At 68.4% G+C, this 223,699-nt stretch carries 215 protein-coding genes, 1 tRNA gene and 1 other RNA gene (2 of these 217 only partly in view); 97 read left to right on the top strand and 120 right to left on the bottom strand.

The window, feature by feature from the left end; all coding sequences use genetic code 11:
* Positions 1–402, bottom strand: partial view of an SIMPL domain-containing protein gene (locus ACS5PN_RS07310; RefSeq protein WP_439463261.1) — the 5' portion only. Its footprint begins 291 nt before the window's first position; the window shows 402 of its 693 coding nt (coding positions 1–402); it begins with the start codon at positions 400–402; its stop codon lies beyond the left edge, outside the window.
* Positions 403–540: 138 nt separating this feature from the next.
* On the opposite strand from ACS5PN_RS07310, the gene ompR reads away from it, so the two are divergent.
* From ompR to ACS5PN_RS07325, 3 genes are all read left to right on the top strand, one after another.
* Positions 541–1,275 (top strand): osmolarity response regulator transcription factor OmpR, encoded by a 735-nt coding sequence (ompR, locus tag ACS5PN_RS07315; RefSeq protein WP_056197934.1) that lies wholly within the window; start codon positions 541–543, stop codon positions 1,273–1,275.
* A 72-nt stretch (positions 1,276–1,347) separates the two neighbouring features.
* Positions 1,348–2,667: an ATP-binding protein gene (locus tag ACS5PN_RS07320; protein WP_439463262.1), complete on the top strand. Its 1,320-nt coding sequence runs from the start codon at positions 1,348–1,350 to the stop codon at positions 2,665–2,667.
* Between the two features lie 15 nt (positions 2,668–2,682).
* Positions 2,683–3,384 (top strand): substrate-binding periplasmic protein, encoded by a 702-nt coding sequence (locus tag ACS5PN_RS07325; protein ID WP_439463263.1) that lies wholly within the window; start codon positions 2,683–2,685, stop codon positions 3,382–3,384.
* A 3-nt stretch (positions 3,385–3,387) separates the two neighbouring features.
* On the opposite strand, the gene ACS5PN_RS07330 is transcribed toward ACS5PN_RS07325, so the two are convergent.
* Both ACS5PN_RS07330 and ispF read right to left on the bottom strand, forming a co-directional pair.
* Entirely contained in the window at positions 3,388–4,077 is a 690-nt protein-coding gene (locus ACS5PN_RS07330; RefSeq protein ID WP_439463264.1) for a hypothetical protein, read from the bottom strand.
* Positions 4,078–4,134: 57 nt separating this feature from the next.
* Complete coding sequence (ispF, locus tag ACS5PN_RS07335; RefSeq protein ID WP_439463265.1) at positions 4,135–4,626, bottom strand: 2-C-methyl-D-erythritol 2,4-cyclodiphosphate synthase; 492 nt, start codon at positions 4,624–4,626, stop codon at positions 4,135–4,137.
* 66 nt (positions 4,627–4,692) lie between these two features.
* On the opposite strand from ispF, the gene ACS5PN_RS07340 reads away from it, so the two are divergent.
* From ACS5PN_RS07340 to ACS5PN_RS07370, 7 genes are all read left to right on the top strand, one after another.
* The gene (locus ACS5PN_RS07340; RefSeq protein WP_439463266.1) at positions 4,693–5,403 is read left to right on the top strand and encodes a substrate-binding periplasmic protein; all 711 of its coding nucleotides are present in this window, start codon (positions 4,693–4,695) and stop codon (positions 5,401–5,403) included.
* A gap of 25 nt (positions 5,404–5,428) precedes the next feature.
* Entirely contained in the window at positions 5,429–7,630 is a 2,202-nt protein-coding gene (locus ACS5PN_RS07345) for a patatin-like phospholipase family protein (protein ID WP_439463267.1), read from the top strand.
* A 97-nt stretch (positions 7,631–7,727) separates the two neighbouring features.
* Complete coding sequence (locus ACS5PN_RS07350) at positions 7,728–8,297, top strand: DUF4402 domain-containing protein (protein ID WP_439463268.1); 570 nt, start codon at positions 7,728–7,730, stop codon at positions 8,295–8,297.
* A gap of 19 nt (positions 8,298–8,316) precedes the next feature.
* A complete protein-coding gene (locus ACS5PN_RS07355; protein WP_439463269.1) occupies positions 8,317–8,757 on the top strand; it encodes a hypothetical protein in 441 nt (146 codons plus the stop codon).
* Between the two features lies 1 nt (position 8,758).
* Positions 8,759–9,208, top strand: coding sequence for a DUF4402 domain-containing protein (locus tag ACS5PN_RS07360; protein ID WP_439463270.1), 450 nt, complete (start codon positions 8,759–8,761; stop codon positions 9,206–9,208).
* A 68-nt stretch (positions 9,209–9,276) separates the two neighbouring features.
* The gene (locus ACS5PN_RS07365) at positions 9,277–10,110 is read left to right on the top strand and encodes a molecular chaperone (protein ID WP_439463271.1); all 834 of its coding nucleotides are present in this window, start codon (positions 9,277–9,279) and stop codon (positions 10,108–10,110) included.
* 74 nt (positions 10,111–10,184) lie between these two features.
* Positions 10,185–13,166 (top strand): MSCRAMM family protein, encoded by a 2,982-nt coding sequence (locus tag ACS5PN_RS07370; protein ID WP_439463272.1) that lies wholly within the window; start codon positions 10,185–10,187, stop codon positions 13,164–13,166.
* Between the two features lie 23 nt (positions 13,167–13,189).
* On the opposite strand, the gene ACS5PN_RS07375 is transcribed toward ACS5PN_RS07370, so the two are convergent.
* Genes ACS5PN_RS07375 through ACS5PN_RS07395 form a run of 5 tightly spaced genes read right to left on the bottom strand, consistent with a single transcriptional unit; the run spans position 13,190 to position 16,952 of the window.
* Positions 13,190–13,642, bottom strand: a complete 453-nt coding sequence (locus ACS5PN_RS07375; protein WP_439463273.1) for a hypothetical protein — start codon at positions 13,640–13,642, stop codon at positions 13,190–13,192.
* Between the two features lie 31 nt (positions 13,643–13,673).
* A complete protein-coding gene (ispD, locus tag ACS5PN_RS07380; protein ID WP_439463274.1) occupies positions 13,674–14,369 on the bottom strand; it encodes a 2-C-methyl-D-erythritol 4-phosphate cytidylyltransferase in 696 nt (231 codons plus the stop codon).
* Between the two features lie 8 nt (positions 14,370–14,377).
* On the bottom strand, positions 14,378–15,328 hold the full coding sequence (locus tag ACS5PN_RS07385) for a bestrophin family protein (protein WP_439463275.1): 951 nt from the start codon (positions 15,326–15,328) through the stop codon (positions 14,378–14,380).
* Positions 15,325–16,206 (bottom strand): alpha/beta fold hydrolase, encoded by an 882-nt coding sequence (locus tag ACS5PN_RS07390; protein ID WP_439463276.1) that lies wholly within the window; start codon positions 16,204–16,206, stop codon positions 15,325–15,327. The genes ACS5PN_RS07385 and ACS5PN_RS07390 overlap by 4 nt, the downstream gene beginning before the upstream one ends.
* Complete coding sequence (locus ACS5PN_RS07395) at positions 16,203–16,952, bottom strand: class II aldolase/adducin family protein (protein ID WP_439463277.1); 750 nt, start codon at positions 16,950–16,952, stop codon at positions 16,203–16,205. Before ACS5PN_RS07395 ends, ACS5PN_RS07390 begins: the two co-directional genes overlap by 4 nt.
* A 72-nt stretch (positions 16,953–17,024) precedes the next feature.
* Here ACS5PN_RS07395 and ACS5PN_RS07400 point away from each other — a divergent pair, with 72 nt between their 5' ends.
* From ACS5PN_RS07400 to ACS5PN_RS07425, 6 genes are all read left to right on the top strand, one after another.
* Complete coding sequence (locus ACS5PN_RS07400) at positions 17,025–18,062, top strand: RNA methyltransferase (RefSeq protein WP_439463278.1); 1,038 nt, start codon at positions 17,025–17,027, stop codon at positions 18,060–18,062.
* 97 nt (positions 18,063–18,159) lie between these two features.
* On the top strand, positions 18,160–18,759 hold the full coding sequence (locus ACS5PN_RS07405; protein WP_439463279.1) for a chalcone isomerase family protein: 600 nt from the start codon (positions 18,160–18,162) through the stop codon (positions 18,757–18,759).
* Between the two features lie 34 nt (positions 18,760–18,793).
* Positions 18,794–19,126, top strand: coding sequence for a hypothetical protein (locus tag ACS5PN_RS07410; RefSeq protein ID WP_439463280.1), 333 nt, complete (start codon positions 18,794–18,796; stop codon positions 19,124–19,126).
* A gap of 104 nt (positions 19,127–19,230) precedes the next feature.
* Complete coding sequence (locus ACS5PN_RS07415) at positions 19,231–20,445, top strand: TolC family protein (RefSeq protein ID WP_439463281.1); 1,215 nt, start codon at positions 19,231–19,233, stop codon at positions 20,443–20,445.
* A gap of 6 nt (positions 20,446–20,451) precedes the next feature.
* The gene (locus ACS5PN_RS07420; protein ID WP_439463282.1) at positions 20,452–21,645 is read left to right on the top strand and encodes an efflux RND transporter periplasmic adaptor subunit; all 1,194 of its coding nucleotides are present in this window, start codon (positions 20,452–20,454) and stop codon (positions 21,643–21,645) included.
* Between the two features lies 1 nt (position 21,646).
* Positions 21,647–24,790: an efflux RND transporter permease subunit gene (locus ACS5PN_RS07425; RefSeq protein ID WP_439463283.1), complete on the top strand. Its 3,144-nt coding sequence runs from the start codon at positions 21,647–21,649 to the stop codon at positions 24,788–24,790.
* Here ACS5PN_RS07425 and ACS5PN_RS07430 read toward each other — a convergent pair.
* The 5 genes from ACS5PN_RS07430 to ACS5PN_RS07450 all read right to left on the bottom strand — a co-directional run bounded on the left by ACS5PN_RS07430 (position 24,755) and on the right by ACS5PN_RS07450 (position 31,957).
* On the bottom strand, positions 24,755–26,116 hold the full coding sequence (locus ACS5PN_RS07430; protein WP_439463284.1) for a sigma-54-dependent transcriptional regulator: 1,362 nt from the start codon (positions 26,114–26,116) through the stop codon (positions 24,755–24,757). The genes ACS5PN_RS07425 and ACS5PN_RS07430 overlap by 36 nt on opposite strands.
* Complete coding sequence (locus ACS5PN_RS07435; RefSeq protein ID WP_439463285.1) at positions 26,103–27,941, bottom strand: sensor histidine kinase; 1,839 nt, start codon at positions 27,939–27,941, stop codon at positions 26,103–26,105. The genes ACS5PN_RS07430 and ACS5PN_RS07435 overlap by 14 nt, the downstream gene beginning before the upstream one ends.
* A 131-nt stretch (positions 27,942–28,072) precedes the next feature.
* Positions 28,073–29,407 carry an MFS transporter gene (locus ACS5PN_RS07440; RefSeq protein WP_439463286.1) on the bottom strand — a complete coding sequence of 445 codons (1,335 nt, stop codon included), beginning with the start codon at positions 29,405–29,407 and terminating at the stop codon, positions 28,073–28,075.
* A gap of 152 nt (positions 29,408–29,559) precedes the next feature.
* The gene (locus tag ACS5PN_RS07445; RefSeq protein ID WP_439463287.1) at positions 29,560–30,066 is read right to left on the bottom strand and encodes a hypothetical protein; all 507 of its coding nucleotides are present in this window, start codon (positions 30,064–30,066) and stop codon (positions 29,560–29,562) included.
* 121 nt (positions 30,067–30,187) lie between these two features.
* Positions 30,188–31,957 (bottom strand): DUF885 domain-containing protein, encoded by a 1,770-nt coding sequence (locus ACS5PN_RS07450; protein WP_439463288.1) that lies wholly within the window; start codon positions 31,955–31,957, stop codon positions 30,188–30,190.
* Positions 31,958–32,076: 119 nt separating this feature from the next.
* On the opposite strand from ACS5PN_RS07450, the gene mfd reads away from it, so the two are divergent.
* Genes mfd through ACS5PN_RS07470 form a run of 4 tightly spaced genes read left to right on the top strand, consistent with a single transcriptional unit; the run spans position 32,077 to position 37,627 of the window.
* The gene (mfd, locus tag ACS5PN_RS07455; RefSeq protein WP_439463289.1) at positions 32,077–35,535 is read left to right on the top strand and encodes a transcription-repair coupling factor; all 3,459 of its coding nucleotides are present in this window, start codon (positions 32,077–32,079) and stop codon (positions 35,533–35,535) included.
* A gap of 59 nt (positions 35,536–35,594) precedes the next feature.
* Positions 35,595–36,143 carry a PEP-CTERM sorting domain-containing protein gene (locus tag ACS5PN_RS07460; protein ID WP_439463290.1) on the top strand — a complete coding sequence of 183 codons (549 nt, stop codon included), beginning with the start codon at positions 35,595–35,597 and terminating at the stop codon, positions 36,141–36,143.
* A gap of 48 nt (positions 36,144–36,191) precedes the next feature.
* Positions 36,192–36,902: a phosphoserine phosphatase SerB gene (gene serB / locus ACS5PN_RS07465; RefSeq protein ID WP_439463291.1), complete on the top strand. Its 711-nt coding sequence runs from the start codon at positions 36,192–36,194 to the stop codon at positions 36,900–36,902.
* On the top strand, positions 36,899–37,627 hold the full coding sequence (locus tag ACS5PN_RS07470; protein WP_439463292.1) for a substrate-binding periplasmic protein: 729 nt from the start codon (positions 36,899–36,901) through the stop codon (positions 37,625–37,627). Before serB ends, ACS5PN_RS07470 begins: the two co-directional genes overlap by 4 nt.
* Here the strand turns inward: ACS5PN_RS07470 and ACS5PN_RS07475 are convergent.
* From ACS5PN_RS07475 to ACS5PN_RS07515, 9 genes are all read right to left on the bottom strand, one after another.
* The gene (locus tag ACS5PN_RS07475; protein WP_439463293.1) at positions 37,618–38,913 is read right to left on the bottom strand and encodes an amidohydrolase family protein; all 1,296 of its coding nucleotides are present in this window, start codon (positions 38,911–38,913) and stop codon (positions 37,618–37,620) included. The genes ACS5PN_RS07470 and ACS5PN_RS07475 overlap by 10 nt on opposite strands.
* Before the next feature lie 42 nt (positions 38,914–38,955).
* Positions 38,956–39,180: an RNA-binding S4 domain-containing protein gene (locus tag ACS5PN_RS07480; protein WP_439463294.1), complete on the bottom strand. Its 225-nt coding sequence runs from the start codon at positions 39,178–39,180 to the stop codon at positions 38,956–38,958.
* On the bottom strand, positions 39,173–40,885 hold the full coding sequence (locus ACS5PN_RS07485) for a thiamine pyrophosphate-binding protein (RefSeq protein ID WP_439463295.1): 1,713 nt from the start codon (positions 40,883–40,885) through the stop codon (positions 39,173–39,175). The genes ACS5PN_RS07480 and ACS5PN_RS07485 overlap by 8 nt, the downstream gene beginning before the upstream one ends.
* 65 nt (positions 40,886–40,950) lie before the next feature.
* A complete protein-coding gene (gene arr, locus ACS5PN_RS07490) occupies positions 40,951–41,367 on the bottom strand; it encodes an NAD(+)--rifampin ADP-ribosyltransferase (protein ID WP_439463296.1) in 417 nt (138 codons plus the stop codon).
* Between the two features lie 19 nt (positions 41,368–41,386).
* The gene (locus ACS5PN_RS07495; RefSeq protein WP_439463297.1) at positions 41,387–41,878 is read right to left on the bottom strand and encodes a hypothetical protein; all 492 of its coding nucleotides are present in this window, start codon (positions 41,876–41,878) and stop codon (positions 41,387–41,389) included.
* Between the two features lie 36 nt (positions 41,879–41,914).
* Positions 41,915–42,322, bottom strand: a complete 408-nt coding sequence (locus tag ACS5PN_RS07500; RefSeq protein WP_439463298.1) for a hypothetical protein — start codon at positions 42,320–42,322, stop codon at positions 41,915–41,917.
* 45 nt (positions 42,323–42,367) lie between these two features.
* The gene (locus ACS5PN_RS07505) at positions 42,368–42,823 is read right to left on the bottom strand and encodes a group II truncated hemoglobin (protein ID WP_439463299.1); all 456 of its coding nucleotides are present in this window, start codon (positions 42,821–42,823) and stop codon (positions 42,368–42,370) included.
* An 8-nt stretch (positions 42,824–42,831) separates the two neighbouring features.
* Positions 42,832–43,467, bottom strand: coding sequence for a LysE family translocator (locus tag ACS5PN_RS07510; RefSeq protein ID WP_439463300.1), 636 nt, complete (start codon positions 43,465–43,467; stop codon positions 42,832–42,834).
* 6 nt (positions 43,468–43,473) lie between these two features.
* Entirely contained in the window at positions 43,474–44,733 is a 1,260-nt protein-coding gene (locus ACS5PN_RS07515) for an MFS transporter (protein WP_439463301.1), read from the bottom strand.
* Positions 44,734–44,811: 78 nt separating this feature from the next.
* Between ACS5PN_RS07515 and ACS5PN_RS07520 the strand changes: the two genes are divergently transcribed.
* Entirely contained in the window at positions 44,812–45,654 is an 843-nt protein-coding gene (locus tag ACS5PN_RS07520) for an AraC family transcriptional regulator (protein WP_439463302.1), read from the top strand.
* A gap of 19 nt (positions 45,655–45,673) precedes the next feature.
* Complete coding sequence (locus ACS5PN_RS07525) at positions 45,674–46,747, top strand: SRPBCC family protein (RefSeq protein WP_439463303.1); 1,074 nt, start codon at positions 45,674–45,676, stop codon at positions 46,745–46,747.
* Here the strand turns inward: ACS5PN_RS07525 and ACS5PN_RS07530 are convergent.
* Positions 46,744–49,884, bottom strand: coding sequence for a two-component regulator propeller domain-containing protein (locus ACS5PN_RS07530; RefSeq protein ID WP_439463304.1), 3,141 nt, complete (start codon positions 49,882–49,884; stop codon positions 46,744–46,746). The two genes, ACS5PN_RS07525 and ACS5PN_RS07530, sit on opposite strands and share 4 nt — an antisense overlap.
* A gap of 205 nt (positions 49,885–50,089) precedes the next feature.
* On the opposite strand from ACS5PN_RS07530, the gene ACS5PN_RS07535 reads away from it, so the two are divergent.
* The 4 genes from ACS5PN_RS07535 to ACS5PN_RS07550 all read left to right on the top strand — a co-directional run bounded on the left by ACS5PN_RS07535 (position 50,090) and on the right by ACS5PN_RS07550 (position 52,679).
* On the top strand, positions 50,090–50,287 hold the full coding sequence (locus ACS5PN_RS07535; protein ID WP_439463305.1) for a YgaP family membrane protein: 198 nt from the start codon (positions 50,090–50,092) through the stop codon (positions 50,285–50,287).
* Positions 50,287–50,820: an RNA polymerase sigma factor gene (locus tag ACS5PN_RS07540; RefSeq protein ID WP_439463306.1), complete on the top strand. Its 534-nt coding sequence runs from the start codon at positions 50,287–50,289 to the stop codon at positions 50,818–50,820. The genes ACS5PN_RS07535 and ACS5PN_RS07540 overlap by 1 nt, the downstream gene beginning before the upstream one ends.
* 83 nt (positions 50,821–50,903) lie before the next feature.
* The gene (locus tag ACS5PN_RS07545) at positions 50,904–51,584 is read left to right on the top strand and encodes a hypothetical protein (protein WP_439463307.1); all 681 of its coding nucleotides are present in this window, start codon (positions 50,904–50,906) and stop codon (positions 51,582–51,584) included.
* Positions 51,585–51,719: 135 nt separating this feature from the next.
* Positions 51,720–52,679 carry a hypothetical protein gene (locus ACS5PN_RS07550; RefSeq protein ID WP_439463308.1) on the top strand — a complete coding sequence of 320 codons (960 nt, stop codon included), beginning with the start codon at positions 51,720–51,722 and terminating at the stop codon, positions 52,677–52,679.
* Positions 52,680–52,843: 164 nt separating this feature from the next.
* Here the strand turns inward: ACS5PN_RS07550 and ACS5PN_RS07555 are convergent, their stop codons facing one another.
* The gene (locus tag ACS5PN_RS07555) at positions 52,844–53,248 is read right to left on the bottom strand and encodes a DUF1761 domain-containing protein (RefSeq protein ID WP_439463309.1); all 405 of its coding nucleotides are present in this window, start codon (positions 53,246–53,248) and stop codon (positions 52,844–52,846) included.
* Between the two features lie 87 nt (positions 53,249–53,335).
* Between ACS5PN_RS07555 and ACS5PN_RS07560 the strand changes: the two genes are divergently transcribed.
* Genes ACS5PN_RS07560 through ACS5PN_RS07575 form a run of 4 tightly spaced genes read left to right on the top strand, consistent with a single transcriptional unit; the run spans position 53,336 to position 56,641 of the window.
* Positions 53,336–54,412: a sensor histidine kinase gene (locus tag ACS5PN_RS07560; RefSeq protein WP_439463310.1), complete on the top strand. Its 1,077-nt coding sequence runs from the start codon at positions 53,336–53,338 to the stop codon at positions 54,410–54,412.
* Positions 54,409–55,182, top strand: a complete 774-nt coding sequence (locus ACS5PN_RS07565; RefSeq protein ID WP_439463311.1) for a LytR/AlgR family response regulator transcription factor — start codon at positions 54,409–54,411, stop codon at positions 55,180–55,182. The genes ACS5PN_RS07560 and ACS5PN_RS07565 overlap by 4 nt, the downstream gene beginning before the upstream one ends.
* A gap of 24 nt (positions 55,183–55,206) precedes the next feature.
* Positions 55,207–56,307 carry a quinolinate synthase NadA gene (gene nadA, locus ACS5PN_RS07570; RefSeq protein WP_439463312.1) on the top strand — a complete coding sequence of 367 codons (1,101 nt, stop codon included), beginning with the start codon at positions 55,207–55,209 and terminating at the stop codon, positions 56,305–56,307.
* Between the two features lie 43 nt (positions 56,308–56,350).
* Positions 56,351–56,641 carry a late competence development ComFB family protein gene (locus tag ACS5PN_RS07575; protein WP_439463313.1) on the top strand — a complete coding sequence of 97 codons (291 nt, stop codon included), beginning with the start codon at positions 56,351–56,353 and terminating at the stop codon, positions 56,639–56,641.
* Between the two features lie 3 nt (positions 56,642–56,644).
* Here the strand turns inward: ACS5PN_RS07575 and nadB are convergent, their stop codons facing one another.
* Positions 56,645–58,246, bottom strand: a complete 1,602-nt coding sequence (gene nadB, locus ACS5PN_RS07580; protein WP_439463314.1) for an L-aspartate oxidase — start codon at positions 58,244–58,246, stop codon at positions 56,645–56,647.
* Between the two features lie 118 nt (positions 58,247–58,364).
* On the opposite strand from nadB, the gene ACS5PN_RS07585 reads away from it, so the two are divergent.
* Entirely contained in the window at positions 58,365–60,362 is a 1,998-nt protein-coding gene (locus ACS5PN_RS07585) for a prolyl oligopeptidase family serine peptidase (RefSeq protein ID WP_439463315.1), read from the top strand.
* Here ACS5PN_RS07585 and ACS5PN_RS07590 read toward each other — a convergent pair.
* Positions 60,359–61,246, bottom strand: a complete 888-nt coding sequence (locus ACS5PN_RS07590; protein WP_439463316.1) for a sterol desaturase family protein — start codon at positions 61,244–61,246, stop codon at positions 60,359–60,361. The genes ACS5PN_RS07585 and ACS5PN_RS07590 overlap by 4 nt on opposite strands.
* Positions 61,247–61,373: 127 nt before the next feature.
* Here ACS5PN_RS07590 and ACS5PN_RS07595 point away from each other — a divergent pair, with 127 nt between their 5' ends.
* Positions 61,374–62,369, top strand: coding sequence for an AraC family transcriptional regulator (locus tag ACS5PN_RS07595; RefSeq protein ID WP_439463317.1), 996 nt, complete (start codon positions 61,374–61,376; stop codon positions 62,367–62,369).
* On the top strand, positions 62,366–63,352 hold the full coding sequence (locus ACS5PN_RS07600; protein ID WP_439463318.1) for a DUF2804 domain-containing protein: 987 nt from the start codon (positions 62,366–62,368) through the stop codon (positions 63,350–63,352). The genes ACS5PN_RS07595 and ACS5PN_RS07600 overlap by 4 nt, the downstream gene beginning before the upstream one ends.
* Positions 63,353–63,365: 13 nt before the next feature.
* Here ACS5PN_RS07600 and ACS5PN_RS07605 read toward each other — a convergent pair whose 3' ends face one another.
* The 6 genes from ACS5PN_RS07605 to ACS5PN_RS07630 all read right to left on the bottom strand — a co-directional run bounded on the left by ACS5PN_RS07605 (position 63,366) and on the right by ACS5PN_RS07630 (position 70,234).
* Positions 63,366–64,517, bottom strand: coding sequence for a PepSY-associated TM helix domain-containing protein (locus tag ACS5PN_RS07605; RefSeq protein WP_439463319.1), 1,152 nt, complete (start codon positions 64,515–64,517; stop codon positions 63,366–63,368).
* Between the two features lie 2 nt (positions 64,518–64,519).
* Entirely contained in the window at positions 64,520–66,625 is a 2,106-nt protein-coding gene (locus ACS5PN_RS07610; protein ID WP_439463320.1) for a TonB-dependent siderophore receptor, read from the bottom strand.
* A 32-nt stretch (positions 66,626–66,657) separates the two neighbouring features.
* Entirely contained in the window at positions 66,658–66,858 is a 201-nt protein-coding gene (locus tag ACS5PN_RS07615) for a hypothetical protein (protein WP_439463321.1), read from the bottom strand.
* Between the two features lie 168 nt (positions 66,859–67,026).
* Positions 67,027–69,621, bottom strand: coding sequence for an ATP-dependent chaperone ClpB (gene clpB, locus ACS5PN_RS07620; protein WP_439463322.1), 2,595 nt, complete (start codon positions 69,619–69,621; stop codon positions 67,027–67,029).
* Between the two features lie 107 nt (positions 69,622–69,728).
* The gene (locus tag ACS5PN_RS07625) at positions 69,729–70,070 is read right to left on the bottom strand and encodes an anthrone oxygenase family protein (protein ID WP_439463707.1); all 342 of its coding nucleotides are present in this window, start codon (positions 70,068–70,070) and stop codon (positions 69,729–69,731) included.
* Positions 70,052–70,234 carry a hypothetical protein gene (locus ACS5PN_RS07630; RefSeq protein ID WP_439463323.1) on the bottom strand — a complete coding sequence of 61 codons (183 nt, stop codon included), beginning with the start codon at positions 70,232–70,234 and terminating at the stop codon, positions 70,052–70,054. Before ACS5PN_RS07630 ends, ACS5PN_RS07625 begins: the two co-directional genes overlap by 19 nt.
* Positions 70,235–70,333: 99 nt before the next feature.
* Here ACS5PN_RS07630 and ACS5PN_RS07635 point away from each other — a divergent pair, with 99 nt between their 5' ends.
* Positions 70,334–71,311, top strand: coding sequence for an AraC family transcriptional regulator (locus tag ACS5PN_RS07635; RefSeq protein ID WP_439463324.1), 978 nt, complete (start codon positions 70,334–70,336; stop codon positions 71,309–71,311).
* Here the strand turns inward: ACS5PN_RS07635 and crcB are convergent.
* Together crcB and ACS5PN_RS07645 are read right to left on the bottom strand one after the other, a co-directional pair.
* Positions 71,280–71,645 (bottom strand): fluoride efflux transporter CrcB, encoded by a 366-nt coding sequence (gene crcB, locus ACS5PN_RS07640; RefSeq protein ID WP_439463325.1) that lies wholly within the window; start codon positions 71,643–71,645, stop codon positions 71,280–71,282. The two genes, ACS5PN_RS07635 and crcB, sit on opposite strands and share 32 nt — an antisense overlap.
* Positions 71,646–71,653: 8 nt before the next feature.
* The gene (locus ACS5PN_RS07645; protein WP_439463326.1) at positions 71,654–72,127 is read right to left on the bottom strand and encodes a molybdenum cofactor biosynthesis protein MoaE; all 474 of its coding nucleotides are present in this window, start codon (positions 72,125–72,127) and stop codon (positions 71,654–71,656) included.
* Positions 72,128–72,241: 114 nt separating this feature from the next.
* Here ACS5PN_RS07645 and ACS5PN_RS07650 point away from each other — a divergent pair, with 114 nt between their 5' ends.
* The 6 genes from ACS5PN_RS07650 to ACS5PN_RS07675 all read left to right on the top strand — a co-directional run bounded on the left by ACS5PN_RS07650 (position 72,242) and on the right by ACS5PN_RS07675 (position 77,567).
* The gene (locus ACS5PN_RS07650; RefSeq protein ID WP_439463327.1) at positions 72,242–73,273 is read left to right on the top strand and encodes an SPFH domain-containing protein; all 1,032 of its coding nucleotides are present in this window, start codon (positions 72,242–72,244) and stop codon (positions 73,271–73,273) included.
* Positions 73,266–74,855 carry a DUF4178 domain-containing protein gene (locus tag ACS5PN_RS07655; protein ID WP_439463328.1) on the top strand — a complete coding sequence of 530 codons (1,590 nt, stop codon included), beginning with the start codon at positions 73,266–73,268 and terminating at the stop codon, positions 74,853–74,855. The genes ACS5PN_RS07650 and ACS5PN_RS07655 overlap by 8 nt, the downstream gene beginning before the upstream one ends.
* A 22-nt stretch (positions 74,856–74,877) precedes the next feature.
* Positions 74,878–75,099, top strand: a complete 222-nt coding sequence (locus ACS5PN_RS07660; RefSeq protein WP_439463329.1) for a DUF350 domain-containing protein — start codon at positions 74,878–74,880, stop codon at positions 75,097–75,099.
* Positions 75,100–75,196: 97 nt separating this feature from the next.
* On the top strand, positions 75,197–76,534 hold the full coding sequence (locus ACS5PN_RS07665; RefSeq protein WP_439463330.1) for a M48 family metallopeptidase: 1,338 nt from the start codon (positions 75,197–75,199) through the stop codon (positions 76,532–76,534).
* Complete coding sequence (locus ACS5PN_RS07670) at positions 76,531–77,211, top strand: hypothetical protein (protein ID WP_439463331.1); 681 nt, start codon at positions 76,531–76,533, stop codon at positions 77,209–77,211. Before ACS5PN_RS07665 ends, ACS5PN_RS07670 begins: the two co-directional genes overlap by 4 nt.
* A gap of 11 nt (positions 77,212–77,222) precedes the next feature.
* Positions 77,223–77,567, top strand: a complete 345-nt coding sequence (locus ACS5PN_RS07675; RefSeq protein ID WP_439463332.1) for a YciI family protein — start codon at positions 77,223–77,225, stop codon at positions 77,565–77,567.
* Here the strand turns inward: ACS5PN_RS07675 and ACS5PN_RS07680 are convergent.
* Positions 77,564–78,394 (bottom strand): PEP-CTERM sorting domain-containing protein, encoded by an 831-nt coding sequence (locus ACS5PN_RS07680; RefSeq protein WP_439463333.1) that lies wholly within the window; start codon positions 78,392–78,394, stop codon positions 77,564–77,566. The two genes, ACS5PN_RS07675 and ACS5PN_RS07680, sit on opposite strands and share 4 nt — an antisense overlap.
* A 199-nt stretch (positions 78,395–78,593) precedes the next feature.
* Between ACS5PN_RS07680 and ACS5PN_RS07685 the strand changes: the two genes are divergently transcribed.
* From ACS5PN_RS07685 to ACS5PN_RS07700, 4 genes are read left to right on the top strand one after another with little or no spacing between them, the layout of a single operon-like run.
* The gene (locus tag ACS5PN_RS07685) at positions 78,594–79,544 is read left to right on the top strand and encodes a TolB family protein (protein ID WP_439463334.1); all 951 of its coding nucleotides are present in this window, start codon (positions 78,594–78,596) and stop codon (positions 79,542–79,544) included.
* Positions 79,541–81,097, top strand: a complete 1,557-nt coding sequence (locus ACS5PN_RS07690; protein ID WP_439463335.1) for a polyamine aminopropyltransferase — start codon at positions 79,541–79,543, stop codon at positions 81,095–81,097. Before ACS5PN_RS07685 ends, ACS5PN_RS07690 begins: the two co-directional genes overlap by 4 nt.
* Before the next feature lie 60 nt (positions 81,098–81,157).
* Positions 81,158–81,415 (top strand): hypothetical protein, encoded by a 258-nt coding sequence (locus ACS5PN_RS07695; protein ID WP_439463336.1) that lies wholly within the window; start codon positions 81,158–81,160, stop codon positions 81,413–81,415.
* 34 nt (positions 81,416–81,449) lie between these two features.
* The gene (locus ACS5PN_RS07700) at positions 81,450–83,039 is read left to right on the top strand and encodes a flavin monoamine oxidase family protein (RefSeq protein WP_439463337.1); all 1,590 of its coding nucleotides are present in this window, start codon (positions 81,450–81,452) and stop codon (positions 83,037–83,039) included.
* Here the strand turns inward: ACS5PN_RS07700 and speD are convergent.
* The 7 genes from speD to ACS5PN_RS07735 form a co-directional block, all read right to left on the bottom strand.
* Positions 82,997–83,383: an adenosylmethionine decarboxylase gene (gene speD, locus ACS5PN_RS07705; protein ID WP_439463338.1), complete on the bottom strand. Its 387-nt coding sequence runs from the start codon at positions 83,381–83,383 to the stop codon at positions 82,997–82,999. The genes ACS5PN_RS07700 and speD overlap by 43 nt on opposite strands.
* Position 83,384: 1 nt before the next feature.
* On the bottom strand, positions 83,385–83,759 hold the full coding sequence (locus tag ACS5PN_RS07710) for a hypothetical protein (protein ID WP_439463339.1): 375 nt from the start codon (positions 83,757–83,759) through the stop codon (positions 83,385–83,387).
* A 6-nt stretch (positions 83,760–83,765) separates the two neighbouring features.
* Positions 83,766–84,023: a molybdopterin converting factor subunit 1 gene (gene moaD, locus ACS5PN_RS07715; protein ID WP_439463340.1), complete on the bottom strand. Its 258-nt coding sequence runs from the start codon at positions 84,021–84,023 to the stop codon at positions 83,766–83,768.
* Positions 84,020–85,228 (bottom strand): molybdopterin molybdotransferase MoeA, encoded by a 1,209-nt coding sequence (locus ACS5PN_RS07720; protein WP_439463341.1) that lies wholly within the window; start codon positions 85,226–85,228, stop codon positions 84,020–84,022. The genes moaD and ACS5PN_RS07720 overlap by 4 nt, the downstream gene beginning before the upstream one ends.
* A complete protein-coding gene (thrC, locus tag ACS5PN_RS07725) occupies positions 85,221–86,612 on the bottom strand; it encodes a threonine synthase (RefSeq protein WP_439463342.1) in 1,392 nt (463 codons plus the stop codon). The genes ACS5PN_RS07720 and thrC overlap by 8 nt, the downstream gene beginning before the upstream one ends.
* 185 nt (positions 86,613–86,797) lie before the next feature.
* Positions 86,798–88,117, bottom strand: a complete 1,320-nt coding sequence (locus ACS5PN_RS07730) for a homoserine dehydrogenase (protein WP_439463343.1) — start codon at positions 88,115–88,117, stop codon at positions 86,798–86,800.
* Positions 88,118–88,128: 11 nt separating this feature from the next.
* On the bottom strand, positions 88,129–89,352 hold the full coding sequence (locus tag ACS5PN_RS07735; protein WP_439463344.1) for a pyridoxal phosphate-dependent aminotransferase: 1,224 nt from the start codon (positions 89,350–89,352) through the stop codon (positions 88,129–88,131).
* Positions 89,353–89,485: 133 nt separating this feature from the next.
* Here ACS5PN_RS07735 and ACS5PN_RS07740 point away from each other — a divergent pair, with 133 nt between their 5' ends.
* From ACS5PN_RS07740 to ACS5PN_RS07755, 4 genes are all read left to right on the top strand, one after another.
* The gene (locus ACS5PN_RS07740; protein ID WP_439463345.1) at positions 89,486–89,860 is read left to right on the top strand and encodes an Mth938-like domain-containing protein; all 375 of its coding nucleotides are present in this window, start codon (positions 89,486–89,488) and stop codon (positions 89,858–89,860) included.
* Between the two features lie 143 nt (positions 89,861–90,003).
* On the top strand, positions 90,004–90,483 hold the full coding sequence (locus tag ACS5PN_RS07745; protein ID WP_439463346.1) for a peroxiredoxin: 480 nt from the start codon (positions 90,004–90,006) through the stop codon (positions 90,481–90,483).
* Positions 90,484–90,656: 173 nt separating this feature from the next.
* Positions 90,657–92,336, top strand: coding sequence for a PhoH family protein (locus ACS5PN_RS07750; protein ID WP_439463347.1), 1,680 nt, complete (start codon positions 90,657–90,659; stop codon positions 92,334–92,336).
* A 62-nt stretch (positions 92,337–92,398) separates the two neighbouring features.
* A complete protein-coding gene (locus ACS5PN_RS07755) occupies positions 92,399–92,578 on the top strand; it encodes a hypothetical protein (RefSeq protein ID WP_439463348.1) in 180 nt (59 codons plus the stop codon).
* Between the two features lie 18 nt (positions 92,579–92,596).
* Here the strand turns inward: ACS5PN_RS07755 and ACS5PN_RS07760 are convergent, their stop codons facing one another.
* The 5 genes from ACS5PN_RS07760 to ACS5PN_RS07780 form a co-directional block, all read right to left on the bottom strand.
* Complete coding sequence (locus ACS5PN_RS07760) at positions 92,597–93,151, bottom strand: hypothetical protein (RefSeq protein ID WP_439463349.1); 555 nt, start codon at positions 93,149–93,151, stop codon at positions 92,597–92,599.
* A 25-nt stretch (positions 93,152–93,176) separates the two neighbouring features.
* The gene (locus ACS5PN_RS07765) at positions 93,177–93,434 is read right to left on the bottom strand and encodes a hypothetical protein (RefSeq protein WP_439463350.1); all 258 of its coding nucleotides are present in this window, start codon (positions 93,432–93,434) and stop codon (positions 93,177–93,179) included.
* Positions 93,435–93,436: 2 nt separating this feature from the next.
* On the bottom strand, positions 93,437–93,673 hold the full coding sequence (locus tag ACS5PN_RS07770; protein ID WP_439463351.1) for a hypothetical protein: 237 nt from the start codon (positions 93,671–93,673) through the stop codon (positions 93,437–93,439).
* 66 nt (positions 93,674–93,739) lie between these two features.
* The gene (locus tag ACS5PN_RS07775) at positions 93,740–93,958 is read right to left on the bottom strand and encodes a hypothetical protein (protein ID WP_439463352.1); all 219 of its coding nucleotides are present in this window, start codon (positions 93,956–93,958) and stop codon (positions 93,740–93,742) included.
* 36 nt (positions 93,959–93,994) lie between these two features.
* Positions 93,995–94,150: a hypothetical protein gene (locus ACS5PN_RS07780; protein ID WP_439463353.1), complete on the bottom strand. Its 156-nt coding sequence runs from the start codon at positions 94,148–94,150 to the stop codon at positions 93,995–93,997.
* A 125-nt stretch (positions 94,151–94,275) separates the two neighbouring features.
* On the opposite strand from ACS5PN_RS07780, the gene ACS5PN_RS07785 reads away from it, so the two are divergent.
* Positions 94,276–95,256 carry an aldo/keto reductase gene (locus tag ACS5PN_RS07785; protein ID WP_439463354.1) on the top strand — a complete coding sequence of 327 codons (981 nt, stop codon included), beginning with the start codon at positions 94,276–94,278 and terminating at the stop codon, positions 95,254–95,256.
* A gap of 64 nt (positions 95,257–95,320) precedes the next feature.
* Here ACS5PN_RS07785 and ACS5PN_RS07790 read toward each other — a convergent pair whose 3' ends face one another.
* The 3 genes from ACS5PN_RS07790 to ACS5PN_RS07800 form a co-directional block, all read right to left on the bottom strand.
* Entirely contained in the window at positions 95,321–95,953 is a 633-nt protein-coding gene (locus ACS5PN_RS07790) for a PEP-CTERM sorting domain-containing protein (protein ID WP_439463355.1), read from the bottom strand.
* Between the two features lie 253 nt (positions 95,954–96,206).
* Positions 96,207–97,598: a patatin-like phospholipase family protein gene (locus ACS5PN_RS07795; protein ID WP_439463356.1), complete on the bottom strand. Its 1,392-nt coding sequence runs from the start codon at positions 97,596–97,598 to the stop codon at positions 96,207–96,209.
* Positions 97,599–97,683: 85 nt separating this feature from the next.
* Positions 97,684–98,385 (bottom strand): PEP-CTERM sorting domain-containing protein, encoded by a 702-nt coding sequence (locus ACS5PN_RS07800; protein ID WP_439463357.1) that lies wholly within the window; start codon positions 98,383–98,385, stop codon positions 97,684–97,686.
* A 213-nt stretch (positions 98,386–98,598) separates the two neighbouring features.
* Here ACS5PN_RS07800 and dinB point away from each other — a divergent pair, with 213 nt between their 5' ends.
* From dinB to ACS5PN_RS07835, 7 genes are all read left to right on the top strand, one after another.
* Complete coding sequence (dinB, locus tag ACS5PN_RS07805; RefSeq protein ID WP_439463358.1) at positions 98,599–99,807, top strand: DNA polymerase IV; 1,209 nt, start codon at positions 98,599–98,601, stop codon at positions 99,805–99,807.
* Positions 99,807–102,140, top strand: a complete 2,334-nt coding sequence (locus tag ACS5PN_RS07810; protein ID WP_439463359.1) for an ATP-dependent DNA helicase — start codon at positions 99,807–99,809, stop codon at positions 102,138–102,140. The genes dinB and ACS5PN_RS07810 overlap by 1 nt, the downstream gene beginning before the upstream one ends.
* Positions 102,141–102,301: 161 nt before the next feature.
* Positions 102,302–102,679 carry a VOC family protein gene (locus ACS5PN_RS07815; protein WP_439463360.1) on the top strand — a complete coding sequence of 126 codons (378 nt, stop codon included), beginning with the start codon at positions 102,302–102,304 and terminating at the stop codon, positions 102,677–102,679.
* Between the two features lie 93 nt (positions 102,680–102,772).
* A complete protein-coding gene (locus ACS5PN_RS07820) occupies positions 102,773–103,468 on the top strand; it encodes a CAP domain-containing protein (RefSeq protein ID WP_439463361.1) in 696 nt (231 codons plus the stop codon).
* Between the two features lie 253 nt (positions 103,469–103,721).
* Entirely contained in the window at positions 103,722–104,135 is a 414-nt protein-coding gene (locus ACS5PN_RS07825) for a DUF6249 domain-containing protein (RefSeq protein WP_439463362.1), read from the top strand.
* Positions 104,132–104,695 (top strand): RNA polymerase sigma factor, encoded by a 564-nt coding sequence (locus ACS5PN_RS07830; protein WP_439463363.1) that lies wholly within the window; start codon positions 104,132–104,134, stop codon positions 104,693–104,695. Before ACS5PN_RS07825 ends, ACS5PN_RS07830 begins: the two co-directional genes overlap by 4 nt.
* Positions 104,692–105,039, top strand: coding sequence for a hypothetical protein (locus ACS5PN_RS07835; protein ID WP_439463364.1), 348 nt, complete (start codon positions 104,692–104,694; stop codon positions 105,037–105,039). The genes ACS5PN_RS07830 and ACS5PN_RS07835 overlap by 4 nt, the downstream gene beginning before the upstream one ends.
* Positions 105,040–105,041: 2 nt before the next feature.
* Here the strand turns inward: ACS5PN_RS07835 and ACS5PN_RS07840 are convergent, their stop codons facing one another.
* The 5 genes from ACS5PN_RS07840 to ACS5PN_RS07860 form a co-directional block, all read right to left on the bottom strand.
* Positions 105,042–105,932: an LpqB family beta-propeller domain-containing protein gene (locus ACS5PN_RS07840; protein ID WP_439463365.1), complete on the bottom strand. Its 891-nt coding sequence runs from the start codon at positions 105,930–105,932 to the stop codon at positions 105,042–105,044.
* A gap of 112 nt (positions 105,933–106,044) precedes the next feature.
* Entirely contained in the window at positions 106,045–107,127 is a 1,083-nt protein-coding gene (locus tag ACS5PN_RS07845) for a S41 family peptidase (protein WP_439463366.1), read from the bottom strand.
* A 106-nt stretch (positions 107,128–107,233) separates the two neighbouring features.
* Positions 107,234–108,832, bottom strand: coding sequence for a M56 family metallopeptidase (locus ACS5PN_RS07850; RefSeq protein ID WP_439463367.1), 1,599 nt, complete (start codon positions 108,830–108,832; stop codon positions 107,234–107,236).
* Positions 108,833–108,848: 16 nt separating this feature from the next.
* Positions 108,849–109,235 (bottom strand): BlaI/MecI/CopY family transcriptional regulator, encoded by a 387-nt coding sequence (locus ACS5PN_RS07855; protein ID WP_439463368.1) that lies wholly within the window; start codon positions 109,233–109,235, stop codon positions 108,849–108,851.
* A gap of 78 nt (positions 109,236–109,313) precedes the next feature.
* Entirely contained in the window at positions 109,314–109,664 is a 351-nt protein-coding gene (locus tag ACS5PN_RS07860) for an MmcQ/YjbR family DNA-binding protein (protein WP_439463369.1), read from the bottom strand.
* A gap of 207 nt (positions 109,665–109,871) precedes the next feature.
* Between ACS5PN_RS07860 and ACS5PN_RS07865 the strand changes: the two genes are divergently transcribed.
* The 4 genes from ACS5PN_RS07865 to ACS5PN_RS07880 all read left to right on the top strand — a co-directional run bounded on the left by ACS5PN_RS07865 (position 109,872) and on the right by ACS5PN_RS07880 (position 113,759).
* Positions 109,872–110,639 carry a tetratricopeptide repeat protein gene (locus tag ACS5PN_RS07865; RefSeq protein WP_439463370.1) on the top strand — a complete coding sequence of 256 codons (768 nt, stop codon included), beginning with the start codon at positions 109,872–109,874 and terminating at the stop codon, positions 110,637–110,639.
* 170 nt (positions 110,640–110,809) lie between these two features.
* Entirely contained in the window at positions 110,810–111,595 is a 786-nt protein-coding gene (locus tag ACS5PN_RS07870) for a tetratricopeptide repeat protein (RefSeq protein WP_439463371.1), read from the top strand.
* Between the two features lie 99 nt (positions 111,596–111,694).
* On the top strand, positions 111,695–112,849 hold the full coding sequence (locus ACS5PN_RS07875) for an alpha-hydroxy acid oxidase (RefSeq protein WP_439463372.1): 1,155 nt from the start codon (positions 111,695–111,697) through the stop codon (positions 112,847–112,849).
* A gap of 40 nt (positions 112,850–112,889) precedes the next feature.
* Positions 112,890–113,759: a DUF2785 domain-containing protein gene (locus ACS5PN_RS07880; RefSeq protein WP_439463373.1), complete on the top strand. Its 870-nt coding sequence runs from the start codon at positions 112,890–112,892 to the stop codon at positions 113,757–113,759.
* Here the strand turns inward: ACS5PN_RS07880 and ACS5PN_RS07885 are convergent.
* Positions 113,756–114,277 (bottom strand): GNAT family N-acetyltransferase, encoded by a 522-nt coding sequence (locus ACS5PN_RS07885; RefSeq protein ID WP_439463374.1) that lies wholly within the window; start codon positions 114,275–114,277, stop codon positions 113,756–113,758. The two genes, ACS5PN_RS07880 and ACS5PN_RS07885, sit on opposite strands and share 4 nt — an antisense overlap.
* Positions 114,278–114,302: 25 nt before the next feature.
* On the opposite strand from ACS5PN_RS07885, the gene ACS5PN_RS07890 reads away from it, so the two are divergent.
* A complete protein-coding gene (locus tag ACS5PN_RS07890; protein ID WP_439463375.1) occupies positions 114,303–115,460 on the top strand; it encodes a serine hydrolase domain-containing protein in 1,158 nt (385 codons plus the stop codon).
* On the opposite strand, the gene ACS5PN_RS07895 is transcribed toward ACS5PN_RS07890, so the two are convergent.
* The gene (locus ACS5PN_RS07895; RefSeq protein WP_439463376.1) at positions 115,457–116,773 is read right to left on the bottom strand and encodes a hypothetical protein; all 1,317 of its coding nucleotides are present in this window, start codon (positions 116,771–116,773) and stop codon (positions 115,457–115,459) included. The two genes, ACS5PN_RS07890 and ACS5PN_RS07895, sit on opposite strands and share 4 nt — an antisense overlap.
* A gap of 106 nt (positions 116,774–116,879) precedes the next feature.
* On the opposite strand from ACS5PN_RS07895, the gene ACS5PN_RS07900 reads away from it, so the two are divergent.
* Positions 116,880–117,446, top strand: coding sequence for a YceI family protein (locus tag ACS5PN_RS07900; RefSeq protein WP_439463377.1), 567 nt, complete (start codon positions 116,880–116,882; stop codon positions 117,444–117,446).
* Between the two features lie 50 nt (positions 117,447–117,496).
* Here the strand turns inward: ACS5PN_RS07900 and ACS5PN_RS07905 are convergent, their stop codons facing one another.
* The 5 genes from ACS5PN_RS07905 to ACS5PN_RS07925 form a co-directional block, all read right to left on the bottom strand.
* Positions 117,497–119,671, bottom strand: coding sequence for a S46 family peptidase (locus ACS5PN_RS07905; RefSeq protein ID WP_439463378.1), 2,175 nt, complete (start codon positions 119,669–119,671; stop codon positions 117,497–117,499).
* A 118-nt stretch (positions 119,672–119,789) separates the two neighbouring features.
* A complete protein-coding gene (locus ACS5PN_RS07910; RefSeq protein WP_439463379.1) occupies positions 119,790–120,158 on the bottom strand; it encodes a hypothetical protein in 369 nt (122 codons plus the stop codon).
* Positions 120,159–120,271: 113 nt separating this feature from the next.
* The gene (locus tag ACS5PN_RS07915; protein ID WP_439463380.1) at positions 120,272–121,075 is read right to left on the bottom strand and encodes a cupin domain-containing protein; all 804 of its coding nucleotides are present in this window, start codon (positions 121,073–121,075) and stop codon (positions 120,272–120,274) included.
* A gap of 14 nt (positions 121,076–121,089) precedes the next feature.
* The gene (locus ACS5PN_RS07920) at positions 121,090–121,803 is read right to left on the bottom strand and encodes a sigma-70 family RNA polymerase sigma factor (RefSeq protein WP_439463381.1); all 714 of its coding nucleotides are present in this window, start codon (positions 121,801–121,803) and stop codon (positions 121,090–121,092) included.
* A gap of 9 nt (positions 121,804–121,812) precedes the next feature.
* Positions 121,813–122,217, bottom strand: coding sequence for a cupin domain-containing protein (locus ACS5PN_RS07925; protein ID WP_439463382.1), 405 nt, complete (start codon positions 122,215–122,217; stop codon positions 121,813–121,815).
* 85 nt (positions 122,218–122,302) lie between these two features.
* On the opposite strand from ACS5PN_RS07925, the gene ACS5PN_RS07930 reads away from it, so the two are divergent.
* Together ACS5PN_RS07930 and ACS5PN_RS07935 are read left to right on the top strand one after the other, a co-directional pair.
* Complete coding sequence (locus ACS5PN_RS07930; RefSeq protein ID WP_439463383.1) at positions 122,303–122,788, top strand: SRPBCC family protein; 486 nt, start codon at positions 122,303–122,305, stop codon at positions 122,786–122,788.
* 43 nt (positions 122,789–122,831) lie between these two features.
* Complete coding sequence (locus tag ACS5PN_RS07935; RefSeq protein ID WP_439463384.1) at positions 122,832–123,221, top strand: nuclear transport factor 2 family protein; 390 nt, start codon at positions 122,832–122,834, stop codon at positions 123,219–123,221.
* Positions 123,222–123,224: 3 nt separating this feature from the next.
* Here the strand turns inward: ACS5PN_RS07935 and dcd are convergent, their stop codons facing one another.
* Genes dcd through ACS5PN_RS07960 form a run of 5 tightly spaced genes read right to left on the bottom strand, consistent with a single transcriptional unit; the run spans position 123,225 to position 128,596 of the window.
* On the bottom strand, positions 123,225–123,791 hold the full coding sequence (gene dcd, locus ACS5PN_RS07940) for a dCTP deaminase (protein ID WP_119045551.1): 567 nt from the start codon (positions 123,789–123,791) through the stop codon (positions 123,225–123,227).
* 12 nt (positions 123,792–123,803) lie between these two features.
* The gene (locus tag ACS5PN_RS07945; RefSeq protein WP_439463385.1) at positions 123,804–125,366 is read right to left on the bottom strand and encodes an ABC transporter substrate-binding protein; all 1,563 of its coding nucleotides are present in this window, start codon (positions 125,364–125,366) and stop codon (positions 123,804–123,806) included.
* Positions 125,363–127,378, bottom strand: a complete 2,016-nt coding sequence (locus tag ACS5PN_RS07950) for an amidohydrolase family protein (RefSeq protein WP_439463386.1) — start codon at positions 127,376–127,378, stop codon at positions 125,363–125,365. The genes ACS5PN_RS07945 and ACS5PN_RS07950 overlap by 4 nt, the downstream gene beginning before the upstream one ends.
* 31 nt (positions 127,379–127,409) lie before the next feature.
* Positions 127,410–127,895 (bottom strand): ribonuclease HI, encoded by a 486-nt coding sequence (rnhA, locus tag ACS5PN_RS07955; RefSeq protein WP_439463387.1) that lies wholly within the window; start codon positions 127,893–127,895, stop codon positions 127,410–127,412.
* Complete coding sequence (locus tag ACS5PN_RS07960; RefSeq protein WP_439463388.1) at positions 127,892–128,596, bottom strand: class I SAM-dependent methyltransferase; 705 nt, start codon at positions 128,594–128,596, stop codon at positions 127,892–127,894. The genes rnhA and ACS5PN_RS07960 overlap by 4 nt, the downstream gene beginning before the upstream one ends.
* Before the next feature lie 25 nt (positions 128,597–128,621).
* Here ACS5PN_RS07960 and gloB point away from each other — a divergent pair, with 25 nt between their 5' ends.
* Both gloB and ACS5PN_RS07970 read left to right on the top strand, forming a co-directional pair.
* On the top strand, positions 128,622–129,422 hold the full coding sequence (gloB, locus tag ACS5PN_RS07965; RefSeq protein ID WP_439463389.1) for a hydroxyacylglutathione hydrolase: 801 nt from the start codon (positions 128,622–128,624) through the stop codon (positions 129,420–129,422).
* Positions 129,419–130,981, top strand: coding sequence for a transglycosylase SLT domain-containing protein (locus ACS5PN_RS07970; protein ID WP_439463390.1), 1,563 nt, complete (start codon positions 129,419–129,421; stop codon positions 130,979–130,981). Before gloB ends, ACS5PN_RS07970 begins: the two co-directional genes overlap by 4 nt.
* Before the next feature lie 6 nt (positions 130,982–130,987).
* On the opposite strand, the gene ACS5PN_RS07975 is transcribed toward ACS5PN_RS07970, so the two are convergent.
* The 5 genes from ACS5PN_RS07975 to ACS5PN_RS07995 are packed head-to-tail and all read right to left on the bottom strand — an operon-like array spanning position 130,988 to position 135,372.
* Positions 130,988–131,380, bottom strand: a complete 393-nt coding sequence (locus tag ACS5PN_RS07975; RefSeq protein WP_439463391.1) for an MAPEG family protein — start codon at positions 131,378–131,380, stop codon at positions 130,988–130,990.
* Positions 131,381–131,397: 17 nt separating this feature from the next.
* Complete coding sequence (gene recR, locus ACS5PN_RS07980; RefSeq protein WP_439463392.1) at positions 131,398–131,979, bottom strand: recombination mediator RecR; 582 nt, start codon at positions 131,977–131,979, stop codon at positions 131,398–131,400.
* The gene (locus tag ACS5PN_RS07985) at positions 131,976–132,302 is read right to left on the bottom strand and encodes a YbaB/EbfC family nucleoid-associated protein (RefSeq protein WP_439463393.1); all 327 of its coding nucleotides are present in this window, start codon (positions 132,300–132,302) and stop codon (positions 131,976–131,978) included. The genes recR and ACS5PN_RS07985 overlap by 4 nt, the downstream gene beginning before the upstream one ends.
* Before the next feature lie 14 nt (positions 132,303–132,316).
* The gene (gene dnaX, locus ACS5PN_RS07990) at positions 132,317–134,161 is read right to left on the bottom strand and encodes a DNA polymerase III subunit gamma/tau (protein ID WP_439463394.1); all 1,845 of its coding nucleotides are present in this window, start codon (positions 134,159–134,161) and stop codon (positions 132,317–132,319) included.
* Positions 134,162–134,202: 41 nt separating this feature from the next.
* A complete protein-coding gene (locus ACS5PN_RS07995; RefSeq protein ID WP_439463395.1) occupies positions 134,203–135,372 on the bottom strand; it encodes a hypothetical protein in 1,170 nt (389 codons plus the stop codon).
* A 64-nt stretch (positions 135,373–135,436) separates the two neighbouring features.
* Here ACS5PN_RS07995 and ACS5PN_RS08000 point away from each other — a divergent pair, with 64 nt between their 5' ends.
* On the top strand, positions 135,437–136,549 hold the full coding sequence (locus tag ACS5PN_RS08000) for an AIR synthase-related protein (protein WP_439463396.1): 1,113 nt from the start codon (positions 135,437–135,439) through the stop codon (positions 136,547–136,549).
* 13 nt (positions 136,550–136,562) lie between these two features.
* Positions 136,563–136,949 carry a SirB2 family protein gene (locus tag ACS5PN_RS08005; protein ID WP_439463397.1) on the top strand — a complete coding sequence of 129 codons (387 nt, stop codon included), beginning with the start codon at positions 136,563–136,565 and terminating at the stop codon, positions 136,947–136,949.
* Here the strand turns inward: ACS5PN_RS08005 and ACS5PN_RS08010 are convergent.
* Complete coding sequence (locus tag ACS5PN_RS08010) at positions 136,924–137,499, bottom strand: TetR/AcrR family transcriptional regulator (RefSeq protein ID WP_439463398.1); 576 nt, start codon at positions 137,497–137,499, stop codon at positions 136,924–136,926. The genes ACS5PN_RS08005 and ACS5PN_RS08010 overlap by 26 nt on opposite strands.
* A gap of 85 nt (positions 137,500–137,584) precedes the next feature.
* Here ACS5PN_RS08010 and ACS5PN_RS08015 point away from each other — a divergent pair, with 85 nt between their 5' ends.
* The 4 genes from ACS5PN_RS08015 to ACS5PN_RS08030 all read left to right on the top strand — a co-directional run bounded on the left by ACS5PN_RS08015 (position 137,585) and on the right by ACS5PN_RS08030 (position 141,509).
* The gene (locus ACS5PN_RS08015; RefSeq protein ID WP_439463399.1) at positions 137,585–138,052 is read left to right on the top strand and encodes a DUF1348 family protein; all 468 of its coding nucleotides are present in this window, start codon (positions 137,585–137,587) and stop codon (positions 138,050–138,052) included.
* Positions 138,053–138,072: 20 nt separating this feature from the next.
* Positions 138,073–138,170: signal recognition particle sRNA small type (ffs, locus tag ACS5PN_RS08020), an RNA gene on the top strand.
* A 33-nt stretch (positions 138,171–138,203) separates the two neighbouring features.
* Positions 138,204–140,291, top strand: a complete 2,088-nt coding sequence (locus ACS5PN_RS08025; RefSeq protein ID WP_439463400.1) for a winged helix-turn-helix domain-containing protein — start codon at positions 138,204–138,206, stop codon at positions 140,289–140,291.
* Positions 140,292–140,420: 129 nt separating this feature from the next.
* Positions 140,421–141,509, top strand: coding sequence for a Kelch repeat-containing protein (locus tag ACS5PN_RS08030; RefSeq protein WP_439463401.1), 1,089 nt, complete (start codon positions 140,421–140,423; stop codon positions 141,507–141,509).
* 2 nt (positions 141,510–141,511) lie between these two features.
* Here the strand turns inward: ACS5PN_RS08030 and ACS5PN_RS08035 are convergent, their stop codons facing one another.
* The 7 genes from ACS5PN_RS08035 to ACS5PN_RS08065 form a co-directional block, all read right to left on the bottom strand.
* Positions 141,512–141,931, bottom strand: coding sequence for a hypothetical protein (locus ACS5PN_RS08035; protein WP_439463402.1), 420 nt, complete (start codon positions 141,929–141,931; stop codon positions 141,512–141,514).
* Positions 141,932–141,957: 26 nt separating this feature from the next.
* A complete protein-coding gene (locus tag ACS5PN_RS08040) occupies positions 141,958–142,893 on the bottom strand; it encodes an OmpA family protein (RefSeq protein ID WP_439463403.1) in 936 nt (311 codons plus the stop codon).
* A gap of 18 nt (positions 142,894–142,911) precedes the next feature.
* Positions 142,912–143,283: a DUF4398 domain-containing protein gene (locus ACS5PN_RS08045; protein ID WP_439463404.1), complete on the bottom strand. Its 372-nt coding sequence runs from the start codon at positions 143,281–143,283 to the stop codon at positions 142,912–142,914.
* 171 nt (positions 143,284–143,454) lie between these two features.
* Complete coding sequence (locus ACS5PN_RS08050; RefSeq protein WP_439463405.1) at positions 143,455–145,833, bottom strand: protein kinase domain-containing protein; 2,379 nt, start codon at positions 145,831–145,833, stop codon at positions 143,455–143,457.
* Positions 145,834–145,842: 9 nt separating this feature from the next.
* Complete coding sequence (locus tag ACS5PN_RS08055) at positions 145,843–147,615, bottom strand: HDOD domain-containing protein (protein WP_439463406.1); 1,773 nt, start codon at positions 147,613–147,615, stop codon at positions 145,843–145,845.
* Positions 147,616–147,812: 197 nt separating this feature from the next.
* On the bottom strand, positions 147,813–151,655 hold the full coding sequence (gene hrpA / locus ACS5PN_RS08060; RefSeq protein ID WP_439463407.1) for an ATP-dependent RNA helicase HrpA: 3,843 nt from the start codon (positions 151,653–151,655) through the stop codon (positions 147,813–147,815).
* 187 nt (positions 151,656–151,842) lie between these two features.
* On the bottom strand, positions 151,843–152,235 hold the full coding sequence (locus ACS5PN_RS08065; protein WP_439463408.1) for a VOC family protein: 393 nt from the start codon (positions 152,233–152,235) through the stop codon (positions 151,843–151,845).
* Positions 152,236–152,312: 77 nt separating this feature from the next.
* On the opposite strand from ACS5PN_RS08065, the gene argA reads away from it, so the two are divergent.
* The 15 genes from argA (at position 152,313) to ACS5PN_RS08140 (ending at position 173,921) form a co-directional block, all read left to right on the top strand.
* Entirely contained in the window at positions 152,313–153,656 is a 1,344-nt protein-coding gene (gene argA / locus ACS5PN_RS08070) for an amino-acid N-acetyltransferase (protein WP_439463409.1), read from the top strand.
* 82 nt (positions 153,657–153,738) lie between these two features.
* On the top strand, positions 153,739–154,017 hold the full coding sequence (locus ACS5PN_RS08075; RefSeq protein WP_439463410.1) for an oxidative damage protection protein: 279 nt from the start codon (positions 153,739–153,741) through the stop codon (positions 154,015–154,017).
* A 428-nt stretch (positions 154,018–154,445) separates the two neighbouring features.
* A complete protein-coding gene (locus ACS5PN_RS08080) occupies positions 154,446–154,742 on the top strand; it encodes an H-NS histone family protein (protein WP_439463411.1) in 297 nt (98 codons plus the stop codon).
* A 301-nt stretch (positions 154,743–155,043) separates the two neighbouring features.
* Positions 155,044–158,205, top strand: coding sequence for a putative bifunctional diguanylate cyclase/phosphodiesterase (locus ACS5PN_RS08085; protein ID WP_439463412.1), 3,162 nt, complete (start codon positions 155,044–155,046; stop codon positions 158,203–158,205).
* A gap of 9 nt (positions 158,206–158,214) precedes the next feature.
* On the top strand, positions 158,215–160,098 hold the full coding sequence (gene dnaG, locus ACS5PN_RS08090) for a DNA primase (RefSeq protein WP_439463413.1): 1,884 nt from the start codon (positions 158,215–158,217) through the stop codon (positions 160,096–160,098).
* Between the two features lie 341 nt (positions 160,099–160,439).
* A complete protein-coding gene (gene rpoD, locus ACS5PN_RS08095) occupies positions 160,440–162,689 on the top strand; it encodes an RNA polymerase sigma factor RpoD (protein ID WP_439463414.1) in 2,250 nt (749 codons plus the stop codon).
* A gap of 164 nt (positions 162,690–162,853) precedes the next feature.
* Positions 162,854–163,822 carry an adenylate/guanylate cyclase domain-containing protein gene (locus tag ACS5PN_RS08100; protein ID WP_439463415.1) on the top strand — a complete coding sequence of 323 codons (969 nt, stop codon included), beginning with the start codon at positions 162,854–162,856 and terminating at the stop codon, positions 163,820–163,822.
* A 3-nt stretch (positions 163,823–163,825) separates the two neighbouring features.
* Complete coding sequence (hemH, locus tag ACS5PN_RS08105) at positions 163,826–164,908, top strand: ferrochelatase (protein WP_439463416.1); 1,083 nt, start codon at positions 163,826–163,828, stop codon at positions 164,906–164,908.
* On the top strand, positions 164,905–165,327 hold the full coding sequence (locus ACS5PN_RS08110) for an RNA-binding S4 domain-containing protein (RefSeq protein WP_439463417.1): 423 nt from the start codon (positions 164,905–164,907) through the stop codon (positions 165,325–165,327). The genes hemH and ACS5PN_RS08110 overlap by 4 nt, the downstream gene beginning before the upstream one ends.
* 81 nt (positions 165,328–165,408) lie before the next feature.
* A complete protein-coding gene (gene grpE / locus ACS5PN_RS08115) occupies positions 165,409–165,942 on the top strand; it encodes a nucleotide exchange factor GrpE (protein ID WP_439463418.1) in 534 nt (177 codons plus the stop codon).
* A gap of 78 nt (positions 165,943–166,020) precedes the next feature.
* Positions 166,021–167,976: a molecular chaperone DnaK gene (gene dnaK / locus ACS5PN_RS08120; protein ID WP_439463419.1), complete on the top strand. Its 1,956-nt coding sequence runs from the start codon at positions 166,021–166,023 to the stop codon at positions 167,974–167,976.
* Positions 167,977–168,054: 78 nt separating this feature from the next.
* Positions 168,055–169,206, top strand: a complete 1,152-nt coding sequence (gene dnaJ, locus ACS5PN_RS08125; protein ID WP_439463420.1) for a molecular chaperone DnaJ — start codon at positions 168,055–168,057, stop codon at positions 169,204–169,206.
* 253 nt (positions 169,207–169,459) lie between these two features.
* Positions 169,460–171,100 carry a response regulator gene (locus ACS5PN_RS08130; protein WP_439463421.1) on the top strand — a complete coding sequence of 547 codons (1,641 nt, stop codon included), beginning with the start codon at positions 169,460–169,462 and terminating at the stop codon, positions 171,098–171,100.
* Between the two features lie 95 nt (positions 171,101–171,195).
* Complete coding sequence (locus ACS5PN_RS08135; protein WP_439463422.1) at positions 171,196–172,887, top strand: phosphoethanolamine transferase; 1,692 nt, start codon at positions 171,196–171,198, stop codon at positions 172,885–172,887.
* Positions 172,884–173,921 carry a lysozyme inhibitor LprI family protein gene (locus tag ACS5PN_RS08140; RefSeq protein WP_439463423.1) on the top strand — a complete coding sequence of 346 codons (1,038 nt, stop codon included), beginning with the start codon at positions 172,884–172,886 and terminating at the stop codon, positions 173,919–173,921. Before ACS5PN_RS08135 ends, ACS5PN_RS08140 begins: the two co-directional genes overlap by 4 nt.
* Before the next feature lie 36 nt (positions 173,922–173,957).
* Here ACS5PN_RS08140 and ACS5PN_RS08145 read toward each other — a convergent pair whose 3' ends face one another.
* Positions 173,958–175,082 (bottom strand): PA0069 family radical SAM protein, encoded by a 1,125-nt coding sequence (locus ACS5PN_RS08145; RefSeq protein ID WP_439463424.1) that lies wholly within the window; start codon positions 175,080–175,082, stop codon positions 173,958–173,960.
* 95 nt (positions 175,083–175,177) lie between these two features.
* Here ACS5PN_RS08145 and ACS5PN_RS08150 point away from each other — a divergent pair, with 95 nt between their 5' ends.
* From ACS5PN_RS08150 to ACS5PN_RS08165, 4 genes are all read left to right on the top strand, one after another.
* Positions 175,178–175,924, top strand: a complete 747-nt coding sequence (locus tag ACS5PN_RS08150; RefSeq protein ID WP_439463425.1) for a hypothetical protein — start codon at positions 175,178–175,180, stop codon at positions 175,922–175,924.
* Between the two features lie 78 nt (positions 175,925–176,002).
* Positions 176,003–177,283, top strand: coding sequence for an MFS transporter (locus ACS5PN_RS08155; RefSeq protein ID WP_439463426.1), 1,281 nt, complete (start codon positions 176,003–176,005; stop codon positions 177,281–177,283).
* 69 nt (positions 177,284–177,352) lie between these two features.
* On the top strand, positions 177,353–178,162 hold the full coding sequence (locus ACS5PN_RS08160) for a hypothetical protein (RefSeq protein ID WP_439463427.1): 810 nt from the start codon (positions 177,353–177,355) through the stop codon (positions 178,160–178,162).
* A gap of 240 nt (positions 178,163–178,402) precedes the next feature.
* Positions 178,403–178,954: a DUF1579 family protein gene (locus ACS5PN_RS08165; RefSeq protein WP_439463428.1), complete on the top strand. Its 552-nt coding sequence runs from the start codon at positions 178,403–178,405 to the stop codon at positions 178,952–178,954.
* Between the two features lie 12 nt (positions 178,955–178,966).
* Here the strand turns inward: ACS5PN_RS08165 and ACS5PN_RS08170 are convergent, their stop codons facing one another.
* The 8 genes from ACS5PN_RS08170 to ppsA form a co-directional block, all read right to left on the bottom strand.
* The gene (locus ACS5PN_RS08170) at positions 178,967–179,125 is read right to left on the bottom strand and encodes a DUF3309 family protein (protein ID WP_439463429.1); all 159 of its coding nucleotides are present in this window, start codon (positions 179,123–179,125) and stop codon (positions 178,967–178,969) included.
* A 223-nt stretch (positions 179,126–179,348) separates the two neighbouring features.
* Positions 179,349–180,773 (bottom strand): replicative DNA helicase, encoded by a 1,425-nt coding sequence (dnaB, locus tag ACS5PN_RS08175; protein ID WP_439463430.1) that lies wholly within the window; start codon positions 180,771–180,773, stop codon positions 179,349–179,351.
* Positions 180,774–180,930: 157 nt separating this feature from the next.
* On the bottom strand, positions 180,931–181,383 hold the full coding sequence (gene rplI / locus ACS5PN_RS08180; RefSeq protein ID WP_439463431.1) for a 50S ribosomal protein L9: 453 nt from the start codon (positions 181,381–181,383) through the stop codon (positions 180,931–180,933).
* Positions 181,384–181,395: 12 nt separating this feature from the next.
* On the bottom strand, positions 181,396–181,686 hold the full coding sequence (gene rpsR, locus ACS5PN_RS08185; RefSeq protein ID WP_119045494.1) for a 30S ribosomal protein S18: 291 nt from the start codon (positions 181,684–181,686) through the stop codon (positions 181,396–181,398).
* A 43-nt stretch (positions 181,687–181,729) separates the two neighbouring features.
* The gene (gene priB / locus ACS5PN_RS08190; RefSeq protein WP_439463432.1) at positions 181,730–182,023 is read right to left on the bottom strand and encodes a primosomal replication protein N; all 294 of its coding nucleotides are present in this window, start codon (positions 182,021–182,023) and stop codon (positions 181,730–181,732) included.
* A gap of 51 nt (positions 182,024–182,074) precedes the next feature.
* Positions 182,075–182,437, bottom strand: coding sequence for a 30S ribosomal protein S6 (rpsF, locus tag ACS5PN_RS08195; RefSeq protein WP_119045492.1), 363 nt, complete (start codon positions 182,435–182,437; stop codon positions 182,075–182,077).
* 264 nt (positions 182,438–182,701) lie between these two features.
* Positions 182,702–184,750, bottom strand: a complete 2,049-nt coding sequence (locus ACS5PN_RS08200) for a sodium:solute symporter family protein (protein WP_439463433.1) — start codon at positions 184,748–184,750, stop codon at positions 182,702–182,704.
* Between the two features lie 73 nt (positions 184,751–184,823).
* Positions 184,824–187,220 (bottom strand): phosphoenolpyruvate synthase, encoded by a 2,397-nt coding sequence (gene ppsA / locus ACS5PN_RS08205; RefSeq protein WP_439463434.1) that lies wholly within the window; start codon positions 187,218–187,220, stop codon positions 184,824–184,826.
* A gap of 309 nt (positions 187,221–187,529) precedes the next feature.
* Here ppsA and ACS5PN_RS08210 point away from each other — a divergent pair, with 309 nt between their 5' ends.
* From ACS5PN_RS08210 to ACS5PN_RS08220, 3 genes are read left to right on the top strand one after another with little or no spacing between them, the layout of a single operon-like run.
* Positions 187,530–188,828 carry an HD-GYP domain-containing protein gene (locus ACS5PN_RS08210; RefSeq protein WP_439463435.1) on the top strand — a complete coding sequence of 433 codons (1,299 nt, stop codon included), beginning with the start codon at positions 187,530–187,532 and terminating at the stop codon, positions 188,826–188,828.
* 46 nt (positions 188,829–188,874) lie between these two features.
* Complete coding sequence (gene ppsR / locus ACS5PN_RS08215) at positions 188,875–189,696, top strand: posphoenolpyruvate synthetase regulatory kinase/phosphorylase PpsR (RefSeq protein WP_439463436.1); 822 nt, start codon at positions 188,875–188,877, stop codon at positions 189,694–189,696.
* The gene (locus ACS5PN_RS08220; protein WP_439463437.1) at positions 189,696–190,583 is read left to right on the top strand and encodes an EamA family transporter; all 888 of its coding nucleotides are present in this window, start codon (positions 189,696–189,698) and stop codon (positions 190,581–190,583) included. The genes ppsR and ACS5PN_RS08220 overlap by 1 nt, the downstream gene beginning before the upstream one ends.
* Here the strand turns inward: ACS5PN_RS08220 and ACS5PN_RS08225 are convergent.
* The 25 genes from ACS5PN_RS08225 to rpsB form a co-directional block, all read right to left on the bottom strand.
* Positions 190,580–190,906, bottom strand: coding sequence for a hypothetical protein (locus ACS5PN_RS08225; protein WP_439463438.1), 327 nt, complete (start codon positions 190,904–190,906; stop codon positions 190,580–190,582). The two genes, ACS5PN_RS08220 and ACS5PN_RS08225, sit on opposite strands and share 4 nt — an antisense overlap.
* A gap of 14 nt (positions 190,907–190,920) precedes the next feature.
* A complete protein-coding gene (gene glgA / locus ACS5PN_RS08230) occupies positions 190,921–192,387 on the bottom strand; it encodes a glycogen synthase GlgA (RefSeq protein ID WP_439463439.1) in 1,467 nt (488 codons plus the stop codon).
* Entirely contained in the window at positions 192,387–193,646 is a 1,260-nt protein-coding gene (gene glgC / locus ACS5PN_RS08235) for a glucose-1-phosphate adenylyltransferase (protein ID WP_439463440.1), read from the bottom strand. The genes glgA and glgC overlap by 1 nt, the downstream gene beginning before the upstream one ends.
* A gap of 74 nt (positions 193,647–193,720) precedes the next feature.
* The gene (locus ACS5PN_RS08240; protein ID WP_439463441.1) at positions 193,721–194,104 is read right to left on the bottom strand and encodes a hypothetical protein; all 384 of its coding nucleotides are present in this window, start codon (positions 194,102–194,104) and stop codon (positions 193,721–193,723) included.
* A complete protein-coding gene (locus ACS5PN_RS08245) occupies positions 194,101–195,261 on the bottom strand; it encodes a DUF2325 domain-containing protein (RefSeq protein WP_439463442.1) in 1,161 nt (386 codons plus the stop codon). Before ACS5PN_RS08245 ends, ACS5PN_RS08240 begins: the two co-directional genes overlap by 4 nt.
* Positions 195,262–195,324: 63 nt before the next feature.
* Positions 195,325–195,513: a hemin uptake protein HemP gene (gene hemP, locus ACS5PN_RS08250; RefSeq protein ID WP_439463443.1), complete on the bottom strand. Its 189-nt coding sequence runs from the start codon at positions 195,511–195,513 to the stop codon at positions 195,325–195,327.
* A 134-nt stretch (positions 195,514–195,647) separates the two neighbouring features.
* The gene (locus ACS5PN_RS08255) at positions 195,648–196,727 is read right to left on the bottom strand and encodes a porin (RefSeq protein ID WP_439463444.1); all 1,080 of its coding nucleotides are present in this window, start codon (positions 196,725–196,727) and stop codon (positions 195,648–195,650) included.
* Between the two features lie 137 nt (positions 196,728–196,864).
* A complete protein-coding gene (locus ACS5PN_RS08260) occupies positions 196,865–198,892 on the bottom strand; it encodes a PAS domain-containing hybrid sensor histidine kinase/response regulator (RefSeq protein WP_439463445.1) in 2,028 nt (675 codons plus the stop codon).
* A gap of 77 nt (positions 198,893–198,969) precedes the next feature.
* Entirely contained in the window at positions 198,970–199,155 is a 186-nt protein-coding gene (locus ACS5PN_RS08265) for a hypothetical protein (RefSeq protein ID WP_439463446.1), read from the bottom strand.
* Positions 199,156–199,257: 102 nt separating this feature from the next.
* Positions 199,258–200,034: a TrmH family RNA methyltransferase gene (locus ACS5PN_RS08270; RefSeq protein ID WP_439463447.1), complete on the bottom strand. Its 777-nt coding sequence runs from the start codon at positions 200,032–200,034 to the stop codon at positions 199,258–199,260.
* Positions 200,031–200,648 (bottom strand): ribonuclease HII, encoded by a 618-nt coding sequence (gene rnhB / locus ACS5PN_RS08275; protein ID WP_439463448.1) that lies wholly within the window; start codon positions 200,646–200,648, stop codon positions 200,031–200,033. The genes ACS5PN_RS08270 and rnhB overlap by 4 nt, the downstream gene beginning before the upstream one ends.
* On the bottom strand, positions 200,620–201,744 hold the full coding sequence (lpxB, locus tag ACS5PN_RS08280) for a lipid-A-disaccharide synthase (protein ID WP_439463449.1): 1,125 nt from the start codon (positions 201,742–201,744) through the stop codon (positions 200,620–200,622). Before lpxB ends, rnhB begins: the two co-directional genes overlap by 29 nt.
* Before the next feature lie 5 nt (positions 201,745–201,749).
* Positions 201,750–202,541 (bottom strand): acyl-ACP--UDP-N-acetylglucosamine O-acyltransferase, encoded by a 792-nt coding sequence (lpxA, locus tag ACS5PN_RS08285; protein ID WP_439463450.1) that lies wholly within the window; start codon positions 202,539–202,541, stop codon positions 201,750–201,752.
* Between the two features lie 127 nt (positions 202,542–202,668).
* Positions 202,669–203,151, bottom strand: coding sequence for a 3-hydroxyacyl-ACP dehydratase FabZ (fabZ, locus tag ACS5PN_RS08290; RefSeq protein ID WP_439463451.1), 483 nt, complete (start codon positions 203,149–203,151; stop codon positions 202,669–202,671).
* The gene (gene lpxD, locus ACS5PN_RS08295; protein WP_439463452.1) at positions 203,148–204,206 is read right to left on the bottom strand and encodes a UDP-3-O-(3-hydroxymyristoyl)glucosamine N-acyltransferase; all 1,059 of its coding nucleotides are present in this window, start codon (positions 204,204–204,206) and stop codon (positions 203,148–203,150) included. Before lpxD ends, fabZ begins: the two co-directional genes overlap by 4 nt.
* A 13-nt stretch (positions 204,207–204,219) precedes the next feature.
* A complete protein-coding gene (locus ACS5PN_RS08300; protein ID WP_439463453.1) occupies positions 204,220–204,726 on the bottom strand; it encodes an OmpH family outer membrane protein in 507 nt (168 codons plus the stop codon).
* 2 nt (positions 204,727–204,728) lie between these two features.
* Positions 204,729–207,086, bottom strand: a complete 2,358-nt coding sequence (bamA, locus tag ACS5PN_RS08305; RefSeq protein WP_439463454.1) for an outer membrane protein assembly factor BamA — start codon at positions 207,084–207,086, stop codon at positions 204,729–204,731.
* A gap of 20 nt (positions 207,087–207,106) precedes the next feature.
* Positions 207,107–208,480, bottom strand: a complete 1,374-nt coding sequence (rseP, locus tag ACS5PN_RS08310; protein WP_439463455.1) for an RIP metalloprotease RseP — start codon at positions 208,478–208,480, stop codon at positions 207,107–207,109.
* A complete protein-coding gene (gene ispC / locus ACS5PN_RS08315) occupies positions 208,477–209,643 on the bottom strand; it encodes a 1-deoxy-D-xylulose-5-phosphate reductoisomerase (protein ID WP_439463456.1) in 1,167 nt (388 codons plus the stop codon). Before ispC ends, rseP begins: the two co-directional genes overlap by 4 nt.
* 7 nt (positions 209,644–209,650) lie before the next feature.
* Positions 209,651–210,487, bottom strand: a complete 837-nt coding sequence (locus ACS5PN_RS08320; RefSeq protein WP_439463457.1) for a phosphatidate cytidylyltransferase — start codon at positions 210,485–210,487, stop codon at positions 209,651–209,653.
* An 18-nt stretch (positions 210,488–210,505) separates the two neighbouring features.
* A complete protein-coding gene (gene uppS / locus ACS5PN_RS08325) occupies positions 210,506–211,246 on the bottom strand; it encodes a polyprenyl diphosphate synthase (protein ID WP_439463458.1) in 741 nt (246 codons plus the stop codon).
* A gap of 8 nt (positions 211,247–211,254) precedes the next feature.
* On the bottom strand, positions 211,255–211,815 hold the full coding sequence (frr, locus tag ACS5PN_RS08330; protein ID WP_439463459.1) for a ribosome recycling factor: 561 nt from the start codon (positions 211,813–211,815) through the stop codon (positions 211,255–211,257).
* Positions 211,816–211,968: 153 nt separating this feature from the next.
* Positions 211,969–212,679 carry a UMP kinase gene (gene pyrH, locus ACS5PN_RS08335; protein ID WP_439463460.1) on the bottom strand — a complete coding sequence of 237 codons (711 nt, stop codon included), beginning with the start codon at positions 212,677–212,679 and terminating at the stop codon, positions 211,969–211,971.
* Positions 212,680–212,771: 92 nt separating this feature from the next.
* Complete coding sequence (gene tsf, locus ACS5PN_RS08340; RefSeq protein ID WP_439463461.1) at positions 212,772–213,665, bottom strand: translation elongation factor Ts; 894 nt, start codon at positions 213,663–213,665, stop codon at positions 212,772–212,774.
* Between the two features lie 69 nt (positions 213,666–213,734).
* Positions 213,735–214,481: a 30S ribosomal protein S2 gene (rpsB, locus tag ACS5PN_RS08345; protein ID WP_439463462.1), complete on the bottom strand. Its 747-nt coding sequence runs from the start codon at positions 214,479–214,481 to the stop codon at positions 213,735–213,737.
* A 324-nt stretch (positions 214,482–214,805) separates the two neighbouring features.
* Here rpsB and ACS5PN_RS08350 point away from each other — a divergent pair, with 324 nt between their 5' ends.
* On the top strand, positions 214,806–216,053 hold the full coding sequence (locus ACS5PN_RS08350) for an NAD(P)/FAD-dependent oxidoreductase (RefSeq protein ID WP_439463463.1): 1,248 nt from the start codon (positions 214,806–214,808) through the stop codon (positions 216,051–216,053).
* A 10-nt stretch (positions 216,054–216,063) separates the two neighbouring features.
* Complete coding sequence (locus ACS5PN_RS08355) at positions 216,064–217,416, top strand: NAD(P)H-hydrate dehydratase (protein ID WP_439463464.1); 1,353 nt, start codon at positions 216,064–216,066, stop codon at positions 217,414–217,416.
* Between the two features lie 3 nt (positions 217,417–217,419).
* Here the strand turns inward: ACS5PN_RS08355 and rnr are convergent, their stop codons facing one another.
* The gene (gene rnr, locus ACS5PN_RS08360; protein WP_439463465.1) at positions 217,420–219,720 is read right to left on the bottom strand and encodes a ribonuclease R; all 2,301 of its coding nucleotides are present in this window, start codon (positions 219,718–219,720) and stop codon (positions 217,420–217,422) included.
* Positions 219,721–219,788: 68 nt separating this feature from the next.
* Here rnr and ACS5PN_RS08365 point away from each other — a divergent pair.
* Positions 219,789–219,873: transfer RNA gene (locus tag ACS5PN_RS08365), tRNA-Leu, on the top strand.
* Between the two features lie 265 nt (positions 219,874–220,138).
* Here ACS5PN_RS08365 and ACS5PN_RS08370 read toward each other — a convergent pair.
* The 5 genes from ACS5PN_RS08370 to hflC form a co-directional block, all read right to left on the bottom strand.
* The gene (locus ACS5PN_RS08370) at positions 220,139–220,660 is read right to left on the bottom strand and encodes a phosphoribosyltransferase (protein WP_439463466.1); all 522 of its coding nucleotides are present in this window, start codon (positions 220,658–220,660) and stop codon (positions 220,139–220,141) included.
* Between the two features lie 34 nt (positions 220,661–220,694).
* The gene (locus tag ACS5PN_RS08375; RefSeq protein WP_439463467.1) at positions 220,695–222,026 is read right to left on the bottom strand and encodes an adenylosuccinate synthase; all 1,332 of its coding nucleotides are present in this window, start codon (positions 222,024–222,026) and stop codon (positions 220,695–220,697) included.
* A gap of 45 nt (positions 222,027–222,071) precedes the next feature.
* Positions 222,072–223,235 carry an ATP phosphoribosyltransferase regulatory subunit gene (locus ACS5PN_RS08380; protein WP_439463468.1) on the bottom strand — a complete coding sequence of 388 codons (1,164 nt, stop codon included), beginning with the start codon at positions 223,233–223,235 and terminating at the stop codon, positions 222,072–222,074.
* 73 nt (positions 223,236–223,308) lie between these two features.
* Positions 223,309–223,491, bottom strand: coding sequence for a DUF2065 domain-containing protein (locus ACS5PN_RS08385; RefSeq protein WP_439463469.1), 183 nt, complete (start codon positions 223,489–223,491; stop codon positions 223,309–223,311).
* Positions 223,488–223,699: the 3' portion of a protease modulator HflC gene (hflC, locus tag ACS5PN_RS08390; RefSeq protein ID WP_439463470.1), read on the bottom strand. It continues 685 nt past the right edge of the window; 212 of the gene's 897 nt are visible here — the last part of the coding sequence; its start codon lies off the right edge, out of view; the stop codon is at positions 223,488–223,490. The genes ACS5PN_RS08385 and hflC overlap by 4 nt, the downstream gene beginning before the upstream one ends.

A 223,699-nucleotide genomic window follows, 5' to 3' on the forward strand; every position in this document is an offset into this window, starting at 1 on the left:
GATGCCCAGGGTGCTGATGCGTCCGGCCAGCTGGGCAATGGCGGCGGCGTCCCGCCCCTCCACCAGCAACTCGGCGCTGCCCTGCCAGCCATTGATCTTGCCGGTCCTGGGATCGTTGCGCGGGTAGAGGGAGAAGCTGCCCGTCTGCACATCGACCTGGCCGGGTTTGGCCACCTTGCGCGCCTCGGCCAGCGCAGCATCCAGGGCCTGCTTCAGCGCCGTCTGCACACCCGCGGCCTCCGGCCCATCGCGGGTGGTCGAAAAGGCGATGCCAAGGACATCCCGCGTCACTTCAGCGCTGGCGCTGGCCGCCAGGCTGAGGCGTTCACGAGGCGGCCCGTCATTGGCCGCATGGGCCGACAACGCCAGGGCCAGACTGGACAAAACAAGGGCTGCGCGCATGAGGAAATCTCTTTGCAAGGAGGGAAAGCCCAGATTACCCCGGGCGTTTGGCAACGAGCTGTAACTGCTGCGTGATGTCCTACAAAACCGGGTTTCAAACCTGCTCACAATGCCGTTGTTACAAATTCAGGAACCGCGATGAACAGCAGCGCGACACCCCGTCCCAATCGAATCCTTGTCGTCGACGACGACGCCCGTATCCGCGACCTCCTGCGCCGCTATCTGACCCAGGAAGGCTTTGAAGTCCTGCTTGCCGAGGACAGCCGGGCCCTGAACAAGCAGTTGACCCGCGAGACGGTGGACCTCATCGTGCTGGACCTGATGCTGCCCGGCGAAGACGGCCTGACCATCTGCCGCCGCCTGCGCGCCGCCAACGACCAGACGCCCATCATCATGCTGACGGCCAAGGTCGAGGACGTGGACCGCATCGTCGGCCTGGAGGTGGGCGCCGACGACTACCTGGCCAAGCCCTTCAACCCGCGCGAACTGCTGGCCCGCATCAACGCGGTGCTGCGCCGCCGCCCGCCGCCGGAAGCCCCGGGCGCCCCGTCCAAGGAACCGATGACGGTCACCTTCGGCCCCTTCGAGTTCGACCTGGCCCTGCGCCGCCTGACCAAGAACGGCGAGCAGCTGCCTCTGACGACCGGCGAGTTCTCCATGCTCAAGACCCTGGTGCGCCACCCGCGCCAGCCGCTCTCCCGCGACAAGCTGGCCCAGCTGGCACGCGGCCGCGAGTTCGAGCCCTTCGACCGCAGCCTGGACGTGCAGATCTCGCGCCTGCGCAAGATGCTGGAGGCCGACCCGGCCCAGCCGCGCTATATCCAGACGGTGTGGGGCGTGGGCTACGTTTTCGTGCCCGACGAGAACGCATGAGTTGATAAATTGCGGGACAGACCGCCGGAGCGCAATGCGAGCTCTGTCCCCCACTAGTTTTGACTGGAAGGCATGGCCCGCCCTCACCTCGCGCTCAACCTCTTCTGGCGTACCTTCGCCTGGCTGGCCCTGCTGCTGGCCGGCGCGGTGCTGGCCTGGCAATACACCTTCAAGCTGCTGGAGGCCCAGCCGCGCGCGCTGGAGTCGGCCGAGCAGCTGGCCGGCCTGGTCAAGCTCAGCCGCATCGCGCTGGAGCACACCGACCCCATCAACCGCGTCGCCGTCATCAGCTCGATGTCGCGCGGCGACACGGTGCAGGTGCGCGTGGCCGAGACCAGCGACCGCTGGCTGCCCTATGACACCAGCCCCTTCGCCAAGCAACTGGCCGCCGAACTGCGCAGCACCGTGGGCCAGGACACGGTCGTGGCCCGCAGCGTCAACGACGTGTCGGGCCTGTGGGTGCGCTATGTCGTCGGCGAGGACGCCTTCTGGCTCAAGACCAGCGCCACGCCGCTGTCCATCTCACTCGCCAGCAACTGGTGGTGGGTGGTCATTGCCCTGCTCGCCACCGTTGTCGGCTCGGCCCTGATCGCCCGCCTCATCAACCAGCCGCTGCGCGAACTGGCCGAGGCCGCCGGCCGCATCCGCGAGGGCGAGTACGACTCGCGCCTGGACGAGACGACCATGACCAGCGAGATCCGCGAGGTCAACATGGGCTTCAACCGCATGGCGCGCGAGCTGGCCAAGCTCGAGGAAGACCGCGCCGTCATGCTGGCCGGCATCTCCCACGACCTGCGCACGCCGCTGGCGCGGCTGCGGCTCGAGACCGAGATGAGCGTCAACGATGAACAGGCGCGCCACTTCATGGCCCAGGACATCGACCAGCTCGACGCCATCATCAGCAAGTTCATGGACTATGCGCGGCCCAACGAGACCCAGCTGCGCGAGGCCCGCCTGAGCGAGATCGTCGAGCGCGAGGTGCAGGGCTTCCGCGACCCCGACCAGATCCGCTTCCGCGTGCAGGTCAGCGAGGCCCTCAAGGTCTTCGTCGACGACACCGAGCTCGGCCGCGTGCTGCTCAACCTGTTCGAGAACGCGCGCCGCTATGGCCATGCGGAGGGCGAGCCGGCGCGCGTGGATGTCAGCGCCACGCGCCAGGGCTCCTGGGTCGAGGTCAAGGTACGCGACCACGGCCCGGGCGTACCGCCCGACCGCCTGCAACGCCTGACCGTGCCCTTCTACCGCGGCGACGCCGCACGCACCGCTGCCAGCGGTGCCGGCCTGGGCCTGGCCATCGTCGAGAAGTCGGTGCAGCGCCTGGGCGGCCAGCTGTCCATCAGCAATGCCCAGGGCGGCGGCCTCATCACGGTGCTCAAACTCCAGGCAGCCTGAGCTAATCTCGTGGCCATGCGCAAGGCCGCCCTGCTCTCGCTGCTGCTGCCCCTCGCTGCCACCGTGCAAGCTGAGGCGGTGGACATGGTGGTCTATCCGAACGCGGGAGTCTTCGACGCCGACGGCAGCCGCATCGTCGGGCCCGGCGCGGACATGCTGGCAAGGCTGCAGATGGCCAGCGGCGTGCAGATGAGCCAGCAGTTGATGCCCATTGCCCGGGCGATGCAGACGGTGCCTCACAAGCCCGGCAGTTGCCTGGTCGCCTTGCCGCGCACGCCCGAGCGCGAAGCCCAGTACCGCTGGGCCGGCCCCTGGGCCACCAGCGCCATCGGGCTCTACGGCGGCGCCAACGAGACGCGCCACGTCGAAGGCCCCGCCGACCTGCGCGGGGCCCAGATCGCCGTGCTGCGCGAGTCGACGCCGGCCGCCTGGCTCAAGGAACAGGGCTTGACGGGCCACGAGGTCAACGACGTGACCATCGGCCTGCGCATGCTGCAGGCGGGGCGCGTCGACTTCTGGCTCGGCAACGATCTGGCCGCCCGCTTCGTCATCCGCAACCTCAGCGGGCCGGTGCCGCGCCTGCTCTACAGCTTCGGCCGCATCGACCTCTACATGGCCTGTCACCTGGCAACGCCAGCCGAGACCCTCGAGCGCCTGCAAGCCGGCTTCGACCAACTGCGCCGCAACGGCGACCTGGCCGAGTTCGGTCTGCGCTGAGTTTCAGTGCGAGGCCGCGGCGCTGGCAGCGCCCGCCGCCGGCGCCTCACCCAAGGCCTGCGCCAGTTGCTGCTCCAGCCCCTGCTCCACGCCGATCACGGCGATCAGGGTCAGCCGGTAGGAATGCAGGGCCTTGATCAGGTCCACGGGGTCGCCGCGACCGAACTCGGCGTCCACCGTCGCATCGGTCAGGCGCGAGAAGGAAGCGATCGAGCCGAAGGTGGTCTGGAAGGACTGCTGCGCGTCGCGCTGGGCCGTGTAGGCCTCGGAAAGCCGGCGCAGGTCCTTGACCGGCATGTGGATGAGGGCCTGGTCGGCCAGGGCCGTGTCCCAGGCGTCACGGCGCAGGCCGGGCATGGACACGCTGATGCGCAGCTTTTCGGTCAACAGCGTGTACAGCGCGGCGGGCTTGGCCTGGCCCTGTTCGATGAGCTTCTTGACGTCGGCATAGACGCCGTTGAGCTGCTCGATGGACTGGCGGTTCTGCTTCAGTGTTTGGCGCGACTCGGCCAGGTTGGCTCGCAGCTCCACCTCGACCTGCTCGATGGTCTGGCGCGCCAGCTTGCGATGGTGCAGGGCCTCGAAGCCCGCCTCCAGACCCAGCGCGGTCAGGATGCCCAGCACGATCATCACGTAATGGACGCCGAGTTCCTTCAGATTGGTGGGGGCGTGGGTGGGCGGTTCGACATGCATGGGCGCGCAGCTCGGGAGTCAGGGGGCGCGCGATGTTAGCGACTCCTCAACGGCACCTCAGCGACATAACAGGCAGACCGCCCGCGCCTCGATGGCGCGGCCTTCGCCTACCGGCCCCATCTTCTCGGCCGTCTTGGCCTTCACATTGATCTGGCCGAAGTCCACGCCCAGCACCTCGGCGAGCCGCGCGCGCATCGCTGCGATGTGCGGCGCCATCTTGGGCGCCTGGGCGACGATGGTCGTGTCCAGGTTGACCAGTTGCCAGCCGGCCTCGCGCACGCGGCGGTAGGCCTCGGCCAGCAGCACCATGGAATCGGCGCCCTTGAACTCGGCGGCCGTGTCAGGGAAGAGCTTGCCGATGTCGCCCAGGGCCGCGGCGCCCAGCAGGGCGTCGGTGATGGCGTGCGCAAGCGCATCGGCGTCGGAATGGCCGAGCAGGCCATGGGTGTGCGGGATGGTGATGCCGCCGAGGATCAGCGGCCGGCCGGTGACGAGCTGGTGGGTGTCCCAGCCCTCACCGATGCGCAGGGAGGTCAAGGCGGAAGTCATGGGGGCATTGTCGGGGAGACAGGACGACGGCCAGGCGCTACCCTGAGCGCCACTTCAGGGAGAAGAATGAGACTCGGCCTGCGACGCCTGCTGATGCTGTCTGCGTTGCTCTGCGGTTCGGCACAGGCGCAGCAGCTGCAGCTGCTGGTGTTTCCCAACCCCGGCCTGTTCGACGTGGCCGCTGACGGCACGGTCAGCGGACCCGGCGCCAACCTGCTCGCCAGGATCGGCCAGGTCAGCGGTGTCCCCCTGAACATCCTGGCCCTGCCCATCCCGCGCGCCCTGGCGACCGCCAGCTCGACGCCAGGCAGCTGCGCAGTCGGCCTGACGCGCACACCCGAACGCGAAGCCGCCTTCCATTGGGCCGGCCCGCTGGCCAGCGGCGCCCTGGTGGTCTATGCCCGCGCCGATGAGGCCGCGATCCCGCAGAACCCCCAGGAGCTGCGTGGCCACGGTGTCGTCGTGCAGCGCGAGTCCGCCCCCGCCGCCTGGCTGCGCGAGCAGGGCGTCGCAGCCCAGGAGGTGAACAACTCGGTGACGGCCCTGCGCATGCTGCAGGCCAGGCGCGTGGACTTCTGGCTCGCCAACGAGCTCGCCGCAGACCCCGTCATCCGCGCCGAAGGCGGTGCGCCGGTCAAGAGCCTGCTGACGGTGCGCCGGGTCGACGCCTATGTGGCCTGCCAGATCGGCACGCCGCAGGAACCGGTCGACAAGCTGCACCAGGCCATCCTGAAGCTGCGCCGCCAGGGCGAGCTCGCGGAGTTCGGCCTGCGCTGACGCTGCTGCTATGGTGCGGGCCGCCATGAAACGCCTGCTTCTCCCGTCCCTCTTCCTGCTGCTGATTGCCGGCTCCACGCTGGCCGCCGAACCGCCTGCCGCACCGCGCCCCAAGATCGGCCTCGTGCTGTCCGGTGGCGGCGCCCGTGGCCTCGCCCACATCGGCGTGCTGCGCGTGCTGGAGGAGATGCAGGTGCCGGTGGACCTCATTGTCGGCACCAGCATGGGCGCCGTTGTCGGCGGTGCCTATGCCTCGGGCCGCAGCGTCGACGAGCTCGAAGCCCTGGTGAAGAGCGCCAACTGGAACTCCATCCTGGCCGACCGCCCAGCGCGCGAGCGCCTGGCCATCCGCCGCCGCGAAGACGACGAGCGCCTGCCCTCGCGCATCGAGTTCGGCTACACGCCGTCGCGCGGCGCCCTGCTGCCCGGCGGCGCCGCGGCCAACGGCCAGTTGGAGGCCACGCTGTCCTCGTTGATCCCCGCCACGCGGGCGGACGACCCGCTGCGTCGCCTGCCCATCCCTTTCCGTGCCGTTGCCACCGACCTGCTGTCCGGCGCCATGCTGGACCAGGCCGACACGCCGCTGTTCGAAGCCCTGCGCGCCTCCATGGCCGTGCCCGGCGTGTTCGCGCCGCTGCGCGTCAACGGCCGGCCGCTGGTGGACGGCGGCCTGGTGCGCAACCTGCCCGTCGACCTGGCGCGACAGCTCGGCGCCGACATCGTCATCGCCGTCAATGTCGGCACGCCGCTGCTGGAGGACCGCGAGATCACCAGCGCCGTCATGGTGGCCAACCAGATGCTGCAGATCCTGACCGAGCAGAACGTGCAGCGCTCGCTGCGCGAACTGCAGCCCCAGGACATCGTCATCGACCCCGACCTGCCCGGCATGGGCTTCATGGACTTCTACCGCGCCGACGAGGCCATGGCCACCGGCCGGCGCGCCGCCCTGGCCGCGGGTGCGCGCCTGGCCGCCCTCGCGTCGCCCGCGGCCCAGGCGGCCCTGCAGGCCAAACGCCTGGGCACGCCCGAATCGGCCCTGCCCGCCCTGCCTCTGGCCGCGCTGAAGATCAGCGGCGCCCAGCGTGTCAACGCCGAGGCCCTGCGCGTGGAGTTGGGCCTGAACCCTGGCGATGCCGTCGGCCGCGCCGAGCTGACCCGCGCCGTCGAGCGCCTGGACGGCACCGGCGACTTCGAGCGCATCGAAACCGAGATCGACGACCGCGACGGCCGCCGCCACGTCGAGTTCAAGCTGACCGAGGCCGACTGGGCCACCAGCCGCGTGCGCTTCGGCCTGGAGCTGTACAGCAACTTCGCCGACGCCAACAACTACTCCCTGGTCGGCATGCATGTGGCCAACTGGCTCAACAGCTGGGGTGCCGAATTGCGCACGGTGGCCCGCATCGGCTCCACACGCGGCATCAACACCGAGTTCTACCAGCCGCTGGGGCCGGGCTCGCGCTGGTTCGCCAGCGCCAAGCTGGCCTACACGGCGGGCAGCAACGACGTCTTCGACCAGGGCCAGCGCGCGCTGCGCCTGGCCAGCAGCCTGACCAGCGCCCAGCTCGAACTGGGCCACCGCGTCGCGGGCCTGGGCGATCTGCGCTTCGGTGTCGGCCGGCTGCGCGCCAGTGACGAGGTGGTGCTGCCCGTCATCAACGGCAGCCGCCGGTCGCAGACCTATGGCCAGCAATACCTGGAGCTGCACACCGACACGCTCGACTCGCTGGCCTTCCCGAGCCGCGGCCAGTGGACGACGGCGCGCATCGAATGGCTGCACCCGCGCGGCGAGGACAGCGTCATCAACGCCTCCCTGCTCGGCCTGTCGGCCTTCCGCCTCGGTGAATGGGCAGGCCAGCTCTACGGCGAGTTCGCCCATGCCGAGCGCGGCCAGGCTCGCTCTCTCGGCGGCTATCTGCGCCTGTCCGGCACACCGGACGGATCGCTGGTGGGCGAGAACATGCTGCTGGCCCGCGTCGTCATGGCGCGGCGCATCGGGGAGATGCCGGTGGGCCTGGGCGGTGCCGTTCGCATCGGCTTCTCGCTGGAGGCCGGCGCCATCGGCGCGGGTTCGGGGCTGAAGCTGTCCAACCTGCCTCACAGCGGCTGGAAGCAGGCAGCCAGCGGCTTCCTCAGCGTCGACACGCGCTTCGGACCCTTCTTCCTGGCCCTGGGCACGACGCGGGGCGGCGAGACCTCGGCCTATCTGCTGCTGGGCCCCACGTGGTGAATTGACATTCAAGCCCTGGTTTCTTCGGCCGATAAGCCCGTTGAGAGAACCTGCAGCATGCGGGCTGGCCCCAACGGGCATTGAGGAGAACACCATGATGACCCAGTCGTTGAAGAAGACCTCCCCTGTCCGGAGCCTGCTGGCCCTGGGCGCCCTGCTGCTGTTGGGGGCCACGGGCATGCGGGCCGTGCAGGCCGCCGACAATGCGACCGCCTCGGCAACCGCCGTCGTGCTGCAACCCATCGCGGTCACGAAGTCGGCCGACCTCGTGTTCGGCAACGTCGTCGCCGGCAACGGCGATGTGACGGTGGCCACCGACGGCACCCGTACCAAGAGCGGCACGGCGGCCCTGCCGACCGGCGTCACGGCCAACGCGGCACGCTTCGACGTGAGTGGCTCGGGCAACAACACCTTCTCCATCGACTACACCGGCAGCGACACGGTGCTGACCGATGCCAGCAGCAACACCATGGCCGTCGACTGGATCACCGAGGCCATCGCCACCACCTCGCCCACCGGCAAGACCGACCCGAGCACCGATGCCACGACCGGCACCCTGGCCTCGGGCGCGGCTTATATCTATGTGGGCGGCAAGTTGACCGTGGGCTCCAGCCAGGCGGCCGGCAGCTACACCGGCGTCGTCAAGGTCACCGTCGCCTACAACTGAGGGCAAAGCCCTGTCAGCCATGACGAGCGCCTCCTGCGCCCTGTGCGCGGCCGCCGGCCTGCTGTGCACCCTGACGCCGCTGGCGCCAGCCCTCGCAGCCACCGCCGCAGCCCAGGCGAGCGCGACCGTCGTCGTGCCCGTGACCGTCAACGCCTGGCTGGGTGTGCCCATCAGTGTGCAGGACCTGCTGCTGGCCCGTGACGCACCGGCCGGGCCGGCCACGGGCGCCCTGGTGCCGCGCGTGGTCAGCGCGACGACACCGGCCGCGCTGCGCGCCCTGCCGGCGTGGATCACCGCCGCGGTGGAGTCGCGACAGGCTTTCGGCACGGAAATCATCGCGGCCACCGGCTCGGCCCTGCTGCCACGCGGGCCGGCCGCGGCCATCTCGATAGGCGCTGCGGGCAGTGATGCCGATGGCGACGGCGAACCGCCCCTGATCATCACCGTCGCGTTCAATTGATATGAAGCGCCGCCTGCCCTGGGCCCTGCTGCTGGCCTGCACGGTAGCTTCGGCGCAGACGCTGACCAACAACGTCGCCCTGTCCTTCGGCGCCTTCACGGCCGGCAGTGGCGGCAGCATCACCGTCGCCCCCGGTGGGGGCCGCATGAAGACGGGCAGCGTCATCCTGGTCAACCAGGCCGGCACCGCCAGCGCCGCACAGTTCACCATCAGTGGCACGCCGAACGCCGTCTTCACCATCTCCCTGCCCATCGACGGCAGCACCTTCCTGACCGACGGCGGCAGCGGCAGCATGGCCCTGAACAGCTTCTCGAGCAGCCCGTCGGTGACCGGTGTGCTGTCCGGCGGCGGCACCCAGACCATCAACGTCGGCGCCACGCTCAGCGTGGGCAATCTGCAGGGCACGGGCAGCTATTCCGGCAGCTTCAACGTGACGGTCAACTACCAGTAACAAATTGCGCTGCCTTTGCAGTGCTTATGTGAGCTTTGCCGCGCTCAAGTCCTGGCGACCATGCCGGCATGCGTGCAACACCCAAGCTCCTCCTGCTGCTGGCCCTCGGGCTGCTGCTGCCGCACGCCGCCTTCGCGGACCTGATGCTCTTCCCCACGCGCATCGTCTTTGACAAGCAACGCGCCGCCCAGGTCGAGCTGATGAACCAGGGCAAGACGCCCGAGACCTACCGCATCAACCTCGTCAACCGCCGCATGGGCCCGAACGGCGAGTTCATCGCCATCGAGCAGCCCGGCCCCGGTGAGCAGTTTGCCGACAGCATGCTGCGCTACTCGCCGCGCCAGGTCACCATCCCGCCGGGCGGCTCGCAGATCGTGCGCATCCTGCTGCGCAAGCCCGACGACCTCGCCGCCGGGGAGTACCGCTCCCACCTGCAGTTCGACCGCGTCGCCGACGCCACGGGCGCCAGCAGCGTCGAGGACGTGGCCAGGCGCGGCGTGCAGGACGTCGGCGTCAGCATCCAGGCCCTGGTCGGCGCCTCCATCCCCGTCATCGTGCGCCAGGGCGACACGCAGGCCCGGCTGGACCTCGCCGACCTGGCCGTGCAGCCCCCTGCCGCTGGCGGCCCCGGCCTGCTGTCCTTCCAGATGAAGCGCGACGGCAATCGCTCCATCTACGGCGACCTGCTCGCCACCTTCACGACGACGGCCGGCGTGACCTTCGAGGTCGCGCGTGCCGGCGGCGTCGCCGTCTACGTGCCCAATGCCAGCCGGCGCGTGCAACTGCCCCTGCAGCTGCCAGCCGGCAACGCCCTGCCCGCCGGCACCCTGAAGCTGGCCTTCCGCGAGCGGCCCGAGTCCGGCGGCAAGCTGCTCGCCGAGACCAGCCTCTCCCTTCCCTGACGGGCCGGCGCCCGCGCGCCATGGCCCGCTGCGCCCTCCGCCTCGCCCTCGCTGCCCTGGCCGCATGGCCACTGATGGCCCTGGCTTCGCCCGACGACGCACCCACGCCCTTGCGGCAGCTGGAAGTCCAGGTCGATGGCCGCAAGCTGGCCCAACCCCTGGACGTTTTCCAGACCGACTACCAGGTGCTGCTGCCGCTGGCCGCCGTGTCGCGCCTGCTGGGGCTGAATGTGCGCGTGCAGCCCGCCACCGGTCTCGCTGCCGGCACCCTGCCCGGCTCGGGCGAGCCCTTCTGCCTGGACCTCATCGAGTCCAGCATGCGCATCGGCGAGCGCCGCCAGTCCTTCGAGCCGCGCCTGGCCCAGGCCATAGGCGGCGACATCTATGTGTCGACCCAGCTGCTGGCGCGCTGGCTGAGCCTCGAGGTGGCCGTGGACCTGCCGCACTGGCAGCTGCGGCTGCGCGCCCGCGACAGCACCGCTGTCGCCGTGGCACCTTCACCCTCACCGCGCCCGGCGCCGCACCGCATCGACGAGAACAACCTGCTGGTGCTGGAGGTGATGCTGGACGGGCAGGTCATCTCGGACAGCTTCGCCGCCTACCAGGATGGCACCCAGACCCTGCTGCCGCTGGGCGAGCTGTCGCGGCTGCTGACCCTGGCCATCCAGGTGAAGCCCGACCGAGGCAGCGCCGAGGGCCGGCTGCCACGCGACCGCGCCTTCGCCCTCAACCTGCCCGAGGCCCTGGCCAGCGTGGCCGGCCGCGAACAGAACTTCGAGCCGCGCCTGGCCGGCGTCGTGGGTGACGACATCTATGTGTCGCGCCAGCTGCTGATGCGCTGGCTGCCACTGGACCTGCAGCTGGACTTGGCCACCCTCAAGCTCAAGGTCATCCCGAGCGAGAAGCTCCCACTGCAGGAAAGGCTCGAGCGCGAGCGCCTGGCCGCCGCCCTGGCCGGCCTGCAGCCCGCCGAGCGGCCCAACTACCCCTATGCGCCGTCCACGCCGGCGGCCATCGGCGTGCCGTCCATCGACCAGTCCCTCGGCGCCGATGCCCGCTACGGCCGCCACTCGCGCCAGTACAAGGGCGCCTACACGGCCTATCTGACCAGCGACCTGCTGGGCATGGAGGGCTCGGCCTATGTGCTCAAGACCCAGGACAAGGCCACGCCCGACCTGCGCGTGACCCTGGCCCGCAACGACCCCGACGGCGGTCTGCTCGGGCCGCTGAAGGCGAGGTCGGTGGCCTTGGGCAACCTGGCCCTGCCCAGCGTGCGCAACGTCATGCAGGGCAGCGCCAAGGGCAATGGCGTCGCCGTCAGCAACCGGCCGCTGGACCAGCCCAACAGCTTCGACCGCCACAGCCTGCGCGGTGACCTGCCGCCCGGCTGGGACGTGACCCTGTACTACAACGACCAGTTGCTGGGCTACCAGTCCTCGCGCGCCGACGGCCAGTACGCCTTCGATGACCTGCCGCTGTCCTTCGGCGCCAACGAGTTCCGCCTGGTCTTCCACGGCCCGCTGGGCCAGCTGCGCGTCGAGAAGCAGAGCTTCCTGCTCGACCAGGCCAGCGTGAAGCCCGGCGAGGTCTTCTACACCCTGGCCTCGCAGGTGGCCGACGACGGCTCGGTGCGCAGCGTGGCCCAGGCCGACATCGGCCTGGGCAAGAAACTGACCGGCAAGCTCGGCCTGGTGCGCCGGCCGCGCCTGGTCGGCGGTGTCGCCACCGAGGCCATGGACTACGGCCAGCTCGGCCTGCTGGCCTATCTCGACGCCATGATCCTCAGCGGGCAGCTCACCGGCATGCGCGGTGGCGCCCTGGGCGAGCTCGGCCTGAAGACGCGCCTGGGTGGCTTCGCCCTGGATGCCCTGCACACCCAGCGCCAGGGCAGCTTCGACAGCGACCAGTTCACCGCGCGCCGGCGTGACGAGCTGCGCCTGCAAGGCGGCGTCAAGCTCGGCGCCCTGCCGCGCCTGATGCTGGACATCAGCGCGCTGCGCAGCACGCTGGACTATGGCGGCACCGACCTGCAGCTCGCCCTGCGCACCTCGCTGATGTACTGGGGCACGGCGCTGTCCAACAGCCTGCGCTGGCAGCGCAGCGGCGATCAGACGACGACCGATGGCGCCTTGCAGGTCAGCCGCCGCGTGGCCGACATCGGCCTGAACGCGCAGTTCAACTACCGGGTGCAGCCCGGCAGCAGCCTGCAGGCCGTGGCCATCAGCGCCGACCGCAACCTCGCCGACGGCTACCAGCTCAACGCCGGCCTGCTGCGCAGCATGGACTCAGGCCTGACACTGGTCTCGGCCGGCCTGGCCAAGAACCTGGGCAGCTTCGGCATGGCCGTCAGCGCCAGCTACTCCAGCCAGCGCGAGCTGGCCCTGGGCCTGCAGCTCTTCGTGGCCCTGGACCGCGACCCGCGCAGCGGCCGCTGGCAGTTCGACGGCCAGCCACTGGCGGGCACCGGCGCCGTGTCAGCGCGCGCCTTCGTCGACCGCAACATGAACGGCATCCGCGACCCCGGCGAGGAATTCGTTCCCAACGCCGGCTTCATCTTGAACGGCGGTGGCCGCCATCCCCGCCTGACCGACGCGGGCGGCATCGCCTTCCTGAACCGCCTGGCGCCCGGCCGCTATGCCGACATCGCACTGGACCCGGCCACGCTGGAAGACCCGCAGTGGAAACCGCTGACGCCCGGTGTGCGCGTACTGCCGCGGCCCGGCCGAGTCGAGCAGCTGGAGTTCCCGGTCGTGGTCACGTCGGAGATCGAGGGCACCATCCATCTCGTCGAGGCCGGCGGCAAGAAACGCGGCATCGGTGATGCTCAGGTGCAGCTGGTCGATGCCAAGGGCGAGGTCATTGCGACGACAACGAGTTCGGCCGACGGCTACTACCTCTTCCACCAGGTCACGCCGGGCGCCCTGCGGCTGCGCATCGCGCCGGAACAGGCGGCCAAGCTCAAGCTCAAGGGCGCGCTGGAACGCAAGCTGGACGTGCCGGCGAATGGTGATTTCCTCAGCGGGGAGGATCTGGAGCTAAGGCTAGCAGGCACGTGACACCGCACGCGGAAACCCCAGGCTCACGCCCCGCGTTGTCTCACTTCCCACCGCGCATCTTTGAAATCGGCCACGCAGTCGTGCGGGAACAGGCCCGAAAACCCCTGCAGCCTCGCGTAGCTCGAGAAGCCAGAAGCAATCAACGACTGGATCGCTGCTTGGGAAAGCAGCGCTTTCTCCGGAATGCTCACGCGGCTGATCGACGCAAAAGGAACGGGGGTGGCGCGCAAATCACTCCAGGCGTCGAAAACAAAGATGTCCTGTTCTCGGACAAGAGCGAAAGACTTCCCATCACTCATTCCCAGGCCTTGGACGTAGTAGAGCGCCAGGCCCGCTTCGACATCCACCAAGCGGGAATGCAGGTATTCGACATGCCCCTCGCGGGGATGGTGCTGCAGCCATTGCACCAACGAGCGGTGCTCCGCAATCAGAACCGTCGGCTGCGTCCCGGTCAGATCGTCGAACCTATAGGCCATCGTGCCCCCATTACCCTGGATCAAGCTCGACTCACGATGGCAACCAACGTTCGGCCAGCTCGAAGTCTTCCGGCCAGGTCACCTTGAAGTTGGCCATCGACGCGCGCACTAGCAGCGGCGCCAGGCCCAGGGCTTCGACGGCACTGGCCTCGTCCGTGGCCGCGGCGCCCATGGCCGTCAGCGCCTTTTCGACCAGGCCGAGGCGGAACATCTGCGGCGTCTGCGCGGCCCATTTGTCGCGCCGGTCGACGGTGGCGGTGACGCGACTGTCGCCATCACCCGCCTTCAGCGTGTCGGCGATGGGCTGGGCCAGCAGGCCGCCGACGATGTCGGTCGCGCAGGCATCGATCAGGGCGTCGACCCACTCCGGCCGCAGCAGGCAGCGCGCGGCGTCATGCACCAACACCCAGTCTTCATCGGCCGCGCCGCGGCGTCGCAGCTCGGCCAGACCACCCAGCACGCTCTCGGCCCGGCTGGCGCCGCCAACGCGGGCCACCCAGGCCTTGCAGTCCGGCACGGCCGCCTCGAAGCGGTCATCGGCAGGCGACAGCACCACCAGGGTCTGGACGATGCGAGGCACGGCCGCGAGGGCGGCCAGCGTGTGAGCCAGCATCGGGCGGCCGGCGATCTCGACGTATTGCTTGGGCATTCCGGCGCCGGAGCGCTCGCCGATGCCGGCGGCCGGCACCAGGGCATAGCAGCACGGGCTGCGAGGGTCTGTCGTCATCGGCGGAATTAGAGCAGCAGGTAGTCCACCGGCTGCAGGGGCGGCGGCGTATCGGCGTCGCCCAGGGCCTGGCGCAGCTCGATCTCGATGCCGCGGCACAGGGCGTCCAGCGGCAGGTCGTTGGCCTCGGTGCCGAAGGGCTCCTCGATCTCGTCGCCCAAAGCGTCCAAGCCGAAAAAAGTGTAGGCCACGATGGCGACGACCAGCGGCGTCATCAGCCCGATGGCATCGACCAGGCCGAAGGGCAGCAAAAAGCAGTAGAGATAGGCCGTACGGTGCAGCAGCAGCGCATAGGAAAACGGCAGCGGCGTGTTGCGGATGCGCTCGCAGCCCGCGGCTGCGGCCGTCATGGCGCTCAGCGTCGCATCGATTTCGACGGCGCGCATGCCGTCCAGCAGGCCGTCCTGCCGGCAGCGCGCCAAGTCGGCGCCCTGGTTCAGCATCAGCGCGGCCGGGCGGTTGTGGCCCGGTCTGAGCGCTGACAGTTCAGCCGGCACGACCAGGCCCTGCAGGCTGGAGTCGTCCTCCGGCTTTCCGCGCAGCAAGGCCTTCAGCGCATGGCAGAACGCCGCCGTGCGCAGCAGCAGGCGCACGCGCGTGTCGCCCAGGTCGCGCGCAGCGGCTTGCGGCATGGGCCAGTCGATGAGGTGCAGCACCTGGCGGGCCAGGTTGCGCGAGCGCTGCACCAGCTCGCCCCAGAGCTTGCGCGCCTCCCAGTAGCGGTCGTAGCAGGAGCTGTTGCGAAAGCCGAGGAAGACGGCCAGCGGCAGGCCCATCAGCGAAAAGGGAATGGCCGACAGCATCCACATCGCCGTCTCGCGCGGCAAGGCGCGGTGCACCAGGGTGACGATGACGGCCAGCAGCACATTGGCCAGCAGCACGCCGCGGATGCGCGTCAGGATGGAGCCGCGCAGCACGAAGAAGAGCCGCAGGGCAGAGGGGCGCTGGCGAAGGATCATGGTGGCGGCATTGTCTTCGCCAGCGCATGTTGCACGGCGGCGAGGACGGCCTGCGGGGCTTCCATCTGCGGGTAATGGCCGACGCGCGGCAGCTCGACGACGTCCGCCGGGATCTTCAGCTCGCGCAGCCTCGCGATCATGTGGGCGCCCGAGATCGGATCGGCGCTGCCATTGATGACGGTCAGCGGCACCGGGCAGTTCTTCAGGGCGCCCACCCAGCGCTCGCGGTTCTCGCGGCGCTCGACCATGTAGCGGATCAAGCCGGGCAGCGCGAGACGGCCGTGGTCGCGGCTCATCAGCGTCCACATCGCGTCCAGCTCGGTTTCAGTCGGTTTGGCGTCGCCCGCGATGGCGGTCAGATTGGCGCCGAGCTTGGCGCGGCTGGACAGGCGCGCGATCAGCGGGCCCAGGGGCGACAGCAGCAGTTTTTGCAACAGCACCGGGCGATGCGTCTCGGGGAAGAGGCCGCCATTGAGCAGGATGACGCCGCGCAGCTTGACGGGCAGGCGTCCATCGATGGCGCGGGCAATGAGCTCCTGCGCCACGGTATCGCCCAGGTCATGGGCCAGCACGACGCATTCGCCAACGCCGGCTTGCGACAGCGCCGCGAGAAAGAGGTCCGCCTGCTCGCCCACCGTGTAGCGATGCCCGCGCGGCTTGGCCGACAAGCCCAGGCCCAGCATGTCGGCGGCGACAAGGCGGTGCGTCCGGGCCAGGTCGGGCCAGAGCTTGCACCAGTCCCAGCTCGCCGTCGGGAAGCCGTGGATCAGCAGCAGCGGCGGTGCATCTTTCGGCCCGTCAGTGCGCAGAAAGACCTTGTGGCCGTTGAAGCCGAAGTAGCGGCCCGCCGCCGCCCAAGTCTCGACGCTCGGGATCACGCGTCGTGCCCGGGGTTCTGGCGCGACAACCGGCGCAGCAGGCCCGGCCAGGCCAGTTCGGCTCCGGAGCCGCGCATGACCTTGTCGCTCTGGGCGCGGATGCCGGCCAGGATCTGCTGCGGGATGCGAATCAGCTCGCCGCCGCCGGCCTGGGCCGCGATCTGGATCTCGCAGGCGCGCTGCAGCATGAACATCTTCAGGAAGGTGTCGGCGGCGCTGTGGCCCAGCGTCAGCAGGCCGTGGTTGCGCAGCATCATCAGCGAGGCCTTGCCGAGGTCGGCGACGAGACGGACCTTCTCCTCCGGGTTCAGCGCCACGCCCTCGTAGTCGTGATAGCTGAGGGACGCCAGCGGGAACAGGCTGTGCTGGGAGATCGGCAACAGGCCCTCGCGCTGGGTGCTGACCGCCACGCCGGCCACGGTGTGCAGATGCATGACGAACTTCGCGTCCTCACGCGCCTCGTGCACGGCGCTGTGGATGATGAAGCCGGCCGGGTTGACGTTGTAGTCGCTGGGCGCGACCTTCTCGCCGGCTTGGTCGACCTTGACCAGGCTGCTGGCCGTGATCTCGTCGAACATCATCCCGTAAGGGTTGATGAGGAAGTGGTGCTCCGGCCCCGGTACACGGGCCGAGATGTGGGTGAAGATCAGGTCGTCCCAACCGTGCAGGGCGGCCAGGCGATACAGGGCGGCAAGGTCGCAGCGGACGGCCCATTCCTCCGGGGCGCAGTTCAGCGTTTGGCTCACGGGTGTCTCCTCGTGAAAAGGCGTGATCCAGCATAGCGCCGACAATCGGGGGCTGTTGTCACCTCCGTTCCCATGCTGATCGCCGACCTCCGCCAGCGCCTGCGCGCGCTGGGCGCCAACCCCGACCACGAAAGCCGCGTGCTGCGCCTCTGGCTGCAATGCCTGCCGCTGGACGGGGGCAAGCGGCCTCTGCAGGGCTGGCTGCCCAAGGCTGTCCACGAGGCCCTGCCCGGCCTGATGGCGGAGCTGGACGGCCTGCTGACCCTGCGCAGTGAGCATGCCGGCAGCGATGGCCAATCGGCGCGCCTGCTGCTGGGCCTGAACGACGGCCAGACGGTGGAGACGGTGCTGCTGCCGCGCGACGGTGTCTGCGTGTCCAGCCAGGTGGGTTGCGCCGTGGGCTGCCGCTTCTGCATGACCGGCGTGGACGGCCTGATCCGCCAGGTCGGCAGCGCCGAGATCGTCGCCCAGGTGGTGATGGCGCGGCGCAAGAACCCCAGGCTGAAGAAGGTCGTCTTCATGGGCATGGGCGAGCCCTCGCACAACCTCGCCAATGTGCTGGACGCCATCACGCTGCTGGGCCGCGAAGGCGGCCTGGCGCACAAGCAGCTGGTGTTCTCGACGGTGGGCGACGAACGCGCCTTTGCGGCCCTGAACGAGGCCGAGGTCAAGCCGGCCCTGGCCCTGTCCCTGCACACGACCGACGCCGCCAAGCGCGCCGACCTGCTGCCGCGTGCGCCGCGCCTGTCGCCCGAAGACCTCGTCGAGGCCGCCGACGCCTATGGGCGGTCCAGCGGCTATCCCATCCAGTACCAGTGGACGCTGCTGGACGGCGTCAACGATGGCCCCGAGGAACTGGACGGCATCGTGCGCCTGCTCAAGGGCCGTTATGGCCTCTTGAACATGATCCCCTTCAACACCGCCGAGGGACTGCCTTTCCAGCGCCCGAGCTGGGAACGCGCGCGAGACATCGCCGCCGAGCTGAGCAGCCGCGGCGTGCTGACCAAGCTGCGCGACTCGGCCGGCCAGGACGTGGAAGGCGGCTGCGGCCAGCTGCGCGCCCGCGAAGCCAAGGGCCGGCCGGCCCGGGTTGTGAGGATTCACGCCTGAATCGAGGGTATCCGGGGAGCCGGGTACGGTCGGTTCCACAAGCAGAATCGCGACGCCGCAACGCGAGGGGCGGCAAGAAGATGCTTTTGGAGGAGACATGACCCATTCCCAGTCGCTGCCCCAGCGCCTGCGCCTCGCCGCCCTGATCGCCGGCACGGCCCTGTGCCTGCAGGCGACCGCGGCCCCCACGACGACCAAGTTCGACAGCACGGCCCAGCTCGGCGGCAGCACCCTGCAACTCAACGGCAAGGGCACGCGGGTGCGTCTCGTCTTCAAGGCCTACGACATGGGCCTGTACACGACCAAGCATGTCGGTACCGCCGCCGAACTGCTGGCCCTGCAAGGCCCCAAGCGCCTGCAGTTCACCGCCCTGCGCGAACTGCCCGGCACCGACCTGGGCCGCCTCTTCCTGCGCGGCATCAGCGACAACACGCCGGCCGCGCAACTGACCCGCCACACGCTGGCCACCACCCGCCTCATCGAAGTCTTCTCCGGCAAGGCCAAGCTGATGCCGGGCGACACCTTCACGATGGACTTCGTGCCGGGCAAGGGCACGCAGTTCTACATCCAGGGCCAGGCCCAGGGTGAGCCCATCGGCGACGACGAGTTCTTCGTCATGGTGCTGAAGATCTGGTTCGGCGAGTCGCCGGCCGACGCCAATCTGCGCGACGCGCTGCTGCAAGGCCCCACGGCCTGATGGCCGAAAGGCAGTCCTCCTAGAATCCGCGGCCATGCGCCGCTGGTTCCTCATCCTGCTGACCCTGCTCGTCGCCGCCCAGTTGTCCTGGGCGGGTGCCGAGCTGTGCTGCGTGGAGGAACTCGGCGGCAGCGGTAGCGCCTCGCTGGTCGTCAGCGAACAGGCCCACGCGGCCAAGGCCAGTGACACTCACCTGGTCTGCGAGACCGGGCATTGCCACTGTCACCACGCCGGTAGCGCGACGCCGCTGGCCGAGAGCGAGGCTCTCGAGATTCCTCAGGCCCTGGCTCTAGAGCCCGCTGATGCGTTGAGGCTCAAGTCCCACATCCCCGCCGGGCTCGAACGCCCCAATTGGCTGCGCGCCTGATCCGGCGCGCCGCTTCCCCACCTCCCCTTTTCTGAAGCGCAGGCACCCGACGGGTGCCGGCCGCGCCGAACCGTCCGTCGTTGTTTCAACCACCGGAGCGTTCGATGCGAACCCCCTTGATGATTTTTCCAGCGCTGCTGATCGCGCTGGCCCCTGGCGTTGCAAACGCCATCACGCTGGCCGAGGCGAGAGCCCTGGCCCTCAACCACAACCCCGAACTGGCCACGGCCCGGCTGGAGATGCAGGCGCTGCAAGGCGCCGAGCTGCAAGCCGGCGCTCGTCCCAATCCCGAGCTGGGCGTCCTCATCGAAGACACACGCAGCGCGACGCGAACCAGCACCGTACAGCTGTCCCAGGCCATCGAGCTGGGCGGCAAGCGCGCGGCGCGCCAGGCCGCTTCGGCCCAGGCGCGCGAGCAGGCAGCCGTTGCTCTCGAAGCCAAACAAGCCGAAATCCGGGCCGCGGTCGACACGGCCTTCTTCGAGCTGCTGGCCGCCCAGGAGCAGCAGCGCCTGGCCGAGTCCTCGCTGGCGCTGGCCCAGGGCGCCGCTACCGCCGCCGAAAAACGCCTGCAGGCCGGCAAGGTCGCGCCACTGGAGCCCGCCAAAGCCCGCGTCGCCGAAGCTGACGCGCGCGCCGAGTTGGCACAGGCCAGGAGCAATCTGCTGCTGGCCCGTGGCCGCCTGTCCGCACTGTGGGGCCAGGGGCCGCAGGCCCTCACGCCGGCCGAGGGTGACGCCGGCGCCCTGCCCCGGCTGCCCGATGAGCAGCGCGTCGCCGAGCAAAGCCTCGACGCGCCGGCCCTGCGCCTGGCGCGGCTGGACATCGCGCGCCGCCAGGCGCTGACCAAAGGCGAACGCGCCCGCCGCACGCCCGATGTGACGGTCACCGTCGGTGCCAAGCGCGACGCCGAACTGGGCCGCACCCAGGCCGTCGTCGGCTTCAGCCTTCCCTTGCCCGTCCACGACCGCAACCAGGGTGCCCTGCTTGAAGCCTTGCACCGCGAGGACCAGGCCCGCGAAGCCCTGACCGTTGCGACGCTGAAGCTGCAAGGCGAAGTGGCCGAAGCCAGTGCCCGCCTGAGGCTGGGCCGCGAGCAGGTGCAACTGCTGCGCGACGAGGCCCTGCCGACGGCGCAGACCGCCTACGACGCGGCCCTCAAGGGCTATGAGCTCGGCAAGTTCGCCTTCCTGGACGTGCTGGACGCCCAGCGCACCCTCTTCCAGCTGCGCCGCCAGCTGCTGCAGGGCAGCACCGAGGCCCACCGCGCCGCCGCCGACCTGGATCGCCTGCTCGGCCGCAACACCTCCGAGGAATAGAACATCATGAATCCCAAGAAGAACGCCATCGCCATTGCCGCCGTGCTGGCCGTGGGCCTGCTGCTGGGCGCCGTCATCTTGCGCGGCGGGGGCGGCAAGGCCGGCCATGACGACCACGACCATGCCGAGGAGAAGCCGCAAGCCGCCGCGTCGGCCCCCTCGACCGCACCCCGCACCCGCTTCAGCGACGAGCAGCTGCGCCACAACGGCATCGCTCTCGCCGCTGCCGGACCCGCCCGCATCGAGACCGCCTTGCAGCTGCTCGGCGAGGTCAAGCTCAACCAGGACAAGTCCGTCATCGTGACGCCACGCCTGGCCGGCCTCGTCGAGACCGTGCGCGTCAACGCCGGCGACCGCGTGCAGCGCGGCCAGGTGCTGGCCGTGCTGTCCAGCCCGGCCCTGGCCGACCAGCGTGCTGAAGCGCTGGCCGCCAACAAGCGCCTGGCACTGGCCCGCAACACGCTGGAGCGGGAGAAAAAGCTGTGGGAGGAAAAAATCTCCGCCGAGCAGGACTATCTCTCCGCACGCCAGACCTTTCATGAGGCCGAGATCGCTGCCGAGAACGCACGCCAGAAGCTGGTCGCGCTGGGCGCCGCGGCGGCCGACACGCCGCAAGGGCTGACCCGCTACGAGATCCGCTCGCCGATTGCCGGCGTCATCGTCGACAAGAAGATCGCCGCCGGCGAGGCCTTGAAGGAAGACGCCACGGTCTTCCAGGTGGCCGACCTGTCCAGCGTCTGGGTGGAACTCACCGTACCGGCCAAGGAGCTGAACCGGCTGGACGTCGGCATGAAGACCCGCGTCAGGGCCGCGGCCTTCGAGGCCGAGGGCGAAGCCAGGCTGGGCTACGTCGGTGCGCTCGTCGGTGAGCAAAGCCGCAGCGCCACGGCTCGTCTGGTACTTGCCAATCCCAGGGGCCCGTGGCGGCCGGGGCTGCCGGTCACCGTGGACCTCAACGGTGGCGCGTCTGAGGTACCCGTGGCCGTCACGGCCGACGCGGTCCAAACGCTGGATGAGCGCACCGTCGTCTTCGTGCGCCAGAACCAGCAGTTCGAGGCCCGCACGGTGACGCTGGGCCGACGCGATGGCCGGCACGTGGAGGTGCTCAAAGGCCTGTCGGCCGGCGAGCGCTATGCGGCGAGGAACAGCTTCCTCGTCAAGGCGGACATCGGCAAGGCCGAAGCAGAACACGAGCACTGACATGTTTGAACGACTCATCCAATTCGCTCTTCGCCAGCGCTGGTTGGTGCTGCTGGCCGTGCTTTTCATGGGCGCCCTCGGCGTCGTCAGCTACCAGCGCCTGCCCATCGATGCCGTGCCCGACATCACCAATGTGCAGGTGCAGATCAACACCGAGGCGCCGGGCTACTCGCCGCTGGAGGCCGAGCAGCGCGTCAGCTTCGCCATCGAGACGGCCATGGCCGGCCTGCCCAAGCTGGAGCTGACGCGCTCGCTGTCGCGCTACGGCCTGTCCCAGGTCACCGTGGTGTTCAAGGAGGGCACCGACCTCTACTTCGCCCGTCAGCTGGTCGGCGAGCGCATCCAGCAGGCGCGCGCCGCCCTGCCACCCGGCCTGACGCCGACGCTGGGCCCCATCGCGACGGGCCTGGGCGAGATCTATATGTGGACCGTCGAGGCCAGAGAGGGCGCCCTGAAGGCCGATGGCACGCCCTACACGCCGACCGACCTGCGCGAGATCCAGGACTGGATCGTCAAGCCGCAGCTGCGCACCGTACCCGGCGTGACCGAGATCAACACCATCGGCGGCTACGCCAAGGAATACCAGGTCGCGCCCTGGCCCGACAGGCTGGTGGCCCATGGCATCGCCCTGCAAGAGCTGGTGCAGGCGCTGGAGCGCAACAACGCCAATGTCGGTGCCGGCTATATCGAGAGGCGCGGCGAGCAGGTGCTGATCCGCGCGCCGGGCCAGGTGGCGAGCATCGAGGACATTGCCGACATCGTCGTCAGCACCACCCAGGGCGTGCCGGTGCGCGTGCGAGACGTCGCCGACGTCGGCATCGGCCAGGAGCTGCGCAGCGGCAGCGCCACCGAGAACGGCCGAGAGGTCGTGCTGGGCACCGTCTTCATGCTGATGGGCGAGAACAGCCGCCAGGTCTCGCAGGCCGTGGACCAGCGGCTGCAGGAGATCAACCGCAGCCTGCCGAGCGGCGTCATCGCCCAGACCGTCTACGACCGCACGACCCTGATCGACAAGGCCATAGACACCGTCAAGAAGAACCTGCTGGAAGGCGCCCTGCTCGTCGTCGCCATCCTGTTCGGCTTTCTGGGCAATATCCGCGCGGCCCTCATCACGGCGGCGGTCATCCCGCTGTCCATGCTCTTCACCTTCAGCGGCATGGTGGCGAACAAGGTCAGCGCCAACCTGATGAGCCTGGGGGCCCTGGACTTCGGCATCATCGTCGACGGTGCCGTCGTCATCGTCGAGAACTGCGTGCGGCGCCTCTCTCATGCCCAGGCCGCGGCCGGCCGAGTGTTGACGCGCAGCGAGCGCTTCGACGAAGTCTTCACCGCCGCCCGCGAGGCACGCCGGCCGCTGCTGTTCGGCCAGCTCATCATCATGGTGGTCTATCTGCCCATCTTTGCCTTGAGCGGCGTCGAAGGAAAGATGTTCCACCCGATGGCCTACACGGTTGTCATCGCGCTGCTGGGGGCCATGCTGCTGTCGGTGACTTTCGTGCCGGCAGCGGTCGCCCTCTTCATCGGCGACCAGGTCGGCGAGAAGGAGAACCGGCTGATGGGCTGGGCACGGCGCGGCTACACACCGCTGCTGAACTGGACGCTGGCCAACCCGCCGCTGGTGCTCGCCATCGCCGTTGTTGCGGTCGCCTTGAGCGCGCTGATGGCCACGCGCCTGGGCAGCGAGTTCGTGCCCAGCCTGGACGAAGGCGACCTGACGACGCACGCCATGCGCATCCCCGGCACGTCGCTGAGCCAGTCCACCGAGATGCAGCGCGAGCTGGAACGCACCCTGCTGGCCCAGCCCGAGGTACTGCGTATCTTCTCCAAGATCGGCACCGCCGAAATCGCGACCGACCCCATGCCGCCCAGCGTGGCCGACACCTATGTGATGCTGAAGCCGCGCCATGAATGGCCCGATCCGCGGCGCAGCACGGCCTCGCTCGTCGAAGACCTGCAGGCCCTGGCCGCCACCGTGCCGGGCAACAACTACGAGTTCACCCAGCCCATCCAGATGCGCTTCAACGAGCTGATCTCGGGCGTGCGCAGCGACGTGGCCGTCAAGGTCTTCGGCGACGACATGGCGGTGCTGGAGGCGACGGCCGAGCAGATCGCCGATGTGCTGCGCGGCGTGGACGGCGGCGCCGACGTGAAGGTGGAGCAGACGACCGGACTGCCGATGCTCACGCTGCAGATCGATCGCACCAAGCTCGCTCGACTGGGCTTGTCAGTGGCCGACGTTCAGCAGACCGCGGCGACCGCCATCGGCGGCCAGGAGGCAGGCGTGCTCTTCCAGGGCGACCGGCGCTTCGACATCCAGGTGCGCCTGCCCGACAGCTTGCGCAGCGACGTCGAGGCCCTGCAGCGCCTGCCGCTGCGCTTGCCGAACGGCGCGCATGTGCGGCTCGGCGAGGTCGCCGGTTTCGAGCAGTCGCCCGGCCCCAACCAGGTCAGCCGCGAGAACGGCAAGCGCCGCGTGGTGGTGACGGCCAATGTCCGGGGGCGCGACATCGGCTCGTTCGTCGCCGAGGCCCAGGCTGCATTGCAAGCCAAGGTCAAGGTGCCGACCGGCTACTGGACGAGCTGGGGTGGCACCTTCGAGCAGTTGCAGTCGGCCACGGACCGGTTGAAGCTCGTCGTACCCCTGGCGCTGGCCCTGGTCTTCGCCCTGCTGTTCGCGATGTTCGGCAATCTGCGCGACGGGCTCATCGTCTTCACCGGCGTGCCCTTTGCGCTGACCGGCGGCATCGTGGCCCTGTGGCTGCGCGGCATCCCGCTGTCGATCTCGGCCGGTGTGGGCTTCATCGCGCTGTCGGGCGTGGCGGTGCTGAACGGTCTCGTCATGATCGCCTTCATCCGTTCGCTGCGGGACGACGGGGCGAGCGTGGAGGACGCGGTGCGAGAAGGGGCACTGTCGCGCCTGAGGCCGGTGCTGATGACGGCCCTGGTTGCATCTCTCGGCTTTGTCCCGATGGCGCTCGCCACCGGCACCGGCGCCGAAGTGCAGAGGCCGCTGGCCACTGTCGTCATCGGCGGCATCCTGTCGTCGACGGCACTGACCCTGCTGGTGCTGCCCCTGCTCTACCGCTGGGCGCACCGCGAGCGAAGCGCCTCAACCAGCCCGATAGGTGTCGACGTCCAAACCTAGGCGGCGAATGCGGTCGTGCAGGGTCTTGCGCGCCAGGCCCAGGCGCTCGCCGGCCTTGGCGATGTTGCCGCCGCTCTCCTGCAGGGCCTGCACGATCCACTGGCGCTCGACGGAGGCCAGCGCTTCGTCGAGCGGCGCCTGCGGCAAGGCCGTGGGTTCGCTCGGCGTGGGCAGCTGCGGTGCCGGTGCCTCATTGACGAGGCCCAGCACCCAACGCTCGGCAAAGTTGCGCAGCTCGCGCACATTGCCGGGCCAGTCGCGTGACTGCCAGGCCGCGAGCTGGGTGGCCGTCCACGCGGGCACGGGGCGCTGCAGGCGTTCGCCCGCCTGGGCGCAGAAGCGGTCCAGCAGCAGCGGGATGTCCTCGCGGCGCTGGCGCAGCGGCGGCAGCGCGATGCTGGCCACGTCCAGGCGGTAGAACAGGTCCTCGCGGAAACGCCCTTCCCTCGCCAACTCCAGCAGGTCCACCTTGGTGGCCGCGACGACGCGGCAGGCCAGCGGCACGGCCGTGTTGGCACCCAGGCGCTCGACGCTGCGCTCCTGCAGCACCCGCAGCATCTTGACCTGCAGGGCCAGAGGCATGGACTCGATCTCGTCGAGAAAGACCGTGCCGTCGCCGGCGAATTCCAGCTTGCCGATGCGGCGCTTGTTGGCGCCCGTGTAAGCCCCGGCCTCGGCGCCGAAGATCTCCGACTCGAAGACGCTCTCGGGCAGCGCACCGCAGTTGATGGCGACGAAGGCGCCGCGTGCGCCGCAGGCCGCGTGCAGGGCGCGCGCCACGACTTCCTTGCCCGTGCCGGTCTCGCCGTGGATGAGCACGTCCACGCGCGCCGGTCCCAATGTGTGGATCAGCGTGCGCACCTGCTCCATGGCCGCACTGGCGCCCACCAGGCCGTCGGCCGGACCGCCGCCGAGCTGGGCCTTCAATCGCCGGTTCTCCAGCACCAGGCGGCGCTGGGCCAGGGCACGGCGCACCACCTCGACGAGGTGCTCGGCCGAGAAAGGCTTCTCGATGAAGTCCCAGGCGCCATCGCGCATGGCCTCCACGGCCATGCCGATGTCGCCATGGCCGGTGACGAGGATGACCGGCAGTTCGGGGTCCTGCTCGCCCAGGCGCTGCAGCAGGCTCAGGCCGCTGTCGCCGGGCAGCTGCACATCGCAGACGACGACACCGGCGAAGCCCGGCCTGAGCCAGGCGCGCGCCGCCTCGGCCGAGTCCACGCCGTGGCATTGCAGGCCCGCCAGGCGCAGGCTCTGCGAGGTGGCCAGTCGCACATGCTCGTCGTCCTCGACGAGCAGCACTTCGATGGAATCAGTCGGCGCCATGCGGGGATTGTGTGACGGGCAGCCTGAGGGCGAAGCGGGCGCCGCCTCCATCCTGTTTCTGTCGGTTGGCACCCTGCAACGAGCCGCCCAGGGCATTGGCGATGGAGGCCGAGATGGACAGCCCCAGGCCCAGGCCATCACCGCGGCGCTTGGTGGTGAAGAAGGGCTCGAACAGACGGGCCAGCACGTCGTCACTGAGGCCGGGGCCGTCGTCGGTCACGCTCAGCACGGCCTGATCGGCCTCCAGCTCGGCCTGCAATGTCACCCTGCCACCGCCCTTCTCGGCGCTGGCGTCGATGCCGTTGCGCAGCAGGTTGACCAGCACCTGCTCGATGCGCACCTGCTGGCCCAGCACGGCCAGCCCCGGCGGGACCGGCAGGCACTCCAGCGTCACGCGCTGGCGGCGTGCCTCGGCACCGACCAGGGCCACAGCCGCCTGGAAGGCCGTGGCCACATCCACCGGCTGCACGCGCAGTTCGTCACGGCGCGCAAAACCTTTGAGCTGGGCCACGATGGCGGCGATGCGCCGGGTCAGCTGATCGATGGCTTCGAGATTGCCTTCCGCATCGGCCTGCATGCCGCGCTCCAGGAAGACGCGGGCGTTGTCGTTCAGCGCCCGCAGGGCCGCCAGCGGCTGGTTGATCTCATGCGTGATGCTGGCGGCCATCTGGCCCAGCACGGCGAGCTTGCCGGCCTGCACGAGGTCATCCTGGGTGGCGCGCAAGGCCTGCTCGGTGCGATGCAGCTCGTCGACGCGGGCCTGCAGCTCCCGGGTGCGCTCGGCGATGCGCGCCTCCAGGCTGTCATAGGCGGCGCGCAGCTCCCCCTGCGCGGCGAGCCGTTCCCGCGCGCGGCGGCGGCGCAGTTGCAGATAGGCGAGCAGCAGCAGCAGGGACACCCAGGCCAGGCCCGCAGCCCAGGCGCGGCCGGCGGCAATCTGCTCGGCGCCGCGAATCTCGGTAAAGGACAGCAGGGTCCAGCCCCTGCCGTCCACCGGCAGCTCGGTGACCAGGGAACGCAGCCAGGCGGTGCCAATGCCGATGCGCTCGACACGCCGTTCGGCGCGTGCCCGCGAGGCGTCCCTTGCCAGCGGCTTCAGCGGCAGGTCGCCGTACTGCTGGGTGTCATGCAGCTCGGCGCGCGCCGCTGTCGAGAGCGGCTGCAGCGTGCGGTACTTCCATTCCGGTCGGCTGGCGAGGAAGACCACGCCACGCGCGTCGGCCAGCATCAGGTCGCCGGCGCTGCGGGCCCAGTTGGCCTCCATCTCGTCCAGCGACACCTTGAGCACGACAACGCCGGTGGCCGCACCGGCGAGGCGGTGGGCGATGAAATAGCCTGGCGTGCCTGTCGTCGAGCCGCGCGCATAGAAGTGGCCACTGCCGCTCGCCATCGCGTCGCGGAAGTAGGGCCGGTAGGCGTAGTTCTGGCCGACAAAGGTCTGGGTGTCGCGCCAGTTGCTGGCGGCCAGCGTCAGGCCGTTGGCGTCGATGAGAAAGATGGCCGCCGCGGCCGCGTCGCGGGCCACGGCTTCGAGCAAGGCATTGACTTCAGCGGCCCTTGCCTTGGAGGCCGGTTCGGCGAGCAAACCGGACAAGGCCGGATGCCGTGCCAGCACCTGCGGCACGGTCTCGTACTTGTCCAGGGCGCCGGTCAGCTCATGGGCCACGAAGCGCAGATGACGCTGGGCATCGTCTCGCGTCTGCGCCAGGGCCAGGTCCAACGACAGGCGCCAGGCGGCATAGGCCACCGCAGCGCCGCCCAGTGTCACCAGCAACAGCAGCACGAGGCTGCGTTGCCAGCGGGGACGCTTCAGCGGCTCATGCATAGGCGGGGTATTCGGGCCGAGCGCCGGGCCGCTCCCTAGCCGGCCCGCCTGGCGATGTGCCTGGTGGTCGAGCCGCCAGGCATCGCCGCCCCCTCGGGGGGCGGATCAGCGTTCCCGCTGGGCCGGGGGCTTCAGGTTTCAGCATCGATTCGCGAATGCCGGCGCGTGTCACGCATCAACAGATAGACGAGCAGCGAGCAGGCGATCACCGCGGTAGCGTACCAATAGAAGCCGCTTTCCATGCCCTGCTGCTTGAACCACAGCGCGATGTACTCGGCGCTGCCGCCGAAGACCGACACGGCGATGGCATAAGGCACGCCCACGCCGGTGGCACGGATGGAGGCCGGGAAGAGCTCGGCCTTCACGACGGCATTGATGGAGGTGTAGCCGCTGACGATGAGCCAGGCACAGGCGATCAGGCCGAAAGCCTCCCACGGTCCTTGCGCGTGGCGGATGGCCGTCAGCAGCGGCACCGTGAACAGCGTGCCCAGCACGGCGAAACCCAGCAGCAGCGGCTTGCGGCCGATGCGGTCCGACAGCGCACCGTACAGCGGCTGCAGCATGGCGGCGAAGACCAGGCTGGCGGCGGACACCGCCGTCGTCTGCGCGTCCGTCAGGCCGACCGACAGCTTCAGGAACTTCTGCATATACGTCGTGTAGACGTAGAAGGCCAGCGTGCCGCCCATGGTCAGGCCGATGACGATGAGGCATTCGCGCGGATGCTGCATCAGCAGCTTGAAGCCGCCCATGCGGTCCTTGCCATGCTTGCTTTTGTGGTTCTCGAAGGCCTTGGTCTCGGGCAGGTCGGAACGCATGATGAGGGCGACGACGGCCAGCAGCGCGCCGATGAAGAAGGGAATGCGCCAGCCCCAGGCCTTCAGTTCAGCCGTGTCGAGCACGAAGTTCTGCAGCACCAGCAGCACGACCAGGGCCGTCAGCTGGCCGCCGATCAGCGTCACGTACTGGAAGCTGGAATAGAAGCCTCGGTGCTTGGAGGTCGCCATCTCAGAGAGGTAGGTGGCGCTGGAGCCGTACTCGCCGCCCAGGCTCAGGCCTTGCAGCAGGCGGGCGAGCAGCAGGATGACGGGCGCGCCGACGCCCACCGATGCATAGGTGGGCGAGCAGGCAATCAGCAGCGAGCCGCCGCACATCAACAGCACCGAGGCCATCAGCGCCTTGCGCCGGCCATGGCGGTCGCCGATGTAGCCGAACAGCAGGCCACCGATGGGCCGCACGAAGAAGCCCAGCGCAAAGATGGCCGCGGTGGACATGGACTGGGCCACCGGGTCGCTGGACGGGAAGAAGGCCGAGGAGAAATAAAGGGAGAAGGCCGCGTAGCAGTAGAAGTCGTACCACTCGACGAGGTTGCCGATGGAGCCGACGAAGATGGCCTTGACGCGCTTGAGCTCGATGTGATCGGGCGCCTGGGCGGCGCCTGCCGAGGTCGGCGGATAGATCGCTGACATGGGGCTGTCTCCTGTGGTTGTGTGCCCAGGATGAGCAGCTTGCGTGCCAGGCTCAAAAGCGTCGCTTTCGAGGTGGCGCAGTAGCAAGATCGGCGGTTTGTCGCCGATCAACCGGGGTCAGCCGGCCGCCAGCGGCGGCAATCCGCCGCCGTCTAGAACCGCAGGTCGATGCTGGCCATGTCGAGGCGGCTGCCCTCGCCTTCCGGCTTCACGCTGACGACGTGAAAGCTCTTGGCGGTGCCGACGCGGTATTCCAGCGTGCCGGGCTTGAGCTCGCTGGCCTCGCAGCTCAGCCGGTCGGAGTCCTTGGGCGGCTTGATGCGGTTGGCCGGGTCGCGGCAGTCCAGCACCGCGCCGTAGCGGCCCAGGGCCTTCACGTAGAAAGCCGCCACGCGCTCGGGCGACGCGGCGCTGTGGAACTTCATCGCATGGATCTGCAGGCCGAAGCCGCCGGCCCAGGCGCCGAAGCTGATGCCGGCCTTGTCGTCGGCACTGTCCTTGACCGGCACGGCACCGGCGTAGACCGGCAGGCCGACGTCGGCCGCCTCGGTGCGGGCATTGCCCTGGATGCCCATGCTGAAGTCCTTGCCGTCGCCGGCCAGAGCGGCCGAAGTGGCCAGCACGAGGGCGAGGCCGGCAAGAACGTGGCGCTTGGTCATGACGATCTCCTGAGCGTTGCTTGAATGCGCCCAGGTTAGGCAGCGCCCCGCCGCCCCGCGACGCCGCCGCGACAGGCTGCACGGCGGCGTGGACAGGCCGCAGGGCCGGCCGACGATCGGATCAGCGCTTGGACTTGACCCAGTCCATGACCAGCTCACGCAGCACCGGCAGCGGCACCTGGCCGGCCGTCAGCACGACACGGTGGAAGCCCTTGATGTCGAACTTGTCGCCCAGCGCCGCGGTGGCCTCGGCGCGCAGCTTGGTGATCTCCAACTGGCCGATCTTGTAGCCCAGGGCCTGGCCCGGCCAGACGATGTAGCGCTCGACTTCCGACACGACATCGCTCTCGGCCATGGACGAGTTGTCGAGCATGAACTTGATAGCCTTCTCGCGTGACCAGCCCTTGGCGTGCAGGCCGGTGTCCACCACCAGGCGCATGGCGCGCAGCTGCTCGTCCGACAGGCGGCCGTACCACTGGTAGGGGTCGGTGAACAGGCCCAGCTCCTTGCCCAGGCTCTCGGAGTACAGGGCCCAGCCCTCGACATAGGCCGTGTAGTTGCTGCCGAAGCGGCGGAAGGCCGGCAGGGTGCTGTCTTCCTGGGCGATCGAGATCTGGAAGTGATGGCCCGGCGAGGCCTCGTGCAGGGACAGGGTCTCCATGCCGAAGATGGGCTGGGCCTTCAGGTTGAAGGTGTTGACGTAGAAGACGCCCGGCCGTGAGCCGTCGGCGGTGCCGTTCTGGTACGAGGCACCCGCCGCGCTCTCGGCGCGGAAGGCCTCGACCTCCTTGACCTCGTAGTCGGCCTTCGGTTGGATGTCGAAGAGCTTGGGCGTCAGGCCGTTGATCTTCTTCTGCAGGTCACGGTAGCCGGCCAGCAGGTCTTCGGGCTTGCTGTAGTAGTACTTGGGGTCGTCCTGCAGATGCTTGAAGAAGGCCTTCAGGTCGCCCTGGAAGCCGACCTGCTTGCGCACCCCCTCCATCTCGCCCAGGATGCGCGCCACTTCCTTGAGGCCGATGGCATGGATCTGCTCCGGCGTCAGCTTCAGCGTGGTGGACTGCTGCACGCGCCAGGCATACCAGGCCTTGCCGTCCGGCAGGGCCGACCAGCCCGTGCTCTTGCGCGCCTTGGGCATGTACTCGTCGCGCACAAAGGCCAGCAGGCGGCCATAGGCCGGCAGCACGCCCGTGGACAGCAGCTTGCGCATCTCGGCCGTGATGCGCTCGCGGTCGGCGGCCGGCACGGCGTCGGGGAAGTTCTTGATCGGGCCCCAGAACAGGCTTTTCTCGGGGTCGGTCACGGCCAGGGCCTGCAGCTGGGGCAGCACCTTCTCCATGACGGCCTTGGGCTGGGTCACGCCGGCCTTGAGGCCGTCGCGCATGTTGGCGATGCTGCCGTCGAACAGCGGCACGGCCAGGGCCAGGCGCTTGAGCCAGTCGTCGTAGTCCTTGGTCGTCTTGAAGGGCTGGATGGACTCGCCCGTGCCCATCTGGGCCAGGAAGCTGGGCAGGCCGCCGATCTGGCTGATGGGCTGCATCCATTCGGGGAAGCGCTCGCCGGCCAGGCTCTGCTCCAGGTCGAGCTTCAGGATGCTGTAGGAGACGCGATCCTTGGCGTCAAGTTTGGCCTTGCTGAAACCGGCCAGGTCCTTGAGCTGCTCCTGCACCTCGCGCTTGGCCTGGGCCCGGTAGGCGGCCGTCGTCGTGTCGATGAGGCGGTCGTTGTAGCGCGGGTCGCCCAGGGACGTGGCCAGCACGGGCTGGCGCTGCAGGGTCAGTTCCCACTGGGCGTCCAGCCACTGGTGGAAGCGTTCGCTCTCGGTGGCGGCAAAGGCGGGCAGGCTCAGCGACAGGCTGGTGGCGAGCAGGCTCAAGGCGTGACGACGGCGCATGGAATCTCCGATGTGAAGGCCGCGATGCTAGCGAGGTGGCTGCTGACAAGCCAAAGGCCATGGTGTCCCTAGAATTCCCCCAGGCCCCGCTTCGGGGCTGTTGTCGTTTGTAGGTCCGCATGACTCTCCCGTCGCTGCCGGCAATCCAGCCCGGCAAGAAGTTCACCCATTCCCGCCCTGTCGGCTCGGCCGATGCCCTGCTGCTCGCGCGCTTCGTGCAGCAGCAGCGCGACGCCGGGCGCCTGGCCGCCATCTTCACGGCCGAGCCGGGCGACACCCAGCGCCTGGAAGACGAGCTGAAGTTCTTCGCCCCCGAGCTGAAGATCGCCGTCTTCCCCGACTGGGAAACCCTGCCCTATGACAGCTTCAGCCCCCACCAGGACCTGATCTCCGAGCGCCTGGCCACGCTGTGGGAGCTGCTGCAAAGCAAAAAAACGAAAAGCATTGACGTCGTGTTGATGCCGGCATCGACGGCACTGACACGCCTGGCGCCGCCCAGCTTCCTGGCCGGCACCACCTTCAACTTCAAGCAGAAGCAGCGCCTGGACGAGGCCTCGCTGCGCTCCCAGCTGACACTGGCCGGCTACACCAACGTCAGCCAGGTCGTGCAGCCCGGCGAGTACGCTGTGCGCGGCGGCCTCATCGACCTCTTCCCCATGGGCTCGGCCGTGCCCTACCGCGTCGACCTGTTCGGCGACGAGGTCGACTCCATCCGCGTCTTCGACCCCGACAGCCAGCGCAGCCTCTACCCGGTGCCCGACGTGCGCCTGCTGCCTGGCCGCGAGTTCCCCATGGACGAGGCGGCGCGCAAGGCCTTCCGCAACCGCTGGCGCGAGAAGATGGACGGCGACCCGACCAAGTCGCGCCTCTACCGCGACATCGGCGACGGCATCGCCTCGGGCGGCATCGAGTACTACCTGCCCATCTTCTTCGAGCAGACGGCCAGCGTCTTCGATTACCTCGGCGCTGAAGCGGGCCTGGCCCTGCATGGCGAGGTCGATGAAGCCATCCAGCGCTTCTGGACCGACACCAAGGAGAGGCACCGCTTCCTGCAGCACGACCCCGAGCGGCCGCTGCTGCCGCCTCAGGAGATCTTCCTGACGGCCGAGGACTTCTTCGGTCTGACCAAGCCACATGCCGTGCTGTCGGTGCGCGGCAACGAACCGGTGGACTTCGCCCGTCCGCTGCCCGACGTCAGCGTCGAGCGTGGTGCCCAGGAGCCCTTGGCCCGCCTCGAATCCCACCTGAAGGCCACGCCGCACCGCGTGCTGCTGCTGGCCGAAAGCGAAGGCCGGCGCGAGAGCCTGCTGGAGCAGTTGCGCGACAGCAAGATCGACCCGCCTTCGGTGGCCAGCCTCGCCGAGTTCTGGGAAGGCGACGAAAAATATGCCATCACCGCCGCGCCGTTGGCGGAAGGCTTCTTCTGGGTCGACGGGCAGCGACCCGTGCAGCTCATCACCGAGACCGAGCTGTTCGCGACGACGCCCACCACGCGGCGCCGCCGCAAGCAGGAGCAGGTCAGCGACGTCAATGCGCTGATCAAGGACCTGTCCGAGCTCAAGGTCGGCGACCCCGTCGTGCACATCAACCACGGCATCGGCCGCTACCAGGGCCTGGTCAACATCGACCTGGGCGATGGCCAGAAGAGCGAGTTCCTGCACCTGGAATACGCCGACAAGGCGACGCTGTATGTGCCGGTCGCGCAGTTGCACCTGATCGGCCGCTACACCGGCGTGAGCCCGGAAGAAGCGCCGCTGCACAAGCTGGGCTCGGGCCAGTGGGAAAAGGCCAAGCGCAAGGCCGCCGAGCAGGTGCGCGACACCGCGGCCGAGCTGCTGAACCTGTATGCCCGCCGCGCCGCCCGCGAAGGCCATGCGTTCAGGTACTCCGGCCACGACTACGAGGCCTTCGCCGCCAGCTTCGGCTTCGAGGAGACGCCCGACCAGCGCGCCGCCATCCACGCCGTCATCCAGGACATGATTTCGCCCAAGCCCATGGACCGCCTGGTCTGCGGCGACGTGGGCTTCGGCAAGACCGAGGTGGCGCTGCGTGCGGCCTTTGTCGCCGTGATGGGTGGCAAGCAGGTCGCCATCCTGGCGCCGACGACGCTGCTGGCCGAGCAGCATTACCAGAACATCTCCGACCGCTTCGGCGCCTGGCCCATCAAGGTCGCGGAGATGAGCCGCTTTCGCTCGGCCAAGGAGATCAAGGCGGCGATGGAGGGCATTGCCGACGGCACGCTGGACATCGTCGTCGGCACGCACAAGCTGCTGTCCGCCGAAGTCAAGTTCAACCGCCTGGGCCTGCTCGTCATCGACGAAGAACACCGCTTTGGCGTGCGCCACAAGGAGGCCATGAAGGCCATGCGTGCCGAGGTCGACGTGCTGACGCTGACGGCCACGCCCATTCCCCGCACGCTGGGCATGGCGCTGGAAGGCCTGCGCGACCTGTCGGTCATCGCCACGGCGCCGCAGCGCCGCCTGGCCATCAAGACCTTCGTCCGCGCCGAGAGCAGCGGCACCATCCGCGAGGCCGTGCTGCGCGAACTCAAGCGCGGCGGCCAGGTCTACTTCCTGCACAACGAGGTCGAGACCATCGAGAACCGGCGCCAGAAGCTCGAAGAGCTGGTGCCCGAGGCGCGCATCGTCATCGCCCACGGCCAGATGCCCGAGCGCGAGCTGGAGCGCGTCATGCGCGAGTTCGTCGCCGGCAAGCACAACCTGCTGCTGTGCTCGACCATCATCGAGACCGGCATCGACGTGCCCAGCGCCAACACCATCATCATTGCCCGCGCCGACAAGTTCGGCCTGGCCCAGCTGCACCAGCTGCGCGGCCGCGTCGGCCGCTCCCACCACCAGGCCTATGCCTATCTGATGGTGCCCGACATGCAGGGCCTGACCAAGCAGGCCACGCAGCGCCTGGACGCCATCCAGGCCATGGAGGAACTGGGCTCGGGCTTCTACCTCGCCATGCACGACCTGGAGATCCGCGGCGCCGGCGAGGTGCTGGGCGACAACCAGAGCGGCAACATGATGGAGGTGGGCTTCCAGCTCTACAACGACATGCTGAGCGAGGCCGTGCGCGCGCTCAAGGCCGGCCACGAGCCCGACCTGCTGTCGCCGTTTGCGGCCACCACCGAGATCAATCTGCATGCCCCGGCCTTGCTGCCGGATGCCTATTGCGGCGATGTGCAGGTGCGGCTGTCCCTCTACAAGCGCCTGGCCACGGCCGAGAAGAACGAGCAGATCGACGCCATGCTGGAAGAGGTGACCGACCGCTTCGGCAAGCTGCCCAACCAGGGCCAGAACCTCTTCGACCTGCACCGCCTGCGCGTGCTGGCCAAGCCCTATGGCGTCAGCAAGATCGACGCCTCGCCGGCCCTCATCAACATCAACTTCCGCCCCAACCCGCCCATCGACCCGATGCGCGTCATCGAGCTGGTGCAGAAGAACCGCAACATCAAGCTGGTGGGCAACGAGAAGCTGCGCGTGGAGAAGCAGCTCTCCAGCCCGCAGGACCGCGCCCAGGCCGTGCGCGAGGTGCTGAGGCTGCTGGGCCAGCCCCTCAAGGCAAGCTAGGGAGGGCAGGCGACGAGACGGCTGCCTAGACTGCGCCGTCCGTCGCCTGGAGCCCCGCCATGAAGAAGCTTGCCCTCGCCCTCGCCTTCCTGCTGCCCGCCCTGGCCAGCGCCGCCGGGCTGACAGGCACGACGGTGGACGTGCGCTATGACTTCGAGAACGGGGCCCAGGTTTTCCACACGCTGGACAGCGTTCTCGTCGGCGCGGGCACCGAGCTGAGCTGCCCCGGCGCCGCCCAGATCTGCCAGGCGCTGACGGCGCCGACCCAGAGCCTGGACTTCGGCAACAGCAGCATCCGCTACGACTACAGCGGCACCGGCAGCAGCTTCAACAGCATCCCGGTCAACGGCTTCACCTTCCAGTCGCTGTTCGACGCCGGCACGGTGATCACCGGCGTGACGCTGACGGGCAGCGGCGTCACCGGCCTGGACGCTTCGCGCGTCAGCTTCTCGGCCCACACCGTGCAGGTCTACATGGGCGGGGTGAGCGTCAGCGGCCCCCAGGCCTCTTTCCAGCTCGACATCCAGACGGCGCCCGTGCCCGAGCCGGCCAGCGCTGCCCTGCTGCTCGGCGGCCTGGCGCTTTTGGCTGTCGGGCGCCGCCGCTGAGCGCATCGGGATAATGCGGGCATTGCTGGCCCGCTCCATCCCGACTCCGTGACCTCCTCCGCTTCTGAAGGCCTCGTCCTGCGCGACGGCCCCGCGCTGCCGCCGCTGTCCCACTTCAAGCTCGCCGCCTTCGACATGGACTCGACGCTGATCAGCATCGAGTGCATCGACGAGATCGCCGCGCTGGCCGGCAAGGGCCAGGAAGTCGCCGCCATCACCGAAGCCGCCATGCGCGGCGAGATCACCGACTTCAGGGACAGCCTGCGCCGGCGCCTCGCCATCCTGGCCGGCGTGCCGGCAACGGTGTTGGACCGCGTGCTGGCCGAGCGGTTGAACTTCAACCCCGGCGCGCGAGAACTCTGCACCGCGCTGAAGGCGGCCGGGTTGAAGCTCGTGCTCGTCTCCGGCGGCTTCACCTTCTTCACCCGCTTTGTCGCCGCCGAGCTGGGCATGGACTTCGTGCGCAGCAACGAACTCGAGATCGCCGACGGCGCCCTCACCGGCCGCGTCGTCATGCAGGACTGGGGTGACATCTGCGACGGCGAGCAAAAGCGCCTGATGCTGCTGCAGAGCTGCGAGTCAATTGGCTGCCGCCCCGACCAGGCCATGGCGGTCGGCGATGGCGCCAACGACCTGCCCATGATGGGCGCGGCCGGCCTGTCGGTGGCCTATCACGCCAAGCCCAAGGTGCGCGAGCAGGCCCGCATCGCCATCAACGAGGGTGGTCTGGATCGACTGCTGGAGTTGATCCGGCCGTGAAGCGGCTGGCGGCGCTGCTGCTGGCCACCGTGCTTGCGGGCACGGCGGCGGCGCAGTCACCGCCACCGCCGCTGCGCTTTGTCGCAGCCACCAACAACGCCCTGCCCATCGCCCAGTTCGACGCCAGCGACAAACTCGTCGGCGGCATCGTCAAGGACCTGGGCGAGCTGATCGCCACCGGCCTGGATCGGCAGGCCGTCTTCGTGCCGATGGCGGGCAAGCGTGTCAGCGCCGCCCTGCTGGCCGGTGAAGCCGACGCCATCTGCTTCGTGCTGCCGGAATGGCTGCAGGGCGATTTCCGCTGGACGCGCGGCCTCATCCCCGACGCCAGCCTGGTCGCCTCGCATGTCGATGCGCCGGCCCTCACGAGCCTGCAGCAACTCGCCGGCCAGCCCCTGGGGACGGTGCAGGGCTACAGCTATCCGCTGGCCGAGCAGGTGCTGGGCAAAGGGCTCAAGCGCTCTGACGTGCCGAGCATGACTGCCAACCTGAATCGCCTCGCCGCCGGCAGGCTGCGCTATGCGCTGGTGGAGAAAACCTCGCTGCAGTTCTTCCTGCGCGAGCAGACCAAGGCCCAAGTGCGCATCGCCTGGGTCATCAACCAGTTCGACGCCCGCTGTGCCTTCTCGCCGCATTCCGGCGTGCCCTTCCCCGAGGTGGCCGCGGTGCTGGACCGCCTCGTCACTGACGGCAGCGTGCAGCGCGTGCTGGCGCGCTACCGCTGATCCGCCGCCGGGACGACGCGCCCGGCCTTCATGACGAAGTCGACCTTCTCCATCAGCCGGATGTCGGCCAGCGGGTCGCCCTTGACCGCGACGATGTCGGCCCAGCGCCCCGGCGTGATGGCACCGAGCTGGCCTTCCTGGCGCAGCAGCCTCGCCGCGTTGATGGTGGCCGACTGGAGAGCCGCCATGGCCGGCATGCCCGCGTCGACGAGATAGCCGAACTCCTTGGCGTTGGCGCCATGCGGGCCGACGCCGGAGTCCGTGCCGAAGGCGATCTTGACGCCGCCCTTCCAGGCCCGGGCCAGCGCCTGCTGCACCAGGATGCCGACACTGATGGCCTTGAGGCGCACGACCTCGGGGAAATAGCCGGGCTGCTGGGCCTTCTCGCTGGCGAAGCGGCCGGCCGACAGCGTCGGCACCAGCCAGGTGCCATGCTGCTTCATCGCCGCCACGACCTCGTCGTCGAGGTAGGAGCCGTGCTCGATGGAGTCCACGCCGGCGCGGATGGCGCGCAGCATGCCCTCCTTGCCGTGGGCGTGCACGGCGACGGCAAAGCCATAGTCGCGTGCCGTCTCGACGACGGCCTTCAGCTCGGCGTCGGTGAACTGCGGGTTGATGCCGTTGGTGGCCAGGCTCAGCACGCCGCCGGTGCCGGTCAGCTTGATGAGGTCGGCGCCTTCCTTGTAGCGCTGGCGCACGGCCTTGCGCGCCTCGTCGGGGCCGTTGATGACGCCCTCGGCCGGCCCGGGGTCGCCGCGCAGCTGGTTGTTCAGGCCGTTGGTGGGGTCGGCATGGCCGCCCGTCGTGCCGATGGCCTTGCCGGCGGCATAGATGCGCGGGCCGGTGATCCAGCCCTTGGCCGTCGCGTCACGCAGGCTGATGGCCAGGCCATCGGGCGCGCCCAGGTCGCGCACGGTCGTGAAGCCGGCATCGAGGATGCGGCGCAGATAGACGGTGGCGTGCAAGGCCGCGTCGGCCGGGTTCTGGAAGAAGCGCTCGGCGTAGGCACCCGGGTTGCTCTCGTGGCTGATGTGCACATGGGCATCGATGAGCCCCGGCATGACGGTGCGGTCCCTCAGGTCGATGAGGCGGTCGTAGTCGGCTGGCTCGACGTAGCCCGGCTTGACCGCACTGATCTTGTCGCCGAAGACGATGATGGACTGGCGCTCCAGCACCCGGCCCGCCTCGGTGTCGACGAGGCGGCCGGCGTGGATCAGCGTTTCGCCCGACGCGGCAACGGCGGCGTTGCAGGCAGCGAACAGCAGGGCAAGGGCGAAGCGACGCATGACGGCACCATCGAGTGGACAGGCCCGCGAGTGTCGTCCGGCTCAGCCTCCGCCCGGCCCCTGGATGACCCTGACCGAGTCTGTCCCGAAAGTCACGGTCTGGCCGGCGCGGATCTTGGCCGTCTTGCGCAACTCCACCTGGCCGTCGACCTTGACCTCGCCGGCCGTGATCAGCATCCGTGCGCGGCCGCCGCTCTCGACCAGGCCCATGGCCTTGAGCAGCTTGTCCAGCTCGATGTACTCGCCGCGCAGCGTGAGCTCAAGCATGCCGGGCCTTCAGAGCGGCTTCGCGGAAGGCCGTCAGCGTGCTGCGCGAGGTACTCACATCGCTGGACAGGCGCAGATGCAGCAGGGCCGGCTTGCCGCCCGCGATGGCGGCATCCAGCGCCGGGCCGACCTGCTCCGTGTTCTCGGCGTAGAAGGCCGAGAAGCCAAAGGCCTCGGCGAACTTGGCGAAGTCGGGGTTGAAGAGATCGCTGCCCGACACGCGGCCCGGGTACTCGCGCTCCTGGTGCATGCGGATGGTGCCGTAGGTGCCGTTGTCGACGACGACAACGAGCAGCTTCTTGGCGCCGTAGCCGGTGGCCGTGGCCAGCTCCTGGCCCGTCATCAGGAAGTCGCCGTCGCCGGCGATGTTGACGACCCAGCGGTCCTGCAGCAGCGCTGCAGCCACCGCGGCGGGGACGCCATAGCCCATCGCGCCCGAGGTCGGCGCCAGTTGCGTCTTGCCGAAGCGGTGCAGGCCCGTGTAGCGGTGGAAGCGGTGCAGCCAGCCGCTGTAGTTACCGGCGCCATTCGTGAAGATCGTGCCCTCAGGCAGCTTGGCATCGATGAGGTGGATGACCTCGGCCATGTCCAGCGGCGCCACCGGCGTCGGCACGAGGTTGCCGCGGTAGTCGGCGTTGGCGGCCGCCGTCCAATCGCCCCAGGCGACGTCGGCCGGCGGCGTCAGCGCGGCCAGGGCCGGGGCGGCCTGGCTCATGCTGGCGTTGATCAGCAGCTCGCCCGTGTAGACGCGGCCCAGCTCTTCGGCACCGGCATGGATGTGGATCAGGCCTTGCGTCGGGCGCGGCGCCTGCAGCAGCGTGTAGCCGCCGGTCGTCATCTCGCCCAGGCGCGGGCCGACGGCGAGGATGAGGTCGGCTTCTTTGACCCGCGCGGCCAGCTTGGGATTGATGCCGATGCCGACGTCGCCGGCGTAGTTCGGATGGACGTTGTCGAACAGGTCCTGGAAGCGGAAGGCGCAGCCGACTGGCAGCTTCCAGCTCTCGGCAAAGCGCTGCAGGGCCGCCGTCGATTCAGGCGTCCAGCCGCCACCACCGACGATGACGAGAGGCTTCTGGGCGGCCGCCAGACGCTCGCGCAGTTCGGCCAGCGCAGCCGGCGTGGGCGCCGCCTCGGCGGGCCGGGCGGGCGCCACGACGGGCGCCGCGATCGGCTGGGTCAGCATGTCCTCGGGCAGCACCAGCACGACCGGGCCGGGCCGGCCCTGCATGGCCGTGTGGAAGGCGCGGGCCACGTATTCGGGCAGGCGCTCGGCGTCATGCACCTCGCCCACCCACTTGGCCATGCCCAGGGTGCCGGGGCCGAACATCTGGCGGTAGTCCACCTCCTGGAAGGCCTCGCGGTCGCGCTGATCGCTGGCGACCTGGCCGATGAAGAGGATCATCGGCGTCGAATCCTGGAAGGCCGTGTGCAGGCCGATGCTGGCATTGGTCGCGCCGGGGCCGCGCGTGACAAAGCAGATGCCCGGCTTGCCAGTCAGCTTGCCCTGGGCCTCGGCCATGAAGGCCGCGCCGCCTTCCTGGCGACAAGCGACGAAGCGGATCTTGTCGGCATATTCATGGAAGCCATCGAGCACGGCGAGATAGGACTCGCCAGGCACGCCGAAGGCATCGGTCACGCCCTGGGCGATCAACGCCTCGACCAGCACATGGCCGGCGAGACGGGGGGAGGCAGCTTGTCTAGTCATGTTGACACTTTAGCTGGGGTCGCGGGTCTTCATCGCCCGTGTCGGCCCACGAACACAGGGGTTGCTCAGTCGTCGACAGCCTCGATACCCAGCTGCCGCATGCGTTCGACATGCGCTTTCATCACCGACAGCTGCTCGGCCGAATGGCCTTGCCAGTCGGTGACTTCGCCCGTCACCCGCAGCGGCTCTCGCGAGCGGTAGGACTTGGTCGGGTTGCCGGGAAACTTCTTGTCGGTGACGTTGGGATCGTCGGCGATCGCTCCGGTGGGTTGCACGATGTAGATGCGGCCGGGGCCATCGCCCATCGCCAGCTCTGCCCCCCAGATCGCCGCCTCCAGCGTCGCGCTCAGGTAGACGTGGTTGGCCTTGCGCCGGGTTCCGTAGTTGGAGGTGTAGCCAGCCTGGATCAGGTCACCCACCTTCAGGTCGGCCTTGGTGCCGTGGTAGTACGGGGGCGGGGTCAAGTCGTCTGTGCTGTTCATCTGGGTGTTCGAGTAGTGGTCAACGCATCTCCCGATCGGCGGCCCGATCGAAGACCTTGTCCCGGGTCATGCCGAGACGGCGCCGCATTTCAAGGATCACGCCTGTGCCAACGACAGCAACCAGGGCGCCCGCCATCGGTTGGAGCAGGAAAAGCGTCATGCCGCCGCAAAGGAAGCCGACGCCCAGATAGAGCGAGTCCTCCTCCCGATGTTCCGCCCAAAGCGCGAATGCGAATGCAAGCACGGCCAGGTAGGCGGCGAAGAACCGTAGCGCGGCAATGATCCAGCCGTCGGTGATGGTGAGCAGTGTGACGTTGCTCATCTCTGGTGTCACCCAAGGCTCTTGAAGAATGCCGAGCTTCTCTGCCAGCTCAAGCACATGCCCGCCCCGCGAGCTCCAGAGGATTTCAAGCTGCCGGGCAGCGAGGACTGCGGCGATGGACAAGCCGCCATAGATGGAGCTCGCAAAGCCATGGACGTTGCCTTCGTTCAAAGGGGCCGCGTTCGTCATCGCCGGGCTAGCCTCAGGGCTTGGCGACCACAACCGTCACCTCGTCGCCCCTTCGATGGCACGCTCCGTGATCTTGTCCTTGAGCTTGTCGTCGGGCGTGAGCCCCAACGCCTTGTGCAGCGCCGACGGCCCACTGCTGGCATCGGCAGGCTTGGGGACGGGCGTGGCCTGGACCACCGTGACGGTGCCCGCCGTCACCGCCTGGTCGCGGTGGCCGGCCGGGCATTCGGCATTCGTGTAGGAAATCTCCTGGCCCTTGACGCATTTGCGCAGCCCGCCCGGCCTGGCCTTGCCGGCATCTCCCGCCGGGCTCGAAGACTCCGCCAGCGTCTGGACCTTGCTGGCCGATGGGCCCAGCCAGGCCTGCAGCGGCTCGCGCTGTTGCCAGACCAGGCCGAGGGCGGCCACCACGAGCAAGCCAATGACAAGACCACGAATCGACATGAGGGCAGGCGGAACAGTTGATGCGTCACTGTAGCGGCGCGCCCGCTACGCCTTCATCAAGCCCTGCCAGGACCAACGCGGCAGGGCCAGGTCATCGGGCACCGCCTGGCCGCGGCTCGGGTAGGCGGCCATGGCCTGGGTCGTGGCCCAGGCAAAGTAGTCATGCAGCACCTGCCGCAGCTCCGCATCCGCCACACCGATGTCGGCCAGCGCCGCGTCGAAGCAGGCGATGGCGCGGCGGTCCATCTCCTCATGCGGGCCATTGCCGCTGTGGCTGCGCACGACAGCAGAGTGGCTGCCCAGCTGCCCGCTGTACAGCGCCGGGCCGCCCCAGGCCTCGGCCCAGTAGGCCGCCAGTCTCTCGGTGTGCCGGGGATGAAAGCCGTGGCTGAAGGCGTGGGCAACGATCTCGTCGGCCAATACCCGCGCATGCCAGGCCTGGGCCAGGCGTAGCACGGCATCCTGGCCGCCCAGGGCATCGAACAGGCTGTCTTGTCGCATGGGAAACCTCAGGCGCTGCGTTGCTGTCCCAGCAGTTTGACAGCCAAAGCCCCCAGCACCAGGCCCATCGCGTAGCGCTGCAGCGCCAGCCAGAAGCGGTTGCGCGAGAACCAGAGTGCGACGCGCGCGGCGCACAGGGCCACCAGCAGATTGACCGATGAGCCGATGCAGACCTGGGTCGTGCCCAGCACCAGGCTCTGCGCCAGCACCGACCCGGCCTCGGGCGAGATGAACTGGGGCAGCACCGACAGATAGAAGATGGCCACCTTGGGGTTGAGGATGCTGGTCAGCAGGCCCATGGTGAAGAGCTTGCGCGGCCGCTCGGTTGGCAAGGTGCGCGGCTCGAAGGGTGAGCGAGCGCCGGGGCGCACCGCCTGCCAGGCCATCCACAGCAGATAGAGGGCACCTGCGAACTTCAGCAGCTCATAGCCCAGCGGCACGGCCAGGAAGAGGGCCGTCAGACCGACGGCCGCGCAGACCATGTGCACCGTGAAGCCCAGCACGACGCCGCACCAGGACATGACGCCCGCCGTGCGCCCCTGGCAGATGGAGCGCGAGATCAGATAGACCATGTTCGGCCCCGGCGTCGCGGCCATCAGCAGGGCCGCCGCCGCGAACACGAAAAAGTGCGGCGCCGAGGGCATGGGATGTCAGGCAGCAGCCGTCGCCAGGGCGCGCCGCCGCGCCAGGCCCATGCCGACCAGACCGGCCGACGCGACGCCCATCAGCAGGGCCGCGGCCGAGCCGGCGAACACGCCGCGCGGCATGCCGTGGTCGAGGATGGCGCCGAAGACCGGCGCGGCCAAGGCAAAGCCGATGTCCAGGCCTGAGTAGACGGTGCCGTAGACGCGGCCCGTCGCCCCCGGCGGCGAGGCGCGCTTGATGAGCATGTCGCGCGACGGGCCGGCCAGCCCCGTGCCGAAGCCGGCCAACGCCGCCACCGCAGCCGCCAAGGGGCCGGGCAACCAGCCGGTGGCAGTCAGCAGCAGCAGGGCCGCCGCCAGGGCCAATGCCAGCGCGATGGTGCGTTCCAGCCGCTCCGCCTTGGCCACCAGGAAGCCGCCGCAGACCATGCCGGCCGCGCCGGCCAGCATGTAGCCGGTGACGACATAGGCCGTCAGCGCCAGCGGCAGGCCATACATCTGATGCAGGGCCGGGCTGGCAAAGCTCTGGATGGCCGACAGGGCCGCCGTGCTCCAGAAGAAGAAGGAGAAGCACAACCAGACCGAGGGCAGCTTCAGGAAGGCCATGGGGTGCTCGACCTTGGCGCCAGCCTCGGGCTTGGCATGGCCCCAGGAACCCTGGCGGTCGTCTATTGCCGAGCGTTGCCAGAACAGCAGGCCCATGACGGTCAGCGCGACCAGGGCCGTGCCGAGATAGGCGAAGCGCCAGTTGCCGGTGGCCTCGGCGATGCCGATGGAGAACACCGGCGCGAAGGCCCAGCCCAGGTTGCCGCTGATGCCGTGCACCGAGAAGGCATGGCCCAGGCGCGGCTGCGAGACGCGCTTGTTCAGGATGGTGAAGTCGGCCGGGTGGAAAGGCGCATTGCCGACGCCGGCCAGCGCCGCCGCCAGCATCAGCCCGCCAAAGCCCTGGGCCAGGCCGGCCGCGATGGAAGCCAGGAAGAAGCTCGCCATCGCCGCGAACAGCACCGGCCGGGCACCGATGCGGTCGACGATGAAGCCCGACAGCGCCTGGCCGGCGCCGGAGATGACGAAGAAGGTCGTCACCAGCAGGCCCAGTTCCGAGTAGCTCAGGCCGAAAGCCTGGATGAAGGCCGGGAACAGCGGCGGCAGCAGCATGTGGAAGAAATGCGAAGTGCCGTGGGCGACGCCGATGGTCGAGATCGTCGTGACGTCGCGCCGGCGCTGCAGGCCGGCGTCTATGGAAGAGGCGATGGCGGAACTCATGCCCCCACTCTAGGCAGGCAGGCTGCGGCCTGGTTACGATGGTTCGTCAAGTTCTGTCGAAATCCGGCCACCACCGCCATGTCCTCCAACCGCCGCAGCTTTCCCGCCTTCTCGCCCGAGCTCTTCGCACCGACGGCCGAGCGGCCGCTGCGCGCCAAGTCGCGCCTGCTGGAGCATCTGGCCGACATCCAGCCTCACCGCCACGACTGGGCCCAGCTCGTCTTCTCGATGACGGGGGCGGTGCGCGTCAACACCGAAGGCACCGGAATGGCAGCCTGGCCGGCCGCGTCGGCCACCTATATCGTGCCGCCATCGCGTGCCGTCTGGATCCCGCCTGGCCTCGTGCATGCGGTGACGGCCATCGAGCAGGCCGAGCTGCACACCCTCTATCTCAACCCTGAACTGCTGGCCGGCGAGGCCTGGAGCGTCGGCCGGGTGCTGGAGGTGTCGCCGCTGCTGCGCGAGCTGGTGCTGGCCCTGCCCGCCGTGCCGGACCCAGCCCCACCGGAGAGCGCGGATGACGTCGAGAGACGCCGCGGCATCGAGAGCCTGGTGCTGATGGAGCTGCAACGCGCCCGCCCGCTGGCCCTGGGCGTCGCCCTGCCCCAGGACGGCCGCCTGCGCCGGCTCTGCGAGGCCATGCTGCGCGAACCCGGTCGCCACGCCGGCCTGGACGAATGGGCTACCGAGGCAGGCGCCAGCCCGCGCACCCTGAGCCGCCTGTTCCGCGAGCAGCTGGGCACCAGCTTCGCGCAGTGGCGCTCGCAGCTGCTGCTGGCCCATGCGCTGACCCTGGCGGCCCGCGGCCGGCCCATGAGCCATATCGCGGCCGAGCTGGGCTATGCCAGCGCCAGCGCCTTCACGGCCATGGTGACGCGCACGGTGGGCATGCCGCCAAGCCGGTTCTTTGCTGAAGCCTGAGCGCCGGACAATCCCGGCCATGCCCGACACGCCGCGCCCCGATTTCAACGACACCCAGCCGCCCATGCGGCCCGCGGAACCCGAGCCGCGGGTGGTCAAGGTCGACAAGCGCGGCTCGAGGCACTGGTTCTTCACGCTGCTGGCCTACATGCCCTTCGTCGTGGCAGGTGCCGTCTACGGCGTCGCCATGCACAGGCTCTTCAGCGGCCTGCTGAGCCGGGAAGCGGCCCAGAGCAGCGGACTGATGCTGTGGTCCTTCCTGTTCGGCGTGCCGCTGGCCATCGGCTTTCTGGTCAGCTTCCTGGCGACGCGGCGCAAGCGAGCCGGACTGGCCGGCGCGGGACTGCTGTCCTGGCTATCGACCGGCCTCTTCGTCTTCGCGGGCGGCGCCCTGCTGCGCGAGGGCAGCATCTGCATCCTCATGGCCCTGCCGCTGCTGCTCATCCTCGCCGTGCTGGGAGCTCTCGTCGGCGCGCTGGCCTCGGCCTTCAGCAAGGACCAGGGCCCCAAGCTGCTGTCGGTCGCACTGCTGCTGCCCCTGGCACTGGGCTCGGTCGAAGCCGGCCTGGATGAACCCACCGACGGCCAGCACATCGTGCGCAGCGTGCTCATCCAGGCACCGGCCGAAACCGTCTGGCAGCACATCAACTTCCCGCTGGACATCGATCCGGCCGAACTGAAGGACGGCATCGCCTACCGCATGGGCGTGCCCTTCCCCGTCGAGGCGCGCACCCTGCAAGGCCGCATCGGCGGCCAGCGGGCCCTGGTCTGGCAGCGCGGCGTGCGCTTCAACGAGATCATCACCGACTGGCAGCCGAACCGCTACATCGCCTGGCGCTACGACTTCGCGCCGGACTCCTTCCCGCCCGGCTCGCTGGATGACCATGTCGTCATCGGCGGCCGCTATTTCAGCCTTGACGACACCGCCTATGCGCTGACGCCCGAAGCTGGCGGGACGCGGCTGACCATCACGGTCAATACCCATGTCTCCACCCACTTCAACTGGTATGCCGGCTGGTGGGCGAACTGGCTGGTGGCCGACACCGCCGAAGCCATCCTGAAGTTCTACAAGCGGCGCGCCGAACGCGGCTAGCGCCAGCGCAACGGTGTATCGCGTGTGGACGCCGATACGCGCAGCCACCCCGCCTGCTCGGCCGCGGCCGGGCTGGCAAAGCTCTCGCGCAGCGCCGCCACCACGTCTTCGCCCACCAGCTCCACCCCCACCCAGGCATCGCGCCAGCTGCGCTTGGCCGCGTACAGCGCCAGGTCGGCCAGGTGCTGCAGGCTGTCCAGGGCCGACGCGCCCGGGCCGCCTGCGGCAAAGGGGAAGCAGGCGAAGCCGATGGACACCGTCTTGTGCTGCGGGCTGCCATCGGGCAGCCGGAACTCGTGGGCCGCGATGGCCATGCGGATCTTCTCGGCCAACTGGGGCGCCGAGGCGCGCTCGACGAAACGCGCAACGACGAGGAACTCCTCGCCGCCCCAGCGCACCACATAGTCCGAGGCGCGCAAGGCCTGGCGCAGCACTTCGGCCGTCTGCACGAGGACGGCGTCGCCGGCCGCATGGCCATGGGTGTCGTTGACGGACTTGAAGTGATCCAGGTCCAGCATCAACAGCACATGGTCGGAGTCCGGCGGCACCGGGTGGCCGGCGGTGTGGCGACGTGCCGCCAGCTCCAGGTCGGCCGGCAGGGTCTGCTCCAGGAAGCGGCGGTTGTGCAGGCCGGTCAAGGGGTCGGTCAGGCTGGCCTGCTCGATGCGCTGGTAGGCCGCCTGCAGGTCGGCCGTGCGTTCGGCCACGACCCGCTCCAGCTCGGCACCGCGGCGGCGCAGCGCGCGCAGGCGCAGCCGGAAGACCGCGACGATGAGCAGCAGCGCCAGCAGTGCAATGGCGGCGCGAAACCACCAGGTCTGGTGCAAGGCCGGCATGACCTGAACAGCGAGCGACAGGGGCGGCTCGCTCCACCGTCCGGCACGGTTGCTGCCCTGCACCAGCAGCTGGTAGCGGCCCGGCGGCAGGCCGGTGTAGGCGGCCAGGCGCTGGTCGGCCGCGGCCGCGTTCCAGTCGCGGTCAAAGCCTTCCAGCCGGTAGCGGTAGCGCAGCTTCTGCGGCGCGGTCAGGTCCAGGGCCGCGAACTCGACGCGCAGGCTGCGCTGGCCGGGCTGCAGCGTCAGCGCCTGGCGGTCGGCCGGCAAGGTCTCGCCATCGACGCTGATGGCCGTGGCCCGCAGCGGCGGCGCATAGGTCCAGGGCTGGATGTCGCGCGGCTGCACGATGAGCAGGCCTTCGGGCGAACCGAACAGCAGGCGGCCGTCATGCGTCATCGCGCGGCTGGCGATGAAGAGGCTGCGGAACTCGTTGCCCTCGGCCGCATCGAAGCGCTGCACGCGCCAGGTCTTGGGGTCGATGCGCACCCGGCTGCCCAGCCAGACCTGGCCTTCAGCGTCCTCGACCAGCGACTCGGCCGGGCTGCTGGGCAGATCCAAGCGGCGGCTCAGCACGTCGAAACGGGCGACCCCTCCATCGAAGGATTTGAGGATGGCCACGCCATCGGGCGTCGCGACCCACAGGCGGCCATCGCGGGCGACCAGCAGGTCGGGCACCCAGTTGTTGGGCAGGGCGTCGGCGCGGGCCGGGTCACGCGCAATGCGCCGGGCCTGGGCCGTGGCGGGGTCGAACAGGCTGAGGCCGTTGTCGGAGCCGACCCAGAGCTTGCCGTCGGACGCAAAGGCCAGGGACTCGACGGCCCGGCCAGCCAGCGTCGTCGCATCGGCCGGGTCGTGGCGGAAGGCGGTGACCGTGCCGTCGGTGGCGATGCGCGCGAGGCCACTCAGCGATCCGGTCCACAGCGCGCCGGCGGCGTCGAAGACCATGGTGCGGATGGGCCCACCGGGCAGGCCCTGGGCGGTGGTGATGCGCTCGAAGCCGCGGCGGCCTGGTCGCTGGCGGTGCAGGCTGCCATCGAGTGTCGCCACCCAGGCACTGCCGTCCGGCCCCTGGGCCAGACAGGTCACCGAGCCGTCGGCCAGGGCATCAGGCTTCTTCGGTTCCGGCCGCAGGCCGTCGATGAGATGACCCGCTGCATCGAGGATGTCCACGCCATTGCCATTGGTGCCCAGCCAGAGCCGGCCATCGGTCATCTCGCGGGCGCGCACGATGGCCGGGTGGCTGGGGCCGTCGGCATCGCCGGCGCGGTGGCGCAGCTTCAGCCAGGCGCGCGTGGCGGGGTCATGGCGGGCCAGGCCACCGCCCCAGCTGCCCACCCACATCAGACCGGAGCGGTCGGCCAGCACGGCGCCGACGCGGTCGTTGCCAATGGTGGCGGGCTGGCCGGCGTCATGGCGCAGGCGGTCGACGATGCGCAGCGAGCTGCCGTCGATGACGTCGACGCCGCCGCCGAAGGTCGCCACCCAGATCTCACCGCCCGCGCCCTCGGCGAGTCCATAGACCCAGTAGTGGCTCAGCGCCTCGCCGCCCTGCCCTGGCGGCCAGCGCTTCAGCACGGCAGGCCCTGCCGGGTCCAGCACGGCGAGACCATGCGCCGCCGTGCCTATCCAGATGCGGCCCTGGCTGTCCTCCAGCAACCGCGTCACATGCTGGCCCGCGAGTTCATCCTTCGCCACGGCGACAAAGCCCTCGGCCTCGCCCCGCCATTGCTGCAGGCCGCCCCGCCCGCCCACCCAGAGCCGGCCGGCGCGGTCGATCAGCAGCGCGCGCAACTGGTCATGCGCCAGGCTGTTGGCGCGCGCCGCGTCGTGACGGTGGTGGCGGATGGCGCCGCTGGCCGGGTCCAGCCTATCCAGACCGTTGTCGGTGGCGATCCACAGCCCGCCGTCGCGATCCTCGGCGACGGACTCGACGCGGTCGTGCGCCAGGCTGCTCTCGTCGCCGTCACGGTGGCGGTACTGCCTGAAGCCCTCGGTGCGCGGGTCAAAGACGCTCACGCCGCCGCTGATGCTGCCCACCCACAGCCGGCCGTCACGCGCGACGTGCAGGGCCCGCACATAGCTGCCCGACAGGCTGGTCGCGTCGCCCGGCCGCGGCCGGTAGACCTTGAAGCCGTAGCCGTCATGGCGCACCAGGCCGTCCTGGGTGCCTATCCACAGGAAACCCTGGGCGTCCTGGGCCATGGCCGTGGCGAGGTGGGCCGGCACATCGTCAGGCATGGCGATGCGCTGAAAGCCCACCAGGCCCGGCCGTGTCTGGGCCAGGGCCAGCAAGGGCAGCAAAAGCAGCAGTAAAGGGCCGGCCAGCCACGCGGCGGGCCGGGCAAGCCAGGCTCTCGGCAAGCGACTCTCTCCCAACGACCCCGCCTCTTTCGGGCGGTGCGCGAGTATCGCGCTGCAAAATATTTTTGTTTCGACCGCGAATCCTTTTCGCCAACCGGCGCCTCTTAGTGGCCGAGGGTTGTCCTCGAACACTTGGAGTTGAACCATGTTCTATGTGAAGAATATTCCGACCGGCGAGCGCATCGTGCGGGTGGTGTGCGGCATCGCCGCTGCGGGCGCTGGCCTGGCGCTGCTGGGCGGCACGACCGGCTGGCTGGTGGCCGCCGGCGCCGTGGGCCTGGTGGCCTCGGGCCTCTTCGGCTTCTGCCCGGCCTGCGCCATGGTCGGCCGCAAACTCAAATAATGGCCCTCGCCGCCCAACACCAGCCCCTGCTCGCTGCCGCCCACGGCGGCGACCGGCGGGCGCTGGAGCAGCTGCTGCGCATCTCGCGCCCCGACATCCGCCGCTATGCCCAGCAGCATTGCCTGCTCAGCGACGTGGACGACGCGGTGCAAGAGGCCCTGCTCATCGTCAGCCGCAAGCTGCCGTCGCTGCGTGTGATGGCGGCCTTCTCGGGCTGGATGATCCGGCTCGTGCAGCGCGAGTGCCGGCGCCTGGGGCGCATCACGCTGCGCTACGACCCCTACGACGAAGAGAAGCTGGAGCAATGGCTGGTCACGCACGACGAGCCGGGCCTGCGGCGCGAGCTGGTGGCGGCCCTGGAGTCGCTGCCGATCCACTACCGCGAGGTCATGCTGCTGCGCGACCTGGAAGAGATGACTATCGAGGAGATCGCGGACCAGACCGGCCTGACGCGGGCCAATGTGAAGAGCCGCCTGCACCGTGCTCGCGCCCTGGCCCGCGAATACCTGCTGGGTGGCCGACCCGGCGGCTGACAAGCAGACTTCCTGTCGTCCGACTCGGGCCAGGCAGGCCCGGTGAAACCATGGTGGCCTCCACAACCTCGGAGACATCCATCATGAATCGACGCCACTATGTGTTGGGCGCCGCCACGTTGCTCGCTGCGGTCTCCGTCCCGGCGATCGCCCAGCGCGGCGATGACGACGGCGAGTTCACCATCCTGCAGGCCCGCTACGGCACCGACCGCAACCATGTCGACGTGACCGACAAGCTGCGCGAGTTCGCGCGCCGCGACCGCCGCGTCAAGCTCACCAACGACCTCTTCGGCGTGGACCCCGACCCGGGCCGCGACAAATACCTGCGCATCTACGCCCGCGACCGCGACGGCCGCGAGCGCCGCTTCGACTACCCTGAGCGCGCCTGGATCGACGGTGGCCAGTTCACGGCCTGGGGCGGCGGCCGCTGGGGTGACCAGAACTACAACGGCGGCTGGGCCGGCAACCCCTACCGCGACCAGCCGCACGACGATGGCGGCTACACCATCCTTTCCGCCAGCTACGGCAACCCGGGCCGAGACGTGGATGTGACCTCCCGTCTGCGTGAACTGGCGCGCCGCGACGAACGCTTCCGCATGGGCAACGACACCTTCGGCGTTGACCCCGACCCGGGTCGCGGCAAGCGCCTCATCATCGTGGCGCGCGGCCCGGGCGGCCGTGAGCGCAGCTTCGAGTACCCCGAAGGCGCCACGGTCGACGGCGCCCAGTTCGTCGGCTGGGGCCGCGGCAACTGGGGTCGCTGAAAACAGGGCGCGTGAGCTGAGGAAAGCTGAGGGTTACGCGCCCTTACAACGCGCCGTCCGCCCGTGGCGATCGCCATGCGTTGACGTCCCGGCCGTGCGACGATGCCCGGCCTGGACAACAACGAGGAGATCGCCATGAGACGACGCCACCTGACCCTGGCCCTGGGCGCTGCCCTGGCCACCGCCATCACCGGGCCCGCATGGGCCCAAGACGATGGCGAGTTCGTCATCCTGCACGCCCGCTACGGCACCGAGAACAACCATGTCGACGTGACCGGCCGCCTGCGCGATCTGGCCCGCCAGGACCGGCGCTTTCGGCTGACCAACGACCTCTTCGGCGTCGACCCCGACCCGGGCCGCACCAAGACCCTGCGCATCTTTGCCCGCGACCGCAGCGGCCGCGAGCGCAACTTCGACTTCCGCGAGCGCGACTGGGTGGACGGTGCCCAGTTCGTCGGCTGGGGCGGCGGCAACTGGGGCGAGTCCAACTGGCAAGGCGGCTGGCACGGCAATGGCGGCGGCCGCGGTGATGGTCACGATGACGGCCAATACATCATCCAGTACGCCACCTATGGCGCCAGTGGCCGCGACGTCGACGTCACCGACCGCCTGCGCGACCTGGCGCGGCGCGACCAGCGCGTGCGACTGACCAACGAGCTCTTCGGCGTCGACCCCTATCCCGGCCAGACCAAGATCCTGCGCATCTTCACCCGCGATCGCGGTGACCAGGAGCGCGTGTTCGAGTACAGCGAGTACGGCACCATCGACGGCAACCAGTTCGTCGGTTGGGGTCGCGGCGACTGGGGACGCGCACGCGGTGGCGGTGGCGGCGAGTGGAATCAAGGCCGGCCGGCCGGCGGACGCCTCGTCATCGAGAGCGCCAGCTATGGTGCTGAAGGCCGCTGGACCGACGTGACCCAGGCCCTGCGTGCCCAGGTGCGCGGCGACCGCTTCGAGACCGAGGTGCGCAACGAACTGTTCGGCTTCGACCCCGCACCGGGCCGTCGCAAGCTGCTCAGCGTGACCTACCGCATCGGCAACCAGCCGCCCAACACGGTGCGCGTCAGCGAGCGCGACACGATTCGGCTGCCCTAGGAAGGGCTGGACGGGTCTTCGCAATGCGGCGCGCCCTGGTTTGGGATGTGCTGCAAGGCGCAAACCACAGCCATAGCGGAGCTATGGCGCGGATTTGCAACGCAGCAGGTCGCCCAAAGCAGGGATGCGCCGCGCGCGGGAGATCCGTCTAGCGCTTCCTTTGCTCAGTGCCAGGCGCCGAGGATGGCGCCCATCACGGTGTAGGCCACGATCTGGTAGCCGCTGTTGATGAGCCAGAGCCTGAGCGAACGCTGCTCGAAGAGGTAGATGACGCCCAGGCTCATGGCCACCCAGCCAAGACCCGTGGCAAAACCGGCGAACAGGCCGAAGCTCAAGCTCGCCTTGGGGCCCAGGAAGGCCGCCAGGTTGAAGGCCATCACCAGTGAAGCCAGGGCCGACAGGCCGAAGATCCGGGCCGGATTGCCCTGCTTGACCTGGGCCTCGCTCAAGCCCGCTTCGGCCATCCACGACTTCGCAAACAGGATGGGTGAATACCAGAGCCCGCCGATCAGGAAGCTCGACAAGGCCGCCACAATGACCGCCGGGAAGTTGAATTGCACTGCGTCCATCGCAGGACCCTCTTGCTGAAGTTGTTGGTGCGGCGATGCTGAGGCGCGCCGGCTCACGGCAACAGCGGCCGAGCGCCGAAGTCGAAGATGAGCACGCCCAAAGCCGACAAACCGCCGCTCAAATCGCTGCCGAACCCGCCCACCCAGGCCCGCCTGGATGATCGGCTGATGATGTGCGGCGGCTCGCTCGCCTTCGGCCTGGCCATTCCCTGGCTGACGGGGCTTTACGGGCCGCTCGGCCCGAGCGACGCGCGCTTCTGGATCGGCTTTGCCGGCTTCATCGCCCTGGCCTTCGCCATCTGGGGCGGCAACCGCTGGCTGCTGTTCAAGCAGCGCGAACACCTGAACTGGTTCGCCCATCCACTGCGCAAGCTCTTGATGCTGGTCAGCGCCAACGTGCTCTACACCGCGCCGCTGACCCTGGCCGCCATCTGGGCCTGGTTCCATATCGCCGGCCAGCCGGTGGACGTCAATGCATTGAAGCTGGTGGTCGCCACCAACGTCATCTGCGTGCTCTTCGTGACCCACGCCTATGAGACCCTGTTCCTGATCCGCGAGCGCGAGTCGGACATGCTGCGCGTCGAGCGCCTGGAGCGGGCACGCACCCAGGCCGAGTTGGGCGCGCTGAAGGCCCAGGTCGACCCGCATTTCCTGTTCAACAGCCTGAACACCCTGGGTCATCTCATCGAGAACGACCCGGCGAGCGCCCGCGAGTTCAGCGACACCCTGGCCGAGATCTACCGCTATGTGCTGGACAGCCGCCAGCGCGACCTGGTGCCGCTGGACGAGGAGCTGGCCTTCCTGCGCCATTACCACCGCCTGCTGGCCCTGCGCTTTGGTGCCGCCATGCCACTGCAGCTCGACGCGGCTTTGCAGACGGCGCAATGGCTGGTCCCGCCGCTGGCCCTGCAGACCCTGCTGGAGAACGCCATCAAGCACAACGAAGCCAGCGCCGCCCAGCCGTTGACCGTCAGCTTCAGCCTCGACGGCGACCGCGTGCTGGCCCGCAACGCCCTGCAGCCGCGCCGCAGCGCCCTGCCCTCGTCGGGCCTGGGCCTGGCCAATCTCGACGAACGCTGCCGCCTGCTGGCTGGCCGCGCGCTGCAGCGCCGGACTGATGCCGATATGTTCGAAGTCGCCATCCCCTTGCTGGCCCGCTCATGAAGATCTTCATTGCCGAAGACGAAACCCCGGCGCGCGAACGCCTGACCGCGACCCTGGCCCGCGTCGCGCCCGAGGCCCGCGTAGACGGCCACAGCGACACGGTCCAGGGCACGCTGGCCTGGCTGGCTGCCAACCCCGCGCCCGACCTGCTGCTGCTCGACATCCAGCTCGCCGACGGCCTGTCGCTGGAGCTCTTCCGCGACCGCCGCCTGGCCGTGCCCACGGTCTTCACGACGGCCTATGACCAGTTCGCCCTGCAAGCCTTCCAGGCCCTGGCCGTGGACTATCTGCTCAAGCCCGTGTCCGATGCCGCACTGGCCACCGCGCTGGCCAAGGCCGAGCAATGGCGACGCCACTTCGATACGCAGGCGCAGACGCGCTGGAACCACCAGCTCGACGGTCTGCTGCAACGCCTGAGCCCGCCCAGCGGCCGCCAGCGCATCGTCGGCCGCAAGGGTGGCCAGCAGTTCCATGCGCTGGAGCTGAGCGACATCGCCTACTTCGTGTCGGTGGACAAGCTGAGCTTTGCCATCACACAGGACGGAGAACGCTATCTGGTCGAGCCGACGCTGGGCGAGCTGGAAGAGCAACTCGGGCCGCAGCGCTTCTTCCGCGCCAACCGTCAGCTGCTGGTGGCCGCCGGCGCGGTGCAGCGCTTTGCGCCCGCCGGCAAGGGGCGGCTGAAGCTGGACCTCAGCCCGGCCCTGGAAGGCGAGCTGCTGATCAGCCAGGAGCGCGCTGCGGCCTTTCGCACCTGGCTGGAGGGGTAAACCCGCGCCGGGCTAGGATTCGGCATGGATCAAGTCTTGTTCGATTTCACCAAGCAGGACGCCGCCGGCACCTGCTCCACCGCCCACGCCTGGGCCAAGACGCCGGCGCCGCTGTCGGCGAACGAGCGCAGCGCGCTGACCGAGCGTGCCAAGGCCCTGCTGAAGAAGCACAACGCCGTGCTGGTCGCCCACTATTACGTCGACGGCTTTCTGCAGGACCTGGCGCTGGAGACCGGCGGCATCGTGTCCGACTCGCTGGAGATGGCCCGCTTCGGCCGCGACCACGCCGCCCAGACCCTGGTCGTCGCCGGCGTGCGCTTCATGGGCGAGACGGCCAAGATCCTCAGCCCCGAGAAGCGCGTGCTGATGCCCGACCTGGACGCCACCTGCTCCCTGGACCTGGGCTGCCCCGAGGACGAGTTCGCCGCCTTCTGCGACGCCCACCCGGATCGCCGGGTCGTCGTCTACGCCAACACAAGCGCCGCCGTGAAGGCGCGCGCCGACTGGATGGTGACCAGCTCCTGCGCGCTGGACATCGTCTCTGACCTGCATGCCAAGGGCCAGAAAATCCTCTGGGCGCCGGACCGCCACCTGGGCCGCTACATCCAGGAAGAGACCGGCGCCGACATGCTGATGTGGAACGGCGCCTGCATCGTGCACGACGAGTTCAAGGGGCTGGAGCTGGAGCTGCTGCGCGAGCAGCATCCGGGCGCCCTGGTGATGGTGCACCCCGAATCACCGAAGAGCGTCGTCGAGCAGGCCGATGTCGTCGGCTCGACCTCGGCCCTGATCAAAGCCGTGGTCGAGGGCACGGCGCCGGCCTATATCGTGGCCACCGACAACGGCATCCTGCACCGCATGCGCCAGCTGGCACCCAACAAGGTGCTGATCGAGGCGCCGACGGCCGGCAACAGCGCCACGTGCAAGAGCTGCGCTCACTGCCCCTGGATGGCCATGAACGGCTTGGCCAATCTGGTCGACTGCCTGGAAAGCGGCCAGCCGCAGATCCATGTCGACGAAGCCATCCGCGTCAAGGCCCAGGGCTGCATCAACCGCATGCTGGATTTCGTCGCGGCGAGAAAGAGTGCCGCAGCGGGCATGACCCCAGGCCTCGGCGCCGCCTGATGGCGCTATAAACCGGCATTCACCGTCCTTGACGAGGCCCGCCATGAACGCCGATTTCAGCTCCCTCTACAACCACCATGAGCGCGAGATCTTCGCGGCGGTGATGGCCTCGGCGCCCGACTATCCGGACATTGCCGCCAGCGGCGACCTGCTGTGCGACGTCGCCTGCGTGGCGCTGAACCGCCTGCCCCCGCGCTACATCCGCCACGAGGTGGATTTCAGCTTCTACCTGACCGAGCACGAACGCCTGGAGATCGACAACGCCATCGTCGAGGCGGTGGCCTATGCCTTCAACTTCGTGCAGGCACGGACGGCGCTGCGGTCACGCAAGTAGGCCTCAGCGGCGCCGCTTCTTGCTGATCAGCACCGTCGGGAAGCTCACCGGCAGCGTCTGCGGGTAGTCACGGCTGAAGTGCAGGCCGCGGCTCTCGTGGCGCATCAGGGCCGAGCGCACGATGAGGTCCGCGCACTCGACGAGGTTGCGCAGCTCCAGCAGGTCGCGCGTGACGCGGAAGCTGCCGTAGTAGTCGTCGATCTCGCCGCGCAGCAGCTTGATGCGGTGCAGGGCCCGCTCCAGGCGCTTGGTAGTGCGCACGATGCCGACGTAGTTCCACATCAGGAGGCGCAGTTCGTCCCAGTTGTGGGCGATGACCACCTGCTCGTCGGCGTTCTCGACCTGGCTTTCGTCCCAGCTCGGGATAGGCGCGGCTTCGTGGGCGGCGTGGGCCAGGATGTCGGCCGCGCAGGTCTGGCCGAGCACCACGCATTCCAGCAGTGAATTGCTGGCCAGGCGGTTGGCACCGTGCAGGCCGGTGTAGCCGGTCTCGCCGACGGCATACAGGCCCGGCAGGTCGCAACGCCCCAGCAGGTCGGTCACGGCGCCGCCGCAGGTGAAGTGCACGGCCGGCACGACAGGGATGGGCTGGCGCGCGATGTCGATGCCGAGCTTGAGGCAGCGGGCATGGATGGTCGGGAAATGCTCGATGAGGAAGGCTTCGCCCAGGTGAGTGGCATCCAGCCACACATGGTCCAGGCCGTGCTTCTTCATCTCGAAGTCGATGGCACGGGCGACGATGTCGCGCGGGGCCAGCTCCATGCGCTCGTCGTGAGCGGCCATGAAGCGGGTGCCGTCCGGCAACTTGAGGTGGCCGCCTTCGCCGCGCAGCGCCTCGGTGATGAGGAAGCTGCGCTCCTGCGGGTGATACAGGCAGGTCGGGTGGAACTGGATGAACTCCATGTTCGCGACCCGGCAGCCGGCCCGCCAGGCCATGGCGATGCCGTCACCGGTCGACGTGTCCGGGTTGGTCGTGTAGCGGTAGACCTTGCCGGCGCCGCCGGTGGCCAGCACGACGGCGCGGGCCGGCAGGGTCTCGACGCGCTGGGCGTCGATGTCCAGCGCATAGACGCCGTAGACGCGCGGCACTTCGTCGCGCTGCACATGGCGCGACGTGATCAGGTCCAGCGCCATCCAGCGCTCGCGCAGCGTGATGTTGGGGTGCTTGCGGGCGACGTCCAGCAATTGGTCGTGGATGGCCTTGCCGGTCGCGTCGGCCGCGTGGGCGATGCGGCGCACCGCGTGGCCGCCCTCGCGCGTCAGGTGCAGGCCCATGGGGCCGGTGTCGTCGGTCGTGAAAGGCACGCCCTGGTCCACCAGCCAGCCCACGGCGGCGGCACTGCGCTCGGCAATGAAGCGGGCCGCGGCTTCGTCCACCAAGCCGGCGCCGGCATCCTGGGTGTCGCGCACATGGCTGTCGATGCTGTCGTCGCTGCCCAGCACGCCGACGATGCCGCCCTGGGCCCAGGCCGTGGCCGCTTCGGTCAGCTCGCGCTTGGCAAGGATGACGACAGGCACGCTGTCGGCCAGGTGCAGGGCCACGGTGAGGCCGGCCAGGCCGGCGCCAATGATGACGACAGGGGCGTCTTGGGGAGCAGCAGTCATGGCCGGGCATTGTCCCGCAGGGCCGGCGCCCGTGCGGCGAGGTGAGGATTGCCCAATCGACGACCCTGCCTACTCGCTATGCTGCCCGCGCTGTTGACGAGGACGGCTGAGGAACCGCATGAAGACATTCACCCGGGCCGGCGCGATTGCCGGCTTTTTGTTGGCCGCCAGCTGTGCGCAGGCGGCACCGCCACCCGCCGAGGTGTTCTACAAGGATGCCGACATCGCCGAGGCCGTGCTGTCGCCCTCGGGCAAGCGGCTGGCCATCACCTCGGCCAAGGGCGTGCAGCGCATCGGCCTGGTCGTCCTCGAACTCGGGCCGAATGGCAAGCTGGCGCGCGTCGCCCAGTTCACCGATGGCGACGTCTGGCATGTGCAATGGGTCAACGAGGACCGGCTGGTGTTCGGCGTCATGGACCTGTCAGACGGCAGCGGCCGGCCCCACGGTGCACCGGGGCTCTACGCCGTCAATGCCGATGGCAGCCAGTTCCGCCAGCTGGTGCGTCGCATGGGCAAGCCCTTCATCAGCAATGGCGAGGAAGATCGCCTGCTCAGCTGGAATCACCGCCTGCTGCAAGTGCCGGCGGCGCGTGCGGGCACGCGCAACGACGAGGTGCTGGTCGTCGAGTTCACATCGGGCAACAACTACACCGAGACGCCGATGTGGTTGAACACGCGCACCGGCCGCAGTCGCGACACCGACTTCAACGCACCCCCCAACACCGTGGGCTGGCTGACGGACAGCCGCGGCGAGCCTCGCGTGGCCTTCACCCGCAACAAGGATCGCCAAGCCGCCTTCTGGCGCGATTCCGACGCCAAAGGGTGGACGCAGCTCTACGAAGGCGACCTGATCAACACGCCTTTCAGCGTCGTCTCCGCCGACGACGCCGGTGGTCTCTACGTGACGCGCAGCGAGGGGCCCCAGGGCTATCGCGTGCTGAAGCGCTACGACTTCGAGCACCACGCGCCCGAAGCCAAGCCGCTGGTCGTCACACCCGGCTTCGACTTCACGGGGCATATCGTCAGCGACGACAACGGCAAGACGCTGGGCGTGCGACTGCTCGTCGACGGCGAGACCACGGTGTGGTTTGACGAAGCGATGAAGACGCTGCAGGAGCGCACCGATCGCCTGCTGCCCAACCGCGTCAACAGCATCAGCTGCCGCCGCTGCGGAGCGCCCAACATGGTGGCCCTGGTGCGCTCGTCCAGCGATCGCGATCCGGGCCGGCTGTTCCTTTACCAAGCCCAGCCGGCCGAGGGCGAAAAGCCTTGGACGGCCATCGGTCCCGTGCGCGACGGCGTCAAGCCCGAGCAGATGGCCGCGCTGGACCTGCACCGCATCACGGCGCGCGACGGTCGCGAGCTGCCGGTCTGGGTCACCAAGGACCCCGCCGCCAAGGGGCCGCTGCCTGCGGTCGTCCTCGTGCACGGCGGCCCCTGGGTGCGCGGCAGCTACTGGGGCTGGCATGCAGATGCCCAGTTCCTCGCCTCGCGCGGCTATGCCGTGATCGAACCCGAGATGCGCGGCAGCACGGGCTACGGCGATGCACACTTCCGCGCTGGCTTCAAGCAGTTCGGCCAGGCCATGCAGGACGACGTGGCCGATGCGCTGAAATGGGCCCAGGCCCAAGGCATCGCCAGCGACAAGGCCTGCATCGCCGGCGCCAGCTATGGCGGCTACAGCACGCTGATGGGCCTCATCAAGGACCCCGGCCTCTACCGCTGCGGCGTCGCCTGGGTGGCGCTGTCCGACCTCGACCTCTACCTGAGCGGCTCCTGGTGGATCAGCGACGACATCAGCAAGGCTGGCCGCCAGTACACCCTGCCCGAGATGGTGGGCGACCCCGTCAAGGACGCTGAACTGATCGCCGCCAACTCACCGGTCAAGCAGGCGGCGCGCATCAAGGCGCCGCTGTTGCTGGCCTTCGGCGAGGCCGACCTGCGCGTGCCGCTGGCCCACGGCGAGCGCCTTCGCAAGGCCATGCGCGAGGCCGGCAACGACCCGGCCTGGGTCACCTACCCCGGCGAGGGCCACGGCTTCGCGGTGCTGAAGAACCGTGCGGATTTCGCCGAGCGGATGGAGAAGTTCCTGGCCAAGCACCTCGGGTCGAACTAGCCCTTGAACCCGTTGTAATGCCGCCGCCACTCCGGCGGCTTCCACAGATGGGCTAGGCGCAGGCCCCAGGTCTTTTCCTGGGCCATGTCGTGGAACATGGCGCGCCATTCGTGGGCGTTCAGCCAGAACAGGTTGTGGGTGTAGAAGGGGTGCTCCAGGCCGTAGTCGACCGGGTCCTTCTCGGGCTCGAAGGTGCCGAACATGCGGTCGAAGATGATCAGCATGCCGCCGAAGTTCTTGTCGATGTATTGCGGGTTGCGGCCGTGGTGGGCGCGGTGGTGCGAAGGCGTGTTGAAGAGGAACTCGAACCAGGCCGGCATCCTGTCCACCCAGCTGGTGTGCACGAAGAATTGGTAGCCCAGGTTCAGCGACAGCGCGAACAGCACCCAGCGCGGCTCGAAGCCCAGCCACACGGCCGGCAGATAGAACAGCCAGTTGCCGGCGATCGGATAGAACCAGCTCTGGCGCAGGGCCGTGCCGAAGTTCATCTTCTCGGAGCCGTGGTGCACGACGTGGGCGCACCAGAACCAGCGGATGCGGTGGCTGCCGCGGTGGAACCAGTAATAGAGGAACTCGACGAGGAAGAACAGGCCGACGAAGCGCAAGACCGTGACGTCGATAGTGAACAGGCGGTGGTCGTAGACCCAGCCCATGCACGGCAGCACCAGCACGACGAGCAGGATGAGGTCGGCCACCAGATAGCTGCCGCCGCTGTTCATGCTGTCGAAGGTGTCCCACAGCTCGAAGGTGCCGGTCTTGCGGAAGCGCCAGGCCTCCATGGCGATGAAGACGCCAAAGATGGGCGACAGCATGACCAGCGTCAGGTCGCGCCAGTCGCCATGGCGGTGGTAGAGGTCGAGCAGGGGGTCGAGCAGCCAGTGCATGCCGGAATGATGCGACTTCGCAGCCCCCCTGGCTTGACGGGTGACCCCAGGTTTTTGACAAATCACGCCAGCGCTGGCGTTATCCCGGCCGTGCGCGCACAAACTGCTGCTGCATCATCGCGCCCCCATGGATGAGACCCGCGTCGCCGCCAGCTATGTCCAGCTGCTCTTCGAGCACCTGGCCAGGCTGGGCCGTGCCGATGCGCTGGGCGCGCCGCCGGCCGCGGCCGAGACTTTCGTCTCCATGCGCCGCTGGCAGGCCCTGCTGGAGCAGGCGCGCGACCTCGATCCCGGCCCCAAGGCCACCTTCGCGCTGCGCCTGGCGCGCGGCATCGCGCCGCGCCACTTCGGCGTCGTCGGCTTCGCGACCCTGGCCAGCGGCACCCTGGCCGAAGCCCTGATGCGGCTGGAGCGCTACCACCGCTCGGTCTACGACGCCAACGTCGCCCAGGTCCGCCCCGTGACCGAGGGTATCTGCATCGAATGGGGCGTGGAGCGCGGCCGGCCCGGCGCCCTGGTCGACGAGACGGCCATCGCGGCCCTGGTGCAGCTGGCCCGCGAATTCACCGGCCAGATGGTGCGCGCCCTGGCCGTCGACTTCGTCAACCCGCGGCCGGCGGATGTGCGGCCCTACGAAGACTTCTTCGGCGGCCCGGTGCGCTTCGGCCAGCCCAGCACCCGCATCGTGCTGTCCATGCGCGACCTCGCCCTGCCCTTGCGCGGCGCCGACGCCGCCCTGCTGGCCCTGCTCGACGCCCAGGCCGAGCGCCTGTTGCAGGAGGTGGCCGCCGTCAGCGAGCCGGTGGGCGTCTGGCGCCAGGCGCTGGTCGGCCTGATCCGCAGCGGCCGTACTTCGCTCGCCGACCTGGCCCGGAGCCTGCAGATGAGCCCGCGCAGCCTGCAGCGCCGCCTCACCGAGCAGGGCCACAGCTTCCAGACCCTGCTCGGCCAGACCCGCCAGCAGCTCGCCGAGGCCTATCTGCGCGACGCCAATGTCGAGCTGGCCGAGGTGGCCCTGCTGCTGGGCTACTCCGAGCAGAGCGCCTTCACCCGCGCCTTCCGGCAATGGACCGGACAGGCCCCGCTTCAATGGCGCCGGCAGCAGCAGCGCTCCACCGCATGATGTTCAAACCACCCGAGACCGTCGTGCGCGACGGCCTGCCCGCCCATGGCCGCTACGCCGGCCGCATCGACCGCATCGACTGGTCGGCCCTGCGCGACCGCCCCAACTGGCTGTGGCGCAAGCTGCACCACAAGCGCTGGCACTACATCGGCCTCGGCCACGACGAGGTCTTCATCGGCGTCGCCATCGTCGACCTGGGTTGGACCTGCACGGCCTTTGCCTACTGCTTCGACCGCCAACGCCGCCATCTGCTGGCCGACTGGCACCAGGACGGCCTGCCCGGCCTGCAAGGCGGCGTGACCGACGCGCCGCTGGACAACGCGCGCGCCTGGTTCCGCGGCCCCGGCGCGCAGCTGGAGCTGCGCCACCAGAGCGACGACAGCCTGCTGCTGCACGTCAGGACGCGGGCCCTGCGTGTCGAGGCCCAGCTCGACCTGGACGCGATGGCACCGCCGCTGCTGGCGATTGGCCCCATCGAAGGCGGCGTCGCCCACGCCACGCAGAAGACCACCGCCCTTCCCGTGCTCGGCTGGGCCGAGGCCGAGGGCCAGCGCTTCGACCTGGACGGCACCTGGGCCGCCGTCGATGCGTCCAACGGCCTGCTGGCGCGCGACACCGCCTGGCGCTGGGCCAGCGCCCACCGGCCCGACATCGGCTTCAACCTGCAGCAGGGCTATTTCGGCAACCAGGAGAACGTGATGTGGCTGGACGGCCGCCCCATCGCGCTGGGCGCGGCCCACTTCGAGTTCGATGCCGAGCGTCCGCTGGACCCCTGGCATGTGCGCACCGAGGACGGCCTGCTCGACCTCATGTTCACGCCCGAAGGCGCCCGCCGCGACGACCGCGACCTGCTGATCGCGGCCAGCCGCTATGTGCAGCCGGTGGGCACCTTCTCGGGCACGGTGTGCGCCGGGCCGGGGGCGCCGCTGCGGCAGGTCAGCCAGCTGCTGGGCGTGACGGAAGATCACGCATCACGCTGGTAGCAATGCCGGCACCCTAGCGCGACAGGTCCAGCGCCTGCTTGCCGACACCCGCAGGTACCACCGCGGGGCCCCGCTTCTTCAGCCACAGGTAGAGCCCACTGCCCAGCACCACGATGGTGGCGATGTCCAGCAGCGCCCACAGGATCTTCATCGGCAGGCCGCCGTAGTCGCCGAAGTGAAGCGGCTGCGAGATCAGCAGCGCGTCCAGATACCAGGGCATCTGCGGTGCCGCCGTGACCTGGGCCGTGCGCGCGTCCACCAGCACCGGCTGCAGCAGCTTGGACGTCAACGGCGTGTCGCCCCGCATGAAGAAGGTGTTGTGGTGGGGGCTGGACATCGACGTGCCCGGGAAGGCGACGAAGAAGAGCTTCTTGCCCGGCGCTGCCGCCTGCGCGGCCTCCAGCGAACGCTGCAGCGGCAGGCGCTCGGCCTCGGGCACCAGGGCCTGGCCCGCGTAGGGCTTGAGCAGTTCGGCCAGGTGCTCCTGCTGCCAATACTTGATCAGCAAATCGGCCCAGGTGTTGATCATGCCCGTCGCACCCACGACGAAGCACCACACCAGCGTGACGATGCCGATGAGGTTGTGCAGGTCCAGCCAGCGCGTGCGTGCCGAGCGCTCATGGCGCACGGCGCCGAAGTCCAGCTTGCGCATGAAGGGCGCATACAGCACCACGCCCGACACCAGCGCGACGAGCAGCAGCAGGCCCATGAAGCCCAGGAAGAGCTTGCCCGGCAGGCCGGCGAACAGGTCGACGTGCAGGCGGAACATCAAGTCCATGAAGCCTTCGCCGACCTTGTACTCGCCGACGACCTGGCCCGTCCGCGCGCCCACCGTCACCGACTTGTAGTCCATCGTCGGCTCGGGCGTGGGCGTCAGCGTCGTCCACCAGAGCCGCTCATCGTCCTCGGACTTGCCCATGAACTGCACGATGCGGTCCGGATACAGCTTGCGGGCCGAGGCCATCACCTCGTCTGCCGTTGCGCGCTGCTTCTCCAGGGCTGCCGGCAACTGCGGCGCCTCGATCTCGGTGCCCGTCAGGTGGCCGATCTCGTGATGGAAGATCAGCGGCAGCCCGGTCAGGCACAGCAGCAGCATGAAGAGGGTGCAGACCAGGCTGCTCCACTTGTGCAGCCAGGCCCAGGTTCGCAGCGTGCGCGGCGTCATGATCAAAGCTTGTAGTCGAGGGTCAGCGATGCATTGCGCGGCGCGCCGTAGATCGCACCATAGGCCAGGCCGCCGATGTACTTCTTGTCGAACAGGTTGTTGATGTTCAGGCGCAGCGTCGCCTTGTCGTTGAGCTCATAGGCCGCGAAGGCGTTGGCCACCGCGTAGGCGCCCTGCCTGGCGCTGCCGATCTTGCTGACGTCGGACTGCCAGCGGCCACCCAGGCCCAGACGCAGGGCCGGCAGCATGGGCAGGCGCGTGTCGGCGCGGAAGTTGACGGTGCTGCGGGGCACCCATTCGTAGATGTCGTTGCCGTCGGGGCCGGTCAGGTTGAGGTGGGTGTAGCCCAGCGTCAGCTTGCTGTCCTTGCCGACGCGGCCGGTGGCCTCCAGTTCGAAGCCCTTGGACTTCACGTCCTTGCCCTCGTACCAGTACTGACCGTCGAGGTTGGTGCCGGTGCCGCTGATGACGCCGCCGTAGGTCGCCAGGCCGTCCTGCTTGGCGGTGAAGACGGCGAAGGTGGTCAGCAGCGCCTTGTTCAGCCATTCGGCCTTGACGCCGGCCTCGGTGTTGACGCCCTTCATGGGCGCGAGGTACTCGCCCTTCTTGTCCGTCTGGTCCTGGTTCTGGAAGATGTCCGAGTAGGACACATAGGCGGTCACGTCGGGGCCGAAGGCGTAGGTGAGGCCGACGTAGGGGCTGGTTTCCTGGGTGTCGGGATAGAAGGTGTTGGTGGCCGCGTTGCCATAGATGGAGGCGCCGGTGCGCTCCAGGCGCACGGCGTTCACGCCCAGGATGCCCTTGAGCGAATCCGTCAGCGAGATCTGCGCGGCGCCGTACAGGCGGGTCAGCTTCTGCTGGCCGCGCGTGCTGGGCTCACGCGCGCCCCAGGTCGGCTCGACGTAGCTGTCGCCGCCATAGGGGAAGGCCGGCAGCGCGTCCAGCATGTGGTTCTGCACGGGGTTGATGTCGACGGCCGTCTTCTCGCGCGACTGGCTCACGCCCAGCAGCAGGCGGTGCTTGCGGCCGAAGGCGGAGAACTCGCCGTTGACGTTGGCGTCCAGCACGCGGTGGTCGGCGTCGCCCTCGCTGCGGTAGGGCCATCCCACCAGGCCGGTGTTGTCCGGCTTCAGCACGCCGGTCGGCGAGTAGGCGTAGAGCAGGCGCGTCGACTCGTCGCCGTGGCGGTAGTTGTAGGTCAGCTTGGCTTCCCAGCCTTCGGCCAGGCGGTGGGTGTACTCGACGAAGGCGTTGTAGGACTTGGTGTTCCAGTAGGTCCACTTCTGCGACGTGGACGAGCCCACCGGGAAGTCGGCCTGGGTGCCGTCCGAACGCAGCAGCGTCAGCGAACCCCACATCGGCGAGTCCTGCTTCGAGTCGACGGCGGTCACGCCCACCGTCAGCACGCCGTTCTCGCCGATCTGGCCGTCGACCACGCCGTAGATCGAGGTGCGCTTGTCATGCAGGTCGCGCAGATAGGAGTCCTTGTCCTCGTGCGCCACCACCAGGCGGCCGGCCCAGGAGCCGTCCGCGGTCAGCACCTTGTTGTAGTCCAGGGCGGCGCGCTTCTGGCCCCAGGAGCCGAGCGTGACGTTGAACTCGCCGCTGTCCTGGTTCTTGGGGCGCTTGCGGATGTAGTTGATGGTGCCCGACGCATTGCCCACGCCGGTCAGCAGGCCGTTGGCGCCGCGGATCAGCTCGATGCGCTCGAACAGGAAGGTGTCTTCGCGGCCGACGACGGTGCCGTAGGAGTTGGTCATGCCCAGACCATCGACCTGGGTCAGCTGGATCTCGAAGCCGCGCGCATTGAAGGTCGCGCGGTTGGTCTCGTACTGCTCGACGTTGATGCCGGTGGCCAGGCCGAGCGCCTCATTGCTGCCCGTCAGGCCAAAGTTGGCCATGTCTTCCTGGTCGATGGAGCTGATGGTCTGCGGTGTTTCCTTCACGTCCATGGGCAGGCCGGTGGCGCCCTTGGACACGCGGTTGGCGCGCTTGCCCGTGACCACCACGGTCTGCAGGTTGGCGTTCGAGTCCTGGGCCTGGGCCGGCGCCATGACAGCGCTGGCAGCCAGGGCGCAGGTGGTCAGCAGGAATTTGTTGTTCTTCATGTCGGAAGACGGTTGGAATGGGGAAAGGAAACTCAGCGACGCAGGGCGTAGCGGGTCATGACCAGTACCGGAAGGCCGAGTGCGAACCAGGCCCAGGCATCGCCCCAGCTGTCGGACACCAGGGCCGACACAAGGCCGCTGGCGCTCAGCAGTCCCAGGGCGATGGGCCAGCCCCATAGCTTCAGAGCGGCTTGAAAGCGCTGTCGGGAGAGTTCGTTGGAGTCGGGGTGCACTTTTGCCTGCGAATACAAATGAGAACGATTCTCATTTTATACACAAGACGGAAAAAGCCGCCCTCTCCTGCGAGAAGGCGGCCAAGGAGCCGCGCGCTGTCCGACGCGGCTCAGAGCACCGTCACGCTCGAAGGCCCTGCCGTTGCGGGCCCGCGAGCGTGTTGCGTGTCAGTGGACGACGCGGCCGAAACTGAACTCGCCGCCATCGACCTGCACCGGGATCACGTCCTTCGGACCGAACCTGCCCTGCAGGATGAGCTTGGACAGCGGGTTCTCGACGCGCTGCTGGATGGCCCGCTTCAGCGGCCGCGCACCGAAGACCGGGTCGAAGCCGACCTTGGCCAGCTCGTCCAGGGCCGCCTCGCTGACGTCCAGCTTCATCTCCATCTTGTCCAGGCGCGACTCGAGCTGGCGCAGCTGGATGCGGGCGATGGACTTGATGTGGTCGGCGCCCAGGGCATGGAAGATCACGGTCTCGTCGATGCGGTTCAGGAACTCGGGCCGGAAGTGGGCCTTGACCTCGCCCCACACCGCCTCGCGGATGACCTCGTCCTTCTCGCCCGACAGCGCCATGATGTGCTGCGAGCCCAGGTTGGACGTCATCACGATGACGGTGTTCTTGAAGTCCACGGTGCGGCCCTGGCCGTCGGTCAGGCGGCCATCGTCCAGCACCTGCAGCAGCACGTTGAAGACGTCCGGGTGGGCCTTCTCGACCTCGTCCAGCAGCAGCACGGAGTAAGGCTTGCGACGCACCGCTTCGGTCAGCGTGCCGCCCTCCTCGTAGCCGACATAGCCGGGAGGCGCGCCGATCAGGCGGCTCACGGAATGCTTCTCCATGAACTCGCTCATGTCGATGCGCACCATGTGGTCTTCGCTGTCGAACAGGAAGCCGGCCAGGGCCTTGCACAGCTCGGTCTTGCCAACGCCGGTGGGGCCGAGGAAGAGGAAGCTGCCCAGCGGCCGGTTGGGGTCGCTCAGGCCCGCACGCGAGCGGCGGATGGCGTCGGCCACGGCGGTGATGGCTTCGTCCTGGCCGATGACGCGCTGATGCAGCTTGTCTTCCATCTGCAGCAGCTTCTCGCGCTCGCCCTGCATCAGCTTGGAAACGGGGATGCCGGTGGCACGCGCCACGACCTCGGCGATCTCTTCAGCGCCCACCAAGGTGCGCAGCAGCTGCGGACGGCTGGCGTCGCCGGCCTTGCCGGCCTCCTTGGCCTGGGCTTCCTTGAGCTGCTTCTCCAGCTCGGGCAGCTTGCCGTACTGCAGCTCGGCGACCTTGTTGAAGTCGCCCTTGCGCTTCCATTCCTCGATCTGCTGACGGGCGCGGTCGATCTCTTCCTTGACGTGAGCCGAGCCCTGGGCCTGGGCCTTCTCGGCCGTCCAGATCTCTTCCAGGTCGTTGTACTCGCGCTGCAGCTTCAGCAGCTCGTCCTCGATGAGGCCGAGGCGCTTGATGGAGCCTTCGTCCTTTTCCTTCTTGACGGCCTCGCGCTCGATCTTGAGCTGGATCATGCGGCGGTCCAGCCTGTCCATGGGCTCGGGCTTGGAGTCGATCTCGATCTTGATCTTGGCCGCGGCCTCGTCGATCAAGTCGATGGCCTTGTCGGGCAGGAAGCGGTCGGTGATGTAGCGGTGGCTCAGCTCGGCCGCGGCAATGATGGCCGGGTCGGTGATCTCCACGCCATGGTGGACCTCGTACTTCTCCTGCAGGCCGCGCAGGATGGCGATGGTGGCCTCCACCGTCGGCTCGTCGACCAGCACCTTCTGGAAGCGACGCTCCAGCGCGGCATCCTTCTCGACGTATTTACGGTATTCGTCCAGCGTGGTCGCGCCGATGCAATGCAGCTCGCCACGCGCAAGAGCGGGCTTGAGCATGTTGCCGGCGTCGATGGAGCCTTCCGTCTTGCCGGCACCCACCATGGTGTGGATCTCGTCGATGAAGAGGATGGTCTGGCCGGCGTCCTGGCTGACTTCCTTCAACACGCCCTTGAGCCGCTCCTCGAAGTCGCCGCGGTACTTGGCACCCGCCAGCAGCAGGGCCATGTCCAGCACCAGCACGCGCTTGCCCTTCAGTGAATCGGGCACCTCGCCATTGATGATGCGCTGGGCCAGGCCTTCGACGATGGCCGTCTTGCCGACGCCCGGCTCGCCGATCAGCACCGGGTTGTTCTTGCTGCGGCGCTGCAGCACCTGGATCGTGCGGCGGATTTCCTCGTCGCGGCCGATGACCGGGTCGAGCTTGCCCAGGCGAGCGCGCTCGGTCAGGTCCAGGGTGTATTTCTTCAGCGCCTCGCGCTGGCCTTCGGCCTCGGCCGACTCGACCTTCTGGCCGCCACGCACCGCCTCGATGGCCGACTCCAGCGAGCGCCGCGTCAGCCCATGGCCGCGCACGACGCCGGCCAGGTCGGTCTTGGCCTCGGTCAGGGCCAGCAGGAACATCTCGCTGGCGATGAACTGGTCGCCGCGCTTGGTGGCTTCCTTCTCGGCGGCCTGCAGCAGGGCGACGAGGTCGCGGCCCGCCTGCACGGTCTGGCCCGAGCCGCTGACCTGGGGCAGGCCGGCAATGAGGCCGTCCAGGGCCGTGCGCAGGCCGGCGGCATTGACGCCGGCACGCTCCATCAGCGCGCGCGGGCCTTCGTCCTGGGCCAGCATGGCGGCCAGCACGTGGACGGGCTCGATATAGGGGTTGTCGCGGCTCAGGGCCAGGCTCTGGGCCTCGCCCAGGGCCTCCTGGAAGCGGGTGGTGAATTTGTCGGCACGCATGGTGAATCAATCCTCCGGTTGCGAAGCCAAATGGGCGCAAGCCCTGCAATTTCAAGCCTGAGTCTGGCGCGCCAGCGCAGACCGCGCTTGTCGGACGCGGCCCCTTTTTACCTGCCCACCAGCGCTGCCACCAGCAGGCAGGCACCGGACACCCCGCCGGCCATCGCCCGCACACCGTTCCAGAAGACCCAGTCGCGCAGATAGACCCGCCAGTAGTCCTGGCCGGCCGCGCTGTCGGCAGCCAGCCGAGCCAGGGTTTCGTTCATCGGCACATTCAGCGCAACAGTGACGCCAAAAACGCCCACGGCATAGGCCAGAGCGCCGGCGGCCAACAGCGCGGCCACGCCCCGCGGTGCCTGCGCCCAGCCCAGGCCCGCGGCGGCCAGCGCCAGCAGGGCCGTGCCGACAAACGCACTCAGGAAGGTACGGTTCAGGATGACCTCGTTGATGTCTGCATCAGCCGCATGCCGGCCTCGGGCGCTGCGCGACCCAGCGCCGGCATCACAGCGGTGGAAAAGGCGAAGAAGACACCCGCCATCAGCAGGCTGCCCAGGGCGGCCAGCAGCGTCATCAGGGTGAGCAACGGGGTCATGGCCGCGATACTTGTTGGCATGGTGGGTCTCCAGTGCGGGTTTCGATGGAGCCAGTGTCCGAACCGCAGCCCGCCGCGGCCATGCCGCGCCGTCGTCCTCTGTTGATCAATCGTCCAGCGATGCCCAGCATCCCCAGCCCAGCCGCGCCCGCCACCGTCCCCACGCACTGGGAGCGCGGTGACCCGATTGCCGACGCCCTGCACTTCCTGCGCATGAGTGGCGTCGTCTACTGCTGCTCGGAGTTGACGGCGCCCTGGGGCTTCCACATGCCGGCCATGGACGACTGCCTGATGTTCCACGTCGTCACCAGCGGCAGCTGCCACTTGGTGGAGCCTGATGGCAGCACGCACCCCCTGCAGGCCGGCGACTTCGCCTTGGTGCCGCGCGGCGCGGGCCATGACGTCGTCAGCCGGCCCGGCCAGCCCACGCCTTCATTGTTCGAGCTGCCGCGTACCTTGGTCAGCGACTGGTTCGAGTTGCTTGAGTACGGTGGCGGTGGGGAAGCGGCCACCCTGGTCTGCGGCGCGGTGCGCTTCGACGATGCGGCCGTGCGCCTGCTGCTGTCCGCCCTGCCCGGCGTCATCGTGCTGGCCACGGCCGACACGCCGGAGCTGGCCTGGTTCGACAGCACGGTGCGATTTCTGGCCGAGGAGGCCCGCGGTCGCCGCCCCGGCAGCGAGACCGTCATCACACGCCTGGCCGACATCCTCGTCATCCAGGCTCTGCGCGCCTGGATCGACCGCGACCCGCGGGCCCGCACCGGCTGGCTGGGCGCCCTGCGCGACAGGCAGATCGGCCGCGCCATCGTCATGATCCACCGCGACCCGGCCCAGCCTTGGACCATCGAGACCCTGGCCCAGGCCGTCGGTCTGTCACGCTCGGCCTTCGCGGCGCGCTTCAGCCAGCTGGTCGGCCAGCCGGTGGCGGAATACCTGACTCAGTGGCGCATCGCCCTGGCGACGACACGGCTGCGCCAGGGCGACGCCTCCATCGCCGAGATCGCCTACGACGTGGGCTATGGCTCGGAGGCCGCCTTCAGCCGCGCCTTCAAGCGCGTCGCCGGCGTCACGCCAGGTTCGATACGGCCCAGCGCATGAGGGCGAAGCCGGCCGCCGCCGAGGCGAGCGAGCCCAGCACGTGAGCCAGGGTGTGGCCCAGGGCCAGCAGGAACTCGCCGCGCTGCAGCAGCGACAGCGATTCGCCGGAGAAGGACGAGAAGGTCGTCAGCCCGCCCAGGAAGCCGGTCACCAGCAGCAGCTTCAGCAGCTCGTTGGGCTGGCGGCCGAACCATTCCAGGGCCATGCCGATCAGCAGACCACCGACCATGTTGACCAGCAGGGTGCCGAGGGGAAAACCCATCCAGCGCGCGTTCAACCACAGGCCCGCCTGCCAGCGCGTCAGCGCCCCCAGCGCGGCGCCGATCGACACCATGACCGCGTTCAAACCGCATTCCCCGCCGCGATGCCCCAGCGCTTCAGCGCCTCGTCGTCCGCCACGCGCGCGTCCACCCAGTGGGCGCCGTCCGGCGTGTGCTCCTTCTTCCAGAACGGGGCCTGGGTCTTCAAATAATCCATCAGGAATTCGCAGGCCAGGAAAGCCTGTCCACGGTGGGCGCTGGTGACCAGCACCAGAACGATCTGGTCGCGGGCTTCGAGCCGGCCGACGCGGTGGATGACCTTGGCGGCGCGGATGTCGAAGCGGGACAGCGCCTCATCCACCATGGCCTCGATGGCCGCCTCCGTCATGCCGGGGTAATGCTCCAGCTCCATGGCCGAGACTGCCGCGCCGCTGCTGTGCTCGCGCACGGTGCCGACGAAGGCGACGACGGCGCCAACGCCGCCATCCCCCGTCCGGAGGGAGGAAGTTTCGGCGCCGACGTCAAAGTCCTGCGTCTGGATGCAAACTCGGGGCATGGCACGGATTCTCACCTCGCCCCGCGGGTGAGATTCACATGTTTGGGCGTCTGGGCACCCGGTCGCCGCCGGATACTTGCTGTCATTTCCTTTTCACCGCACGCAGGAACCAACATGGCCCTGATGGATTTCATCAAGAAACAGTTCATAGACGTCATCCAGTGGACGGAGGACGGTGACGGCACGCTGGCCTATCGCTTCCCGATGTCGGGCATGGAAATCCAGAACGGCGGCCAGCTCGTCGTGCGCGAATCCCAGGTCGCCGTCTTCGTCAATGAAGGCCAGGTCGCCGACGTCTTCGGCCCGGGCACCCACAAGCTGACGACCCAGACCCTGCCGGTGCTAACCTATCTGAAGAACTGGGACAAGCTCTTCGAGTCGCCCTTCAAGAGCGACGTCTACTTCTTCAGCACCCGCCAGCAGATCGACCAGCGCTGGGGCACCAGCCAGCCGGTCGCCATCCGCGACAAGGACTTCGGCGCCGTGCGCCTGCGCGCCTTCGGCAACTACGCCTACCGCATCCAGGATCCCAAGACCTTCCACAGCCAGATCTCCGGTACGCGCGAGCGCTACACGGTGCAGGACCTGGACGGCCAGCTGCGTGGCCTGATGCTGCAGCACATCAGCGACGCGGTCGCCAGCAGCGGCACGCCCTTCCTGGACCTGGCCGCCAACCAGGTCGAGTTCGCCGCCGCGCTGAAGAACGCCACGGCCGAATCCTTCGCCGCCATCGGCCTGGAGCTGATCTCGGTGACGATGCAGAACGTGTCCCTGCCCGAGGAGCTGCAGAAGATCCTCGACCAGCGCATCGGCATGGGCATCATCGGCCAGAACATGGGCCAGTTCATGCAGTACCAGGCCGCCCAGGCCCTGCCCGAGATGGCCAAGGGCGGCGGTGGTGGCGGCAGCGGCATCGCCGGCGAAGCCATCGGCCTGGGTGCCGGCGTGGCCCTGGGCCAGACGCTGGCCCAGACCCTGGGCCAGGGCCTGGCCGGCGTCGGCACCGCGGCGCCTGCACCCGCAGCCAGCAAGCCCGAAGACATCGTCTCGCTGCTGGAAAAGCTCGGCGACCTCAAGGCCAAGGGCATCCTGACCGACGAGGAATTCGCCGCGAAGAAGGCCGACCTGCTGAAGAAACTTGGCTGATCAGGCGCCAGCCGCGCAGCGTCGCTGGCGCGCCGCCTGTCCCAACTGCGGCGCGCCGGTCGAGTTCGCCAGCGCAGCCTCGGCCAGCGCCATCTGCGGCTTCTGCCGCAGCACGCTGCTGCGTGACGGCGACACGCTGAGCCAGATCGGCCAGAGCGCCGAGATCTTCGAAGACTATTCGCCGCTGCAGCTCGGTACGAGCGGCCGCTGGATGGGCCGCAACTTCACGGTCGTTGGCCGTGTGCAGCGCGGCTCCGAGCTCGGCAACTGGAACGAATGGCATCTGCTGTTCGACACCGGGGGCGACACGCCACGCACGGCCTGGCTCAGCGAGGACAATGGCCAGTTCGTCGTCAGCCTGGAGGCGCCGCTGGCCGAGCTGCCGCCCGAGGCACCGGGCCTGGGCCTGCCGCTGACGGTCGCCGGCCAACGCTGGCAGGTCGCCGCCATCGTCCAGGCCGCCCTGCGCGCCGCCGAGGGCGAGCTGCCGCGCCCGCCCAAGGCCGGCCGCGTCATCGAGCTGCGCAATGCCCAGGGCGAGGTGGGCAGCCTGGAATACCGGGACGGCTCGCCGCCGATCTGGTCGGTCGGCCGCAGTGTCGCCCTGGCCGACATGGCACTGCAGGGCCTGCGGCAGACGGCCGAAGGCGAGTCGGTCGCCGAAGTCAAGTTCAAGGGCCGGGCCATAGCCTGCCCGAGCTGCGGTGCGCCGCTGGAACCCAAGCTGGCGCAGACCAAGAGCATGGTCTGCGCCCAGTGCAATGCCGTCGTCGATCTGCCGGAAGGCGAAGCCCAGGCCCTGGGCTTCACGCCGCAGAGCCGCGGCCTGCCGCCGCTGATCCCGCTGGGCCGCACCGGCACCCTGGGCGTCGACGGCAAGCCCGAGGCCTGGACCGTCGTCGGCTACCAGGAGCGCTGCGACATCCCCGAGGATGCCGACGACGAGCAGAGCTTCTGGCGCGAATACCTGCTCTACAACCGGCTGGCGGGCTTCGCCTTCCTCGTCGACACCCGTGAGGGCTGGAGCCTCGTGCGCACGCTGACCGGCGCGCCCACCGCCGGCCGCGGCGGCGCCAACTGGCAAGGCCGCGACTACACCCAGCGCTGGGTCTATGGCGCCAAGACGACGCATGTGCTGGGCGAGTTCTACTGGCCGGTGAAGCTGGAAGACCGTGTCCAGGTCACCGACTACATCAGCCGCGACGGCCAATACCTGCTGAGCCGCGAGCAGCAAGGCCCCGAGATCACCTGGAGCGGCGGCAGCCCCATCCCGGCCGATGCCGTGCAGAAGGCCTTCAATCTGCGCGACACGACGGCCCAGTTCACGCGCGACGCCTCGGCCTTCAAGAGCGGCGGCAACCTGCTGCGCAACATCATCATCGCCCTGTTCGTCATCGTGCTGCTGTTCGCACTGATGCGGGCCTGCTCCAGCGACGACTGCCAGCAGTACAAGAACAGCTTCGGCGAGAACAGCAATGAATACCGGCAGTGCCGCAGCTCGCGAAGCGGCGGCTATTTCAGCGGTGGCAGCAGCGGCGGCAGTTACGGCGGCTACAGCAGCGGTGGCGGTGGCCACAAGTGAAGCGATACCCTAGGAGAACAGCATGACCCTCGACTGGCTCAAACCCGAAGTCATCCTCGGTTCGATGATGTATGCCGTCATGGGCGTCGTCATCTTCTGGGTGTCCTTCATCATCGTGGACAAGATCACCCCCTACAAACTGTGGGAGGAGATCGTCGAGCACAAGAACGTGGCCCTGGCCATCGTCGTCGGCGCCATGTGCCTGTCCATCGGACACATCGTCGCCGCAGCCATCCACGGCTGACGCCGTCCATCCCGTCCTGCACGCAGCCTGTCGCACCGCGCCTCCCGGTGCGGCAAGCGTCGCCACAATCGCGCCGCTTCGAATACAGGAGGACGCGATGAAGACCTGGTTGACCGCAGCCACCCTGGCGCTCAGCCTCACGCTGGCCCATGCCGCCGACGATGCCGCCAAGGCCTCCGAACAGGCCCGCAAGGCCGATGCCACCGCCCAGGCCTCGGGCTTCAAGATCCGCCCCGTCGATGACGCGTGGCGCGCCGCCCTGCCCCGCGATGCCGAGGCCGCCACCCAGGCCTATCTGGACCGGCTGCCGGCCGATGTGGTCGCCAAGTCCGACGCCTACTACACCGGCGGCTACTGGCTCATCTTGTGGGAGTTGCTGGCCAGCGTCTTCGTCGCCGTCGTGCTGATGACGGGCCGGCGTGCGGCGCGGCTGCGCGACGGGTGCATGCGCGTCGGCCGCGGGCCGGTACGACGCGACGCGCTGTTCGGCGCCGCCTTCGTGCTCGTCTCAGCTGTGCTGACCCTGCCCCTGGCCCTCTACAGCGGCTGGTGGCGAGAGCAGGCCTACGGCATGTCGACCCAGAGCCTGCCCGCCTGGTTCGCCGAGATGGCACTGTCTCAAGTCATCGACATGGTGATGATGGGCATCGTCGTCGCCGGCCTCTACATCGTCATCCGTCGCGCCGGCGCGCGCTGGTGGATCTGGGGCACGGGCGGCGGCATCGCCGCCCTCATCGTCGTCATCGCGATTTCGCCGGTGCTGATCCAGCCCCTGTTCAACACCTACCAAACCGTAGAGGACGGCCCCGTCAAGACGGCCGTGCTGCAGATGGCCCACGCCAACGGCGTGCCGGTGGACAACGTCTATGTCTTCGACGCCTCGCGCCAGACCACGCGCGTCAGCGCCAATGTGTCCGGCATGCTGGGCTCGGCCGCCGTGCGCCTGAACGACAACCTGCTGCGCCGCACCTCGGAGCCCGAGATCCGTGCCGTCATGGGCCATGAGCTGGGCCACTATGTGATGAACCACATGGTCAAGAACATCGCCCTGATCACACCGCTGATCTTTGTCGGCTTCGCCGTCGTCGCCTGGGCCATGCAGCGCCTGCACATGCGCTTCGCCGCCGCCACCGGCGTCAGCCGCATCGACGACGTCGCCGGCTTGCCCATGCTGGTGGCCGTGTTCTCGATCTTCTTCACGCTGGCGACGCCCCTCATCCACACCATCACCCGCGTCCAGGAGGCCGAGGCCGACAAGTTCAGCCTCAACCTGACCCGCGAGCCGCATGGCTTTGCCGAAGCCCAGCTCAAGCTCGTCGAGTACCGCAAGGCCAGCCCCGGCCCCGTTGAGGAATTCATCTTCTTCCACCACCCCAGCACCCGCAACCGCATCTACGACGCGATGCGCTGGCGCGAGGCCATGGGCACGCCGTGAGGGGAGGCGCGCTCGTCCTGCTGCTCACCCTCGGCTCCACGGCCTGGTCCGCCGAACCGGCGGACCCGCTGTGGGCCCTGGCCCAGCAGCGCGCGGCCGCCAGCCGTCCCTGGGTGGCGCAGACGGTGCAGAACGTCTACACGACCCTGGAAGGCCAGCAGACGCGCACGGCGACGGCGGTTGCCACGCTGACGGGCTGGGACGGCAGCTCACCGCAGCGCCAGATCGTTTCCCAGGGAGACGCCGAACTGGCCCAACTGGCGAGGCGAGCCCTGCCGAGCGTCTTCAGCCCGGCCGATCGCCCCGACACCGTGCTGCTGGCGGCCACCAGTGTCACGCGCGAGGACGGCGCCCAGACCTTCGAGGGCCGCACGGTCCAGGCCTTTGCTGTTCGTGGCACGACGGGGCGCAAGCAGATGGGCTTCATCGGCCGCGTGCTGGTCGATGCCGCTTCCGGCGACCTGCTGGCGGCCAGCTATCAGTTCGACCCGACGGGCGCCATGAAGGCCATGCGCTACAACGTCCACTTCGCGGCCGCCCAGGCGGGCCAACCCGCCCTGCCCGACACCTCCAACATGGAGGTCAACATCCGGATTCCCCTGCTCGGCGAGACGACGATCCAGCACACGGCGCGCATGTCGCCCTGGGTCGCCCGCCCGCCAAGCGCCCTGCCCTGAACCCAGCTCCCATGACCGCTCACGACTTCGCCACGCTGACGAACAACGCCCACGAGGACTGGACGCTGTTCGCCATCCGCTTCCACGACAAGCCGGGCGCCGGCGAGCTGCGCCGCCAGCTGCTGCAGGCCCATCTGGAATGGGCGGCCGAGAACGCAGAGATGGTGAGAGCCATCGGCTCGCTGCGCGAGTCGCCTGAGTCGACGCCGGTCGGCGGGCTGTGGGTGGTGCGGGCGCCGGACAAGGCGACCGTGGAAGCCCTGATCGCCACCGATCCCTTCACCACCGGCGGCCTGCGCGCCGGCTGGGACATCTTCTACTGGAGCAAGGCCCTGCCCCAGCCGGTGACCTTCTAGCGCTGGCGCCGACGGCGCGCGACGCCGCCCACGACGCCCAGGCCCGCCAGCAGCAAGGCAGCGGCACCGGGCTCGGGTACGGGGGCCGCGCCGATGGTGTTCACGACGGACGGGTCGATGACCAGCCTGGCGCCCGGATGGCTGGCGAGATAGGCCGGGTCGATCGTGATGATGGGGTCCACCCAGGCGCTGCCCTGGGAGGCATAAGGCGCAGGGCCGAAGATCGTGGCCGACGCAAGCAGGTTGACGCGAGCGATCTCACCCAACTCGGCAGCCGCGAAGGCGCTGACGTTGAGGTGAAACTCGAAGTCGACCAGCCCGCAGGTGGTGCCGCCGTTGCCACAACTCCAGTTCTGGATCTGGTTCGAGAACGAGCCGTTGTTGACGCCCCCCGCCGTCGACGAATGCACGACCTTGGCATAGCCGCTGCCGGCCGCGTCGCCGCTGCCGGCGAAGAAGGCCTTGCCCTTGATGGTGATCGGCACCAGATCGCTGAAGCTCATGCCGTTGGTGACGTAGAAGTCGTACTGCACCGCGGCCGACGATGACGAGCCCCTGCTCTGCAGGTGGCTGAACACAGAGCCGGCCGTGTCGACATAGGCCTGGGCCATCGGGCCATTCATGGTGGCCATGGCGGCGAAGGCGGCATTCGGGTCCACCTGCGTCAGGCTGCCCGGCGTGAAGTAGTTGTAGGTCTGCCCATAGGGGTTGGTATAGCCGTAAGCCCCGTAGGCCCACAGCGTGCTCGGCACGGCGTGAACCGCCATCGCCGCGGCGCCCAGCGCCAACCCCACCAGACTCTTGCCGATTGTTGTCATCTTCTTCATCTCCTGAGCTCCTTGCGATAACAGCTGGCGGCAGTGTGGCCAGCCGTCCGCCGCAACGCCAGCCGCGGCGCCCCATGAAGACGGGACGAAGGGCCCCCTCGGCCTCGTGTCCGGTTTTTCGGAATCGGCCCGCTTGCCTGGCGTCAGTGCGGCGAGGCCCAGCCACTAGACTGCCCACCAACCATTGCCTGGACGCCACATGACCACCCGCCGCCTCCTCCTTCAAGCCCTGCTCTGCACCGCCATGGCACCGGCCCTGGCCGCCGATGCCAAGCCCGATGTCGCTATCGTGCTGGCCCGCCTGGACCTCGCCGCCGGCAAAGTCAGCGACGTCACCAACATCACGCCCGGCAAGGGCGCCAACTTCCAACCGGCCTTCACGCGCGACAGTGCCGCCGTGCTGTTCACCTCCGACCGCTCGGGCTCGAACAACATCTACCGCTACGACATCGCCAAGGCCACGACCAAGGCCGTCACGGCGACCACCGAGAACCTGTATTCGCCAACGCCGCTGGCCGACGGCAACGGCTTCTCGGCCATCCGCGTCATCACCGCCGACCCGGCCTATGGCATCGAGATGAACGAGCCCTCGCTGTGGCTGTTCGGCTGGGACGGCAAGCCCGTCGCGCCCGTCGTGCCGACCAAGCGCATCGGCTATCACGCCTGGATCAACCCCGACCTCATCGCCGCCTTCCTCGTCGACGACGTGCCGGAGCGCAACAGCCACCGCGCCGTCATCATCAGCCGCACCACCGGCCAGCTGACGTCGATGACCGCCAAGCCCGGCCGCTCGCTGGGCCGCACGGCCGACGGCAAGCGCGCCCTCTTCGTCGACCAGACCGACCCGGCCTACTGGCGCATCAGCGCGATGGGCCCAGGCGACAAGCAGCCCCAGCCGCTGGTGGACACACCCGTCGGCCCCGAAGGCGAGAAGGACCCCAACCGCAGCCAGTACTTCGCGGCCCTGCCCGACGGCTCGCTGCTGATGGCGCGCGGCAACCTGCTGCTGCGCTGGGACGGCAAGGCGGGCAGCGTGTTCAAGACCTTCGCCGAACTCGCTGACGTGGGCGGTGCCATCCGCAATATCGCCGCCAGCCCCGACGGCAAGCGCCTGGCCTTCTCGGTGACGCTGGCCCCGGCCAAGCCGTGACCGGACAGCCCTCCACGGCTCGCGCCTCGCTGGCCGAGCTGCTGCTGCTCGCCAGCGTCTTCGTCATCGCCGCCTGCGGCCTGGTCTATGAGCTGGCGGCCGGTGCGCTGGCCAGCTATCTGATGGGCGACTCGGTGCTGCAGTTCTCCACTGTCATCGGCGTCTATCTCTTCGCCATGGGCCTGGGCTCCTGGCTGTCGCGCTTCGTCGAGCGCCAGCTCGTCGGCGTCTTCCTGCAGGTGGAGCTGCTGGTGGGCGTCATCGGTGGCCTGATGCCGGCCGGCCTGTTCGCCGTGCACAGCCTGCTGCCGCCGGGCGAAGGCATGGCCTTCCGGGCTCTGCTCTATGCACTCGTGCTGCTGGTGGGCGCCCTGGTGGGGCTGGAGATCCCGCTGGTCATGCGCATCCTGAAGCGCCACTTCAGCGCCCGCTACGGCTTGAAGGACCTGGTCTCCCAGGTGCTGACCTTCGACTATCTCGGCGCCCTGCTCGTCGCCCTGGCCTTCCCGCTGGTGCTGGTGCCCCACCTCGGCCTGGTGCGCACCGGCATCGCCTTCGGCCTGCTGAACGTCGCCGTGGCGATCTGGGCGCTGTGGATCTTCCGCGCCGAACTGCGCGCGCGCCGCAGCCAGGCCGTGGCCTGCGCGCTGTCGGCCCTGCTGCTGCTCGGCGCCCTGCTGGGCGCCGACGCGCTGACGCGCTGGTCCGAGGAGCGCTTCTACGGCGAGCACATCGTCTTCAAGCAGAGCAGCGCCTACCAGCGCATCGTCGTCACCGACGGCGGCGGCGGCACGCGGCTGTTCCTGAACGGCAATCTGCAATTCCACTCGCGCGACGAGTACCGATACCACGAGGCCCTGGTGCACCCGGCCATGGCGGCCCAGGGCGCCCCCAAGCGGGTGCTGGTGTTGGGCGGCGGCGACGGCATGGCCGTGCGCGAAATCCTGAAGTACCCCAGCGTCGAGCAGGTCACCCTGGTCGAGCTGGACCCGTTGATGACGGGCCTGTTCACGTCCAACCCCAAGCTGTCCGCGCTGAACGGGCATTCGCTGTCCAGCCCCAAGCTGCGCATCGTCAACGCCGACGCCTTCGGCTGGCTGGAGCAGCACCCCGAGGTCTTCGACGTCATCGTCATCGACTTTCCCGACCCGTCCAACTTCGCGCTGGGCAAGCTCTACACGGCCAGCTTCTACGAGCTGGTCGACCAGCACTTGAGCGCCGCCGGCTATGCCGTCGTGCAGACGACTTCGCCGCTGATCGCGCGGCGCAGCTTCTGGACGGTCGTGACGACGCTGGAGTCCGTGGGCCTGACGGCCACGCCCTATCACGCCCATGTGCCGAGCTTTGGCGAATGGGGCTTTGTGCTGGCCTCGCGCCGCCCCTTCCACACGCCGGCCGCCTTGCCGAGCGGCCTGCGCTTCCTCAGCCTCAAGAGCCTGCCGGCCCTGCTGGACTTCCCGCCCGACATGGCCCGCGTGCCCACCGAAGTGAACCGCCTGAGCAATCAGGTGCTGGTGCAAGAGTTTGAAACCGAGTGGGGACAGGTTCACTAGGAACGTCTTTTGCTGCAAGATGGGCTCGCCGGCCACTAGGCGCCGGCGCAGGAGCCACCCATGCAGACTGCCCCCTTGAAGCCCGAAGCCCTGGCCCAGGTCCACGTGCCCACCACGCCGCCTGGCACCGATGCCGGGGACCTCGACAGCATCTACGACAACCTCGTCCACGGTGTCGGCCACGAATACGTGACCGAAGCCAACGTCGAGGCGCTGATGCAGCGCGCCGCGGCCGACCACCACCCGGTGCTGGCCGAAGAGCTGCGCGAATGGCGCTCGAACAGCGACGGCAAGGACGCGACGCCCGCCACCAGCTGACGAGCGGGCAGCGCGGGCTGCTACCCTGCCGCCCTTGCGCCCGCCCCGCCCTTCTTCCCCGCCCCACGTCGCCGCTTCCGGCCCCTCGCGCCGGACGGTGCTGCTCGGCCTGCTGGCCAGCGGGTGCACGCCCGATGCGCCGGCGCTGCAGGGCGGCTGGGTCGGCACGCATCCCGAGCGTGGCCACCGGCTGCGCGGTGAACTGCCGCGGGCCGACGGGCCGCTCAAGACAACGGGCGTCCTCATCGTCGGCGCCGGCATCGCCGGCCTGGCCTGCGCGCGGGCCCTCGCCAGGCGCGGCGTCGATGACTTCGCCCTGCTCGACCTCGAAGACCAGGCCGGCGGCAACAGCCGCAGTCACAGCGTCGGCGGCTCGGCCTGCCCACTGGGCGCCCACTACCTGCCGCTGCCCGATGCCGAGGCCCACGAGGTCAATGAGCTGCTGCACGAACTGGGCCTGGCCCGTGAGCAACTGGGCCGCACGGTCTGGGACGAGAAGCACCTCTGCCACAGCCCCCAGGAACGCCTCTTCATCGATGGCGAATGGCGCGACGGTCTGCTGCCGCCGCCTGACGGGGCCGCTGCACTGGCGCAGTACCGACGCTTCTCCAGCCTCGTCACGCAAGCCCAGCGCGAACTCGGCTTCGCCATGCCCAGCCACCGTGCGCGCTGGACGGCCGGCCACGCGGCGCTGGACGGCCAGACCCTGGCCACCTGGCTGGACCGCGAGGGTCTGAACGACGCCCGCCTGCGCTGGTATCTCGACTACTGCTGCCGCGACGACTTCGGGGCCGGCGCCGACACGGTCTCGGCCTGGGCCGGCATCCACTATTTCGCTAGCCGCCATGGCTTCCATGCACCGGGCGACGAGGCCGGCGAGCGCGAGCCGGTGCTGACTTGGGCCCAAGGCAATGGCTGGCTCAGCGCCCACATCGCCGCGCCGCTGCGCGAGCGCACCCACCTGGGCCGCACCGTGCTGCGCGTGACCGAGCAGCGCCAGGGTGTCGAGCTGCTGGCCTGGAACGAGGCCACCAATGCGCCCGAGCGCTGGATCGCCCGCACCGTCGTCATGGCCACGCCTTTATTCGTTTCTGGACGCCTGCTGGCCGCGCCGCCCGACGCGCTGCGTTCGCTGAAGCAGCGCCATGCGCCCTGGCTGACCGCCAATCTGTCGCTGCGCGAGCCCCTGCTGCAGCGCGCCGGCGCGCCGCCGTCCTGGGACAACGTGCGCTACGGCACGACGGCCCTCGGCTACGTCGACGCCCGCCACCAGACCCTGGACCCGACGCCACGCGCCCCACTGCTGACGGCCTATCTCGCCCTGCCCGAAGCCCAGCGCGGCGAGCTGTTGAAGCAACCCTGGCAGCACTGGGCCCAGGTCGTCACCCAGGAGCTGGCCCAGACCCATCCCGACCTGCCCGCCAAGCTGGAGCGCATCGACCTGTGCCGCTTCGGCCATGCGATGAGCATCCCCACGCCGGGCCTGCGCGGCTCGGCGGAGCTGGCGGCGCTGAATGCGCAGCGCGGCCGCGTCGTCTTCGCCCACAGCGATCTGGCGGGGTATTCGGTGTTCGAGGAGGCCTACACGGCCGGCGTCGAAGCGGCGGCCCGGCTCAGCCTCTGAACCTGGGCGTCGCGCGGCGCAAACGCCGCGAGCAAGGCCGCGAGCAGGGCCTCGGCCTTGGCGCTGTTGTCGGCGCCGTAATTGCAGACATAGACGTCCAGCGTCACACCGCCCAGTTCGGGCCAGGTGTGTATCGCGAGATGGGACTCGGCCAGCAGCACAACACCGGTGATGCCGCTCTGCTCTTCGTGCGGCGCAAAGCGGTGAAAGAGCTCGGCCACGCCGGTCAGGCCGGAGCTTTCGACGGCCTGACGGCACAGTGCCGCCAGCGCCTCGGCATTGCGCATGACGGGCAATGCCGGGTCGACGCCGCGAAGGTCAGCCGTGAGATGAAGTCCCTGCATGTCAGTGAATCACGCTGGCGACGAGGTAGACGCGTTCGGCCAATTTGCCGCCCAGCAAGGCCAGGATGAAGCAGGCCAGGCCGCTCCCCGCATGCACGATCCAGGAGCCGCGCAGCGTCGAGATGCGAAGCGGCAGCAGGTCCAGCAGAAAGCCGGCAGCGACGCCGTGGATCGCCGCCGTCATGCCGATCACCCACAGCGCCGCGCCGTAGTGCCCCGCCACCATCTGCCCGACGCCAAAGGCCACGGCCAAGGTGCACAGCAGGTCATAGGTCGTGAAGAAGGCGCGGCGGGCCTTGTAGGGGCGCAACACCATCATCCCAGCGCCCAGGATCAGGGACTCCGCCAGGAAGAAGAGAGCGAGCTCGCCGTTCACGGAGGACTAGCCGCCGGTGACCGGAGGGAAGAAGGCCAGCTCGTCGCCCTCCGAGAGCACGGCGGATTCGGCGCACATCTTCTGGTTCAGCGCCGCACGCACAGCCCGGCCGCGAGCCAGGGCCTCGGCGTGGGCACCGCCGCGCGCCATCAGCGCCTCGCGCGCCGCCGCCACCGTGCTGCCCTCGGGCAAGCCCAGAGCCTCGCCTTCGCCCAGCTTCTCGCGCAGCGAGGCAAAGAAGCGCAGCTTCACGGTCACGCTCAAGACAGCAGCTCCGCGAAGGGGATGAAGCGCACCGCGTCGCCGGCCTTGAAAGCCTGGCCGGCGGGGTTGTCGAGCAGGCCGTCGGCCCAGAAGGCCGAGGTCAGCACGCCGCTGCTTTGGTTGCCGAACAGAGCCAGGCCGCCCTCCTCGTCCAGGCGCACGCGCAGGAACTCGCGGCGCTTGTCGGGCTTGGGCCAGTCGAAGCCCGCCACCAGGCGGTAGCCGCGCGGCGTGACGCGAGCCGCACCCTGCAGCTTCAGCAGGAAGGGCCGCACCAGCACCAGGAAGGTCACCAGGCTGGACACCGGGTTGCCGGGCAGGCCGATGAAGTGGGCGGCGCCAACGCGGCCGTACGCAAACGGCTTGCCGGGCTTGATGGCGATGGCCCAGAGGTCGAGCTGGCCTTCGGCCTGCACGGCGGGACGCAGATGGTCTTCCTCGCCGACCGAGACACCGCCCGAGGTCAGGATGACATCGGCCTTTGAAGCGGCCTCACGCAACGCGGCGCGGGTCGCGTCCAGGCGGTCGGGCACGATGCCCAGGTCGATGACCTCGCAGCCCAGACCTTCGAGCAGGGCGCGCAGCGTGAAGCGGTTGCTGTTGTAGATGGCGCCGGGCGGCAGAGGCTCGCCGGGCATGACGAGCTCGTCGCCGGTGGAGAACAGGGCCACACGAGGACGGCGAGTCACCGTCAGTTCGGCGGCACCCGCCGTGGCGGCCAGGCCCACGGCGACGGCGTCCAGGCGCGTGCCGGTCGGCAGCACGACGGCGCCTACGCGCACGTCCTCGCCGCGCAGGCGCACATTGGCGCCCGCCGTGATGGGCTGGGTCACGCGGACCTGATCGCCCACCAGCTCGGTGTACTCCTGCATGACGACGGTGTCGGCACCCGGGGGTACCTGGGCGCCGGTGAAGATGCGCGCGGCCTCGCCGGGCGGCAGCGGCGTGGGCACGCTGCCGGCGGGAATGCGCTGGGTGACAGGCAGCGGCTGGCCCACGTCGGAGGCGCGCAAGGCATAGCCGTCCATGGCCGAGTTGTCGGCCGGTGGCACGTCCACCGGCGAGATCAGATCGGCGGCCAGCACCCGACCGACCGCGACTCTGGTGGCCAGCGTTTCACGCCCGGCCAAAGGCTTGGCTTCGGCCAGCAGCCGGGCCAGTGCTTCGTCCAGCGGAATCAGTGGCGACTTCTTGGGTTCAGACATGGGCGTGAATGTAGGCCTTCACCTGGCCCACATCGGCCGGCATGACCTTCACGCGCTTGGGGAGTTGCTCGATGCCTTCCAGGTTCGCGGGCCGCGGCGGCTCGGTGCCCAGGGCTTCGACGATGGTGGCCGCGAACTTGGCCGGCAGGGCCGTCTCCAGCACCAGCATGGTCACGGCGGGGTCGCGCTTCTCCAGCGCCACCTTGAGGCCGTCGGCCGTGTGCGGGTCGATGACGACACCATGTTCGGCATGGCAGCGGCGGATGGTGGCCACGCGGTCGGCGTGTGTGCTGCGGCCGGAGATGAAGCCGAAGCCGGCGATGTCGGCATGCTCGCCGCCGCCCAGCTCGAACTGCGTGGCGCCGAAGTGCGCTTTGACGCGCGCGCCGTCGCGGCCCAGCAGGTCGAAGACAAAGCGTTCGAAGTTGCTGGCCTTGGAGATGTCCATGGACGGGCTGGACGTCTCGTGCGTGTCGGCCGTGCCGCGCGGGCGGTAGGCGCCGGTGCGGAAGAACTCGTCCAGCACGTCGTTCTCGTTGGTCGCGACCACGAGCTTGGCGATGGGCAGGCCCATCATGCGCGCGACGTGGCCGGCGCAGACATTGCCGAAGTTGCCGCTCGGCACCGTGAAGCTGACCTTCTCCGCGTTGCTCTTGGTGGCCTGGAAATAGCCGGCGAAGTAGTAGACAACCTGGGCCAGCAGCCGCGCCCAGTTGATGGAGTTGACGGTGCCGATGCGGTGCTCGCGCTTGAAGGCGAGGTCGTTGGACACGGCCTTGACGATGTCCTGGCAGTCGTCGAACACGCCTTCGATGGCGATGTTGTGGATGTTGGCGTCCTGCAGGCTGAACATCTGGGCCTGCTGGAAGGGGCTCATGCGGCCGTTGGGGCTGAGCATGAAGACGCTGACGCCCTTCTTCCCACGCATGGCGTATTCGGCGGCGCTGCCGGTGTCGCCCGAGGTGGCGCCCAGGATGTTCAGCGTCTCACCGCGGCGGCCGAGCTCGTATTCGAACAGCGCGCCCAGCAGCTGCATGGCCATGTCCTTGAAGGCCAGGGTCGGGCCATTGGACAGGCCCTGCAGGGCGATGTGGTCGCCCAGCCAGGTCAAGGGCGTGATGGCCTCCGAGCCGAAGATCTCGGCCGTGTAGACCTTGCGCGTGATCGCGCGCAGGTCATCGGCGGGGATGTCGTCAATGTAGAGGGACAGGATCTCGAAGGCCAGGTCGGCATAGGCCAGGCTGCGCCAGCGCGCCAGCGTCGCGGCATCGACGCGTGGGTAGGTCTTGGGCAGATACAGGCCGCCGTCGGGCGCCAGGCCTTCGAGCAGGATGTCGGAGAAGCCGCGCTCGGTCTTGTCGCCGCGGGTGCTGATGTACTTCATGTCGTCGATTCCATATTCACTTCACCCACACTCCATGCATTTGCGGGCCGAGCGCCGGGCCGCTCCCTAGCCGGCCCGCCCTGGCGATGTGCTTGCCGGCCGCGCCGGCGAGCATCGCCGTCCCCTCGGGGGACCGGTCAGGCGCACCGCGTTCAGCGGTGTGCGGCTGGACGAGGGGCTCCATTTCAGGCCAGTTCTTCCTTGCGGATGCGCACGATGGGGGCGAGCACGGTCGGCAGGCCCTGCATCTTGGCCAGGGCCTCGTTCATGCGGCCCTCGACGGTGTCGTGGGTCAGGATGATGAGGTCGGTCTGGCGCTCGCCCTCGGCGGATTCGCGCTGCAGCACGGCGTCGATGGAGATGTCGTGCTCGGCCAGGATGGTGGTGATGCGAGACAGCACGCCGGGCTGGTCGGCCACGACGAGGCGCAGGTAGAAGGCGGTGTGCACCTCGGCCATCTCGAGGATGGGCGTGTTGCTCATGGCATCGGGCTGGAAGGCCAGATGGGGCACGCGGTGGTCGGGGTCGGCGGTGTGCAGGCGCGTCACGTCAACCAGGTCGGCGACGACGGCCGAGGCGGTGGGCTCGGAGCCGGCGCCCTTGCCGTAGTACAGCGTCGTGCCGACGGCATCGGCCTGTACGACGACGGCGTTCATGGCGCCTTCGACATTGGCGATCAGGCGGCTCGACGGGATCAGCGTGGGGTGCACGCGCAGTTCGATGCCATTGTCACGACGGCGCGTGATGCCCAGCAGCTTGATGCGATAGCCCAGCTGCTCGGCGTACTTGATGTCGGTGGCCTGCAGGCTGGAGATGCCCTCCACATGGGCCTTGTCGAACTGCACCGGCACGCCGTAGGCGATGGCGCTCATGATGGTGAGCTTGTGGGCGGCGTCCACGCCTTCGATGTCGAAGGTGGGGTCGCTCTCGGCATAGCCCAGGCGCTGGGCTTCCTTCAGCACGACACCGAAGTCCAGGCCCTTGCTGCGCATCTCCGACAGGATGAAGTTGGTGGTGCCGTTGATGATGCCGGCGATCCACTCGATGCGGTTGGCCGTCAGGCCTTCGCGCAGGGCCTTGATGATGGGAATGCCACCGGCCACGGCCGCTTCAAACGCGACGACGACGCCCTTCTCACGGGCGGCCTCGAAGATCTCGGTGCCATGCAGGGCCAGCAGGGCCTTGTTGGCCGTGACCACATGCTTGCCGTTGGCAATCGCCTGCAGCACCAGGCTGCGCGCCGGCTCGATGCCGCCAATCAGCTCAACGACGATGTCGATGTCAGGGTTGTTGACGAGTTGCTGGGCATCGCCGACGCAGGGCACGCCGTCACCGACTTGTGCCTGGTAGGCCTTGGCGCGCTCGGCATTGCGCGCCGCGACCATTGCAATCTCGATGCCCCGACCGGCGCGGCCGCGAATCTCGGCCTGGTTGCGCTGCAGGACGTTGAAGGTGCCGGCACCGACGGTGCCGAGGCCGATCAGGCCGACTTGGATGGGCTTCATCTGCAGGACTCTCAGGAATTGCGCCGACGGTAGCCGGCAAGGAAACGTTCGATACGGCCGATGGCCTCGCGCAGGTCGTCCACATTGGGCAGGAAGACGAGGCGGAAATGGTCGTGCTCGGGCCAGTTGAAGCCGGTGCCCTGCACGATCAACACCTTCTCCTCGGCCAGCAGCTCGTAGGCGAATTGCTGGTCGTCGGCGATGGGGTAGATCTTGGGGTCCAGGCGCGGAAACATGTAGAGGGCGGCCTTGGGCTTGACGACGCTGACACCCGGGATCTGGGTCAGCAGCTCGTAGGCCAGGTCGCGCTGGTGGCAGAGCCGACCGGTCGGCGCCACCAGGTCCTTGATGCTCTGGTAGCCGCCGAGTGCCGTCTGGATCGCCAATTGACCCGGCGTGTTGGAGCACAGCCGCAGCGAAGCCAGCATGTTCAGGCCCTCGATGTAGTCGCGGGCATGGCGCTTTTCGCCGCTGACCACCATCCAGCCGGCCCGGTAGCCGCAGCTGCGGTAGTTCTTGGACAGGCCGTTGAAGGTGATGAACAGCACGTCATCGGCCAGGCTCGCCATGCTGGTGTGCGTGACGCCGTCGTACAGGGTCTTGTCGTAGATCTCGTCAGCGAAGACGACGAGTTGGTGGCGGCGAGCCAGTTCGATGATGCCCAGCAGCAGGTCGTCCGGATACAGGGCGCCGGTCGGGTTGTTGGGGTTGCAGACCATGATGCCGCGGGTGCGCGGGCTGATCTTGGCCTCGATGTCGGCCAGGTCGGGCAGCCAGCCGGCGGCTTCGTCGCAGCGGTAGTGCACCGGGCGGCCGCCCGAGAGGCCGACGACGGCCGTGTAGAGCGGGAAGTCGGGCGCCGGGATCAGGATCTCGTCGCCGTCGTTGACCAGGGCATTGATGGCCATCTGGATCAGCTCGGAGGCGCCGTTGCCCAGGTAGACGTCATCGACGGTGACGCCCTTGACGCCCTTCTCCTGGGTGTAGTGCACGACCGCCTTGCGGGGCGCGAACAGACCCTTGCTGTCGGTATAGCCACCGGCGTCGCCGAGGTTGCGGATCATGTCCTGCACGATCTCGTCCGGCGGCGTCAGGCCGAAGACGGCCGTGTTGCCGATGTTCAGCTTGATGATCTTCTGGCCCTCTTCCTCCATCTGGCGGGCCTTGTCCAGCACCGGGCCACGGATGTCGTAGCTGACGCTGGCGAGCTTGCTGGACTTGGCGATGGGCTTCAAAAGGGGCTCCGAGGCAGCGTTGCTGCAGTGCAAAAAGGGGGATCTTGGAGTTTAAGCAAGGCCCGGGCATGCGCCCTGCCGACTTGAGGGACACTCGCGCCCGGCTTTCCTGGGCAGCCCAGCCCGTTTTCCGATGAAGTTCCAGCTCGACGAGCCGCAAGGCGGCAACAGCATTTCCCGCCATGACGCCCAGGGCGTCTGGGTCAACGGCCGCCCCCACACGGCCAGCGTCCTCGTCCCCTGGAAGGGTGACGTGGTCGCCTGGGCGCCTTCGCGCTTCGAGGAACTTCAGCCTGCGCATTTCGAAGCGATCCGGGCCCTGAATCCCGAGCTGGTCGTCTTCGGCAGCGGTGCCCGGCTGCGCTTCCCAAGCCCGTCCCTGTGGCGTGGGCTGGTCGAAGCGCGCATCGGTTTCGAGGTCATGGACAACGCAGCCGCTTGCCGGACTTACAACGTGCTTGCCAGTGAAGGTCGCAACGTTCTGGCAGCATTGCTCATCGAGGGATGACCGGAACCGACCGGGAGGTCGGGGCTAGGCTTTATAATCACGGGCTATTGCTTGCGGGCGCCCGCGTGTAACGCTCTAGTGAATTGCTTCACAGCGCCACGAACCGGGGACCCCGCGAGCACAACGCTTCTGCTGCACCCCCAATGACGCCTGCGCTCAACAAACCCCTGCCGGAAATTGAGGCTCAAGCCACCGGCGGCGTGAAGTTCACTGCCAATGCCTTCCTGGGCAAGTCGGTCGTGCTGTATTTCTACCCGAAAGACAATACGCCCGGTTGTACCACCGAGGCCATGCAATTCCGTGATCGCCACAAGGACTTCGTGAAGGCTGGCGCGGTTGTGCTCGGCGTTTCGCGCGACAACATGGTGTCGCACGAGAAGTTCAAGCAGGCCCTGGAGCTGCCTTTCGAGCTGATCGCCGACACGGAAGAAAAGCTTTGCCACATGTTCGGCGTGGTCAAGAACAAGATCATGTACGGCAAGAAGGTCAAGGGCATCGAGCGCTCGACCTTCCTGATCGCCCCGAACGGCATCCTGGTGGGCGAATGGCGTGGCATCAAGGTCGCTGGCCATGTCGACGAAGTCCTGAAGGCCGTGAAGGGCCTGAAGAAGGAAGCCGCCTGACGCGAGAAACGCGTTGTTTGCTGACATCGCGGGCACCCGCGGTATGTGCATAATCAGCTCATGCCCCGGGTCGAATCCTTGTCTCAGACGTCAAAGCCGCACTCATCCTGTGCGGCTTTTTGCTTTCTGGAGCCTGGATCGCGTGGGGTTCACTTGCCGCCCACCCGCCGTACATGCCACTGCCTAAGCCTCCTGCACAACGCGCCAGCCGCCTCGATGCCACTGCTTACTCGGCCACTCTGACCCCCAGCAAACCCCGCGCGACACCTCCGGTCGCGCCCGCTGTTGCCCCGGTAGTCCCGGTTGCAGCCCCGACAGCCGAAGTGCTGCGCCTCCCCACCCCTGCTTCCAGCCCGAATTCCGGTCCTGCCGCCCGATCTGCCCTGCCCACCAAATCGGCCAGCAAGGCGCCCGCCAAAGCCGCCGCGCCCAAACGCACGCGCAAAGCGGCCGGCGCCGCCAAGCTCTTCGTGCTCGACACCAATGTGCTGATGCACGACCCGATGTCGCTGTTCCGCTTCGAGGAGCACGACGTCTTCCTGCCCATGATCACGCTCGAGGAGCTGGACGGGCACAAGAAGGGCATGACCGAAGTCGCCCGCAACGTGCGCCAGGTCAGCCGCGAGCTGGACCAGCTCGCCGCCGGCCTGCAAACCAGCAGCCTGGAGGAGATGTCCAAGGGCCTGCCCCTGGCCGGCACCGGCCACCGCGAGGCCGAGGGCAAGCTGTTCTTCCAGACCGAGCTCATCGACACGCCGCTGCCGCAAGGCTTGCCGCAAGGCAAGGCCGACAACCAGATCCTGGGCGTCGTCCAGGCGCTGAAGGGCCTGCACCCGGGCCGCGAAGTCGTGCTGGTGTCCAAGGACATCAACATGCGCATCAAGGCCCGTGCCCTGGGCCTGCCGGCGGAGGACTACCGCAACGACAAGACGCTGGAAGACTCCGACCTGCTCTACACCGGCGTCCAGGCCCTGCCCGCGGACTTCTGGGACCGCCACGGCAAGACCATGGAGAGCTGGCAGCAGGGCGGCACGACCTACTACCGCATCAGCGGCCCTCTTGTGCCCACGCTGCTGATCAACGAGCTGGTCTACCTGGAAGCCCCCGGCGAGACACCGCTCTATGCCAAGGTCACCGAGATCACCGGCAAGACGGCCGTGCTGCGTACGCTGAAGGACTACGGCAACCAGAAGCACGCCGTCTGGGGCGTCACGTCACGCAACCGCGAGCAGAACTTCGCGCTCAACCTGCTGATGGACCCCGAGTGCGACTTCATCACGCTGACCGGCACGGCCGGCACCGGCAAGACGCTGATGACCCTGGCCGCAGCCCTGGCCCAGGTCTTCGATGAGCGCCGCTACAGCGAGATCATCGTCACCCGCGTCACCGTGCCGGTGGGCGAAGACATCGGCTTCCTGCCCGGCACCGAGGAAGAAAAGATGGGCCCCTGGATGGGCGCCCTGGACGACAACCTCGAGGTGCTGGCCAAGGGCGGCTCGTCGGCCGGCGAATGGGGCCGCGCGGCCACCAACGACCTGGTGCGCAGCAAGATCAAGATCAAGAGCCTGAACTTCATGCGCGGGCGCACCTTCCTGAACAAGTTCGTCATCATCGACGAGGCCCAGAACCTGACGCCCAAGCAGATGAAGACCCTGATCACCCGCGCCGGCCCGGGCACCAAGATCGTCTGCCTGGGCAACCTGGCCCAGATCGACACGCCCTACCTGACCGAGGGCAGCTCCGGCCTGACGTTCGCGGTGGACCGCTTCAAGGGCTGGGCCCACAGCGGCCATGTCACGCTGGCGCGCGGCGAACGCTCGCGGCTGGCCGACTTCGCCTCCGAAGTGCTTTGAGCGACTGAAGCCGCCCGCGGGGCGGCACGGCGATTGCCGTGGGGATTCCGAAAGGAATCCTCATGAGCAATCCATCACCCCAAGACGCCCAGCCGGGTCCCGCACCGGCGGAGCCGCCCGCGACACATCTGCCGCAGCAGCCCACCGACAGCGACGAAGCTCCCATGCGCCGGGAGCCGGCGCGTCAGCCGGACAACGACGACCGCGAAGACCCCGACCTGCAGCACGAAAGCCCGGTCTGAGTCCTGTCGCCGCCCGCCTCACCGGCGCTCCGCGGCCCTGACGCTGCGCCAGGCCTCCTCGCAGAACGGCAGCACATTGAGCAGCATCGAGATGACGAACATCACGACGGTGTACGTCCAGGGTGGGTCTGCCTTGAAGCGCAGCGCCCAATCCGCCGTGTGGCCGGGCTGCTGCAGCAGTGCCAGCGTCTGATCGGGAGCCAGCGCCAGCAGGCAGGACAGCCCCGCCCAGGGCAGCAGATGCTGGAAGCCGTGCACCCACTGCTCCAGAATGGGAATGCGGCGCTTGGCCAGGGCCACGCGCAGGTCGGCCAGATAGCTGAGGTCGTGCAGCAGCACGACGGCCATCAGGCCTGCCAGCAGGCCGGCGGTCGACTCCAGCAGCAGCGCAGCCAGGATGGCGCTGCCCACCAGCACCAGCATGGCCAGGTGCAGCGCCGACTCGGCAATGCCGGCCGTGAACTCGATGCGCTGCGCGCGGTGCAGCGCCCAGTCCAGAACGCCGGCCGCCACCAGCATGGGCGCCCACACGAAGGCGAGCAGTCCCCGCAGCAGCGATGCGGTGTCGTCCATGGTCCAGCCGCGCCGGCCCGGCGGCTTACTCCCTACTTCCCGCTGGCGCGGTGAACGGCTCTATCCCCTCGATGACGTGGTGGGCCGCCTCGGTGGCGTAGTTCAAGGCCTCGGTTTCCGTGGCCCAGGCGTTCTCGATCGCCGGTCGGTAGGGGTCATCGACACCCGTCGCCTTCCAGTTCGAGTCGAGGATGGTGAAGCGGCCTGCGAAAAGCAGTCCTTGCGGCACCACTTCCACCTGAAAGCGGATGCCCTTGTGAACGTCGATCACGGTCTGGGACATGGTCAGTCGTCGTCGTTGGGATGGTTGGCAGACTCCGTGTTTGCATCGGAGGCGGGATCATCCTCGGCGTCGACCAGATGCTGCTGACACTCGCGCTGTTGCTGCTGCACCGCGGAGCGTTGCGCATGGTCGCCCTGCTGCTGCTGGCGATGGCCCTGCGCGCCGGGCGACTGCGCGGCCTGCTGTTGCGGGTCTTCGGGTCGTGCCGTCTGGCCGACGTGGGAAAGCGGCGTGGTCATGTGGATCCTTCCGGAGGGCTGTCGCATGTACAGCGGCAATCCACACTCCCGGCACGCGATGAGCGGTCAGGACCCGGACTGCGCCTCTTGGGCCTGATGGCAGGCGCCGCGGATATTCATGCCGGCCAGGCCGACCTGCAGGGCGACAAGGCCCCACGCCGCAGAATGCACGCCCCACACCACCCAAAGCAGATTGCTCAGCAGGAACATCCAGAAGCCGAGGCGTCGGCGCTGCATGCGACGGGAGGCCACCAGAAGCCAGGTGGCGGCCAGCGTGATCACCATGGCCGGCCATTGGATCCACGCCATGTCCATGGGAGCTCAGCGCAACCAGAGCCCGGCCGGCGCCGCGGCATGCTGCTGCGCCGACTGGCTGTCGCTGCCGGCGTGCTCATCACCCTGACGCTGGCAGGCCGTCAGGATGGCAGTCGCGATGGCCACGACGGCCATCCACTGGAGCAGTTGTTGCGGCTTCACGCGATCACCTGGCAAACACCATGCCCGGCGGCGACCTGCGCCCCGCCCTCGCCCTGGCCCTCGCCCTCCCGCACAAAGTCAAAATGGTTGCGATACCATTTCGCTTCCACTTCCTTGTCCTCGCCATGATCTACCGTCCCCTCGGCCGCACCGGCTGGAATGTCTCTGCCATCGGTTTCGGCGCCTGGGCCATCGGCGGCACCTGGGGCGACACCGACGACACGGCCGCGATGGCCGCCCTGCACCGCGCCCTGGACCGCGGCGTGAACTTCTTCGACACGGCCGACGTCTACGGCGACGGCCACAGCGAGCGCCTGCTGGCGCGTCTGAAGCGCGAGCGGCCCAGCGACGCCTTCTTTGTGGCGACCAAGGCCGGCCGGCGCCTGAACCCGCATGTGGCCGAGGGCTACCGCGACCTGAAGCCCTTCATCGAGCGCAGCCTGAAGAACCTCGAGACCGACACCCTCGACCTGCTGCAGCTGCACTGCCCGCCCACCGCCGTCTACACCATGCCCGAGGTCTTCGGCGCGCTGGACGATCTGGTGCGCGAGGGCAAGCTGCGCCACTACGGCGTCAGCGTCGAGCGCATCGACGAGGCCCTGGCCGCCCTCAAGTTCCCGAACGTGCAGTCGGTGCAGATCATCTACAACCTGTTCCGCCAGCGCCCCGCCGAAGCCTTCCTGCCGGCGGCCCGTCAGGCCAAGGTCGGCGTGCTGGCGCGCCTGCCCCTGTCCAGCGGCATGCTCAGCGGCAAGTTCACGCGCGACAGCCGCTTCGGCGCCGACGACCACCGCGGCTTCAACCGCCAGGGCGAGGCCTTCGACAAGGGCGAGACCTTCTCGGGCGTCGACTACGAGCAGGGCCTGGCCGCCGTCGAGGAGTTGCGCGCCCTGCTGCCCGAGGGCATCAGCATGGCCCGCCTGGCACTGCGCTGGATCCTGATGAACGAAGCCGTCACGACGGCCATCCCCGGCGGCCGCACGCCGGCCCAGGTGGACGAGAACGTCAGCGCTGCCGACCTGGCCGCCCTGCCCGCGCCGCTGATGCAGGCCCTGGCCGAGCTCTACCAGCGCCGCATCGCGCCGCAGGTGCATGGCCTGTGGTGAGGCTTCGAGACCCTGCATGAAAAAAGCGGCCCGCGGGCCGCTTTGCTTTTCTGCGATCGGGCGATCAGGCGCGGCGACGGCGGCCCGCCGCGAGGCCGGCCAGCGCAATGCCCACCAGGGCCAGCGAGGCGGGCTCCGGCACGTTGACCGTGATGTCGGTGGTGGCCAGGATGGCGCCGGCCGCATCGGTGACGAACAGGCGGAAGTCCGTCGAGCTGGCGGCATACGGGTCGAAGTTGAAGCTGGGCGTCGTCAGGAAGGACATCTCCAGGTTCCACGACTCACCCAGGAAGGTCGGCAGGCCCCAACTCAGCAGGTCGACGTCGGTGTAGTTGACGGCGGCGCTGCTGTCGGTGTCGATGCCCAGCCAGATCTTGCAGCCCTGGCAGCCGCGGATGTCGTAGGCGAAGTCGAAGCTCCAGTTCGCGTAGTTCTTGCCATCGGGCAGATAGACACCGTTTTGCGCATGGAAGTTGCGCACGCCGTCATTGGCCAGGAAGGCGCTGTTCTTGTAGGCATGGGCACCGATGGCGACCTTCACGCCACTGGCAGCCGTGGCGGCGAACTGCACGGTCTCCAGGCCCGTGCTGCCCGCAGGTGGCCAACCGTCGGCCGGCGTCAACATCGTCAAGCCGGCGTGCGCTGCAAGCGGGAACAAAGCGGCGGCAGCCGCCGTGGCAAGCATCTTCTTGATCATGGGTATGTCTCCATTGGTGGCGATGGTTTTGCACGCACCTTCGGTCCAACGACACGCCGAGGCACTGCGCAATCCCTAGCGCATCAACCATGCCAACCGGTCCCCGCTTGTAGGACCGTCCAGTAGGACAGACGCCGAGCGACGCCGTGAAATGACCCCCACGTTCGAAGGTGGAAATTACCCCGACATGGGACAAACCCTTGGTTGCACCTTCCGTTGAAATGACCCGTCAGCACGGCGCGGGCGCTGAGCCTCACTCGCGGCGTTGTGCCGCGGCGCTGAAGCGCTTCACCACGCCGTCTCGCGCCACCACCTGCTTGCCGGCGGCGATCAGCCGATCAACCTGTTCCGGCGGCAGCTTGAGTCGTGTCGGGATGGCGTTCAGCGCCTGCTCGTCGGCCTCCGGCAGATCGCTGAAGCTGATCTGCGTGACGCTGAACTTGATGTCCTCGCACTGCCAGTCGGGGTTGAGGGCACGCAGCGCCGACTTGCGCTCATCGCTGAGGCTGCAGCGGTAGGTCACCAGGTCGCGCTCCCAGTTGCGCACCATGGGCAGGAAGGCGGCGTAGCTCATGCGCATCGTGCTTTCGATGGCGGTGTCGACGGCTCCCGCCGCGATGTCCACGCCCGACGGCCCCGCCACCTCGCGCGCCCAGTCGGTGCTCGGCCCCTGGCCCGCATCGACGACGATGAAAAGCAGACGGCGCATGGTCGCTGCATCGTTTTCGGGGATGGGGCCATAGGGCGTATTCAGCAGCACGCGGCTCTGCAGGATGGCCACCAGGCCGAGGTTGTCGGTCAGCCCACCGTCGACCAGCTTCAGATAGCGCCCGGCCTTGGGGTCGAGGTTGTCGCGGAACAGCCGCGCCAGCGCCAGGCGCAAACGGTACTGGTCGTCGCGCTCGTCGGGGCGGGCGTTCAGGCCCGGCGGCACCTGCACCTGGCAGGCCTCGGGAAAGCGCTCCACCACCACCGGCGCAAAGAACAGCGGCACGGCCATGGAAGCGGCGACCGCTTCGGAGACGGGATAGCTCGCCAGGTCACTGCACAGCGCATCGAAGGCGCGCTCGTGGAAGGGAAAGGCCAGGCGGTACTGCACATTGCTGGCGCTGATCCAGACCACGGGGCTGGCGCGCTTGAACATGTCCGCAAAGGTCGCGCCCTTGAAGACATCGTTCTCCAGCCAGTCGTTGAAGTCGCTGCGGTCGTTCAGCCCCCCGGCCAACAGCCGTCTCAGGTTGTTGGGGTTGAGCAGGCTGAAGCGCAGGCCCCGCTCGCCGTCGCGCATCAGCACCTTGTCGCGGAAATCGCGCAGGCCCTCGGCGCCGTGCAGGCCGAAATAGGCCGAGGTCAGCGAGCCGCCCGACACGCTGGTGATGAAACTGACCTCGTCCAGCAGCGTGTGGCCCGGCACGGAAGGCTGCTCGCGCAGGCCCTCCAGCACGCCATAGGAGAAGGCCGCCGCGCGCAAGCCGCCGCCCGAGAAGCTCAGGGCCACGAAGGTGTCGTTCTCCAGCGGCTTGGGGGCTCGCTGCATGCTCTGCGCAGCCGCCGGCTTGTTGCGCGGTGGGTTGATGGGCGCGCTGGCGCAGGCGGTCAGCGAGAGCCAGATCAGGCAGGTGCAAAGCAGCAGCAGAACGCGCATCGGGCCTCTCTCCCTTGAGATCGGCGCATTCTGCCGACTCGGCGGGCCGATGCGCCGCAAACAGGCTCGTTGCGGCGCTGAACCTTCAGCGCTGGCGGCGGCGCGCCGCCAGGCCCGCCAGGGCCAGGCCGACCAGGGCCAGGCTGCCCGGCTCGGGAACGGTCGCGGCCGTGGGCGCGAAGGTGCGCAGGGTGGCCGCGATGTGGCTCTGGTTCATGTCGGCCACGTCCATGAGACCGGTGTAGGCGTAGCTGGTGGCGTCGGTGTCCAGGAACATGTAGTAGGACGACTGGTCGGCGCCCAGGCCCACGGGTGCGCCCGCCGCGCTGAGGTGGCTGAAGTAGAAGTTGAAATAGCTGCTCTGGGCGCCGGTGAAGCGGTTGGCCGAGCTGGCCGCCACCTCGCCCAGGCCGTCGGAGCGCCAGTTCACGCGGTAGTCGGTGGTGTGCTCCTCACCCAGGCGGAAGCTGCCGATGTCATCCGACGAGTTGGCGTCGCTGAAGACGCGCCAGTAGAAGTCCAGGGTGCCATCGACGGCACGAACCACCTGCGACTGGATGCTGCCCGACACCGTGCCATGGGCGCCCGCGAAGCTGAAGCCGTCGGTGCGGTCTTCCAGCACCACGCCCGCCAGCTGGGGCTCGGCGGCCACGGTGGTGCCGCTCAAGGCAATGCTGCTGCCCGCCAGCAGCAGGTCGGCCTGGGCCAGGCCAGGCGCGGCCAGGGCCAGCAGGCTGATCGAAGCGGCGACCAGGGTTTTGCGAATCGAGATGACGGAATCTGTCATGGGAACCTCCTTGAAAGCGGGGCCGTGTCGGCCGTGAGGCCCGCACCATAGGACCGCGGCAGACACCTCTCACCCCCTAACTGCCTCGGTAGCCCCGTGGTCAGGGGGCCAACGCGCGCGCAGTGGAGGACAACCGTCCCTCCAATCCGGTGCCAGACCGGGCGCACGGCCTGCTGCCAGACCCTGTCTTTATTCCCAGTGACAATAAAGCCCATGCAGCAGCCCGACCGGTGGATCGCCCACCTCGACATGGACGCCTTCTACGCGTCCGTCGAGCTGCTGCGCTATCCGCAGCTCAAGGGCGAGGCCGTCGTCATCGGGGGCCGGCGCGCCGACGCGCCGCAGCAGCGGGAAGACGGCAGTTGGAAGTACTCCAGGCTGCGCGACTACACCGGCCGCGGCGTCGTCACCACCTCCACCTATGCCGCCCGCGACCTTGGCGTGTTCTCGGCCATGGGCCTGATGAAAGCGGCCCTGCGCGCGCCCGACGCCATCCTGCTGCCGGCCGACTTCGACAGCTACCGCAAATACTCCCGCCTCTTCAAGGCCGCCGTCGCCGAGGTCGCCCCCGTCATCGAGGACCGCGGCATCGACGAGATCTACATCGACCTGACCGATGTGCCCGGCGTGCGCGACGCCGTCGGCCACGACCCGCTGGGCGGCGTGAAGGCCGTGGCGCGCGAGATCAAGAACTCGGTGAGCCGCGCCACCGGCCTGACCTGCTCCATCGGCATCACGCCCAACAAGCTGCTCAGCAAGATCGCCAGCGAGCTGGACAAGCCCGACGGCATCTCGGTGCTGACGATGGACGACATCCCCACGCGTGTCTGGCCGCTGGGCGTGCGCAAGATCAACGGCATCGGCCCCAAGGCCAGCGAGAAGCTGATCAAGCTGGGCATCGAGACCGTGGGCGACATCGCGGCGGCCGACCCGCGCTGGCTCGTCGAGCAGTTCGGCGACAGCTACGGCCAGTGGCTGCACACCGCCTCGCACGGCCGCGACTCGCGCCCCGTCGTCACCCACAGCGAACCGGTCTCCATCAGCCGCGAGACCACCTTCGAGCGCGACCTCAGCGCCGTGCACGACAGGCTGCTGCTCGGCCAGATCATGGACGAGCTCTGCGAAAGCCTGTCGCGCGACCTGGACCGCAAGCGCTATGCAGGCAAGACGGTGGGCATCAAGCTTCGCTTCGAGGGCTTCATCACCGTCACGCGCGATCAGACGCTGAAAAGAGCCATCAGCAGCGCCGCCGATATCCGCCACGCCGTGGGCCTGTGCCTCAAGCGCGTCAAGTTTGACAAGCGGCTGCGGCTGATGGGCGTGCGCATCGGCAACCTCGTGCATGCCAGCGAGGTGCTGGACAAGCCGGCGCCCAAGGAGAGCGCGGCCGAACCCCAGCGTGAAAACCTGTCGCTGTTCTGATGGCCGACTGGAGCTACAGCGTCTCGGTACGCAGCCTCTGCGAGTTCACCGCCAAGCGCGGCGACCTGGACCGCCGCTTCACGCCCTCGGCCACGGCGCTGGAGGGCCAGGCCGGTCAGCTGGCGGTGCTGGCGCGCCGCCTGGATCAAAGTGACGGGGGCTACGAGATCGAGCTGCCGCTGGAAGCCGTGGTCGGCCACCTGCGCGTGCGCGGCCGCGCCGATGGCTACGAGGCCGACGTGAACCGGCTCGAGGAGATCAAGACCATCCGCGGTCCCGTCGACCTCATCCCCGACAACCGCCGCGCCCTGCACTGGGCCCAGCTCGAGACCTATGGCGCCCTCATCGCCGCCGACCGCGGGCTGGCCGAGCTGGAGCTGGCCCTGGTCTATGTGGACGCCGACACCCAGAACGAGACCGTGCTGCGCGAGACCGTCGCGGCCGCCGCGCTGCAGGCCGCGTTTGAAGCGCGCTGCAGTCAGTTCGAGGCCTGGGCGCAGCAGGAGGCCGAGCATCGCGTCGAGCGCGACGCCGATCTCGCCGCCCTGCCCTTCCCCAAGGGCGAGCTGCGCCCGGGCCAGCGCCTGCTGGCCGAGGCCGTCTACCGCGTGGCCGCCAACGGCCGCCATCTGCTGGCCCAGGCGCCAACCGGCATCGGCAAAACCCTGGGCACCCTCTACCCACTGCTGCGCGCCATGCCCACGCAGCAGCTCGACAAGATCGGCTACATGACTTGCAAGGGCACCGGCCGCATCGCGGCGCTGGAGGCGCTGGACGCGCTGCGCGAGGTCTCGCCGAAGAAGTCGCTGCGCGTGCTGACCCTGGTGGCCAAGGAGCAGGCCTGCGAACACCCCACCAAGGCCTGCCATGGCGATGCCTGCCCGCTGGCCAACGGCTTCTACGACAAGCTGCCCGCGGCTCGCGCCGAGGCCGTGCAGCAGGCCTGGCTGGACCCGGCGGCCCAGCGCCGCATCGCGCTGCAGCACGAGGTCTGCCCCTACTACCTGGGCCAGGAGCTGCTGCGCTGGGCCGATGTCGTCGTCGGCGATGTGCACCATGCCTTCGACCCCTATGGCCAGCTCTACGGCCTGGCCCAGTCCCAGGACTGGAAGCTGGCCCTGCTGGTGGACGAGGCCCACAACCTCATCGACCGGGCCCGCGACATGTACAGCGTCAGCCTGAGCCTGGCACGGGTGCGCGAGGTGCTGGCCGGTGCGACCGTCAGCCTGCGCGCGCCGCTGCGCCGCCTGGCCGGCGAGCTGGCGCGGCTGGGCCGCGAGCAGGTCGAGGACTACCAGCCGCTGAAGCAGGTACCCGATGCACTGGCCGAGGCCCTGCAGCGCGTCAACGTCGCCCTGGGCGACCATGTGCAGAAGCACCCGCTGGAGGTGGGCGCCCTGCTGGAGTTCTATTTCGAGGTGCTGGGGCTGCAGCGCCTGCTGGACCGCTTCGACACCCACTCGCTGTGCGACCTGCAGCGCACGGCCGGTCGCGTGCTGGTGGCGGACGCGCCGCTGAATCTGTCGCTGCTGGAAGACGCCGAACCCGTCGACACCGGCGAGGTGCGCGATGTCGTGCTGTCGGTGCGCAATATCGTGCCGGGCTTCTTCCTGAAGGAGCGCTTCGAGGGCTGCCACAGCGTCACGCTGTTCTCGGCCACGCTCGGCCCGCCCGACTACCCACGCCAGCTGCTCGGCATGCCCGAGGACACGGCCTGGATCGACGTGCCCGCGCCCTTCCCGCCCGAGCATCTCGTCGTGCAGGTGGCGCACCGCCTGTCCACGCGCTACGAGCACCGCGACGCGTCGATGGACGCGCTGGTCGACCTGCTCGCCACGCAGTTCACCGAGCACCCCGGCAACTACCTCGCCTTCTTCAGCAGCTTCGACTACCTCGACAAGGCCGCGGCCCGCCTGGCCCTGCGCCACCCGCACGTCGTGCAATGGAGCCAGGGCCGCGCCATGGGCGACGGTGCGCGGCGTGCCTTTCTCGACCGCTTCGTCGAAGGCGGCCGTGGCATCGGTTTCGCGGTGCTCGGCGGCGCCTTTGCCGAGGGCGTGGACCTGCCCGGCACCCGCCTCATCGGCGCCTTCATCGCCACGCTGGGCCTGCCGCCGGTATCGCCGCTGCAGGAGCAGGTGCGCGAGCGCCTGGACACCCTGTTCGGCGCCGACCACGGCTATGCCGACCTCGTGCCCGGCCTGCAGAAGGTCGTGCAGGCCGCAGGCCGCGTGCTGCGCTCGGTGGACGACAAGGGCTGGGTCTGGCTGCTGGACAAGCGCTATGCGCGGCCCGAGGTGCGCGCGCTGTTGCCGGCGTGGTGGCAGCTGTAGAACTGCGCATTCCGGGCCGAACGCTGGGCCGCTCCCGAGCCGGCCCGCCATGGCGACGTGCTTGCGGCTCAATGCCGCAAGCGTCGCCGTCCCCTCGGGGGACCGATCAGGCACGCCCGCGTTCAGCGGCGCGGGATTGAGCGAGGGGTAAAGTTGATTCCATGTTCGATCACGTCAAGTTCGGCGTCAGCGATTTCGCCGTCAGCAAGGCCTTCTACATCCAGGCGCTGGCGCCGCTCGGCGCCACCGTGGCCGGGGAAGGCGAGCCCAGCTATGGCATCGAACTGGTCGTCCCCGGCCAGTTGGCCAGCCTGTGCCTTTTCCAGGCCACCGAGAAGCCGGCCCATCTGCACATCGCCTTCATGGCCCAGACCCGCCAACAGGTCGACGCCTTCCATCGCGCGGCACTGCAAGCCGGCGCCAAGGACAACGGCGTGCCGGGTCTGCGCCCCAAGTACCACGCGAACTACTACGCGGCCTTCGTCATCGACCCCGACGGGCACAACATCGAAGCTGTCTGCCACGCGCCCCAGGCCTGAACGCTGCCTCTTTGTGTAGGGATGTTGCAGCCTTTCGGGCGTGGCTGCACCCGGTAACTTGGGCCTGGGCGAGGCGTGAGACGCTGATGGGTTATGCGCCAACTCCCTGCCCGCCTTGTTGCTCCCCTCGCCGTTGCCACCCTGGTTTCGCTGACCGCCTGTGGTGGTGGCGGGTCTGACACCGGTTCACCCGCCCCTTCGCCCACCGCGCCTCCCGCACCCGCACCCGCACCCGCTCCCGCTCCTGCTCCTGCTCCTGCTCCTGCTCCTGCTCCTGCTCCTGCACCCGCGCCGGCTCCTGCTCCAACGCCTGCTCCGGCGCCGCCGCCCGCCACCGCCGGCACGCGCATCACCTGCAATCTGGCCAACTTCCAGACCGACATGCTGGCCGCCGTGAACGCCCGCCGCCGCGCCGGTGCCACCTGTGGTGCGCAAGGCAGCTTCCCGCCGACCGCCGACCTGACGTGGAACGCCGCCCTCACCCAGGCCGCCGTCGGGCACAGCGACGACATGGTCACGCACAACTTCTTCAGCCACACCGGCAGCGACGGCAGCACCCTGGGCAGCCGAGCCACGGCCTCCGGCTATGTGTGGAGCAGCCTGGGCGAGAACATCGCTGCCGGCCAGGGCACGGTCGCCGAGGTCGTGGATGGCTGGATGAAGAGCGACGGCCATTGCGCCAACCTGATGAACGCGAACTACCGCGACATCGGCGTGGCCTGCGTGGCGGGCAACGCCAGCACGACCTACCGCACCTACTGGACGCAGGACTTCGGCAAATCCCGCTGAATAGGCCCCTCGACCACCCACGCATCGCTGAACGCGAGCGTGTCTGGTCGGTTCCCCGCGGGGACGGCGATGCATGCAGCATCAAGCCGCAAGCACATCGCCATGGCGGACCGGCTTGTGAGCGGCCCGGCGCTCGGCCCGAAATACCCCACGAACCTCGGGAGACAAGTTTTTTTCGGCCGGTTGAATCCAAACGCGGCGCCCGGGCACTCCAAGGAAGCACCATTCACCTGTTGCCCCGGAGCCGCCCATCATGTTCTTCGACCGCTTCACGGACGTCAGCCCGCTGATGATCCCCATCCTGTCGCTGCTGATTCCCATCGTGGCCATCGTGGCCCACTACCTGGGCAAGGCCCACACCGAGAAGCAGCGCCACGAGACCATCCGCGAGCTGGCCCGGGCCGGCCAGCCCATCCCGCCCGAGCTGCTCAGCGATGTGCAAGACAGCGACTTCCACCGCGCCAAGCGCGACCAGGCCAACCCCAACCGCATCCTCATCCCCGCCGTCATCAACATCGGCATCGGCCTGGGCCTGATGGGCATGTTCAACGCCATGATGCCGGGCGCCTGGCTGTGGAGCATCGGCCTGATTCCGCTCTTCCTCGGCCTGGGCCTGGTGCTGTACTGGGCCGTCGAACGCAAGCCGCAACAGAACAACCAGCCGTGACCTCCGGCGTTCCCGCCGCGCCCGCCGAGGCGGTCGTGCAGGAGGAGCGCCTGGTGGCCCGCGCCGCCGCTGGCGACCGCACCGCCTTTGCCGCCCTCGTGCAGGCCCATCAGGGCTATCTGCGCAAGCTGCTCGGCCGCGTCTGCCGCGGCGACCAGGGCCGGGCCGACGACCTCGCGCAGGAAGCCTTTGTGCGCGCCTGGCGCGCCCTGCCCAAGTTCCGCGGCGAATCGCGCTTTCGCACCTGGCTGACGCGGCTGGCCTATTCCGCGTTGTCTGCTGAACGGCCGGCCTTGCCCTTGGTCGATGACGCACCGCCGGAGCTGGGCGCCGACACTGACTTCGCCCCGGGCGCCGATTGGCGCATCGACCTCGACCGCGCCATGGCCGGCCTGAGCGAGGCCCAGCGCCACGCCCTGCTGCTCTGCTACGGCGCCGATCTGAGCCACGCCGAAGCCGCCCAGGTGCTGGGCTGGCCCCTCGGCACCGTCAAGACCCAAGTGCTGCGCGCCAAGGCGAAATTGCGCGAACAACTGCAAGCATGGGAGAACACACCATGACGACCCCGATCACGAATCACGACGACGACGACAAACACGGCAGTGCTTTTGACGAGGCGCTGCGCGAGCAGTTGCTGGGCAGTGAAGAGCCTGCCGACGACGGCTTCAGCCTGCGCGTGATGGCCGCGCTGGAGCCCAAAGGCGTGGTGTCGCCCCAGCAGCGTCGCTGGGCACGCTGGGCCAGGCGGGCGCAATGGGTCGCGATCAGCGCCGCGGCCTTCGGTACGAGTGCGCTGGTGGCGAACACGACGGGGCCGCTGGACATGCCGCATGCGGTGGCGGCGGTGGCGCTGGTGGGGCTGCTGGTGTTCTGGTCGGTACCGAGTCGGTGGAGTCGGGGCTAGTCCTAGACGTCCGCCGAATAGATATCACACCCCCGATGCTCCTGGCTCTGCCGGCAGATCGTGAAGTAGACGGCCTTGCCATCGGCCGACCATTTCGGCGCTGTGCCCCGCCCCTCCGTCGCCGCCAGCAGCCTCACGTTGCCGCCGTCGGGGTCCATCAGGAAGATCTGGTAGCCGGCGTTGTTGCGGTTGCCGGCATAGGCAATGGTGCGGCCGTCGGGAGACCAGGCGGGCCAGCCCTCGAAGGACCAGTGGTTCGTCAGGTTCTTGGCGTTGCGGCCATCGGCATCCGCCACGAAAACTTCCGAATTCATTTCGCCGACGATGCGCCGGAAGGCGATGCGGCGGCCGTCGGGCGACATCACCGGGAAGGTGTTGACGCCGCCCGAGATCAGCGTCGTCACGCGGCGGCTGGCGAGGTCGATGGCGTAGATGCTGGACTCGTTCTTGGCCGGCGGGCGCAGGTCGTCGTCGGTGCAGTAGAGGATGGCCTTGCCGTCGGGTGTGAACGAGGGGTGCAGCACGCCCTGCCCGGCCGGCGTGATGGCCTGATCGCCGCTGCCGTCGGGTGCAATCAGGTGCACGACCTTGCTGTCGTCGGCCTTGATCAACACGAAGGCAATGTGGCGGCCGTCGGGCGACCAGGCCGGGTCCTCGTGGTCGGCGGCGTCAAAGGTGATCTGCTGCTCGGCGCCGTCGGCCAGCGTGCGCACAAAGAGCTGCTGCCGCCCCGAGATGACGCGGATCAGCACGGCCCGCTTGCCATCGGGCGCGGGCGCCATGTCCATGGCATAGGACGCCGTCACCTGCCGGGCCACGGCGACGGGCTTGCCCTGCGCGAATACGGCCGAGGCCGCGAGCAGGAGGACCAGGATAAGGGCGGCTCTGTGCATGGCGGGTGCTCGCGAAGGATGGGATGCCTCAGCGTAGCCAGCTGCCGCCCGGCAGACGCATGTCGATCGTCATGCCCCGCGGCGGTCTCGCTCGGGCCTCACGGCAGGCAGGTCACTGGCGCATCTCATAGATCGGCGTCGGGCTCTCGCCCTTCTCGGCCATCGCCAGCAGTTCCTTCAGCCGGCCCGCGTCGCGCGGGTCCTTGGCCTGGGCCGCCAGCGTCTTCAGGATGGCCACATAGGCCGTCTGCTGGGCCTGCGCGGCCGGCACGTCGATGTCGGGCTTGACGCCCACGCCTTCCCAGTTGGTCTGCGTGATGGGGTTGATGGCCCGCGCCGTCGGGATGTTGATGACGAGGCCATGGCCCAGCGCGAAGCGGTCGCCGGCATTGGCGCCGCCGCCCGTCGTCTGGCCCACCAGCACGGCGCGCTTCTGGGTCTGGAAGTCGTAGGCGCATTCCTCGCCGCCGGAGAAGGTGCGCGCCGAGATCAGCACATAGACAGGCTTGCTGTAGCGCGGTGAGACGGCAGCGGTCGTCCAGAACTGCTGCGTCTTGCCGGTGGAGCTCGTGTAGATGTCGTTCAGATGGCGCTCGTCACCGAGGGCAAAGAAATGGCTCATCCACAGGGCCACGGCGCCCGGCGCACCGCCGCCGTTGCGCCGCAGGTCGAGGATGAGGGCGTCGCTGCCGTTCACCAGCGTCATGGCGGCCGCATAGCCCGGGCCGACGAGGTCGGGCGGGCCGAAGCCGCGCAGCTCCACATAGGCCACATTGCCGGGCAGGCGCTGCACCTTCTCCAGGCCGAAGCCCAGTTGGCCCATCTCGGCACGCTGGCGTTCCATGTCCGCGGCGCTGGGCACGGCGTCGGGCGCTTCCTCGTGGAACTCGGGGTCGAAGAAGACGCGGAAATGCTTGTCATGGCCCAGCGCCCTCAGGTCCTTGGAGATCAGCGACGCGAATTCCGGCGCCGGCACCGCGGCGCCATAGGCCTGGACCTTGGCCGGCAGGGCGGCGTTGATCTGCGCGGCGACGTCGGGGAAGACGTAGTTGGCGCTCAGCTTGGCCGACAGCGTCTTCATCACCTCGGCGCGCTGCTGCGCGGTCAATGCGGGCGGCTCGGGCGGTGCCGCGAAAGCCTGAGCGCAGGCCAGCGTGGAAGCGGTGATGAAGGCCAGCAGTTGCGATCTCGTCATGAAAAGGTCCTCGGGTTGACTACTAAATGATTAGTAGATTGGGTTTGAAAAAGGCGCGTGAAAGCGCGCCTGGCTGGAAAGCAGGAAGGTGGAAAGTGGGGGCGCGTCAGTCGCTCAGCGGCTGCACGTCCAGGGTCTCGACCACCCAGTCGCCACCGCTGACCGTGCGGCCGGCGTAGCCGACCCGAGCGCGGCCCAGAGGGCCCTGGAAGACGATGCTGAAGCTGGCCTTGCCGCCCACCGGGTCGTCGATGCCCCAGAGGCGGAAGTCGCGCGAACCCCAGGTGCGGATGCGGCCATGGAAGCTCGCCCGATCGAACGTGGCCGGCTGCCCGACCACCGCGGTCACGCGGGCATCGGCACTGATGGCCTTCATCAGGCCCTGGGCCTCCTCGGACAAGGCAGCACGCGGCGGCGCGGCGGGTGGCACCAGTTCGGGCAGCGCCGGCAGGCCCGGCGGTGGCGCCAGCTGCGGCTTGCCGGACTGCGGCGGGTTGGTGCCCATGGCCGTCATCGCTGCCAGCCAGTGGCGCACGCCGGCGTCGATGGGCCGGGCCGCGCCGTCCTCGCTGTAGCTCTCCTGCACCTGCCCTTGCGCATCCATGCTGATGCGGTAGTGGCGCTGGCGCTCGCCCAGATAGCTGGCCGTGTAGTCGCGGTGGTTGCCCGGCGTCAGCTCGCCGCTGGACGAGGCATCGATGGTGAGGTTGGTCAGCAGATGGGCCGGCGGCGCCAGCTGCAAGGCCACCAGCAACGCACAGCAGGCCGAGAAGCTCAGCACGGCGGTGCTGCGCCAGTTCGCCGGCCGCGCGCTGCCGGCCAGCAGATGCTCGACGCGCTTGAGCAGGCCACCGCCGCGCGCAGCCAGCACGGGCAGCGGCAGGCGGCCGCGCTGCAGCCCCGCCAGCGCCTCGGCCAGCACGACGGCATCGCCGCAGGCCGACACGGCCAGGTCGTCGCAGGCATGCTCGCGCTCCTCGCGGATGCGCCGGCTCAGCCACCACATGGCCGGGTGGTGGAAGAGCAGGCCTTCGATGAGGCATTGCAGCGCGTTCCAGCACCAGTCCAGCCGGCGGATATGGGCCAGCTCATGGGCCAGCAGGGCCTCGACCTGGTCGGCCGGCAGGCGCGTCAGCAGCGCCAGCGGCAGCCAGATCACCGGCCTCAACACATGCGTGGTGAAGGGCGACACGATGTGCTGGGCCAGCCGCACCGAGACCCGGCGCGTGACGCCGAGTGCCACGGCCAGCGCGTCGACACGGGCCTGCCAGTGCGGCGGCAGCGCGACGAAGGGCTGGGCCTCGATGCGGCGCAGCAGCCGCCAGCCGCCGGCCTGGCGCAGCGTCATGGCCGCAACGCCGACCAGCCAGAGCTGGGACAGCGCGACAAGCAGCCAGTCCTGCCAGGATGGCACCCCGGCCGCGGCGATGGCTTGCGCGCCCGGCTCCCGCCCGGCCCCACCCAGCCACGGCATGTCCGTCGCCGCCGTGGGCGAAGGCGGCTGCCAGCACAGCAGAAAGGTGGCGACAGGCGCCAGCAGCATGGCGATCAGGCAGACCATGCCCATGGCGTGACGCGCCCGCGCCGATGCCTGGGAGAGCGCGTTGAAGCCGACAGAGGCGAGCAGGCCGACGAGGGCGAGCTGCCAGACCGAATGCAGCAGCGCCTGCACGAGGGCGGACGCGAGGCTGAGCTGGAGATTCATCACCGCGGCGCCGGGGTCAGGACTTGCGGCGGCTCTTGGCCTGGGCAATCAGGCGCGAGATCGCTTCCAGTTCCTCGGGGCTGGCCTGGTCGTCGTCCAGCGCGCTCTGCACCAGCTTGAAGGCCGAACCGGAAAAGGCGTTGGCCATGAAGCTCTTCAACAGCGAGGACTGCACCACCGGTTCGGAGTACAGCGCCGTGTAGCGGTGGCTGCGCTCCGAGTCGTCACGCTGGACGAGTGCCTTGTCCGTCATGATGGTCAGCATCTTCAGCACGGTGGTGTAGGCCGTGTCCTTGCCGCGCAGCAGCTCCTCGTGCACCTGGCGCACGGTGGCCGGCGAGCCTAGGGCCCAGAGCGCACGCAGGATGGCCAGTTCGCCGTCGGTGGGGAGAGGGTTGGTCATGCCGTACTCATCTACTAACTTGATAGTACTATTTCATTAGTAGATCGCCGCGTCAACGGTTTTTGGCACCCACCAAGGCTAATCGCCCAGAGCCAGCCTCACTTTCTTGGGCAGCTTGGCCGCCACCAGCTCGTGGGAGCGCTTCACCAGCGCCTTGAGCTCCGACAGTGGCAAGGCCTTGGGGTCGGACACCGCCACCCAGTGATAGCGCGCCGCATAGGGTGCCGGCGCGATGCCGGGCACGCCGGTCAGCTCCAGGAAGCGGTGGTCGTCGACCTTGAAGCTGCAATGCGTCCATGGGCCGGGATGGGGGCCGCCGACCAGGAACATCTTGCCGCCGACGCTGGCCACCCAGTCGGCGCCCCACTTGATGTCCTGGGTGGCGCCGGGCAGCTCCATGGCGTATTTGGCGAGTGTGGAAAAACTCATGGTGCGTGGCCCGACCTCAGGCCGGCCCGTGTGGCGGGCTGGCGATTCTCACCCTCGCAAACGGGCAATAGCGGCAATTTGCGGCATGCCAGACCAGCTGGAGTGGCCCGCCGGTTACAGCCGCTGCAGACAATTCCGGCGACACAACTTGTCACGCCCGGCGGCCGGCCGGGAGCAGCAGTTGCCGCCTTCACCCACGCCCGCCGGATGAACCTTCAAGACCTGGGGCCCAGCCCGACCCAAGCGCCGCCCGTCACCGCCTTCGAGAGGGGCATGGCCCTGTTCGATGCCACGCCGCCGAACTATGAGTCCGCGGTGCGCTGCTTCACCGCCGCGGCGGACGCCGGGAGTGGCGACGGCCTGGCCATGCTCGGCCTTTGCCAGCTGGAAGGCCTGGGCATGCCGGCGGACCCGGTGCAGGCGCGTGCGGTGCTGAAGCAGGCTGCCGGACGCCGCAGTGCGCTGGGGCGTTTCCAACTGGGCCGGGTGCTGATGACCGGCCGCGGTGGCGAGGCCGACGAAGCCGCCGGCCTGACGGCCTATGTGGCTGCCGCCGCCATGGGCCATGCCGAAGCCACCTTCAATCTCGCCAACTGCCTGTTCGCCGGCGTGGGCTGCATTCCCGACCGGCTGGCGGCCAAGTCCCTCTATCTGCGCGCCCGCGCCCTGGGCTGCCCGCTGCGGCCGCGCGGCGTGCTGGTCAAGCGCAGCGAGCTGAAGGCGGTTGCCGCCCTGGCCCAGCGCTTCGCCGATCCCAACCGCATGTTCTTCCTCGTGCAGGAGCGCCAGCAGGAACTGGCCCTGGCCGCGGCGCTGCCGCGCCCGGTGCAGGACGCTGAAGGCGAAGCCTCTCCCCGCACCCTGCGCCATGCGGGGCGGCTGGCAGCTGGCGTCGTCGCGGCTGTGGCCGGCACGTTGGGCCAATTCCTGCGGCCGTCGTCCCGCGACGCAGGCCCGACCAAGCTGGATTTCTGAGCCCCGCGCCCGCGGTGGGAGTGGCCGAAAACCCGGCAATATTTCACGCTCCGCGCGGTCAACAAGTTACACCTTGCAAACCGCGGCGCATGCAAACGATGTCGCGCCCGGCGCATGCCCACAATCTAGGGATTAGGCCTCGCCGGGCCTTTACAACAAGACTGCGTTGGATGAACTCCCGAGACCCGGGCCTCGCCCCGACCCTGCCTGCGGCCCTCGACGAGACGGCCATCAACCCTTTCCACCATGGTCTGGGCCTGTTCCACGCCGCCGAGCCGGACTACCGCCGCGCGGTGGCCTGGTTCCGCGTCGCGGCGGATGCGGGTGATGGCGACGGGCTGGCCATGCTGGGTGTGTGCCAGCTGGAAGGTCTGGGCATGCCCGCCGACGCCATCGAGGCGCGCAAGCTGCTCGAAATGGCGGCGGCACGTGGCAGCGCCATGGGACGCTTCCAGTTCGGGCGGGTGCTGATGACGGGCCGCGGCGGGCCGGCCGATGAAGAGCGCGGCCTGTCGGCCTATGTGGCGGCCGCCGCCATGGGCCATGCCGAGGCCTGTTTCAACCTGGCCAACTGCCTGTATGCCGGCGTGGGCTGCCTGCCCGACCGCCTCGCCGCCAAGGCCCTGTACCTGCGCAGCCGCAACCTGGGCTGCACCCTGCGCCCCCAGGGCGTCAGGGTTCAGCAGCGCGAGCTGAAGGCGGTTCGCACGCTGGCGCTGCGCTTCGCCGACGCGAACCGGCTGATCTTCCTGGTCCAGGAGCGCCAGCAGGAGCTGACGCTGGCGCAAGCCGTCGCCCAACCCCGCTCGACGCGCGTCACCACCGCCGCAAGAACGCGGCGCTGGCGCAAGGCGGGTCATCTGGCGGCGGGCGTCATGGCGGCGATGGCTGGCACGCTGGGCCACTATCTGAAGCCCACCTCGGGCGACGCCGGGCCAACGACGATGAGCTTCTGACGCACCGCGTCGGCAGCAAAAAACCCGGCACGCCGGGAGTCTGCAGGCTCCGCGCGCCGCAGAATCGACGGTTGGATTCCACCGCCCTGCCCCCGCGCCATGCCTGTCATCACCTGCATCGAAGACCTGCGCCGCCTCGCCGAGAAGCGCGTGCCGCGCATGTTCTACGACTATGCCGACTCCGGTTCCTGGACGGAAACGACCTACCGCGCCAACGAGAGCGACTTCCAGGCCATCAAGCTGCGCCAGCGCGTGGCCGTCAACATGGAAGGCCGCAGCACGGCGGTGACGATGGTGGGCCAGGCAGCCAGGATGCCGGTGGCCATCGCGCCGGTGGGCCTGACCGGCATGCAACACGCCGATGGCGAGATCCATGCCGCGCGCGCAGCCGAGAAGTTCGGCATCCCCTTCACGCTGTCGACGATGAGCATCTGCTCCATCGAGGACATCGCCGAGCACACCTCGGCGCCCTTCTGGTTCCAGCTCTACATGATGCGCGACCGCGACGCGATGGCGCGCATGATCGCCCGCTGCAAGGCGGCCAAGTGTTCGGCCCTGGTGCTGACCCTGGACCTGCAGGTCATCGGCCAGCGCCACAAGGACCTGAAGAACGGCCTCACCGCGCCACCGCGGCCGACGCTGAAGAACATCCTCAACCTGGCCACCAAGCCGCGCTGGTGCCTGGGCATGCTGGGCACCAAGCGCCACACCTTCCGCAACCTGGTGGGTCATGTGAAGGGCGTCAGCGACATGCGCTCGCTGTCGGCCTGGACCAACGAGCAGTTCGACCCGCGCCTGAGCTGGGCCGACATCGCCTGGGTCAAGGCCCAATGGGGCGGCAAGCTCATCCTCAAGGGCATCATGGACGTGGAAGACGCCAGGCTGGCCGTGCAGGCGGGGGCCGATGCCATCGTCGTCAGCAACCACGGCGGCCGTCAGCTCGACGGTGCACCGAGCAGCATCCACGCCTTGCCCGCCATCGCGGCCGAAGTGGGCTCGCAGCTGGAGGTCTGGATGGACGGCGGCATCCGCTCCGGCCAGGACGTGCTCAAGGCCTGGGCTCTTGGAGCGCGGGGCACCATGATCGGCCGCGCCATGGCCTATGGCCTGGGCGCCATGGGCGAAGAAGGCGTGGCCAAGGCCCTGGCCATCCTGCACAAGGAACTGGACGTCACCATGGCCTTCTGCGGCCACACCCAGCTGACGAATGTGACGCGGGACATCCTCGTCCCCGGGACTTTCCCCAGCACCTGACTTCTTGCCGGGGGCGCGGGCGCATGCGCTACTGCCGCGCATGAACAAGCCGCGCCTGACACTCGCCACCCTGCTGCTGGCCGCCTTCAACGCATGGGCTGCGCCGTCCTGCTCGCCGCCGGCAAATGTGCAGGGCGAGCAGGACCCGGCCCGCATCCAGCAACTGGCCGAAGACCTGCTGCCCTGCCTGGCCAGCCCTGACCCCCAACTGCGCGACCTCATCGGCTTCGAGACCCTCTACGCCTGGGCCCGCGCCGGCAAGCTGCAACCCGCGACGTTGCAGCGCCTGCGCGTGCAGTTGCTGGCCGTGCTGGACAGCCCGCCCGATGCCGCCGGCGTCCACCAGCCCTTCGCCGCGCTGGCCTTGTCCGAGGTGGCGCGTGTCGACCGCGTTCAGCCCTATCTGTCGCCCGCCGAGCGCGAGGACCTGGTGGCCCATGCGGCGCGCTATCTGGCCGGCGTGCGCGACTACCGCGGCTTCTCGGCCACCGAGGGCTGGCGCCATGGCGTTGCCCATGGCGCCGACCTGGCCTTGCAGCTCGGCGTCAACGATGCGATCAATGCCGAGCAGCGCCGCCGGTTGCTGGCCGCTGTCAGCCAGCAGGTGCTGGCCGACCACAAGCACAGCTACCGCTACGGCGAGGGCGCGCGGCTGGCGCGGGCGGCCTTGAACATCCAGCTCAAGCTCGGCGCCGATGCCGCCCATACCGCGGAATGGCAACGCTGGCTGGACGAGCTGGCGGCGCCGGCCATGAAGGCCAAGGCCCTGGACGAGACCGCCTGGACCGATCTGCACAATCTGCGCGAGTTCCTGTGGCCGCTGCTGACCCAGGTGCTCGACCTGCAGGACGCCGCGCTGCGCGCAAGATTGCAGCTGCCGCTGCAGACGGTGCTGCGCGGCCTGCCTTAGGCGGCGTGCCGCTCGAAATGCAGGCGGTCGTGCCAGACGCCGCCGAGCTCGAAGCTGCGCAGCGAATGGCCGAACTGGCGAAAGCCATTGCGCAGCAGCACCTTCACCGAGCCGCCATTGCCCACGCGTGCATTGGCCTCCACGCGGACCAGGCCCAGCTCCTCGAAGGCCTTGGCCAGCACCAGGCGCACGGCCTCGCTCGCATAGCCCTTGCCGCCGGCCGATTCGGCGATGCGATAACCGAGGTCGCACATCTGGAAGTGGCCGCGCTTCACGCCGGCGAGATTGACGCGGCCGACCAGCTCACCGGCCTCGTTGCGCACCAGGAACTGGTAGCCCTTGTCCTCGGTGGCCTCGCGCTCGGCCAGCGCAATGGCGGCCCGCACGCCTTCGGGCAAGTAATAGCCCGGCGGCCGCGAGTTGATGCGGGCCTCGAAGAAGGCGCGGTTGTCGGTCTCGAAGCGCAGCAGCTCGTCGGCGACGTCGAGGGAGGGTGGGATGAGATGAAGAATAGGCACCCACGTATTTGAACAGCCGGCACCCATGCACCTGATCCGACTCGCCCTCCTGGTCGCTGCCCTGCCCTTGCTGGCCTGGGCCGTGCCCCCCGACATCCCGGCCAATGCCGCCATCGACGCCGAGGCCGCACGCCTGATGGCCGCCACCCAGGCCCAAGGCCTGGCAGTGGCTGTCATCGATGGCGGCCGGGTCGTGCATGTGGCCGCCTACGGCAAGCGCAATGCGGCGGGAGACCCGCTGCTACCCGACACCGTCATGTACGGCGCCTCGCTGACCAAGACCGTGTTCGCCTACACCGTCATGCAGTTGGTGGACAGCGGCAAGCTGGACCTGGACGAGCCCATCGCGACCTATCTGCCCAAGCCCCTGCCGGAATACCCCACCGAAGCGAAATACGCCGCCTGGGCCGACCTGGCCGGCGACACACGCTGGCGCCGCATCACGCCTCGCATGCTGCTGACGCACAGCGGCGGCTTTGCCAATTTCGCCTTCCTGGAACCGGACCGCAAGCTGCATATCCACTTCGACCCGGGCAGCCGCTACGCCTACTCGGGCGACGGGATGATCCTGCTGCAGTTTGTGCTGGAGCAGGGCCTGAACATCGACGTCGGCGAGACCATGCAGCGCCGCGTCTTCAACCGCCTGGGCCTGAGCCGTACCGGCATGCAGTGGCGCGACGACTTCGCGCCGAACGTGGCCGATGGCTGGAAGGCCGACGGCAGCGTCGAGCCGCACGACAAGCGCAGCAGAGTGCGCGCCGCCGGTTCCATGGACACCAGCATTGCCGACATGGCCCGCATCGCCGCGGCGCACCTGAACGGCGTCAACCTGTCGGAGAGGGCCACGGCCGCCATGACGGCGCCGGGGCTGCCCATCACGACGGCCTCGCAGTTCCCCACCTTCCAGGCCGAACTGCCGCCGGCCAAACGCCGCGCCGACCTGGCAGCAGGCCTGGGTGTCGTGACCTTCGATGGGCCCCAGGGACCGGGCTACTACAAGGGCGGCCACAACGACAGCACCGGCAACACCTGGGTCTGCGTCAAGCAGGCCAAACGCTGCGTCGTCATCCTGGCCAACGACGTGCGGGCCGAGCGGGCTTTTCCTCAGCTGGTGAAGTTCATCCTTGGAGAGACGGGGACGCCTTGGGACTGGGAATACGGCCGGATGGAGTTCGCCCGCTAGCGGCCCGCCAGGGTCACCAAGGACTGCGCTTCGGCAGGCGTGACCGGCCCGGCACCGGCGACCTCCACGACGACCAGATAGCCCGCCAGATCGGGCCGCGCGCCCGCCGCGGCATAGGTCTGCGCGAGCGTCAGCTGACGGCTGGCCAGCAGGCGGCCGGTGGCGGGGTCCCAGTCCTCGTTGGAGATCATGCAGCCCTGCTGCGGCGTGCCGGGGAAGTAGCTCGTGCCGGCGTAATAGGCCGGGTTGAGGGTGGTGCCGTGGACGAGCAGTTCGTCACGGCCGGCGCGGCCGGCAAGCCAGGCTTCCTTGATGCTGGGTTCGTCGCGCCAGCTCGGCGGCAGAAAGCTCGCGTAGGCCGCCTCGCTCCAGTCGGCCACCAGCCGGTCGACATGCTCGAACTCCGCCGGCGTCGCCTCGATGGGGAGCTTGCTGTGCAGATAGGGTGTGGGGCCGATGTTGGGATTGGTGGCCGTGCCGGCCCCGACGATGGTGAAGATGCCCTGCGGCGTGTTGCCGTTGGTGATGGTGCCGGGCAGGCCGCTGCGCGACAGCGCCAGTTGGGGCTGGGCGAACAGGCGGCCGAAAGCGTCGCGCACGAAGCGGCCATCGGCGCCGCGCACCAGCACCAGGCCCATCTGCGCCCGGCCGGGCCGCTGCAGGCTGTAGAGCGCCGGGTAGCCGGGGCGCAGCGGCGCCGCGAGCAGCTCTTCAACCGGCGGCGCGGAGACGCGCACGAGGGCGACGTCGTCCATCAAGGCCACCAGCCGCGGGTCATCACGCCATTGCGGGAACTGGCGCGGCACGAGGTCGCGGATGAACTCGGCATAGCCGGGGTTGGCCGCCTTCAGCGTGTAGGCCGCGATGGCAAAGGGCTTGCTCGCGGTGAGCTGGGGCAGCAAGGACTGCACGACGCCTTGCGACTCGACCGCATACAGGGTGCGTGCCGCGGTCAGCAGGGCGCGCTGGTAGTCGGCGTCACGGCTGGCGAGTGTCGGCAAGGCCTGCAGCAGCAGCGGCCGGGCCGTGTCGATCTCGAGGTTGTATTGCGCGACCAGGTCGAAGAGTTTGGGCAGGGCGGCGTCGCGCTCGGAGCCGGGCGGCAGGGCGATGCGGGCGCGGATGTCGGCCAGGGCCGCCTCGCGCTGGGCGCGCTCGCCGGTCGTCGACATGGCCGGCCAGCTGAAGTCACCCGGTTTGAGCGCGAGCAGCTCGGCGGCGCTGTAGCGCTTCTCGGTTGCGGGCTGGGGCTTGAGCGAGGTGCAGGCCGCCAGGGCCACGGCCAGCAGGGCGATGGAGAGTCGAGTGATCATGCGGACACAGAAATTTGCAGGCTGCTGTCGAAATCGCGCCGCCCGCTTCGTCATAGTGTCAGGCAAGCGCCTCTCATCACCCTTACCCCCATACCCGGAGACACCCATGAACCGACTCGTCCTCTTGCCCATCCTCCCCGCCCTGCTCGCTGCCTCACTGGCCCAGGCCGCGCCGGCCACCTATGTCATCGACCCGGCCCACACCTACCCCAGCTTCGAAGCCGACCACATGGGCATGTCCTACTGGCGCGGCAAGCTGACCAAGAACGCCGGCACCATCAGCTACGACAAGGCCGCCGGCAGCGGCAGCGTCGACGTGCAGATGGACCTGGCCAGCATCGACTTCGGCCTGGACGCCATGAACGCCTGGGCCAAGGGCGAGCAGTTCTTCAATGTCGCCAAGAACCCGAGCGCGAGCTTCAAAGGCCGCTTCGACAGCGCGCCGGGCAAGCTGGTCGGCGAGCTGACGCTGAACGGCCGCACCAAGCCCATGACGCTCACCATCCACCAGGTCAAGTGCATGCCCCACCCGCTGTTCAAGCGCGACTGGTGCGGCGCCGATGCCTCGGGCACGTTCAACCGCGAGGACTTCGGCCTGGTCGCGGGCAAGGACTGGGGCTTCAAGATGGACGTCAACCTGCGCATCCAGGTGGAAGCCGTCGTCAAGGAATGAGCAAAAGAAAACCGGCCCCGAGGGGCCGGTTTCGCTGGGGATGAGGCGACTTACTTGACGCCCATCTCGTCGAGCAGGCGGGTGGTCTTGTCGACCGTGCTCATCTGCCACAGCATGTAGCGCGCATCCAGCGAGATGCTGCGAACCATCTTGGGGTTGAAGTCCCAATCCGAGATCACCGCGTCCAGCGTGCCGTCGAACAGCAGGCCGACCAGCTCGGCGTTCTTGTTCAGCACCGGCGAGCCGGAGTTGCCGCCGGTCGTGTCCAGCGTGGACAGGAAGTTGACCGGCACCGAGTCCAGGCTCTTCACGTAGTACTTGCCGAAGTTGCGCGCCTTGATGGCGGCCAGTTGCTCGGCAGGCGCATTGAACTCGCCGCCGGCTTCGTCCGGGCCGCGGTGCTTGGCGACGATGCCGCGCAGCGTCGTGAACGGCGTCCAGGTGCTGCCGTCGCTGCCCGGGTTGCGGCCTTCGACCTTGCCATAGCTGATGCGCAGCGTGCTGTTGGCGTCGGCGTAGACGGCTTCGCCACGGCTGGCGTGATAGTCGATCAGCGCCTGCTGCGTGCCGGCGTAGGCCTTCTGCAGCTTGCCGGCCAGTTCCTTGTCACGGTTCTCGAGACGGCGGTCGTCGTCGTACAGCGCGACGGCAGCCTTGATGAAGGCGTCGTCGCTGGCCTTGAAGGCGGCCGCGTCCTTGTCCAGCCAGCCCATGCGGAAGGCGCTGTCCGACAGCTTGCTGCCGGCGTAGACCTTGTCGAGCTGGGCGCGGATGCTGGCTTCGTCCTGGCCAGCCTTGAGGCCGAACAAGTCCACCCACGCCGGATTCAGCGTGTTGGCCGGCTGGGCCAGGTACTGGGCCATGAAGTGAGCGACCAGGCGCTTGTCGGTTTGCTCGTCGTAGCGGCGGTCCAGCTGCTGCTGGGCGGCGCGCAGGCGCGGCAAGTCGCGGTCCTGGTAGCCGGACTTGCGCTCGGCATCGGGCTTGGCGCGCTCCTGGGCCACCAGGTAGAGCTGGCGGGCCGAGTTCAGCAGCGACGGCGTGATGAAGCTGCCCAGGTACTCGGCGCGCGCAATGGCCTGGCGCTCGGCCAGCAGGCTCTCGGTGGCGGCCACGTCGGCGCCGTAGCGTGCCTTGCGCTCGGGTGAGCCGTTGACCCAGGCCTTGAGCTTGTCGAACTCGGCCGTCTTGCGGGCAAGGATGTCGCTGCCGTCGTAGCTCTGCTGCTGGCCTTGCAGGTTCTTGTAGTAGTTCTGCAGGCCCTGCATGCGGGCGGCCATCTTGATCTCGCCGTCGCGGCGGCCGGCGGTTTCGGCCTTGATCAGGTCGATGGCCTCGCCCATGGCCTTGGCCTGGGCCGGCTGCTGCCAGCCGAAGGCGAAGTCGACCTCGGTGGGCAGGCGGTGGCGGTTGGTGCGGCCCGGGTAGCCGGCCACCATGACGAAGTCGCCCGAGTTCAGCGGGCTGCTGGCCATCTTCAGGTGGTGCCTGGGCTGGTAGGGCTTGTTGTCCTTGCTGAAGTCGGCCGGCTTGCCGTCCGGGCCCACATAGGCGCGGTAGTAGCTGTAGTCGCCGGTGTGGCGCGGCCAGACCCAGTTGTCGGCGTCGCCGCCGAACAGGCCCACGCCGGTGGCCGGCGCATGCACCAGGCGCACGTCGCGGATCTCGAGCTGCTTGATCAGCTGGTACTGCAAGCCGCCGAAGAAGGCATAGACGTTGCAGCGGTGGCCCGAGTCGGCCTCGCAGGCAGCAACCAGGGTCTTCTCGGTGGCCTCGATGGCGTCGGTGCGGGCCTTGCCGGTCAGGGCCAGGGTCTTGGCGTTCAGGATCTCGGCGCTGACGTCCTTCAGGTCCACGGTCACCCACATGCGGCTGCCGGGGGCGGCGGGCAGCTCGTCGGCCAGCGTGGCGGCGTAGAAGCCGTTCTTCAGCAGGTCACGGTCGGGCTTGGAGTTGTACTGGATGCTGCCGTAGGCGCAGTGGTGGTTGGTCACCGCCAGGCCCTGGGGCGACACGAAGCTGGCGGTGCAGCCGCCCAGGGACACGACGGCGCCCATCGGGAATTCGGTCAGGTCCTTGAGCTTGGCCGGGTCCATCGTCAGACCGCCGGCCTTCAGGCTCTTGGCGATCTGCGGCAGTTGCTTGGGCATCCACATGCCTTCGTCGGCATGGGCGGTGGCGGCCAGTGCGGCGGTCGCCAGCAGCGAAAGAGAGAAACGGGTCATGGAGCGGTTCGGCAAAAGACGAAACCGCGAGGGTAACCCGGGGCGTACAAATCACCGGGGTGAGGAAAGGCAGACTTCGGGCTGGGGAAAGCCCCGTGATCGGGGGACGCTCAGACCCTCAGTGGGTCATGCCGATCCATTCGCCGGCGGACTGGTAAGCCTCGAACAGGTCGAGGGCCAGATCACGCAGGCCGGGGTGGTCGCTGGCATGGCCATCGGCCAGGCGCTCGTAGGCGTACTGGCGGTCGTAGAGCATGCGGGTCGGGTTGATGACCAGGCCGGCATCGTTCATCAGTTGGCCGAAGCGCAGCAGGTCGCGGCTGCGCACCGGCCCGCTGGCCGTGCCCGCGGTGGTGAGGCCAAGAGCCCGGATATCGCCCAGGTTCACGCCCTGAGCGATCTTCAGGCCGCTCCAGGCATGACCCGGGTCACCCGCGCCGCGGGGTTCGTCGGCGGGGATGGGAATCAGGTGCAGCGGGATCAGCATGGTGGGCCTCGGCGGACTACTGGCGTGTGCCGCCATCGTGCCGGGGCCTCGGCTTTTCCAAGGCCGGATAAAGCCCGAAAAGACCGGGCTATCTCCGGCTCATCGCGCTCAAGTCAGCAGAACTGCAAATCCAAGTCGCCGTGGGCATAGAGGATGACGCCGGTGTCCGTCTCGGTGATGCGGTGGCCGGTGCCAGCCGGGGCCAGCTGGTAGTCACCGGTCTGCAGCAGCAGGTCGTCCAGGAAGAGCTCGCCCTGCACCATCAGGCATTCCTCGTCATGGCCGTGGCTGTGGTTGGGCACGTTGGCACCGGGGTCTGCACGGTAGAGCAACGCCGCCTGGCCACCGCCCGCCCACAGCACGCGGCGGCGAATGCCGGGCGCGAACTCGGGCCAGCCGGCCTCCTGGTCGCGCACCAGGGTGCGCTCGACCGCGCCCTCGCCTTCTCGCACGAAGACATGGGCGCCGTCGCGGCTGACCAGATGAGGCGTGCTGCCGGCCGGCAGCAGCAGGAAGTCGCGCAGGCCCAGGACCTCGCCGCCGACCTCGACGCTGCCGCGCATGACCAGGAACTCGCGCGCACCGCCGGCCGGCAGCGCGAGACTCGCGCCGGCTTCCAGCTCGATGACGCTGGCCGCCTGCGGCTCGCCCGGGCGCAGCGCACGGCCCGCGGAGGCGCGGTAGAGCCAACGCTGATGCACGCCCTCGGCCAGGGCATCGACCTGGGCCTTGCGGCGGCGCACGGTGACCATGCCCTGCTCGGCCTTCAGCGAACGCTGCAGGCGCTCGCCCAGCCGTTCGCCCATGCGGCCGGGCAAGCCCGGCGCGGGGGAAGCCCAGGCCTGGGCAAAGGGTTCACTGAGCAGAGGGCTCAGGTCGTCGTCGTTGGATTCAGGGGTGGTGGGCTTCGTCGTCATGGCGTCGTCCCCCTTCAAGCCGGCAGCGCATGGGCGCCAGTGTCGCCCAGGGTTTCACGCAGCGTGATCAGCGCGCGGCGGATCTGCGATTTGACCGTGCCCAGCGGCAGGCGGGTCTGGCTGGCGATCTCCTCGTGCGACAGGCCATTGAAGAAGGCCAGCGCAACGAGCTGGCGCGGCTGCGGCTTGAGCAGCAGCAGAGCGCGGTGCAACTCGGCATGGCCCTGGGCCACGGCCAGCAGCTCGTCGCCCGATTCGGCGGCAGGCGACGCCAGCGGCACGCATTCTTCGTCCAACTCCTCATGCTGGAAGCGCGCCTCGCGGCGGATGGCGTCGATGGCGCGCGAGCGTGCCATCCCCAGCAGCCAGGTCAACGGCCGGCCACGCTCGGCGTCAAAGCGCGGCGCCTGGCGCCAGACCTGGAAGAACACCTCCTCGGCGACTTCCTCGGCCAGCTGGGGCCGGCGCACCAGGCGCAGCACCAGGCCGTAGACGCGTGACAGCGTCGCCTCGTACAGCGCCAGCAGCGCGCGCTCGTCGTGGTCGACGATGGCGTCGATCCAGGCGGCGAGCTGGGCGTCGTCCAGCGTCGGGCAACCGGGCTTGGCCGCGACCGCTTCCGCGATGCAAGGGTCCTCCAGCTCGGCGTCATGCGAATCGACGTCGTCGAACAACAGCGCCGGGTTGGGCGGCTCGTCGGCGGCTTCGGTCGGGTGAGGAAGGGTCATGTCGTCTCCTCAGACCAGAAGCTGGTCCACATGCGGCTCGGCGCCGCGCAGAAAGATGGTGGCGCCGGTCTCGGTGCTGATGCCGGCGTGCAGGCTGCCGGCGCGGGCCAGGTGATAGCCCCCGGGGCCGACCTCGACCTGGCTGCCGACCTTGAGCACACCCTCCAACACCAGGCATTCCTCGTCCAGCGGGTGGCGGTGGGCTTCGAGCCGGGCGCCGGGCGCCAGCTTGAGCAGATAGCTCAGAATGCCGTCGTTCTCATGCAAGACCTTGATCTGCACACCGTCGCCAAAAGGCTGCCATCCGGCCGCGCCCGCGGGCACGGTCAGGTGGCTGTCGTCGGTATCGGCAACCCGCTCGAGCAGACGCCGGCGTATCGCGCGGGCCTGGGCGGGGGTGGCAGAGGTGGTCATGACAAGCTGTTACGCGGCGTGAAGATTTTCGGATGCAGCGTAAACCTCGGCATCTACCCTGGGTAGTGCGGCGTATCCCCTTTGCATGTCTCAAATCGCTTTTTTTGACCTGGTCAGCCACTGGCGCCTGGATGCGCCGGTTCCCCGCGTCTGGCAGGCCATCACCCAGACCGAGCACTGGCCGCTGTGGTGGCCAGGCGTCGTCGGCGTGAAACGCCTGACCGACGGCGACGCGCAAGGCGTCGGCCGCCAGCAGCAACTCACCTTCCGCACCGGCCTGGGGTACAAGCTGCATCTGGTGCTGGAAGTCACCGAAGTACTCCGCGAGGAGCGCCTGCGCGCCCGGGCGGGCGGCACGCTGGCCGGCGAAGGCATCTGGCTGCTGCACCAGGCCCTGCCCGAGGCGGGCGGCCACACCGACGTCACCTTCGTCTGGCGCGTCAGCCTGCCGCCGGGCATCCTGCGCTGGACGGCGCCGCTGCTGGCGCCGCTGTTCAGGTGGAATCACAAAAGGGTGATGCGGGCGGGGCGCCTCGGCCTGCAACAGTATCTGGGCTTGGCGGGCGCGTGAGCCTCAGGCAGCATGGCCTAGCCCGTTTGAGCTCCCACCGGACATGAATCCCAGCACTGTGCCGTCAGCCGTCGAGGCCAACCTGGACGCCTTCCTGGACGCCTTCAATGAGCTGGATTTCGAGCGCTTTTGCGCCTGCATGGCCGACCATGTCAGCCTATTCGCGCCCGTGGCGGCCCAGACGGGCCTCATCCAGGGCAAGCCGGCCGTCGAAGCCCATTTCCGCGCCGTCTTCGAACACGAGGCGCCGACCGGACCCCAGATCCGGCCGCAGAACGTCCACTCCACCGCCATGGGCGAGGAAGCCGCCCTCGTCACCTTTGAGTTCCTGCGCGGCGACGGCTCCATCGGACGGCGCAGCCTGGTCTTCCAGTACAGCGGCGGCGATTGGAAAATCGCCCACATCCACGCTTCCAACGGCGATCCGCCGTAACGCTCAAGCCTTCGGCAGCGTCACCCCCACCTGCCCCTGGTACTTCCCGCCGCGGTCCTTGTAGCTGACCTCGCAGACCTCGTCGCTCTCGAAGAACAGCACCTGGGCGCAGCCTTCACCGGCGTAGATCTTGGCGGGCAGCGGCGTGGTGTTGCTGAACTCCAGCGTCACATAGCCTTCCCACTCGGGCTCGAAGGGCGTCACGTTGACGATGATGCCGCAGCGGGCATAGGTGCTCTTGCCCAGGCAGACCGTCAGCACATTGCGCGGGATGCGGAAGTACTCCATCGTGCGCGCCAGCGCGAAGCTGTTGGGCGGGATGATGCAGACGTCCTTGTTGACGTCGACAAAGCTGTTCTCGTCGAAGTTCTTGGGGTCCACCACGGTGCTGTGGATGTTGGTGAAGACCTTGAACTCGGGCGCGCAGCGGATGTCGTAGCCATAGCTGCTGGTGCCGTAGCTGACGATCTTGCGGCCGTCCTGCTCACGCACCTGGCCGGGCTCGAAGGGTTCGATCATGCCGTGCTGCTCGCACATGCGGCGGATCCATTTGTCGCTCTTGATGCTCATCTTGTTGTCCTCTTATCGGGGGAGAACCCCGTCGAAATACATGCTGCCGTCCAGGTCCAGGACGAAGCCCTTGACCGCGGCGCGCTGCGGCACGGCCGGGCGGCCATAGGCCATGGGGGTCCAGGGCAGCTGCTCCAGCACCAGGCGCTGGGCCTTGGCGTAGAGGGCCTTGCGGTCTTCCTGCTTCAGGGCCTGGCGGGCCTCGGCCAGCAGCTTGTCATAGGCCGGGCTGCACCAGCCGCCGGTGCCGCTGGCGGCGCCGCAGGCCAGCTGGCCCATGGTGCCGGCGGGCTCGGGGTCGCCGTTCCAGCCACTCAAGGCCGCATCATGCTCGCCCGCATCGATGCGGCGCAGGTACTCGCCCCACTCGTAGGTGACGATGCGCGCCGTGACGCCGACCTTGGCCCAGTCGGCCTGGATCATCTGGGCCATCAGCTGGCCGTTGGGGTTGTAGACACGCGTGACGGGCATGGCCCAGAGCGTGATGTTCAGCGGCAGCACGCCGGCCTTCTGCAGCAGCTCGCGCGCCTTGGCGGGATCGTGGGGCGCGGCCTTGAGGCTCGCATCGTGGGCCCAGTTGGCCACCGGCACGATGGTGGTGGCCAGCTGGCCGGCGTCACCGTAGACGGTGCGCACGATGGCCGCGCGGTCGATGGCCATGTCCAGGGCCTGGCGCACCTCCAGCTTCGAAAGCGCTGGACGCTTGGTGTTGTAGGCCAGCACGCCCACATTCATGCCGGGCGCGGTGGCGAACTTCATGCCTGGGTTCTTGCCCAGCTCGGCCTGCTCTGCCGGGCCGACGGGCGCGGCAATGTCGCACTCGTCGCGCTTGAGGCGCTGGGCGCGCACGGTGGCGTCGGGCGTGATGGCGAAGACGAGCTGGTCGGCGCGCGGCTTCTCGTCCTTGCGCCACCAGCCGGGATGCTTCACATAGCGGATGACGGCGTCCGCACGGAAGCTCTTGAGCTGGAAAGGCCCGGTGCCGATGGGCAATTGCGCCAGGCGCTGGGGCGTGCCGGCCTTCAGCAGCTGGGCGCCCAGTTCGGCGGATTCGATGGCCGCGAAGGCCAGCGTCAGCGCATGCACGAAGCTCGCGTCACGCTCGGCCAGCGTGATGCGCACCTGGTAGTCGCCGAGCTTCTCGACCTTCTGGATCAGCTTCTCCCAGCCGAAGGACGCCACATAGGGCGACACACCCGGCAGGGCCTTGGCGAACGCGCTGTCGCGGTTGAGCAGGCGGCCGAAGGTGAACATCACGTCGTCGGCGTTGAACTCGCGCGTCGGCTTGAAGGCTTCGCTCGACTGCCAAGTCACGCCGCGGCGCAGCTCGAAGGTGTAGGCCAGGCCGTCGGGGCTCAGGCTCCAGCTTGTCGCCAGGCCGGGGATGTACTGGTCGCCGCCACGCTTGACCTCGACCAGGTTGCCGAAGATGGGCAGGTGGGTGACATGGTCGATGCCGCTGTCGGTCATCGCCGGGTCGAAGGTCTTGGGGCTGCCGGCGGCGCAGAAGCGCAGCGTGGTGTCGGCCTGTGCCAGCAGCGGCAGGGCCAGCAGCAAGGCGGCAAGACGCTTCACTTGACGATCTCCGCCGAGGGCACGAAGGGCAGGATGCCCATGCTCTGGTACAGCGCAGAAGGCGACAAAGCCTGGCCGCCCTTGATGACCAGGGCCGTGCGGCGGATGGCGCGGATGTCGGCCACCGGGTCGCCGTCGACCAGCACCAGGTCGGCCCGCTTGCCGCGCTCGATGCTGCCGATCTCACTCAGGCGGTCGCTGTACCTGGCGCCGTTCCAGGTCGCGATCTTCAGCGCCTGGGCGGCCGGGATGCCGGCCTGCACATAGAGCTCCAGCTCGCGCTGGAAGGCGAAGCCCGGCGTCGCATCGGTGCCGGCCACCAGCGGGATGCCGGCTTTGTGCATGCGGCGCAGCAGGTCCATCATGACCTTCCAGCTGGCGCCCCAGCGCTTGGCCTTGGCATCGTCCAGGTCGACCTCGGCGGACAGATAGCCGCGCTGCACCACGGCCGGCAGGTTGGCTGCCACCATCGCGTAGCTGGGGCTGGGCTGGCCCTGGCGCTGGGTGTAGGTGGCTTCGAAGGCCGTCATGGTCGCGTCGACGACGGTGCCCTTCTTCTTCAGCAGCGCGATGAAGTCCTGGGTGCGGGCGTCGTTGAGCTTCAGGTCGGCAGCCTTGTCGCCCACCAGGTTGAAACGCAGCAGGGTGCGCGTGTCGTCGCCCTTGCCGACGAGGAAGTTCAGCGTGACCTGGTTGATGTGGTGCAGCTCGTCGTAGCCCGCCTCGACGGCCTGGCGCGCCGTCATGAAGGCCGGCACATGGCCGCCGGTGCGCAGGCCGAGTTCGCGCGCATGGGCCACCATGGGCTTGACCCATTCGGGGCGGATGGAGTTGTAGAGCTTGAGCTGGCGGTAGCCGCGGGCGGCGTACCAGTCGATGGCGGCCAGCGCGTCGGGCAGGTTGTCGGGCACGAAATCGGCCTGCGACGAGAACGGGCTCTTGCCCTCGATGAAGCCATTGGCCGCGATGCGCGGGCCCAGCACTTCGCCGCGCTCGATGCGGCCGCGCAGCTCGGCCAGCTCCTCGTTGCTGTTGCCGACGTCGCGCACGGCAGTCACGCCCGTGGCCAGGTTCAGCATCAATGCACTGGCATCGAGATGGGCGTGCATGTCGATGAAGCCGGGCAGCAGGGTGCGGCCCTTGCCGCTGATGCGCTGGGCAGGTGCCGCGCTCGTCAGGCTGCCTGGCTTGGCGATGGCCGAGATGCGGCCTTCGAACAGATAGACGTCGGAAGGACCACGCAGCTTGGCGGCCTGGGAGTCGAACCAGCGCACGTTCTCGATGACGGTCAGGCCCGGCAAAGGCTTGGGCAGCTCGGTGGCGAGCTTTTGCAAGCGCGTGATCTGGGCCGCCTTCTGCGCATCGGACAGGCGGTCCATCTCGCCCTCGAAGCCCTGCAGCAGGGTGCCGCCCCAGCCCGGGTCCACCTTGGCGAACAGGGCCCGGTTGTCTTCGCGCAGCCAGAGGTAGTAGGGGTCGAGGTCGAAGCCGTTGATGGCGTAGAGGCCGACATCGAAGCTGGCACCGGCGGGCCTGAGCGTCTGCACGCGTTCGATGCTGACCTGCCCCACCGGCAGGGCCGCCGCGCGCTGGCCGGGGCGCTGCAGCAGGGTGCGGGCGATGCGGCCCGACCAGGCCGGCGTGGCCTGCACGGGCAGGTAGACGAGATCGCGGCCCACGCCGGGCTTGTCGCCACTGTCCACGGGCGAGCGCCAGGTGGCGCGGCCGTCCTTCAGCTCGAAGGTTTCGTCGATGCGTGCGCCGTAGGTGGACACACCCTCCGTGCGGTAGCCCAGCCAGGCGCCGTCGGTGCCGAATTCGATGACCTCCTTCTGGTCGGGGCCACGGCCGTTGTTGCGGTAGCTGTGGTCGGTCTCCAGCCGCGTCGCCGTCTCGTTGACCAAGAGATGCCCGCAGCTCACCTTGGCGCACATCACCGTGTAGGTCTGGGCCTGGGCCTGCACGGAGCCAGCGGCGAGCAGCAGCGCGATCAACGGGGGCAGGAGCTTCATGGGCACGTTTCCTCTTCAGGTGGCGCGCACTTTACTGACGCGCCTTGGACAAGGAAGCGACACCCTTGTTGGCCAGCATGTCGGCGCGCTCGTTGCCGGGGTCGCCGGCATGGCCCTTGACCCAGCGCCAGTCCACCGTGTGCAGCTTGCGCAGTGCGTCCAGGCGCATCCACAAATCGGCGTTCTTGACCGGCTTGCCGTCGGCCGTCTTCCAGCCGCGGCGCTGCCAGTTGGTGATCCATTCGGTGATGCCCTTGCGCACGTATTCGCTGTCCAGGTAGACGACGACGTCGCAGCTGCGCTTGAGGGACGCCAGGGCCTCGATGGGCGCCGTCAGCTCCATGCGGTTGTTGGTGGTCTCGCGCTCGCCGCCGAAGAGCTCCTTGTCGTGCCCGCCGCTGCTCAGCCAGGCGCCCCAGCCGCCGGGGCCGGGGTTGCCCTTGCAGGCGCCGTCGGTGTAGATGGTGACCTGCGGGCGCTTGATGGCGACGGCAGGCTTGCTGGCTTCTTCGGTCATTCTTTTTTGTGATGGTTGTTCAGCGCGACGGCCGGCGCCTTGTTGGCGGCCAGTCGCTTGTTCTTGGACAGGCCGATCATGCGCATGCCCTGCACGCGCTTGACCGCCTGGATGAAATAGACGGCGCCCAGCACCGGCCACCAGCGCGAACCGACGTTGTCGATCCAGCGCCAGCGGTGCAGCCAAGCCTCGGAACGCAGCGGCGGCCGGTAGATGCCGAAGCGCGCCGCCTCGACGTCGAAGGACAGCAGTTTGAGCCAGTCGCGCAGCCGCCAGTAGCCGATGAACTCCCCATCGCGCGGCAGATAGGGCTCGCCGCGGCGCTTGAGGCGGCCCAGGTTCTGGCGCAGGCCCCAGAGACTGGCCGGGTTCAGGCCAAACACGATGAGCCGCCCCTCGGGCCGCAGCACGCGCTCGACCTCGCGCAGCAGCGCATGGGCGTCGCAGGCCAGTTCCAGCGCATGCGGCAACAGCACCAGGTCCAGGCTGGCGCTCTCGAAAGGCAGAGCGTCGAAGTCGCACAGCAGGTCGCGGCCGGCCAGCCAGCGGTGCGGCATGCGGTTGGTCAACAGACCGTCGAGTTCGGGCAGGCCGAGTTGTAAGGCATGAAATCCGAACAAATCGATCACGGCCGCATCGACCTGGGCCTGCTCCCAGGCCAGCAGATGTTGGCCCGGCGGGGTCTGCAGCCAGGCTGCCAAATCTATACTCGGCGCTTTATCTGTCATGGGTGATGCGCCTTTGACGCTGACGCCGATTCCTGCTTTTGACGACAACTACCTCTGGCTGCTGGACAACGGCCGCGAGGCTGTCGTCGTCGATCCCGGTGACGCCGCCCCGGTGGCGGCAGCGCTCGACGCCCGGGGCCTGACGCTGGCGGGCATTCTATTGACCCATCACCACGGCGATCACGTCGGCGGTGTCCATGCGCTGCGCGAGCGCTTGGCAGGCCCCATCTACGCCCCCGCCCACGAGAAGATGCCCGAGCCGGTGCAGCGCGTGCACGGCGGCGACACGGTCGAGCTGCTCGGCCTGAAGTTCGCCGTCATGGACGTGCCCGGCCACACGGCGGGTCACATCGCCTACTTTGCCGCTGAAGTACCGGGCGCTGATCCGCTGCTGTTCTGCGGCGACACCCTGTTCAGCGGTGGGTGCGGCCGCCTGTTCGAAGGCACGCCGGCGCAGATGCATGCCTCGCTGCAGTCCCTGGCGGCCCTGCCGCCCGAGACGCGAGTCTGCTGCGCCCATGAATACACCTTGTCCAATCTGCGCTTCGCGCATGAAGTGGACCCCGCCAACACGGCCCTGGCGGCCTATACCGCCTGGTGCGAGGAAGAACGCCGTGCAGGCCGGCCCACGCTGCCGGGCCGCATCGGCACCGAGGTCCGCATCAACCCTTTCCTGCGCTGTACTGAACCCGCTCTGCGTGAGGCCGCCCGCCGCCACGCGCCCCTGAAACTCCCGGCCGCGCCCAGCCCGGTCGATGTGTTCGCGACCCTGCGCGAATGGAAGAACGGATTCCGATGACCCTGATCCACCGCCTTTCCCCGATCTTGCTGGCCGCCCTGCTGGCTGCCTGCGCCACCACCACCCCGACCGCGGAAGCGCCCGCGACCGACACCCCCCTGTCCCCACCCGCCGCCGCGGCCGTCGCGAGCGCCACGACTGAACCCGCTGCGCCCGCCGTGCCGGTGCGTGCCATGGCGGCCGAACTGCTGGAAGACAACCTGCGCCCCGGCGAGAAGATCGACCTCGATTCGCCCGAGGTGAACGCCGACCTCTGGGCCCGCGTGCGCAAGGGCTTCCAGCTGCAGGACCTGGACGACGACTGGGTGCGCAAGGCCGAGGCCTGGTACAGCGCCCGCCCCGACTACGTCGAGCGCATGACGACGCGCGGCAGCCGCTACCTCTTCCACATCATGGAGGAGGTCGAGAAGCGCAACATGCCGGCCGAGCTGGCCCTGCTGCCCTTCGTCGAAAGCGCCTTCGTGACCCACGCCGTGTCCACGGCCAAGGCCACCGGCATGTGGCAGTTCATGCCCGCCACCGGCCGCGACTTCGACCTGAAGCAGAACATCTTCCGCGACGACCGCCGCGACGTGCTGGCCTCCACGCGCGCCGCCCTCGACTACCTCGGCCGCCTCTACAAGATGTTCGGCGACTGGCATCTGGCCCTGGCCGCCTACAACTGGGGCCCGGGCAATGTGCAGAAGGCCGTGGCGCGCAACCAGAAGCTGGGCCTGCCGACCGACTACGCCAGCCTGAAGATCCCCGACGAGACGCGCTACTACGTGCCCAAGCTGCAGGCCGTGAAGAACATCGTCTTCGCGCCGGACCGCTACGCGCTGGCCCTGCCGGTGGTGGCCAACCACCCCTATTTCCTGAGCGTCAAGATCGAGCGCGACATCGACGTCGCCCTGGCCGCCCAGCTGGCCGGCATCTCGCTGGAGACCTTCCAGCAGTTCAACCCGCAGATGAACAAGCCGGTCATCCTGGCCGCGGCCACGCCGCAGGTGCTGCTGCCCTATGACCAGGCCAGCGCCTTCGCCGAGAACCTGGCCCGCCACAGCGGCCCCATGGCGAGCTGGACGGCCTGGGTCGTGCCCAAGACCATGACGCCGGCCGAGGCCGCCAAGCGCGCCGGCACCAGCGAAGCCCTGCTGCGTGACATCAACAAGATCCCGCCCAAGATGCTGGTCAAGGCCGGCTCCACGCTGCTGGTGCCGCGCGGCGAACACATCGTGACCGACGTGTCCGAGCGCCTGGCCGACAACGCCAGCCTCAACCTCGCGCCGGATGCACCGCCGCTGCGCCGCGTCAGCCTGAAGGCCGGCAAGGCCGACACCGTGGCCCTCATCGCCGCCCGCTACAAGGTCAGGAGCGAGCAGGTGGCCCAGTGGAACAAGGTGGCCGCCAATGCCCGCTTCAAGCCGGGCCAGGCCATCGTCGTCTACACGCCCGCCGCGCCGGCCGTGGCCAAGGCCGCGACGCCTGCCAAGCCGGCGCTGAAGGTGGCGACGGCCAAGCCTCAGCCCAAGGCCAAGGGTGGCAAGGGCCGCAATGTGGTGGCCGCGGCCACGCCCTGACTCAGGTCAGCGGACGACGAAGAGCGCGACGCAGGCCGCCAGGCCTGCGACCCACATCAGGGAGCGCAGCGAGGCCTTGTCGGCCACGTAGAGGGCGATGAAGACCAGCCGGGTGGCGATGAAGCCCATCGCCAGCAGGTCCACCGTGGCCTGCGTGGCCTGGTGCTGATGCGCCACGAACAGGCCCGCCACGAAGATCGGCAGCGCCTCCCAGCTGTTGGCCTGGGCCGCATTCGCACGCGCCTGCCAGCCCTCCAGCCGGGCCAGCCACTCCCGCGGCTGGTTGTTGTCGAAGCCGCCGTCGCGGCGGCGCTTGCCGAAGCCCTTGGACTTGGCCAGCCCGGCACAGCCGATGGGCAGCAGGCAGGCGATCAGCAGGCAGATCTGGGCGATGGTCATGGCGACGTCTCCTCTTCTTATCGTCGGTCGGACAGCGCGTGGGCAATGGTGCCCAGGTCCACGTATTCCAATTCGCTGCCCACGGGTACGCCGCGCGCCAGCCGTGTCGACTTGATGCCCCGCGCGCGCAGGGCCTCGGCCAGCACATGGGCCGTGGCCTCGCCTTCGGCGGTGAAGCTGGTGGCGAGGATGACCTCCTCGACGCCGTTCTCGCCCGCTCGTGCCAGCAGTTCGGCGGCGCCGATCTGGCGTGTGCCGACACCGTCGAGCGGGCTCAGCCGGCCGAGCAGCACGAAGTAGTAGCCGCGGTAGGACGCGGTGCGTTCCAGCGCCGCCTGGTCGGCCGGCGTCTCGACGACGCAGAGCAGGCGCGTGTCACGCTCGCCGTCGGCGCAGACGCTGCAGATCGGCGTTTCGCTGAAGGTGTGGCAGCGCTCGCAATGCTTGATGCGCTCGCCGGCGGCCGTCAGTGCATCGGCCAGGCGTGGCATGGCCAGCCGGTCATGCTGCAGCAGGTGGTAGGCCATGCGCTGGGCCGATTTCTGGCCCACGCCGGGCAGGCGCTTGAGCGCCTCGATGAGCGCGTCAAGAGCGGTCAAAACGGGAATTTCATCCCGGGCGGGAGAGGCATGCCTTGCGTCAGCTTGCCCATCTTCTCGGCGCTGGTCGCTTCGGCGCGGCGCACCGCGTCGTTGAAGGCCGCGGCGACGAGGTCTTCCAGCATGTCCTTGTCATCGGCCAGCAGGCTGGGGTCGATGGTCACGCGGCGGACTTCGTTCTTGCAGGTCATGACGACCTTGACGAGGCCGGCGCCGCTCTGGCCCTCGACCTCGATGTTGGCGAGTTCGTCCTGCGCCTTCTTCAGGTTGTCCTGCATCGCCTGGGCTTGCTTCATCAAGCCGGCGAGTTGGTTTTTCATCATGATGCTGTCCTTGTCTAGGGAGTGGGCGTCAGCACGGGCTGCACGGAGCCCGGCAGGATGCGTGCCGACGGGAATTGGGAAAGCAGCGTCCGCGTCATCGGATGCTGGGCGGCCAGGTCCTCGGCCGCGCGCTGTTCGGCTTCGGCACGGGCGACCGTGCGCAGGGCAATGGAGTCTTCGGCCACGCCGGCCTCGATGTCCAGCCTGGCATTGAGCGCCGCTTCAAGCTTGCTGACCAGGGCCGGCGCCCGCAGCGACTCGCGCTCGACACGCAGCTTCCAGACTTCACGGCCGTCGATGGTCGTGCAACCCAGCGCCTGGGCCTGGCGGGCCAGTTCGCCCGTCATGCCCAGGAGATTGACCGTCGCGATGCGTTCGGCCCATTGCGCGCCTTCGGGCGTCTCGCGCAGTTCGGCACGGCGCGGTGCTTCGGGCTCGCGGGTGGCCGCTGGTGCGGATGCGGGTGCATCGTCCGCTTCCATCCACGGCGGCGGTGCGTCGTCCGGCGGCGCACCGTCCAGGTCCATGGCTTCGTCTTCAGCCTGGGCCTCGACGGGCTTGGGGCGCAGGCGATCGCTGAGCTTGGGCGCGGCCGGCGGCTCGGCCACCACCGGCGCGACGGCCACGGTCCGGGGCGCCGCGACGGGCGCAACCACGGGAGCGGGTGGCGCCACCTTGGGCAGGGGCACGGCAACCACGGCCTTGGCCACCGCCGGCGGCCTCACCAGGGCTGCGGCCTTGACGGCCTTGGGCTGGGTGCCGGCCGGGCGGAAGGCCAGCATGCGCAGCAGCACCATCAACAGGCCGGCGTATTCGTCGGGCGCCAGGTGCAGCTCGGCGCGGCCGTGCAGGGCCATGCTGTACATCAGCTGGATTTCGTCGGCCGGCAGGGCGGCGGCCAGGCGGCGGATCTCGGCGGTTTCGGCGTCGGCGTCGTCCAGGGCTGCAGGCGCGGCTTGGGCCAGGGCCATCTGCTGGAACAGCGTGGCCAGATCCTCCAACGTGCCGGCGGCCGACAGGCCGGCACCGCGCAGCGCATCGGCCTGGGCGACAACCGCTTCACCACTCGCAGCGGCCAGCGCGTCGACGATGGCCACCACATGGCCGCGGTCCACGCTGCCCAGCATCTGGCGCACGCCGGCTTCGGACAGCGAACCCGCACCGAATGCGATGGCCTGGTCGGTCAGCGACAGCGCATCGCGCATGGAGCCCCGCGCGGCCCGCGACAGCAGGCGCAGCGCGCCCGGCTCGGCCGGCACGCTCTCGGCGCCCAGCACATTGGTCAGGTGCATCTGCACGTCCGCCGCGGCCATGGGGCGCAGATTGAACTGCAGGCAGCGCGACAGCACGGTGACCGGCACCTTCTGCGGGTCGGTCGTGGCCAGCACGAACTTCAGGTAGTCGGGCGGCTCCTCCAGCGTCTTCAGCATCGCGTTGAAGGCGGTGTTGGACAGCATGTGCACTTCGTCGATCATGTAGACCTTGAAGCGCCCGACGACCGGCTTGTAGACGGCCTGGTCCAGCAGCTGGGAGATTTCCTCGACGCCGCGGTTGGACGCCGCGTCCAGCTCCACATAGTCGACGAAGCGGCCCGAATCGATGTCCCGGCAGGCCGGGCAGACGCCGCAGGGCTGGGCCGTGATGCCGCCCGTGCCGTCCGGCCCGGTGCAGTTCAGGCTCTTGGCCAGGATGCGCGAGACCGTCGTCTTGCCGACGCCGCGGGTGCCGGTGAACAGATAGGCATGGTGCAGCCGCCCCTGGGTCAGGGCATTGGCGAGAGCCTGCACGACATGCTCCTGCCCGACCAGCTGCTCGAAACTCTGCGGCCGGTATTTGCGGGCCAGGACCTGATAACTCATGGGGTGATTTTAGGGAGGGTCTGGGCAATGGCCCGGGAAGCTCAGCCGACGGCCACCGACTCGATCAGTTCATGCTGGGCCAGACGGGTCGGCGCGGCGTCACCACGCTGCACCAGCACCTCGTTGCCGTTGCTGTAGGCCACCGTGCCGTCGGTACCCAGGTCGAAGCTCAGCACATGCCGGGCCAGCACTTCCCAGTCACCCCGGCCCTGGCGGCGCACCAGCTCCCAGGAGGCCGGCACCAGCTTGCCGGCGTACTGCGGGTCGTCGCGCACGCGCTGCAGATCGATGAGGCGACCCTGCAGCCAGATCTTGCCCAGGTCCTGGTCCAGCTCGGGCGTGCGCGGCCCGCCGGCGGAGCGCAGCGGCTCCTTGCCGTAAATCATGGAGAACACGTTGAGGTAGCCAAAAATGGCCTTCAGCAGGCGCACCGGGAAGAGCAGCGTGTCCATCAGCGCGTTGCCGGCGCGCTCGCCGGGCGGCTTCTCGATGGGGCGGCGGATGGCATAGATCGCGCCGGTGGCGTCGACACGCGGCGCCAGGAAGTCGTAGCGGGCATCATCGGCCACCACTTCCATGTTGCCGCTGCGGTAGTCCAGCCGGCACAGCGTCGAGTGGCCGACGGCCCTGACGAAGCCGCGGTCGGGGTGGCGGGCCACGCCGCTGCTCTGGAACAGCAGGGCCGAGGCGGCGCCGGGCACCACCGAGGGCGCCGCGTCGATGCTGTCGCCGCCGGTGACCGCCCCCTTCAGCGTGCCTTCCTCGTCATAGACCTCGATCTGGGCCGTGCCGTCTTCGTGGCCGACGCCCAGGATGAGGTGCTTCTGCCCGGCGTGATAGGCCAGGCCGCGGATGTCGATCTTGGACTTGTGGAAGAGGCGCACCTCGCGCTGCTCCTGCACATGCAGCCGGAACAGGCCGACGGCCTCGCCGACGCGCAGCACGTAGTAGACGGTGTCGCGGTCGGGGCCGAAGCAGGCGTGCAGGAAGCGCGGCGGTGCCGTGATGCCACCGTTCTGGCTGCCCCACAGCGAATGGCTGGGGATGACGCCGGTCTGCTGCTCCCGCGGCGCGTGCTTCCATGACGAACTGCGCCGGCTGCGCTCGTCGCGCTCGATGACCTCGCGCGCGAAGGCCGACGTGATCTGCAGCGGCGCGGCGCCCTCGGCGTGCAGCCAGAGCTCTCCCTTGGCGATGATCAGACTGGGCATGTCGTTTTCTCCCTCAGACAGGCCGCGGATGGTATCGAGTGAAAGGCCCACCGATAATTGCCGGATGACCTCCCCCGCAGCTCCCCTCACCTACGACCAGGCCGGCGTCAACTACGACCTGATCGACCCGCTGAAGATCACGGCCCAGCGCGCCGCCGCGGCCACCGCTTCCCACCTCGCCGGCCACGGCTTCAGCGAGGTCAAGGCCTCGCGGGGCGAATCGGCCTATGTCGTCGACGTGGGGCCGTTCTATATCGCCTCCATCGTCGAATGCCTGGGCACCAAGACCCTGGTCGCCGACGAAATGGCCAAGCTGACGGGCAAGAGCTTCTTCGCCGGCATCGCCCAGGACACCATCGCGATGGCGGTCAACGACCTGATCACCGTCGGCGCCACGCCCCTGGTCGTGCAGGCCTACTGGGCCGCCGGCGGCAGCGACTGGTTCGGCGACGCCCAGCGCGCCCAGGCCCTGGTGGCCGGCTGGAAGGCCGCCTGTGACACCTGCCAGGTTGCCTGGGGCGGCGGCGAAACGCCCGCTCTGGCCGGCATCGTCGAGGACGGCCGCATCGACCTGGCCGCCTCCTGCACCGGCCTCATCAATCCCAAGGAACGCCTGTCGGTCGGCGACAAGCTCGGCGCCGGCGACGCCATCGTGCTGCTGGCTTCCAGCGGCATCCACGCCAACGGCTTGAGCCTGGCGCGCAAGCTGGCCGAGCGCCTGCCCCAGGGCTATCTGACCGAGATCGAGCCGGGCCTGAGCTACGGCGAAGCCCTGCTGGCCCCGACCGCCCTGTATTCGCCCGTGACCGAGGCGCTGTGGAAGGCCGGCATCGCGCCCCACTACTGCGCCAACATCACCGGCCACGGCTGGCGCAAGCTGCTGCGCCACCCCAGCCAGCTGACCTACCGCATCCACACCGTGCCGCCCAAGACGGCGGTGCTGGACTTCATCCAGCAGCAGGCCGGCCAGGACGACCGCGAGGCCTATTCGACGCTGAACATGGGCGCCGGCTTCGCCATCTTCGTCAAGGCCGATGACGCCGAGCGCACGGCCCAGGTGGCGCGCGATTGCGGCATCGCGGCCTGGGTGGCCGGCACCGTCGAGGCGGGCGAGAAGCAGTTGCTGATCGAGCCCTTGAACATCCGCTTCAGCGAAGACGACTTGGCTTTGCGCTGAACGCGCCTCGCCCATGAGCTGGTATTACACCCAGATGATCCAGTGGCATGTGCTGCTGGCTTGGTGCAGTGTGGGCTTGTTCTTCATACGAGGGCTGCTGGTGCAGTTCGGCACGGCTCAAGTGCAAGCTTTCGCGAAAGACGCCCGCCTGCTGGTGCTGGTGTTTGGCGTCAACGCCTGCCTCGTCGTCACCGGCCTGAGCCTGTGGGGTTCCATCGGCTATGGCCTGGTGCGGGACTGGTGGCTGGGCGTCAAGCTCATCGCGCTGGTGGGCTACATGATCTGCGGCCACTGGGCCATGAGCCAGGCCCGCCTGCACCTGCTGGGCTATCTGACGGCCCTTGCCCTGCTGGCCTTGGCCATGGACCTGTCCATCAACCGGCAGTTCCTGCCGGGCTGAGCACCGCCTTCAGCAACAGCGACAAGGCTGACAGCGCGGCCTCGGCATCGCCGAGCAGCTGCGCCTGCACGATGGCGCCATCCACCGCCAAAGCGATGGCAGCGGCGCGTGCACCGCGCCCCCGGCCGGGCGGCAAAACCCGGGCGATCGCATCGGCCATGTCCTGCTTGTGGGCGCGCGCCGCGTCCACCACGCCGGCATGCACGGGCCCGACCTCTCCCACGCTGTTGATGAAGGCACAGCCGCGGTAGTCGGCGCTGCTGAACCATTCCCGCAAGGCCGGCACGATGGCCAGGGCCGTGCCGCCATGGCGTGCCAGCGCGTCGCCGAACCAGCCCATCCAGAGCCCATGGCGGCGCTCGAGAAAGGCCTCGATGAGGTCGTCCTTGCTGGGGAACTGGCGATAAAAGGTGACCTTGGTGACGCCAGCCTCGGCGATCACGCGGTCGATGCCGGTGGCGCGGATGCCGTCGCGGTAGAACAGGCCATAGGCGGCAGCCAGGATGCGCTCACGCGGCGCGGCATCGGACGAGGCGGGAACATCGAGCATGCACAGCAGTGTAGACCGACCTGTCTACATGCCCTAGACTTGCGAGTAGACAGATCTGTCTACGTCACCACTTTTGCACGCCATCATGGACACCAAGCCGCCCCTGCCCCCGTTCACCCCCGAGTCCGCCATCCACAAGGTCCGCCTGGCGGAAGACGCCTGGAATTCCCGCGACCCGGCACGCGTCGCCCAGGTCTATACCGAAGACACGCGCTGGCGCAACCGCGCCGAATTCCCCGTGGGCCGCGAGCAGGTGAGGGAATTCCTCGCCCGCAAATGGGCCCGGGAACTCGACTACCGGCTCATCAAGGAGCTGTGGGCTCACGACGGCCATCGCATCGCCGTGCGCTTCGCCTACGAGTGGCACGACGATTCCGGCCAGTGGTTCCGCTCCTACGGCAACGAGAACTGGGAGTTCAACGACGCCGGCTTCATGCAGCGCCGCTTCGCCAGCATCAACGACCTGCCCATCGCCGCCGCCGATCGCAAATTCTTCTGGCCCCTGGGCCGCCGGCCGGACGACCACCCGGGGCTTTCGGAGCTGGGCTGCTGAGCCCGATTACAATGCTCCTCGACGGGCCTCCCCGCATGGAAGCGCGCCCAACCGGGTCAGGTGGGGAACCAAGCAGCCCTAAGCGTTGCAACCAGTGCCGGGGGTAAGGCTCGTCACCCCTCCCCTCCTCGTCTGAAGACCGACGCCGCCCATGACGCCGGCTGACGCCCCCTCCCTCTCTGCGCAGCCCTTCCAGGTCGGCGATTGGACGGTGGACGCCGCCGGCAACCGGCTGCTGCGCGACGGCGAGACGCGGCCCCTGCGCTTCAAGGCCATGGCCCTGCTGCTGCTGCTGGCCGAACGCGCCGGCCAGACGGTGCCGCGCGAAGACATCGTCCAGTTGATCTGGGACGGCAACGAATACGTCGCGCCGCAGGCCATCAACAACGCCGTCTGGTCCATCCGCCAGGCCCTGGGGGACGACAGCGAGTCTCCGACCTATCTCGAGACCATTCCCAAGAAGGGCTACCGCCTCATCGCGCCGGTCCGGCTGCTCGACACCACTGCGCCGCCTGCGCCCGATGACAGGCGGCGTTGGCCCTTCGTTGCCATCATGGCGCTGGTCCTGCTGTTCGCGGCGGCGGTTTTCTGGCTCCAACATCGCGACGACGCGACGGCGCCTACGCCCGCCCGCTGGACCATCACGCCGCTGACCCAGTACGCCGGCCACGAATTCCTCGGCGCCCTGTCGCCCGATGGCCGCCAGCTCGCCTTTGGCTGGTGGCAGGGCCAGGGCGGTGCGGACCTCTATCTGCGGGCCACGGCCGACCTGCACGCCGCGCCCCAGGCCATCGGCGGCGCGGTGGGCGATGTCGTCGGTCTGTCCTGGGCGCCGGACGGCAACGCCATCGTCTACGCGGCGCGACGCACACCCGAGCAATGCCAGCTGTGGATCTACGACCTGCGGCAGAACCAGAAGCGCCTGCTGGCACCCTGCCACCCGCTGTTCACGCCGCTGGTGGCGTGGTCGCCGCGCGGCGACCGCATCGCCTTCACCGGCGACGGGGGCGGCCAAGCGGGTCTGTTCCTCATCGCTCCGAATGGCGGACCGGCCCAGCGCCTCACGCGCAATCCGCCCCAGGCCCTGCCCGACCACCAGCCCGCCTGGTCGCCCGACGGCGCGCGGCTGGCGTTTGCCCGCAGCGACGCCACGGGTGGCACGCGCGACCTGTTCGAGCTGGATATCGCCAGCGGCAAACTCACCCAGCTCAGCCACGAGAAGCTGCACTATCTGCACGGCATCACCTATGCCGCCGATGGCCAGGACCTGATCTACGCCACCACCCAGCACGACGCCCGCATGCTGATGCGCTGGGACCGCCGCCAGGCGCGGGCCGTGCCGCTGGGCCTGGAAGGCAGCGCACCGGCGCTGGCCCGCGACGGCCAGCTCGTCTATGCGCTGATGCGCGGCCATGTCAGCATCGGCGAGGTGGGCTTGGATGGCAGCAACGCGGCCCCGCGCCGCCTCATCGGCTCGGTGGCCTCGGACCGCCAGCCCGACTTCAATGCGACCCAGCGCCTGCTGGCCTTCAGCTCAAGGCGCTCCGGCCTGCCGCAGATCTGGACGGCGCGGCTGGACGGCGGCCAGGCCCAGGGCCTCACCAGCCTGCCGGGGCGGGCCACGGCGCCGGCCTGGTCGGCCGACGGCCGCCGGCTGGCCTTCCTCGGCCACTGCGGCGAGCAGCAACGCTCGGGCCTGTGCCTGCTGGACAGCCCCGGCGGCACTCCACGCGCGCTGGCGGCCGATGGCTTCCTGTACGGACCACCGACCTGGGACGGCACGCAGATCTGGGTCAGCAGCAACCGCGGCGGGGCCTGGCAGGTCTGGCGCTTCGCGGCCGACGGCAGCAACGCCCAAGCCTTGGCCGGAGCGCCCGCGCCGGCCGAAGCCAGCCGCGTCGCCAGCGATGGCCGGCGCGTCTACTACCAGCCGGCGGCGGCCTCGCATCTGCTGGCGCTGACGCCGGCCAGCGGCGCGGTCGAACGCCTGGACGTGGCGGCTGAAGGCGCCGGCCTGGTCGACTGGGCTCTGCACCCCGACGGCCTGCTGGCCCTGACGCGCTCCGACGCCGAGCGCTTCGAGCTGACGCCCTGGCGCAGCGGCGAACGCCGCGTGCTGGCCCGCCAGCCGCTGGGCAGCTTTCCGGAAATGGCGGCCTTCAGCCTCGGCGAAGGCGGGCGCAGCGTCTTCGTGGAGCTGGCCGACCTGGCCTATGCCGACCTGATGCTGGCACGCTAAGCCTTTGATTCTTCGGGTGTAATTTATTTTGGATCGCGGCTGGATGCCGATTGGAGGGCGAACGCTTGCCCGGCCCTGAGGCGAGATTTCCTAATGGCCTGACTCGTCAAAGCCAACCAGGAGACCGCCTTGATCACTCGTCCTCCCAAGCCCTTGCTGCTGCCCTTGCTCACGCTGCTGACCAGCCTGTCCGCCTGCGGCGGCGGCAGCGATGCACCTGCTCTAACCCCGGCTCCGGCGCCTGCTCCCGCCCCTGCCCCCGCGCCGACACCGGCCCCAGCACCCGCCCCGGCACCCGCACCGACCCCTGCGCCAGCGCCAGCCCCTGCCGGCTGGACGGCCCTGGCCGATCTGCCGGCCGGCGTCGCGAAATTCGGCGTGGCCGAAGTCAACGGCAAGCTCTTCGTCACCGGCGGCTACGACACCAGCCGCAACGTCTACGTCTACTACATCACTGCCAACACCTGGGCCGCGGGCCCCAACCTGCAGCGAGGTACCGACAACGTGCAGGCGCTGGCCTCAGGCGGCAAGGTCTATGCGCTGGGCGGCGAGGCCAGCACGGCCCTGCAGGTCTACGACCCGGCCAGCAACAGCTGGACGCTCGGCCCCAATCTCCCCGCAGGCCGCTTCGCCAGCGCCGCGGCGGCGCTGAACGGCAAGCTCTATCTGCTGGGGGGTTGGAACCTGAGCAATGCGGCCAGCGCGTCGCTGGCCAGCGTCGCGGCCTTCGACACGGGCGCCAACGCCTGGAGCGCCGATGCCCTCATCGCCATGCCCACGGCACGCAATGCCGCAGCAGCCGGCGTCATCAGCGCGCAGATCCATGTCGTGGGTGGCCGCTCGCCCGGCATCCGGGCCAACGACCAGCAGAGCCTGGCCGCGCACGAGGTCTACAACCCGGTCACCAACGCGTGGCAAACGGCCGCCGGCCTGCCGACGGCGCGCGGCAGCATTGCGGCGGCCGTGCTGAACGGCAAGCTCTATGTCTTCGGCGGCGAAGCCACCACGGCCACCGGCAGCACGGTCAGCAACGCCGTGGAGCGCTACGACCCGGCCACCAACAGCTGGCAGGTGCTGGACGCCATGCCCTACCGCGCCCACGGCCTCGGGGCCGTGGCGGTGGGCAATGCCATCTATGTGATGGGTGGCTTCAGCGGAAGCTCGGACGCGGTAGGGACCGAATCGCGGGCCCTCTACCGCTATCAACCGGCGAACTGAGGTCAGCTGCCGGGTTGCTTCGGGATGTCGGTGGAGCGGACGACCAAGGTCGTCAGCTGGCCACCGGCCTCGGCGCTGCCGGTCACCGTGCCTTCACGCACGCGGCGTTCGCACATCTCGCGGTCTTCCGGGGGCTGGGCCTGGCAACGCTTCAGAGCGTTGGCAGCCCACTGATCCGGCTGATCGCTCGGCGAGATCAGCTTGCCCTGGCGGGCCTGCGCATAGGCAGCACCGGCCTCCTTCAGGCAGACATCGCGTGGCTGGTTGGTCTGGCCGGTCATGCAGTTGGCGCGTTCACGCTCGTACTGCAGGCGCAGAGGGTCGGTATTCCTGGGCGCCTTCGGAGCGGCCTGGGCGACACCGCCCACGGCAAGCAGGACGGCTGCCAGCCAGGCGGCGGTGTGACATCGGCGGGTGTTCATGGCGTTTCTCCTTCAGGGAAGCGGCCTCAGCCGCGGGCGCGGACCGGCTGGTTATCGTTCGAGATATAGACCTCGACGCGACGGTTCATGGCGCGGTCGGACGTGCTCGAGTTGCTGGCCACCGGGTAGGCCTCACCGTAGCCGCGGGTCGCGATGCGGGTCGGGTCCACACCCTGGGCACGCAGCGCCTCGGCCACGGCCTGCGAGCGGCGCTGCGACAACGTCAGGTTGGCGGAATCGCTGCCGACGCTGTCGGTGAAGCCCTCAATGAGGATGCGGCGATCGGGGTGCTGGTTCAGGTAGTGGGCCAGCTTGCCGATGGAGTTCTGCGCAGCCGGCTTGATCTCGGCGCGGCCGAACTCGAACAACACGTCGCCCAGCGTCACCAGCATGCCGCGATCGGTCTGCTTGGCCTGCAGATCGGCCAGCTCCTGGGCCAGCGCAGCCGCCTGGGCCTGGGCGTTGGCGGCCTGGGCCTGGGCGTTGGCGGCGTCCGCATTGGCGGCAGCGGCCTGCTGGCGCGCGACATTGGCGTCGGCGCTGGCATTGGCCGCGGCGATCTGCGCGTTGACGGCCTGGGCCTGGGCCATGTTGGCGCGGTTGGCATTGGCGTCGGCACGGGCGCGTTCACGGTCGGCCTCGGCAGCCTTGATGGCCTCTTCCTGCGTCGCGGCGCGGCCGATGGCCATGGCGGTGCGTGCCTGGGTCGAGGCGATGTAGGCCGCCGAGTCGATGTCGGCCGGTGCCTCACGCTTGGCGCTCAGCTCTTCGGCGCGGCGCAGCGAGTCGGAGGCCTTCTTGATGTCCAGCGAGGCGTACTTCAGCACGGCCGGATCGGCCTCGGCACTTTGCACGGTGCTGCGTGCTTCACGCAGGCCTGGCGTGACGGTGGGGGCGCTGGCGCAGCCGGCGAACAGGGCGGTGGCGGCGGCCAGGGCGGTCAGTTGGGCGATGGTTTTCATGGCTGTCCTTTCGATGAATCAGGAGCGGTTCAGCTGCGCCTGCAGCTGGCGGATGCTTTCGTTCACTTCGGCCAGCGCGCGGCTGGAACGCGAGGAGCGCGCGGTGGCCTGAGCCAGGGCGGCGTCGGCCGCGGCCTCGTCGGCCAGATGGCGGGCCGCGACATAGTCCTTGCGGGCCATGGCGGCATTGGCGCGGGCCAGTTTGTCGCGGGCCGTCGCCAGCTCGGCAGGCGCTTCGGCGGCATTGCCGGTGGCTTGGTCGACCGCGGAATTGGCCACCGCCATCTGTTCCTTGGGGGCGTCGCCCGAGGTTGCGCAACCAGCCAGAGCGGTGGCAGCAAGCACCGCCAACAAAGCCGCTCGGGCACTCATCATCGAATGGGGATTCATATGAACTCCTGTGATTTGCATACCCCGGCGATCAGCATCGCCACCCCGCCGGGTTCGGGTTCTTTCAGGATGCAAATTCAGTATTCGCCATGACCGGCTCGCCACCAGTCAGCATCCAGCTTCAGAAAATGTGGGATGTGCCCTACAGCGCGTAGGACCTGGCGCGCCGATTCAACCGGTGGCTTGGCGAAAGGCCATCACGGCCTGGTTGCGCAGGGTGCGGAGCAAGGAGAGTTCCTTCTCGCCCAGCTGCACGGCGCCGGCCACGGCGTGGTCGGCATAGATGAGGCCCAGCGGCGCGCCCTTCAGCATCAGGGGCAGCAGCAGGAAGCTCTGCGCCTGCAGCTCACCTCGGAACCAGCTCGGCAGGCGCGACGCGATGTTGGCCGCGCGCGCATCCTGGATCAGGGTGTCGGCGCCTTTCAGGCAGACTGCCGCGAAGAGGTCCGGCGGCTGGGCCGTCAGGTCCACGCGCAGCAGCGGCGCGAGGCGCTCGACATCGGCGCCCACGCCGAGCCGGCCCGTCAGCGCCTGGCCACGTGCGTCGCGCAGGCAGAAAACGACGCGGCGGAATCCCAGGGCGCGGTAAATGGTTTCCAGGATCATGCGCAGCACGGCATTGAGCTGGAAATGCTCGACCATGGCGTCGGTGATGTCCTGCACGCCGGCGGCCAGCAGCTGGGTGGCCTGGTCCGAGGGTGAGAGCCGCGGCGTGTCCAGGGTGCGCTCCATGACCATCGTCGGCGCGAGTTCGTGGGCCGTCAGCGAGTCATGCCCCGACGGCACCAGGGGCGCGAGCAGGCGCTGGGCCCGTGAGTCGCGCGGCAGGTGCAGGTCCAGGGCCTCGGTCATTTGGGCGAGGTGCTGGCGCGCCGTGTCGGCGGCCTTCTCGAAAGTCTCGGCGCTCAAGCCGAGCGCGCGTGAATGGCGCTGAGCCATGGCGCGCAGCCTGGCATGGGCCTGCTCGGGCGGCGTGTTCAGGATGAGGTCGGCCATGTCGTTGCTGGCCCGGGCGAGCCAGCGCTGGCGGTCGGCGTTGTCTTCCAGCAGGCGCTGCGGCGGCTCGCCGGACGGGCGGCGCATGGCGCGCTGCAGGCTGTCGGGCAACCCCCATTGGCGGGCCACGCCCAGGCCCAGGGCTTCGTAGCTCATGCCCAGCACCTGGGCCGACGCGGCACCCTCGCTGAGAGGAGGCTGGCCATCCTCCGTCGGGCTGACGAGGCGGCGCACGGCGTCGGCCTCCTCGGGGAAATAGAACTCGGTCAGCGAGCGCCCCAGGTGGTGGAACATGGCGCCGAGAAAGGCCTCCTCGGCCTCGCGCGGGTTGGGGCTGAGCTCGCGCGCCAGGGACGCCGCCATCAGCGAACGCAGATAGTCCTCGCGCAGGCGCTTGGCATGGCCTTTGTTCTCCATGCGCTCCAGCAGCACCAGGCTCAGGGCCAGGTTGCGGATGCCGGCGAAGCCGATCAGCGCCACCGCGCGCGACACCGTGCTGATGCCGCCGCCCCCCGTGTGGCGGTATTGGGCCGTGTTGACCAGGCGCAGCAGCTTCTGCGTCAGGGCCACGTCCTTCAGGATCTCGTTGGACAGGCTGGCCAGGCTCTCGTTCTCGGACTGCGTCAGGCGCTGGATGCGGCCGATGGCGTCCGACAACGCCGGGAAGTCACTGCGATGGCGCATGCGGCGCAGCAGGAAGTCCAGCACCGGTGCTTCGGCCTCGGCATCCGGCTCGGCGACCGGGCGCAGCCAGGCGGCCAGCGCGTCGCGCATCAGGGCCGCGCTGGGCCAGCGTGCCGACGGCTCGCGTGCCAGGCCACGCTGCACGATGGCGCGCAGCGCGTCGTCCACGCTGCTGTCCAGGCCGGAGGGCAGCATGAGGTCGCTCGTCTGGACGCGCTGGATGGTGCGCCAGGGATCGGGGTCGTGGTTCAGGCGCTGGCCGCTCAGCATCTCGGCCAGCATGATGGCGGCCGCGAAGACGTCCATCTGCGGGTGCGGCGGCGCACCGCGCGCCGCCTCGGGCGAGATATAGCCCGGCGTGCCGACGATGCGCGACTTGGCGTTGGCGTCGTTGGACACGCGGGCAGCGATGCCGAAGTCCATCACCCGCGGCCGCCCGCGGGCATCGAGCAGGATGTTGCTGGGCTTGAGGTCGCGATGCACCAGACCGGCGGAGTGGGCCGCGGTCAGGCCATCCAGGATGCCCAGCAGATAGGTGACGGCTTCGGGCGTCGTCGGCAGCGGGCCGGCGCGCAGGCGCTGGCTCAGGGTGCCGCCGGAGACGTACTCGAAGACGAGGTAGGAGCGCCCGCCCTGGGTGTCGGCCTCGAAGACCGGCACGATGTTGGGATGGGTCAGGCGGCTGACGGCGCGCGCCTCGTGGAGCCACTCGTCGACGCTGCCAGGCTCGGCGGCTGCCTTCAGCAGCTTGACGGCGACCTCGCGGTCCAGCAGCGGGTCATGGGCCAGCCAGACCGTCGCCTGCGCGCCCTCACCCAGCCGCTGCAGCAACCTGAAGCGGCCGAGCTGGGGAGGCAGGTCGTCGGCCATGGCGCGTTTTCAGGAGCCGCCGCGGGCGGACAGGCGTTCGCGCAGTGAGCCGCTCCCGGACGCAGGCGCATCCGCGACGGGTGGCGCCGGCGGCTTGCTGGCGCCGGGGTTGAGCGCCTCCATGACCTCGCGCAGGCCCAGGCCCAGGGCCTTGGCATAGCGCCGCGTCGCGGCATCCACGCCCGGGCGACGGCGCGCCTCGGGCAGGCCGAGGGCATCGATCAGCTCGTTGGCAAAGCTGCAGGTCAGGCGCAGGGTGTCGGCATCGCTGCGCGGCGGGTGTACCGCACCATCGAGCGGCTGGCGGCGGATCATCTGCAGCAGCTCGTCGCCCAGGCCCCAGTGGCGGGCCACGGCCGCGCCCAGCGCATCCAGGTCGCAGCCGAGCACGGCGTAGGCTGCGGCCTGCTCGCTCATGGCCGGCGGAATGGGCTGGTCCTCGGTGGGCTCGGGCGGCACCATCAGCTGGCGGATCTGCTGGGCGTCGTCCGGGAAGTGGTACTGCAGCAGCAGGCGCCCCAGGTTCTGCATGACGGTGATGAGGTGGACGACCTCGGCGTCATAGCCGGCCGGGCGCAGGGCCTGGGCGACCTGGGCCGCCTTGGTGACGCGGGCCATGAGCTGGCGCAGCATCTCGGCCGCCACCGGCGCCAACGGGCCCGGCCAGGGCTTGAGCGCGTTGGCTGCGAGCTGCAGGCCGTCCAGGCCAAGCATCTGGATGGCGCGCTGCATGTTGAGGATGGTCTCGCCCTGGTGACCGCTTTGCTTGAGCGCGTTGTTGACGCGACGCACCAGCTCCAGGCTGAGCGCCATGTCTTTCAGAACGAACTCCGACAGCGCGCTGGCATGCTGGGACTCCAGGCCCGAGCCGCCCGTGAAGCGATGCAGGCCACTGGTCGTGGTCGGCAGGTGGCCGATGCGCTGCAGCTTGTCCAGCAGCAGCACGATGGGGCCGCCGTCGTCGTGGGCGGCGGCTTGGCGCCAGCCGTCCAGCGCACGCCAGAAGCTGCGCGCCAGGTGGTAGCGCTGGCGCAGCTGTCGGTCCGTCGCGCGGTTGCAGATGGCGCGCAGCGGGTCGGCAATCGGGTGGGGCGTCTCCCAGCCGAGGCGCACCATCTCGCGGCCGATGGGCTGCATCTGCTGCACAACATGCTGCAGGTCGTTCTCTTCCAGCACGGGCTTGCCGCTGAGGATGCGATTCAGCAGCAGGCCGACGCAGAGCACGTCCTCCTCCGCCGACTCGCGCACGGCGCGGCGGGTCACGGCATTGAAGTCGATGGTGGCGGGGAAAACCTCCTGCGCCACCTCCAGGCCGACGAGGCGGACCTTGTCGCCGGCGTCGATGATGAGGCTGGCGGTCTGGATGTCGCGGTGGGCGTGGCCGGCTTCGTGCGCAAAGGCCAGGCCTTCCAGCAGCTGGGCGATCCAGTTCGCGGCGTCGATGGGCAGCGGCGCCGTCTGGCGGGCCAGGCGCTCGTCCAGGGTCTCGCCCAGGGCGCGGTCATAGGCGACGTAGGGCCAGCTCTCGACCTGGCCGATCTCGAAGGGTGGCGCGAGATTGGGGTGCTGCACGCGCTCGGCCCCCTGGGCCATGCGCAGCCAATGTTCCAGGGCCGCCGCGCTGTTGGGCTTGTCGCGCGGCATGCACAGCATCAGCTCCTGGCCATGGCGAGGATCGAAGACGCGCCAGATCAGGCTGCGTGCGCTCTTGGACAACAGGGCGCGCAGCTCGAAACGGCCAAAGCCTTTCAGCGGTGGGGCGGCAGGGCTGGTTTCAGGCACGGCGGACGTGGGCAGGCTGTAACAGTTGGTGTCCCTGCATTGGACTCCAGGCTAGAGGGGCCGAGCTTGCTGCCAAGCGTCGAAATGCGACGGATTTCCTCCCCATCCGACCGCATTCCATCGCTTGTGTGCATCAGCTCACGCTCCAGGCCTTGTACACCCGTGCCTTCAGAGCGGCTGTCAGCCGGAACCGGGTCTCAGCTCGTGAGCTGACTCCACACCTTGTCGAGTCGTTTCACACTCACCGGCTGCGGCGTGCGCAGTTCCTGCGCGAACAGGCTGACCCGCAGCTCCTCCAGCTGCCAGCGGAAATCGTCCAGCCGCCCATCCTTCACGCCCTTCAGCTCGGCCAGGCGGCGGGTGTAGCGCTGCTCCAGCGGCTTGACCTCGCTCATCAGCTTGGTGTCGCGCGCCGGGTCGGCGCGCAGCTTGTCCAGCCGCGTCGTGATGGCCTTGAGGTAGCGCGGCAGATGCTGCAGCTGGGCCCAGGGCGTGTCCAGCGCAAAGCGCTTGGGCACCAGGCGCTGCAGCTGGGCCGTGATGTCGTCGCCGACGTCCTTGGCCGGTCGCGAGTCCTTGAGCTTGCGGGTTGCGTTGGCCAGCTCCTGCAGCACCGCGTGCACGGCGCGAGCGACTTCCTGGGCAATCAGGTTCAAGCGGCTGCGGCCTTCCTCGATGCGCTTCTTGAAGCTCATCGCATCGGTCGGCAGCGGGTCGCCCAGGAAGGCGCGGTCCAGGGCCACGCCGATGATCTGGTCGCGCAGCTCCTCGGCCGTGCCCAGGCCCATGAAGAGCACCGACATGCGCTGCAGGTCGGGGATGTTCTTCTCGAGGAACTTCAGCGGTTCCTTGAGCTGCAGCGCGATCAGGCGGCGCAGGCCGGCGCGGTGCTTCGCAGCCGCGACTGCGGGTTCGTCGAAGACCTCGATCTCGACCGCGTTGCCCTTGTCGATCAGGGCCGGGAAGCCGATCAGCGTCTGGCCACCCTTGCGCACTTCCAGCAGCTCAGGCAACTCGCCGAAGGTCCAGTCGGTGTAGGTCTGGCTGGCGTCACGCGCCGGCTCGGACTTTTTGACCACCTCGGCCCGGATGCCCTTGCCTGTCACGGGCTCGGGAGCCGGCTTGGGGGCTTCTGCCGCAGGAAGCTTCAAAGCCGCCAGCGCCTGGAAGGCCGACCTCGCCTGCCCACCCAGCTCCGCCTTCAGCGCGGCGAGCTGGCGGCCCTGGCCGAGCTGGCGGCCATGCTCGTCGACGACGCGGAAGTTCATGAAGAGATGCGGCGCCAGCTGTTCCAGCTTGAAGTCATTGCGCTGCACGGCGATCTGGCTGCGGTCCTTCACCGCCCTGAGCAGGGTGTCGATCAGACCGCCCTGGCAGAAGGGCTGCAGCTCGATGAACTCGGCGACGAAGTCCGGCAGCGGGGTCAGACGGGCGCGCGGCTTCTGGTGCAGGCTCTTCAACAGCGCCGTCACCTTCTGGGCCAGCATGCCGGGCACCAGCCATTCGGCGCGCTCCTCGCTGACCTGGTTCAGCGCAAAGATCGGCACGGTCACCGTCAGGCCGTCACGGGCGTCGCCGGGCTGGTGCAGATAGGTGGCCGCGCAGTCCACGCCGCCCAGGCGGATGACCTTGGGGAAAGCCTCGCTGGTGACGCCCGCGGCCTCGTGGCGCATCAGCTCGTCCTGGCTGAGCTGCAAGAGCTTGTCGTTGCTCTTGCTGGCCTCGCGCCACCACTTCAGCAGCGTCGCGCCGGAGTACACATTCGGCGGCAGCTTGTCGTCGTAGAAGGCGTAGATGAGCTCGTCGTCGACCAGCACGTCCTGGCGACGCGACTTGTGCTCCAGGGCCTCGACCTTGCTGATCTGGCGGCGGTTGTGGCCGAGGAAAGGCAGCTGCTTGACGAGGTCTTCTGGCAGATCGTCGTTGACCAGGCCCTCGCGGATGAAGATCTCGCGCGCGGCCTTGGGGTCGACGCGGCCGAAGTTCACGCGCTTGTTGCTGTAGAGCACGATGCCGTAGAGGGTCGCGCGCTCCAGCGCCACGACCTCGGCGGCCTTCTTCTCCCAGTGCGGCTCCAGCAGCTGGGTCTTGATCAAATGGCCCGCGATCGGCGGCAGCCACTGCGGCTCGATGTTGGCCAGGCCCCGGCCGTACAGCCGCGACGTGTCCACCAGCTCGGCCGCAACGATCCAGCGGCCGGGCTTCTTGCTCAAGTGAGCGCCGGGATGGCGGTAGAACTTGATGCCGCGGGCGCCGAGGTACCAGTCCTCGTCGTCGCTCTTCTGGCCGATATTGCCCAGCAGGCCAGCCAGCATGGACAGATGCACCTGCTCGTAGGTCGCCAGGCTCTGGTTGAGCCGCCAGCCCTGCTCGGCCACCACGGTGTGCAGCTGCGAATGCACGTCGCGCCACTCGCGCACGCGGCGCGGGCTGACGAAGTTCTCGCGCAGCAGCTGCTCATGCTTGCGGCTGGACAGCTTGTGTTCGCCCTCCCCGCCGCGGCTTTCACCCAGCCATTTCCACAGTTTCAGATAGCCCATGAATTCCGACTTCTCGTCGTCGAACTTCTTGTGCTTCTCGTCGGCGGCCTGGGCCTGCTCCTGGGGCCGGTCGCGCACGTCCTGGCCGCTCAGGGCCGAGGCGATGACGAGCACCTCGGTCAGCGCATCGCGGGTGCGCGCCTCCAGGATCATGCGGCCCACGCGCGGGTCCAGCGGCAGGCGCGACAGCTCGCGGCCCAGCGGCGTCAGCTCGTTGTTGTCGTCGGTGGCACCCAGCTCGGCCAGCAGCTGGTAGCCGTCGGCAATCGCCTTGGGGCGCGGCGCCTCCAGGAAGGGGAAGCGCTCGACGTCGCCCAGGTGCAGCGACTTCATGCGCAGGATGACGCCGGCCAGCGATGACCGCAGGATCTCCGGGTCGGTGAACTTGGGCCGCTCGTTGAATTCCTTCTCGCTGTACAGCCGCACGCAGATGCCGTTGGACACCCGGCCGCAGCGGCCGGCGCGCTGGTTGGCCGCAGCCTGGCTGATGTTCTCGATCAGCAGCTGCTCGACCTTGTTGCGGTAGCTGTAGCGCTTGACGCGCGCCAGGCCCGGGTCGATGACGTAGCGAATGCCGGGCACGGTCAGCGAGGTTTCGGCCACATTGGTCGCCAGCACGATGCGGCGCTGGCCGTGGGGCTCGAAGACCTTGTTCTGCTCGGCTTCGGACAGGCGCGAGAACAGCGGCAGCACCTCCACGCCGGGCGGATGGTGCTTGCGCAGGGCCTCGGCCGCCTCGCGGATCTCGCGCTCGCCGGGCAGGAAGACCAGCACGTCGCCGCCGCCCTCGCGCCACAGCTCGTCCACGGCGTCGGTAATGGCGTTGTTGAGGTCGTACTCGCGGCTTTCCTCGAAAGGACGGTAGCGCTGCTCGACCGGGTAGAGCCGGCCCGAGACCATCAGCACCGGCGCCGGGCCCTTGGCGGATTCGAAGTGCTTGGCGAAACGGTCAGCGTCGATGGTGGCTGACGTGACGATGATCTTCAGATCGGGCCGGCGCGGCAGCAGCTCGCGCAGATAGCCCAGCAGGAAGTCGATGTTGAGGCTGCGCTCGTGGGCCTCGTCGATGATCAGCGTGTCATAGGCCTTCAGCAGCGGGTCGCTCTGCGTCTCGGCCAGCAGGATGCCGTCCGTCATCAGCTTGACCGAGGCGCCCTTGGACAGCCGGTCCTGGAAGCGGACCTTGTAGCCCACCACCTCGCCCAGCGGCGTCTTCAGCTCCTCGGCAATGCGCTTGGCCACGCTGCTGGCGGCAATCCGCCGCGGCTGGGTGTGGCCAATCAGGCCGCCGCCATTGACCCGCCCACGGCCCAGGGCCAGCGCGATCTTGGGCAGCTGGGTGGTCTTGCCGGAACCGGTCTCGCCGCAGACGATGACGACCTGGTGCTCGGCGATGGCCCGCATGATCTCGTCACGGCGGGAACTGACCGGCAGCGATTCTGGGAATGAAATGGAGAGAGCCGGCTGCACAGGCCGGCTCTCGATACGTTCGGAACTCATTGAGGCGGGATTGTCCCGCAAGTGGGGCCTGCTCGCCCTGCGGCAACGCGCCGCGTTGTGGCCAGAAAGGCCGCAGGCACGACAGCAAACCGCCAGCTGGGCTCCTGCCCAGCGAGGATTTGCAACACAGCATGCGGCCTTTCTGGCCACAACCCTTCGGGCAGGCCCGCCGCAGGGCGAGCAGGCCCTACTCGCTGCGCGGGAAGTAGCTGATGACCTGGAGGACGGCGCCTTGGGGGTCCTGCAGCACGGCCATGCGGCCGATGGTGGGGATGTCGAAAGGTCCGGCGCAGACGGTGCCGCCCAGGCTCCTGGCCTTCTCGACCGTGGCGTCGCAGTTCTCGACGGTCACATAGGCGCCCCACATCGCCGGCCCGGGTGCTGGCGGCGTCATGACGCCGCCCACCGCCACCTCACCCACCTTGATGACGTGATAGTCGCCCTGGCCCATGTTCATGGTGTCAAACGTCCAGCCGAACAGGCTGCCGTAGTACTCGCAGGCGGCCTTGGGGTTGGGGGTCCCCAGCTCATTCCAGCTGAAGGCGCCGGGGGTCATGTAGACGTCTTGGTAGTCCTTCATCGCGATCTCCTTGGAGTGGGAGGCGCATCGTCGGCAGCGTGCATGACAGCGTCAAGTAGGCCGCACAATTCCGCCCCATGACCGGTCTTGTCTTCCCCCACACCTTCGTGCCGTGGTTCCGCGCCGTGGCGCCCTATATCCACGCCTACCGCGGCGAGACCTTTGTCGTCGGCATGCCCGGTGAGCTGGTCGCCGCCGGCAAGCTGAACGCCTTCGTGCAGGACCTGTCCATCCTGCACGCCATGGGCATCAAGATCGTGCTGGTGCACGGCTTTCGCCCCCAGGTGAATGAACAGCTGGCCGCCAAGGGCCAGGTGCCGCGCTACAGCCATGGCCGGCGCATCACCGACGCCGTCGCCCTGGACTGCGCCCAGGAGGCCGCCGGCCAACTGCGTTTCGAGATCGAGGCCGCCTTCAGCCAGGGCCTGCCCAACACGCCGATGGCCAACGCCACGGTGCGGGTCGTTTCGGGCAATTTCCTGACCGCCCGGCCGGTCGGCATCGTCGACGGCGTGGATTTCCAGCATTCCGGCCTGGTGCGCAAGGTCGACGGCGCCGCCATCCAGCGCGCCATCGACATCGGCGCCATCGTGCTGCTGTCACCCTTCGGCTTCTCACCCACCGGTGAGGCCTTCAATCTGTCGATGGAAGACGTGGCCACGTCCACGGCCATTGCACTGCAGGCCGACAAGCTGCTGTTCGTCTGCGAGGTCAATGGAGTTCCGGAAAATCCGGACGACCCCGACAGCCCCATCGACACTGAGCTGGCCGTGGCCGACGCTGACCGCATGCTGGCCAAGGCCGCCCCCAACCCCGAGCCGACCGACGTCGCCTTCTACCTGCGCCACTGCGCCGAGGCCTGCCGGGCTGGCGTCGAGCGCTCCCACATCATCCCGTTTGCGGTGGACGGCGCCCTGCTGCAGGAGGTCTACACCCATGACGGCATCGGCACCATGGTCGTCGACGAGAAGCTGGAGAGCCTGCGCGAAGCCAGCGCCGACGACGTGGCCGGCATCATCCAGCTCATCGAGCCCTTCGAGCGCGACGGCACCCTGGTCAAGCGCAGCCGGACCGAGATCGAGCGCGACGCCGAACTCTACACGGTCATCGAGCACGACGGCGTCATCTTCGGCTGCGCGGCCCTCTACCCTTACGTCGAGGCCCGCACGGCTGAAATGGCCGCCCTGACCGTCTCCACCGAAGTACAGGGCCAGGGCGACGGCGACCGGCTGCTGAAAAGAATCGAGCAGCGCGCCAAGGCCATGGGCCTGGACAGCATCTTCGTGCTGACCACCCGCACTATGCATTGGTTCATCAAACGCGGTTTCCAGCAGGTCGACCCCGAATGGCTGCCCGAGGAACGCAAGCGCAAATACAACTGGGACCGCCGCTCGCTGGTGCTGGTCAAGAAATTCAACTAAGCCCCGCCGGGCTTGCCCAAACGGCCCGCGCGCTAAAGTGCGGGCCGTTTCTCTTTCTCTCTCGTGTTTTCAGGAGTCCGCCATGCCCCGCACCGTCCAATGTGCCTATCTGAAGAAGGAAGCCGAAGGGCTGGACTTCCCGCCTTACCCCGCCCATACCGAACTCGGCAAGAAGGTCTGGGAAAGCGTCAGCAAGGAAGCCTGGGCCGCCTGGATGAAGCACCAGACCATGCTGGTCAATGAAAACCGCCTCAACCTCGCCGACCTGCGCGCCCGCCAATACCTGATGCGTCAGGCGGACCAGTTTTTCTTCGGCGCTGGCGCCGAAACGGTGGCGGGCTATGTCCCACCAGCGGACTGAGCGCAGCTCAGTGAAAAACTGGGGGAGCGCTCATCTGCACGCAGTGCAGGTGATGCGATCACAACAGTTTTTCTTCGGCACCGGTGCCGAAGCGGTGGCGGGCTACGTGCCGCCGGCCGAATAAGCGCGCACCGCGAAATCCGCTCGCATACACGAAGGGGCCGGGACGAAAGTCACCGGCCCTTTCTCTTTGATTTTTCCGCCGCGGCGTCACGCCCACCCCGGCCGTCATTCAAGCCGAATCGGCAATTAACCGAAATCACCGAAAACTCGTCGCAACCGGCCAACGAAAAACCCTTGCATTTACCCGGCCCGTCGCGATTTAATTCGTTTACGGAGATACTCGCGGCCATCGGGGCCCAGCCTCCGAGGCCGCGGCAGCCAATGTCGCAGGCCTCCCCCGCTCAAATCGCAAGAGGAATAGCAGCATGTCCACCCTGAAAGAACTTCTGGCCCAGCGTGAGGCACTTGATCAGCAGATCAACCAAACCAAGGACCGCGAACGCAGCGAGGCGGTGGCCAAGGTGAAATCCCTGATGAGCGAATATGGCCTGACGGTCGCCGACCTCAGCACCCGCACGCCCAAGCCGGCCAAAGTGTCCAAGGTGGCGGCCAAGTATCGCAACCAGGCCACCGGCGAAACCTGGAGCGGCCGCGGCCTGCAGCCCAAGTGGCTGAAAGCTGCCGTTGCCGGCGGCGCCAAGCTGACCGATTTCGCCGTCTGACAAAGAATCCCCGGTCGCGGTTTCGACCCCGGTTTTCAACCCATTTCGGCGCTCGCCACGGCGAGCCGCCAACAGGGCCATCCATCTACGGGATGGCCCTTTTCCTTTTTGGTGCAGGTCCCGCCTAAACTGCGCCATGCCTTTCGTCACGCTGTCCACGCACCAAATCTCGGGGGTTTTCCCGAGGTCGTTGCGTCATTGCGGGGACGAGATTGCCGCAATGCCCGGACGTCGCCACCGATTCATTCGGCCAAGCACAGGCACCCGCCCTTGTGCGCCGGTCCGGGTATTGGCCTGAGCCATGGATCTGCATTCCGATGTTCCGGAGTCCGTGGACGGCCATGCGCCCGACCTGAGCGTCCAGGCGCCCCCCTCCAGCACCTTGCCTCCCGGCCCGCGCCGCATCCATGACCGCCGCGGCTGGCGGCGGCTGCGCCGCGTCGGGCTCGCCGCGCTCGCGGGCCTGGGCGGCGGCCTGGTCACCGCCTGGGGGCTGGCCGCCGACGCGCTGCCGCCGATGCTGCGCATCCCTCAACCCGCCGTGGCGATGCCGGCCGAGGACCTGCTGCTGCCCATGCTGCTGTCGGCCCTGGGCCTGCTGGCCCTGTGGCGACTGAGCGCCTGGGTGCTGCCACTGGTCATGGCCGGGCTGCTGCTGGGCGGTGGCCTGCCCCTGCTGCTGCGCTCGCCGGGCGATCCGGTGGCCGCGCTGCAACTGCTGACCTCGGCGCCCGTGCTGACGGCGCTGGGTCTGCCCCTGCTGGCCATCGCCCTGAACCGCACGCTGTTGAGACGCCTGCATCTGACGGGTCGGCTCAATGGCCGGCGCGAAGTGCTGCTCTTCGGCCTGCTCGGCGGCCTCGCAGCGCCGACGCTGGCGGGCCTGTTCACGGGGGTCGCCCTGATGGCGACGGGGTTGACCTGGAAAGACGCTGCCAGCGGCGCGCTGGACCTGGCAGCGGCCTGGGGCATGGCGCTTTTGAGCCTCGGCACCATCCTGCAGGCCAGCACCCAGCGCCCCCGTCGCGGCGGGCGCTGGACCGCTCGGGCGCTGGCCGCGACGGCCGTCATCGCGCAGGCAAGCCTGATCTGGCTGCCCCAACCCGGCGCCGCCCTGCTGTTGCCTCATCTGCTGCTGTGCCTGCATGCCCTGCAGGCCTCGCCGCGCAGCAATGCCGTGCTGGGTGCCGGCCTGCTGGGCCTGTGGGCGCTGTGCACGCCTGCGGGCCTCATTGCCTACGCCCTGGGCGCCGGCCTGGCCTTGCTGCCGCTGGCCCTGATCGCCCTCAGCCACCACCAGCTGCGCGACCGCGACGGCTGGCGCAGCGCTCTGGACGCCCAGGGCCTGGCGCTGGCTGAATGGCGGCTGCCGGAGGGGCGCCGCCACGCGTCCGCGCGCTGGCAGGCCCTGACCACCCCGGTCGACGGCACGACGGCCGGCTCCGCGCCCCTCGACTGGGTGCGCCTGGCGCACCCGCGCGATCGCGAGCCACTGCGGCGCGCCCTGCGCGAGCTGCTCAGCGACCCGCAGCGCAAGCACATCGGCCTGTCGCTGCGGCTGGCGGCCGATGGCGGCGACTGGCGCTGGCACGAGCTGCAAGCCCATGTGCCCTTGCGTGACAACCGCGGCCGGGCCCGCGGTCTCATCGCGACGCTGGCGGACGTCAGCTGGCGCCACACGGCCGAAGAGCGTGAGCGCATGTCGGCCACCCTCTTCCAGCAGGCCAGCGAAGGCCTGGCCATCGTCGACATCCAATGGCGCATCGTCGAGGTCAACCCGGCCTATTGCGACATCCTGCACGCACCCCGCGAAGCCCTGGTCGGCCGCGTGGCCACGCCGCTGAGCACCGCCAATCTGCAACGCAGCGGCTATCAGCCTGTCGAGCTGCAGGCCATCCTCAATGACGGCCTGGCCTGGAGCGGCCAGTTGCAGACCGAGCTGGACGACGGCGGCCAGCACGTGTTTGCCGCCAGGCTCAGCCCGGTGCCGGAGTCGGAAGGCGTCAGCCCACGCTGGCGGCTGCTGAGCCTGACCGATCTCGGCGAGAGCCTGCGCCAGCAGGACCTGCTGCGCCGCAGCCTGCGCTTCGACGTGGCCACCGGCCTGCCCAACCGCGACGAGTTCATGCGCCGCCTGCAGCAGGCCCTGGGCGCGGCCAACCGCGACGGCTTCAAGCTCGTCATCGCCCTCATCGACCTGGACGAGTTCGCCCGCGTCAATTCGGAGCATGGCCCCATGGTGGCCGATGCCGTGCTGCTGCAGCTCAGCGGCCGTTTGCAGGCCACGCTGCGCGGCTCCCGCGGTGCAGAGCCCGACACGGCCGATCAGCTCGCCCGCCTGCACGGCGACGAGTTTGCCGTGCTGATGCGCGTGCAGACGCCTGAAGAGGCCCAGCGCGCCGCCGACCGCTTGCTGGGCCTGTTGTCCACCCCGGTGGCGATCCGGGAAAGCCGTGCCGGCAACGGCCTGGCCATCGAGATCGGCGCCAGCATGGGCGCCACCGTCTACCCCCAGGACGACGCCGATCCCGAAACCCTGCTGCGCCATGCCGGTCACGCCCTTTACCGCGCCAAGCATGCCGGCCGTGGCGGCATCCAGTTCCACGATCCAACGCTGGACCAGCGCGACGAGGCCGGCCTCATCGCAGTCGCCCGCCTGCAGAAGGCCCTGGACAGCAACGAGCTGCTGCTGCACTACCAGCCGCAGGTCGACCTGCGCACCGGCCAGGTCATGGGCGTCGAAGCCCTGCTGCGCTGGCAGCACCCCGAACGCGGGCTGCTGGCGCCGGCGCATTTCCTGCCCCTCGTCGAAACGACGGGCCTGGCCGTGCAGATCGGCGATTGGGTCATCGAGCAGGCCCTGAACCAGGCGGCCACCTGGCTGCGCGCGGGCATCAATGACGGCAAAGGGCTGCCGGTCAGCGTCAACGTCGGCGCCCGCCAGCTGCGCCGCCACGACTTCCCGCAGCGCCTGCAGGAACTCATCCAACGCCAGCCCCCGGATATTGCCCACCTGCTGCACCTGGACGTGCTGGAATCCGACGCCCTGGTCGAGACGGTGGCCACGCAGGCCCTCATCCAGCGCTGCCTGGGCCTGGGCGTGGGCATCGCGCTCGACGATTTCGGCGCCGGCTACTCCCGCCTCAGCTCACTCAAGCGCCTGCCCGTCGACACCCTCAAGCTGGACCGCAGCTATGTGCAGGGCATGCTGGGCGATGCCCAGGACCTGTCGCTGGTCGAGAGCGTCATCGGCCTGGCGCGCAATATCGGCTGCGCCGTGCTGGCCAAGGGTGTCGAAAGCCGGGCCCACGCCCGTGAGCTGCTGCGCCTGGGCTGCCGCCTCGGCCAGGGCAACGGCATTGCTGCCGCCATGGCGCCATCCGCACTGCCGGGATGGATGGAAGCCTTCGGCAACGGCGACTGGGTCAGCCAGTTGCGCGGCCGCTCGCAAGCGAATCTCTAAAATCCACGGGTGATCCCACCTGGCTTTATCCATGACCTGCTGGCCCGCGTCGACGTCGTCGAGGTGGTGGGCCGCCACGTCGACCTGAAGAAGGCCGGCATCAACCACAAGGGCCTGTGCCCCTTCCACGGCGAGAAATCGCCCAGTTTCATCGTCAGCCCCAGCCGCCAGACCTACCACTGCTTCGGCTGCGGCGTGCACGGCAACGCCATCGGCTTCCTGATGGAGCACACCGCCGCCACCTTCGTCGAAGCCGTGGAAGACCTGGCCCAGCAGGTCGGCATGGTGGTGCCCCAGGACGATCGCAGCCCTGAGCAGCGCGAGCGCGCCAAGGCGGAAAAGGCGAAGCAGCAGAGCCTGACCGACGTGCTGGCCCGCGCGGCCGACTTCTACAAGGCCCAGCTGCGCAAGGCGCCGCGCGCCGTGCAATACCTGAAGGGCCGCGGCCTGACCGGCCAGATCGCCGCCCGCTTCGGCCTGGGCTATGCACCGGAGGGCTGGCGATCGCTGGCCAGCGGCTTCCCGAGCTATGACGACCCGCAACTGGTCGAGTCCGGCCTCGTCATCACGCCCGACGCCGAACCCGGCGAGGACGCCAAGCGCTACGACCGCTTCCGCGACCGTGTCATGTTCCCCATCCGCAATGTGCAGGGCGAGGTCGTCGGCTTCGGCGGGCGCGTGCTGGACAAGGGCGAGCCCAAATACCTGAACTCGCCCGAGACGCCGGTCTTTCACAAGGGCAAGGAGCTCTACGGCCTCTATGAAGGCCGCCAGGCCATGCGCCAGCGCGGCTACGCCCTGGTCGTCGAAGGCTATATGGACGTCGTCGCCCTGGCCCAGTACGGCATCGGCAATGCCGTGGCGACCCTGGGCACGGCCTGCACGGCCGAGCATGTGCACAAGCTGTTCCGGCATACCGAGTCGGTGGTCTTCAGCTTCGACGGCGATGCCGCCGGCCGTCGCGCCGCCATACGCGCCCTGGAAGCTGCCCTGCCCCATGCGACGGAGACGCGCAGCGTCAAGTTCCTGTTCCTGCCGATTGAGCATGACCCGGACTCCTACGTCCGCGAACTCGGCACCGAGGCCTTCGAACGCTGCGTCGAGACGGCGGTGCCGCTGTCGCGCCAGTTGCTTGCCGTGGCCGGCGAGGGCTGCGATCTCGGCACCCCCGAAGGCCGCGCCCGCATGCTCAAGCAGGCCCGGCCGCTGTGGAATCTGCTGCCCGACAGCCTGCTGCGCCGCCAGTTGCTCGGTGAAATCGCCCGCCAGGGCCAGATGCCCGAGGCCGAACTGCAGTCGCTCTGGCTGGGTGAGCCGGCGTCGACCGCAGCCGCCCCTGCCGCCGAGGCGACCGAACCGGCCGAGAAGCCGCGCTGGCAGCCCAAAGGCGAATGGAAGCCCAAGGGCGAGTGGAAAGGCAAGGGGGACTGGAAGTCTCGCCGTGAGGCCGAACAGCGCCCCGCCGGTCCGCGCGTACTCCCCGCCACCGCCGCCGACAACGCCACCCGCCTGCTGCTGCAGCACAGCGAACTCTGGGATGGCCTCCCCGACGAGGACAGGGCCCTGCTGCACGACCTCCCAGGCGTGCATGGCGAGCTGATCCACTGGCTGGAACGCCATCTGACCCACCACGGCGTCAGCCCCTGGGCCGTCGTCCAGGCGGGCCTGGCGGCGGACGGCCATGCCGAGGCCGTGCACCGCCTGGTGCGCAGCTACCAGGAACTGGGCATCGAGGAATCCGACCCGGCCGGTGATCTGACCCGGGCGGTCGCGGCGCTGCGCAGCCGGGCGCCCGCTGCACTGCCGGGCGGCAACGGCGCGACCGACGAGGAACGGCGCATCGCCCTGGAACAACTGGCCCGCCTGCGCGAGCGCCACGGGGTGCAGCGCTAGGGTTTGCCCGTCACGGTTTTGCAATTCAGCGCCAAATCGCTGATAATCTTGTGTTTTCCGCGCGCGTCAACAAGAGTGACGGCAGAGAAATGCCGGACCCGGCCACCCAGCGACACTGGGCAACCCAATCAGGGTTTTGATGGCCAAAATATCCGCCAGCTCTGCATACCAAACGATCACGCCAGCTTGTTCGCGCCACGCCTGGGTCCCTCGGCCGCATTCCGGTTGACACCTGGCGACGAAAGCCACCGCCCCCTGCCCCGCCGGTTTGAAGCCGAGCCCGGGCCGGCAGCGGTGGCTGCTGCATTTCTGAATTGACCGCGCAAACCCGAAGGACCTGCATGACCGCCAAGAAGACCGCGCCCAAGGCTACCCCCGCCGAAGAGCTCAAAAAGAAGCCTGCTGCCAAGACTGCAGCGGCCGAGGCGCCCGCGAAGACGACCAAGGCGGCTGCGGCCAAGCCTGCCGCCAAGGCGGCCAAGGCGACGGAAGAAGACAAGCCCAAGCGCGGCCGCAAGCCCAAGGCGGAGACCACGACCAAGAAGGCTGGCGCCAAGAAGGAAGCCGAGGAAGAGGAAGACTTCTCCGACATCGACGCCGAGATCGAAGGCGAGGAAGCCGAGGCCGAAGTCGAAGAGGTCGCTGCGGTCGAAGAGGAAACGGTCAAGGCCAAGCCCCTGCGCATGAAGGTCAGCCGCGCCAAGGAGCGCGCGCTGATGCGTGAGTTCGGTCTGGAAGAGACCGCGCTGACGGAAGAGGAAGCGCACAAGCGCCGCAGCGAGCTGAAGACCCTCATCAAGATGGGCAAGACGCGGGGTTTCCTGACGCACCAGGAAATCAACGACCACTTGCCCGAGAAGCTGGTCAGCGAGGAAATCCTCGAGGCCATCATCTCCATGCTCAACGACATGGGCATCGCGGTCTACGAGCAAGCGCCCGACGCCGCCACGCTGCTGATCCAGGGCAACACGACCGCCACGTCGACCGAAGAGGAAGCCGAAGAAGCCGCCGAAGCTGCGCTGTCGACGGTGGACTCCGAGTTCGGCCGCACGACCGACCCGGTGCGCATGTATATGCGCGAAATGGGCACGGTCGAACTGCTGACCCGTGAAGGCGAAATCGAAATCGCCAAGCGCATCGAAGGCGGCCTGCAGGCCATGATGCTGGCGATCTCGGCCTCGCCGACGACCATCGCCCACATCCTCGAGTTCTCGACCAAGATCCGCGCCGGCGAAATGCAGATCTCGGATGTCGTCGACGGCTTTGTGGCCGAAGACGAGGCCGACGACTACGTGGCCGAAGAAGACTTCGACGAATTCGACGAGGAAGACGACGACGACGGCAATGGCGGCTCCAAGGCCCTGACCAAGAAGCTCGAGGAGCTGAAGAACGCCGCGCTTGTGAAGCTGGACTCGATGTCCGCCGCCTTCGACAAGATGCGCAAGGCCTTCGAGAAGGACGGCTACAAGTCGGCGCCGTACAACAAGGCCCAGCAGGCCATCAGCGCCGAGCTGATGACCATCCGCTTCACCGTCAAGACGATTGAAAAGCTGTGCGACATCCTGCGCAGCCAGGTCGACGACGTGCGCCGCTACGAGCGCGAACTGCGCAAGATCGTGGTCGACAAGTGCGGCATGCCGCAAGAGCACTTCATCAAGACTTTCCCGCCCAATGTGCTGAACCTGAAGTGGGCCGAGAAGGAAGTGGCGCTGGGCAAGCCCTACAGCGCCATCCTGGCTCGCAACCTGCCGCCGGTGCAGGAACTGCAGCAGAAGCTGACGGACATCCAGGCCAAGGCCGTCGTGCCGCTGGACGACCTGAAGGACATCAACAAGAAGATGAACGAGGGCGAGAAGGCCTCTCGTGACGCGAAGAAGGAAATGATCGAGGCCAACCTGCGCCTCGTGATCTCCATCGCCAAGAAGTACACCAACCGCGGCCTGCAGTTCCTGGACCTGATCCAGGAAGGCAATATCGGCCTGATGAAGGCGGTGGACAAGTTCGAATACCGCCGCGGCTACAAGTTCTCGACGTACGCGACGTGGTGGATCCGCCAGGCCATCACCCGCTCCATCGCCGACCAGGCCCGCACCATCCGCATCCCGGTTCACATGATCGAGACGATCAACAAGATGAACCGCATCTCGCGCCAGCACTTGCAGGAGTTCGGCTACGAGCCGGACGCCCCGACGCTGGCCGAGAAGATGGAGATCCCGGAAGACAAGATCCGCAAGATCATGAAGATCGCCAAGGAGCCGATCTCCATGGAGACGCCGATCGGCGACGACGACGACAGCCACCTGGGCGACTTCATCGAGGACACCAACAACACGGCGCCCATCGAAGCGGCCATGCAGGCCGGCCTGCGCGACGTGGTGAAGGACATCCTCGACTCGCTGACCCCGCGCGAAGCCAAGGTGCTGCGCATGCGCTTCGGCATCGAGATGCAGAGCGACCACACGCTGGAGGAAGTCGGCAAGCAGTTCGACGTGACCCGTGAACGCATCCGCCAGATCGAAGCCAAGGCCATCCGCAAGCTGAAGCACCCGAGCCGCAGTGACAAGCTCCGCACGTACCTGGACAACCTGTAAGGTTGGCCTGGGACGTGGCCGCCGCTAGGCGGTACGGGCTGCTCGCAGCCCGTACGGAGTTTGCGCCCCGGCTTGCACAGCAAGACGGGGCACAAGCGACCGCGATAGCCCATAAGCAACAAGGCCGGCATGTCCGGCCTTTCTTACGCCGATAAACTGCTCACATGACCGCGATCCGCGAGCGCACCGTCCTTTTTGCCGACCTGCGCGGCAGCACCGGGCTGTACGAATCCCTCGGCAACGCCGAAGCCAGCGCCATGGTCACGCAGACCGTGGGCCAGATCAGCGAGGCTGTGCTGGAGAGCGGCGGCCAGCTGATCAAGACCCTGGGTGATGGCCTGATGGCCGCGTTCGAGACGCCGCGCGACGGCGTGCGCGCGGCCCAGCGCATGCAGGAAATGCTGGAACGCAGCGTGCAGCGCGCGCGCCGCCAGAACAATCCCGGCCTGCTGGCCCTGCGCCTGCAGGTGGCACTGGCACGCGGCGAGGTGGTCGAGCTGAACGGCGACTGCTTCGGCGACGCCGTCAATGTCGCCGCCCGTCTCATCGACCATGCCGGCGACGGCGAGATCCTCATCACCGCCGAGGTGCTGACTGGCCTGCACCACGCCTCCAAGGGGCGGTTCCGCAGCCTGGATCGCATCTCGGTGCGCGGCCGCGTCGAATCCGTCCACGTCTACCGGATGGACGCCGCGCCCCTGGTCAGCGCCGACGACACCGCCACCCAGTTCGGCGAGCCCATGCGCTCTACCGAGCCGGACGGCATGCGCCTGATCTGGCAGGACCTGGACCGCGTCTTCGACATCGGCGCCATGCCCATCGTGCTGGGCCGCAGCGTGCAGGCCACCTACTGCATCACCGACGCCCGGGTGTCGCGTTCACATGCCCGCATCGATTGGCAGGGCAGCAGCTTCGAGCTGACCGACCTGTCCTACAACGGCACCTATGTCCGCTTCGGCGACTCGGGCGAGCTGCTCAGCCTCAAGCGCGGCAGCTGCACCCTGCATGGCAGCGGCATCATCGGCCTGGGCGGCCTGCCCACCGACGACCAGTCACCCATCGTGCGCTTCGAGGTGCTGCACTTCTACGACACGGAGCCCCAACCTTTCGGCGGCCCCCGCTCCCGGCGCTGACCGATGCCTTTTCTCCCTGAACCGCCGCATCGCCACGGCGCCGCGCCTGCTGGCCCCGACGTGGCCGTCCTGCTGTGCAACCTCGGCACGCCGGACGCACCGGATGCCCCGGCCCTGCGCCGCTACCTGGCCCAGTTCCTGGCCGACCCGCGCGTCGTCGAGATTCCGCGGCTGCTGTGGCTGCTCATCCTGCACGGCATCATCCTGCGCATCCGCCCCGCCAAGTCGGCCGCCAAGTACGCCACGATCTGGATGCCGGAAGGCTCGCCCCTCAAGGTGTGGACCGACAAGCAGGCCAAGCTGCTGCAAGGCCGCTTGAGCGTGCGCGTGGCCATGGCGATGCGCTACGGCCAGCCGGCCATTGCCGCCACGCTGGATGCGCTGAAGCGCGACGGCGTGCGCCGCATCCTGGTGCTGCCGGCCTACCCGCAATACTCGGGCGCGACGACGGCAAGCGTCATCGACGACGTGGCGCGCTGGACGCTGCAGACCCGCCACCTGCCCGAGCTGCGCTTCATCAACCGCTATCACGACGAGCCCGCCTACATCGCCGCCCTCGCCCAGACCGTGCGCGAGCACTGGCAGCGCGAAGGCCGCGGCGACAAGCTGGTGATGAGCTTTCACGGCATGCCTGAGCGAACCCTGCACCTCGGCGACCCCTACCACTGCGAATGCCTGAAGACCGGCCGCCTGCTGGCCGAGGCGCTGGGCTTGAAGGACGGCGAGTGGCTGGTGACTTTCCAGAGCCGCTTCGGCAAGGCCAAGTGGCTGGAGCCCTACACGGAGCCCAGCCTCGTCAAGCTGGCCAAGGGCGGGCTCAAGACCGTCGACGTCATCTGCCCCGGCTTTGCGGTCGACTGCCTGGAGACACTGGAGGAGATCAACCAGGAGGCTCGCGCCGCCTTTCTGGCCGCCGGCGGCCAGCGTTTCGGCTACATCGCCTGCCTGAACGACCACCCGGCCGGCATCAAGGCCCTGGCCAGCGTGGCCCAGCGCCATCTGCAGGGCTGGACGACCGAAGCGCCCCACCCTGACACCCTGGCCCTGCAGCGGCAGCGCGCCCTGGCCGCCGGAGCAAAGGCATGAGCGAAACGCCCGCCTCGATGCGCCTGGACAAATGGCTCTGGGCGGCGCGCTTCTACAAGACCCGCGCCCTGGCCGTGGACGAGATCAATCTCGGCCGCGTGCGTGTCGGCGGCCAGCCGGTCAAGCCGGCCCGGGACGTCAAGGTTGGCGACCTGCTCAGCATCCGCATCGGCCAGATGACCCGCGAGGTGGAGGTCAAGGGCCTGTCCAACCAGCGAGGCCCCGCCCCGCAGGCTCAGGCCCTGTATGCGGAAACCCAGGCCAGCATCACCACCCGCGAGGCCGCCGCCGAGGCGCGCCGGCTGGCGCCGGAGCCAGCCGCCACCATCGAGCAGGGCCGCCCGACCAAGCAGGACCGCCGCCGCCTGGCGGACTGGGATCGCTGGTCGGCCTCGGTGGACGACGACGATCCGGGTTGACCCGGATAATTCGTTTCGAATTCCCCCTCTTGAAACCAGGGCATCGCGCCCCATGTCGACGCGATTGCTCCTTTTTCTGCCATGACGACCGAGAACCCCCTGCCCGAAGACGCAGCCGGCGCTGCCGACCCCACGGCCGCCGAGCTGAACCCCGAAACCTTGATTGCCGAGCTGGAAGGCCAGAAACAGCGATTGGCCGAGATGAGCGACGCCTATCTGCGCGCCAAGGCCGAGGCCGAGAACGCCCGCCGCCGCGGCGAAGAGGATGTGGCCAAGGCGCGCAAGTTCGCTGTCGAGGCCTTTGCTGAAGCCATGCTGCCCGTGATGGACAGCCTGGAAGCCGCCATCGCCACGCCCAGCGCCAGCGTCGAGACCGTGCTGGAGGGCGTACACGCCACACGCCGTCAGCTGTCCAGCGCCCTGGAGCGCAACAAGGTCGTCGAGATCAATCCGGGTCAGGGCGCCAAGTTCGACCCCCACCAGCACCAGGCCATTTCCATGGTGCCGGCGCCCGGCCAGGAACCCAACACGGTCGTCACCGTGCTGCAAAAGGGCTTCCTGATCGCCGACCGCGTGCTGCGACCCGCACTCGTGACGGTTTCCGCGCCGAAGTAATACACAAGCCGCCGCTCCCTTGAAACGGCGCGACTTATCCACAACTCGAACACATCAACAAATCTTCAGGAGTTCCACATGGGAAAGATCATCGGCATTGACCTGGGCACCACGAATTCGTGCGTCGCGGTCATGGAAGGCAACACCACCCGCGTCATCGAGAACGCCGAAGGTGCCCGCACCACGCCGTCCATCATTGCCTACCAGGAAGACGGCGAGATCCTCGTCGGTGCCTCGGCCAAGCGCCAGTCGGTGACCAACCCGAAGAACACGCTGTACGCCGTCAAGCGCCTGATCGGCCGCAAGTTCTCCGAGAAGGAAGTGCAGAAGGACATCGACCTGATGCCCTACACCATCGCCGCCGCCGACAACGGCGACGCCTGGGTGGAAGTGCGCGGCAAGAAGTTCGCGCCTCCCCAGGTCTCGGCCGAGGTGCTGCGCAAGATGAAGAAGACCGCCGAGGACTACCTCGGTGAGGAAGTGACCGAGGCCGTCATCACGGTGCCAGCCTACTTCAACGACGCCCAGCGCCAAGCCACCAAGGACGCCGGCCGCATCGCCGGTCTGGACGTCAAGCGCATCATCAACGAGCCCACCGCCGCGGCCCTGGCCTTCGGCCTGGACAAGCATGGCAAGGGCGACCGCAAGATCGCTGTCTATGACCTGGGTGGCGGCACGTTTGACGTGTCCATCATCGAAATCGCCGACGTGGACGGCGAGATGCAGTTCGAAGTGCTGTCGACCAACGGCGACACCTTCCTGGGCGGTGAAGACTTCGACCAGCGCATCATCGACTACATCATTGCCGAGTTCAAAAAGGACCAGGGCGTCGACCTGACCAAGGACGTGCTGGCCCTGCAGCGCCTGAAGGAAGCCGCCGAGAAGGCCAAGATCGAGCTGTCCAACAGCGCGCAGACCGACGTCAACCTGCCCTACATCACGGCAGACGCGACCGGCCCCAAGCACCTGAACGTCAAGCTGACCCGCGCCAAGCTGGAGAGCCTGGTTGACGAGCTCATCGAGCGCACCATCGCCCCCTGCCGCACGGCCGTCAAGGACGCCGGCGTGGCCCTGAGCGACATCGACGACGTCATCCTGGTCGGCGGCATGACCCGCATGCCCAAGGTGCAGGACAAGGTCAAGGAGTTCTTCGGCAAGGAACCGCGCCGTGACGTGAACCCCGACGAAGCCGTGGCCGTCGGTGCCGCCATCCAGGGCCAGGTCCTGGGCGGCGAGCGCAAGGACGTTCTGCTGCTGGACGTCACCCCGCTCTCCCTGGGCATCGAGACCCTGGGCGGCGTGATGACGAAGATGATCAAGAAGAACACGACCATCCCGACCAAGTTCTCGCAGACCTTCTCCACGGCTGACGACAACCAGCCTGCCGTGACCATCAAGGTCTACCAGGGTGAGCGCGAGCTGGCCCAGGCCAACAAGTCGCTGGGTGAGTTCAACCTCGAAGGCATCCCGCCGGCCCCGCGCGGCGTGCCCCAGATCGAGGTCTCCTTCGACATCGACGCCAACGGCATCCTGCACGTCGGCGCCAAGGACAAGGGCACCGGCAAGGAAAACAAGATCACCATCAAGGCGAACTCGGGCCTTTCCGAAGCCGAGATCGAGAAGATGGTCAAGGACGCCGAAGCCAATGCGGCCGAGGATAAGAAGAAGGTCGAGCTGGTGCAGGCCCGCAACCAGGCCGACGGCATGGTCCACAGCGTGCGCAAGTCGCTGAGCGAGCATGGCGACAAGCTGGATGCCGGCGAGAAGGAAAAGATCGAAGCCGCCGCCAAGGAACTGGAAGAAGCCATCCAGGGTGACGACCAGGCCGTGATCGAGGCCAAGACCGAAGCCCTGATGACGGCCAGCCAGAAGCTGGGCGAGAAGATCTACGCCGACCAGCAAGGTGCCCAGGCGGCCGCCGCAGCAGCCGCTGGCGCCGAGCAGCCCCAGGCCGCGCCGCAAGGCGAAGCCAAGCGCCCGGCCGACGACAACGTCGTGGATGCCGAGTTCAAGGAAGTCAAGGACAACAAGTAATCCTTCGATGACTTCAACGGCCCGGGAGTGCTCCAGAGCGCCCTCGGGCTTTTTCCCTTGAAAAGAGAAGCAGCAAGCATGGCTTCCAAGCGCGACTACTACGAGATCCTGGGCGTTGCCAAAAACGCGTCCGAGGACGACATCAAGAAGGCCTACCGCAAGCTGGCCATGAAGTACCACCCCGACCGCAACCAGGGCGACGGGGCGAAGAAGGCCGAGGAACAGTTCAAGGAGGCCAAGGAGGCCTACGAGATGCTGTCCGACGGCCAGAAGCGTGCGGCCTATGACCAGTACGGCCACGCCGGCGTCGATCCCAACATGGGTGCCGGCCGCGGCGGGCCGGGCGCGGAAGGCTTTGGCGGCTTTGCCGAGGCCTTCGGCGACATCTTTGGCGACATCTTCGGCGGCCAGGGCGGGCAGCGCCGCGGCGGCGGTGGCCAGCAGGTCTACCGCGGCAGCGACCTCAGCTATGCCATGGAGATCACGCTGGAGGAAGCCGCCCGCGGCAAGGAAACGCAGATCCGCATCCCGAGCTGGGAGAGCTGCGAGACCTGCTCCGGCACCGGCGCCAAGCCCGGCACCAGCGCCAAGACCTGCGGGTCATGTCAGGGCTCGGGCACGGTGCACATGCGCCAGGGCTTCTTCAGCATCCAGCAGACCTGCCCGCACTGCCACGGCACCGGCAAGATCATTCCCGACCCCTGCACCACCTGCAACGGCCAGGGCAAGGTCAAGAAGCAGAAGACGCTGGAGGTCAAGATCCCGGCCGGCATCAACGAGGGCATGCGCATCCGCTCGGCGGGCAATGGCGAGCCCGGCGTGAACGGCGGCCCGGCGGGCGACCTCTACATCGAGATCCGCATCAAGCAGCACGAGATCTTCGAGCGTGATGGCGACGACCTGCATTGCACGATGCCGGTCTCGATGATCACGGCCGCCCTGGGCGGCAACATCGAAGTGCCGACGCTCGGCGGCAAGGCCGAGATCGAACTGCCCGAGGGCACCCAGCACGGCAAGACCTTCCGCCTGCGCGGCAAGGGCATCAAGGGCGTTCGCTCCAGCTACCCGGGCGACCTCTACTGCCACATCGCCGTCGAGACGCCGGTCAAGCTGACCGAGCACCAGAAGAAGCTGCTCAAGGAACTCGACGAGTCGCTGAAGAAGGGCGGCGAGAAGCACTCGCCCAATGCCAAGACCTGGACCGATCGCGTCAAGGATCTGTTCAAGTAAGCCATTCGCTTTTCGGCCTAAGCCGTGGTCCCGCAAGGGTCTGCGGCTTTTTTATGCCCGATTCCTGCGCGTAACGTGCAGCCAGCCTGCGTCTTAAGTCACGGCAGCCGGGGCCCACACACGCAAACAAGGTCTCCCGGCTTGACGCGAAAACTCTAAAGTCACCCAACCGTCACACCGAAACCTCATAAGTGATTCCATCGGCGCCCTTGCCCATCACAGTCCACGGCCATCTGCCGGGGTGGGAGGTCGCATGTTCCTGATGGACCAGACCATCCAGGAAGCGTCGGCGCTGATCATCGACAGCAATGCCAATTCGCGCAGCCTGATGTCGGCGCAGTTGCGCGACCTCGGCGTCGGCACGGTCAAGCAGACACCGCGCGTCAAGGACGCCCGCGTGATGCTCGAGCACCAGACCTTCGACATCGTGCTCTGCGACTACCACTTCGACAGCAGCGACACCTCGGGCCAGGACCTGCTGGACGAGTTGCGCCGCGAAGGCCTGCTGCCCTATTCCACCGTTTTCGTCATGGTGACCAGCGAGGCCACCTATGCCAAGGTCGCCGAGGCCGCCGAGGCGGCGCTGGACGCCTACCTCATCAAGCCCTACACCAGTGCCAACCTGGCCGAACGCCTGGCCAGCGCCCGCCAGCGCAAGCGCATCCTGAAGGACATCTTCGAAGCCATCGAGAACGAGGACTTCGAGACCGCCGCCAACCTTTGCCTGGCCCGCTTCGAGACCAAGGGCAAGTACTGGCTGTACGCGGCACGCATTGGCGCCGAGCTGCTGCTGCGGCTCAAGCGCTTCGACGACGCCAAGACCCTCTACGAGGCCATCATCGCCGCCAAGACCGTGCCCTGGGCTCGGCTGGGCGTGGCCCGCACCGAAGTCGCCAGTGGCAACCTGCAGAAGGCGCGCCGCACGCTGGAAAACCTCATCGGCGACCTGCCCGACTATGCCGACTCGCATGACCTGATGGGCCATGTGCAGATGGAGCAGGGCGATCTCGGAGAGGCCCTCAAGACCTACCAGACCGCCGCGACTCTGACACCGGGCTGCCTGCTGCGCCTGCAGCGCTGCGGCACGCTGGGCTTCTACGCCAACCAGCGTGCCGAGTCGCTGAAGATGCTGGAACGCGCCATGTCGCAGGGCTTGCGCTCCAAGCTCTTCGACATGCTCAGCCTCGTCCTGATCGGGCTGATGCGCTTCGACGCCAAGGACTTCAAGGGTTTCAAGTACACCCACGACTCCCTCATCGCCGCGCTGGAGCGCGCGCCGGGCTCCATCCGGCTGCAGCGTTTCGACCTCGTCTTCCGCGGCCTCGCCTTCCTGCTGGAACGCCGCGTGGGTCAGGCCCTCATCATCGCGCGCGAGTTCACCGAGCATGCCGACGCCGGCAACTTCGACCTTGAGGCGGCCTCGCTGCTGACGGCGCTGTGGATACGCCTGTCCAGCCAGGAGGTCGAACTCGAGGAGATGATGCCCATCCTGAAGAGCCTGGGCACACGCCACTGCGCGACCAAGGCCAGCACGGAGATCTTCGTGTCCATGTCCGAAGGACACCAGGGCGCCGCCGAGCAGTTCCGCGAGTGCCATCAGCAGATCTTCAATGTCGCCGAGACGGCCATGCGCCATTCGCTGCGCGGCAGCGCCAAGGTGGCGGTCGAGCTGCTCATCCAGCAGGGCGAGAAGACGCGCAACGCCAAGCTCATCGACATGGCCGGCCTGGTGCTGAAGCGCCATGCCGAAAAGATCGAGGGCGCCGAGGGGCTGGCCCTGCAGATCGAAGACCTGCACGGGCGCTATGTGAAACCGATGACGGGCGGGCCCAGCAAGGCGCGCGCCACGGGTGGCGTCACGCTGCGAACCTCGGCCGCCACGGTCCCGGCCTGAGCTGACCTGGCACTGCCAGCCGCACATCACCTGATGTGGTGTGTCATCGCGAGCCGCGAGAATCCGCGCCGCGTCCCTGCTTCCCCGCCTTTCGCATGCCCCTGCTCAAACGCCTGCTGGCCTGGTTCCAGCCCGATACCTCGCGTCCCCTGACCCAGGCCTGGCTGGCCGCCCTGTGGATGGGCTTGGCTGCCAACTGGCCGCTGTGGAAGCAGCTGCAGACACTGCCCGGCGTCGGCATCGGCTTCACGCTCGCGTTCGCCGGCATGGTCGTCGCCGCCACCGGCGCCGTGTTGAGCCTGCTGGCATGGCCGCGGCTCATCAAGGGCGTGCTGCTCGTGCTGCTGCTGAGCGCCGGCGCCCTGGCCTATTTCATCGGGAGCTACGGCATCGTCTTCGACCCGACCATGGTCGTGAACATGCTGCAGACCGACGCGCGCGAGACGCGCGACCTGCTGAGCTGGAAGCTGCTCGCCAGCCTGCTGCTGCTGGGCGCCCTGCCCGCCTGGTGGCTGTTGCGCCGACCCAAGGCACCGGCGCAAGCCACGGCCAAGCGGCTGCGCGACAACCTCGCGGCTTTTGCGCTAGGCCTGGTCGCCATGGTGCTGCTGGCGCTGAGCGTGTTTGCGACGCTGTCGTCGACGATGCGCAATCACAAGTCCATCCGCTACCTGGTCACGCCGCTGAACGCGGTCTACTCGGTCAGCATGGTCGGCGTGCGCAGCCTCTCCGGCCCCAAGGGCCCGCCGGTCGTCATCGGCGCGGACGCGCGCCTGCTGCCGCGCGCCGAAGGCGCCAAGCCGCCGCTGCTGATGCTGGTTGTCGGCGAGACGGCGCGGTCCATGAACTTCAGCCTGAACGGCTACGGGCGGCCCACCAACCCCGAGCTGGCCAAGCTGCCGGTCGTCAGCTTGAAGGACGTGACCTCCTGCGGCACCGCAACGGCCGCGTCGCTGCCCTGCATGTTTGCGCCGCAAGGCCGCGCCGGCTTCGACGCAGACAAGCCGCAGCAGAACCTGCTCGACGTGCTGCAGCGCGCCGGCCTGGCCGTGCTGTGGCTGGACAACCAGAGCGGCTGCAAGGGCCTGTGCGACCGCGTGCCCAACAGTCCCACGTCCAAGCTGCCCGAAGGCGCCGCGCCCTTGCCGGCCGGCCTGTGCCACAAGGATGAACTGGACGGCGACGAGTGCTTCGACGAGTCGCTGCTGCACGAACTCGACAAGCGCATCGCCGCGCTGGACCCGGAGCGCGTCAAGCGCGGCGTCGTGCTCGTCATGCACCAGATGGGCAGCCACGGCCCGGCCTACTTCAAGCGCTCGCCGGACGACCTCAAGCCCTTCCTGCCCGAGTGCAAGAGCAACCAGCTGCAGGACTGCGAGCGCCAGCAGGTCGTCAACGGCTACGACAACACCCTCGTGACGACCGACCGCCTGCTGGCGCGCTCCATCGCATGGCTGCAGGCGCAAAGCAGCCGCTTCGACACCGGCATGCTCTATGTGTCCGACCACGGCGAGTCCCTCGGCGAGAACGGCCTGTTCCTGCACGGCATGCCCTATGCGATCGCACCGGCCGAGCAGACGCACGTGCCGATGATCCTGTGGGTGCCCGAGGGCGGCGCGCTGGCGGCATCGCTCAAGCCCGGCTGTCTGCAAGGCTTGCGCGACAAACCGGCCTCGCACGACAACCTCTTCCACACGACCATGGGCTGGGTGGGTGCCAGGGCGGATGTCTACAAGCCGGAGTGGGATCTGTTCGCCGGCTGTCGCAACGACGTCGCCAAGCCGTGAGATTGTCAACGCACGCCGGCCTAGTCGCCGCACTTGCCGGTCTACTTTGGAGCAACGGTGCTTCAGCCGCCAGCTTCGACTGCGCAACAGCGAAGAAGCCCATGGAGCGGGCCATCTGCGAAAGCCCGGCAGTCTCCAAACTGGACGAAGAGATGGCGCACTCTTACCAGCGAGCGTTGCGCGCCCTGAGCTCTGGAGGGGCTTCAGCACTCAAGACGTCGCAGCGGTCTTGGCTGCGGTACGCCGACCAACGCTGCATCGGGAATCAACGAAGGGAATCGTCGCGCGATGCCTGCCTGGAAAGGCTGTTTCGAGAACGTGTCGGTGAACTTGGGCAGGCCGGCTTGAAGCTAGGTGCGCTGGTACTGAACCGCATCGACGGGTACGAAGCGTTTCCCAATCCATCCAATGACGATTCCGGCGGCAACGATGGTCTGGTAGTCCATCGCGCCGGCTATCCGCAGATAGAAGGTGCGATCACCAAAGCAGTGGCTGCCTGGAACGAGCGACAAGCACAGCATTCCCTGAGATCGCTGATCCTGACGAGAGAATGGAATGAGACCGACCTGCATCAAGACTACGTCATCGCTTGCGCCAGCGCCAAGGTGCTGAGCATCCGCGTGACGTTCTCCGAGTACGGCCACGGTGCAGCGCATGGCCTCTACTCCAACGACGCCGATACTTTCTGGCTCGAGCCCGACATCCACCCTCTGAAGGCCGAGGATCTCTTTTCGCAGGAGTCCGGTTGGGAAACCAAGCTCCCGGCGCTATTCATCCAGGCCTACCTTGCCGATGAGCGGCATGGACCGCGTTCATTGAACGACTCAGTGGAAAGCACGATCCGCGGAGCGGCAGTTCAATACGCGCGTTGGCTGCTGACGCCCGCGGGCCTGCAGATCAACTTCAGCGCTTACGAGGCCGGCAGCTATATGAACACGCCCGGGCCGATCACCGTCGCCTGGTCCGCTCTCAAACCCATGCTAATCCACCGAAGCGCGCCAACCTGCGCCTTCTCGTTCATCGACTCGCGCTGACGCAGCCCAGCAACCGCGCGTCCTCCTGAACGAAGACTAGAACAAGCTGCCCTGCGCCGACAGCTTGCGCGGTGGCTTGAACAAGGCGAGTTGCACCGGCCTTCGCTCCGTGCGCAACCCCAGCTTGACCACCACCCGCCGTAGCCGCGCGCGCAGCAGGTCGGCCCAGATGCCTTCACCGCTGAAGCGGGTGCCGAAGCGGGCATCGTTGTCCTTGCCGCCGCGCATGTCGCGGATGCGGGCCATCACGCGGTCGGCGCGGTCGGGGAAGTGGCGCTGCAGCCAGTCCTGGAACAGCGGATTGACCTCCCAGGGCAGCCGGATGGGGATGCTGAAGGCGCTGCTGGCGCCAGCGGCATGCGCGGCTTCGAGGATGTGCTCCAGCTCCGGTTCGTTGATGAAGGGAATGATGGGTGACACGCTGACGCCCACCGGCACGCCCGCGTCCGCCAGCGCCTGGATGGTGCGCAGCCGGCGGGCCGGCGCCGCAGCACGCGGCTCGAGGATGCGGGCCAGGTCGTTGTCCAGCGTCGTGACCGACAGATAGACCGACACCAGGCCCTGGGCCGCCATGGGCGCGATCAGGTCCAGCTCGCGCTCGATGCCGCTGCTCTTGGTGACGACGGAGAAGGGGTGGCTGGTTTCGGCCAGCACCTCGATGATGCGCCGCGTGATGCCCAGCTTGCGCTCGATGGGCTGGTAAGCATCGGTGGCCGTGCCGAGCACCAGTGACTTGGGCTCGTAGCGCGAACCCGCCAGCGTTTCGCGCAGCCGCTCCGCCGCGTTGACCTTGGCGACGATGCGGGTCTCGAAGTCCAGGCCCGGCGACAGGTTCAGATAGCTGTGCGTGGGCCGCGCAAAGCAGTAGATGCAGCCATGCTCGCAGCCCCGGTAAGGATTGATGGAGTAGTCGAAGGAGATGTCGGGCGACTGGTTGCTGGTGACGATCTTATTGGCGTGCTCCTCGATGACCTCGGTGGCGGGCGGCAGATGCTCCTCGGCGGCCTCCTGGTCCAGAGAGCCCCAGCCGTCGTCGTACTGCTCGCGCTCGCACCGCTCGAAGCGATGCGGCATGGCCGTGGCCGTGCCGCGGCCCTTGATGGAGTCAAGGGGGACGAGGCTGGGCTGGGCGGCAGCGATACGGGTGGCAGCAGGCGGCATACTGTGAATATATACAGTATTCATCGCAACTTCCAGCAAAGGCTTGATGCCTGCTGGGGATGGCCGGGCGCGCGCCCCTGGGTAGAGTGCGCGCCATGCTGATGGCCCTTGCGCGGCACCTGCCGTTTCTCCTTCTCGCCCTCTCCCTGACCTGCGCCGCGGCGCCGCCCATGCCTTCCCCCGGCAACTACCGCATCGACGGCGAAGCCGTCATGCGCAGCGGCAGCGGGCCGACGCTGATCGAGCGCATCGAACGCTGGGAAGGCAGCAACGGCAACCGCGTCATCACCAGCACGGCCGGCGACCGCTCGCACCAGCAGAGCTATGCCGGCACCGAACCCGTGACCTGGTGCGTGCCCGGCGTCTCCGTGCCGCCCAACCTGATGCCCGATCGCTGCAAGTCGCGCTGGTGGCCGGCCCAGGGAGGCTCCGAGATGCAGGCCGAATGCGCCGCCGGCCGGGTCCAGGAGCACTGGAAGCAGATCGATGCCAAGACCTGGGAGCGGCAGGCGACGTTCACGCCGGCGCCGGGCGGCGGCAGCGACCCGGCGGCGGCTCTCGCAATGGCCGAGAAAGGCCTGTCGCCCGCCGAAGCCGCCAAGGCCCGCGCGGCCATCGCCGCCCTGCCCTCGGCCCAGCAGCGGGCCGATGCGATGGCACCGGTCTACGCCAAGATCGAGGAAGCCATCCGCAACGGCACACCCCAACAGGCCGCCGAAGCACGCCAGATGCTGGCCGCCCTGCAGGCCACTCAAGGTGGCGGCGGCATGATGTGGACGACGACGCTGACCGAGCGCTGGACGCGCATCGCCGAGGCTTGCACGCTCCCGCGCAAGCCCTGACACCGGCTCGCTGACGCGGCTGCCGGAATTCGCCGTTGCTGCACTGCGCAGCAACACGATGTCCTTAGACTCGCCTCGATGACGATTTCGGAAGCGATGCCCGGCATGCCGCAGCGCCTGCGCGACCAGCGCGACTATCTGCGCCTGCTGGCGGCACGGGTGACCGGCGGCGCGGCCAACCAGATGCTGATGGTGGCCCTGGGCTGGCAGATGTATGACCTGACCTCCAGCGCCTGGGACCTGGGCCTGGTCGGACTTGCGCAATTCCTGCCCGCTCTGCTGCTGACCCTGCCGGCCGGCCATGTGGTGGACCAGCATGACCGCCGCTTGCTGCTGGCGGCCAGCTTGGGGCTGCAGTTGATGGCCGCAGCCTGCCTGACGCTGTCCAGCATCGGCGCCTGGGTGGGCCCGAACATGATCCTTGCGCTGTCCATCCTGCTGGGCTGCGCCCGCGCGCTGCAGATGCCTTCCCAGCAGGCCCTGATGCCGACCCTGGTGCCGCCCACTCTGCTGCCGCGTGCCGTGGCGGCCGCGAGTTCGACCATGCAGGTCTCCATCATCGCGGGGCCGGCCCTGGGCGGCGCGCTCTACGCGCTGGGGCCCTGGGCCACCGGCGCCGCAGCGCGTGGCGACGCAGCGCATTGGGGTGCGGCCATCGTCTACGGCGTGTCGCTGCTGCTGCTGGTCAGCGCCATCGCCAGCGTGCTGACCATCCGCCATCGCGCGGTCCAGCCGCGCCGCGCCGCGCCCGACCTGGCCCAGTTGACGGCGGGCATCCGCTTCATCTGGCAGCGCCCCGTCGTGCTGGGCGCCATCTCCCTGGACCTGTTTGCCGTGCTGCTCGGCGGGGCCACGGCCCTGCTGCCCATCTTCGCCAAGGACATCCTTCACACCGGCCCGGAAGGCCTGGGCCTGCTGCGTTCCGCGCCGGCCCTGGGTGCCGTCGTCGTTGGCGTCTGGCTGGCCCGCCACCCCATCGCGGGCCGCGCAGGCCACTGGCTGCTGGGCGCCGTCGCCGTGTTCGGGCTGTCCATGATTGCCTTCGCGTTGACGGCCTCCTTCATGGTCGCCTTTGCAGTGCTGGTCGTCAGCGGCGCGGCGGACATGGTCAGCGTCGTCATCCGCCAGTCTCTGGTGCAGCTGGAAACGCCCGACGAGATGCGGGGCCGCGTGGGTGCCGTCAACTCGGTCTTCATCGGTGCCAGCAACCAGCTGGGCGAATTCGAGTCCGGCGCCACGGCCGCCCTGCTCGGCCCGGTGGGTTCGGTGCTGCTCGGCGGCTTCGGCACGCTGGCCGTCGTGGCGCTGTGGTTCAAGCTCTTCCCGGTACTGGCGCAGCGGGACCGCCTGATGCCCTAGCGTCTCGCGGGGTCGCTAACATGCCGCCGCAACAAAACGGCCGACAAGCCGCATCAGGGAGGAAGCAGCATGTTCATCGTCTGGGGAAAGAAGATCGTTCGCCGCCGCTGCGGCTTCGTGGCGGACTTCTGTCCGATCTGCCGCACGGCCCGGCCTTTCAGCGTCGAGCGCGTGGGTTCGGCCAGCCATGTCTACTACCTGAGCTTTGGCGAGGGTGACTTGCTGGGCCATGAGCGCACCTGCCTGGACTGCAACACGCCGTTGCGGGCGGAGCCCGAGAGCTATCGGGCCCTGTCCAAGAAGCGCCTGCCGCTGCAGGAACTCGTCGCGCAGACCTTCCCCAACTTGCGGGAGGCACAACATCAGCGCTTCGACCTGGAGGCACGCATCAGGAACGACCTGGGCTCGCTGTCCCGGGAGGACCGCACGACGCTGATCCACAACCCCTTTCTGCTGCTGTCGCCCAAGGTGGATCGGCGCTTCGAGCGGACCCACATCGACTTGCCGCTGGCCGCAGCCATCCTGGCGGGCATCGCTCTGTTCGTCACCGGGCCTGCGGTGCTGCACCGCGCCTTCCCCAACCAGGAGGGCGAGCTCTTCCTGATCTTCGGCTTGCTGGGCCTGGCCCTGATGGTCTGGCAGGGCATCCAGTCGGGCCGGCGCTTCATGCGTCGCGAGGTCCTGCCCCAGTTGGTGCGCGCCCTGTATCCCCTCAAGCCCCGCGAGCACGAGGTGAAGGCGACGCTCGAGGCGCTGCGCGCGAACCGGCACCGACTGGGCCGGCGGGTGAAGGCGGCCGATCTGATGGCGGGCCTGGACAGCTACCAGCCTGAGCCGCTTCCCGCGGAATTCGCGCCGCCGGGATCGCGAATGATCTGAGACCGAGGGCCTGCGAAGGTAGGTCTCGGCCTACATGCGCATGCGGCATCGGCGCCATGGCCGGGCTGGGTGCTGCGACCTAGAGTTGAATCGTCGAAAGCCAGGAGTTGTTGCCTCAACAGGCCGCTCCAAAAGCCAACGACTGAAGGCCCGATGCCATGCGTCGGGCCTTCTCTTTTGTACCTCTGCATGAGGGTATGGCTTATGTCACGGGCAGCGCGGGCGGCTACAAGCAGCGCCATGCGCAAGTTCCTCACGCTCATCCCTGCCCTTCTCGCCACCACGCTGCTCACGCTGGGCAATGCCCGTGCTGACGAGCCCGATGCGGCCCAGTTGCACAAGCCATTGCAGATGGAGGCCGGCACCTGGGATGCCGAGGTGAGCTTCTTCGAGGATGGCAAACCATCTGGCACCGCGCGAGGCGTGCAGACCAACACCTTGCTCGCCAACGGCCACTGGCTGGTCAACGACTTCAGGATCCCGGCGACCGACCGTTTTCCGGCCTACCAGGGTCACGGCGTCTGGGGTTTCGATCCGGTTGCCAAGACCTATGTGAACACCTGGGTCGACACCAACGACCGCGGCGTACGTACCGACTACGGCTTCTGGCACGAGCCCGCGCAGACCATGGTGTGGTCAGCCAAGCAGAGCGACGGCCAGGGCCACTTTGTCGACTACCGCATGACCGAGGAGTTCAAGGGCGACACGCGCATCTTCACGGTGCACCAGCTGACGATGGTGACCGCCAGGCCCTCCCTGCTGTTGCGCATCGTCTTCACGCGGCGCGCCTGAACGCCGCAGGGTCTATATCCGGCCCATCAACAGCAGCACCACGACGATCAGCAGGACGAGCCCGAGCCCGCCGCTAGGCCCATAGCCCCAGTCGCGGCTGTGAGGCCAGGTCGGGATGGCGCCGACCAGCAGCAGGATGAGAACGATCAGCAGAATGGCACCGAGACTCATGGTCTTCTCCTGGGTGACTGAGGGCTGGCGCCGCTGGCAGCTCGGACCGAACCGAAACCATCGGGCGCCTGTCAGCACTCTCGCCGTGGATCCGGCTCCAAGGTGTAGGACTTGGCCTAAGCGCTCGTGAGCAGATGCCTTGCGCTGACGAGCCACGAGAAGCGAAAAGGCCACCGAAGCGTGATGCATCGGTGGCCCAGGCTGGGCGACTGGCTGCGCAGAATCAGTATTCGTCCCGCTCCACGCCGACGTAACCCGGCGCCAGGTTCTCAAACTTGGTGTGCATGCGCTGGAACATCAGCTTCACCGTGCCCACCGGGCCGTTACGCTGCTTGGCAATGATGATCTCGGCCACACCCGGTTCCTTGCACTCGTCCTTGGTGTAGTACTCGTCGCGGTAGATGAACATGATGATGTCCGCGTCCTGCTCGATGGCGCCGGATTCGCGCAGGTCGGACATCATGGGCCGTTTGTCGGGGCGCTGCTCCACCGAGCGGTTCAGCTGCGACAGCGCGATGACGGGACAGCGCAGCTCCTTGGCCAGGGCCTTCAGGCCGCGCGAAATTTCACCAAGCACCGTGGCACGGTTTTCCTCGCTGCCGCCGCCGCTGCCGGACATCAGCTGCAGGTAGTCGATGACGATGAGGCCGAGTTGGCCGCTGATGCGTGCCTGCCGACGCGCGCGGGCACGCACCTCGCTGGGCGACAGGCCCGGGCTCTCGTCAATGTAGATGGCGGCCTTGCCGAGCTTGTCGACGGCTTCGGACAGGCGGCCCCATTCGTCGTCCTTGAGCTGGCCGGTGCGCAGATGGCTTTGGTCGATACGGCCGATGGAGCCGACCATACGCAGGGCGAGCTGGGCGGCACCCATTTCCATCGAGTAGATGACGACGGGCAGGCCCTCGTTGATGGCGACGTTCTCGGCGATGTTGACGGCGAACGCCGTCTTGCCCATGGACGGGCGCGCCGCCAGCACGATCAGGTCGCCCGGCTGCAGGCCGGCCGTCTGCTTGTCGAGGTCGTAGAAGCCGGTGCGCACGCCGGTCACGTCCTGGTACCCGGCCTCAGCCAGCTCGTTGACGCGATCGATCAGCGCAACGACCAGGTTGTCCATGCTCTGGAAACCCTGGCGGCTGCGCGAGCCTTCCTCGCCGATCTTGAAGATCTTGCCCTCGGCCTCGTCCAGGATTTGCGTGACGGCGCGGCCCTGGGGGTTCAGGGCCGCGGTGGCGATCTCGTCGGACGTGGACACCAGCTTGCGCAGGATGGCGCGCTCGCGAACGATTTCGGCATAACGGCGCAGATTGGCGGCACTCGGCACGCTCTGGGCCAGGGCGTTCAGATAGGCCAGGCCGCCGCACTCCTCGGCGCGGCCAACGGACGTCAGCTCATCGAAGACCGTCACCACGTCGGCAGGCTTGCCGGCGTTGACGAGCTTGCCGATGGCCGTGTAGATGTGCTTGTGCTCGAACCGGTAGAAGTCCGTCTCGGTGAGCAGGTCGGCCGCGCCGTCCCAGGCCGAGTTGTCGATCAGCAGGCCACCCAGCACGCTCTGCTCGGCCTCGACCGAATGCGGCGGCACGCGCAGGCGCGCGACTTCATCGTCTTGCGGTACGGCGGAGGAGGAAGCGGGAAAGATCGCGGACATGCCTGTGGACAAAGCTGTGGACGAACGGGGCGCAACCGGTGGGCAGCGTGGGAAAACTCAGGCCGAAAAAGCCGAAGGCCGAAACCTGGGGAGGCTTCGGCCTTCTTTGCATGTTGCGGCCTTTTCAGGCCGCAGCGCAAGAGTCGTTTACCGGGGCTTACTCAGCTTCGGCGACGACTTGAACGGTGATCTCGACGACCACGTCCGTGTGGGCGGCAACGCTCACCGGGAACTCGCCGACGGCCTTCAGCGGGCCGTTGGGCAGGCGGACTTGCGACTTGGCGACGGCGGTGCCGGCCTTGGTCAGCGCGTCAGCGATGTCGGCGTTGGTGACGGAGCCGAACAGGCGACCGTCAACACCGGCCTTCTGGGCGATGCGAACCGTGGAGCCGGCCAGCTTCTCACCCAGCTTCTGGGCTTCGGCCAGCTTGGCGGCGGCGATCTTTTCCAGTTCGGCGCGCTTGGCTTCGAATTCCTTGATCGCGACTTCCGTGGCGCGACGAGCGGCCTTGGTCGGGATCAGGAAGTTGCGGGCGTAGCCGTCCTTGACCTTGACGACATCGCCGAGGTTGCCGAGGTTGGCGACTTTTTCGAGCAGGATCACTTGCATGTCGTCAGCTCCTTAGACCTTGTGCTGGTCGCTGTACGGCAGCAGGGCCAGGAAGCGCGCACGCTTGATGGACACCGTCAGCTGACGCTGGAAGAAGGCGCGCGTGCCGGTCAGGCGAGCGGGCGTGATCTTGCCGTTTTCGGAGATGAAATCGCGCAGCGTGTCGATGTCCTTGTAGTCGATCTGCTCGACACCGGCGACGGTGAAGCGGCAGAAACGCTTGCGACGGAACAGCAACGATTGTTGGTTGCGCTTGGGCTTCTTGTCTTTAGAGAAGCGACCTTTGCCACGAAGAGGGGGCATGTTGGACCTCTGTTAAATCTATCCGGATCAATCAATTCCGGGTTCAGGGAGCAGCAGCTTCGATCACGGTGACGTGGGCGATGAAGCCCCGGCCGTTGCGCTGGTGGGTCAGGAAGCCACGAAAGATCGCGATGCCACCGACTCCCAGCGCCTGCAACTGCTTGGCCACCTCGCCCACCGCGACCGCCTTGATCTCCAGGGAGATCTTGCGCGGCTTGCCGGCTTCGATGACTTCGGACTCAGCCTTGAGGCTTGCGTCCAGGGCCATCAGCCCGGCGGGGGTGTAACGGATCAGACCGAGTTGCTGGATCTGTGCCTGCAGGTGAAGCTGGTTCACTCAGTAAGCACGCTGCTCGAAAAACCTGGTTCTTTTAGCGATGAGCAGTGCTCAGGCCGCTTCCTGTTGCGGAGCCTTGCGGGCTTCTTCGCGCTCGACAGCCTTCATCATGACCGAGGGGGTCGTGATGGCCTTGTCCTGAACCACGGTGAGGTGGCGCAGCACGGCGTCGTTGAAGCGGAAGCCGGTCTCGAGCTCAGCCAGGACTTCCTTGCTGCACTCGATGTTCAGGCACAGGTAATGGGCCTTGGCGAGCTTCTGGATCAGGTAAGCCATCTGGCGACGGCCCCAGTCCTCGACTCGGTGCACGACACCACCACCGGTGGTGATCAGGCCCTTGTAGCGCTCCAGCATGGCCGGAACTTGTTCGCTTTGATCCGGATGGATCAGCAGAACGATTTCGTAGTGACGCATATTTACTCCTTGTGGATTCCAGCCCGGCGCTGTCGGAATGAACTGCCGGTCTGTGGAAGCCGCGCCACGGCGTCTACACGCGGTGCGGCAAGGGGGAACCAAGGATTCTAGCCCGGAAGGCGGAATCGGCCAAATCGACGTTTTGCGGGCCGAGCGCCGGGCCGCTCCCTAGCCGGCCCGCCTGGGGCGATGTGCTTGCCGGTCGAGCCGGCAAGCATCGCCGTCCCCTCGGGGGACCGGCCAAGGTATTCCTTGGCCGAGGGGCTAGCGCATGCGCAAGCCGTCAATGAAATCACGGTCGCGCTGGCTCGGAGCGGCCGTCAGCAGGCTGACGATGGCGAGCACGAGGGCGCCGACCGGCACGCCGAAGAGTCCCGCCGAGGCAGGCTGTATCCCCCAGATCAGCGTCGCCGGGCCGGGCAGGCCGATCAGGGCGCGCGCGCCGGGATGGGCCAGGACGAGATAGCCCAGGCAGACGATGAGGCCGGCCAGCATGCCGGCCAGCGCACCCGCGCGGTTGGCGCGGCGCCAGAACACGCCGGCCACCAGGGCCGGGAAGAAGGTCGAGCCGGCGATGGAGAACGCCGCCGTGACGACGGCCAGGATGTCGGCCGGCCGGCTGGAAGCCACGGCCGCCGCCGCCAGCGCCGCGGCCAGCAGCAGGGCCTTGGTCAGCGTGACGCGCCGCGTGCGCGAGGCCTCGGGATTGATGGCCTTGTAATAGAGGTCATGGGACAGGGCGCTGGAGATGGCCAGCAGCAGGCCGTCGGCCGTGGACAGCGCCGCCGCCAGGCCGCCGGCCGCGACCATGCCAGAGATCACATAGGGCAGGCCGCCCAGTTCGGGCATGACCAGCATGACGAGGTCGGGATGCAGGCGCAGCTCGCCCAGCTGCAGCTTGCCGTCGCCATTCAGGTCCACCGCCGACAGCAGGGCCGGGTCAACGCGCTGCCACTGGCGAATCCAGGCCGGCAACTGGTCGAAAGAGGTCCCGACGAGGCTGTTGAAGACCTCGGTCTTGACCATGACGGCCAGGGCCGGCGCCGTCAGATAAAGCAGGCAGATGAAGACCAGGGACCAGGCGACCGACTGGCGCGCGGTGCTGACGGAAGTGGTTGTGTAGTAGCGCGTCAGCAGATGCGGCAGGCCGGCCGTGCCGACCATCAGGCACAGGGCCAGGGCGATGAAGTTGAGGCGTGCCGCACTGGCCTGCTCGCGCTCGGCCGGGCTGCCATCGGGGTTGCCGGCAAAGGGCTGGGTGTGGGGCACGAGGCCGGACAGCGGCTGGGCCAGCAGGGCCTCGCCCGCCTGCTCGCGCCGCCAGCGCTCCTCGGCCTCGTGGGGCGTGCGCGGCAGGGCCGCCCGCTGCTTCTCCGCCACCTGGATGCGGGCCAGCGGCGCATCCTCGGCTTTCAGAGCCGCCACCTGCGCGGCCGCCCTCGCCTGCTCGTCGGCCAGGGCCTGGGGTACGTCGGCCAGTCGGGCAGCGGCTGCGTCGGCGCGCTGCTGGTGGATGGCCCGCACCTGCAGTTCGCCCGGGTCGCGCATCAACTCGCGCTCGCGCTCGGCCAGCTGATGAAGCTGCTGGCCATAGACAAGCTGGGGCAGCGGCCAACCGGTCTGCTTGACGCTGAGCCAGATGACCGGCACCAGATAGGCCAGGATCATGATCAGGTACTGGGCCACCTGGGTCCAGGTGACCGCCCGCATGCCGCCCAGGAAGGAGCAGACCAGCACACCGCCCAGACCGACGAAGACGCCGACCTCGAAGCCCAGGCCGGTCAGCCGCGTCGTGATGAGGCCGACGCCATAGATCTGCGCGACCAGATAGACAAAGGACACCAGGATGGCGGCGCAGGCCCCGACGATGCGCAACGCGCGGCTGTCGAAGCGCTCGGCCAGGAAGTCGCCGAGGGTGAACTGGCCAAAGCGCCGCAGATAGGGCGCGATGCACAGGGCCACGAGAACGAAGCCGCCCGTCCAGCCCAGCACATAGGCCAGGCCGGCATAGCCGCTGGCGTACAGCGTGCCGGCCAGGCCGATGAAGCTGGCCGCGCTCATCCAGTCGGCACCGGCGGCCATGCCGTTGTACAGCGGCGGCACCTTGCGGCCGGCGACGAAGTATTCGGCCGGGTCGGTGGTGCGGCAGAGGATGCCGATGACGGCGTAGACCAGCACCGTCGTGCCGAGGAAGGTGTAGCCGATCCAGACCTTGGGCAGGCCGCGCTGCTCGGCCAGGCCCAGGCCGACGACGAGGGCGATGAAGCTCAGCGCAAAGAGGGCGTAGCGGCGGTGGAGCGGGCGAGCGGGCACGGCCCGGATGATGGCGTTAAAAAGCCCAGGCTCCCCTTACGGAGAACCCGGGCTGATCGTGAACGGCGAAGACTTACTTGGCGGCCAGGCGCTGCCAGGTCTCGATGACCGTGTCCGGGTTCAGCGAGATCGACACGATGCCCTCCTCGGCCAGCCAGTCGGCGAAGTCGGGGTGGTCGCTGGGGCCCTGGCCGCAGATGCCGATGTATTTGCCGGTGGCGCGGCAGGCGCGGATGGCGCGCGAGATCATGGCCTTGACGGCCGGGTCGCGTTCGTCAAAGTCGCCGGCCAGTTGCTCCAGGCCGGAATCGCGGTCCAAACCGAGTGTGAGCTGCGTCAGGTCGTTGGAGCCGATGGACATGCCGTCGAAATGCTCCAGGAACTGCTCGGCCAGGATGGCGTTGCTCGGTACCTCGCACATCATGATGACGCGCAGACCGTCGACACCGCGCTTCAGGCCCTTCTCGGCCAGCATCGTGACGACCTTCTCGGCCTGCTTCACGGTGCGCACGAAGGGCACCATGATCTCGATGTTGGTCAGGCCCATCTCCTTGCGCACGCGCTTCAAGGCCTCGCACTCCATCGCGAAGGCGTCCTGGAACTCGCCGCTGATGTAGCGGGAAGCACCGCGGAAACCCAGCATGGGGTTCTCTTCATCCGGCTCGTAGCGGCTGCCGCCGATGAGCTTGCGGTACTCGTTGGACTTGAAGTCGGACAGGCGCACGATGACCGGGCGCGGGAAGAAGGCGGCGGCGATGGTCGCAATGCCTTCGGCCAGCTTGTCCACGTAGAAGGCGCGCGGCGAGGCGTGGCCGCGAGCCACCGACTCGACGGCCTTCTTCAGGTCGGCGTCGATGTTCGGATAGTCCAAGATGGCTTTGGGGTGGACGCCGATGTTGTTGTTGATGATGAACTCGAGGCGGGCCAAGCCGACGCCGCCCGAGGGCATCTGCGCGAAGTTGAAGGCCAGCTGCGGGTTGCCGACGTTCATCATGATCTTGATGGGGCAGTACGGCAGCTCGCCGCGGTGCACCTCGCTGATCTCGGTTTCGAGCAGGCCGTCGTAGATGTAGCCGGTGTCGCCTTCCGAGCAGGCCACGGTGACGAGCTGGCCGTCCTTGAGCTTGTCGGTCGCGTCACCGCAGCCGACGACGGCCGGGATGCCCAATTCCCGCGCAATGATGGCCGCGTGGCAGGTGCGGCCGCCGCGGTTGGTGACTATTGCCGAGGCGCGCTTCATCACCGGCTCCCAGTTCGGGTCGGTCATGTCGGTGACGAGGACGTCGCCCGGCTGAACGCGCTCCATCTCGGCGACGCTGTCGACCAGGCGGACCGGGCCGGTGCCGATCTTCTGGCCGATGGCGCGGCCTTCGGCCAGCACGGCACTGTGGGCCTTGAGCTTGTAGTGGTGCTCGACCTGGCCGGCGGCCTGGCTCTTCACCGTCTCGGGGCGGGCCTGCAGGATGTAGAGCTTGCCGTCGACGCCGTCGCGGCCCCACTCGATGTCCATCGCGCGGCCATAGTGCTGCTCGATGATCATGGCGTACTGGGCCAGCTCGGTGACCTCGGCGTCGTTCAGCGAATAGCGGTTGCGCGACTCGACGGCGGTGTCAACCGTCTTGACCAGCTTGCCGCTGGCGGCCTTTTCTTCAGGCGACGCGAACTCCATGCGCAGCAGCTTGGAGCCCAGGTTGCGGCGGATGATGGCCAGCTTGCCGTTCTTCAGCGCGGGCTTGTGGACGTAGAACTCGTCCGGGTTCACGGCGCCCTGTACCACCGTCTCGCCCAGGCCGTAGCTGGAGGTGATGAAGACGACGTCGGGGAAACCGCTCTCGGTGTCGATGGTGAACATGACGCCGGCCGAGCCGAGGTCGCTGCGCACCATGCGCTGCACGCCGGCCGACAGGGCCACGTCGCCATGGGCGAAGCCCTTGTGCACGCGGTAGCTGATGGCGCGGTCGTTGTAGAGCGAGGCGAACACCTCACGCATCTTGTGCAGCACCTCGTCGATGCCGACGACGTTCAGGAAGGTTTCCTGCTGGCCGGCGAAGGACGCGTCGGGCAGGTCTTCAGCGGTAGCGGACGAGCGCACGGCGAAGCTCACGCCGGGGTTGTCCGCGGTCAGTTGCGCAAACGACGCGCGCACGCCGGCTTCCAGGTCGGCCGGGAAGGGCTGGTGCTCGATCCAGCCGCGGATCTCGGCGCCGGCCTCGGCCAGCGCGCGGACGTCGTCGGTGTTGAGCGTGGAGAGGCGCGCCGCGATGCGCGCGTCCAGGCCCTCGTGCTTGAGGAACTGCCGGAAGGCATGCGCCGTGGTGGCGAAGCCTCCGGGGACACGCACGCCGCTGGCGGCGAGCTGCGAGATCATTTCGCCGAGGCTGGCGTTCTTGCCGCCAACAGACTCGACGTCGGTCATCCTCAGGTTCTCAAACGGTACGACCAGGGCGGTCGCCTCGAACAGGGTGGACATGGGAAAACTCCGGGAGGTTGAAAAACCGGTGTCGTCGCGTCGTCCGCGCCCGGTGCCGAGCTCGTAAGCTCAAGGCAAGCGCAGCTCCGTCCATTTCTGGATTCTTCTCGGAGGAGGGAGGTGCGCATGGGCTGATCGCGAGGAATTGCGGCGGATTCTAGGCTGCGGGTTTCACCTGGGTACGGGAAAAGCCTGTGCAATAAGTCCCGCCACGGCGCCATGTCCCCTCTTCGGGGGTGTCGTGAAAACGTTGTCACCCTGCGGATGGCGCTCCTGCGCCCGGGCGCCTGCCCTGTGCACAATGCCCGCGTGACCACCGAAGCCGCGCCCGAAGTCAACCCGCACTATCTGGACCATGTGATCCAGACCGCCGAATCGCGCACGGTCGAGGCCTCCGAGGACATCCTCAGCCAGAACGGCATCAAGCTGCTGGCCAAGGGCGCCCAGATCAACGACAAGGTGCGCGAGCGCCTGCTGATGCACAAGCTGCAGAAGCCGCTGGAAGACTGCATCCAGGTTGTCGACGGTGTCATGCCCGAGAGCTTCGGCCCGCTGGGCCAGGCCCTGTTCGAGCAGCATCCGCTGCTGCGCGCCCTCTGTGCCCACGACCTCTATCCCAGCGCACCGACGACGCTGGCCACGCTCAAGCTCAGCGCGCCGGTGCAGTCGCTGCTGACCGTCTACGCCGAATACCAGGGTGACCGCCTCAAGCACACCGTTGGCGTCGCCATGCTGGCCCTGGCGCTGGCGCGGCGCATGTTGCCCGGCGAGACCGAGCAGCACAAGATGCTGGCCCTGGCCGGCCTGCTGCACGACGTCGGCGAGCTCTACATCGACCCGCAATACATGAAGCCGGGCACGCCGCTGGGGCCGCAGGAATGGCGCCACGTGGCCTCCCACCCCGTCGTCGGCGAACGCGTGCTGCGCGGCATGCCGGGCGCCGGCAAGGACGTGGCCAGCGCCGTACTGCACCACCATGAACGCCTGGACGGCTTCGGCTATCCGCGCGGCGTGCAGGGCCCTGCCCTGCCCCTGGCGGGCCAGATCCTGGCTGCCGCCGAATGGCTGATGGCCCTCATCGAAACCGGCGTGACGCCGCTGACGCGCGCCAGCGTCGCCACCAAGCTCATCCCGGGCGAGTTCAGCCGCGAGCTGACCGAAGCCATCACGGCTGCCGCCCTGGCCGACCAGGCACCGCCTGCCAAGGCCGCCGAACCCCAGCCGCTGGAAACGGCCATCCCGCGCGTCGTCAACATCGCGGCCAGGTTGAAACGCTTTCAGGAGGCCCGGCCATGGATCGAGGAGCGCATCGCCAAGGCCCGCCCCGGGCTCAAGGCCGTGCTGCAGGCGGGCCTGCAGCGCCTGCTGCGCATCCAGACCGCCTTCTCCAGCACCGGCCTGGACGCCCACGACCCCAACGCCCTGGTGGCCGTGCTGTCGGAGCAGCGCGATGCCGAACTGCAGGTCGAGCTGATGACGGTCGTCGGTGAACTTGAATGGCGGCTGCGCGAACTGGAGCGCGAGTCGCTGCTGCGCGCCGGCCTGCTGCCCGGCGAGGAAAGCGCCGTCATGCGCGAGCTGATCGCCAAGCTGAAGGGCGAAGACTAGGCCCCTGGATATCATGGCCTCGCCCTGAACTTCGCGAGCAGTAGCCATGACCGCCAGAACCGTTTACTTCGTCTCTGACGGCACCGGCATCACCGCCGAAACCTTCGGCAACTCCATCCTCGCCCAGTTCGCCATCAAGGCCCGCCATGTGCGCCGGCCCTTCATCGACTCGGCCGAGAAGGCCCATGCCGTGGTCGCCGAGATCAACGAAGTCGCGGTGCGCGAGGCCCAGCGGCCCATCGTCTTCGCGACGCTGGTGGACCGCGACGTGCTGAAGATCGTGCGCGAGCACTGCCAGGGCCGGGTCATGGACATGTTCGGCACCTTCATCGAGCCGCTGGAAGACGAGTTCGGCATCAAGAGCAACCACCGCGTGGGCCGCTTCTCCGACGTGGCCGAGAGCAAGGAATACCACGACCGCATCGAGGCCATCAATTTCTCGCTGGCCCACGACGACGGCCAGTCGGCACGCAACCTCGACGTGGCCGACGTCATCCTGGTCGGCGTGTCGCGCTCGGGCAAGACGCCGACCTCGCTGTACCTGGCCATGCAGCATGGCATCAAGGCCGCCAACTACCCGCTGATCCCCGAGGACTTCGAGCGCCGCAAGCTGCCCGCGCCGCTGCTGCCGCACAAGCGCAAATGCTTCGGCCTGACCATCGACCCCGAGCGCCTCTCGTCCATCCGCAACGAGCGCCGCCCGGGCAGCAAATACGCCGACGTGCTGAACTGCCGCTACGAAGTCAACGAGGCTGAGGCCATGATGAAGCGCGACGGCATCTCCTGGCTGTCGTCCACGCACAAGTCCATCGAAGAGATCGCGACGACCATCCTGCGCGACATCCGGCCGGATCGACTGATGTACTGATGCCGGCCCACGCCCTTCTCCTCGTCCTCACCGCCGCCCTCCTCCACGCCGTCTGGAACCTCGCCGCCAAGCGCTGGGGCGGCGGCACGCATTTCGTGTTCAGTTGTGCGCTGGGCGTCTGCGTGCTGTGGCTGCCCGCCGTGCTGTGGGTGGGGCTGGACGAGCTGCCGCGCTGGTCGTGGCTGGCCTGGGGCTTTGTCGCCGCCAGCGCCGTCGTGCATCTGGGCTATTTCAACTGCCTGATCGCCGGCTACCGCGCCAGCGACCTGACCGTCGTCTATCCGGTCGCGCGCGGCAGCGGGCCTTTCCTGTCCGCCCTCGCGGCCGTCGTGCTGCTGGGCGAGCAACTCGGCCCGAGTGGCGCGCTGGGCCTGGCGGGCGTCGTCGGCGGCATCCTGCTCATCACCATGGGCCCACGCCTGATCGGACGCGGCGTCGTGGACCATGAAGCCACTGCGCAGATCCGCCGCCGCCACGGCGTCTACTGGGGTGTTGCCACCGGCACGCTGATCGCCAGCTACACCGTGCTGGACGGCTACGCCGTCAAGGTGCTGGCCGTGTCGCCGCTGATGCTGGACTACTTCGGCAACGTGCTGCGCGTGCCGCTGCAGCTGCCGACCCTGTTGCGCCAGCCCCAGACTTTCTGGCCAGAACTGAGGCGCAGCTGGAAGGGTGTGCTCGCCGTCGCGGGCCTGGGGCCGCTGGCCTACATCCTCGTGCTGCTGGCCATGCGCGAGGCACCGCTGTCACGCGTGGCGCCGGCGCGTGAGGTGTCCATGCTGTTTGCCGCACTGCTCGGCGGTCAGTTGCTGGGCGAGAGTGAACGCGGCTGGCGCATTGCCGGTGCGGCGCTGATCGGGGCCGGCGTGATCGCGCTGGCGCTCTAGGACAGCATCGACGCGTTGACCGCTCCGCACTCCGCGTCATCGTCTTCAAAGATCACGATGAACCAGAACGACTGCGCGGGCGAGCCGTGCACGTCCTGCAGGTCCGCGGCGGGCTTGGACAGCTTCAGCCTGAGATCCAGCGACAGCTCCTCGGCGGCAGCCAGGTCTTCGCGCGCCACGGCCTGAAGCTCTGCGGGCTCGTCGCGGAAGTCCAGCACCACGACCAGATCATTGGTCTTGAAGTGGCGCTGCGCGGCCTGCGCGAAGTCGGTGACGCGCTCGTCGAGGATTTCCTGGATGCGGTCGGGAATGGCTTGGCTCATGGCGGAATGATGGCTCAGAAGCTGCCCGCCGGGATGACGTCGCGATAGACCGCCAGGTAGCGCAGCGCCGCATCGTCCCAGCCAAAGTGCTGGCGCATCGCCGCCTGCCGCACCCGCCCCCAGTACTCGGGCCGACTCCACAACGCAAAGGCCCGGCGCAGCGCGCGGCGGTAGGCATCGGCATTGAAAGCGTTGAAGACAAAACCGGTTGCCGTGCCAGCGGCCAGGTCTTCCAGCGTCGTGTCGACGATGGTGTCGGCCAGGCCGCCAACGCGGTGCACCAGCGGCAGCGCGCCGTAGCTGAGGCCATAGAGCTGCGTCAATCCGCAGGGCTCGAAGCGGCTGGGCACCAGCATCACGTCGCTGCCTGCATAGATGCGGTGGGCCAGGCCTTCGTCCATGCCGGTGCGGCGGGCGATCTGGCCCGGGTGCCTGGCGGCAGCCGCGGCGAACTCCGCTTCCAGGCGGGCATCGCCGCTGCCGAGAATGACGAGCTGGCCGCCGGCGTCGATGAGGTCCTTCAAGGCTTCCAGCACCAGCGGCAGGCCCTTCTGCTCGGTCAGGCGGCTGACGATGCCGAACAGCGGCGCCTCCGCTTTCACATCCAACCCGCATTCGCGCTGCAGCGCGGCCTTGCAGTCGGCCTTGCCCTCGGGGCGGTCGACGCTGTAGGCCTGGGCGATGCTGCGATCGTGGGCAGGCGACCAGACGGCGTAGTCGACGCCGTTCAGGATGCCGTGCAGCACGTCGGCGCGATGACGCAGCAGGCCGTCCAGGCCGCAGCCCTGCTCGGAGGTCTGGATCTCGCGCGCATACGTCGGGCTGACCGTCGTGATCGCATCGGCGAAATGCAGACCGGCCTTCATGAAGCTGACCTGGCCGTAGAACTCCACGCCTTCGACGGCGTAGTGAGCAGGCGGCAGGCCGAGGTCGCAGAAATGGTCGGCCGGGAACAGGCCCTGGTATGCCAGGTTGTGCACGGTGAAGACCGTGCGCGCCTCGGTGCGGCGGCGCGAACGGCTGGCAGCGATGTGGGCGCAGGCCAGGCCGGCATGCCAGTCGTGGGCATGCACGATCTGCGGCCGCCAGGCCGCGTCCACGCCTTCGGCCAGGCGCGCGGCGGCCAGGCCCAGCAGCGCGAAGCGGCGGTGGTTGTCGGCATAGGCCACGCCGGCGGCATCGCCATAGGGGTTGCCGGGGCGGTCGAACAGGCCCGGCGCATCCAGCACATAGACCGGCATGTCAAAGCCCGGCAGGCGGCCGCGCAGAAGCGCAGCCCTGCCCTCGCTCCACGGCAGGGCCACGGGTGCGACGGCGCATTCATTCACCAGCGATTCGCGGATGGCCGGAAAGCCCGGCACCAGCAGGCGCGGCTCGGCGCCGCCCGCTGCCAGGGCCACGGGCAAGGCGCCGGCCACGTCGGCCAGGCCGCCGGTCTTCAACAGCGGAAACAGCTCCGCGCTGACCTGCAGGACGCGCATCAAAGTTTGGCCAGCATCTGCTTTGTGATCAGCACGACGCCGTTCTCGGTGCGCTCGAAACGCTCAGCGTCCAGCTTCGCATCCTCGCCGACGACCAGGCCATCCGGGATCTCGCAGCCGCGGTCGACGATGACCTTGGTCAGCCGGCAGTGCCGCCCGATCTCCACGCCGGGCAGCAGCACGCACTGGTGGATGTTGCAGAAGGAACGGATGCGCACGTTGTTGAACAGCACCGACTGCACGACGTGCGAGCCCGACACGATGCAACCGGCGCTGACGATGGTGTTGACCGTCATGCCGTGCATGCCGTTGTGATCGGGGATGAACTTGGCCGGCGGCAACTGGCGCTGGTAGGTCCAGATCGGCCAGTCGGTGTCGTAGATGTCGAGTTCGGGGCTGATGGAGGCCAGGTCGAGATTGGCGGCCCAGAAGGCGTCCAGCGTGCCCACGTCGCGCCAATAGGGCGGCGCGCCGTTGGGGTTGTGGATGACGCTCATGCTGAAGGGATGGGCCACGGCACGCTGCTCGCCGACGACCTTGGGAATCACGTCCTTGCCGAAGTCGTGGCTGGAGTTGGGATCTGCCAGATCCTCGGCCAGCAGGCGATAGAGGTAGTCGGCGTTGAAGATGTAGATGCCCATGCTGGCCAGGCAGACGCCCTCGCGGCCGGGGATGCAGGGCGGGTCGGCGGGCTTTTCCTTGAAGGCGGTGATGAGGCGCTCGCCGTCGACCGCCATCACGCCAAAGGCGCTGGCTTCCATCTTGGCCACCTCGATGCAGCCCACCGTACATCCCGCTCTCGTCGCCACGTGGTCGACCAGCATGGACGAGTAGTCCATCTTGTAGATGTGGTCACCAGCCAGCACGACGATGTAGTCGGCGCCGGTGCTCTGCACGATGTCGAGGTTCTGGAACACCGCATCGGCGGTGCCGCGGTACCAGCTCTCGTCGTCGGTGCGCTGCTGGGCCGGCATCAGGTCGACCGTCTCGTTCAGCTCGGCGCGCAGAAAGCTCCAGCCGCGCTGGATGTGGCGCAGCAGCGAATGGCTCTTGTACTGCGTGACGACGCCGATGCGGCGGATGCCGCTGTTGACGCAGTTGCTCAGCGCGAAATCGATGATGCGGAACTTGCCGCCGAAATAGACGGCCGGCTTGGCGCGCGAATCGGTCAGCTGCTTGAGGCGCGAGCCACGGCCGCCGGCCAGGACGAGGGCAATCGCGCGGCGCGCGAGCTGATGGGGCGAGGCGACGGGGGGCATGGACCGATCTCCGCTGGGCTGCAAACGCTTGCAGTTTGGCCCAGTGTCTCACCGCATCGCAGGCGGGCTTCCCCTCAGCCTTCGGCAGTGGCCGCGCCGGGTGTCGCTGGCAGTTGCTGTTGCGCCAGCTCCCAACGCGCGTGCAGACGCGTGACCGCAAAAGGGTCTGCAGCCAGCAGCGTCGTCAGGCGTGCCAGCGGGTGCACGGCATAGCTCAGGCAGTGGTGGCGCCAGGCCCAGGGCAAGGCGAGGTCGGTGGCGGCCTGCAGCAGCAGGCGGAACATGCGCTGCTCCGCTTCCACTTCGGGCACCAGGCCAGCTTCGACCAGCTTGCGACCCACGCCGATATAGCAGGCGATGACGCAGGGCTTGGCGGGGTTGTAGGCCAGGCGCACGCCGAGGGCGATGCGGTCCCAGCGTTTCAACGCATGGGCCGAGACGGGCGACAGCTCGTTCATGCGGCCTCCGTCGCGGCCTGGGCCAGCGCACGCTCGAAGGCGCTGCGGCTGGGCGTCTCGACAAAGACGCAACGCTTGCCATGGCGCTTGCAATGGTCCTTCACACGCCAGTAGGCGTCGTGACTGATGCAGCCGGTCTGGCAGATGACGAGGTCGGCGGCGGCGAGCTGGGGCTCGAGCTGGGCCGGCTTGTGCTCGCTGCCGCCGTCGTGGTGCAGGAACTGCGCGCCGCAGCCCTCCACCGCCTGGCGGTACTGGGGCACGCTGCCACCACGCCCGCCGACGCAGAGCACGACGCGGTGCTCCAGCTTGACCGGTTCGGCCGGCAGCTCTTCCTCCACGAGCGGCGCAGGCTCCACGACTTCCGCAGGCGTGCGCGACGCCAATCGGTTGACCTCGCGCTGCAGCGCCTGGTTGCGCTCCAGCTGTTCAGCCAGGCGCTCCCGCAGGGTCTCGCGCTCGGGCAGATCGGGTCGCGCGGCCTGCCAATGGGCGAGTTGCTCATGTGCCTGGGCCAGTTGCGTCTGGAGGCTGATCTGCGCCGCGCGGAACTGCATGCGTTCCTGTTCCCAGGACTGCTGTTCGCGGGCGCGCTCCTGGCTCCAGCCGGTCACGCGTTGCTGCACTTCGGCGTAGTCGCGCGCCAGCGCCTGGTGCTCGGTGGACAGCTCGCGGTGGCGGGCAATGTCCACGCGCTGGGCGGCGCCGACCTGGTGCTGCAGCATATGCACCTGGCCCAGCACGCGCATCTCCAGCCATTCGTCGCAACGCGCATGCGTCAGCGTCGCCCACAGCGCGCCGGCGATCTCGCCCTGGGCCGCGCGGTTGCGCCACCACGTCATCAGGCTCTCGCGGCATTTGGCCTGGGCGGCGTTGCGCAGGTCCAGCGCGAAGCGTTGCTCCAGGTCCTTCTGCAGCGCCTCGGACACGGCGTTGCGGCGCGCGGCGGCGGTGACGAGGCTGCAGTGCAGCGTGTAGTCGTCCTCGTCGCCCTGCAGCACCAGCAGCTTCTTGGCCAGCACGCGCACGCGCTCCAGCGGCACGCAGACGCCGACGACGGGGCAATGCGAATGGCTGCCGAGCTCCCAGAGGCGGCGGCGGCGTGAACCGGTGGCGAGGGGGATGGCCGCGTGCGCAGCGCAGCAGTAGTCAGCCATTCGAGAGGCTCCTGGGGCAGGCGCGGGCGGGCGACGGCTGGCTGGCGCGGGGAAAGGGGAGGCTTACTTGGTCAGGATCAGCTTGCCCTGGGCCGTGACGCGCAGGCGATAGACCTGCTCGTGATGGACGATGAAGACCTCGCCCTTGGGACCGAGCAGCGTGGCGCTGTCGATCTGGCGGGCCTGGCCCACGCCCAGGGCCGCTGCGACAGGCCGCACCGGAGGTTGGGGGGATGGGGAATCAGCAAGCATGCGCTCACTGTAATGAGAATCATTCTCGATTGCAAGCAACGTCGCGGCAGCCATAAAACAAAAAAAGCCCGCCTCGAGAGGCGGGCTGAAAGGCACGCGGGGATGGGAGCACGTGCCTGGGAGGAGAGGTCCCTTCAGAAGCTGTGGCGGATGCCGGCCACGACTTCGGTCAGGTTGCGGTCGTTGGCGTTGGTCAGGCCCACCGGGATGGAGCCGGCAGCGCGGTCCACATAGCCCACGCCCTCGTTCTTGAAGCGGGTCACCGAGCTGTACAGCGCCGTGCGCTTGGACAGGTCGTACTGGTAGCCGACGCCGAAGGCCTGGGTCTTGCCGTCCAGCAAAGCGCCGTCGTTCTTGCTTTCGACATACTGGCCCTTGAACAGGTGCTGGCCCATGCGGTAGCTGGCACCCAGCCAGTAGCCCTTGCCGTCGCGGTCGGCAACGCTGCGGTCGTTGACCTCCATCACGCCGCCGTTGAAGCGGAAGCTGTTCCAGTCATAGGCCGCTGCAGCAGACACCGTGCGCAGGTTCTGGCCCAGCGCATTGGCCTTGTCGTCAACGACGGACAGCATGGCATCGACACCGTGGCCGGTGTAGCGGCCGTAGACGTCGGCCACGCGGTTGCCCTTGGTGTCGCCAGCCACCTCGCCCATGCCCCACAGGGCACCGGCGCTGAATCCGCTGTAGTTCTGCGATTCCAGCTTCACCGAGTTGTTGACGCGGGCCGGGCCGCCGTTGCCGGTGGCCGAGCCATTGCCGCCTCGCACGGGCTCGTAGCCGCCGAAGCCACCGATGACGGCGGTGCTGGCGCCGGTACCGACGTTGGAGAACTGGCTGAATTCATTCGTCAGCGTGTAGACGCTGCCGTATTGGCGGCCCAGCGAGACCTTGCCATAGGGCGTGGCGAGGCCGACAAAAGCCTGGCGGCCCCAGAAGGTGTTCTGGCCATAGCTGCCGTCGTCGACATTGATGCCCGACTCCAGCGTGAAGAAGGCCTTCAGGCCGCCGCCCAGGTCTTCACTGCCGCGCAGGCCGAAGCGCGAACCCTGCAATCCACCGGACTGCACGCGCGTCTGCTTGGACGCGCCGTCGAGCACCTGCACATTGGCATCGAGGATGCCGTAGAGGTTCACCTGAGGGCCCGAAGACTGGGCGAAGGCAGCAGAACTGGCAGCCAGAGCCAGGGCGGAGAGAGCGAAAGTCTTGTACTTCATGGTCATGTCCTTCGATGTCTTGCGGCGGCTGAAGCGCCACCGCACGGAGAAGGACATCGGGGACGACCCGAAGATCAAAAGACCGAGAGCCTGGAACGGACTGTTCCGGAATTGCTGTCAATGACGCGCCGTCAAAGTCAGCGCAGCAACTCCGCAACCTGCGCCAGCAGGGCTGCCTTGGAGAAAGGCTTGTCCAGGGCCGCGCAGCGCGCACGGCGCAGGAACTCGGCCGCATCGGGCGAGAGCGTGTCGCCGGTGACGAACAGCATGCGGCGGGCCAGTGACGGGTGTCGCGCCGACACCTCCCGCCACAGGCCGGCGCCGTCCATCACGGGCATGCGCAGGTCGGAGACGATGGCGTCGAAACGCGCCTCCGTCAGCAAGGCCAGCGCCACGGCGCCGGACTCGGCTGTCGCCACCTCATAGCCGGCGCTCTCCAGCATCTCGCGGATCAGGTCGGCCAGTTCGGCTTCGTCGTCGACGACCAGCACCCGCGCCTGCAGCGACGGCTCGGCCTCGGGCTCATGCAGCGCGCCGGGCACGCTGTCGGCACCGGCCAGGCCGCTGATCGGCAGGCTCAAGCGGAAGCTCGCCCCGCCGCCACCATCCAGGCCTGCTGGTTCGAGCAGCAGCTCCCCGCCATGGTCGCGGGCGATGGAGCGCGACACCGCCAACCCCAGCCCCGTGCCTATGCCTTCGGCCTTGGTGGTGAAGAAGGGTTCGAAGACGCGGTCCCGCGCCGCCTCCGCCACGCCGGGGCCGCTGTCACTGACACGCAGCCACACGCGCGGCTCCCGGTTGGCGCGCCGCGGCTCCAGCCCGGTCTGCACGCTGACGCGGCGCAGGCCCTGCACGCTGGCGAGCGCCTGCTGCGCGTTGATCAACAGGTTCATGACGACCTGGCCGATCTGGTCGCCATCGGCGTTGACGTCGGGCGCGGTCTCGTCGAGCGCCAACTCCAGCGTGATGCCATGGCTGCGATAACCGTACTGCAGCATCTCGACGGCCGCCCGGGCGATGCCGTTCAGCGCCACCGGGCCGCGCGTCGACGGCCGGTTGCGCGCCATGTTCAGGAAGGTCTGCACGATGCGGCCGCAGCGCTCCGCGGCCTCGCGCATGCGCCTGACGTCCTCACGCAGTTCGGGCAGATGCTCGCACTTGTCCTCCAGCAGGCTGGCACGGCCCATCACGATGGCCAGCGGGTTGTTCAGCTCGTGCGCCAGGCCGGCCAGCAGGCTGCCCATGACCGTGAGCTTCTCGCCCTGGCGCAAGGCCTCGCGCTGGCGCTCGATCTGGCGCGCGGCCTCGAAACGCTCCGACAGGTCGGCAATCGAGGCCGTGTAGAACACCGCGCCCTCGGCATCGGTGCGCCCCAGCACCATCTCCATCGGGAACTCGCCGCCGTCTGCCCGCAGGGCGTGCATCTCGAGCCGCCTGCCGATGACGCGAGGGCCTTCACCCGCCTGCATGCGCTGCAGCCCCTGCTCATGGGCATCGCGAAACCGCGGCGGGATCAGCACCTCGCTGACGGGCCGGCCCAGCACAGCGGCGCGTGCATGGCCGAACATGGCCTCGGCGGACGGGTTGAATTCGACAATGCGGCCCGCCGCATCGGTGGACACCAGGGCGGCCAGCGCGTTGTCGAAGATCGCGGCCTTCAGGGCCTCGCTGGTGCGCAGCTCAGCCTGCTTGCGCGCCAATTCCTGCTCGCCCAGGCGCGCCTCGGTCTGGTCCAGCCCGCACACGACGACGGCCTGTACCGGCGCATCGCCGGCCATGCCGCGCGGCCGGTAAGGCACATACCACTGCTCACGGTAGCGCCGCCCCTGCTTCGCATACTCGGTCCAGCCGCGCCGGTGCAGCGACTCGCCGGCAAAGGCGCGGTCGAACAGCGGGACCAGGCTTTCGTAGACGCCCGCGTCCAGCACCTCGGACATGTGGCGCCCGATCACCTGCTCGGGCGTCAGGCCCATGAAGCGCAGCGTCTCGCGGTTGGCGTAGGTGTAGCGGCGGTCGCGGCCGACCACGGCAACGCGGGTAGCGATGTTCTCAAGCAGCAGCTTCATCAGCTCGCTGTCGAGCTCGGGCAGTGTCGATTCGGCGTCGCCCCAATGAGCGGTCGACCACACCAGCGCCTGTCCGTGTTCGCCTTCGTCTTCGTTCACGAGCACCGCCCCTGATCCAGGCCGGCGATGGTAGCCGAGGCCCATCAGCTCTCAGGTGCGTGAAGCCCGATACAGGGTCAGCGCTGGGCCGCCACGACCTCGGTCCGGGCCGTGTTGTCGGCGGGCTCCTGCTGGGCAGGCACGGCGACGTCGAAAGACGGTGGGACAGCCTCGCTGTTCGCCACGGTCTCGGCCGACAGGCTGTGGATGCCGCAGGCGCAGGTCACCAGGGTGAGCAGGGCGGCGATGAGGATCTTGGTCATGCGGGGCTTTCGGGGGGATGAAAACCCTGACTGTGGGCACCGGGCGTATCAGCCGCGTTGCATGCGGCGCCGGGCCGCGTTTCATTTGTTGTGCCCCGGCCCTCAGGTCCGCTGCCGCTCGCTCTCGTACAGGCAGATGGCCGCCGCTGCCGCCACGTTCAGTGACTCCTCGCCGCCCGGCTGCGGGATGCCCACCCGCAGCGCGCAGCGCGCCATCAGCTCGGCAGACACACCCTGGCCTTCATGGCCCATGACCCAGGCGCAGGGGCTGGGCAAGGCGACGCGGTGCAGCGGCTGGCTGTCGTGAGAGCTGGTGGCGATCATGGGCGCGGCCAATGCAGCAAGGTCGTCCGCCGCGAGGGATTCGATGAGGCGCAAGCCGAAATGCGCCCCCTGCCCCGCTCTCACCACCTTGGGCGACCACAGCGCCGCTGTGCCCTTCAGCGCCAGCACCTGGCGCACGCCAAAGGCCGCCGCACTGCGCAGGATGGCGCCGACATTGCCAGCGTCCTGCAGACGGTCCAGCACGACCGTGGCCACGCCGGCGTCGATCCGGGGCGCCTCGGGCAGAGCCAACTCCGCACCGATCTGCGCCGGCGACTCCAGGCCGCTCAGCGTCTTGAACAAGGCCGTGGGCACCACCAGCACACGCGTCGCGGACTCGGCCAGCGCGCGCAGCATCTCGTCTTGCATGGCGGCCTCGGTTGCAACGACCAGGCCCAGTGGCCAGCCGCGCTGGCGTGCCGCGCGCAGCAGGTGGTCACCCTCGATCCAGATGCTGCCGGTCTTGCGATAGCCGCCCGGGTCGGCCGCAAGCTTGCGCAGGCGCACCAGGGCCGGGTTGTCGCGCGAGGTGACGGGCAGGATCTGCGCGTTCAACGCAGGTTCTCCCTCACCGGCGCGAAGCTGCGGCGATGCCAGGGGCTGGCGCCATGCTCCTTCAGCGCCGCCAGATGCTCGGGCGTGCCATAGCCCTTGTGGGTGGCGAAGCCGTATTGCGGATGGCTCTGGTGCATCTGCTCGCAGAACAGGTCACGTGCCACCTTGGCGAGGATGCTGGCGGCCGAAATGGCCTGCACGGTGGCATCACCCTTCACGATGGCCTCTGCGGCCATGGGCAGCAGGGGCAGGCGGTTGCCGTCGATGCGCACCAGCACGGGCTTGAGGCGCAGGCCGTGCACGGCCCGCTGCATGGAGAGCATGGTGGCCTGCAGGATGTTGATCTCGTCGATCTCCTCGGTCGTCGCATGCGCGATGCAAAAGCACAGGGCCTTGGCGCGGATCTCGTCATAGAGCCTGGCGCGCTTGGGCGCGGTCAGCACCTTGGAGTCGGCCAGGCCCTGGATGGGCTGCAGCTCGTCCAGGATGACGGCGGCCGCGAACACCGGACCGGCCAGCGGCCCGCGGCCGGCCTCATCCACGCCGGCGACGAGGCCGGGCGGTGTCCAGTCGAGGGTCACCTGTTCAGGCACCGATGAGGCTCGCGATCGCATCGCTGGCGCGCTGCGCGGTGTCTTGCCGCAGCAGCTCATGCAGTTGGACAAAGCGGTCGTGCAGGACGGCCCGGCGCGGCGCATCGGCGAGCAGGGTCTCGGCTTCCCGGGCGAGGCGCTCGGGCGTGCAGGCGTCCTGGATCAATTCGGGAACGAGGAATTCTCGCGCCAGGATGTTGGGCAGGCCGACCCAGGGCTGCAGGCCGCGGCCCTTCATGCGCCACCAGTTCAGCGCATTCATGCGGTAGGCGATGACCATGGGGCGCTTGAACAGCGCCGCTTCCAGCGTGGCCGTGCCGCTCGCGACCAGGGTCAGATCGCAGGCTGCCAGCGCCGCGTGGGACTGGCCGTCGACAAGCTGGATGTCGGCGCCCTGGATCAGCGGCTCGACGAGGCCGCGCAGGCCCGGCACGACGGGCATGACGAAGCGCCGGCCCGGTCGGGCCAGCAGCCTGGCCGCGCCGATCAAGGCCGGCGCGATGTACTTGATCTCGCTCTTGCGGCTGCCGGGCAGCAGCGCGATGACGGTGTCGCCTTCCGGCAATTTCAGCGCCTCACGCGCGGCCGCGCGCGGTGCCTCCATCGGGATGGCGTCCGCCAGCGGGTGCCCCACATAGGTCGCGCCAATGCCGGCCTGGTGCAGGATCTCGGGCTCGAAAGGGAAGAGGCAGAGCACATGGTCGGCCGCCGCCTTGATCTTGACGACGCGCTCCGGCCGCCAGGCCCAGATCGACGGGCAGACGAAGTGGACGGTCTTGATGCCCGCCTCGCGCAGCCGCGTCTCCAGGCCGAAGTTGAAGTCAGGCGCGTCGACGCCGATGAAGACATCGGGCCGGCTCGAGATGAGCCGCGTGCCGAGCTGCTTGCGGATGGCCAGCAGTTCACGGATGTTCAGCAGCGCATCCACATAGCCGAAGATGGACAGCTTGCTGTGCGGCCACCAGGTCTCGAAGCCCTGGGCCATCATCTTGGGGCCACCGATTCCTTGGCTACTCAGCTCGGGCCAGCGCGCACGCAGGCCCTGCAGCAGCAGGCCGGCCAGCAGATCACCGCTGGCCTCGCCGGCCACCATGCCGAGGCGGGGCGCAGTCTGCATGTCGGTCAGCGCACGATGCCGCGGGTGGAGGCGGCGAGGAAGTTCAGCATGTTGTCGACATCGCCATCGGCGATACCGCCGTCCGTGCCCTTCAACGCCGCGATGGCCACCTTGGCCTCGTCCAGCGTGTGGCCGCTGCGGTAGATCAGCTTGTAGATCTGGCGGATGACGGCGATGCGCTCGGCGCTGAAATCACGGCGCTTCAGGCCGACGACGTTGACGGCGCGGGCCGCCAGCGGGTTGCCGTCCACCGTCATGAAGGGCGGCACGTCCTGGGACACATGGGCCTGGAAGCCGATCATGGCGTGGTCGCCGATGCGCATGCGCTGCAGGATGCCGGTCAGGCCGCCGATGGTGACGTGGTCGCCCACCGTCACGTGGCCGGCGAAGGTCACGCCGTTGGCGAGCACGTTGTGGTTGCCGATGACGACGTCGTGGGCCAGATGGCAGTAGGCCATGATCCAGTTGTCGTCGCCCACCCGGGTCTCACCGCGGTCCTGGACCGTGCCGACGTTCAGCGTGCAGAACTCGCGAACGGTGTTGCGGTCGCCGATGACCAGGGTCGTCGGCTCGCCGGCGTACTTCTTGTCCTGGTTGGCCGCGCCGATGGAGCTGAACTGGAAGAAGCTGTTGTCGCGGCCGATGGTCGTGTGGCCTTCGATGACGACATGCGGGCCGACCTTGGTGCCAGCGGCTATCTTCACGTGCGAGCCGATCAGCGAATAGGCGCCGACCGTGACCGACGAGTCCAGCTCGGCGGACGGATCAATCAAAGCTGTTGGATGAATCAAAGCCATGCCTGCTCCAGAGAAGCGCGCGCAGTGCGCGTGCTCGACTCCTCCAGCAGCACCCGTGGAACTGGCTGCGCCAGGCCACTGGGTGCGCCCCCTTGAGGGGGAGCGCCGGAGGCGCTACGGGGGTGGGTCATGCCTCGATGCGACGCATGGTGCACATCAGCTCGGCTTCTGCAGCGACCTGCTCACCCACCAGGGCTCGCGCGTTGAACTTGTAGATGCCGGCCTTGGCGCGGCCCAGCGTCACTTCCAGGATCAGCTGGTCACCCGGCTCGACGGGGCGCTTGAAGCGCGCGCCATCGATGCCGGCGAAATAGACCACCGATTTCTCGTCCAGCGTGATGCCGACGCTCTCGATGGCCAGCAGCGTGGCCGCCTGGGCCAGGGCTTCGAGGATGAGCACGCCGGGCATGACCGGGCGATGCGGGAAATGGCCGAGGAAGAAGGGCTCGTTGATGGAGACGTTCTTGATGGCGCGGATGCGCTCGCCCTTGATGAGTTCGACGACGCGGTCCACCAGCAGGATGGGATAGCGATGCGGCAGGCGCTTCAGGATTTCGTGGATGTCCATCGTCGTGGCGACAGGGGTCGGGGTCGTCGTTTCGTCGTTCATTTCTTCTCCAGCGCGCGCACGCGTTCGCGCAGGGTGCTGAGCTGGCGCAGCGTGGCCGCGTTTTTCTGCCAGCTCGAATTCTCTTCGAAGGGATAGGGGCCGCTGTAGACGCCCGGCTCGCTGATGCTGCGGGTCACGGTGGTCGCGGCGGAGATGTGCACGCCATCGACGATGACCAGGTGGCCAACGATGTTGGCGGCACCACCGATGGTGCAGTTCGCACCGATTTTCGTGGAGCCGGCGACGGCCGCGCAGCCGGCCATGGCCGTGTTGCGGCCGATATGCACGTTGTGGGCGATCTGGATCTGGTTGTCGAGCTTGACGCCGTCCTCGATGACCGTGTCGGCCAGGGCCCCGCGGTCGATGCAGGTGTTGGCGCCGATCTCGACGTCGTCGCCTATCGTCACGTTGCCAAGCTGCTCGATCTTCACATAGCCCTGCTTGGACGGCGCGAAGCCGAAGCCGTCGGCACCGATGACGGCACCGCTGTGCACCAAGCCACGCGCACCGATGCGGCATCCGTAGCCCAGCACGACACGCGGCGCCAGCCGCGTATGCGCGCCCACCGTGGCGCCGCGCTCGACGACGCTGTGGGCGCCGATGCGGGCATGGTCGCCGATGACGGCACCGGCCTCGATGACGGCGAGCGGGCCGATCTCGACGCCCTCGCCCAGCTTCGCGTCGGGCGCCACGATGGCGCTGGCATGCACACCGGCCTGGGGCAAGGGACGCGTGCGCGCCGCCCACCACTGGGTCAGGCGGGCGAAGTAGAGGTAGGGATCGGGCGTGACGATGGCGGCGCCACGCGCAGCGGCCACTTCGGCCATGGCGGGCGACACGATGACGCAGGCCGCGGCGGTTGTGGCGAGCTGGGCCTGGTAGCGCGGGTTGGCGAGGAAGCTGATGCTCTCGCCATCCGCCTCATCCAGCGGCGCTATGCGCGCGATGCGGATATCGGACCCACCAAGCAAATCGCCGCCCAAGGCGGCGATCAGCTGAGACAGCTCGACCGCTGTCGTTTCGCTGGACCCGAGCGCGACAGGTGTCGGGCTCATTGACGGGCCCGGCTTACTTCTGCGCGTTCAGCGCGTCGATCACCTTCTTGGTGATGTCCACGCGGGCGCTGAAGTGGATGGCGTCCTGCAGGATGAGGTCGTATTTTTCGGTCTCGAAGATCTGCTTGATGACGCGGTTGGCCTTTTCGACCACGGCCGACAGCTCTTCGTTCTTGCGCTGGTTCAGGTCTTCTTGCCATTCGCGGCGCTTGCGCTGCAGATCACGCTCCTGCTCGACGACATCGCGCTGGCGGCGGTTGCGCTCGGCTTCGGACAGCGTGGGGGCGTCCTTTTCCAGCTTTTCGGCGGCGCCGCGCAGCTTGGTCTCCAGATCGCGGAGGTCCTTCTCGCGCTTGCCGAACTCGGTCTCCAGCTTGATCTGGGCGGCCTTGGCCAGATTGGCCTCGCGCAGCACGCGCTCGCTGTTGACGTAGCCGATCTTCAGTTCCTGGGCTTGCACCACCGTGGTGGCCATCATCATCGACGCGGCCAGGGCCATCGATTGCAAGAGCTTGCTCATCATCAGAATGCAGTCCCGATCTGGAATTGGAATTTTTCGATTCTATCCGTCCGCGCCTTGCGGATCGGTTTGCCGTAACTCAGGCGCAGCGGGCCCATGGGCGAGATCCAGGACAGGCCGATACCGGCCGACATGCGCAGCATGTCGCGGCCCTCGTTCTTGTTGGCATCGGTCAGGGTGTTCCAGTTCAGCTTGGCGTCCGGGCCCCAGACACCGCCGAGGTCGGCAAAGCCGAAGATGCGGAAGCTCTTGTCGTTGCCGCTGCCCGGCACCGGCAGGTAGAGCTCGGCATTGGTGTTGAAGCGGCGGTTGCCGCCGATGTAGGAGCCGGTCGGGTCCACCGGGCCCAGCGAGCCGGCTTCGAAGACCCGCACCGAGCCCAGGCCGCCGCCGTAGAAGTTCTTGAAGATGGGATAGGGCTTGCCGCCCAGGCCCACGCCCCAACCCAGTTCGCTGTTGACGCCCAGCGTGATCTTGTTGGTGATCTCGAAGTACTGCTGGTACTGCAGGTTGATGCGCGCGAACTGGGCGTCGCCGATGGCGCTCGTTTCGACGTTGACGCGCTGGTACTTGCCCTTCAGCGGCGAGATGACGCTGTCGCGGCTGTCACGCTGCCAGCCGATCGTGAGGGGGATGGAGTTGCTGCGCTGGCCGAACTGGTTGACGAACAGCAGATAGCTGTTGGGCAGGCCCTTGGACGTCGTGATGTCGGTCTGTTCGTAGCCGATGCCGAAGAAGACGGTGTCGATCTCGGAGAAAGGCACGCCGAAACGCAGCGCCCCGCCCTTGGTGACGTACTGGTATTCCTCGCCCAGCGTGTTGATCGGGCGCGTGGTGCGGTAGAACACGTCGACAGCGCGCGACACGCCGTCCACCGTGAAGTAGGGGTCGACCGTGCTGACCTGCAGCTGGCGGCCGGTGCGGGCCGTGGCCACGTCGATACCGAGGTAATTGCCCGAACCGAAGACGTTGTCCTGGCGGATGGAGCCAGTGAAGGACAGCTTGGTCTGGCTGGAGTAGCCGGCACCGACCGTGATGGCGCCGGTGGGGCGCTCGACGACGGTCAGGATCACGTCGACCTGGTCCTGGGCGCCCGGCACCTCCTGGGTGTCGATGGAGACTTCCTTGTCCTTGAAGTAGCCCAGGCGCTCGACGCGGTCGCGCGAGGACTTGATCTTCTGGCCGTCGTACCAGGCGGCTTCGAACTGGCGGAATTCGCGGCGGATGACCTCGTCGCGGGTGCGCGAGTTGCCGGAGATGATGACCTTGCGCACGTAGACGCGACGCTGCGGCTCGGCGACGAAGGTGACGACGACCTGGCCGGTCGTGCGGTCGATCTCGGGCTTGCTGTCGACGCGGGCGAAGGCATAGCCATAGGTGCCGAACAGGTCGCTGAAGGCGCGCACGGTGTTGGCCACCTGCTCGCCCTGGTAGGCCTCGCCGGGCTTCAAGAAGACCAGGTGCTTGAAGTCTTCTTCGCGGCCCAGGAAGTCGCCCTCGAGCTTGACGCCCGTGACGGTGTAGGGCTGGCCTTCACTGACCGTGATGGCGATGCTGATGCTCTGCTTGTCCGGCGAGATCGTCACCTGCGTGGAGGTGACGGCGAACTCCAGATAGCCGCGGTTCAGGTAGTAGCTGCGGATGGTTTCCAGGTCCGCATTCAGCTTGGCGCGCGAATAGCGGTCGGTCTTGGTGTACCAGGTCAGCCAGCCGGTCGTCGTCTGCTCCAGCAGGCCCTGCAGCGTGCTCTCGGAGAAGACCTTGGAGCCCAGGATGCGGATCTCGGCGATCTTGGCCGGCTCGCCCTCGGTCACGGTGAAGCTGACGTTGACGCGGTTGCGCTCGATCGGCGTGATCGTCGTCGTGACCTCGGCGCCGTACAGGCTGCGCGTGAGGTACTGGCGCTTGAGTTCCTGCTCGGCGCGGTCGGCCAGGGCCTTGTCGAAGGGCTTGCCTTCGCCGATGCCGACGTCCTTCAGCGACTTGGTCAGGGCTTCGGTGTCGAATTCCTTCAGGCCGACGAAGTTGACGTTGGCGATGATGGGACGCTCGTCGATGATGACGACGACGGCCGTGCCCTCGATGCTGATGCGCACGTCCTTAAACAGGCCCGTGGCAAACAGGGCGCGCAGCGCTGCGGCGCCCTTTTCATCGTTGTAGGTATCGCCGATGCGAAAGGGCAGCGACGCGAACACGGTGCCCGGGTCGGTACGCTGCAGGCCCTCGACGCGGATGTCCTTCAGAACGAAGGGGTCGACCGCCCAGGCTGCACCGGCCTGGAACATCCCCGTGACAGCCAGAGCCAGCAAGCCGAGGCGGAAGGGGCGACGCTTCGCTCCCGAACTGAAAGAAAAGGACATGGGAACCGGGAGTTTCAGTGTCAATGCCAGCCCGTCAGGCGGGAGGCAATGTCGTTGGTAAAGGCCAAGGCCATCATCAGCACCAGGATCAGCGCACCAGCGCGCTGCAGTTGCCGTTGCCACCATTCGGAGACGGGGCGGCCGCTCAGACCCTCGAAAAGATGATACATGAGGTGCCCTCCATCGAGCATTGGCAGCGGCAGCAGGTTCAGCACGGCCAGGCCCAGGGAAATCCGGGCCAGGAATTCGAGATAGGGCACAAGCCCGGCGCGCGCGGATTGTCCTGCGGCATCGGCGATCGCCAAGGGCCCGCCAAGGTTCTTTACCGAAGCCTGCCCCACCAGCATGCGGCCGATGACGCGCACGGTCGTGATGGCCATGTCCCAGCTCTGCTCAACGCCGCGCGACAGGCCCTCCAGCAGGCCATAGCGCACGAAGACGCGTTCCGGCGGAGACCCGGGCTGGACTTCAAGCCGGGCGACCCGCTGGCCGCTGCCGTCATCAATGAGGCGCGGCGTCGGGCTCAGCTCGACGACCTGGCCGGCGCGCTCGACGCGCCAGGCCATGGCGCGCGGCTGGTCCCCGTCGCGGGCGCGGCGGATGGCGTCGCGCAGGAAACCGGCATCGGGAACAGGCTGGCCGTCGATCGACAGCACACGGTCGCCCGCCATCAGACCGGCAGCCGCGCCCGCGCCACCGGCCGTCACCTGGCGGATCAGCGGCTCCATGCGCGGCGCCAGGCCGATGTCGTTGAAGAGGGCAGCGTCCGGCGCCCGGCCCGCCAGCCTGTCGATCTCCAGGCGAACCGTACGCGAGCCATGACCTTGCGGATCGCTGACCGACAGGTGCAGGGGCTCGCCCAAGGCCTGGGCGCGCGCGACGGCCGACTGCAGGTCGGCCAGGGAGTCGACGTCCTGCCACTGTTGGCCATCGGGCGATGTGGCGCGCACCCAATCGCCGGCATGCAGACCGGCGCGCTCGGCCAGGGAGGTGGCCGGCGGCGTGCCAACAACGGCCTTGGGCACCTGACTGCCCAGCCAGGCCACCACAGCAAACAGCAGCACGGCCAGCAGCCAGTTGGCGGCCGGGCCGGCCGCGACGATGGAGGCGCGCTGCCACAAGGGCCGCTGGCCGAAGGCCTGCTCGCGCTCGCTCGGTGCAACCGGGCCGTCACGCTCGTCCAGCATGCGCACATAGCCGCCCAGCGGCAGGGCGCTGAGCGTGAACTCGGTGCCGTTGCGACCGACGCGGCGCCAGAGCACGCGACCGAAGCCGACGGAAAAGCGCAGCACCTTGACGCCGCAAGCCCGCGCCATCCGGTAGTGCCCCCACTCGTGGAAAGCGATCAACAAGGCGATCGCCAGCAAGAACGGAGGGATGTCAGCGAGCGTCATACCAGCCGCAGAGCGTGCTTGCGAGTACGCGCATCGAGATCCAGCAGCGCCTCGATGCTGCCGCAATCGCCCGGCTGGATGTCGGCCAGGCATTGCGAGTTCAGCGCGTGGATGCGGTCGAAGCGCAGGCGGCCGGTCAGGAAGGCATCCACCGCCACTTCGTTGGCCGCATTCAGCACCGTCGTGCTGCCCTCGGGCGCGCACAGGGCCTGCCAGGACAGGTGCAAGCCGGGGAAACGCACGGCATCGGCCTCTTCGAAGCTGAGGCTGGGCGTGGTCAGCAGGTCCAGGCGGCTGGCACCCGAGGTGATGCGCTCGGGGAAGGACAGGCCGTAGGCGATGGGCACGCGCATGTCGGGCGTGCCGAGTTGGGCCAGCACCGACTGATCGCGGCAGACCACCATCGAGTGGATGATGCTCTGCGGGTGGATGATGACCTTGATCTGGTCCGGCGTGAGATTGAACAGCCAGCGCGCCTCGATGACCTCGAGCGCCTTGTTCATCATGGTCGCCGAGTCGACCGAGATCTTGCGGCCCATGACCCAGTTGGGGTGGGCGCAGGCTTGGTCGGGCGTCACATCGGCCAGCGTCTTGGGGTCGCGGCTGCGGAAGGGGCCGCCGGACGCCGTCAGCACGATGTGATCGATGCGCTCGTGCCAGGTCGCGCGGTCCTCCGGCAGGCACTGGAAGATGGCCGAATGCTCGCTGTCGATGGGCAGCAGCGTCGCACCGCCCTGCTCCACCGCGTGCATGAACAGCGCGCCACCGACGACGATGGCCTCCTTGTTGGCCAGCAGCAGGCGCTTGCCGGCGCGGGCCGCGGCGATGGCCGGCGCCAGGCCGGCGGCGCCAACGATGGCGGCCATGACGGTGTCGACGTCGGGATGCGCAGCGATATCAGCCAGCGCCTGGGCGCCGTCCAGCACCTCCGTGCAGCTGCCGGCCTCGCGCAGGCGCTCACGCAGGCGGGCGGCAGCCTCGCGCTCGGGCATCACGGCAAAGCGCGGCTGCAGGCTCAGGCACTGGGCCAGCAGCTCGTCGACGCGGCTCATCGCGCTGAGGGCGACGATCTCATAGCGTTCGGGATGGCGCGCGATGACGTCCAGCGTGTTGACGCCGATGGAGCCGGTCGAGCCGAGGACGCAGACGCGTTGGCGGGTCATGATGCGGTCAGAGGCTGATCAGCGCGAGGGCCAGCGGGAACACCGGCAGCAGCGCGTCGATGCGGTCCAGCACACCACCGTGGCCGGGCAGCAGATTGCTGCTGTCCTTGGCGCCGACGGCACGCTTGACGAGGGATTCGAAGAGGTCGCCGACGACGCTCATCGCGCTCAGAAAGACCAGGGCCAGCAGCGACACCCAGCCATGGCGCTGCACCAGCAATGTGTAGAGGCTGGGCGAGTCGACGGCCAGCTTCACGTCGATGACGTGGACCCAGAAGACGCCCAGCAGGATGACGCCGGCAAGGCCGCCCCAGACGCCTTCCCAGCTCTTGCCCGGGCTGATGGCCGGCGCCAGCTTGCGCTTGCCGAAGGCCCGGCCGCAGAAATAGGCCGCGATGTCGGCCATCCACACCAGGCAGAACACCGACAGGATGAAGTTGATGCCATGCACCTTGGCCTGCACGATGGCCAGCCAGGCGCCCCACAGCAACAGCGCCCCTAGGGCGAGGCGAACGCCACGCGCCATGCGCGGCCAGCCAGTGGGACCGGCGCGCAGCGCGAAGGCGCCGCCCAGCACCCAGACCAAGCTGGCCAGCGACCAGACCCAGGCCGGAGGCGCGTTCAGGCCGCCGATCAGCAGCGTCCAGACGCAGGCCAGGGCCAGGGCCACGCCGCCGGCGATCGCGCCGGTGCCGGGCAGGCCGTTGAGCTTGACCCATTCCCAGCCCGCCGCGCCCATCATGACGACGGTGACCCAGGCGAAGGGCCAGGGCGAGGCCTGGAAGAGCACCGGCAGCAGGATGGCCAGCAGCACGATGGCGGTGATGACACGGGTCTTCAGCATGGCCTTCTCTCGTTTCGATCAGGCCGCCGCGGGCGCTTCCTTGACGCCGCCGAAGCGGCGGTCGCGCTCGTGGAAGGCGGCGATGGCCGCATCCAGTTCACGCTCGCCGAATTCGGGCCACAGACAGTCCGAAAACACGAACTCGGTATAGGCGGCCTGCCAGAGCAGGAAATTGCTGATGCGGACCTCGCCACCGGTGCGGATGAAGAGGTCGGGGTCGGGCGCATAGCTCATGGCCATGAATTCCGACAGCTTGGCCTCGGTCAGCTCGTCGGCCGGCACGCCGGCTTGAATCGCCTTCTTGCAGGCCTGCACGATGTCCCAGCGGCCGCCGTAGTTGAAGGCCACGTTCAGGGTCAGCTTGGTGTTGTGCAGGGTGCTGCCTTCGGCCTCGTTCCAGGCGTTGCGCAGCTTGTCGGACACCGCGTCACGGTCACCGACGATGCGGATGCGCACACCCATGGCACCCATCTTGGCGAGGTAGCGGCTGACGGCGGCCAGCACCAGGCCCATCAGGCCCGAGACCTCGTCGCTCGGCCGCTTCCAGTTTTCGCTGGAGAAGGCGAAGACGGTCAGGTGCTCGATGTCGCGGTCGATGCAGGCCTGGACGACCTTGACGAGGCTGTCCACACCCGCCTTGTGGCCGAAGAAGCGCGGCAGGAAGCGCTTCTTGGCCCAACGGCCGTTGCCATCCATGACGATGGCGACATGGCGCGGCGGCGCCAGACGATCTGCGGTCACGACGGCAGACTTGCTCAAGACGGCGCTCAAACCGCCAGGATCTCGGCTTCCTTGCCCGAGATCAGCTTGTCGATCTCGTTGATCACCCGGTCGGTGAGCTTTTGCAGGTCGTCGAGGCTGCGGCGCTCGTCGTCCTCGCCGATTTCCTTGTCCTTCAGCAGCTTCTTGGCCTGCTCGTTGCCGTCGCGGCGCAGGTTGCGCACGGCCACCTTGGCGTCTTCACCGACGTTGCGCACCACCTTGGTCAGGTCCTTGCGACGCTCTTCGGTCAGCGGCGGCATCGGCACGCGGATCAGGTCACCCTGGGACGCCGGGTTCAGGCCCAGGTCGCTCTCGCGGATGGCCTTCTCGATCTTGGCGCCCATGCCCTTTTCCCAGGGCTGGACGGAGATGGTGCGGGCGTCCAGCAGCGTCACATTGGCCACCTGCGAGATCGGCACCAGGGAGCCGTAGTAGTCGACATTGACCTGATCCAGGATGCCGGGGTGGGCACGGCCCGTGCGGATCTTGTGCAGTTCGTTCTTCAGGGCTTCCACCGACTTGGCCATCTTGACCTCGGCGTTCTTCTTGATATCTGCTGTACTCATGGTTCGTACTCTCTCGTCAGACCAACCGCCAAGCAAGCAAGCTGGCGGCAACCACCGCCTTACCCAGCGGCACCGGCGGAACCGGCTTTGCCGGGCCGCCTGGTGCGCCCCCTTGAGGGGGCTCGCGCAGCGAGTAGGGGGTGGGCCATTCTTTCAAACGTGGACCAGCGTGCCCTCGTCCTCGCCCTGCACGACGCGCTTGAGCGCACCGGGCTTGAAGATGCTGAAGACCTTGATCGGCAGCTTCTGGTCGCGGCACAGCGCAAAGGCGGCGCCGTCCATGACCTGCAGGTTGCGCGTGATCGCTTCGTCGAAGGTGATGCGCGAGTAGCGCGTCGCGTCGGGATTCTTCTTCGGGTCGGCCGAATAGACGCCATCGACCTTGGTGGCCTTCAGCACGATCTCGGCGCCGATCTCGGCGCCGCGCAGGGCGGCGGCCGTGTCGGTCGTGAAGAAGGGGTTGCCGGTACCGGCGGCGAAGACGACGACCTTGCCCTCTTCGAGGTATTGCAGGGCCTTGGGGCGCACATAGGGCTCAACGACCTGTTCGATGGCGATGGCCGACATCACGCGGGCAACCATGCCTTCCTGGCGCATGGTGTCGGCCAGGGCCAGGGAGTTCATCACCGTGGCCAGCATGCCCATGTAGTCGGCCGTGGCGCGGTCCATGCCGACGGAGCCGCCGGCCACGCCGCGGAAGATGTTGCCGCCGCCAATGACGACGGCCACCTCGATGCCCATCTGCGTCACTTCGCGGATTTCCTGCACCATGCGCACGATGGTGGCGCGATTGATGCCGTAGGCGTCGTCGCCCATCAGGGCTTCGCCGGAGAGCTTGAGCAGGATGCGCTTGTACGCGGGCATGGTGTCCTCAGTGGTGGGGGCCTATGGTGGGCCGCAAGTTTAAAGGGCGCCAACTTGGCGCCCCTTCATTTCGTACGATTTCGCAAGTGTCTTTACTGACCCTTGGCGGCTGCCACCTGGGCGGCCACTTCGGCTGCGAAGTCGTCGACCTTCTTCTCGATGCCTTCGCCGACGACGTAGAGCGTGAAGCCCTTGACCGTCGTGTTGGCGGCCTTCAGGTGGGCGCCCACGGTCTGCTTGCCGTCAGCGGCCTTCACGAAGACCTGGTCCAGCAGAGAGACTTCCTTCAGGAACTTCTGCACCGAGCCTTCGACCATCTTGGCGACGATGTCGGCCGGCTTGCCGGATTCGGCGGCCTTCTCGGTGGCGATCTTGCGCTCCTTCTCGACCAGCTCGGCCGAGACGTCGGCGCCCGACAGGGCGGCCGGCTTCATGGCAGCGATGTGCATGGCCACGTCCTTGGCGGCGACGTCGTCACCTTCGAACTCGACGACCACGCCGATGCGGGTGCCGTGCAGGTAGGTGGCCAGCTTGCTGCCGGTGTAGCGCTGGAAGCGGCGGATCGTCATGTTCTCGCCGATCTTGCCGATCAGGCCCTTGCGCACGTCTTCCACCGTCGGGCCGAAGCCTTCCTGCGACAGGGGCAGGGCCGACAGGGCAGCCACGTCGGCGGGGTTCTGTTCGGCGACCAGGCCGGCCAGGGCGTTCACGAAGGCCAGGAAGGCGTCGTTCTTCGAGACGAAGTCGGTCTCGCAGTTGACTTCGATCAGGGCGCCGTTGCCACCGACCACGGCCGCGGCAACGATGCCTTCGGCGGTGATGCGCGAGGCGGCCTTGCCGGCCTTGTTGCCCAGCTTGACGCGCAGGATCTCTTCAGCGCGGCCCAGGTCGCCTTCGGCTTCGGTCAGCGCCTTCTTGCACTCCATCATCGGGGCGTCGGTGCGGGCACGCAGTTCGCCCACCATGCTTGCAGTGATTGCAGCCATTTCTATCTCCAGATTTCGGTTGGCAAAAGGGGCCTCGCGGCCCCTTTCAGATGCGGGGTCGAGAAGGCTTCAGGCCTCTTCGGAAACCTCGACGAACTCGTCGCCGGCGGGAGCAACCGCAGCCAGCACTTCGTTCGTGGCATTGGCCTTGCCTTCCAGCACGGCGTCAGCGACGGCACGGGCGTACAGAGCGACAGCCTTGGCGGAGTCGTCGTTGCCGGGGATGACGTAGTCGATGCCGATGGGCGAGTGGTTGGTGTCAACCACGCCGATGACGGGAATGCCCAGCTTCTTGGCTTCGGCAACGGCAATCTTGTGATAGCCGACGTCGATGACGAAGATGGCGTCGGGCAGGGCGGTCATGTCCTGGATGCCGCCGATGTTCTTTTCCAGCTTGGCGATGTCGCGCTGGAACAGCAGGGCTTCCTTCTTGATCGCGGGCTGTGTGCCGGCGTCGATCTGGGCCTGCATGTCCTTCAGGTTCTTGAGGGAGGTCTTGACCGTCTTGAAGTTGGTCATCATGCCGCCCAGCCAACGCGAGTCGACGTAGGGCATGCCGGCGCGCTGCGCTTCGGCGGCGATGAACTCACGGGCCTGGCGCTTCGTGCCGATCATCAGGATCGTGCCGCGCTTGGCAGCCAGCGAGCGCACGAACTTCATCGCATCGTTGAACGCGGGCAGCGTCTTCTCGAGGTTGATGATGTGGATCTTGTTGCGATGGCCGTAGATATACGGGGCCATCTTGGGATTCCAGAAGCGGGTTTGGTGGCCGAAATGGACGCCGGCTTCCAGCATCTCGCGCATCGTGACAGACATGGGTCTTACTCCGAAGGTTGTGTCTAAAATCCGGCCCGAATTGCGTCGCAGCGCCTTGAAACGAATGTTTCAAGACCGCCGCAAGCCGCAACACCTCAGTGAGGCCGGTTTGCGATTTGTTGCGATGAATGGCCACCAACACCCTACGGGCGAACTGGTCGCTGCATCCCTCACAACCGTTTTGCTTTTGAGTTGCGGCCTCTAGAGCCACCCCCTCCGGCAAAACCCGCAGAGTATACACAACTTCATGCCCTTCTTCAGCCGACGCCGCTCCACAGCGGTCGCCAGCGCGCCCTTCCCGACCGTCTCCAGGGTGCCCGCGTGATGCGCAGCGTTGCAGTGGTGGGCGCCGGTCTCGCGGGCGTCACGACGGCTTATGAATTGGCCGCGCTGGGCTTCAAGGTCCAGGTTTTCGAACGCGGCGGCAGCGTGGCCGAGCAGGCCAGCTTTGCCAGCAGCGCCCTGCTCTCCCCTTACCTGCCCGACCTGACCGACGCCAGCATCCCGGCACCGCTGGGCTTTCGCTTGCGCCGCTGGCGCGCCGGCCGCAAGGGTGGCGATGCCGCCAGCCAGCTGGCTGCACTGAGCCTGTTGAGCCTGGCGCGCACTGCCGAGCTGCGCCGCGAACTGGGGCTGGATGACGAGCCCAGCCAGGGCCTGCTCATCGCGCTGACCGACGCCAAGCGCTTCGCCGCCGCGGAGGCGCGCCTGGAAGGATGGAAGACCCTCGGAGTGCAGGTCGAACTCATCGAGGCCGGCGAGGCCCGCCTGCGTGAGCCAGGCCTGAATGCCGAAGCACCGCTTTGCGCCGCCCTGGCCCTGTCGCACGGCGGCACCGGCAATGCCCGCCTGTTTGCCCAGCAGCTGCGCCAGCAGGCCCAGCGACGGGGAGCGAGCTTTCGCTTCCACAGCACCGTGCGCGCCATCGCCGTCGACGGCGCCGGCCTGACGCTGCGCTACGAATACACGCCGCCCATGGAAGCGCCCACGCGCGGCAGCGAACGCGAAGCCGGCGACACCCTGCCCCAGCTGCTCGGCCCGCAAGACGCACGCTTCGACGCTGTCGTGCTCTGCAACGGCCTGGAAGCCTCCGCCCTGCTCGGCCAGCGCCTGCCGCTGTCGGCCCAGCACGAAGCCTCCGTCACCGCGCCGCTGCGCCTGCTCGAAGCCCACCCCGACCTGGGCCCCAAGGCAGGCTGGGTCGATCCCTCGCGTGGTCTCGCGGTCACCCGCACCGGTCAGCGCGTGCGTGTGACTGGCGGCCTGGCCGTTACCGACGCCCGCGCCAGGGTCTCGCCCGATTTCGAAGCCCTGCACCGCGGCCTGCAGCACTGGTTCCCGGGCTCGGTCCTGCACAGCCAAGTCCAGCAAGGCCAGAGCCGCCGCGCCCTGAGCGCCGACGGCCTGCCGCTGCTGGGCGCCAGCAGCCGCGCCGGCCTGTGGCTCAACCTGTCGACCGGCGGCCAGGGCTGGGGCCTCGCCTGCGGCAGCGCCCAGGTGCTGGCGCAGCTGATCGCCGGGCAGGCGCCGGCACAGGACATTGGCGCTCTCGGCCAGCAAAGACTCGCCTAAGCTCGCGGGCATGCACGCGCTGCTGCCCACGACCTCCACCCTGCCCCTGTTCGACGTCGCCGCCAGCCGGCGCATCGAGGCACGCGCCCTCGTCCATTCGCCCGACCTGATGGAGCGCGCGGGCCTGGCGGTGGCCAAGCTGGCGTTGGCGCTGCGCCAGGGGTCCGGGCCGGTCTGGATCGCCTGCGGCCCGGGCAACAACGGCGGCGACGGGCTGGTGGCCGGGCGGCGCCTGGCCGAGGCCGGCGTGCCGGTGCACATCAGCCATGAGGCCCCCGCCCACCCTTCCCTGGTCATCGACGCCCTGCTCGGCCTGGGCCTGAACCGCGGCCCATCGGCCGAGATGCGGGTCACCATGTCCGCGATGGCCGCCTGCGGTGCCCCCGTGCTGGCCATCGACCTGCCCAGCGGCCTGCTGGCCGACACGGGCCAGCCCGCTGGCGGACATGCCGTGCACGCCGACCACACCCTCACGCTGCTGACCCTCAAGCCTGGCCTCTTCACCGGCGAGGGCCGCGCGCACTGCGGACGCATCTGGTTCGACGACCTCGGCATCACGCCCGATGAGCCGGCCACGGCCGACCTGCTCGGCCCCGCACCGACGCCCACGCGCAGCCCGACCAGCCACAAGGGCAGCCATGGCCAGGTGCTGGTCGTCGGCGGTGCGGCTGGCATGCAAGGCGCCGCGCGGCTGGCGGCGCGCGCGGCCCTGGCATGCGGCGCGGGCCGCGTTTATCTGGACCTGCTTTCACAACCGGCCGGCGAACCTGCCGACCCCGGCCAGCCCGAGCTGATGCGGGGCCGGCTGCAGGACCTGCCGCAGGCCGTCGGCGTCATCGGATGCGGCGCCGGGCCGGCCATTGCCGAAGCCCTGCCCGATGCGTTGCGGCAGTTGCCACGCCTCGTCATCGACGCCGATGCGCTCAATGCCATCGCATCGGATGAGGCGCTGCAGCAGCAGCTGAAAGCCCGCCCCGCCGGTACGACGCTGCTGACGCCCCACCCCCTCGAAGCGGCACGCCTGCTGAGCCGCGATGTGGCCAGCCTGCAGGCCGATCGCCTGGCCGCCGCCCGAGAGCTGGCGCTGCGTTTCAACGCCAGCATCGTGCTCAAGGGGTCGGGCAGCGTCGTCGCCTCACCCGGCGAGCGGCCTGCGCTCTGCGCCAGCGGCGGACCCGCGCTGGCCACGGCCGGCAGCGGCGATTTGCTGGCCGGCTGGCTGGGCGGACTGTGGGCCCAACAGCCTACGCTCGGTGCCCACGCGATCGCCTGCGCCGGCGTCGACGCGCACGGCCGCGCTGGCGATGTGGAGGGCGTGCTGCGCGCCAGCGAGCTCATCACCCGCCTGGCGGCACAGCACTGAGGCTCAGCGCCGCTTGCGCGGCGCCGCCTTGGCCGCCGTCTTCTTGGCCGCCTTGCGCGCTGCCTTGACCGGATGCAGGCCCGCGACGACGGCCTTGCGGCCTTGTTTCACGTCGCGATCGGTCTGGCGCACTTCCTCCAGCGCCTCGACGGCCGTCTTGGGCGCGCGCTTCTTGGCCGGCGCTTTCCCCGATGCCTTGCCCGAGGGTTTGGCGCCGGAGCCACGACTCGGCGCGCGCAAGTCGTCACCATCGCGCACCAGACGGAAGTCGATGCGGCGACCGTCCAGGTCGACACGGCTGACCTGCACCTGCACGCGCGCGCCGGTGGCGTAGCGGATGCCGGTGCGTTCGCCGCGCAGCTCCTGGCGCGCCTCGTCGAAGCGGTAGTACTCGCCGCCGAGCTCGGTGATGTGGACCAGGCCTTCGACGTAGAGCGCGTCCAACTGCACGAACAGGCCAAAGGACGTGACGGCGCTGACGGTGCCGGCGAACTCCTCGCCGAGGCGGTCGCGCATATAGCGGCACTTCAGCCAGGCTTCGACGTCGCGGCTGGCCTCATCGGCACGCCGCTCGTTGGCGCTGCAATGCGCACCGACGACCTCCCAGCGCTCGGCCTCGTTGCGAGCATCGGCCGGGTTGGGCGGCGGCGGCCGGCCCGGGCGCTTGGGCGCCTGCGGCACGTTCATCTTGGCCGCATCCAGCGTGTAGCGCTTGCCTGCCAGCAGGCATTTGATGACGCGATGCACCAGCAGGTCGGGATAGCGCCGGATCGGGCTGGTGAAGTGGGTGTAGGCCGGATAGGCCAGGCCGAAGTGGCCCGAGTTGGTGCCGGTGTAGATGGCCTGCTGCATGGAGCGCAGCAGCATGGTGTGGATCTGCTGGGCGTCGGGGCGGTTCTTGGTGGCCTCCGCCAGTTGCTGGAACTCGCGCGGCGACGGGTCGTCGGAGATGCCGACCGAGATGCCCAGGGAGCGCAGATAGTTCTGCAGGGTCTGGCGCTTCTCAGGCGTGGGGCCTTCATGCACGCGGTAGAGCGAGGGGTGCTTGGAGCCCTGGATGAAATCCGCCGAGCAGGTGTTGGCGGCCAGCATGGCCTCCTCGATCAGCCGGTGGGCATCGTTGCGGGTGCGCGGGATGATCTTCTCGATGCGACCGTTGTCATCGCAGACGATCTGTGTCTCGGTGGTCTCGAAATCGATGGCGCCGCGGCGGTGGCGCTCGCCCAGCAGCGCGCGATAGACCTCGTGCAGATGCAGCAGATGCGGCACCAGTTCGCGGCGCTTGGCCGCCTCGGGGCCATGCGTGTTGGCCAGGATGGCCGCCACCTCGGTGTAGGTGAAGCGCGCGTGCGAGCAGATCACCGCCGGGTAGAACTGGTAGGCCGTGACGGTGCCGTCGGTTGACACGAGCATGTCGCAGACCATGCTGAGCCGGTCTTCATACGGGTTCAGCGAGCACAGGCCGTTGGACAGCTTCTCCGGCAGCATCGGAATGACACGGCGCGGGAAGTAGACCGAGGTGGCGCGCTCGTAGGCGTCGGCGTCCAGCGGTTCGCCGGGCTTCACGTAATGCGACACGTCGGCGATGGCGACCAGCAGGCGCCAGCCTTCGAAGGCCTTCTTGCCGCGGCCCTGCTTGAAGGGCTCGCAATAGACGGCGTCGTCGAAGTCGCGCGCATCCTCGCCGTCGATGGTGACGAGCGGCACGTCGCGCAGGTCGATGCGGTGCTTGAGGTCGGCCGCGCGCAGCTTCTCGGGCAGCTTGGCGGACTGGGCCAGCGTGTCGGGGCTGAAGCGGTGCGGCACGTCGTACTTGCGCACCGCAATCTCGATCTCCATGCCGGGATCGTCGATTTCCCCTAACACCTCGACCACGCGGCCAACAGGCTGGGAATACAGCGAGGGCGGCTCGGTCAGCTCGACCGCCACAACCTGGCCAGCCGTGGCATTGGCGATGCCGTTCTTGGGGATGAGGATGTCCTGGCCCATGCGCCGGTCTTCGGGCGCGACCAGCCAGATGCCCGACTCCAGCAGCAGGCGGCCGATCAGCGGGCGCTTCTTGCGCTCGAGGATCTCGAGCACCTTGCCTTCGGGGCGGCCGCGCTTGTCGAAACGGACGACGCGCACGCGCAGGCGGTCGCCATGCATGACGGCGTGGGTCTCCTGCGAGGACAGATAGATGTCCGAGGAGCCGTCGTCGGGGATCAGGAAGCCGTGGCCATCGCGATGGCCTTGCAGCGTGCCCTCGACCTCGCCGAGCAGGCCCGCGCTGTCGCCCGTAGGCGATGAAGTTGTGTTCTTCAAGTTTTTGATGATATAGTCTCTGTTTTCCTGAAACGGCTCAGGACTTCAATCGAAGTTTTGAGCACCTTGCCCAGGTGGCGGAATTGGTAGACGCACTAGTTTCAGGTACTAGCGGGTAACTCCGTGGAGGTTCGAGTCCTCTCCTGGGCACCAAACAAAGACAAAAAGGCCGATGCGAAAGCATCGGCCTTTTTGCTTTGGTGCCCAGGAGAGGACTCGAAGGGCGTGTCACCGGGGACCGAGGACAAGCCCTGCGGCTTGTCCGACGCCTCGGTGAAGGCAACGCGCCTGCAAGCGCGTTGCCGGCCGCCGGGGTCGCCGGAGGTGACCGAGTCCCCGACGATGCGCCCTCGATGGGCGCTTCGTCGAGTGGTGGCACAAACCGAACTTCGCATCGTGCCACTCAACCAGCGCTGCCTCAAACGACGAACTTCTTCGCCAGCGCCTCCGGCCCCATGCCGTCGTATTCCTCGAACGGCTGGTGGATCCAGGGCGAGGTTTCCAGCATCTCGCAGTAATAGTCCGGCGTGTAGGCCGACACCTGCTTGGTCCAGATGACCGCCGAGCGCAGCTCGGTGATGGCGGGCATGCCGCGCAGGCGCTCCACCACGGCCTTCAGCGTGACGCCCGAGTCGGCCAGGTCATCGACCAGCAGCACGCGGCCGGCCAGTTCACCCTTGGGCATGGTGATGTACTTGGCCATGTCCAGGCGACCCTGGATGGTGCCGGCCTCGGCGCGGTAGGAGCTCGTCGACATGATGCCCAGCGGCTTGTCGAAGACGCGCGACAGCACGTCGCCCGGGCGCATGCCGCCGCGGGCCAGGCAGAGGATCTGGTCGAACTGCCAGCCCGAGGCGTGCACCTTGAGCGCCAGGCGCTCGGTCAGCAGGTGGTACTCGTCCCAGGATACGTAGAGGTGTTTGCCGTCGTCGGTCAACATGGTGGTGGAGTCTCCGTCGAGTAGGTTTGTAGTGTCAGGCGGAATAAGGATGACGCAGCACGATGGTGTGCTCGCGGTCGGGGCCGGTCGAGACCATGTCGATGGGTGCACCGATGACCTCTTCCACGCGCTTCAGGTAGCTGCGCGCATTGGCGGGCAGCTTGTCCCAGGCGGTAACGCCGAAGGTCGTCTCGGTCCAGCCGGGGAAGGTCTCGAACACGGGCTCGCAGGCATCGATCTCGTCGGCGTCCAGCGGCAGGATGTCGAGCAGCTTGCCGTCGAGCTGGTAGCCCACGCACATCTTGATTTCGGTCAGGCCGTCCAGCACGTCGAGCTTGGTCAGGCACAGGCCGGTGATGCCGTTGATGATGATGGAGCGCTTCAGCGCGGCGGCGTCCAGCCAGCCGCAGCGGCGCGCACGGCCGGTCACGGTGCCACGCTCCTGGCCGACGGTGGAGAGGTGGTAGCCGACGGTGCCGGGCTGCTCCCAGTCCAGCTCGGTCGGGAAAGGACCGGAGCCGACGCGCGTCGTGTAGGCCTTGGTGATGCCCAGCATGTAGTGCAGCATCTGCGGGCCCACACCGGCGCCGGCGGCGGCATTGCCGGCCACGCAGTTGCTGGACGTGACATACGGGTAGGTGCCGTGGTCGATGTCCAGCAGCGTGCCCTGCGCGCCTTCGAACAGGATGTTGGCGCCGGCCTTGCTGGCCTTGTGGATCATGTAGCCGACGTCGGCCAGCATGGGCTTGATGGCCTCGGCCATCTTCATGGCCTGCTCGAAGATGGGCTCGAAGGCCAGGGGCTCGCCCTTCAGATAGCCCGACAGCGCGAAGTTGTGCAGGTCCAGCAGCTCGCGCAGCTTCTTGGCGAAGCGCTCGGGGTGCTTCAGGTCCTGGGCGCGCAGGGCGCGACGAGCCACCTTGTCTTCATAGGCCGGGCCGATGCCCTTGCCGGTGGTGCCGATCTTGCCGCTGCCGCTGGTCTCGCGCAGTTGCTCTCGAGCCTTGTCGACGGCAACGTGGAAGGGCAGGATCAACGGGCAGGATTCGCTGATGAAGAGGCGCGAACGCACCTCGACGCCGGCGGCTTCCAGGCGCTCGATCTCGCTCAGCAGATGGGTCGGGTCCACCACCACGCCGTTGCCGATGTAGCAGGCCACGCCGTCGCGCATGATGCCGCTGGGGATCAGTTGCAGCGCGGTCTTCACGCCCTTGATGACCAGCGTATGGCCGGCGTTGTGGCCACCCTGGAAACGGACGACACCTTGTGCGTGGTCCGTCATCCAGTCGACGACCTTGCCCTTGCCCTCGTCACCCCATTGGGTGCCGACGACGACCACATTGCGTCCACGCGCGGTTTGGCTCATGTTGATTGCCTGTCTTTGCTTGAAAGGAAAAGTGGGCGCCGCGCCTTACAGCGTTCGGACAACCCACTGAGTGTGCTCGCGAACCAGCTCGCGGTCACAGTCGAATTCATCGGCCTCGTGCTCATGCCCGGGCAAAACGCACACCACCGTCTCGCCCTGCTCGCGCAGCGCACGCACGGCCTGGCGCAGCGAGGCCTCCTCGCCCCAGGGCGCCCGCACGGCGGCGCGCAGGGGCGTGGCCGGCACCAGGGTCACCAGCGTCTTCAGGTCCAGGCTGAAGCCCACGGCCGGGCGGCGGCGGCCAAAGGCGGCGCCCACCTCGTCGTAGCGGCCGCCGCGCAGCACGGCGTCGGAGCAGCCCGAGGCGTAGGCGGCGAAGCGGATGCCCGTGTAATAGGCATAGCCCTGCAGATCGGCCAGGTCGAAGCCCAGGGCCACCTCGGGGTGGACAACCGCCAGATGGCCGGCCAGCCAGTCCAGGTCGGCAAGGGCCGACTTGACGAGGGGATGATCGGGCAGGCGGCGCGCGGCCTCGGCCAGCACCTCGCGGCCACCGAACAGGCTGGGCAGGGCCAGCAGCGCGTCGCGCGTCGCGGCAGGCAGGCCGGCGGTCAAATCGGTCAGCACGCCCATGTCCTTGGCCGCCAGCGCCGCGGTCAGGGCGGACAGGGTGTCGGCCGGCAGCTTGACGCCGTCCAGCACGCCCTGCAGCAGGCGCGCGTCGCCCAGGTCCAGCATCACGTCGCTCAAGCCGGCGCGGCGCAGCGCGTCCAGGGCCAGCTCATGCACTTCCAGGTCGGCTTCCAGGCCGCCATGACCGTAGATCTCGACGCCGAACTGCAGCGGTTCACGGCTGGTGTTCAAGCCGTCGGGCCGCGTGTGGGCGACGGGGCCGCAGTAGCACAGCCGGGTCACGCCCTGGCGGTTCAGCAGATGGGCGTCGATGCGGGCGACCTGGGGCGTCGTGTCGGCGCGCAGGCCGAGCGAGCGACCAGACAGTTGATCGACCAGCTTGAACAACTTGATCTCGGAGCCCGAGCCGGTGCCGGACAGCAGCGAGTCGAGGTGCTCCAGAAGAGGCGGAATGACCAGCTCGCAGCCATAGCCGCGGGCCATGTCGAGCAGCTCTCTACGCAGCTCTTCGATGCGGCGCGCCTGCGAAGGCAGGACATCGGCAATGTGCTCGGGCAGCAGCCAAGCAGAGGACATGGGCGCAGGCTAGGCGGTTAAAAACGGCATTGTACCTATGCCCTCCCCCGCCCCAGCCCTGCAAGCCTTCAGATCAACGCAACCAAAGCAGCCCGAAAAGGCCCATCAGGATGCTGACCAGGCCGATGAAGCGGATCTGCCCATCGCTCATCGCAAGGATGCGGCTGAAGACCTCGCGCCAACGCGCCGGGCTGACCAGGGGCATCAGCCCCTCGATCACCATGACCAGCGCGAGCGCGGTCAGCAGCTCTGTCACTTGCGCGCGGGCGCGGCGGCAGGAGCGGCGCCGGAGCCCCGCATGGCCTTGAAGAAGTCACTGGACGGATCGACGACCATCACATCGCTCTTCTTGTTGAAGCTGGCGCGATAGGCCTCCAGCGAGCGGTAGAACTGCGCGAACTGTGGGTCGCGGCCAAAGGCCTCGGCATACAGGGCCGATGCCTTGGCATCGCCTTCGCCCTTGA

The organism is Roseateles sp. NT4, from assembly GCF_051857475.1.
Taxonomy (GTDB): Bacteria; Pseudomonadota; Gammaproteobacteria; order Burkholderiales; family Burkholderiaceae_C; genus Pelomonas.

Bases quoted from the DNA above. Each gene is read 5' to 3' on its own strand.
- ompR (WP_056197934.1), top strand. From the start codon at position 541: ATGAACAGCAGCGCGACACCCCGTCCCAATCGAATCCTTGTCGTCGAC.
- ACS5PN_RS07320 (WP_439463262.1), top strand. From the start codon at position 1,348: ATGGCCCGCCCTCACCTCGCGCTCAACCTCTTCTGGCGTACCTTCGCC.
- ACS5PN_RS07325 (WP_439463263.1), top strand. From the start codon at position 2,683: ATGCGCAAGGCCGCCCTGCTCTCGCTGCTGCTGCCCCTCGCTGCCACC.
- ACS5PN_RS07330 (WP_439463264.1), bottom strand. From the start codon at position 4,077: ATGCATGTCGAACCGCCCACCCACGCCCCCACCAATCTGAAGGAACTC.
- ispF (WP_439463265.1), bottom strand. From the start codon at position 4,626: ATGACTTCCGCCTTGACCTCCCTGCGCATCGGTGAGGGCTGGGACACC.
- ACS5PN_RS07340 (WP_439463266.1), top strand. From the start codon at position 4,693: ATGAGACTCGGCCTGCGACGCCTGCTGATGCTGTCTGCGTTGCTCTGC.
- ACS5PN_RS07345 (WP_439463267.1), top strand. From the start codon at position 5,429: ATGAAACGCCTGCTTCTCCCGTCCCTCTTCCTGCTGCTGATTGCCGGC.
- ACS5PN_RS07350 (WP_439463268.1), top strand. From the start codon at position 7,728: ATGACCCAGTCGTTGAAGAAGACCTCCCCTGTCCGGAGCCTGCTGGCC.
- ACS5PN_RS07355 (WP_439463269.1), top strand. From the start codon at position 8,317: ATGACGAGCGCCTCCTGCGCCCTGTGCGCGGCCGCCGGCCTGCTGTGC.
- ACS5PN_RS07360 (WP_439463270.1), top strand. From the start codon at position 8,759: ATGAAGCGCCGCCTGCCCTGGGCCCTGCTGCTGGCCTGCACGGTAGCT.
- ACS5PN_RS07365 (WP_439463271.1), top strand. From the start codon at position 9,277: ATGCGTGCAACACCCAAGCTCCTCCTGCTGCTGGCCCTCGGGCTGCTG.
- ACS5PN_RS07370 (WP_439463272.1), top strand. From the start codon at position 10,185: ATGGCCCTGGCTTCGCCCGACGACGCACCCACGCCCTTGCGGCAGCTG.
- ACS5PN_RS07375 (WP_439463273.1), bottom strand. From the start codon at position 13,642: ATGGCCTATAGGTTCGACGATCTGACCGGGACGCAGCCGACGGTTCTG.
- ispD (WP_439463274.1), bottom strand. From the start codon at position 14,369: ATGACGACAGACCCTCGCAGCCCGTGCTGCTATGCCCTGGTGCCGGCC.
- ACS5PN_RS07385 (WP_439463275.1), bottom strand. From the start codon at position 15,328: ATGATCCTTCGCCAGCGCCCCTCTGCCCTGCGGCTCTTCTTCGTGCTG.
- ACS5PN_RS07400 (WP_439463278.1), top strand. From the start codon at position 17,025: ATGCTGATCGCCGACCTCCGCCAGCGCCTGCGCGCGCTGGGCGCCAAC.
- ACS5PN_RS07405 (WP_439463279.1), top strand. From the start codon at position 18,160: ATGACCCATTCCCAGTCGCTGCCCCAGCGCCTGCGCCTCGCCGCCCTG.
- ACS5PN_RS07410 (WP_439463280.1), top strand. From the start codon at position 18,794: ATGCGCCGCTGGTTCCTCATCCTGCTGACCCTGCTCGTCGCCGCCCAG.
- ACS5PN_RS07415 (WP_439463281.1), top strand. From the start codon at position 19,231: ATGCGAACCCCCTTGATGATTTTTCCAGCGCTGCTGATCGCGCTGGCC.
- ACS5PN_RS07420 (WP_439463282.1), top strand. From the start codon at position 20,452: ATGAATCCCAAGAAGAACGCCATCGCCATTGCCGCCGTGCTGGCCGTG.
- ACS5PN_RS07425 (WP_439463283.1), top strand. From the start codon at position 21,647: ATGTTTGAACGACTCATCCAATTCGCTCTTCGCCAGCGCTGGTTGGTG.
- ACS5PN_RS07430 (WP_439463284.1), bottom strand. From the start codon at position 26,116: ATGGCGCCGACTGATTCCATCGAAGTGCTGCTCGTCGAGGACGACGAG.
- ACS5PN_RS07435 (WP_439463285.1), bottom strand. From the start codon at position 27,941: ATGCATGAGCCGCTGAAGCGTCCCCGCTGGCAACGCAGCCTCGTGCTG.
- ACS5PN_RS07440 (WP_439463286.1), bottom strand. From the start codon at position 29,407: ATGTCAGCGATCTATCCGCCGACCTCGGCAGGCGCCGCCCAGGCGCCC.
- ACS5PN_RS07445 (WP_439463287.1), bottom strand. From the start codon at position 30,066: ATGACCAAGCGCCACGTTCTTGCCGGCCTCGCCCTCGTGCTGGCCACT.
- ACS5PN_RS07450 (WP_439463288.1), bottom strand. From the start codon at position 31,957: ATGCGCCGTCGTCACGCCTTGAGCCTGCTCGCCACCAGCCTGTCGCTG.
- mfd (WP_439463289.1), top strand. From the start codon at position 32,077: ATGACTCTCCCGTCGCTGCCGGCAATCCAGCCCGGCAAGAAGTTCACC.
- ACS5PN_RS07460 (WP_439463290.1), top strand. From the start codon at position 35,595: ATGAAGAAGCTTGCCCTCGCCCTCGCCTTCCTGCTGCCCGCCCTGGCC.
- ACS5PN_RS07475 (WP_439463293.1), bottom strand. From the start codon at position 38,913: ATGCGTCGCTTCGCCCTTGCCCTGCTGTTCGCTGCCTGCAACGCCGCC.
- ACS5PN_RS07480 (WP_439463294.1), bottom strand. From the start codon at position 39,180: ATGCTTGAGCTCACGCTGCGCGGCGAGTACATCGAGCTGGACAAGCTG.
- ACS5PN_RS07485 (WP_439463295.1), bottom strand. From the start codon at position 40,885: ATGACTAGACAAGCTGCCTCCCCCCGTCTCGCCGGCCATGTGCTGGTC.
- arr (WP_439463296.1), bottom strand. From the start codon at position 41,367: ATGAACAGCACAGACGACTTGACCCCGCCCCCGTACTACCACGGCACC.
- ACS5PN_RS07495 (WP_439463297.1), bottom strand. From the start codon at position 41,878: ATGACGAACGCGGCCCCTTTGAACGAAGGCAACGTCCATGGCTTTGCG.
- ACS5PN_RS07500 (WP_439463298.1), bottom strand. From the start codon at position 42,322: ATGTCGATTCGTGGTCTTGTCATTGGCTTGCTCGTGGTGGCCGCCCTC.
- ACS5PN_RS07505 (WP_439463299.1), bottom strand. From the start codon at position 42,823: ATGCGACAAGACAGCCTGTTCGATGCCCTGGGCGGCCAGGATGCCGTG.
- ACS5PN_RS07510 (WP_439463300.1), bottom strand. From the start codon at position 43,467: ATGCCCTCGGCGCCGCACTTTTTCGTGTTCGCGGCGGCGGCCCTGCTG.
- ACS5PN_RS07515 (WP_439463301.1), bottom strand. From the start codon at position 44,733: ATGAGTTCCGCCATCGCCTCTTCCATAGACGCCGGCCTGCAGCGCCGG.
- ACS5PN_RS07520 (WP_439463302.1), top strand. From the start codon at position 44,812: ATGTCCTCCAACCGCCGCAGCTTTCCCGCCTTCTCGCCCGAGCTCTTC.
- ACS5PN_RS07525 (WP_439463303.1), top strand. From the start codon at position 45,674: ATGCCCGACACGCCGCGCCCCGATTTCAACGACACCCAGCCGCCCATG.
- ACS5PN_RS07535 (WP_439463305.1), top strand. From the start codon at position 50,090: ATGTTCTATGTGAAGAATATTCCGACCGGCGAGCGCATCGTGCGGGTG.
- ACS5PN_RS07540 (WP_439463306.1), top strand. From the start codon at position 50,287: ATGGCCCTCGCCGCCCAACACCAGCCCCTGCTCGCTGCCGCCCACGGC.
- ACS5PN_RS07545 (WP_439463307.1), top strand. From the start codon at position 50,904: ATGAATCGACGCCACTATGTGTTGGGCGCCGCCACGTTGCTCGCTGCG.
- ACS5PN_RS07550 (WP_439463308.1), top strand. From the start codon at position 51,720: ATGAGACGACGCCACCTGACCCTGGCCCTGGGCGCTGCCCTGGCCACC.
- ACS5PN_RS07555 (WP_439463309.1), bottom strand. From the start codon at position 53,248: ATGGACGCAGTGCAATTCAACTTCCCGGCGGTCATTGTGGCGGCCTTG.
- ACS5PN_RS07560 (WP_439463310.1), top strand. From the start codon at position 53,336: ATGAGCACGCCCAAAGCCGACAAACCGCCGCTCAAATCGCTGCCGAAC.
- ACS5PN_RS07565 (WP_439463311.1), top strand. From the start codon at position 54,409: ATGAAGATCTTCATTGCCGAAGACGAAACCCCGGCGCGCGAACGCCTG.
- nadA (WP_439463312.1), top strand. From the start codon at position 55,207: ATGGATCAAGTCTTGTTCGATTTCACCAAGCAGGACGCCGCCGGCACC.
- ACS5PN_RS07575 (WP_439463313.1), top strand. From the start codon at position 56,351: ATGAACGCCGATTTCAGCTCCCTCTACAACCACCATGAGCGCGAGATC.
- nadB (WP_439463314.1), bottom strand. From the start codon at position 58,246: ATGACTGCTGCTCCCCAAGACGCCCCTGTCGTCATCATTGGCGCCGGC.
- ACS5PN_RS07585 (WP_439463315.1), top strand. From the start codon at position 58,365: ATGAAGACATTCACCCGGGCCGGCGCGATTGCCGGCTTTTTGTTGGCC.
- ACS5PN_RS07590 (WP_439463316.1), bottom strand. From the start codon at position 61,246: ATGCACTGGCTGCTCGACCCCCTGCTCGACCTCTACCACCGCCATGGC.
- ACS5PN_RS07595 (WP_439463317.1), top strand. From the start codon at position 61,374: ATGGATGAGACCCGCGTCGCCGCCAGCTATGTCCAGCTGCTCTTCGAG.
- ACS5PN_RS07600 (WP_439463318.1), top strand. From the start codon at position 62,366: ATGATGTTCAAACCACCCGAGACCGTCGTGCGCGACGGCCTGCCCGCC.
- ACS5PN_RS07605 (WP_439463319.1), bottom strand. From the start codon at position 64,517: ATGACGCCGCGCACGCTGCGAACCTGGGCCTGGCTGCACAAGTGGAGC.
- ACS5PN_RS07610 (WP_439463320.1), bottom strand. From the start codon at position 66,625: ATGAAGAACAACAAATTCCTGCTGACCACCTGCGCCCTGGCTGCCAGC.
- clpB (WP_439463322.1), bottom strand. From the start codon at position 69,621: ATGCGTGCCGACAAATTCACCACCCGCTTCCAGGAGGCCCTGGGCGAG.
- ACS5PN_RS07630 (WP_439463323.1), bottom strand. From the start codon at position 70,234: ATGCCAACAAGTATCGCGGCCATGACCCCGTTGCTCACCCTGATGACG.
- ACS5PN_RS07635 (WP_439463324.1), top strand. From the start codon at position 70,334: ATGCCCAGCATCCCCAGCCCAGCCGCGCCCGCCACCGTCCCCACGCAC.
- crcB (WP_439463325.1), bottom strand. From the start codon at position 71,645: ATGGTGTCGATCGGCGCCGCGCTGGGGGCGCTGACGCGCTGGCAGGCG.
- ACS5PN_RS07645 (WP_439463326.1), bottom strand. From the start codon at position 72,127: ATGCCCCGAGTTTGCATCCAGACGCAGGACTTTGACGTCGGCGCCGAA.
- ACS5PN_RS07650 (WP_439463327.1), top strand. From the start codon at position 72,242: ATGGCCCTGATGGATTTCATCAAGAAACAGTTCATAGACGTCATCCAG.
- ACS5PN_RS07660 (WP_439463329.1), top strand. From the start codon at position 74,878: ATGACCCTCGACTGGCTCAAACCCGAAGTCATCCTCGGTTCGATGATG.
- ACS5PN_RS07665 (WP_439463330.1), top strand. From the start codon at position 75,197: ATGAAGACCTGGTTGACCGCAGCCACCCTGGCGCTCAGCCTCACGCTG.
- ACS5PN_RS07675 (WP_439463332.1), top strand. From the start codon at position 77,223: ATGACCGCTCACGACTTCGCCACGCTGACGAACAACGCCCACGAGGAC.
- ACS5PN_RS07680 (WP_439463333.1), bottom strand. From the start codon at position 78,394: ATGAAGAAGATGACAACAATCGGCAAGAGTCTGGTGGGGTTGGCGCTG.
- ACS5PN_RS07685 (WP_439463334.1), top strand. From the start codon at position 78,594: ATGACCACCCGCCGCCTCCTCCTTCAAGCCCTGCTCTGCACCGCCATG.
- ACS5PN_RS07695 (WP_439463336.1), top strand. From the start codon at position 81,158: ATGCAGACTGCCCCCTTGAAGCCCGAAGCCCTGGCCCAGGTCCACGTG.
- speD (WP_439463338.1), bottom strand. From the start codon at position 83,383: ATGCAGGGACTTCATCTCACGGCTGACCTTCGCGGCGTCGACCCGGCA.
- ACS5PN_RS07720 (WP_439463341.1), bottom strand. From the start codon at position 85,228: ATGTCTGAACCCAAGAAGTCGCCACTGATTCCGCTGGACGAAGCACTG.
- thrC (WP_439463342.1), bottom strand. From the start codon at position 86,612: ATGAAGTACATCAGCACCCGCGGCGACAAGACCGAGCGCGGCTTCTCC.
- ACS5PN_RS07730 (WP_439463343.1), bottom strand. From the start codon at position 88,117: ATGAAGCCCATCCAAGTCGGCCTGATCGGCCTCGGCACCGTCGGTGCC.
- ACS5PN_RS07740 (WP_439463345.1), top strand. From the start codon at position 89,486: ATGAAGTTCCAGCTCGACGAGCCGCAAGGCGGCAACAGCATTTCCCGC.
- ACS5PN_RS07745 (WP_439463346.1), top strand. From the start codon at position 90,004: ATGACGCCTGCGCTCAACAAACCCCTGCCGGAAATTGAGGCTCAAGCC.
- ACS5PN_RS07750 (WP_439463347.1), top strand. From the start codon at position 90,657: ATGCCACTGCCTAAGCCTCCTGCACAACGCGCCAGCCGCCTCGATGCC.
- ACS5PN_RS07755 (WP_439463348.1), top strand. From the start codon at position 92,399: ATGAGCAATCCATCACCCCAAGACGCCCAGCCGGGTCCCGCACCGGCG.
- ACS5PN_RS07760 (WP_439463349.1), bottom strand. From the start codon at position 93,151: ATGGACGACACCGCATCGCTGCTGCGGGGACTGCTCGCCTTCGTGTGG.
- ACS5PN_RS07765 (WP_439463350.1), bottom strand. From the start codon at position 93,434: ATGTCCCAGACCGTGATCGACGTTCACAAGGGCATCCGCTTTCAGGTG.
- ACS5PN_RS07770 (WP_439463351.1), bottom strand. From the start codon at position 93,673: ATGACCACGCCGCTTTCCCACGTCGGCCAGACGGCACGACCCGAAGAC.
- ACS5PN_RS07775 (WP_439463352.1), bottom strand. From the start codon at position 93,958: ATGGTGATCACGCTGGCCGCCACCTGGCTTCTGGTGGCCTCCCGTCGC.
- ACS5PN_RS07785 (WP_439463354.1), top strand. From the start codon at position 94,276: ATGATCTACCGTCCCCTCGGCCGCACCGGCTGGAATGTCTCTGCCATC.
- ACS5PN_RS07790 (WP_439463355.1), bottom strand. From the start codon at position 95,953: ATGATCAAGAAGATGCTTGCCACGGCGGCTGCCGCCGCTTTGTTCCCG.
- ACS5PN_RS07795 (WP_439463356.1), bottom strand. From the start codon at position 97,598: ATGCGCGTTCTGCTGCTGCTTTGCACCTGCCTGATCTGGCTCTCGCTG.
- ACS5PN_RS07800 (WP_439463357.1), bottom strand. From the start codon at position 98,385: ATGACAGATTCCGTCATCTCGATTCGCAAAACCCTGGTCGCCGCTTCG.
- dinB (WP_439463358.1), top strand. From the start codon at position 98,599: ATGCAGCAGCCCGACCGGTGGATCGCCCACCTCGACATGGACGCCTTC.
- ACS5PN_RS07810 (WP_439463359.1), top strand. From the start codon at position 99,807: ATGGCCGACTGGAGCTACAGCGTCTCGGTACGCAGCCTCTGCGAGTTC.
- ACS5PN_RS07815 (WP_439463360.1), top strand. From the start codon at position 102,302: ATGTTCGATCACGTCAAGTTCGGCGTCAGCGATTTCGCCGTCAGCAAG.
- ACS5PN_RS07820 (WP_439463361.1), top strand. From the start codon at position 102,773: ATGCGCCAACTCCCTGCCCGCCTTGTTGCTCCCCTCGCCGTTGCCACC.
- ACS5PN_RS07825 (WP_439463362.1), top strand. From the start codon at position 103,722: ATGTTCTTCGACCGCTTCACGGACGTCAGCCCGCTGATGATCCCCATC.
- ACS5PN_RS07835 (WP_439463364.1), top strand. From the start codon at position 104,692: ATGACGACCCCGATCACGAATCACGACGACGACGACAAACACGGCAGT.
- ACS5PN_RS07840 (WP_439463365.1), bottom strand. From the start codon at position 105,932: ATGCACAGAGCCGCCCTTATCCTGGTCCTCCTGCTCGCGGCCTCGGCC.
- ACS5PN_RS07845 (WP_439463366.1), bottom strand. From the start codon at position 107,127: ATGACGAGATCGCAACTGCTGGCCTTCATCACCGCTTCCACGCTGGCC.
- ACS5PN_RS07850 (WP_439463367.1), bottom strand. From the start codon at position 108,832: ATGAATCTCCAGCTCAGCCTCGCGTCCGCCCTCGTGCAGGCGCTGCTG.
- ACS5PN_RS07855 (WP_439463368.1), bottom strand. From the start codon at position 109,235: ATGACCAACCCTCTCCCCACCGACGGCGAACTGGCCATCCTGCGTGCG.
- ACS5PN_RS07860 (WP_439463369.1), bottom strand. From the start codon at position 109,664: ATGAGTTTTTCCACACTCGCCAAATACGCCATGGAGCTGCCCGGCGCC.
- ACS5PN_RS07865 (WP_439463370.1), top strand. From the start codon at position 109,872: ATGAACCTTCAAGACCTGGGGCCCAGCCCGACCCAAGCGCCGCCCGTC.
- ACS5PN_RS07870 (WP_439463371.1), top strand. From the start codon at position 110,810: ATGAACTCCCGAGACCCGGGCCTCGCCCCGACCCTGCCTGCGGCCCTC.
- ACS5PN_RS07875 (WP_439463372.1), top strand. From the start codon at position 111,695: ATGCCTGTCATCACCTGCATCGAAGACCTGCGCCGCCTCGCCGAGAAG.
- ACS5PN_RS07880 (WP_439463373.1), top strand. From the start codon at position 112,890: ATGAACAAGCCGCGCCTGACACTCGCCACCCTGCTGCTGGCCGCCTTC.
- ACS5PN_RS07890 (WP_439463375.1), top strand. From the start codon at position 114,303: ATGCACCTGATCCGACTCGCCCTCCTGGTCGCTGCCCTGCCCTTGCTG.
- ACS5PN_RS07895 (WP_439463376.1), bottom strand. From the start codon at position 116,773: ATGATCACTCGACTCTCCATCGCCCTGCTGGCCGTGGCCCTGGCGGCC.
- ACS5PN_RS07900 (WP_439463377.1), top strand. From the start codon at position 116,880: ATGAACCGACTCGTCCTCTTGCCCATCCTCCCCGCCCTGCTCGCTGCC.
- ACS5PN_RS07905 (WP_439463378.1), bottom strand. From the start codon at position 119,671: ATGACCCGTTTCTCTCTTTCGCTGCTGGCGACCGCCGCACTGGCCGCC.
- ACS5PN_RS07910 (WP_439463379.1), bottom strand. From the start codon at position 120,158: ATGCTGATCCCGCTGCACCTGATTCCCATCCCCGCCGACGAACCCCGC.
- ACS5PN_RS07915 (WP_439463380.1), bottom strand. From the start codon at position 121,075: ATGACGACGAAGCCCACCACCCCTGAATCCAACGACGACGACCTGAGC.
- ACS5PN_RS07920 (WP_439463381.1), bottom strand. From the start codon at position 121,803: ATGACCCTTCCTCACCCGACCGAAGCCGCCGACGAGCCGCCCAACCCG.
- ACS5PN_RS07925 (WP_439463382.1), bottom strand. From the start codon at position 122,217: ATGACCACCTCTGCCACCCCCGCCCAGGCCCGCGCGATACGCCGGCGT.
- ACS5PN_RS07930 (WP_439463383.1), top strand. From the start codon at position 122,303: ATGTCTCAAATCGCTTTTTTTGACCTGGTCAGCCACTGGCGCCTGGAT.
- ACS5PN_RS07935 (WP_439463384.1), top strand. From the start codon at position 122,832: ATGAATCCCAGCACTGTGCCGTCAGCCGTCGAGGCCAACCTGGACGCC.
- dcd (WP_119045551.1), bottom strand. From the start codon at position 123,791: ATGAGCATCAAGAGCGACAAATGGATCCGCCGCATGTGCGAGCAGCAC.
- ACS5PN_RS07950 (WP_439463386.1), bottom strand. From the start codon at position 127,378: ATGAAGCTCCTGCCCCCGTTGATCGCGCTGCTGCTCGCCGCTGGCTCC.
- rnhA (WP_439463387.1), bottom strand. From the start codon at position 127,895: ATGACCGAAGAAGCCAGCAAGCCTGCCGTCGCCATCAAGCGCCCGCAG.
- gloB (WP_439463389.1), top strand. From the start codon at position 128,622: ATGGGTGATGCGCCTTTGACGCTGACGCCGATTCCTGCTTTTGACGAC.
- ACS5PN_RS07970 (WP_439463390.1), top strand. From the start codon at position 129,419: ATGACCCTGATCCACCGCCTTTCCCCGATCTTGCTGGCCGCCCTGCTG.
- ACS5PN_RS07975 (WP_439463391.1), bottom strand. From the start codon at position 131,380: ATGACCATCGCCCAGATCTGCCTGCTGATCGCCTGCCTGCTGCCCATC.
- ACS5PN_RS07985 (WP_439463393.1), bottom strand. From the start codon at position 132,302: ATGATGAAAAACCAACTCGCCGGCTTGATGAAGCAAGCCCAGGCGATG.
- dnaX (WP_439463394.1), bottom strand. From the start codon at position 134,161: ATGAGTTATCAGGTCCTGGCCCGCAAATACCGGCCGCAGAGTTTCGAG.
- ACS5PN_RS07995 (WP_439463395.1), bottom strand. From the start codon at position 135,372: ATGCCCAGTCTGATCATCGCCAAGGGAGAGCTCTGGCTGCACGCCGAG.
- ACS5PN_RS08000 (WP_439463396.1), top strand. From the start codon at position 135,437: ATGACCTCCCCCGCAGCTCCCCTCACCTACGACCAGGCCGGCGTCAAC.
- ACS5PN_RS08005 (WP_439463397.1), top strand. From the start codon at position 136,563: ATGAGCTGGTATTACACCCAGATGATCCAGTGGCATGTGCTGCTGGCT.
- ACS5PN_RS08010 (WP_439463398.1), bottom strand. From the start codon at position 137,499: ATGCTCGATGTTCCCGCCTCGTCCGATGCCGCGCCGCGTGAGCGCATC.
- ACS5PN_RS08015 (WP_439463399.1), top strand. From the start codon at position 137,585: ATGGACACCAAGCCGCCCCTGCCCCCGTTCACCCCCGAGTCCGCCATC.
- ACS5PN_RS08025 (WP_439463400.1), top strand. From the start codon at position 138,204: ATGACGCCGGCTGACGCCCCCTCCCTCTCTGCGCAGCCCTTCCAGGTC.
- ACS5PN_RS08035 (WP_439463402.1), bottom strand. From the start codon at position 141,931: ATGAACACCCGCCGATGTCACACCGCCGCCTGGCTGGCAGCCGTCCTG.
- ACS5PN_RS08040 (WP_439463403.1), bottom strand. From the start codon at position 142,893: ATGAAAACCATCGCCCAACTGACCGCCCTGGCCGCCGCCACCGCCCTG.
- ACS5PN_RS08045 (WP_439463404.1), bottom strand. From the start codon at position 143,283: ATGAATCCCCATTCGATGATGAGTGCCCGAGCGGCTTTGTTGGCGGTG.
- ACS5PN_RS08050 (WP_439463405.1), bottom strand. From the start codon at position 145,833: ATGGCCGACGACCTGCCTCCCCAGCTCGGCCGCTTCAGGTTGCTGCAG.
- hrpA (WP_439463407.1), bottom strand. From the start codon at position 151,655: ATGAGTTCCGAACGTATCGAGAGCCGGCCTGTGCAGCCGGCTCTCTCC.
- ACS5PN_RS08065 (WP_439463408.1), bottom strand. From the start codon at position 152,235: ATGAAGGACTACCAAGACGTCTACATGACCCCCGGCGCCTTCAGCTGG.
- argA (WP_439463409.1), top strand. From the start codon at position 152,313: ATGACCGGTCTTGTCTTCCCCCACACCTTCGTGCCGTGGTTCCGCGCC.
- ACS5PN_RS08075 (WP_439463410.1), top strand. From the start codon at position 153,739: ATGCCCCGCACCGTCCAATGTGCCTATCTGAAGAAGGAAGCCGAAGGG.
- ACS5PN_RS08080 (WP_439463411.1), top strand. From the start codon at position 154,446: ATGTCCACCCTGAAAGAACTTCTGGCCCAGCGTGAGGCACTTGATCAG.
- ACS5PN_RS08085 (WP_439463412.1), top strand. From the start codon at position 155,044: ATGGATCTGCATTCCGATGTTCCGGAGTCCGTGGACGGCCATGCGCCC.
- rpoD (WP_439463414.1), top strand. From the start codon at position 160,440: ATGACCGCCAAGAAGACCGCGCCCAAGGCTACCCCCGCCGAAGAGCTC.
- ACS5PN_RS08100 (WP_439463415.1), top strand. From the start codon at position 162,854: ATGACCGCGATCCGCGAGCGCACCGTCCTTTTTGCCGACCTGCGCGGC.
- hemH (WP_439463416.1), top strand. From the start codon at position 163,826: ATGCCTTTTCTCCCTGAACCGCCGCATCGCCACGGCGCCGCGCCTGCT.
- ACS5PN_RS08110 (WP_439463417.1), top strand. From the start codon at position 164,905: ATGAGCGAAACGCCCGCCTCGATGCGCCTGGACAAATGGCTCTGGGCG.
- grpE (WP_439463418.1), top strand. From the start codon at position 165,409: ATGACGACCGAGAACCCCCTGCCCGAAGACGCAGCCGGCGCTGCCGAC.
- dnaK (WP_439463419.1), top strand. From the start codon at position 166,021: ATGGGAAAGATCATCGGCATTGACCTGGGCACCACGAATTCGTGCGTC.
- dnaJ (WP_439463420.1), top strand. From the start codon at position 168,055: ATGGCTTCCAAGCGCGACTACTACGAGATCCTGGGCGTTGCCAAAAAC.
- ACS5PN_RS08130 (WP_439463421.1), top strand. From the start codon at position 169,460: ATGTTCCTGATGGACCAGACCATCCAGGAAGCGTCGGCGCTGATCATC.
- ACS5PN_RS08135 (WP_439463422.1), top strand. From the start codon at position 171,196: ATGCCCCTGCTCAAACGCCTGCTGGCCTGGTTCCAGCCCGATACCTCG.
- ACS5PN_RS08145 (WP_439463424.1), bottom strand. From the start codon at position 175,082: ATGCCGCCTGCTGCCACCCGTATCGCTGCCGCCCAGCCCAGCCTCGTC.
- ACS5PN_RS08150 (WP_439463425.1), top strand. From the start codon at position 175,178: ATGCTGATGGCCCTTGCGCGGCACCTGCCGTTTCTCCTTCTCGCCCTC.
- ACS5PN_RS08155 (WP_439463426.1), top strand. From the start codon at position 176,003: ATGACGATTTCGGAAGCGATGCCCGGCATGCCGCAGCGCCTGCGCGAC.
- ACS5PN_RS08160 (WP_439463427.1), top strand. From the start codon at position 177,353: ATGTTCATCGTCTGGGGAAAGAAGATCGTTCGCCGCCGCTGCGGCTTC.
- ACS5PN_RS08165 (WP_439463428.1), top strand. From the start codon at position 178,403: ATGCGCAAGTTCCTCACGCTCATCCCTGCCCTTCTCGCCACCACGCTG.
- ACS5PN_RS08170 (WP_439463429.1), bottom strand. From the start codon at position 179,125: ATGAGTCTCGGTGCCATTCTGCTGATCGTTCTCATCCTGCTGCTGGTC.
- dnaB (WP_439463430.1), bottom strand. From the start codon at position 180,773: ATGTCCGCGATCTTTCCCGCTTCCTCCTCCGCCGTACCGCAAGACGAT.
- rplI (WP_439463431.1), bottom strand. From the start codon at position 181,383: ATGCAAGTGATCCTGCTCGAAAAAGTCGCCAACCTCGGCAACCTCGGC.
- rpsR (WP_119045494.1), bottom strand. From the start codon at position 181,686: ATGCCCCCTCTTCGTGGCAAAGGTCGCTTCTCTAAAGACAAGAAGCCC.
- rpsF (WP_119045492.1), bottom strand. From the start codon at position 182,437: ATGCGTCACTACGAAATCGTTCTGCTGATCCATCCGGATCAAAGCGAA.
- ppsA (WP_439463434.1), bottom strand. From the start codon at position 187,220: ATGTCCACCCTGTTCGAGGCGACCGCCCTGGTCGTACCGTTTGAGAAC.
- ppsR (WP_439463436.1), top strand. From the start codon at position 188,875: ATGACCGCCAGAACCGTTTACTTCGTCTCTGACGGCACCGGCATCACC.
- ACS5PN_RS08220 (WP_439463437.1), top strand. From the start codon at position 189,696: ATGCCGGCCCACGCCCTTCTCCTCGTCCTCACCGCCGCCCTCCTCCAC.
- ACS5PN_RS08225 (WP_439463438.1), bottom strand. From the start codon at position 190,906: ATGAGCCAAGCCATTCCCGACCGCATCCAGGAAATCCTCGACGAGCGC.
- glgA (WP_439463439.1), bottom strand. From the start codon at position 192,387: ATGCGCGTCCTGCAGGTCAGCGCGGAGCTGTTTCCGCTGTTGAAGACC.
- glgC (WP_439463440.1), bottom strand. From the start codon at position 193,646: ATGCCCCCCGTCGCCTCGCCCCATCAGCTCGCGCGCCGCGCGATTGCC.
- ACS5PN_RS08240 (WP_439463441.1), bottom strand. From the start codon at position 194,104: ATGAACGAGCTGTCGCCCGTCTCGGCCCATGCGTTGAAACGCTGGGAC.
- ACS5PN_RS08245 (WP_439463442.1), bottom strand. From the start codon at position 195,261: ATGGCTGACTACTGCTGCGCTGCGCACGCGGCCATCCCCCTCGCCACC.
- hemP (WP_439463443.1), bottom strand. From the start codon at position 195,513: ATGCTTGCTGATTCCCCATCCCCCCAACCTCCGGTGCGGCCTGTCGCA.
- ACS5PN_RS08255 (WP_439463444.1), bottom strand. From the start codon at position 196,727: ATGAAGTACAAGACTTTCGCTCTCTCCGCCCTGGCTCTGGCTGCCAGT.
- ACS5PN_RS08265 (WP_439463446.1), bottom strand. From the start codon at position 199,155: ATGACCAAGATCCTCATCGCCGCCCTGCTCACCCTGGTGACCTGCGCC.
- rnhB (WP_439463448.1), bottom strand. From the start codon at position 200,648: ATGCGATCGCGAGCCTCATCGGTGCCTGAACAGGTGACCCTCGACTGG.
- lpxB (WP_439463449.1), bottom strand. From the start codon at position 201,744: ATGCAGACTGCGCCCCGCCTCGGCATGGTGGCCGGCGAGGCCAGCGGT.
- lpxA (WP_439463450.1), bottom strand. From the start codon at position 202,541: ATGGCTTTGATTCATCCAACAGCTTTGATTGATCCGTCCGCCGAGCTG.
- fabZ (WP_439463451.1), bottom strand. From the start codon at position 203,151: ATGAACGACGAAACGACGACCCCGACCCCTGTCGCCACGACGATGGAC.
- lpxD (WP_439463452.1), bottom strand. From the start codon at position 204,206: ATGAGCCCGACACCTGTCGCGCTCGGGTCCAGCGAAACGACAGCGGTC.
- ACS5PN_RS08300 (WP_439463453.1), bottom strand. From the start codon at position 204,726: ATGAGCAAGCTCTTGCAATCGATGGCCCTGGCCGCGTCGATGATGATG.
- bamA (WP_439463454.1), bottom strand. From the start codon at position 207,086: ATGTCCTTTTCTTTCAGTTCGGGAGCGAAGCGTCGCCCCTTCCGCCTC.
- rseP (WP_439463455.1), bottom strand. From the start codon at position 208,480: ATGACGCTCGCTGACATCCCTCCGTTCTTGCTGGCGATCGCCTTGTTG.
- ispC (WP_439463456.1), bottom strand. From the start codon at position 209,643: ATGACCCGCCAACGCGTCTGCGTCCTCGGCTCGACCGGCTCCATCGGC.
- ACS5PN_RS08320 (WP_439463457.1), bottom strand. From the start codon at position 210,487: ATGCTGAAGACCCGTGTCATCACCGCCATCGTGCTGCTGGCCATCCTG.
- frr (WP_439463459.1), bottom strand. From the start codon at position 211,815: ATGAGTACAGCAGATATCAAGAAGAACGCCGAGGTCAAGATGGCCAAG.
- pyrH (WP_439463460.1), bottom strand. From the start codon at position 212,679: ATGCCCGCGTACAAGCGCATCCTGCTCAAGCTCTCCGGCGAAGCCCTG.
- tsf (WP_439463461.1), bottom strand. From the start codon at position 213,665: ATGGCTGCAATCACTGCAAGCATGGTGGGCGAACTGCGTGCCCGCACC.
- rpsB (WP_439463462.1), bottom strand. From the start codon at position 214,481: ATGTCTGTCACGATGCGCGAGATGCTGGAAGCCGGCGTCCATTTCGGC.
- ACS5PN_RS08350 (WP_439463463.1), top strand. From the start codon at position 214,806: ATGCGCAGCGTTGCAGTGGTGGGCGCCGGTCTCGCGGGCGTCACGACG.
- ACS5PN_RS08355 (WP_439463464.1), top strand. From the start codon at position 216,064: ATGCACGCGCTGCTGCCCACGACCTCCACCCTGCCCCTGTTCGACGTC.
- ACS5PN_RS08370 (WP_439463466.1), bottom strand. From the start codon at position 220,660: ATGTTGACCGACGACGGCAAACACCTCTACGTATCCTGGGACGAGTAC.
- ACS5PN_RS08375 (WP_439463467.1), bottom strand. From the start codon at position 222,026: ATGAGCCAAACCGCGCGTGGACGCAATGTGGTCGTCGTCGGCACCCAA.
- ACS5PN_RS08380 (WP_439463468.1), bottom strand. From the start codon at position 223,235: ATGTCCTCTGCTTGGCTGCTGCCCGAGCACATTGCCGATGTCCTGCCT.